The sequence below is a fragment of the Corynebacterium bovis DSM 20582 = CIP 54.80 genome (assembly GCF_030408615.1).
GTDB classification, from domain to species: Bacteria; Actinomycetota; Actinomycetes; order Mycobacteriales; family Mycobacteriaceae; genus Corynebacterium; species Corynebacterium bovis.
Window position 1 is genome coordinate 2,246,050 of record NZ_CP047187.1, and the last position, 230,686, is coordinate 2,476,735.

The following is a 230,686-nucleotide window of genomic DNA, read 5'->3' on the forward strand; positions in this document are numbered from 1 at the left end:
CACGTCCGCGCGGAACCACACCTCGCGGACACCGGCGTCGGCGAGGGTGCTGAACAGGGCGGACTTCATCGCCCGGTTGACGCCCCGCCCGCGCCAGGCCGGGGCGGTCCACGTGAAGCCCGCCATGACCGTCCGCGCGTCCGGGTCGGCGGCGTAGACGCTGGTGCAGGCCAGTGCCTCGTCGCCGCGGAACAGGCCGTAGGTGCGCCGGCCCGGGTCGGCGGTGACGAACTCGTCGAGCGGCAGCGGCACCACGGTGAAGAAGTGGAACGTCGCGGCCCGGTCGGCCTCCGGGACGGTGGCGAGGACGGCGTCGAGCTCCCCGGGATCCTCCCCCGTGAGCAGCCGGAGTTCCCACCCACCGTCGGTGCCGGTCGCGGTCGGCGGGCCGGTCCCGGTGCCGACCGGGATCACCGGGGGTAACGACGGCCACCGCCCCGCGCCGCCGGCCTCCCCGCCCCGGGCCACGCCACCGCCGGTCACGCCGCGCCTACCCGGCGAGCACGTCGTTGATGACGACCGTCTGGTCGCGGCCCGGGCCGACGCCCACGTAGGAGATCCGGCACCCGGAGAGCTCCTCGAGCCGGTTGAGGTAGTCCTGCGCCTTCTGCGGCAGCTCGTCGAACGTCCGGCAGCCGGTGATGTCCTCGTCCCACGCGGGCATCGTCTCGTAGACGGGGACGGCGTGGTGGACGTCGGTCTGCGTCATCGGCATCTCGTCGTGACGGACGCCGTCGACGTCGTAGGCGACGCAGATGGGGATCTCGCCGATGCCGGTGAGCACGTCGAGCTTCGTGACGAACAGGTCGGTGAACCCGTTGACCCGGGAGGCGTAGCGGGCGATGACACTGTCGTACCACCCGCAGCGCCGCGTCCGGCCGGTGTTCACGCCGACCTCACCGCCGGTCTTCTGCAGGAACTCGCCCCACGAGTCGAACAGCTCGGTGGGGAACGGCCCGGCCCCGACGCGCGTGGTGTACGCCTTGACGATGCCGAGCGAGCTGGTGATGCGCGTCGGCCCGATGCCGGAGCCGACGCACGCGCCGCCGGTCGTCGGGTTGGAGCTCGTGACGAAGGGGTACGTGCCGTGGTCGACGTCGAGCATCGTCGCCTGCCCGCCCTCCATGAGCACGGACTTCCCCTCGTCGAGCGCGCGGTTGAGCACGAGCTCGCTGTCGATGAGCATCGGTTCGAGCCGCTCGGCGTAGGAGAGGAAGTACTGGACGACCTCCTCCGGGTCGACCGCCTTGCGGTTGTACATCTTGACCAGCATCTGGTTCTTCTGGTTGAGCGCGGCCTCGACCTTCTGCCGGAGGATCGACTCGTCGAGGACGTCCTGGGCGCGGATGCCGATGCGCGAGACCTTGTCCGCGTACGTCGGGCCGATGCCGCGGCCGGTCGTGCCGATGGCGCGCTTGCCGAGGAACCGCTCGGTCACCCGGTCGATGACCTGGTGGTACGGGGCGACGAGCTGCGCGTTCGCGCTGACCTTGAGGCGGGAGGCGTTGGCCCCCCGCGCCTCGAGCGCGTCGATCTCCTCGAAGAGCGCCTCGAGGTTGACGACGCAGCCGTTGCCGATGACCGGCGTCGCGTTCTCGCTGAGCACGCCGGCGGGCAGGAGCTTGAGCTCGTACTTCTCCCCGCCGACGACGACCGTGTGCCCGGCGTTGTTGCCGCCGTTGGGCTTGACGACGTAATCGACCCGCTCCCCGAGGATGTCGGTCGCCTTCCCCTTGCCTTCGTCGCCCCACTGGGCCCCGACCACGATGATTGCTGTCATGTGCGCTGCACGTCCTCACTGCGTTCCGGTGGGTGTCCCGGGCTGCGGGACACAGACGGTTGGCCAGTCTACTATCCCGACCGTCCCTCCCGGTGGACAGAGCGGTCCATCCGGTGTGCGGCCGGGCAGGGTGCCCCGGTCCGGCGGTACAGTACCCCCCATGACTGGTACGACGAGCGGATCAGCCGGGCGGACCTCCCCGCCCGCGGGGGGCACATCAGGGGGGGACCGTGGACGACGCACGGAGATCCTGCGCTGCGGCACGGCGGCCCGGGCCGTCGACGTGCCGGGCGCGGACCCCGGCGCGGACCCCGGCGCCGACCCCGCCGCGCCCACCACGGTCACCGGCGTGCCCGACGCGTTCACGGGCACGGTGACGGTCCACGACCTGCCCGCCGTCCCCGGCCGCCGCGACCTCGCGTTCCTCGGCGACCTCGCGGCCGCGGCGCTCGGGGAGGACGACACCCCTTCGCTCGCGGACCTCGCCGCCCGGCCGGACGTGCCCCACCTCGCCGAGCCGGTCCCCGCGCCGCAGGTCCCGGACACGACGGTGCGCGTCGTCGTCATCGGTGACGACGCCGCCTGCAACGCGGTCGTCACGAAACTCATGCGCATCGACGCCCTGTGGATCGAGGTCGGGTACGTGCCCGTCGGCCCCGGGCCGTCGGTCATCGCCGCGACCTGGGGGCTCGACGCCCCGGTCGGCGCGCTCCTCGCCGAGGCCCTCACCGCGCCGACGACACCGACGGTGCTCGTCCGCGACGACAACGGCACGGTGACCCTCGGCGCGGCGGAGGTCTTCGACGGGTCCTCCCCCACCCCGGGCGAGATGACCGGGGAGGCGATCGTCGACAGCGACACCCTGTTCATGCACGACGCGACCGGGTCGTCGCGGCGCCCGCGGCGCGGGGCGTACGGCGTGCGCCTCGTGCCGATGCCGGGCGCGCCGGGTATCGCGGCGGTGCGGTTGACGACGCCGTCGCGGTGGGCCGCCGGCGCCGGCGCGGGCACGGACGCGGGGTCGGGCGCGGCCGGGTCCCGGGCGGGCCTGTGGTCGCGGCTGCGGGACCGGCTCCGACCGCCCGCGCCGCCGGGCGAGGTCGACGCGGAGGACGTCCTCACCGGCCGTGCCCTCCAGGCGGGCGGGGTGGAGCTCGCCGTCGTGCGCGACGGGGTGCGTCACCCGCGGCCCGTGTCCTCGGTGACGTTCTACCGGCACCTCGGCGACCTCCAGGTGGTGCGCCGGTGAGCGCGCCGGAGGGCCGCCCCTCCCCCGCCGACGCCGCACCCGCCGAACCCACCGGCACCGCAGCCCCCGCCACCGGCCCGGCCACGACCGCCGCCGCGCGGGTCGCCCGGCGCGCCCGCCGCTCCGCCCTGCTCGGCGCGGTGTTCCTCATGGCCACCTCGGCGATCGGCCCGGGGTTCCTCACGCAGACCGCGAGCTTCACCTCGTCGCTCGGGGCGGCCTTCGCGTTCGTCATCGTCGTCTCGGTGCTGCTCGACATCGTCATCCAGCTCAACGTGTGGCGGATCGTCGCGGTGTCGCGGCTGCGCGCGAACGAGCTGGCGGACCGGGTCGTCCCCGGGCTCGGCGTGGTCCTCGGTGTCGCGGTCGCGGTCGGCGGGGTCGTGTTCAACATCGGCAACATCGCCGGTGCCGGGCTCGGCGCGCACGCCGCGACGGGGGTCGACGTCCGCACCGCCGCGACGGTCACGGCCGTGCTCGCCGTCGCCCTGTTCCTCGTGAAGAAGGCGGGCCGGATCATGGACCGGGTGATCGTGGGCCTGGGGTTCACGATGATCGCGCTCACGGTGTACGTCGCGGTGCGGTCGCACCCGCCGCTCGGGGAGGCGGTGCGCAACGTCGTCGCCCCGGGCACGGTCGACGTCCTCGCGATCGTGACGCTCGTCGGCGGCACGGTCGGCGGGTACATCACGTTCGCCGGGGCGCACCGGATGCTCGACTCGGGCCAGGGCGGGGTGGAGAACCTGCCGTCGGTGACGCGCACGTCGGTCGTCGGCGTCGTCGTCACGGGGGTCATGCGGTCGGTGCTGTTCCTCGCGGTGCTCGGCGTCGTCGCCGGTGGGGTGTCCCTGGGGACGACGAACCCCGCCGGGGACGCCTTCCGGGCCGTCGCGGGGGACGTCGGGGAGACCCTGTTCGGTGTCGTGCTGTGGGCGGCGGCGTTGTCCTCGGTCGTCGGGGCGTCGTACACGTCGGCGACGTTCCTCACCCGCCGTCGCGGGGGCGGGGCGGGGGACCGGCGGCAGGCGGTGACGACGGTCGTCTTCATCGCCGTGTCGCTCGTGCTCTACCTCGTCATGGGGTCCGCCCCGGCGACGCTGCTCGTCTTCGCCGGCGCGTTCAACGGGCTCATCCTGCCGGTCGGCCTGGCGATCATGCTGTACGTCGCGGTGTTCCGGTCGCGGGACCTGCTCCACGGCTACCGGTACCCGCGGTGGCTGCTCGTCCTCGGCGTCCTCGGGCTGGTGGTGACGGTGTACCTCGCGGTGCGGTCGTTCGGTCAGGTCTTCGCGATCCTCTGAGGCCGCCGTGACGGGCCGGCGGGTGTCACAATGGACGGGACGGCGTCGACCCCGACCGGCACACCTGCACCACGACCGACAGGAGGAGCCCATGACCGGCCCCACGGAGACCACCCGCACCATCGACCTGAACTCGGACCTCGGCGAGGGGTTCGGGTCGTGGTCGACGGGGGACGACTCGGCGGTGCTGGACATCGTCTCCAGCGCGAACCTGGCCTGCGGTTTCCACGCGGGCGACCCGACGATCATGGCGGACCGCTGCCGGCGGGCCGCCGCGCGCGGGGTGCGGGTCGGGGCGCACATCGCGTACCGGGACCTGGCGGGGTTCGGTCGGCGCGCGATGGCGTACGCCCCGGAGGACCTCACGGCGGAGGCGGTGTACCAGATCGGGGCGTTGCACCTCACGGCCGTCGTCGCCGGGACGCGGGTCCGGTACGTCAAGCCGCACGGCGCGCTGTACAACACGATCGCCCGGGACGAGACGCAGGCCCGCGCGGTCGTCGCCGCGTTGACGCAGGTCAACGCCGCCCGGGGGCGGCACGCCCCGCTGGCGCTCATGGTGCAGCCCGGGACGGTCGTCGAGCACGTCGCCCGGGGCGAGGGGGTCCCGGTCATCCGGGAGGCCTTCGCCGACCGGGGCTACACCCCTGATGGCACACTCGTGTCACGACGGGAGCCGGGGGCGATGATCGACGACCCCGCGGAGGCGGCCCGGCGCATGGTCCGCCTCGTCACCGAGGGTGTCGTCACGGCGGTCGACGGCACGGACATCGCGCTGGACGTGGACTCGGTCTGCGTCCACGGGGACAGCCCCCACGCGGTGGAGATGTCCCGCACCGTGCGGGAGGCGCTCGTCGCCGCCGGGGTGACGGTCACCGCGCCGGGCGAGGCGACGAGCCCCGCCCCGGGAGACGCCCCGGCCCCCGCCGGGTCCTGACGCCCCGACACCCCGGGCCCCGGCCCCCTGACCGACACCCGACGGCACCCCTGACAGCACCCCGACAGCATCCCGACGAAAGGACCCCATGCCCCCGGAGACCCCCTCCCCCGTGTTCCGCCGCGTCGGCCGCACCGGCTGGCTCGTCGACCTCGCCGACGCCCCGGACCCCGGGGCCGCGGTCCAGTCCGTCGCGGCCGGGCTGCGGTCCCTCGCCGCGGACGGCGGGCTGACCGGGGTCGTGGACCTCGTCCCCGCCGCGGAGACGGTGCTCGTGACGGTCGACGGGGACGCGCCGGACCCGCGCGGCGTCATCGCCGCCCACTGGTCGGCCCTGCTCGCGACGGAGGTCACGGCCGGCGGTGACGAGGTGGAGATCCCCGTCCGCTACGACGGCCCGGATCTCGCCGGGGCGGCGGAGGCCGCGGGGATGACGCCCGCGGCGTTCCGGGAGTGGCACCGGGGCACGACGTGGCGGGCCGCGTTCGGCGGCTTCGCGCCCGGGTTCTTCTACCTCGTGCCCGTCGCGGGGGCGGACGGCTCCACCCCGACGGTCCCGGACATCCCCCGGCGCCCGACGCCGCGCACGTCCGTCCCGGCGGGCTCGGTCGCCGTAGCGGCGGGGTACTCGGCGGTGTACCCGTCGTCCTCCCCCGGCGGCTGGCAGCTCATCGGCTCGACGGACGCCGTGCTCTGGGACACCGACCGCCCGCAGCCGAACCTCATCACCGCAGGCCAGACCGTCCGATTCACAGAGGTGACAGCATGACCGCCACCGACCGCACGCTGACCGTCGCGGAGACCGGGCCGTTGACGCTCGTCGAGGACATGGGCCGCCCGGGGCACGCGGACACGGGTGTCACGGGGTCGGGTGCGTTCGACCGGGCGTCGGCCCGGCAGGCGAACGTGGCCGTGGGGAACCCGCCGGACGCCCCGCTGCTGGAGGTGCTGCTCGGCGGCCTCGACGTCACGGCCGGCTGCCCGGTGACGGTCGCGGTGACGGGCATCGACGCCCCGCTCACCGTCCACCCGGCCGCGGGGCGCGCGCGGCCGGGGCACACGCGCACGGTCGTCCGGCTCGCCGCCGGGGACCGGCTGGTGCTCGGCACGGCGACGTCCGGGTTGCGCGGGTACGTCGCGTTCTCCGGGGGTGTCGACGCCGCGTTCGTCCTGGGCTCCGCCTCCACGGACACGTTGGGGTCGCTCGGCCCGGCGCCGGTGGCCCCGGGGCCGCTCCACCTCGGCCCGCCGGCGGGCGCGGGGGACGCGCCGCCGCACCGGCGGGGCGGGTTCCTCCCGCCGCTGCGTCCGACGGCGGTGGTGGTGGACGTCGTCCCCGGTCCCCGTGAGGACCGGGTGGCGCCGGAGTCGGTGGAGACGTTCTACACCCGCGTGTACCGGGTGACGCCGCAGTCCGACCGGGTGGGGGTGCGGCTCGACGGGCCGCCGTTGACGACGCTCGGCGGCTCGCTGCCGAGTGAGGGGACCGTCCGGGGGACGATCCAGGTCCCGCCGTCGGGCGTGCCGACGGTGTTCGGGCCGGACCACCCCGTGACCGGCGGTTATCCGGTCATCGGCGCGGCGACCCCGGAGTCCGTCGACGCCCTCGCCCAGGCCGCCCCGGGCACCGAGGTGCGGTTCCGGCGCGTGTGAACGCGACACCACAGGTGACGACCACGTCACGTGTGGTCGTCACCTGCTTCGCTGACGCGGCACCGGATGTGGGCGCCGCGTCAGGTCACAAGGACCCGGCGATACGCCCCAGCGACCCGGCGACCGACTCGAACCCGGTGCTGATGAACGCCCCGGTCGCCGCACCGACCGTCTGCAGGTACTCCCCGACGGTCACCTCTTCCAGGTTGCACCACTGCATGATCGCGATGGGCTGACGGATGCCGTCCATCGGGCCGATGTAGGGCTTCCACGAGTCGTAACACGCCTGCGCGGACGCCTCGCTCGTCGGCCCGAAACGCAGCGCGTTCCGCTGCTTCGGCGTGAGCTTGGCCATCGCCGCCTTGGGCATGATCGCGTCCGCGAGGAACCGCATGTTGTAGACGTCCGTGTAGTACGGGAACTCCGGGCGGGAGTAGATCCTTCCACCCGTCCCCGTATCAGCGGCGACAGCAGCCGGGGCAGACACACCGATCCCCGCCGCCACAACCAGGGACACACATCCCGCAAGCATTGTTTTCCTCATGGCAGTCATGAGTTCTCCTTTCGTCATGTCAAACACTATGGCTTCACTCCCGATACGTCAACAGCTTCCGGTCATTTTTTTTGAAAATGTTCCCGCTCGCCCCCGGTGATTAGCAAAACCTCGTCGAGAGTAGCCGCCAACAGCGATAACGACCGTATTCTTACCCCCGTCTCCTACACCACCCACTAACCCGCGCCTCACCGTCACCCACCAGAAACAAACCGCAACCTGTCAATAATTCAACACCGCAGAACCCAGAATGATATTGCGGGAGAAAGCCTCATGACCAAAGCGAAATATCGAACCTATTGCGACAAATCTTCTCAAAATTGATCCCACTGTTCCGCCCCTGCACACCACACACCCTGACACGATCAGCGTGCCCCACCACGCCCCCCGACCCCGGAGCCCGTCGACGCCCTCACCTAGGCCGCCCCGGGCACCGAGGTGCGGTTCCGCCGCGTGTGAGTGCCACTCAGAAGGTGACGACCACGTCACGTGTGGTCGTCATCCCCGTGAACGCAGCGCCGGATGCGTGAGAGTCACGTCAGGTCACAAGGACCCGGTGATACGCCCCAACGATCCCATAACCGAATCGAACCCGGCACCGATAAACGCCCCGGTCGCCACACCGACCGTCTGCAGGTATTCCCCGACGGTCACCTCCTCAAAGTTGCATCGGATGAGATAAGCGGCTGTCGGCGTCAACTCCGAGCCCGGATCAACGTAGAACTTCCACTTGTCGTAGCAGGCCTGCGCCGACGCCGCACTGGTCGGACCGAAACGCAGCGCGTTCCGCTGCTTCGGCGTGAGCTTGGCCATTGCGACCTTAGGCATGATGTCATCCGCAAGGAATCTCGGGCCGTAGTTGTCCGTGTAGTACGGGAAACCCGGAAGCGAATATGTCTTCCCACCCGCATCCACATCATCAGCGTGAGCAGCCGGGGCAGACACACCGATCCCCGCTGCCACGACCAGGGACGCACATCCCGCGAGCATTCTTTTCCTCATGGCAGTCATGAGTTCTCCTTTCGTCATATCGAACGCTATGGCTTCACTTCCGACACGTCAACAGCAGACGGCCAATTTGCTTGGAAATGTTCACCCCCCCCCCCCCCGGCGGTCACCCCAAAGTCCCGTCGGGGGTAGCTCTCAACAGCGGCAATGACCAGTTCATTACCCCCGCCAACTGCTCCCCACTAGCCCACACCCCACCGCGACCCACCAGAAATGAACCGCCACCTGTCAATAATTCAACACCGCAGAACCCAGAATGATATTGCGGAAGAAGGCCCCGTGATTAATGCCAGATGTCGAACCTTTTGCGACAAACTCTTCTTGAAATCCATCCCTCTCCCCCTCCACGGCAGGTCCCCCTCGACCCGGTCAGCGCGCCCCACCGCGCTCCCCCCCTATCCCGGTTCGACCTTTGACCCCCCAAGCTCGATCCAGGCCCCGCCGTCGGGCGTGCCGACGGTGTTCGGGCCGGACCACACCGTGAACGCGGCGCCGGATGTGGCGCCGCGTCAGGTCACAGGGACCCGGCGATGCGGCCCAGCGACCCCGCGACCGACTCGAACCCGGTGCTGATGAACGCCCCGGTCGCCGCACCGACCGTCTGCAGGTACTCCCCGACGGTCACCTCCTCAAAGTTGCAGCGGATCGAATACCAGGGCAGCGTCACCGGCCCGGGGCCCGGATCAGCGACGAACTTCCACTTGTCGTAGCAGGCCTGCGCGGACGCCGCACTGGTCGGCCCGAAACGCAGCGCGTTCCGCTGCTTCGGCGTGAGCTTGGCCATCGCCGCCTTAGGCATGATGTCGTCCGCAAGGAACCTCGATCCGTCCCAGTCGGTGTAGTACGGGAAGATCGGGTCCGAGTACGTCTTCGAGGGGGCGGGGGACTGCTGCGCCGCCGGAGCGGCGGTCGCCGGTGCCGCGAGGCCCACAACCAGGGCGGTCGCAGCCAGCGCGGAGGACAGACGGGTGACACGTGAGGACAACATGGTGGGACTCCCTGAATCGTGGTGACCCCGACCCTGGGGACCGGGGCGGTGAGCTGTGGTGACCCCGGCCCGCGCGGACCGGAGCGGCCGCACCGACGTCCGGGACACCGCGGCGGCGTGCCCGCACCCTACCGCAGCACATTTGCAGCCGCCAAGGGTTCCGCGGATTCCCCGAGGTTCCCTGAGGTTCCCCGGGGTGTCAGGCCCCGCCCGGGCCGTCCCCGTCCTCCCCGTCCTCCCCGTCCTCCCAGACCTCCGGCGGCCGCTTCGGCCGCTCCACGGTCGGCCGCAACGCGGCCACCGCCGACTCCCGCGACAGGCCGCAGATCTGCAGGGCGTCGACAATGATCGACCGGCACTGGGCCAGCACGACATGCCCCGACAACCCGGAATCCCCCGCGACCCACAGGCCGGCCCGCCCCGCGATGAACTGCAGCCGCCGCGTGATGTCCGGGATCTCGACGAGCTGCCGGCGACTCCCCCGCGAACCCCCCTGCGCGTACAGGGCGCCGAGGTGCCCCAGCGCGTCCGAGAGGTCCCGGATCAGCCGGGGCATCCGTTCGTCGACCTCCTCCCGGTCGTCGATCATGAGCTCCGCCCTGCGCGCGAGGACCCGCGAGTTCCGCATGACGTTGTCCACGGGGGCGAGGATGCGCGTCATGCTCTTCGAGTGCCGCCGCGCGGTCCAGTAGATCGGCGACAGCGACACGATCTCCTGCCCACCCGACGCCTCGCTGAGCAGCGCGTTCACCCCGGTCTGGGTGCCGCGGGCGGTCTCCAGGGCCTCGCGGATGTGGGTGGCGTCCCGGTCCTCGATGCCCTCGGCGACGTCGTCGAGGACGAGCGCGGCCTTGCTGATGAGGGAGGACACCTCCCGGCGGGCGGCCCGCAGCGGACTGCTGGGGACGACGGCCATGACGATGAGACCGATGACACCGCCGATGAGGGCGTCGACCATCCGGCTGAGGTTGCCCGCGGTGCCGGGCGGGATGAGGGTGGCGACGAGCACCGCCGAGCCCGCCGCCTGGGTCGGCACCATCGCCCCCTTGTCGACGAACACGGCGAGGAGGATCGCGACGAGGACGACGACGGCCACCTGCCAGTAGCCGCTGCCGATGACGGACACGATGACGTCCCCGATGCCGATGCCGACGGCCGTGCCGAGGACGAGTTCGAACCCCCGCCGCAGGCGCGTCCCGCCGGACACCCCGAGGCTGATCACCGCCGCGATCGGGGCGAAGAACGCCCGCTGGTGGCCCATGACGTCCGTGGCGAACCACAGGGCGAGGCCGGCGGCGATGGCGCACTGGACGGCGAAGACCCACGCCTCCCGCACCCGGTGCCAGCCCTGGACCGGGGCGATGCGCCGCAGGCTCGCGGCCGCGGCGCGCACCCCCTCGGAGGCGCGGAGCCGCGGGCGTTCGCGGGCGGCCTTCTCGCGGTCACGGTACTCGGACATCCTGTCATTCTCGCACGTCGGCGAGACCCCTCCCCCCGGTGACCTACCGGGTCATCTTCTCCGCGGCGGTCGGGTCACAGTCGTGCACGAGGTTGAGGCACCGGATGTACTCGTCCTCCTCGCCGATCGCGCGGGCGACGGCGGAGAGCATCATGATCGCGCGGAGGACCCCCTGGTTCGGCTCATGGTCCCACGGCACGGGGCCGGTGCCCCGCCAGCCGTTCGCGCGGAGCGCGTCGAGCCCCCGGTGGTAGCCCGTGCGCGCGCAGGCGTAGGCCACGACCGTGTCCCCGGCGGCCAGGTGGGAGGCGGCGAGGGCCGCCCACACGCCGGAGTCCTTCGGGTCCTTCACCGCCAGGGCGTTGAGCCCGGCGATGTCCTCGGTCCCCGTGACCGCCGTGGTGAGCTCCCGGGGGAGCCGCACCTCCGGCTGCTCGGACCCGAACAGGTCCCGTCCGGTGCGGATGTGTTCCATCGTGCCTCCTGTGCTCGCTGCGTCGCGGCTGTCCCCGCCGCCGGGGTCGTCGGGACCGGCCGTCAGGACAGCGAGGTCCCGGCGGAGTGGAGGTCGCGGCAGGCCTCGACCACGCGCTCGGCCATCGCGGCCTCCGCCTTCTTCATGTACGAGCGCGGATCGTACACCTTCTTGTTGCCGACCTCGCCGTCGATCTTGAGCACACCGTCGTAGTTCTGGAACATGTGCGTCACGATCGGGCGGGTGAAGGCGTACTGGGTGTCCGTGTCCACGTTCATCTTCACGACGCCGTAACCCAGCGCCTCCTCGATCTTCTCCTTCTCGGAGCCGGAGCCGCCGTGGAAGACGAAGTCGAAGGGCCGCGAGCCCGCGTCGAGACCGAGCTTCTCCGTCGCGACCTTCTGGCCCATCTCCAGGACCTCGGGGCGGAGCTTGACGTTGCCCGGCTTGTACACGCCGTGGACGTTGCCGAACGTCGCCGCAAGGAGGTACCGGCCATTCTCGCCGGTGCCGAGGGCGTCGACGGTCTTCGCGAAGTCCTCGTCGGTCGTGTACAGGTTGTCACCCGCCTTCGCCTCGACGCCGTCCTCCTCGCCGCCGACGACACCGATCTCGACCTCGAGGATGATCTGCGCGTCACGGCACGCGGGGAGCAGGCCCTTGGCGATCTCCAGGTTCTCGTCGATCGGGATGGCCGAGCCGTCCCACATGTGGGACTGGAACAGCGGGATCTCGCCGGCCTCGACACGCTTCCGGGAGATCTCCAGCAGCGGCCGGACGTAGGTGTCCAGCTTCTCCTTCTGGCAGTGGTCCGTGTGCAGGGCGACGTTCACCCCGTAGTGCTTCGCCGCCTGGTGCGCGAACGCGGCGAGGGCCTCCGCGCCGGCGACCATGTTCTTCACCGCGAGGCCGGAGCCGAACTCCGCGCCACCGGTCGAGAACTGGATGATGCCGTCCGACTCGACGTCCGCGAAGCCCTTCAGCGCGGCGTTGATCGTCTCCGAGGACGTGCAGTTGATGGCCGGATAGGCGTAGCCGTTCTCCTTCGCCTTGTCCAGCATGTCCTGGTAGACGGCGGGGGTTGCGATGGGCATGGGGTCATCCTCCGTAGCTGTAGGCGAGAGCTGTTCGGGAGCTCGTGGCTTCTCTGCGCACGCCGAACGGACCGGCGGCTGCGCGACACCCCCGATTATGCCTGCAGCACGCCCGCGACGTCGCGAAACACCCCCGTCAGGGCGGCTTCAGCACCCCTCCCCCCGTGGGGGTGGCCTATCAGCAGGGGCCGCGTCGCCCTATCGGTGACCGGCACTCCCCCGGCACACCGGGCGCGCCGCGGAGGGGTCCGTCGTCCCCCTCCTCCCCGGCAGCCACCCGCCGCACCCCGGCGGCGGCCCGGCGGCTCACCGGGTGCGGGCGTCGTCCTCCGCCGCCGCGACCTGCGCGGCAGCCTCCATGAGCATCCACCCCGACAACTGCACCGACAGGTCCCGCTCGGCGATGTCCGAGGACCCCACCGCCCCCGCGATCGTCGCCCCGACGAGACCGCCCGACTGCGGCAGCACCGCGTCCGCGGTCCAGTCCGACGGGAACACCGGCAGGCCGTCGACCTCCAGCCGGTGCATCCACACCGACCCGGCCGACGCCGTGACAAGCTGCCCCGCCAACCGCCGGGTCTCCCGCGTGCTGCGGTCCTCCCCGGGCAGCGCGACCGCCGCGAGCGCGAGGTACCGGGCGAGGATCCCCTTGAACAGGCCCCCGTCGCCGCCGCCGGTCCGCCAGTCGATGACGTTGTCCCGCGTCGCCATCGACCGCGCGACCGCCCGGACCAGGCCCTGCGCCCGGGTGATGTACTCCACCCCCACCGGGGACACCTCGTCCGGCCCGACCCCGGCCTCCTCCCGCATCGCGCGGGCGATCTCCACGCACGCCCCGATCATCACGCCCTGGCAGTACGGGTGCACGGCCGTCTCCTGCTCCGGGCCGTGCATCCGCATCCGCAGGCCGTCCAGGACGAGCCCGTCGTCGTTGATGAGCGTCTCGAACACCCAGTCCGTCAGCCGCCGGGCGACGTCGAGCCGCCCGGTCCGCGCGGCGAGGATCGCCGCCGGGCCGTTCGTCGGCACGTTGTAGAACGTCTCGTTGCTGCGCCACGGCAGGACGCCCGTGAGCGGGTCGATGCCGTCGAGGATGTTCTCCTCGAGCGCGTCGCGGTAGCGGACGGTCCCGTACTTCCGCAGGTTCTCCGTCCGCTCCAGGGCGAGGGCCAGCCACGCCTTGTCGTCGTAGTAGTTGTTCGCCGTGAGGCGGCCGAAGTTCCGCAGGCGCATCCCGCGGATCGTCCGGCGGATCTGGCCCAGGCGCAGGCGGGTGGAGCGGCGCTGCGCGGCGTCGACCTGACAGTCGATGTAGTGCGCCTGCCACCAGTAGTGCCAGCGGAAGAAGATCTTGTCCCGGGAGGTCGGCGGCCACGCGATGACGGCGAGGTTCGTCCTGGGAATCCCCCACAGCCGGGCAGCGTGACGCTCGGCCACCGCCTGCTCGGCGAGGTCAGCTCTGTGGTCCCATCGTTCCTGCACGTCACCTATCGTGCCTGAAAAACTCCGGGAACTCCATCTCCCCCCGACGGTGGGGCTGCACGGCGGTCACCGGGGGTGTCACCACGCCGCGCGGCGTCGGTCCCGGGGCCGGTCCCGGGGTCGGTCCCGGGGTCGGTCCCGACGGCGCGCCCCGGCGGTCGCACAGCCCGTCACCACGCCGCGCGGAGGTCCGCGTGCCGCCGGACCCACGCGTGCATGGCGATCCCGGCGGCGACCCCCGCGTTGACCGAACGCGTCGAGCCGAACTGGGCGATGGACACCGTCAGCGCCGCGCCGTCGCGGGCCGCCTCCGTGACCCCGGGCCCCTCCTGGCCGAAGAGGAGCAGGCAGCGCTCCGGCAGGTCCGTCGTCTCGAGGGGCACGCTGCCCGGGGTGTTGTCCACGGCGACGACCGTCAGCCCGTGCGCGCGGGCGAACTCCAGCACCCCGGCGACGTCCGCGTGGTGCCGGAGGTGCTGGTAGCGGTCGGTCACCATCGCCCCCCGCCGGTTCCAGCGGCGACGCCCGACGATGTGCACCGTGTCGACCGCGAAGGCGTTCGCCGTGCGGACGACGGTGCCGATGTTCGCGTCGTTGCCGAAGTTCTCGATCGCCACGTGCAGCGGGTGGCGGCGCGCGTCGATGTCCCGCACGATCGCCTCGCGCGTCCAGTAGCGGTAGGCGTCCACGACGTTGCGCCGGTCGCCCTCGGCGAGGAGCTGCGGGTCCCAGCGGTCGCCGGTCGGTTCCGGCTCGCCGGGGTGCTCCTCCGCCCAGGGGCCGACGCCCACCGGGTGCGGGTGCCATTCGGTGGGGCCGGGGGCCTCGCCGCCGGTGGCGGGGTCGGGGTCGGGGCCGGTCAGCGGGCCGCCGGGGGCGGGGTCGGGCGTGCGCTGCGGGTCCTCCCCGCTCACTCGGTCTCCCCGTCGACGAGGAGCATCTGGGCGACGACGTACGTCGCCATGACGGTGCCGTCGAGGAGGCGGTCGACGGCGTCGACCCCCCGGGACCCCCGTGCCCCCGACCCGGCGGAGGACCCCACCCGGTGCAGGGCGAGCCGGGCCAGGATGAGCCCGTCCGAGACGATGAACAGCACCCCACCGGGCGCGAGGCCCCGCGACGGGTCGGTCGGCCGGCCGGTCGCCGGGGCGCCGCCCGAGCCGCGGCGCAGCGTCGGGTCGGCCGCGAGGGCGGAGGTCACCGCGAGCGCCGCGCCGTACCCGGCGACGGCCGGCAACGCGGACGGGGCGGCGACCGCCGCGAGGCCCACCCCGGCGAGCCACACCGGCAGCCGCCGGACGACCGCGCCCCGGGTGAGGTGCGCGCCCCGCCGGCGGAGCACCGCGATGTGCGCCGCCTGGGCGGCGGTGAACGCCGCCGCCCCGCCGCTGAGCGTCCGGGCGCGTTCGCGCGTGTCCGCCGCACGGGACCCCGGGCCCATGAGCACGACGTCCCCGGCCCACGCGCCGGCGAGTCCGGCGGTGACGAGGGCGACGTCCACGCCCGTCGTCCGGGAGGTGACGTCGGACCCCGTGACGGCCCGCCCCGCGCCGCGCACGACCGCCCGGTGCAGCACCCCCGCCGCGAGCAGCGGCATGAGCAGCGGTTTCACGGTGCGGGTCGTGCGGTCGGAGCGGGCGAGGGCCGCGCCGACGGACGCCGCCCCCGCCGCGAGGTACGCCACGCGGGCCGGGTGGCGGCGGGTCACGGCGCGGCGGAGGGCACCGACGCCCTCGGCCGCGCGGCCGGTGAGGATCCTCCTGCGGCTCACCGCGGTCACTCCAGGCCGAGGTCGGCGAGGCCGAGCAGCGGACGGTACTCCAGGCCCTCGGCCTCGATGACGTCCCGGGCCCCGGTCTCCCGGTCGACGACGGTCGCGACGCCGACGACCTCGGCCCCGGCCTCCCGGGCGGCGGCGACGGCGGTGAGCGGCGAGTTGCCGGTCGTCGTCGTGTCCTCGACGACGAGCACCCGGCGGCCGGCGATGTCCGGGCCCTCGATGCGGCGCTGCATCCCGTGCTTCTTCGCCTCCTTGCGGACGACGAAGGCGTCGACCCCGTCGCCGGCGTGCATGACCGCGGTGGCGACCGGGTCCGCGCCGAGGGTGAGGCCGCCGACGTTCGTGTAGTCCCAGTCCGCCGTGAGCTGGCGGAGCAGCGCGCCGATGAGCGGGGAGGCCTCGCGGTGGAGGGTCGCCCGGCGGAGGTCGACGTAGTAGTCCGCCTCCTTGCCCGAGGAGAGGGTCACCCGGCCGTGGACGACGGCGAGGTCCCGGACGAGCTCGGCGAGCCGGGCCTTCCGCTCGGCGTCGACCTCCGGGACGGGGGTCGACGCGGTGCCTGACGGGGTGGCCGACGTGGTCGCCGTCCCGGCGGTCCCGGCGGTGGTCTCGGTGTCGGTCTCCCGGCCGTTCGCTGCGCTCACTGGTGTTCCCTTCCGACGGTGCCGTCGCCGGCCGGCGGGTCGTCGACGGCCGGGCGGCGCAGGTGTCTGCTGGTGTCTTCTGTTGTCCGTGCGGTGGGCGGTGCCGGGCCGCAGCGTCGGCGGCGGGCGGCCGCCGTCCACGATGGTACCGGCGCGGGGCCCGCCCGTCCCGGCGTGGGCGGGGTCAGGGCCGGTGGGGTCCGCCGCGGCCGTCCCGGCCCCGGACCGTCCCGGGGTCGACGATCTCCGCCTCGACGATCTCGGCGTCGAGGACACCGTCGGGGTCCTCCCCGTCCCGGCCGCTCCCCGGCCCGTGCGGGCCGTCGCCCGCCCAGTGGCGGCCGGCGGGGGCGCGGTGCCGGCCGCCCCGGGCGCCCGTGCCGGGGGTGGCGTCGGTGTCGGTGTCGTCGGCGTCGGTGCTGGTGGCGGTGCCGGTGCGGGCGCCGGAACGGGTGCCGGTGCCGTGACCGTCGAGGCTGCCGTCGTCGTCGAAGATCGTCGCCCCGTGGCCGCGGTCGGTGCGGATGACGCGCGGGCTCGTCGTCGGCACCCGGATGTGGTCCGGGTCCTCGCCGAGGAGCGGGAGGTCGCCCTCGCCGGCGAGCGGGTCGCCCGGTGGGCGGTCGTCGATGCCGGCGGTGTCGCCGACGCGGCGGGCCCCGTCGCGGCGGGGCAGGTCCACCGGCTCCGCCGAGCGGGTGATGTACGGGCGCTCCCGCGCGGACGTCGCGTCGGCGGCGTCGCCGGCCGTGGCGCCGGCCACGTCGTCGCCGCCCGTGCCGTAGGCCGTGGTGACGTCGTCGCCGTATCCCGTGGTGCCGTGTCCCGTGGTGCCGTCGGCGTCGTCGCCGGCCGTGCCGGACGCACCGTCGGCGGGGCCGGCCGTGGCACGGTCATGCGGCCCGCGGGCGTCGGGGACCGCGCGCAGGTGGCCGCGCACCCCGGTGGCGGTCCCGGCCCCGCTGTCCGCGCCGGCGGTACCCCCGGTCCCGCCGGTGTCCCCGGCGTCGGACCGCCCGGCCGGACCGTCCTCCCCGGGGCCCCGCGTCTCCACGTGGACGCCGTCGCCGTCGAGCGCGGTCGTCGGGTCCGCGTGCAGCATGTCCAGCGGCACGCTCGTCACCCACGGGGGCAGCACGCGCGCGGCGTCGGCGAGGAGGATCACACGGTCGATGACGTCCGCCCACACGGCGACGTCGAGGCGCGGGCGGAGGCGGACGAGCGCCCAGTCGTCGGCGAGGGCGACGTCCGCGGCGATGTCCTCCACCGCGCGCAGGGCGGCGTCCGCCCGGGTGTCGAGCATCCGGTCGAGGGCCCGCAGGTCCGTCGCGTACAGCGTGAACGGCGGCCGGTCGAACTCCGCGCCGTGCCGCATCCCCGCGGGCATCCCCGCGTGGCGGGTGGCGTGGACGCTCACCGGCGAGCCCTCGTCCCGGCGCACGGCGACGACGGTCACCCCGCCGACGTCGGCGACGTGCGCCGGGTGGCCCCCGACGACACCGGAGACGACGTCGCGCGCGACCGGGGCGCGCCCCTGGTCGGCGAGGGTGTCGATGACGCTCGCCGGCCACTCCCCCGGCAGGTCGGCGTCCTCCCGGGTGTACTCGAAGCCGTGCTGCTGCGCCCAGTGCCGGCGCTGCCGGCGTCCCGGGGACGACGACCCGGCGTCGACGACGGGCACGGCCGCACCGTCGACGATCCCCGAGGTCGCGGAGGCGGCCGAGGGAGACCCGGCGGATGCGGTGGAGGCGGCCGAGGGAGCGGAGGGAGCAGGGGCAGCGGAGCCGGTCGGGCCGGCGGCGGCCGGGGTCCCGGGGGTCCCGGCGCTCACGGGGCTCGCCGAGGCGGGGACGGCCGACGCCCCCGCCGGCCCGTCGCCGTGACCGGCCGCGTCCCGGGGGGCGTCCCAGGTCAGGTCCCGGGGGTCGTCGCGGGTCGCGTCCCGGGTCAGGTCCCGGGGATCGTCCCAGGTCAGGTCACCGGTCGTGTCGCGGGCGGGCTCCGCGGTGGCCCACCGGGGGGAGTCCCCGGTGCGGTCCGCGGGGGTCGCCCCAGTCCCGGGTCCGACGCCGCCCGCACCGCCGCCCGACCACGTCCCCAACCACTCGTCGTCGATGTCCCACGCCGCGGCGTCCCGCGCGGCGCCGCCACCCACCGCCGGGGCGTCCCCGCCGGTGGGGGTGTCCGGCGACGGACGGGTGGCGTCGTCGTCCCCCTCCCGCACGACCTCACCGCGGGTGACCGGACGGGCGGGACGCTGCGGGACCTGCACCTGCGACGACCGCCGGAAGAGCAGCACGGCGGCGAGGAGGAGGACAAGGCCCAGAACCAGGGCGAGAAGGGCGGTAAACATCAGTCGACAGCTTAACCGACGCCCCGGACAGTGCCCGGGAGGTCGACCGTCAGTTGTTCGCGGCCGCGTAGGCCTCGTGGTCCATGAGGTCACCCGCGGCGGTGACCTTCACCTCGTAGAGCCAGCCGGCGCCGTACGGGTCGTCGTTGATGATCCCCGCGTTGTCCTCCAGGTCGCCGTTGACCGCGGTGACCTCCCCGGAGACCGGGGCGTAGATGTCGGACACGGACTTCGTGGACTCGACCTCGCCGTAGGCCTCACCGGCCTCGATCTCGGTGCCGACCTCGGGGAGCTCGACGAAGACGATCTCGCCCAGGGCCTCGGCGGCGATGTGGGTGATGCCCACGCGCACGGTCGCGCCCTCGGTGACGTCGGTGGTGTTCACCCACTCGTGCTCCTCGGAGTACAGGTGGTCGGTCGGCAGTGCGGTCATCGGTGGATCTCCTTCGTCGTCTCGGCACGGTGTGCCCTCGTGACAGTCATTACATCAGGTGGGACGGGCGGTGTCGCCGCGGCCGCCCCGGCCCGGGGGGGTCGGTGGTCCCGCGGGGCCCGGGCGTCGACGCCCCCGCGGGTGCGGGGTCAGCGCCCCCGCGAGTAGAACGGCAGCGCGGTGACCGTGAACGGCAGGCGGCGGCCGCGGACGTCGACCTCGACGCCCGTGCCCTCGGCCGCGGCGCCGCCCTCGGCGGCGGCCTCCGAGGACACGTACGCCATCGCGACCGGGTGGCCGAGCGTCGGCGACAGCGCGCCGGAGGTCACCGTGCCGAGCTTCTCGTCCGTGCCGGCGACGTAGACGTCGTAGCCCTCCCGGGCCGCGCGCCGCCCCTCACCGGTGAGGCCGATGAGCCGCTGCCGGGTGCCCTGCTCCTTCGCGGCGACGATCGCGTCCCGGCCGACGAACTCCTCCTTCGACGACGTCGCGGCGAGCACGCCGAGACCCGCGTCGACGGGGGTGAGGTCGAGCGACAGCTCGTGGCCGTACAGTGGCATCCCCGCCTCGAGGCGCAGCGTGTCCCGGGAGGCGAGGCCGCACGGGAGGACGTCGAAGCGCTCCCCGGCGGCGAGGGCGGCCTCCCACACGTCGGCGGCCCCCGGGTTCGCGACGAAGATCTCGAAGCCGTCCTCGCCGGTGTACCCGGTGCGCGCGACGACGGCGTCGTGCCCGGCGACCCGGCCCCGGAAGGCCGCGTAGTAGCCGAGGCCCTCGACCGCCGCGTCGACGGTCCGCCCCGCGCCGGAGGCCTCGGGCGCGTCGGTGACCTCGGCGACGATCTCCCGCATGACCGCGGCGGCGTCCGGGCCCTGCACGGCGATGAGCGCCGTGTCCGCGGACTCGTCGGCGACGGTGACGTCGAAGCCCGCGGCGCGCTCGGCGAGGGCGGCGGCGACCGTCGGCGCGTTGCCGGCGTTCGGGATGACGAGGAACTCGTTCTCGGCGAGGTGGTAGGTGATGAGGTCGTCGATGATGCCGCCGTCCTCCGTGCAGATCATCGAGTACTTCGCCTTGCCGACCTTCACGGCGGACAGCCGGGAGATGAGGGCGTGGTCGAGGAACGCGGCGGCCTCCGGGCCGGTCACGCGGACCTCGCCCATGTGGGAGAGGTCGAAGACGCCGACGCGCTCACGGACGGCGCGGTGCTCGTCGAGCTCGTTGTTGTACTTCAGCGGCATGTCCCAGCCGCCGAAGTCGGTGAAGCGGGCACCGAGTGCCTCGTGGACGGGGTGGAGGGCGGTCCGGCGGGGGGTTCCGGTCATGGTCGGGCTCCTTCGTTCGGGGTGGTGCGGGTCGCGCGGGATCGGGGTCGCGCGGGATCGGGGTGGTGCGGGTCGCGCGGATTCGGGCGGGATCGGGCGGGGCGGATTCGGGCGGGGTCAGTCGGCCTCGATGTCGAACGCCTCGATCGGCGGGCAGGCGCACACGAGGTTGCGGTCGCCGTGGGCGTTGTCGATGCGGCGCACCGGCGGGAAGTACTTGTCCCGCACGAGCCGGGGGACCGGGAACGCGGCCTGGCGGCGGGTGAAGTGCCCGCCGGACACCGCGTCGTCGAAGTCGTCGCGGACGACGGACTCGGCGGTGAACGGGGCCTTGCGCAGCACGGAGTCCTCGACGGCGACCGTGCCGTCGATGACCTCGGTGATCTCGGCGTGGATGGAGCGCATCGCCTCGATGAAGCGGTCGAGCTCCCCCTTGTCCTCGGACTCGGTCGGCTCGACCATGAGCGTCCCGGCGACGGGGAAGGCGAGCGTCGGCGCGTGGAAGCCGTAGTCCATGAGGCGCTTCGTCACGTCCTCGGCGGTGACGCCGGAGCGGCGGGTGAGTTCGCGCAGGTCGAGGATGCACTCGTGGGCGACGAGGCCGTTCTCGCCGGTGTACAGCGTCGGGTAGCAGTCCGCGAGGCTGCGGGAGATGTAGTTCGCGTTGACGAGCGCCATGCGGGAGGACTCGGTGAGCCCCTCGTCGCCGGACATGGCGATGTACGCCCAGGAGATCGGCAGGACGCCGGCGGAGCCGTAGCGGGCGGCGGACACGGGACGGCCCGTCGCGGCGGACGTGCCGTCGGCACCCTCACCGGCACCCTCACCGTCGGCCCCCTCACCGGAACCCTCGCCGTCGACCGGCGCCCACGGGTCGGTCGGCAGGAAGGGCACGAGGTGCTCGGCGACGCACACCGGGCCGACGCCCGGGCCGCCACCGCCGTGCGGGATCGTGAAGGTCTTGTGGAGGTTGAGGTGGGAGACGTCGCCGCCGAACCGCCCGGGCCGGGCGAGCCCGACGAGCGCGTTGAGGTTCGCGCCGTCGATGTACACCTGGCCGCCGGACGCGTGGACGCGGTCGCAGACCTCGCGCACGTGCTCCTCGAACACGCCGTGCGTCGACGGGTAGGTGATCATGATGCCGGCGACCTCATCGCCGTACTTCGCGAGCTTCGCGTCGAGGTCGTCGAGGTCGACGGACCCGTCCCCGGCGTTGGCCACGGCGACGACCCGCAGCCCGGCGAGCGCGGCGGACGCCGCGTTCGTCCCGTGCGCGGACGCGGGGATGAGGACGATCGTCCGCCCGTCGTCCCCGCGGGAGCGGTGGTAGCGGCGGATCGCGAGGAGCCCGGCGAACTCGCCCTGCGAGCCGGCGTTCGGCTGGACGGACACCCGGGCGTAGCCGGTGATCCGCGCGAGCCGGTCCTCCAGGTCGGCGATGAGGTCGAGCCAGCCCTGCACCTGGTCGACGGGCGCGAGCGGGTGGATGCCCGCGAACTCCGGCCACGTGACGGGTTCCATCGACACCGCGGCGTTGAGCTTCATCGTGCAGGAGCCCAGGGGGATCATCGTCCGGTCGAGGGCGAGGTCCCGGTCGGCGAGCCGCCGCAGGTAGCGCATCATCTCCGTCTCGGAGCTCACGGAGTGGAACACCGGGTGGGTGAGGATGTCGTCCGCGCGGAGGACGTCGGCGAGGGGGCCGTCGGCGGGGGTGAAGGAGGAGGTGTCGACGCTCGCGTGGCGCTCCTCGCCGGTGAGGGTGCCGACGAGCGCGTCCGTGAGCGCGACGATGTCCGCGTCGGTCGTCGACTCCCCGACGGACACGCCGACGTGCGTGTCGTCGATCCGGCGGATGTTGAACCCGGCGTCGCACGCGGCGCGGACGGCGCGGTCGGCGGGCGTCGCGCCGTCACCGTCACCGGCGGAGCCACCGCCGGCGACGGACCCGAGGTCGACGGTGACGGTGTCGAAGAACGCGTCGTGCGCGAGGGCGAGACCGGCCCGGGACAGGGCGACGGCGAGGGCGACCGCGCGCCCGTGGACGGCCGTCGCGATCTCCCGCAGGCCCTCCGGGCCGTGCCACACGGCGTAGAACCCGGCGACGACGGCGAGCAGCGCCTGGGCGGTGCAGATGTTCGACGTCGCCTTGTCCCGGCGGATGTGCTGCTCACGGGTCTGGAGCGCGAGCCGGTACGCGGGCGTGCCCTCACTGTCGACGGACACCCCGACGATGCGGCCGGGCAGCTTGCGCTGCATCCCCTCGGCGCACGCGAGGAACGCCGCGTGCGGGCCGCCGAAGAACAGCGGCACCCCGAAGCGCTGCGCGGAGCCGACGGCGATGTCCGCCCCCTGCGCCCCGGGCGACTCGACGAGCACCTGGGCGAGGAGGTCGCAGGCGACGGTGACGAGCCCGCCCCGCGCCTTCACGGCCTCGACGACGGGCCGCAGGTCACGGACCCGGCCGGTCGTGCCCGGGTTGGAGACGACGACGCCGACGAGGTCGTCGCGGTCCGTGCCCTCACCGGCGTCGCCGATCCCGACGATCTCGACGGGGATGCCGGCCGCCTCCGCGCGGGCGCACGTCACGGCGATCGAGGAGGGGTGGAGGTCGGCGTCGAGGAGGACGACGCCCCCGGCCTTCGCGGCCTTCGTGTTGACGCGGACCATCATCTGGACCGCCTCGGCCACCGCGGTGGCCTCGTCGAGAAGGGAGGCCCCGGCGACGGGCAGGCCGGTGAGGTCCTCGACGGCGGTCTGGAAGTTCAGCAGGGCCTCGAGGCGGCCCTGGGAGATCTCCGGCTGGTACGGGGTGTAGGCCGTGTACCAGCCCGGGTTCTCGACGACGTTGCGGCGGATGACCGCCGGGGTGACGGTGTCGTGGTACCCCGCCCCGATGAGCTGCTTCTTGACGACGTTGCGGGAGGCGTAGCCGCGGAGGGCGGCGAGGACGCCCGTCTCGTCGAGGGCGGGCGGCAGGCCGATCGGTTCGTCCTGCACGATCGACGCGGGCAGGGCCGCCCGCGCGAGCTCGTCGGTGCTGGTGTAGCCGAGGACGTCGAGGATCTCTCGCGTCTCCCGGCGGTCGGGGCCGATGTGGCGGTTCGGGAAAGCGTCGTGGACGGTAGCCATGGAGTGCGTCTTTTCGGGCCGGGGACAGGGGCGCGTGCCCGGGTCACCGGACCCGGGCTCCTCCCCGCTCTGTCGGTGGTGCCTGAGAGCTTCAGCAGCGGCGACGCTGCCTTTCTCCTTCGGCGGCCGGGCACACGGACGACGGTGTGCGGCTCTTTCCAGAGGTGCCTCACTACGGCGGTACGGGTGCCTGAGAGTGTCCCGGGGAGGGTTTGCTCCTACGGCGGCCGGGGGATGGACCCGGCCTCTCCCACCACAGCTACGAACGGCGGATCACCTCGACGAGGTGCGTCGACGAGGTGATCGTGAACGGTCATCCGGACTGGTCCGGAGTGTGGCCCGAGTATAGCCGACGGGGGTGGCGCAGGTCACGGTCCGGGAGGCGGCCCCGCGCCCGCCCCTCACACGGCGGGCGTCCCCGCCTCCCCGTCGACGACGGCGGCCCGGCCCCCGGCGACGGTGCCGACGACGCCCTCCCCGTCCTCCGCGTCCCCGTCGCCGTCGGCCTCCCCGGTGCCGGTGTCCGCCCCCGGCCCGGCGACGACGGACGCCAGGTCGGGACGGTCGGCGGTGTCGGCTGCGCCGCCGTCAGTGGCGGCGGCGGTTGCGGCGGGGGCGGCTGCGCCGGCGTCAGTGGCGGCGGCACCCGTGGCGTCCGCCCCCTCCCGGCCGGGCTCGGGGCCGAGGATCCGCTCGAGCGCGCGGACGACCGCGGTCCGCGCCCGCTCCCGCGTGAACTCGCAGTGCTCGAGCACCCGGATGGAGAGGCCGTCGAGGACGAGCCGCAGGTCGAGGGCCGCCCGCTCGGGGTCCTCGGGGCGCTCGCCGCCGCGCGTCGCGATGTCGACGACCCGCCGGCAGAACTCGTCCTCCCCGCGGGACATCGACGTCCGCAGGAGCTTGATGCGCAGGTCACCCGGGTTGCCCCCGACGAGGGCGAGCTGCACGACGGCGTGGGTCACCGTCTGCTCGTCGAGCGGGAGCATCTTCATGACGATCTCGACCGCCCGCTCCCGGGGCGGCAGTGACGCGAGCGCCGCGGACTCCGTCGCGGCGACGATCGCCGAGCGGCGCTCGTCCTCGGCCTGCCGCATGAGGGCGATGAACATGTCCTGGTGCGCGGGGAAGATGTGGCGGAGTGATCCGGGGGACATCTGGGCTTCGTCGGCGACGTTGCGCACGCTCGCCGCCTCGATTCCACCCTGGACGATGAGACGGCGCGCCGCCTGGAGAGCGTTCGCCCGACGCTCATGGGCTAACTTCCTGACCATGAGAGCAAGATAGCAGGAATGTAAGCGTGTGCTGATCTTATTGCGGGATTTTTCCCGACCCGCTCTCATCTATCGTGGTTGCGGCATGTGTGAAGCACCATTTCCGATCGCGTGTCGGCCCCGATCCGTCTGTCACGGCCGGTCCGTCACCGCCCCGCAGCGCCCGTCGCGGACCCCGTTCGCCGCACCCGGACCCCCGTTCACCGCGCCCGCGACCGCCACCCCGGGCGCGTCACCCCCCCCCCGCCGCCCACCGGACGGTCGGTCAGGCCCCGGCGTCCCCCGCGCCGTCCGGCCGGGTGCCGGGCCCCCGCCCCGGCCGTGGGGAGCGGCCCTGCCGGTCCTGGCGCTCCTGCCGCTCCTGCCGCTCCTGACGCTCCTGGCGTTCCTGCTGGTCATCGGCCCACCAGGAGACGAACTCCCGCCACGGGCTCGCCGAGAACGCGAGGACCGCCGCGCCGACGACGCCGAGGAAGAGCACCGGGGCCCCGACGACGGCGAGGACGCCGGGGGTGGCGACGAACGACGTCGCGTAGAGCAGCACCGCCCCGACGACCCCGCCGGCGGCGAACCCGACGTACATGCGGTCGACCGGGTGCCGGGGCGCGCCGTGGTAGCCGGCGAGGGTCATGAGCGCGCCGGCGACGAGCGGCCCCGCGAGCGCGAGGAAATAGAGTTCAACGGCGTACGGGATCCCCCAATTTTCCACAATCCACCGTGGTACAGACGTCACACCGAGAAGGAGGACAATCACCGTGAACACGGAGAATATTCGCCGGGCCATGGAAAACATTGTGTCACACTCGTACCGACCATTTCGGTCCGACAGCATCGCGGCCCACCCCGCCGGGCCGTCCCCCGCACCCTCCACCGGGTCCGGCCGCGGTCCCTCCGCACGGTGACGCCGCCGTCCCTCAGACGGTGAACAGGGCGTCCCCGGCGGCGCACGGCTCCCCCGGCAGCGCGCCCGGCACGACGGTCCCCGCGCCCGACCGCAACGCGACCACGACGACCACCGGATCATACCCGCGGCGGGCGACCTCGCACGGCGTGTACGTCGTCACCGGGTCCCCGGCCGCGACCCGGTCCCCCTCGGCGACGACCGTCGTGAACCCCTCCCCCTCCAACCGGCCGGTGTCGATGCCGAGGTGCACGAGGACATGGGCCCCGCCCGCGGTGTCGACGATGAACAGGTGCGGGAGGACCCGCCGCACGACACCCGCGACGGGCGAACGGACCGCCACCGCGCCGCCGCCCGGGTCCGGGACGACGGCCACCCCGTCGCCCACGGCGCCGACGGCGAAGACCGGGTCCGGCACCGACGACAACGGGGCGACCGTCCCCGCCAGCGGCGCGACAACGGTGCTGCTCACGTGCCCGGGAGCGACTCCGGCCCCCGCACGGTCCCTCGGTCCCTGCGTCATGGGGGACAGGATAGGCGGGGCCGTCCCGGCGCACCGTCGATCAGCGAACTCCGCCGGCCGCCCGTCCCCCGGACACCCCCGCCCGGCGCGGGCACGCCGGTCACGCCGGCGCGGGCACGCCGGCGCGGTCAGATGCCCCGGTCGACCGGCCGCGACCCCACGGCCGCCCACTGCGACCAGCCGCCGACGTAGTGCCGCGCCCCCGTGAGCCCGGCGTACTCCATCGCGGCGAGGAACAGCGAGGAGTGCAGCCCGGACCCCGAGTACACGATGACCCCCTCCCCGGACGTCACTCCGTGACCGGCGAGCCGCTCCCGCACCACCTCGGGCGCGGCGACGGTGCCGTCGTCCTCCGTGAGCTCCCACACGGGCACGCTCACGGCACCGGGGATGTGCCCGGCCTGCCGGTCGAGGGCCTCGCGCCGGCCGGTGTAGCGGGACTCCTCCCGGGCGTCGACGAGAACCGGCACGTCCGCGGCCCCGGGGACGGACGACGCCGTGCCCCCGTCACCCCGGCCGGTGAGCGCGTCGGAGACCTCGGCGACCTCCTCCAGCGTCGCGACCGGCATCGACCCGGGCTCGACGGTGAACCGCCCGTGGCCGCGCAACGCGCCGACCCCGCCGGCGACGTCGCCGCCGGCCGCCTCCCACGCCGGGGTGCCGCCGTTGAGCACCGCGACATCCGGGTGGCCCGCCCAGCGCAGGACCCACCACGCGCGGGCGGCGTAGAGGTTCCGGCCGGCGTCGTAGATCCTCACCGGTTGCGCGGCGTCGATCCCCCAGTCCCGGCAGTGCCGCTGGAGGACGTCGGGCTGCGGCAGCGGGTTCCGGCCCACCCCCCGGGCCGGGGTGCCCGCGAGGGCGGCGAGCGGGTCGCAGAACATCGCCCCCGGGATGTGCTGGGAGACGTAGGCCAGCCACGAGGAGTTCTCCCCCGGGTGCCAGTTCGAGTCGAGGACCGTGACGCGGTCGCCGCGGGTCAGTGAGGCGAGGAGGTCGTCCCCGGTGACGAAGGTGGCGGCGGGCGCTGCGGATGAGGATGCAGTCATGGGCCCCAGTGTAGGGCCGGGGGCACGCGACCGCGCGCCGCGGAGCGGGGGTCGCGCGGGTCGCGCGGGGCGGGTGTGACCGGGTGTGGCCGGGTACGGCCGGGTGTGATCGGGGGTCGCGCGGTCGGGCCGTACTGTGGGCACGATGATCGGTCACGCACTGGAGAGCCTGCAGTCGTGGGTGCACGGCCTGCCGGTCGTGCTCCAGGTCCTCGCCGTGTTCGTCATCGGGGTGGTCCCCGTGCTCGAGGGGGATGTCGCCGCCGCCGTCGGGATCGTCGCCGGGGTCTCGTGGCCCGCGACGTTCCTCGCCGGGACGGCGGGGACGGTCCTCGCGACGGTGGGCGGGGTCGCCCTCGGGGGGAGGGTCGACGGAGGCCTCCGCGCGCGGCGGCGTCGACGCGACCGGGAGCGGCTCCCCGCCGCGGCGGACGGAACCGCCGCGCCGACCGGCCAGGACCCCGGACCGGTGCGGACGCCGGACGGGACCGCGCTGCCCGTCGGCGGCCGCGGGCGCGACCGGTCCCGGGAGGAGCGGCGGCGCGCCCTGCTCGACCGGGTCGCCCGGTGGGGTCTGCCGGCGGCGATGATCCTCGGCGGCGTCGTGTCACCGGTCGCGATCAACGCCTTCCTGCTCGCCTCGGCGGGGATGAACCGGCGGGCGCTGCGGCTCTGGGGGGTGGTGAGCGCGGTGGTGAACACGGCCCTCGCCGTCGCCGCGACGACGGGCCTGCTGCACCTCATCTGGCGGTGAGCGAAGGCCGGGGCAGGTGACCCGGGGCGGACGCACGACGACGGCCCCGGTGTCGGAACCGGGGCCGTCGGGTCGGCGGGGGCGTCAGCGGCCGGGGTCAGCGCTCGTCGTCGGAGGCGGCGTCGTCCCTCCCCCGGTCATCCGAGGCGGTGTCCCCGTCGCGCTCGGCCGGGTGGATCCACAGGGACTCCACGCCGTCGGCCGCGTGCGGATCGGTGTCGACCATGACGACGTCACCGTCGCGGATCTCCCCGGAGAGCAGCTTCTTCGCCAGGGCGTCACCGATGGACTTCTGGATGAGCCGGCGCAACGGCCGGGCGCCGTACGCCGGGTCGAAGCCCTTCTCCGCGAGCCACGCCCGCGCCCCGTCGGAGACCCGGAGGACGAGCCGCCGCGTCGCCAGCCGGTCGGCGAGCTGCCGCACCTGGATGTCGACGATCCCGGCGAGCTGCTCGGTCGAGAGGCTGCTGAAGATCACGACGTCGTCGAGCCGGTTGATGAACTCCGGCTTGAACGCGGCCTTCACCGCGTCCATGACCTGCTCGTCCGTCCCGCCGGCACCGAGGTTCGACGTGAGGATGAGGATCGTGTTGCGGAAGTCCACGGTCCGGCCCTGTCCGTCGGTCAGGCGCCCCTCGTCGAGAACCTGGAGCAGCACGTCGAAGACGTCCGGGTGGGCCTTCTCCACCTCGTCGAAGAGGACGACGGTGTACGGCCTGCGGCGGACGGCCTCGGTGAGCTGGCCGCCGGCGTCGTACCCGACGTACCCCGGAGGCGCCCCGACGAGCCGGGCGACGGAGTGCTTCTCCCCGTACTCGGACATGTCGATGCGCACCATCGCGTGCTCGTCGTCGAAGAGGAACTCCGCGAGCGCCTTGGCGAGCTCGGTCTTGCCGACGCCCGTCGGGCCGAGGAAGAGGAACGACCCCGTCGGACGGTTCGGGTCGTCCACCCCGGCGCGGGAGCGCCGGACGGCGTCGGACACCGCCTCGACCGCACGGTCCTGGCCGACCACCCGGCCGGCGAGCGCCGTCTCCATCGCGAGGAGCTTCTCCGTCTCGCCCTGGAGCATCTTGCCCGCGGGCACGCCGGTCCACGCGCTGACGACCTCGGCGATCGTGTCCGGGGTGACCTCCTCGGTGAGCATCATCTCGCCCTGGGTCGCGGCGACGCGGTCCTCCGCCTCGGCGACCTTCTTCTCCAGGTCGGGGATGCGGCCGTAGCGCAGCTCCGCGACCTTGGCGAAGTCACCGTCGCGCTCGGCGATCTCGGACTCGTTCCGGTAGTGGTCGAGCTCCTCCTTCGCCTCGCGGAGCGTGTCGATGACGCCCTTCTCGTTCTCCCAGCGCGCCGTGAGCCCGGACAGCTTCTCCCGCTCGTCGGCGAGTTCGCTGCGCAGGTGCTCCAGGCGGTCCTTCGACGCGGCGTCCGACTCCTGCTCGAGGGCCATCTCCTCGATCTCGAGGCGGCGGACGACGCGTTCGACCGTGTCGATCTCCTCCGGGCGGCTGTCGATCTCCATCCGGAGCCGCGAGGCGGCCTCGTCGACGAGGTCGATGGCCTTGTCCGGGAGGAACCGGCTCGTGATGTAGCGGTCCGAGAGGGTCGCGGCCGCGACGAGGGCGGAGTCCTGGATCCGCACGCCGTGGTGGACCTCGTAGCGCTCCTTGAGGCCACGGAGGATGCCGATGGCGTCCTCGACCGTCGGCTCACCGACGTAGACCTGCTGGAAGCGGCGTTCGAGCGCGGCGTCCTTCTCGATGTACTTCCGGTACTCGTCGAGTGTCGTCGCCCCGACGAGGCGCAGCTCACCCCGGGCGAGCAGCGGCTTGATCATGTTCCCGGCGTCCATCGCGGAGTCGCCCGTCGCACCGGCACCGACGATGGTGTGGAGCTCGTCGATGAAGGTGATGATCTCGCCGTCGGCCTCCTTGATCTCGTCGAGCACGGCCTTGAGCCGCTCCTCGAACTCGCCCCGGTACTTCGCACCGGCGACCATCGAGCCGAGGTCGAGGCTCACGAGCTTCTTGCCGCGCAGGGACTCCGGGACGTCGCCGGCGACGATGCGCCGGGCCAGCCCCTCGACGATGGCGGTCTTGCCGACGCCGGGCTCGCCGATGAGGACCGGGTTGTTCTTCGTCCGGCGGGACAGGACCTGGATGACCCGGCGGATCTCCTGGTCACGCCCGATGACGGGGTCGATGCGGCCCTCGCGGGCGCGGGCGGTGAGGTCGGTGGAGTACTTCTCCAGGGCCTGGAACTGGCCCTCGGGCTCCTCGGTCGTCACCCGGCGGTTGCCGCGCACGGCCTCGAGGGCACCGCGGACGGCCTCGGCCGTCGCGCCGAGCTCGTGGAGCGCCGTCGCGGCGTCGGACGTGCCGGCGGCGATGGCGGCGAGGAGCACCTCGGTGGAGACGTAGGTGTCACCGAGGGACTCGGCGAGCTCCTGGCCGGCGGTGAGGGCGTTGAGGCTGTCCCGGGTGAACTGGGGGTTCGCCATGCCGCCGCCGGTGGCCGTCGGGTAGGAGTCGACGAGCTGCCGGCCCCGGGCGAGGACGGCGTTGACGTCGACACCCGCGGTCTCGAGGACCGGGCGGGCGATGGAGTCCTCGGGCTCGAGGAGGGCGACCATGAGGTGCGCCGGACGGATGTCCGGGTTCCCCTTGGCGCTGGCGGACTGGAGGGCGGCCTGCATGGCCTCCCTCGTCATCGTGGTGGGGGTGAAGTTGGTCATCTGCGATGTCCTTTCGTCGGTCGACCCCGCGCGACCGGGCCGTCTCCGGGGAGGGGCGGGGTCTGCGCGCACAGCTGCGAATTCCACACCGGCCCCGCTCCGGGACCGGCCTGACCCGACGGGGCAACGTTGCCGGTGTCCAGGGTAGTGCGGTCGCGGGGGGCGGGGACGGCGGTGATCGTGTCGGCCCGGGCCGTCCGGGCCGTCCGGTCCGTCCGGGCTGTCTCGTCTGACGGATCTGTCGTCACCCTGTGCAACGCACCCGGGGTTGAGTCTGTTCCGCTCAATTCTCCGAATTCCTGTGATGTGTGTCACATCCGGCGGGCGGGGCCTGGCCACCCCCGGGCCCGACGACCACCCGCCGGGGCGACCGGCGGCGGGACCTTTGGCACAATAGGACCGTGAACTGGAGCGGAACTGACAGCGGGTGGCCCACGGCCGCACCGGCCGACCTCCCCGCCGCGGTCGCCGTCGCGCGCGACCGCGCGGAGGAGATCCTGCGCCGGGCGGTGGAGCACTACACCCGGACCGCGCCGCCTCCCCTGGACGTCCACCAGCCGGGCCCCGCCGACGGCCCGGACCTCCCGCCGGAGACCGCCCCGCGACCCGACCCGCAGCTGCTCCTCCGCGTCGCCCGGCGGGCCCTCGACGGCCTCACCCCCGCCGGCGACTTCACCCGCCCCGCCGCGGACCTCCTCACCGCCCTCGGCCGGGACCTGCGCAAGTACGGCGTCGGCGTCCCGCACCACGAGGCCGCCGCGGAGTCCCTCATCCGCGCCGTGTGCGCGACCTTCGGGGTGCCCGCGCCCGGCTCGCCCACCCCGGACGGCCCCCACGGCCGGCACGGTCGGCACGGCCGGCACGGCAGGGACGACGACGACCCCTCCGCCGGCACCGCCCCCGCCACCGCCGGCGCCCCCACCACCGACGCCGCCGACGCCCCCGCCCCGGGCCCGGTCACCGGCGTGACCTACGCCGAGGCCGAACGCCTCGGCATCTCCGCCGGCACCGCCGAACTCCTCCAGGCCACGGAACTCGCCGTCCACCTCGCCGCGCTCGGCGCGACCGAGGACGCCGACCACGGCCAGCCCGCCACCGCCGGGGCGGAGGTCCTGGAGGTCGAACGCCGCTCCGCGGAGGTGACCGTCGTCCGGCTCCGCCTCACCCCTCCCCTGACGTGGTACGCGGGGCAGTACGTCGAGGTCCGCACCCCCCGGGCCCCCGGGGTGTGGCGGCACCTCTCCCCCACCTTCCCCGGCAACCCCGAGGGGCTCGTGGAGTTCCAGGTGCGCACCGTCCCGGGCGGGACCTTCTCCCCGACCGTGCCGGAGACCCGGCCCGGCGACCGGTGGGTCGTCGCGAACCCGGCCGGCGACCTCGCGGTGAGCGGCGACCGGGACGTACTCATGATCGCCGGCGGCACCGGCCTCGGCCCGTTGCGCGCGCTGATCCTCGACATGTCGCGGACGCCCGGGTCACCGGCCGTCGACGTGTTCTACGGCGCGCGCTACCCCGGCGAGCTCGTCGAACTCACCGGGATGCTCGGCTTCGCCGACGCCCACCCCTGGCTCACCGTCACCCCCGTCGTCGAGCACCGGGAGGACGCCCCCGGGGTCATGCTCAGCCGCCACCGCCTGCCCGAGCACGACCCGGCGACGATGCAGGCGGGGACGCTCGCCGAGGTCGTCACCGCCGCCGGGCCGTGGACCGGACGGGAGGTCCTCGTCTGCGGCAGCCCGGCGATGGTGCGCGCGACGGTGGAGGCGCTCGTCGGGAACGGGGTGGACCCCTCCCTCATCCGCCACGACCCCCTCATCTGAGCCCGGATCAGCCCCGGACCGGGCGGGCCGGGTCAGCCGACCGCGCTGTCCCGACCGTGCCCGTGGAGCACCGGGAGGGTCTTGCGCACCCGGTCGACCTGGTTCGGGTCGATGTCCACCATGAGCACCTGGGCGACGTACCCCGTCTCCGCGAGGCGTGCCCCGTCGGGCCCCATGATGACCGAGTGCCCGATGCCGGTCGGGCCGTCGTTCTGACCGTACCGGTCCGACGTCCCCGGACGGGCCTGACCTGCGGCGACGAGGTAACACGTGGAGTCCAGGGCCCGGGCCGCGGTGAGGGTCCGCCACTGGTCGAGCTTGCCGGGGCCGTCGGTCCAGGAGGTGGGGACGACGACGACCGTCGCCCCGGCCTCGGCCAACGCGATGAAGTGGTTCGGGAAGCGGATGTCGAAGCACGTGGCCAGGCCGACGGTCGTCCCGCCGACGTCGAAGGTGACCCGGCGGCCCCCGGGCTTGACCGTGTCCGACTCCCGGTACCCGAAGGCGTCGAACGTGTGGATCTTGTCGTAGTGCGTCGTCCCCTCCGGGCCGGCGACGAGGAGCGTGTTGTAGACCCGGCGGAACCGGTTCGCCTCACCGGAGCCCTCGACCGGGTCCTCCTTGAGGTCCCCGGCCGGCTGCCGGTACACCGTGTCCGCCGGGGTGAACATGCCGACGACGGCCGTGACGTCGTTCTCCTCCGCCGACCGCCGCACGGCCCGGGCGAACGGGCCGTCGAGCGGCTGGGCGACCATGTCCAGACGCCCCGAGTCGAAGGGGAACATCGCCGCCTCGGGGAAGACCACGAGGTCCGCGCCGTTCTTCGCCGATGCCGCGATGTAGCGGCGGATCGTGCGGAGGTTGGCGTCGACGTCCGGCTCGGAGTTCATCTGGATGACCGCGATACGCATGGGCCCTAGGGTAGCTGCGCCGGGAGGGGCGCGCCGGAGCCCGGCGTGGCGGACCCGGGGGCGGGGGCGACGGAACCCGGTGCCGGAGCGGGCGCGGGGGCCGGTGCCGGGGCCGGGGCGGTGTCCGGGCGGACGACGGACGGGGCGTCCTGCCCCGGCTCGACGGACACGACCGCACCGTCCGCGCCGAGGGTGACCCGGGAGCTCATCGCGGCGGGCAGGTTGACGCGCTGCCAGCCCTGGGAGGAGGCGTCCAGCGGGAAGCCGGAGTCGATCTCCGTCGCGGCGATGACCGCGCGCCGCTGCTCCGGGGTGAGGTCGGGGAACGCGGTGACGAGCAGGGCCTCGGCGTTCTCCGGGACGACCGGCGCGTCACCGCCGGGCGTGACGCGGTCGAAACCGTAGGTCATGCGCGCGCGGTACGCGTCGAGCGCGGACGCCCGGCCGGTGACGGGTGCCGTCGAGACCGGGTCGGTGAACGCGTTCGTGTACCCGCCGGTGTCCGCGGCGCCGGTGTCGCGGATGCAGTCCGCGAGGGTCGCGCCGTGGCCGTCCGCCGCGCACCGGCCGGTGAGGTAGTCCGTGAGCTCCGCGCGGGCGGGCAGGAGCACGCCCGTGACGTAGTCCGGGGAGGACAGGGTGGAGGCCGTGTTGACGTGGCCGGTGATGCGGCCGCCCATGATGTCGAGGGCGTAGTGGACGCCGAGGACGACGCGGTTGTTGCCCGCCTCCGACGCCCGGGTGACGACCTGGGGGCCGAGCTCCGGGAGCAGCTCGGCGAGCTCGAGGCCGATGCCGTAGGCGAAGGTCGTGTGCCCGGAGGGGAAGGCCTGGTTGATGCCCTTCACGCCCTTCGGACCGGTGCCCGCGTAGATGTCATACTCCGCGGAGTGCGGCTCGTCGGAATCCGGCTTCGTGCCCCAGTCGTCGATGCGGTGGATGTCCAGCTCCGGGGCGAGGCCGCGCAGGTCGTTCTCGCCGTTGCGGCTGCGGTCGCCGACGGAGCCCTTCTCCTTGTCGCCCGTCCGGAGGAAGGGGCGCGGGTAGTTGAAGTCCTGCTTCGCCGTGCCGGTCGTCGAGGACTTCCCGGCCTGGGCGATCGCGTCCGCCGTGAGGGGCAGGCGGCCCTCGGCCACGCCGTCGAGGAGGTAGCCGCCAAGGACCGGCCCGAGGGCGTCGCCGAGGGTCTCGCGCCAGTCCATGTCCGCGTCGGTGAGCGCGCGGTGGGCCTGGTCGACGTCCGCGGCACCGGCGTGGTTGACACCGACGGTGACCTCGTCGTTCCGGCCGAGGACCGCCGCGCCGGACGGGGTGACGTCGCCGCGGAAGGCGGTGGTCCGGATGCCGTCCTCGGAGGAGCCGTCGGCGACGGCGGGGGTCCACCAGTCGTAGTACTGGCCGAGCAGGGCGGTGCGGTTCGGGTCGAGGTTGTCGGCGGGGGCGGTCGCGTCAGGCGCGGCGGGGGCGGTGGGGGCGGGGGCCGCAGGGGCCGACGCACCCGCCAGTGGCACAGCGGTCACAGCCATTCCGAGCGCAAGGCTGGCGGCACAACAGGCCGTGGTCAGGGATTTCACTGCTTTCATGTGACCTTTTCTCTCCTCATGTGACACAGCTGAAATATTGCTGTCCGCATGAGTATGGCGGGCCGTGGTGAACGCGTGGTGAACCCGAGGTTGAATACTGAAGGACAGTGTCGGTCAGGTTGTCCACAGGCCTGCGGACGACCCCGGGCGGACTGTCCGGGGTCCCGGCTACGGTGGTGGCAGCACAGACGGAGCACGCAGACCGGACACAGGGGACGCGGCGGTCACGGTAGGCCGCGGCGGTGATCCCGGACAGGGGGACAGATGCAGGGGGACCGGACGGACACGGGCCGGGTGACCGGGGCGCCGGGGGTCAGGGTGCCGGAACGCGGGGGCCGGCCGGCAACACCACCGGGGGTGGTGGCGGCCGCGCCGGGGACGGGCCCGTCCGACGCGGGGACCGGCCCGGCCGCGGGGACGCTCGTCGTCGACCCCGGGGCCCTCCTCCGGCGGGCCGGGGAGATCCGGGCGGTGACCTCCCGCCCCCTCACCGCGCCGGGGACGGCACCGATGCCGGGCGGGGAGCTCACCGCGGCCCTCGCGGCGCTGGCCGACCGGGTGGTGGACACCGCCGCCGCGCACACCGGCGTCGCCGCCGCCCTGGCCGACGACCTCGCCGCGTTCACCCGCGCGGTCCTCGGCGCGGACGCCCTCGACGCGCCGGGGGCACGCCCGTGAGTGCGGTGGGGATCGCCGGGATCACCGGCCTCGTCCCGGACCGCGCGCTGCCCGACGGGTGGCACGCCGCCGGGGCCGACCTGCGGACCCGGGGCGGGGAGCTGCGCGTCGCGAGCCGGTGGCCGTCGTGGAGCGGGCGCAGCGCCGACGCCGCCGCCGCGCGACTGCGGGTCATCGCCGACGACCTCGACGTCACCGGGGCCGCCGTGGGCGTCGTCGCGGTCGTCGTCGAGGCCCACGTCGCGGCACTCGCCCTCATCCGGGCGACGGTCACCGCCGCCCTCGCCCTCGCCCGGGTCGCGGGACTCACCGTCGGGGACGACGGCACCCTCACCGGCCCCGGCCCCGCCACGGCCGGACCCGGGGCGGTGATCGGACCGGTCCTCCGCGCGGCGGTCCGCGCGGTCGCGGCCGCGGACGGGCTCGCGGCCCGGACGGTCACCCTCGCGGTGCCCCCGCCGGCGCCGGTGTCCACCGCACCGCTGGCGTTGGCGTCGACGTCGCCCGACCCGGTGACCGCCGCCCGCGACACCCTCACCGCGCGGGGCCTGGACCTGCCCGTCACGGTGCTGGGGGCCGACGGCACCCCCGACCCCGGCGGCGACCCGGGGCCGGGCGCCCGGCGCGCCGTCGTCGTCGGCGACCCGGACACCGCGGCGACGGTGACGACGCTGGTCAGCGGCGTCGGCTCGACGGGTCCGGGCGGGGACGCGACGGCCGCGGCGTGGGCGGCGTCCCTCGCCCGCCCGGACCACGCGGTCGTCGCCTGGCAGGGGTACGACGCCCCGACGTCCCTGTCCGCCGCCGTCGCCGACGCCCCGGCCGTCGCCGGGGGCCGGACGCTGCGGGAGTTCCAGCGCTCGCTCCGCGCGCGTCACCCGCGGGCGCGGCTCACCGTCACCGGGTACAGCTACGGGTCCGTCGTCGTCGGCCGGGCGGCCGGCGACCGCGCCGACCCCCTCGAGGCGGACGGGGTGACCCTCGAGGGCAGCCCCGGGGTCGACGCCGCGTCGGCCGCGGACCTGCGCCTCCACGCGACGGACGGCCGGCCGGAGGTGCAGGTCCGGCGGTTGCCCGGCGACCTCATCCGGCTGGCCACCGGGCCCGTCGCCGGGGTCCACGGCCGCGACCCGGCCTCACCGGCGTTCGGGGCCGCCGGGGGTGCGACGTCGGCGGCCGAGGACCTCCGCGACCGGCTGCTCGACGGCTACCTGTGGTCCCGGTCGGAGTGGGCCGCGCACGGGGGCTACCGGGCCCTCACCGACCCGGGCGTCGGGGACCCCGCCGGTGCGGGTGGCGGGGACGGGGACGCTACCGGGGCCGCGGCTCCGGCGGACGGGGCGGGCACCGGTCCGGGCGGAGGCGGCACGGGGCCGGGCAGGGTCAGTGGCCCGGGCTCCGGCGGAACCGCACCCGCGCCCGCTCGACCACCGCCGTGACGGTGGCCGCGTCCGCGACGGAGACCGTCGTCGTCCGGCCGCCGTCCTCGATGAACGTCACCCGGCCGTGCGGCCGCGCCGGCCCGGCCTCGTACACCCACGTCCGCGCCGCGGGCGACCACGCGCCCGTGCGCCCCGGACGGTCGGCGGGACGGACGCGCCGCAGGGAGGACAACGGGACCACGCGGGTGAGGCGGAACGCCCCGGGGTTGACGACGACCACGTCCGGCTGGACCTCAAGGACGACCGGGAACACCGCCCGGTGGACGGGGACCGCAGCCACCGCGAGGAGCAGGCACAACGCCGTGCCCGCCGGGAGGTGCCGCTGGACGCACACCCACGCGAGCCCGAGGGCCAGGACGGCGACCGCGACGGCGGCGACCGGTGCCCACACCGGGCCCGGGACCGTCGACCGGTACAGCACGCGGGTCGCGCCGCGGGTGCCACGGGTGTCGGGGGGACCCGGCCGGTCCCCGTCCGGGCCGGTCCTGCGCAGCTCATCCACGGCGTCAACGTAGCACGCGCCCGGCCGGCCACCCGGGCGCTCCACGCCCTAGAATCCGGACCATGCCCCGCAGGTCACCACAGCCGCCACGCACACCGCACACCCCCGCGCCACCCGCGTCGCCCCACGCCGGGTCCACCACCGACCCCGCCCCCGCCGCCGACACGACCCCGCCGACGTACCGGGTCATCGTCGTCGGCGCGGGCCAGGCGGGGCTCGCCGCCGCGCACGCCCTCGTCCGCCGGGGCCACACCCCGGGCGAGGACATGCTCGTGCTCGACTCCGGCGAGGGGCCTGGCGGGACCGCTGGGACTCCCTGACCCTCGGCCGCGCCCACGCCGTCGCCGACCTGCCCGGCCTCCCGCTCGGCGAACCCGACCCGTCGGTCCCCGCCTCCCGCGTCGTCAGCGACTACTACGGCCGCTACGAGGAGCTGTTCGGCCTCCACGTCGTCCGCCCCGCGACGGTCGTCGCCGTCCACTCCCTGTCCCGGTCCGCGGACGACGGCACGGACGACCTCAGCGGCGACCTCGAACTGACCGTCGTCGTCGACGGGCGGTGCCGGCGCTACCGCACCCGCCGCCTCATCAACGCCACCGGCACGTGGACCCACCCGTACATCCCCCACGTCCCCGGCATCGCCGACTTCCGCGGCCGCCAACTCCACACCGTGAACTACACGAGGAAGGAGGATTTCGCAGGTCAGCGCACCGTCGTCGTCGGCGGCGGGGCGAGTGCGGTCCAGTTCCTCCTCGAACTCGCCCCGGTGACGGACACGCTGTGGGCGACGCGCCGCCCGCCGGACTTCACCCACCGCGAGTTCACCCCGACCTGGGGCCGGGACGTGGAGTCCGCCGTCCGCGACCGCACGGCCTCGGGCCTGCCCCCGGCGTCCGTCGTCCGGACCACGGGCATCGCGATGCTCGACACGTACCTCGCCGGCGTCGCCGACGGCACCCTCGTCAGCCGGGGGATGTTCGACCGCATCCTCCCCGACGGCGTCCACTTCCCCGCCCGCGACCCGGAGTGGCACGGCGGCAGCGGCGGCTACGGCCCGGCCGCCGCGGACAGCCTCGCCGTCCCGGAGAGCTGGCGGCCCTTCACGACGGACACGACGGAGCAGGTCGACGTCATCTTCTGGAACACCGGCTTCCGGCCGGCCCTCGGGCACCTCGCACCCCTGCACCTCCGCGGGCACGGCGGCGGGATCCGCATGGCGGACGAGGTCACCCCGGCGGCGGACCCGCGGGTGCTGCTCGTCGGCTACGGGTCGACCGCCTCGACGGTCGGGGCGACGCGGGCGGGCCGGCTCGCGGGGAAGGCGGCGTCGTCCCCCCTCGACACCTCCCCCCACGACCCGGACTGATCCGCCGACCCCGCCCCCGCCCGGCCGCGCGCCCCACCCCACCACCACCCCACCACCACCGCGGCACCACCGACCACCACCGACCCGGCCCGGCCGCCCCCCCGGCTGGCTACGCTGGTCCGCATGTCACCGAGCACAGGCCTGACGACCACGACGACCCGCCGCCACGGGCACACCGTCCACGAGCACCTGCTCACCGCCCCGCTGGACCACCGGGCCCCCGACCCCCGCCGCATCGACGTGTACGCGCGCGAGTACGTCGCCGACGGCGGCGCCGACCGGCCCGCCCTGCTCTTCCTCCAGGGCGGCCCCGGCTGCCCCTCCCCCCGGCCCACCGCCCCGACCGGCACCCCCGGCGGCTGGCTCGGCGAGGCCCTCCGCCACTGGCGGGTCATCCTCCTCGACCAGCGCGGCACGGGCCGCTCCACCCCCGTCGACGCGGCGGACCCGACGTCCCTCGGCGCCACCCCGGCCGAGCAGGCGGAGTACCTCACCCACCTGCGCGCGGACGACATCGTCCGGGACGCCGAACTGCTCCGCCACGCCCTCATCGCCGACGGCCACCTCCCCGACGCCCCGTGGGCGCTCCTCGGACAGTCCTTCGGCGGGTTCTGCATCACGACGTACCTCTCCGTCGCCCCGCAGGGTGTCGCCGAGGCGTACCTCACCGGCGGGCTGCCCGGCTTCGCCGACGACCCGCACACCCGCGTCGACGACGTCTACCGCGCGACGTACGCCCGCACCGCCGTCCGCAACCGCCGCTTCCACCGCCGGGTGCCGTGGGCCGCCGGGCGCGTCCGGGAGGTCTGCGCCCACCTCGACGACCACGACGAACGCCTCCCGTCCGGGGAGCGGCTGAGCTCCCGGCGGTTCCGCACGGTCGGCATGTCCCTCGGCCGGACCGGCGGCGTCGACACCCTCGCCTACCTCCTGGAGGACCCGTTCCGGACGGTCCGCGGGGAACGCCGGCTGGGCACCCCGTTCCTCGCCCGCACGGCGGCGATGCTCGACCTGCGGGAGACGCCGCTGTACGCCGTCCTCCACGAGTCGATCTACGGCCAGGACACGGCGACCGCGTGGTCCGCCGACCGGCTGCGGGCCACGGCCGGGGACGACGACGGCATCGCCGCGGGCTTCGCCGAGGACCTCGCGGGGACCGGGGACGACCCGGTGTTCCTCACCGGCGAGCACTTCTTCCCCTGGCACCTCGAGGAGGACCCCGCCCTGCGGCCGTGGCGGGACGTCGCGGAGATCCTCGCCCGGAAGGACGACTGGACGCCGCTGTACGACGCCGCGGCGCTGCGGGCCGTCGACGTGCCCACCGCGGCGGCCGTGTACCTCGACGACATGTTCGTCCCCCACGACCTGTCCACCGCGACCGCCGAGCTCATCGGCGCGGACGGCACCCCGCTGCGCCCCTTCGTGACGAACCTGTGGGAGCACAACGGCATCGGCGTCGACGGGGCCGGGATCCTGCGCCGTCTCCGCCAGTTGGCGCACGACCACTGACCGGGTTAGGTTCTACTCCGTGAGTTCAGCTGATAGTGGGGATTCCCCAGCACTTGTCGACGCCGCCGGCGCGGGTGCCGGTCCGGGTGCCGGTGCCGGTGCCGGGTCCGGCGCGTCCGGGTCGGGGTCGACGGCGACCGCCGCGGCCCGCACCGTCGGCACGGTGCGTCTCGGCACGCTCGTGTCCCTCATCGTCGGCTCGTGCGTCGGCGCGGGGATCTTCGCCCTGCCGCAGAACATCGCCGGCGCCGCCGGGCCGGGGGCCGCGGCCGTCGGCTGGCTCGTCACCGGCGTCGGGATGCTGTGCGTCGCCTTCGTCTTCCAGGCCCTCGCCCACCGCAAACCCCACCTGGACTCCGGCGTGTACGCCTACGTCCGCGCCGGCCTCGGCGACTTCGTGGGCTTCTCCAGCGCGTGGGGGTACTGGCTGGGCACGATCATCGCCCAGGTCGGCTACGCCACCCTCTTCTTCAGCTCCCTCGGGTTCTTCGTCCCGGTGTTCGACGGCGACCACCCGCTCGTCCAGTCGCTCGCCGTCTCCGCGCTGACGTGGGGGATCTTCCTCATCCTCTCCCGGGGCGTGCACCAGGCCGCGATCCTCAACGTCGTGACGACGGTGAGCAAGATCCTGCCGATCCTCGTCTTCCTCGGCGTCGTCGTCCTCGTCGGCTTCCACACCGAGTACTTCACCGCCGACGTGTGGGGCCGGGCGGCGACGTTCGGGGCCGGCGGCGACGAGGCCCGGTCCTTCACCGACCAGGTCAAGGGCACGATGCTCTTCACCGTGTGGACGTTCATCGGCGTCGAGGGCGCCAGCACGTACTCGCGGCGGGCCCGCAGCCGCCGGGACGTGTCCGTCGCGACGTTCCTCGGGTTCCTCGTCGTGTTCGCCCTGCTCGTCGCCGTGAGCCTCCTGTCCTACGGCGTCGTCCCCCGCGAGGAGCTCGCGGCGATGGGCGACAACTCCATGGCCGAGGTCCTCCGGGCCGTCGTCGGGCCGTGGGGCGCGGGGCTCATCTCCGCGGGGCTGTGCATCTCCGTCCTCGGCGCGTACGTGTCCTGGCAGATGCTGTGCGCGGAACCCGTGACGCTCATGGCGCAGGACGGGCTGCTGCCCCGGGTCGTGGGCCGGACGAACCGCGCCGGCTCCCCCGTCGCCGCCCAGTTCATCTCCGCGCTGGTCATCCAGGTGTTCATCGTCGTGTTCTACCTCAACCAGGCGACGTACACGACGATGGTGCAGCTGGCGACCTCCCTCTACCTCGTGCCCTACGTCTTCTCCTCCCTCTACCTGCTCTTCCTCTGCACCCGGGGCGAGGGGATCCAGCACCCCGACGCCGGGCGGAAGTTCGACCTGTCCGGGCCGGCCGTCCCGGCCGGGACGAACCGGGTGCACCTCGTGCTCGGCGCCGTCGGGTTCCTCTACTCCCTGTGGCTCATCTACGCCGCCGACCTGCGGTTCGTGCTCCTCGGCACGCTGCTCATGCTGCCCGGCGCGGTCGTGTACACGCTGACCCGGCTCGCCGCCGGCGGGCGGGTGTTCAACCGCTTCGAGTGGGTCGTCGTCACGGTCATCGTCGGTGCGGCCGTCGTCGCCCTGGCCCTCCTCCTCACCGGCAACCTCTCCCTCTGACGCGGACGCGGCACCCCACACCTCACGCCGGGCCCCACGACCCCCCGCGGTGACGTCGCCCCGATTCCTCCCCGCGCAGCCCCCGGGGTAGCCTGACCGGACATTCACGATCCGCCGGGAGTCCCCACCGTGCACCTACTGCGCCTCCTGACGATGCGCTCACGGCCGTACGCCGTGTACGTCGCCGCCGTCCTCGTCCTCCAGCTGGCGTCCACCCTCGCCACGCTGTACCTGCCGACCCTCAACGCCCGGATCATCGACCGGGGCGTCGCCGTGGGCGACGTGGACTACATCCGGCGGACGGGCCTGGTCATGCTGGGCGTCGCCCTCCTCCAGGTCGTCACCGCCGTCGCCGCGGTGTGGTTCGGCGCGCGCACCGCGACGGGAATCGGCCGTGACCTGCGGCGGGACGTGTACCGCGCGGTGTCGCGGTTCGGGGCGGAGGACACGGACCGGTTCGGGGCGGCGACGCTCATCACCCGGGGGACGAACGACGTCCAGCAGGTGCAGACCGTCTCGGTCATGATGCTCAACCTCATGGTCATGGCGCCGATCATGTCGGTCGGCGGGATCGTCATGGCGGTGCGGGAGGACGCGGGCCTGTCGTGGCTGGTGTGGGTGGCCGTCCCGGTGCTCGTTGTCGTCGTGGGCGCGCTGGTCGCCCGGCTCATGCCGATGTTCACGCTGATGCAGGACCGGCTGGACGCCGTGAACGGGGTGCTGCGCGAGCAGATCACGGGCATCCGGGTCGTCCGCGCCTTCGTCCGGGAGGACCACGAGGTGCGGCGGTTCGGGGAGGCGAACGACCGGATCACGGCCCTGTCCCTGTCGATCGGGCAGGTGTTCGTGCTCATGGGCCCGGTCATCACGATGATCCTGCACGTCGCCACGGCGTCGGTGCTGTGGTTCGGCGGGCACCGCGTCGCCGACGGGGCGATGGAGGTCGGCTCCCTCACCGCCTTCATCCAGTACCTCCTCCAGATCCTCACCGCGGTGATGATGGGCACGTTCATGGCGATGATGCTGCCGCGGGCGGTGATCTGCGCCCGGCGCATCGCCGAGGTGCTCGACACCGAGCCCGCCGTCCGTGAGCCCGTCGACCCGGTCACCCCGGACCGGCTGGCGGGGGACGTCGAGTTCCGGGACGTGTCCTTCCGGTACCCGGGTGCGGAGGAGCCGGTGCTCTCCGGGGTCTCGTTCACCGCGCGTCCGGGGGAGGTCACGGCGGTCATCGGGGCGACGGGGTCGGGGAAGTCGACGCTGCTCACGCTCATCCCCCGGCTGTACGCGCCGACGTCCGGCGAGGTGCTCGTCGACGGCGTGTCCGTGACGGAGATGTCGCGGGAGGAGCTGAGCCGCCGGGTGGCCGTCGTCCCCCAACGGCCGTACCTGTTCTCCGGGACGATCGCGCACAACCTCCGGTTCGGGCGACCGTCGGCGACCGACGGGGAACTCTGGGACGCGCTCACCGTCGCCCAGGCCGCGGACCTCGTGCGGGACCGGCCGGGTGGGCTGGAGTCCACGGTGTCGCAGGGGGGCACGGACGTCTCCGGTGGTCAGCGGCAGCGGTTGTGCATCGCCCGCGCGCTCGTCGCACGGCCGAGGGTGCTCCTTTTCGACGACTCCTTCTCCGCGCTCGACGTCGCGACCGACGCGCGCCTCCGCGCGGCGTTGGCGCCACGGACGCGGGGGACGACGGTCATCATCGTCGCCCAGCGCGTCGCGACGATCACCGACGCCGACCGCATCCTCGTCATGGACGCCGGCCGGGTCGTCGCCGAGGGGACGCACGACGACCTGCTCGCCACGTCACCGACGTACCGGGCCATCGCGGAGTCCCAGGGGGTGGCCCGTGTCTGAGTCCCGGCTCCGCCGCGTCACCCGCCGTCCCACCGACCGCCGCACCGGGCGCGCCGACCGTACCGGACGCGCCGACCGTACCGACGGCCCCGACCTGCACGCCGCGATCAGCGACGACGAGATCTCGGAGCTCGAGGGCCTCGTCGGCACCGACCCCACCGGCGGCCCGGCCCCGCGCACCGCCCGGGCGTTCTGGCCGTCGGCGCTGCGCCTCGCCGGCCTGCTCGCCCCCGCGCGCCTGACGTTCGCGCTCGTCGTCGTGCTCGTCGTCGGCTACGTCTCCCTCAACGTCCTCGCCCCGCGTCTCATCGGCCACGCGATGGACATCATCGTCGCCGGGGTCACCGGGCGGCACTACACCGCCGGTGAGGACATGCCGGCGATGGCCCGGGCGTCCGGCGCCGTCGCGGGGCAGGGCGTGGACTTCGGCGCGCTCGGCTCCGTCATCGCCGTCGTGCTCGCCATGTACCTCGCCGCGTCCGTCCTCATGTGGGTGGAGGGGCTGCTGCTCAACCGGGTGGCGATGGACGTCGTCCACTCCCTCCGCGCGGAGGTCGAGCGCAAGCTCAACCGCCTGCCGCTGAGCTACTTCGACACCCGGCAACGCGGCGACATCCTGTCGCGGACGACGAACGACGTCGACAACATCCAGCAGGCGCTCCAGCAGGCACTGTCCCAGCTCGTGTACTCCGCGCTGACCGTCGTCGGCATCACGGTCATGATGCTCGCGGTCTCCTGGCAGCTGGCCCTCATCGCGTTCGTGGCCCTGCCCCTCACCGGCGTCGTCGTGGGCGTCATCGGCGCGCGGGCGCAGTCCCGGTTCGCCGGGCAGTGGCGGAGCACCGGCCAGCTCAACGGCCATGTCGAGGAGAGCTTCTCCGGTCACGAGCTCGTCCGGGTGTTCGGCCGGTCCGCGGACATGGAGGCGGAGTTCGACGAGCGCAACGAGCGGCTGTTCCGCACGTCGTCGTCGGCGCAGTTCCTCTCCGGGATGATGATGCCGGTCATGCAGTTCCTGTCCTACCTCAGCTACGTCGGCATCGCGGTCGTCGGGGCGCTGCGCATCGCCTCCGGGTCGCTGACCCTCGGCGAGGCGACGGCGTTCATCCAGTACTCCCGCGAGTTCAACCAGCCGCTGGGCCAGCTCGCCGGGGTGATGAACCAGCTCCAGTCCGGCGTCGCGTCGGCGGAGCGGGTGTTCGAGCTGCTCGACGCCGACGAGGAGGAGCCCGACCACCCGACACCGACGGTCGCGGGCCGGGCGACGGGGCTCGTCGAGTTCGAGGACGTGGACTTCAGCTACTCCCCCGACGCCCCGCTCATCGAGGGCCTGTCCCTCACCGTCCGGCCGGGGCAGACCGCCGCGATCGTCGGCCCGACGGGTGCGGGCAAGACGACGCTGGTCAACCTCATCATGCGGTTCTACGACGTCACGGGCGGGCGGATCCTCCTCGACGGGACGGACATCCGGGACCTGACCCGGCACGGGCTGCGCTCGCAGGTCGGCATGGTCCTCCAGGACGCGGTGCTGTTCGAGGGCACGATCCGGGAGAACATCCGGTACGGGAGGCTCGACGCGACCGACGCGGAGGTCGTCGCCGCCGCGAAGGCCGCGTACGTCGACCGGTTCGTCCACTCCCTGCCCGACGGCTACGACACGGTCGTGTCGCAGGACAGCGGCAGTCTGTCCGCCGGGGAGCGGCAGCTCGTCACGATCGCCCGGGCGTTCCTCGCCCGCCCCGCGCTGCTCATCCTCGACGAGGCGACGAGCTCGGTCGACACCCGCACCGAGCAGCTGGTCCAGCGGGCGATGGCGGCGCTGCGGCGGGACCGCACGTCGTTCGTCATCGCCCACCGGTTGTCGACGATCCGGGACGCGGACGTCATCCTCGTCATGGAGGCGGGGCGCATCGTCGAGCGGGGCACGCACGACGAGCTCGTCGCCGCCGGGGGCGCGTACGCCCGCCTCAGCGCCGACGCCTGACGGTGCGCGGCTCCCACATGACGACGGCCGTGGACCGGGGGACGTGGACGATCTCCCCGCGCCGTCGGGCCCCGGCCTGCTCGGCGGCCTGCTCGGCCTCGGCGAGGCGCCGGGCGAGCCGGTCGTTCTCCTCCTCGAGCTCCGCGACCTTCGCCTGGAGGGCGATGATCGTCTTGATGCCGGCGAGGTTCACGCCCTCGTCGTGACTGAGCCGCTGGATCTCCCGCAGCTGGTCGATGTCGCTGCGGGAGTACCGGCGACCGCCGCCCCGCGTCCGCTCCGGGGTGACGAGGCCCATCCGGTCGTACGTGCGCAGCGTCTGGGCGTGCATGCCGGTGATCTCGGCGGCGACGGAGATGACGTACACCTCCCGGTCGCCGGTGCCGCGGCCGGCCGGGCCCCGGTCACCGCCGCCGCGCGACCCGGTGCCCTCCGGGGCGGTCCCGTCCGCCGCGGTCCTGTTATCCGCGGCCCTGTTCCCCGCGGCCCTGTTCCCCGCGACCCGGTTGTCCGCGGCCCTGTTCCCCGCGGTCCTGTTATCCGCGGTGCTGTTCCCCGCGGCCCTGTTCTCCGCAGTCATCGCCGGTCACCTGCCGTCCCAGTTCGCCCGCGGGTCGAATCCGGACCGCTTCTCCTCCTCGGCGTACCGGCGCAGCGCGGACATCGCGCCCTCGTCGAGGTCCTTCGGCACGCTGACCTTCACGGTGACGAGCAGGTCGCCGCTCGCGCCGTTGCGCTTGGACACGCCCCGGCCGCGCACGCGCAGCGTCGTCCCGTCGGCCGCCCCCTGGGGGATGCGGACCCGGACGCGGGAGTCCAGCGTCGGCACGGTGATCGTCCCGCCGAGCACGAGTTCGGTGAAGCTCACCGGCACGGTGATCTCCAGGTCGTCGCCGCTGCGGGTGAACACCCGGTCGGGCCGCACGTGGACGGTGACGAAGAGGTCGCCGGCGGGGCGGCCGCGTTCACCGGCCTCGCCCTGCCCGGCGAGCCGGACCTTCTGCCCGTCGACGACGCCGGCGGGCACCCGGACGGTGATCGTGCGCGTCCGGGTGCGCCGCCCGCTGCCGCCGCAGTCCGGGCACGGGTCCTCGATGCGCGTGCCGGTGCCGGAGCAGTCCGGGCACGGCCGGGAGAACCCGAACGCGCCGCGGTTCTCCGAGACGAACCCGCTGCCGGAGCACGTCGAGCACCGGGTCGCCTCGGTGCCCGGGGCCGCGCCGGAGCCGTGGCAGGTCGTGCACGCGGCCGCGTTGGTGAGGCGGATCGGGACCGTGACGCCCTTCGTCGCCTCGCGGAAGTCGAGGGTGATCTCGGTCTCGACGTCCGCGCCCCGGGTCCTCCGGGAGGTACGACGCCCGCCTCCGCCGGCGGACGCCCCCGCCCCGGCACCGCCGTCGGCGGCCCCGCTGAACATGTCCCCGAAGAGGTCGCCGAGGCCACCGCTGAACCCGCCGCTGAAGCCGCCGCCGGTGCCTCCCCCGAAGATGTCGGAGAAGTCCGCCGTCGACCCCCCGGTGGTGAACCCGCCGGTGCCGCCGGTGCCGTAGCCGCCGCGGAAGCCCTGCCCGGCGCCGCCGAAGCCCTGGCCGGTGAAGCCGCCGGAGGCGAGCATCGCCTTGAACTCGTCGTACTCCTTGCGGTGGTCCTTGTCACCGATCACCGAGTACGCCTCGGACGCCTTCTTGAAGCGTTCCTCGGCCGCGGCGTCCCCGGGGTTCGCGTCCGGGTGGTTCTCCCGGGCGATCTTCCTGTACGCCTTCTTGATCTCGTCCGCGCCCGCCGTGGAGGAGACACCGAGATCGGCGTAGTAGTCCTTCTCGGCCCACTCCTTCTGTGCCACCTCGTGACTTCCTTTCTTCTCTCGTGCCCTCTCCGTCAGCCGGACCTGGCACACATTCTTGAGCCTAACACGCTGAACTTCTCCCTGTAACCCCAGCTCACCACGGGTTCGTGACGGCCGGCCGAGCGGTGGCGGCGGGGTGGCCCCGGTGGCGGTCAGTGCGCCCGGGCCCGTTCACCATTAGGCTCGCGACGGCACGCCCACCATGTCCGGCGGTTCCGGCACCGCGACCGTGGACCGCGACCGTGTCCCACGCCCCGGCGGCCCCGCCGGGAGGCACAGGGTCCGCCACAGTCAGCGGCGCGGCCGCCGACGGTGGCACCGAATTCCGTCCAGACCCCGGGAGCCAGCAATGACCAGCAGCACCGAGACCGAGACCGAGAGCACCACCACCGCCACGTCGACCGGCGCACCCGCCGGGGCGTCGGCCGCGACCGCCACCTCCCCCGCCGCGGGGGCGACGGCGTCGTCCACGCCGGGGGCGGTGACCATCACGGTCGACCGCATCGCCGACGGTGACGGCGGGGCGTACTTCTGGGCGATCCGCTCGGTGTCCGACGCGGTGGACTTCAGCACCGCCGGGGAGTCCCTGCCGGACGTCCTCCACCGGTTCGCCCCGGAGATCGACCAGTCGCAGGGCATCCTCTTCGCGGTCCCCCACCGGGGACTGCTCATGGCCCGGGACGTGACGTCCGGGGACCATCTCTACAACGGCATCGGGATGATGGGGCCGTACGCCGCCCGGGCGCACGACCGGTACCCGCACCCCGTGTCCCCGGAGGTCTCCGTCTGGCTCGACGGCGAGGTCACGCGGGTGACCTCGGTCGCGGCCCCCGGGGAGGGCGCGGGCGGGAGCTTCATCCACATCCACGAGGACGGCCCCCTCGCCGACCTGCTCCGCCAGGGCCGCTGAGGCCCGGGGGGCCTGAGGGCCTGAGCCGCTGAGGCCGGTCGAGACCGAGGCCCGGCCACCAGGCCGCGGCCCGGAGGCCCGGAGGCCCGGAGAAACCGGACCGGGGGCCGGGGTCAGGCGACCACGGTCAGGGGGCCACGACCCGCGGCCCGCGGGCCCGGGGGGGGCTACGCCGGGTCGGCGATGACGACGAGCGCGTGGCGCAGCGTCCGGTCACCGAGCCGGTAGCCCTTGCGCAGGACGGTGCCGATCACCTTCTCGTCGCCCGAGGACGTGTCCTGCACCGCCTCGTGGAGCGCGGGGTCGAACCCGTCGCCCTCCTCGGCGAAGGCCTCGAGACCGAGGCCCGTGAGCGCCGAGGTGAGCTTGTCCGACACCGACTTCAGGGGACCGTCGAGGTCGCCGTGGGACTCGGCGAGCTGGAGGTCGTCGAGGATCCCGAGCAGGGACGAGACGACGTCCGCCCGCGCACCCTCGACGACGGCCTTCCGGTCGCGGTCGACCCGCCGCCGGTAGTTGGCGTACTCGGCGGTGACCCGCTGCAGGTCGGCGGTCCGCTCGTCGAGTTCGGCGCGGACGGGATCGACGTCCTGTCCGCCGACCCCGTCGAGGTCGACCGCGTCGTCCTGCGCGTCCTCCGCGGCGCGGAGGTCGTGGGGGACCGAGCCGTCGAGGACCTCGTTGACCTCGGCGTCCGCCTCCGGGTCGACGGCCGCCTCAGCGGCGGCCTCCTCCGCCTCAGCCTCGGCGGTCTCGGCGCTTGTCGCCTCGGGGTCCGTGGACTCTGGTGCTCCGGGGTCGTCGGACATGCCGCCGGAGGTGTATGCGTCAGCCATTACTTCTTCTCATCCTCCTCGTCCTCGACGACCTCGGCGTCGACGACGTTGGGGTCGCCACCGTCGGCGGCGCCGGCCTCACCGGCCTGGGCGGCCTCGGCCTCGTAGATCGCCGTGCCCATCGCCTGGGACTCGGCGGAGAGCTTCTCCACCGCGTCCTTGATGGCCTCGATGTCGTCGCCCTTGAGCGACTCGTCGACGGCGTCGGCGGCCTGCTCGACCTTCGAGCGGGTGTCGTCGGAGACCTTCTCCTTGTTGTCGTCGAGGAACTTCCGGGTCTGGTAGACCATCGACTCCGCGGAGTTGCGGACCTCCTGCTCCTCGCGGCGCTTCCGGTCCTCCTCGGCGTGGGTCTCGGCCTCCTTGACCATCCGGTCGATCTCCTCCTGGGACAGGCCGGAGCCCTCCTGGATCTTGATCGTGTTCTCCTTGCCGGTGCCCTTGTCCTTCGCCGTGACGTGGACGATGCCGTTGGCGTCGATGTCGAAGGTGACCTCGATCTGCGGCACGCCACGCGGCGCCGGGGCGATCCCGCCGAGCTCGAAGGAGCCGAGCAGCTTGTTGTGCTGCGCCATCTCGCGCTCACCCTGGAAGACCTGGATCTGCACGGAGGGCTGGTTGTCCTCGGCGGTCGTGAAGGTCTCGGACCGCTTCGTCGGGATCGTCGTGTTCCGCTCGATGAGCTTCGTCATGACGCCGCCCTTGGTCTCGATGCCGAGCGACAGGGGCGTGACGTCGAGAAGCAGGACGTCCTTGACCTCACCGCGCAGGACACCGGCCTGGAGGGCCGCACCGACGGCGACGACCTCGTCCGGGTTGACGCCCTTGTTCGGCTCCTTGCCGCCGGTGAGCTGCTTGACGAGCTCGGTGACGGCGGGCATACGGGTGGAGCCGCCGACGAGCACGACGTGCTCGATGTCGGAGACGTCGACGTCCGCGTCCTTGAGGACGGCCTCGAAGGGCTTCTTCGTCCGGTCGAGGAGGTCCTGGGTGATCTTCTGGAACTCGGTCCGGCTCAGGGTCTCGTCGAGGAACAGCGGGTTCTTGTCCGCGTCCACCGTGATGTACGGCAGGTTGATCGACGCCTGCTGGGAGGAGGACAGCTCGATCTTCGCCTTCTCCGCGGCCTCGCGGAGACGCTGGAGGGCCATCTTGTCCTTGGTCAGGTCGATGCCGTGGGCGGCCTTGAACTTCTCGACGAGCCAGTCGACGATCCGCTGGTCCCAGTCGTCACCGCCGAGCTCGTTGTCGCCGGAGGTCGCGCGGACCTCGACGACACCGTCGCCGATCTCGAGCAGCGAGACGTCGAACGTGCCGCCACCGAGGTCGAAGACGAGGATGGTCTGCTCCTTGTCGCCCTTCTCCAGCCCGTAGGCGAGGGCGGCGGCCGTCGGCTCGTTGACGATGCGCAGGACGTTGAGGCCCGCGATCTGGCCGGCCTCCTTCGTGGCCTGGCGCTGGGCGTCGTTGAAGTACGCCGGGACGGTGATGACGGCGTCGGTGACGTCCTCACCGAGGTAGCTCTCCGCGTCCCTCTTCAGCTTCTGCAGGGTGCGGGCGGAGATCTCCTGGGCGGTGTAGGACTTGTCGTCGATGTCGACCTTCCAGTCCTCACCGATGTGCCGCTTGACGGAGCGGATGGTGCGGTCGACGTTCGTCACCGCCTGGTTCTTGGCCGACTGCCCGACGAGCACCTCACCGTTCTTGGCGAAGGCGACGATCGAGGGCGTCGTCCGGGAGCCCTCGGAGTTGGCGATGACCGTGGCCTCGCCACCCTCCAGGACAGACACCACAGAGTTGGTGGTGCCGAGGTCGATACCTACTGCGCGTCCCATAGTGAATATTCCTCCTGTGACGGGTCAATGTGTGTTGAGCGCCTGCGGCGCAGGATGCGTCACCGGGGCACTCCGCCGCCGGCACTCTCAGTGCACCGCGCTCATGTCTGGTTCCCAGTGTGGTCACCGACGGTGTGCGCGTCAAGCGACCTTGAGTGGGTCACGCTCAACGTTCTGTCACCCTGCACAACGGGTCCCCCCGCGATCTTGTTCCCGATCCGCTCAACTTTTTTTGCCGCCGCAGGTCAGGAGGGGTTCCGACGCCGCCCTCCACCCTCGCCACCCCGGGCGCCCCCGTCACCCCGCCGCCCACCTACGATCGAGCCATGAGCACAGCGATGCACCTCGCGGCGGTCCGGCTCCGCCTCACCGACCGCCGGCGGCTGTCCTCCCCCGCCCGCCTCCGCCGCCACCTCGACGCCCGGGTCGCCCGCGCCCGGGACGCCGCCCGCCGCCGCGCCGCCGACCCCGTCGGCGGGGTCCCCCGGGGGCCGGTGCCGCACGAACTGCGCCAGACCTGCCACACCCGGTTCCGTGACCTGCCCGGGACGACGGTCCACACGCTCGTCCCCGCCACCGACGAACCGAGCGACACCCCCCGCGACATCTGCGTCTACCTGCCCGGCGGCCACCACATCGACCCGCCGGACGCCGCCCGCTGGGGCCTCGTGTCCCGCCTGACGGACGCGGGCTTCCGCGTCGACGTGCCGGTGACGGACCCGCCGCCCCTCGTCACGGCGGCGACGGCGGTGCCCGTCGTCCGGCAGGTCCTCGCCGAGGCCCGGGCGGCGGCCGCGGCGACCGGGCACCGGGTCGTCCTCCTCGGGGAGGGCGCGGGCGGGGGGCTCGCGCTCGCCGCCCTCCTCGCCGACCCCGCCCCGGGGGACCCCGGGGTCACGACGGCACCCTCCCGCGTCGCGCTCGTCTCCCCCTGGCTCGACCCGGCCCTCGACGACCCTGCCGTCGCCGGGCTCGTCGGGCGCGACCCCGTGCTGCACCCGGCGGGGCTGCGCGTCGCCGCCGAGGCCTGGCGGGGCGACCTCCCGGCCGACGACCCGCGGGTCGCCCCGCTGGCCGCACCGTCGCTGCGCGGGCTGCCGCCGGTGGAGGTGTGGGCCGGCGACCGGGAGATCCTCCTGCCCGGGTGCCGCGCCCTCGCCGCGCGGCTCGCGGCGGAGGGCGTCCCGCACCGGCTCCACGTCACCCCCGGTGCCGTGCACGCCTGGCTGCTCGCGTCGACCCCCGAAGGACGCCGCGACGCGTCGGCGCTGGTCAACGATCTTCTGGAAGGGTGACCTGAGCGGGCCCCGGGGCCCGCGGGAGCCTGCACAACACCCCCACAACGGGTGTGCCTCAGGACACAGAACCGATTATTTCTCTCCGTGAGCGACTGCTAGAGTGCCAGGCAAGTGCTCACAACATAACAATTCACCACCCCCAACTGCTCGTGCCGACGGCGAGACTGATGGTGAGACAGCCTTCGGCGCTCCGGACCACCGGTGACTCCGGTGACCGAGACACATCAAGGAGCTGCACATGACTCTACTGGCTGCAGGCGAGGCAACCCGAGGTGACATACCCTGGGAGATCACCGTTCCCCTGGGGATCATCGGTGCGCTGCTCTCGCTCCCCGCGTGGGTGTTCTTCCTCCGCGGAGTGGTCCACATCATCTCGACGATCCGCCTCGGCCAGCCGGCGATGTCCCGGCTGGACCACCCGGTCCGCCGCCTGGTGAACCTCATCCGCGAGATCGTCGGCCACACCAAGATGGCGAAGAAGCCGGGCATCGCCCTGGCCCACTGGTTCGTCATGGTGGGCTTCATCCTCGGCTCCCTCGTGTGGTTCGAGGCGTACATCCAGATCTTCAACCCCGAGGGCGGCTGGCCGATCATCGGCGACCTCGGCATCTACCACCTCGTCGACGAGATCCTCGGCCTCGGCACGGTCCTCGGCATCCTCGCGCTCATCATCGTGCGCCAGCGGATCCGTGACCGGGACAAGAAGGCCCGCTTCTACGGGTCGAACATGGTCGCGGCGTACTTCGTCGAGATCGTCGTCCTCATCGAGGGCCTCGGCATGATCTTCGTGAAGGCCTCGAAGATCGCGACGTTCGAGAGCTACCACGGCGGGCACGTGTGGAGCGACTTCTTCACGATGCAGCTCGCGCACCTCCTGCCGCAGTCCCCGCTGCTCGTGTCGATCTTCGCCCTCATCAAGCTGCTCTCCGGCATGATCTGGCTGTTCATCGTCGGCCAGCACGTCACGTGGGGCGTCGCCTGGCACCGGTTCATGGCCTTCTTCAACATCTTCCTCAAGCGCAACGCCGACGGCCGCAACGCCCTCGGCGCGGCGAAGCCGATGACCTCCGGCGGGCGCATGCTCACCATGGAGAACGCGGACCCGGAGGACGACACGATCGGCGTCGGCACCATCGACGACTTCACGTGGAAGGGCTGGATGGACTTCACCTCCTGCACGGAGTGCGGGCGGTGCCAGGAGCAGTGCCCGGCGTGGAACACCGCCAAGCCGCTGAGCCCGAAGATGCTCATCACGAACCTGCGCGACCACGCCTACGAGTCCGCGCCGTACCTCCGCGCGGCCCGCTCCCAGGCGGGTCAGTCCGCCGGCCTGTTCACCGGTGAGGCCCCGGACGTCTCGGCCGTGGCGCTCGCCGACCCGCAGGCGGACATGCACGCCGACCTGCCGCTGCTCCAGCTCGTCGCCTCCGGCGACATGGGTGTCATCGACCCCGACGTCCTGTGGTCCTGCACGAACTGCGGCGCGTGCGTCGAGCAGTGCCCGATCGACATCGAGCACATCGACCACATCGTCGACATGCGCCGCTACCAGGTGCTCGTCGAGTCCGAGTTCCCGACGGAGCTCGGCGGCCTGTTCAAGAACCTCGAGACCAAGGGCAACCCCTGGGGCCAGAACAACAACAAGCGCTCCGAGTGGATCGAGAAGGCCAAGGCCGACGGCATCGACGTGCCGGTCTTCGGTGAGGACGTCGAGAACTTCGACGACACCGAGTACCTGTTCTGGGTCGGCTGCGCGGGTGTCTACGACGACAACGCCGCGAAGACGACGCGCGCCGTCGCCGAGCTGCTCCACACCGCCGGCGTGAAGTACGCCGTCCTCTCCGAGGCGGAGGGCTGCACGGGTGACTCCGCCCGCCGCGCGGGCAACGAGTTCCTCTTCCAGATGCTCGCCGAGCAGAACATCGAGATCCTCAACAACACCTTCGAGGGTGTCCCGCCGAAGCAGCGGAACATCATCGTCACGTGTGCGCACTGCTTCAACACCCTGCGCAACGAGTACCCGGACCTCGGTGGCGTGTACAACGTCATGCACCACACGCAGCTGCTCAACAAGCTCATCCGCGAGCGCCGCCTGGAGCCGGTCGCGTCGAACCAGACGGGCCGCAAGGTCACGTACCACGACCCCTGCTTCCTCGGCCGGCACAACAAGGTCTTCGAGGCCCCGCGTGAGCTCATCGCGTCCTCGGGCGCGGACCTCGTCGAGATGCCGCGCAACCGCAACACCGGCTTCTGCTGCGGCGCCGGCGGCGCGCGCATGTGGATGGAGGAGCAGATCGGTGAGCGCATCAACCTCAACCGCACGGACGAGGCGCTGGCCACCGGCAGTGAGCAGATCGCCGTGGGCTGCCCGTTCTGCAAGACGATGCTCACGGACGGTGTGAACAACCGCCAGGCCGACGTCGACAACAAGAAGGACCGCACCGCGGTCGTCGACATCGCCCAGATGTTCCGCGACGCGATCCTCGTCGACGGCGAACTGCCCGCCCCGAAGGAGCCCGCCTTCGTCGGGACGCCGGAGCGTGGCTGGGTCGACGAGGAGAAGCTCGCCCGCGAGGAGGCCGAGCGCAAGGCCGAGGAGGAGGCGCAGCGCAAGGCCGAGGAGGAGAAGGCCCGGAAGAAGGCCGAGGCCGAGAAGAAGAAGGCCGAGCAGGCTGAGCAGGCTGCCCAGGCAGGGGACGACGCCGCGCCTCAGGCGGCCGGCGCCCCCGCACCGGGTGGCGCTCCCGCCCCGGGCGGTGCCCCCGCCCCGGGTGGCGCGCCGTCCGCCCCGAAGGCCGGCGCTCCGTCGGCCCCGGCCGCCCCGGGTGCTCCCGCTGCGCCGAAGGCTGGCGCACCGGCTGCGCCGTCGGCACCGTCGGCTGGCGCTCCCGCCGCCCCGGGTGCCCCCAATGCTCCCTCGGCTCCGGGCGCACCGGCTGCGCCGTCGGCTCCGTCGGCTGGCGCTCCCGCTGCCCCGGGTGCTCCCAAGGCTCCCTCGGCTCCGGGTGCTCCGGCTGCGCCGTCGGCACCGTCGGCTCCGTCGGCTGGCGCTCCGGCCGCCCCGGGTGCCCCCAAGGCTCCCTCGGCTCCGGGCGCACCGGCCGCTCCGTCGGCACCGTCCGCTCCGTCGGCTGGCGCTCCGGCCGCCCCGGGTGCTCCCGCTGCCCCGTCGGCTCCGGGTGCTCCCGCTGCCCCGGGCGCACCGGCAGCGCCGAAGGCTCCGTCGGCTCCCGAGACCGAGCCCGAGGCCGAGGCTGAGCCCGCGACCGAGGCTGAGGCTGAAGCCCCGGCCGAGACCGAGTCGAAGCCTGAAGCCGCGGCCCCGTCCGACGGCCCGATCAAGCTGACCCGGAACGCCCCCGGCGCTCCCGGCGCCCCGGGTGCTCCCGGCGCACCGAAGGCCTGACCGCCGCCGCGACGGACCACGGCCCGCACGGGCCGCCCACGACAACCCCCGCCACCCGGACCACAGGTGGCGGGGGTTGTCCGTCTGGTGCGGCGCTCCCCTCCCCGACCGCGCGCACCGTGTACCAGTTCCGCGGGACGCAGGCGGGGTGCGCACGTCCGCGGCCCCCCGTCGCCCCCGCGGCCCGTTATGTGACGTGGAGGAGGGGCCGGTTAAGATGGACGGGACTGGCCGACCGGCCGACGACCGGGTCACCACCCGGCGGCGATCTCGATGAAATGACCCCATGAGCGACCCTTCTGACCCGAACGCCCGCCGCACCGGACACGGCGACGTCCCCCGCGACACCGACGCATTCGAGGACACCGACTTCGACGTCACCGACGACGCCGACTCCGCAGGACATGCCCCGGACGGGGCGGCGACCGGCGACACCCCTGCCTCTGACACGTCTGCATCACAGACCACGGATGCCGACGCCGCCGAGACCGAGGTCATGCCGGCGTCCCACGACGCCTCCGGGCCCGCCGACGGCACCGACGGCACCGACGCGCCCGCCCCGGACGAGGCCGGCTCCCCGACCGGGGCCGACGCGCCGGCGGCGGACGGCTCGGTGACGGACGGCTCTGCGAAGGACACGACGGCTGGCGGCTCGGTGACGGACGGCTCTGCGAAGGACACGACGGCCGGCGGCTCGGCGACGGACGGGTCAACGACCCGCGACGCGGTGGGCACCGCCCGCGACCCGGAGTCCACGGGCATCATCCCGGTCGTCCCCACCCCGGACGACGACGAAGACGCCGGCTCGGACGCTGACCACGTGACCGCGTCGACCCCCACCGGCGGGACCGGCACCGACACCGACGGCGAGACCGACGGCGGGGACGCCGCGACCGCGACCGCCACTGCCGCGACCGCCACTGAGGGCACCGACACCGACGGCGAGGGCGGGACCGACACCGGCACCGACGACGGGGACGACGCCGACGACACCGAGGGCGACGACGACGAGGACGAGGGCCCGCTGACGTTCCGCGACCGCCTGCGCTCGATCCCCGTCCCCGTGCTCATCCTCGCGGTCGGCGCGGTGCTCGCGGTCGTCGCGGCGATCCTCGGCATGGGCGTCATGAAGGGCATCAACGGCGACGACGCGGACAACTCGCACGGCTTCACCAGCGTCCGCCCCGAGTTCCGCACCCCGCCGACGACCGGCCGGTACGACACCGAGTCCGAGACGGCCCCCGCCGGCGGCGGCTCCGGGTCGGGCTCGGGGTCGGGCTCGGGCTACGGCTCGGGGTCCGGGGACGGATCCGGGTACGGCACGTCCGACGGTGGCGGCCAGGACTCCGGGAGCGGTCAGGGGGACGACGGTTCCTCCCCGTCGTCCGGCGGCTCCGGCACCGGCGGCGGCCAGGGCGGTGGACAGGCCCCCGCCACGCCGGCGCAGCCGCAGGCGCCGGCGGGTGGCACCGGGTCGCCGCAGGGCACCCCGGGCGACGCCGGCCAGGGTGGTCAGTCCGGCCAGTCGGGCCAGGGTGGTCAGAACGGCCAGTCGGGTCAGTCCGGTCAGACCGGGCAGGGCGGTCAGAGCGGCCAGGGCAACCAGGGCGGCCAGTCGGGCCAGAACGGTCACGGCGGCCAGTCCGGCCAGGGCGGTCAGTCCGGCCAGAACGGCCAGGGTGGCCAGGGCGGCCACACCGGTCAGGACGCCGGCGCGGGCGGCGGCACCGCCACCGGCCACGGCCAGACGGGTGGAACGCAGACCCGCTGACGCGCGTCGTCGTTCCCCTCTCCCCTCCGACCTGGCACCATAGGAACAATGAACTCCTCTCCTCTCCGACCGCACCAGCTGCGCACCCTCGACCAGTCGCGGAAGCTGCAGAACGTCCTCTACGAGATCCGCGGCCCGGTGAACGCCGAGGCGGAGCGGATGGAGGCGGACGGCCACCGGATCCTCAAGCTCAACACCGGCAACCCGGCCGTGTTCGGCTTCGAGGCCCCGGACGTCATCATGCGGGACATAATCGCCGCGCTGCCGACGGCGCAGGGCTACTCCACGTCGAAGGGGATCGCCTCCGCCCGGCGCGCGGTCGTCACCCGCTACGAGCTCGTCCCGGACTTCCCGTCCTTCGACATCGAGGACGTCTACCTCGGCAACGGGGTCTCCGAGCTCATCACCATGACGACGCAGGCGCTCCTCGACGACGGCGACGAGGTCCTCATCCCCGCGCCGGACTACCCGCTGTGGACGGCGGCGACGTCCCTCGCGGGCGGCCGGCCGGTGCACTACCTCTGCGACGAGGAGGACGACTGGAACCCGTCGATCGAGGACATCGAGGCGAAGATCACCGAGCGCACGAAGGCGATCGTCGTCATCAACCCGAACAACCCCACCGGCGCGGTGTACCCGCGCGAGATCCTCCAGCGGATCGTCGACATCGCCCGGGAGCACTCGCTGCTCATCCTCGCCGACGAGATCTACGACAAGATCCTGTACGACGGCGCCACCCACATCAACATCGCCGGCATGTGCCCTGACCTGCTGTGCATCACCTTCAACGGGCTGTCGAAGGCGTACCGGGTCGCCGGGTACCGGGCGGGGTGGATGGTCATCACCGGCCCGAAGGCCCACGCCCGCGGGTTCATCGAGGGGATCACGCTCCTCGCGTCGACGCGCCTGTGCCCGAACGTGCCGGCCCAGCACGGCATCCAGGTGGCCCTCGGCGGAAGGCAGTCCATCGACGACCTCGTCCTCCCCGGCGGCCGGCTGCTCGAACAGCGCACCGTGGCCTACGAGAAGCTCAACGAGATCCCGGGCCTGAGCTGCGTCAAGCCGATGGGCGCGCTGTACTGCTTCCCGCGCATCGACCCGGACGTCCACGAGATCCACGACGACGAGAAGTTCATGTTCGACCTCCTCCGCGCGGAGAAGATCCACCTCGTGCAGGGCACGGGGTTCAACTGGCCGACGCCGGACCACTTCCGCGTCGTCACCCTGCCGTGGGCCCGCGAGCTCTCTGATGCGATCGAGCGACTCGGCAACTTCCTGGCGAGCTACAAGCAGTAGGCTGACCCCCGCACGGTCCCCCGCCGTCGCCCGCTGGTCGCGCCGGCGGGCGCCCCTCCAGCGAAAGGCCAGCCGACGTGGGAAGACATCATGCCCCGGATCCGCTGAAGAACGTCACGCACGCCCACGGCCACGGGCACAGCCACGGCTTCGGGCCCGCCGGGTCACACGGTGACGCCGCCGGCGGGCACAGTCATGACAGTCGGGACGGCGGCGGCGCGCACGGTCACGCGCACGGCGCCGCCGACGCCGCCGGGGACGGCCGCGGGGGCCGCCTCCGGTTCCGCCGCGCCGACTGGACCCCGGCGCGCACGGCCCTCGCGCTGCTGCTCCTCGTCGGGGCGGTCGTCACGGCCGTGGCGATGGTCCTCCAGTGGCCGGACCACGACGCCCCCGCGACGAGCTCCGACTTCCACCAGACGTCCGAACTGGGCCACAGCCTGTCCGAGGGCACCGTCGCCCTCCGCACGACCGGCGGCTGCCACTCCCCGTCCGTCGGCCGGGTCTTCGACTCCGCCCCCGCGACGGACTTCGGGGACGACGCCACGTGTACGCAGATCATCGTCGACCTCACCTCCGGGCCGGACGCGGGGCACCGCACCCTGCTCATGACCTCGGACGTGCCGGGCGAACCGGACCTGCAGCCCGGTGACGCGATCCGGCTCATCACCTCCGACGCGCAGGACGCCCCCGGGCAGCGGGCGTACGCGTTCCAGGACTACCAGCGGGACACCCCGGTGTGGCTGTGGGTCGCGGCGACGCTCGTCGGGATCGTCATCGTCGGCGCGTGGCGGGGCGTCCGCGCGATCATCGGCCTCGCGGTGACGCTCGTGACCGTCGGCGGGTTCCTCATCCCGGCCCTCGCCCGGGGCACCGACCCGGTGCCGCTCGCGGTGACGTGCTGCGCGGCGGTGCTGTACCTCGTGCTCTACCTCGTCCACGGGATCAGCTGGAAGACGTCCGCGGCGCTCGCCGGGACGCTCATCGCGATGCTCCTCGGCGCGGTGCTCGGCGGGTGGGCCGTCGGGTCGAGCCAGCTGCGCGGCCTCGGCGACGAGAACAACCTCCAGGTGCTGCTCTACCTGCCCCAGGTGGAGATCACGGGGCTCATGCTCGCGGGGTTCACCGTCGGCACGCTCGGCGTGCTCAACGACGTCACGGTCGCGCAGGCGTCGACGATCAACGAGCTCCACGAGCTCGACCCGACAGCCGGGCCGCTGCGGTTGTTCGCCGCGGCGATGCGGGTCGGCCGGGACCACATCGCGTCGACGCTGTACACGCTCGTGCTCACGTACGCGGGGGCGGCCCTGCCGATGCTCGTGCTGCTCAGCGTGTCCGGCCGCCGCCTGGAGCAGATGCTGACCTCGGACGTCATGGCCGGGGAGATCATGCGCTCGGCGACGGGCGCCCTCGCCCTTGTGACAGCTGTACCATTGACGACGATCATCGCCGCCGTCACCGTGCGGCGGCGGGCGGCGCGGGGGACGGCCCCGGACACGCAGGCCGGCCGGGACACCCCGGCCACCGGGTCCAGCCAGGACACCCAGGACACCCCGGCCACCCACCTCACCCCGAACACGCAGGACAAGGAGGTCCCCACGCGATGACACGCCGGTCACAGGGGGTGCAGGAGCCGCAGGGGTCACCGGAGTCCCCGCGCCCGGACCGGTTCTGGTGGGAGCGCTGCGACGCGTGGACCCCGTGCGCGCGGCTCCGCGAGGTCGTCGGGCGGATCCCGCCGGGCGCGGTGGAGACGGTCATCGCCACCGCGTTCGTCGCCCTCGACGTGTGGCACGCGGTCCGCCCGGACGCGGCCCCGGTGTTCTTCTCCGCGGCGCTCATCGTCGCGATCGCGTTCACCCCGCGCCTGCCGCGCATCATGACCGTCCTGTTCCTCGTGACGTTCGTGACCTACGTCGTGACGACGGTGCACTTCCAGATGCTCATGTTCCTCCCGATGCTGCTCATCGAGCTGCTCGCGTCGCGGGGGCGGTTCGTCCTCACCGCCGTCGTCGTGCCGGTCATCGCGGTGTTCACCTTCTACGACGTCAGTGACGCGGAGGGGTTCGTCGTCGAACCCACCGCGATCATCGTGTGGATCGTCGTGACGACGCTGGCGCTCGTCACCGGGCGCGTGCGGTGGGGTATCCGCGCCCAGCGCACCCAGCTCACCCGGGAGCGGGAGGTGGACCTGCGCAGCCAGCGGCTCGCGATCGCCTCCGACCTCCACGACTCCGTGGCGAAGTCGCTGACCTCGATCGTCATGCGGGCCGAGGCGCTCGCGCTCAACCCGTCGACGGACCCGGGGACCGCCGGTGAGCTGCGGAAGATCTCGGAGGCGGGCCGCCGGTCGATGGAGGAGCTGCGGGCGATGCTGTCCCTGCTCAGCCAGAGTGACCGCGCGCGGGTGCAGCGGAGGGTGACGACGCCGGGTCTCATGGAGACACTCACCGCGATCACGGTCGAGCTCGAGGGGGCGGGGCTCGACGTCGACTCCACGGTGCGCGGCGTCGAGACCCTCGACCACGACTTCAGCTCCGAGGCGTTGCAGATGGCGAACAAGATCCTCGTCGAGGCGGCGACGAACGCCGCGAAGTACACCCCGCGCCACGGGGTCGTGTCCCTGCGCGCCGAGCGGCGCGACGGCGGGCCGGGCGCCGGGGGCGCGGGGGAGGTCGTCATCACGATGACGAACCCGATCGACCGGGGCGTGAAGAAGCGCTACATGACGAGCGGCCTCGGGCTGCCGGCGATGACGTCCCGGGCGAAGACGGTGGGGGCGACGGTGACGACGTCCCAGCACAAGGGCCAGTGGACGACCACCCTCCGCCTCCCCCGTGTGACGAATCCCACACCGTGAGAAACATGTGGAAGAAGCATATTGTGTGCGTGTTACTCAGCCCCTCCCGTTGCAGGCCACGAGGGGCGTGACTACTATCGCGTTGAGCTCGCAATAACCCTGCGGGATCCACACCCTCGCCACACGAGAGAAAGTCTGGAACCACCATGAAGAAGCTCACGCTCTCCGTCAGCGCACTCGTGACCGGGGCGACCCTCATGGGCCTCGGCACGCCGGCCGCCACCGCGGCCCCCTCCGCGCAGCGGGTCCCGACCGTGTCCAGCTACGGCTACCCGGGGGAGATCCTCAGCTGCCGCGCGCACCCGTCGAACTTCTACTGCGCCCGCTGACCTGCCGCGCGGACGGACCTCCCGGGCGGCGGACCGCCGCGCGCCCGTCGTGTCACCGCTCCCCCGCCGACCGCACCCCAACCCCCCGAGAAGCCATGGTCTATGCCTAACGCACACCCCATCCGCGTGATCGTCGTCGACGACGACCCGCTGGTCCGCTCGTCCCTGCGTCTCTACTTCTCGTCCGACGAGGACATCGTCGTCGTCGGCGAGGCGGCGAACGGGTCAGAGGCCGTCGACCTCATCGAACGTCACCTCGTCGACGTCGTCATGGCGGACATCCACATGCCGGAGATGGACGGACTCACGCTGCTCGACCGCGTGCGCGCACGCTCCAACCCGCCGGTGTTCATCGGGATGACCGCCCTCGACTCCGACGAGACGATGCTCCACATCCTCTCCCACGGGGGACACGGCTACGTGCTCAAGAGCTCGGAGCCGCAGTTTCTCATCCAGGCCGTCAAGGACGCCTACAAGGGCGGGACGACGGTCTCCCCCCAGCCCGCGTCCCGGCTCATGCAGCACCTCCCGCAGAACCGCGGGTCGGTCGACGTCAAGAAGGTCGACCTCAACGAGACCGAGGAACTCGTCCTCTCGCTGCTGTGCGAGGGGCTGTCCAACTCCGACATCTCCAAGCGCTCCGGGTTCTCCGAGGCGACGGTGAAGAAGTACGTCTCCTCGCTCTTCGAGCGTTTCAACGCGACCTCCCGGCTGAGCCTCGCCGTCAACGCGCTCAACAGCGGGTTCACGCCGCGTCCCGACGCCGGCGACGCCTGACTCCCGGCGCCTGAGTCCCGGTGCCTGACTCCTGACGCCTGAGTCCCGGTGCCTCCGCGGCGCCGACTGACCCCGGCTGACGTCCCCCGACCCCCCGCCCGACGCAGCGGCGGCGTCGGGTGCCCACGCGTGTCCGTCGACCCCCCGGAACCGGGAGAGAACAGGACGGGACTGAGACGGGAACGGCGCGGCACCCGGGGCGGAGGTCCCACCCGGAGGAACCACACAGGGGAACACTCTCCACCACCCCCGCCACACATCGGGGGATTCCGGCTGCCGCACCACAGCACACCCACACAGTGTGCGTCAGTGCCCGTCACCACCCCGGGGTCTCACCCCGGGGTCTGCGAGGAGCGGTCCGCTGTCCGCAGGACCGTGCTCCATGATGCCAACGCGCCCCGGGGTCGCCAATACTCTTTCGGTTCCTGTTGCCAACAGAGCCGTAGACCTTCGTCTACCGGGGCATCGCCGCAGGGTGCGCGGCGTGTCGCGCGGGCGCGGGCGTGCCGCACGGACGTGCGTCGTCGCCGTCCGGCCGTGCCCTCCCGGATCCCCTCAGTGCGCGGCGTGCCGCGCGGGCGCGGGCGTGCGGGTCTTCGCCGTCCGGCCGCGCCCGAGGGCCTGGTACTCCCACCCGGCGGCGGTCCACGCCTCGGCGTCGAGGCAGTTCCGGCCGTCGAGCATGACGGGCGCATCCCACGTGTCTCCCGCAGCCGCCCCCGCAGCCGCGCCCTGACCCCCACCCGGGGCCGCCCCCGGAGCCCCGTCCCCGCCGGTGGCCTCCCCCCGCACGCAGCGCAGCGCCCACGCCGGGTCGAGCCGGCGGAACTCCCGCCACTCCGTCGCGAGGACGACGACCTCCGCGCCGGCGAGCGCCTCCTCGACGCCGCTGGCGTAGCCGAGCGTCGGGAACAGCTGCCGCGCGTTGTCCATCGCCTGCGGGTCGTACACCGTGACCTGCGCCCCCGCGAGGGACAGCGCGCCGGCGACGTTGAGCGCCGGGGAGTCGCGGACGTCGTCGCTCTCCGGCTTGAACGCCGCGCCGAGGACGGTGATGTTGTGGCCCAGCACCGAGCCCCCGCACGCCTTCCGGCACAGCTGCACCATCTTCTCGCGGCGGCGCATGTTGATCGCGTCGACCTCGCGGAGGAACGTCAGCGCCTGGTCGGCCCCGAGTTCGCCCGCGCGGGCCATGAACGCGCGGATGTCCTTCGGCAGGCAGCCGCCGCCGAAGCCCAGGCCCGCGCCGAGGAACTTCGGCCCGATCCGCTCGTCGAGCCCGATCGCCGCGGCGAGCTGCGTGACGTCCGCGTCCGCGGCCTCGCACACCTCGCTGACGGCGTTGATGAAGCTGATCTTGGTCGCGAGGAACGCGTTCGCGCTGACCTTCACCAGCTCCGCGGTCGGCAGGTCGGTGACGAGCAGCGGGGTGCCCTCGGCGAGCGGCTGCGCGTAGACCTCGCGGGCGACGCGTTCCGCCCGGCCGCCGGGCCGGTCCGTGCCGAGGACGATCCGGTCGGGGTGCATCGTGTCCTCGACGGCCTTTCCCTCGCGGAGGAACTCCGGGTTCCAGCAGATCTCGAGGGCGTCCCCGGCGCGCTCCCGGAGGGCGTGGGCGGTGCCGACGGGCACGGTGGACTTCCCGAGGACGAGGTGCACCGGGCCCGCACCGTCCGTGCCGTCCGCACCGTCTGCGCCGTCGGAGGCACCGTCAAGGGTGCCGACGGGCCCGTCGCCGTCACCGGTCGCGGTCCCCGGGCCCACCCCGGCCTCGACGAGCCCGGTGAGGGTGTCGACGACCGCCTCCACGTACCGCGTGTCCGCCCGGTAGGACCCCTTGCGCTGCGGCGTCCCGACGCCGATGAAGTGCACGGTCGCGTGGCGCACGGCCTCGGAGGGGTCCGTCGTGAACCGCAGCCGACCCTCCCGCAGCCCCCGGGCGAGGATCTCCTCCAGACCGGGTTCGTAGAACGGCACCGTCCCCGCGTTGAGCATCTCCACCTTCCGGGCGTCGACGTCGACGCCGAGGACGTCGTGGCCGAGTTCGGCCATGCAGGCGGCGTGGGTCGCGCCGAGGTACCCCGTCCCGAACACAGTCATCTTCATACCGGGAAGTGGTACCAGCCCGAGGTGAACCGCCGGTGACCGCGCCGTGTCCCCGCGGTGACACCCCCGGTCACGCGCCGATGAGCCCCTTGCGCACGAGCCAGTCCCGCGCGATCGTCTCCGGCTCCGCCTTCTCCTCCCCCGAGCTGCGGCGGTTCATGTCCAGCAGGTCCTTCGTCGTGAGGGCGAACTGGACGTCCCGCAGCCTGTCACGGGCGTGCTGCGGCAGCCGGTCGCGCCGCATGACCGGCAGGACGTTCTGCGGGAGGATGAGGTTCTTCGGGTCCGCGAGGGTCACCGTGTCCACCGCGTGGCCCGTGCGGTCGGTGACGGGGGACGTCGTGTACACGTCCGCGACCTCGACGGTGCCGTCGGTGAGGGCGGTGACGGTCAGCGGTCCGCCCCCGTCGGACACGGGGGTGACGGACAGCCGGTCGCGGTCGACGCCGTACACCGAGGCGATGCCGTCGGGCCCGTAGGGGCGCGTCGCGAGCTCGGGGTTGCCGGCGATCCGCACCCGGTCGAGGCCCGCGAGATCGGACAGGGTCTTGAGGTGGTGCTCCTGCGCGACGGAGCGGAGGACCCGGTAGGCGTCCTTCGACTCCGCCCGCGCGGGGTCGCCGGTCTCCAGGGAGTCGGGGAGCACCCGGTCGAGGACCCGGTCGACGGCCCGGCCGTCCGCCCCCGGGCCGAGTTGCCGCAGCTCCCGCTCGTCGTCCGCGGCGTAGTACTGGGCGAGGTTGCCGGAGTACTCGGGCACGACGTCGATGTCCCCGGCCTGCAGCGCGGACAGGTACACGTCGCGGGAGCCGATCCCGGCGCGGAGGTCGGCGTCGACCCCCGCGTCCCGGAGGGTGAGGACGTAGAGCTGGGCGACGATCTCGCTCTCGGGGAAGTTCGCGGCGCCGACGGTGACGGTGCCGTCGTCGCCCCCGCCGGTGGCGAGGGGGTCGCCGCCGCACGCGGTGAGGCCGACGGCCGCGACGAGGAGCGCCGCGAGGACGGTGGTCGCGCGGGTGACGGCGGCGCGCAGCCGGCCGGCCGGGCCGTGCGTGGTGCGGCGGTCGCGGGTGGTGAGGGTGCCGCGGATGGCGCGCGGGTCGAGGGTGGTGCGGCCGGCGCGCGGGCCGGGGGCGGGGAGGTGCGGGGGGCGGGAGGGGCGTGCGGCCCGGTCCGGGTGGGGGTCCATGCGGGGTCCTGAAGGTCGTGTGGGGTGCGTGGTCTCGTCGGTGCCGGGTCCCGACGCTGCCGTGCCCGTCACGGCACGGTACCGCGTCCAGACGATACGCCGGACGGGCGGTCCGCGGTCACCGATCCGCGCGTTCCGCGGCGGCGTGCGTCGTCGTCGCCCCCGGACCTCAACCCCGGCCGCCCGTCGACATCCGCGGGCGGCTCCACCGCTGGACCAGGGCGAGCACCCCCTCGGCGACGAGGGCGACGACGATGACCGACCCGGCCCCGACGAGCACCGTGGGGTAGTCCCGGGTCGCCAGGCCGTCGAGGACGTAGCGGCCGAGGCCCCCGAGCCCGATGTACGCGCAGACCGTGGCCGTCGCCAGCACCTGGAGCACCGCCGAACGGATGCCGTCGACGATCATCGGCGCGGCGAGCGGCAGTTCGACCCGGAGGAGGATCTGCCGCTCGCTGAGCCCCACGGCCCGGGCGGCGACGACGGTGTCCCGGTCGACCGACTCCACCCCCGCCGCCGTGCCGGCGAGGACCGGCGGCACGGCGAGGAGCACGAGGACGGCGACGGCGGGCACGACCGCGTGCCCGGTCGCCCCCGGGACCGCGAGGGCGAGGAACGTCAGCAGGCCCAGCGACGGCAGCGCCCGCAGGGCACCGCCGAGGCCGATGACGAGCCCCCGGAACCGGCCGGTGTGCCCGACGGCCAGCCCCGCGGGCACGGCCAGCACGACCGTGACAGCCATCGCGAGCAGGCTGTACCACAGGTGTTGGCCCACCCGGGTCCACAGACCGGCGGCGCCGGACCACGTCTCCGGGCGGGTGAGCAGGTGGAACGTCTCCGTCAGCACGGGCTACACCCCCGCCCGGGAACGCCAGGGCATGAGCACCCGGCCCACGCCGACGAGCACAAGGTCGAGGACCACCGCGACGGCCACGACCCCGACGACCCCCGCGAGGACCTGCGTCGGGAACCCCCGCTGGAACCCGCGGGTGAAGAGGTCCCCGAGGGTGCTCACCCCGATGAGCGAGCCGACGGACGCGAGACTCACCGTCGACGCCGAGACGACCCGCACCCCGGTGAGCAGGGCGGGACCGGCCAGCGGCAGCTCGACGGCGACGAACCGTCCCCACCCCGAGTGGCCGACGGCGACCGCGGCGTCGCGGAGGTCCGCGTCCACCGTGGCGAACGCCTCGGCGGCGACGCGGACGAGGAGCGCGACACCGTAGAGCAGCAACGCGACGACGACGTTGAGCGGGCTGAGGATCGACACCCCCATGATGTACGGCAGGATGACGAACAACGCCAGCGACGGCACCGCGTACACCAGGCCCGTCACGGCCAGCACACCCGTGCCGACGACCGCCGTGCGCCGCCGGCGGCCGAGGCGGTGGACGCCCCACCCCAGCGGCACGGCGACGAGGAACGACAGCACGACCGCCGGGACGCAGAGCAGCACGTGGTCCCACGCGAGCTCCACCACGGATCCGGCGTTGGTGCGCAGCCAGCCGACGTCGACGCCCGCGACGTCGCGGGTGAGGGGGTGGGTGGTGGTGGCGTGGGTGGCGGCGGTGGCGTGGGCGAGGGCGGCGGTCATGACCGGTCCCCCGGCGTGGCACCGGCACCGTCGGCGTCGGCGTCGAGCGTCCCGACGATCCGCCCGCGCGCGTCCTGCACGACCCGCCTGCCCGCGACGGTCCCGACCTGCAGGCCCCGGCGCTGCCCGCCGACGAAACTCTCCACGAACCCGTCCGCCGGGCGGAGCATGAGGTCCTCCGGCGTCCCCGCCTGCGCCACCCGCGCCCCGTCCCGCAGCACGACCACCCGGTCGCCCAGCGCGAAGGCCTCGTCGACGTCGTGCGTCACGAGGATGACGGTCTTGCCGAGCTCCTCCTGGAGCCGCCCGACCTGGTCCTGGAGGTCGCGCCGGACGATCGGGTCGACCGCCCCGAAGGGCTCGTCCATGAGGAGGATGTCCGGGTCCCCGGCGAGGGCCCGGGCGACGCCCACCCGTTGCTGCTGCCCGCCGGACAGCTGCCGGGGGTAGCGGTCGAGCAGCTCCGGGTGGAGGTCGACGAGCTCCGCGGCGTGGCGGATCCGCTCGTCGAGCCCCGACCCCCGGGTGCCGGTGAGGCGCGGCACGGTGCCGATGTTGTCCCGCACCGTGCGGTGCGGGAGCAGGCCCGCGTTCTGGATGACGTACCCGATCGACCGCCGCAGCGCGACGGGGTCGCGGTCGCCCACGGCGGCGCCGTCGATGCGGACCGTGCCGGACGTCGGCTCGACGAGGCGGTTGACGCAGCGGAGCAGCGTGGTCTTGCCGCAGCCGGACGAGCCGAGCAGGACCGTCACCTCGCCGGTGGGGACCTCGAGGGAGAAGTCGCGGACCGCGGGCGGACCGGCCCCCGGGTAGTGGACGGTGACGGAGTCGAAGGTGATCACGGTGAGGGGTGCGCTCCAGACGGGTCGCGGGGGCGCGGCGGGCGCCGCGCCGGCGTCACGACCGGAAGTTGAGGTAGGCGCGCGACGGGGTGGGGCCGCGCTGCCCCTGGTACTTCGAGCCGAGCGTACCCGAACCGTAAGGGTTCTCCGCGGGGCTGCTCATGGAGAACAGGGCGAGCTGGCCGATCTTCATCCCCGGGTACAGGGCGATCGGCAGGTTCGCGGTGTTCGACAGCTCCAGGGTGATGTGCCCGTGGAACCCGGGGTCGATGAACCCGGCCGTCGAGTGCGTGAGCAGGCCCAGGCGGCCGAGGGAGGACTTCCCCTCCAGGCGGCCGGCGAGGTCGTCCGGGATCGTCACCGCCTCGAGGGTCGCGCCGAGGACGAACTCGCCCGGGTGGAGGATGAACGCCTCGTCGGCGTCGACCTCGACGAGTGTCGTGAGGTCCTCCTGCGGCTGCTTCGGGTCGATGTGCGTGTACCGGGAGTTGTTGAACACCCGGAAGTAGCGGTCGAGCCGGACGTCCAGGCTCGACGGCTGCACGAGGGACGCGTCGAGGGGGTCGACGCCCAGGTGTCCGGAGGCGAGGGCGGCACGGATGTCTCGGTCGGAGAGAAGCACGCCACAACCCTAGCGCAGGGGCGGATCGGCGTGGTGGAACGCCGGTGCCGGGGCGGGCGGCCGCGGCGGTGCCCTGGTACGGGGGCGGATTGCCGCGGCGGCGCGGGCGTATGTTAGAGTCTGTTCCCACAGCGCACGGCACACTGTCCGGACGCTGGGCGGCCCGTGGTCGGCCGCCGGTCACGAGCAGATCGTGGACACTGCCGATGTAGTTCAATGGTAGAACTCCTGCTTCCCAAGCAGGCGGCGCGGGTTCGATTCCCGTCATCGGCTCCAGAACAGGACGAGGGCGTCCCCGGATTTCCGGGGGCGCCCTCGTCGCGTGCGCACCTGCGTGGCGGGCCGCCGGGCACGCGTGCCGGCAGCAACTGGCAGCTCCGGGTCAAAAATCGCCTCCTTTTTGACCCCGCACTGCCAGAAGCCCACATCACCGCCACTCCGGTGACCCCGCACTGCCGGCAGCTCACATCACCGGCGCTTCCGGTCAGTCCTTCTCGATCGCCGCGATGAAGGCGTCGAGGTCACCGGGGTTCCGGGAGGTGATGAGCCGCCATCCGTCGGTGTCGCAGACCACGACCTCCTCGTCGTGCCAGGTCGCGCCCGCATTGACGAGGTCGGGCCGGATCGAGGAGAAGGACGTGAGGTTCTTCCCCTTCGCCAGCTCCGTGTCGACGAGGACCCACGGCGCGTGGCAGATCGCCGCGACCGTCCGGCCGGCCTTCGCCTGGGCGGAGACGATGTCGCGGATGCCCTCGTCCGCCCGGGCGGTGTCCGCGTTGACGGTGCCGCCGGGCAGGACGATGACGTCGAACTCCCCGGTCACGTCGGCGAGCGCGGTGTCCGTGGGCACGGTGACGTCTGGGTTCCGGTCGTCGGTGACGGTCTGCACGTCCCCACCGCCGGGGGTCGCGACGGTGACCGTGTGGCCGTCGGCGCGCAGGGTCTCGAGGGGCTGGACGATTTCGGGCTTCTCCACGCCGTAGTCGGTGGACAGGATGAGGATGTTCTTCGCCATGTCGGGTGTCCTTTCGCCGTTCGGGTGACGGCCCGCAGGTCCGGGGGCGGGCCTCGTCCGCGACCGTACGCCCCACCGCCGCCCCCGCGCCGTGGCCGATCCTGCCGACCCGGCCGCGCCGTGGCCGCCCCGGCCGCCCCCGCCTGACCCACACCCCCCCGCGCCGCCCGCACCCGCCGACCCACCCCGCGCCACGCCACTCCGCCCCGCTCCACATCACGCGGCCCGCCACCGCCGTGTAGCACGATTCGCCGCGCTCCGCAGCCGCCCGCCCCCGCGGCCCACCACGGCCCCGGCACCGCCGTGTAACACGAATAGCCCCACGCCACGCCGACAGCTTCAGTTTTTATGCTCATCGGCAGTACGCCTTATACTCACCCAGCCCACGGCTTCACATCACCTGCCCCCAGGCGGCCGCCGGGCCCCCACACCTCACCCACGCAAGGAGATTGGACGTGATCCCCCAACGCCGACTTCTCGCCGCCACCCTCGCCGCCTCGGTGAGCGTGCTCGCGGCCACCCCCTCCCCCGCACTCGCCGTCGACGGCCAGCACCAGAACATCATCTACGCCGCGGGCGTGGACGTCCGCGGTGCCGGCGTCCAGGCCTCCCCCGGGTCGACGGCCACCCTGTCCTGGGACGTCGTCGTCGTGCCGACGGACGCCGGGAACCGCCGGGCCGTCGGCCACGCCTACCTCGTGAGCCTCCCCGCCTCGCTGACGAACGTCCGCTTCACCGTGACGAGCGTCCCGCCGACGACCGACTTCAACGACCGGAACCCCTCGGTCCCGATCGGCCCCGTGGAGGCGACCGTCGTCGACGACGCCACCCGCTCCGCGCGCTTCCCCTCCGCCGAGGAGTACAACCAGGGCCGGGACACCTTCCAGGTCGGCCGCGTCGGCCCGGACGATTTCGCCCCGGACTACCTGCAGGACGGCCCGTACATCCCCGCCCAGTACTTCCGCCTCACGACGGCGACGGGCGGGGCGACGACGTTCCGCATCACCGCCGAGACCACCGTCCCCGCCGACAGCGCCCCCGGCGTGCTCCGCATCCCGGTGCGCGTCGAGAACGAGACCGTGGCGGACTCCGCGGACGGCCTGGGCACCTTCGTCGAGGGCGCGCGGAGCCTCCTCGACCTGCGCCGACCGGCCGACACGGGCCTGCCCGCCCCGCAGAAGATCGGCTTCGTCCTGCCGTTCGACCGTTCGATCCCCGGCGACATCACGTGCGCGGCGACCCAGTGGACGGGCGACCCGTACGCCCCGGGCACGGACCACGAGAACACCCTCGTGGACTACAACGCGGTCATCATCGGCGACGACTTCGCGACCCGGTACATCGGCGCGAAGGAGGACCTCTGCGACCGCGCGGTCAACGAGGTCACGGTCATGCCGGGGGCTGTCCCGCCGGGGAAGGGGACGACGGCCACAGGGACGACGGACCCCTCCACGGCCCCGGGCACCTCCACGGCCGGGACCACGTCGGCCGCCCCGGCAGCCCCGACCGCCTCCGCGACGGAGACGACGGAGCCCACGCCGGGCACCTCCCCGGCGGAGACGACGCCGGCCGCTCCGGCGACGGAGACCGCTCCGGCGACGCCGACGACCGGGACCACGGAGCCGACGTCGTCCGCCCCGGCGGCCCCGACCGCCACCCCGACGGAGACCACGCCGGCCGCGCCGGCGGCTCCGACCGCCACCTCGACGGAGACCACGCCGGTGACCACGGAGACCACGCCGGCCGCCCCGGCGGCTCCGAGCGCCACCTCGACGGAGACGACCCCGGCGACCCCGGCGACCACGTCGGCCACCCCGACCGCCGCCCCGACCACGTCGGGCACGCCGACGACGTCGAGCGTCGCCCCGACCACGCCGTCCGCCCCCGGTGACGGCGGGTCGGTGACCGGCTCACTGACCGGTTCGCTGCCCGGTTCGCTCGACGGGTCGCTGACCGGCTCACTCACCAGGCCGTCGGCGCTCATCCCCGCGCTCGTCGGGTCCGGCGCGGGCGTCCTCGCCGTCGGGCTCCTCGGCGGGCTGGTCTCCGGCTCGTCCGGGGCCGGCGCGCACCCGGGCCTCCCCGGGCTTCCGCCGCTCCCCGACTTCCCCGCCCTCCCCGGCCTCCCCGCGCTCCCGGGCCTCGCGGGCTCGGCGGCCCCGGCGGGTGCGGGTAGCGCAGCGGCACCGACGACCACCCCGGTCCCGAACGGCGCAGGGACCGCAGGCAACGCGGTGCCGGCTGTCACGGGCGGCAGCACGGTGACCCCGGGGTCCGCGGCCACGGCCGCGACCGGGTCCACCGCCGCGCAGACCACCGCGCAGCCCGCCGCGCGCGCCGAACTCGCGCGCACGGGTGTCAGCGACGTCGCCGGCGCGGTCGCGCTCGCGGCCCTCGCGCTGGTCGGCGGCGCGACGCTCCTCGTGCTGCGCCGCCGCGCCTGACGCTCACCCGCGGCACCCCGGCCCCGCACCCGCGCACGGGCGGCACCCCGGAGGCGTCCGTCGTCCCCCGACCCCGGACGCACCCCGCCCCGACCCGCCCCCGGACGCACGACGGCCCCGCACACTCCCTCGGAGCGCGCGGGGCCGGTGGCCGCCGGGTCGGCGTCAGACAGCGCCGGACAGCGCCGGTCAGCGTCGGTGACGCGTGACCGCCGCGTCAGTACGCGTCGTTGTCCGTGATCTGGAGCTCCGAGTACCGGGACTCCGGGGACGTCGCGTGGTACGGCTTCCCCTCGGCGTGCCACACGAGGTCGTCGCCGCAGCGGACGTCCTGGGCGTCGACGTCGAGCATCGTGAAGCCCCAGACGAGCCGGCCCTTCTTGTGCGGGGCCAGGTCGTACGGGCCGACGACCTGCTTGAGCTTCCAGGAGATCTCGTTGACGTAGCTCATCCCGAACGCCAGGGTGAGGTACTTGGCGATCTCTCCCTCGCCCTCGCCCTTGGCGCTGACCTCGGTCGTCTGCTTCCGGATGTCGGTCACCGTGTGCTGGACCGGCACCTTCTCGTCGTTGAGGTTCTGCACGCTCGACGCGTCGGTCTGCTTGAACCAGCGGCGCTTCGCCTCGACGTACGTGCCGACCGACCCGGGCGGGGTGCACCGGGTGCCCGGCTTGTAGTCGTCGTTCCACCGCTGCGGGAGCTCGAAGTCCCCGCCGAAGCCGGACGACGCGGTCTTCTGGCCGGTCGTGTCGACGGGGGCGGGCGTCGCGGCACCCGCCACGGCCGGGGTCCCGACGACCGTCGCGGCCGCCAGCACCGCCGCGGCCGATGCGGTGGCCGCCCTCCGCAGGGCGGTGGTGTGGGCTGTCCTCATGGACGCCTCCTTCGGTTTCCGGTGGATGGGTTCCGGTGGATGGGGGTGGGGGGGTGACGGACTAGCCCGTCATGTCCTTGTTGTCACGGGTGCTGACCTGCACGGAGCGCTCCTTCGGGAGGCTGGCGGTGAAGGTCTGGCCGGTGCCCTGCCACGTGTGGTCGGAACCGCAGACCGTCTTCTCGCCCTCGAAGTCGGAGACGACCCAGCCGGCCTTGAGCACGGCGGTCTTGCCCGGGGCGATGTTGTACGGGCCGACGGTCTCGCCGACCTCGTAGGTCTGCGTGTCGGTGTAGCTGCTGGAGAAGGTGAAGTGGATGAGGTCGAGGAGCTTGAAGTCGACGCTCGCGGAGACGTTCCACGTCTTCGTCTTCGTCTCGGTCACGGCGCGGGTGACCGGCAGCGGCTCGTCGTTGAAGTTGGACACGGTCCACGTGCCGGCGGAGCCGTCGAAGTACGTGCGCTTGATGTCGATGGTCTGGCCCCGGTCGCCCGGGTTGACGCACTTCTCGCCGATGGTGGTCGGGTTGGCGGGGCCGAGGTCACGCTGCGGCAGGGCGGACGCGGCCGGGGCCTGGAGCGCGGCGGCGGCCAGCACGCCGGTGGCGGCGGTCGCGGTGAGGATGCGGCGGACGGTCATGATGTTCTCCTCTGTCAGGGGTGTGCTGAGGTCTGTGGGTGGTGACGGCCACGGTCGGTGACGGCCGGGGTGGGGTCGGCAGGGGGTCGACGCCGACGGCCGGCGTGGTGGCCGGTGGTGACGCTGGTGCCCGGGCCGCCCCGGAGCCCGCACGGTCACCGGACGTTCGTCCGGCGGACCGCCCGGTGCCCCGGGGCGGGGCGGGGCGTCAGGACCGGTTGGTCTGCGTCGGGACCGGCAGGTCCCGCCACTCGTCCGGGGTGATGTCCAGCGTCCGGGTGCTGCCGTCCTTCGCGGTGACGACGGCCTCCGCCCAGAAGCCGCTCGGGGCGGACGCCTGGCGGAAGGCCAGGGGCTTGCCGGTCGAGCAGTTGAACTCGCGGTAGTTGATGCGCGTGAGCGTCGTGCCGTACTCGACCCGCACCTTCTCACCGGCCTTGAGGTCGACGGGCTTCAGCGCCGTGCCGACCGGCATGTACGCCCGGCCGACGACGCCGACGGAGGCGAGCCAGCCGTCCGGGATGCCGTCCGGCGTGCCGTTCCAGTTGCTCTGGCCGGTGTACCAGGCGCCGACGACGTTGTCCGTCGTGGGCTTGAACTCGTAGTCCGCGGACGACCAGTTGAGGAACGACTGGGAGAAGCCGGGCTTACGGATCGTCGGCTCGGTCGTCGTGATGTCCAGCGGGTAGTACCCGTGGTCGCCCGGGGCGCACTTCCCGCCCTCCTTCGGCCAGGACGGGTCACGCTGGACCGGGACGTCGGGCTCCTTGATGTAGTCCTTCTCCGGGTCGGCGACCTTCTCCAGGCTCGGGCCGTAGACGTTCGTCGTGTCGTCCGGGGTGAGCCGGGACGCGGCGCCCGGGCCCCGGGACGGGATGTTCAGGCCCTTGTCGGAGATGGAGCCGTCGGCGTGGACGACGTAGGCGAAGGCGTAGCGCTCCGCGGGGCCGGTGCCCCGGATGACGTCGGCGCCGAGGGCCCCGCCGAGGGTGCCGTTCTCGCAGGCCTGGAACACGGCGACGAAGTCCTTGATGAGGGTGCCGTACTCCACGCGGAAGGACTCGCCCGGCTTGAGCTTCACGGGGCCGATCGTCTCGCCCTCGAGCCAGCCGTTGGACTCCTTGAGGCCGATGTCCGACTTCGCGGTCGTGTCCCAGCCGGAGGGCAGGGCCGCCCGGGAGTTGGAGCTGATCTGGTGGTTCGTCCCGGTCTCGACGGTGGCGGTGTAGTCGATCTCCTGGTCCGTCGTGTTCTTGAACTGGATCGTGCCGTCACCCTCGTAGCGGCGGGCGGTCTCACCGTAGTGCCACTGCGGGTAGCCCTCCTTGACGGACTCCCCGACCGTGCAGGCCTTGTTGAAGTTCGTGATCGGGATCGCCTGCGCGCGACCCGGGACGTCGTCCGTCGCGGCGGTCGCGGCCGGGACGGCGGAGGTCGCGCCGATGATCGCGGTGGCGGCGAGGACGGCGGTGGTGATCGAACGGAAACGCATACTGTGTCCCTTTCCTTCTGCGACCCACCCGCCCCACTGTGGTGGACTGTGGTGGTCCGGGCCGCGGTACACAGTGACCGTAACGCCCATCCCCGCCGTCCGCTAGAGTTCGGGCTGGTCAGGGGTAATTTTCGACGCCGCGCACCAGTGCAGCTCCCTTTCGTCTATCACAGTGCGTGCACCGCGACACGCCGAGCCGAACAGTGGGTCCGCGGATTCACAGGGACCCCACAGCGCGCAGCCACCCCCGCGTCAGGCGGGGGGTGCGTAGACGAACGGCCACCCCCGTAGACGAACGTCTACGCTCCCCCGCCCCCGGCCGCAACACCCCAGGTGGGCCCGGGATCCGTACTGCACGACAGCAGCCCGGCGGGTCGGCACCGCCCGCCGGGCACCCCCGTCACGGCTTACAGGTGACGATGGGCGCGGGGTCGTACGTCGTCGTCGTGGTCTTCCGCGACAGCTGGCGGCCGGTGAGGTCCCGCACGGTCCGGGTGTCGGTGACGGTGAACCCGCGCTCCCCGGACGACGGGCTGCACGTCGGGCCGCTGAGTTCCCGGCGCGGCGGGTCGGTGAAGTTCGTCTTCGGCCCGGTCTGGGAGTCCACGGTGACGTGCCGGACGCCGCGCAGCTCGACGGTGACGGAGTCCGCCCCGGCGGTCGCGGTGATCATGACGGGCGTGTCGAAGGGGTTCTTGAACTGCAGGTCGATGGCCCCCTCGTACACCGTCGCCTCGCGCCCCGCGGGGTACCGGCTGATGTAGTACGAGTGCGGGGTGTGGGCGACGTCGTCCATGCCCGCGAAGTAGGAGGCGTTGTACAGCGTCGTCGCGAACTGGCTGATGCCGCCGCCGACGGCCTTGTCGGCGTGGCCGTCGAGGATGATCCCGGACTCCACGTAGCCCTGGGCGCTGCCGCGCGGGCCGGTGTAGCCGTTGAGGCTGAACGTCTCGCCGGGCAGGACGATCGCCCCGTTGACCTGCTCGGCGACGCGCCGGATGTTCGTCCCCGAGGCGGCGGTGAACCCGCCGGTCGTGAACGTGCCCATGACGTCGTCGAACGTCGCCTTCTGGGCCATCTCCGTCGTGTACGTCGCCTTGCGGTCCTCGTAGGTGACGTCCCAGTCCCGCTTCGACACGTCGAGGAGTTTCTGGTCGAGCGGGTCGAGGGTCCGGTCCCACACGATCTCGGTGCCGTCCTGGGAGGGGACGACGGCCAGTCCCCCGCCCTGCGCGGTGAACGTCGCGTTCCGGAACTGTGTCTCGGTCGACGCGAGCTGCGCGGACAGGATGCCCTGCGCGACGTCCCGGTGGTAGTTCGGGGTGAAGTGGTCCCCGGCCGGGTCGAAGGTCACGATGCGCGACATGTCCGTCGGCTGGAGTACCCCGTTGACCCCGTCCCGGCCGTGGAAGACCACCGGGGACGCGGTGACCTTGCTGACGACGTCGCGGACCGCCGCGTCCGCCGCCGACCGCCGGAGCGCGGCCTCGACGACGTCGGCCGGCACGGTGACCGTGTGGGAGGTGTTGAGCCAGTTCTCCCGGACGAGCGTGCTGAGCACCGCCGGGTCGACGGTCTGCCCGGGGACGTCGTCGGTGATGTCCGGCCGGCCGTCGGGGCCGATGGACAGCGCGGCGTCGGACGGGTCCCGCTGGAGTTCCCCGCCGACGCGGTCGAGGGTGCGGTTGAGCGGGGCGTCGGTGATGCGGCTGACGATGCCGACCTCCCGCTTCTCGAAGAAGCTGCGGATTCGGGTCACGGGGTTGAGCGGCTGCCGGCCCGCCTGGTCGACGGTCCGACCCCAGTCCACGTTGAGACCGGACGGGGCGGGGTCGATGACGGAGGACATGTTCCCGGCGACGACGGTCACCGGTTCCCGGAGCCCGCCCTCGAGGTTGTTGCGGAGCCGCTGCTCCGCCTGCTCCTGGTCCAGCCCCCCGATGTCCACGCCGCCGACGGTCACGCCGCGCGGCACCTGCCCCTCCGACATGAAGTAGTCCACGCCGTAGAGGATGCCGCCGAGGGCGATGAGCCCGATGAGCCCGCCGCCGAGGCAGCCCACGGCCCCCCACCGGCGGCGACGGGGTTCGTCGTCCTCGGCGGGGTACCCGTCGGGGTCCCGGGGGAGGGCACCGGTGGGGTCCACGTACTGTCCGCCTGCGGGGGCGTGCGCGCCGGCCGGGCCGTACGCGGCGTCGCCGTACGCGCCGGTGCCGGTCGGGGCGTCCTGCCCGTCGGCACCCGCGGCGGGATGGGGGTCCTGGTTGTGCACGCGTCCACCATAACGGGTGGAGTGGCCCGGCGGGTACCCGACGACGCCCTCCCGGGGCCGGTCAGGGGCCGTGAGGGGGCCCGACGGCGGCGGGGAGGGGGCGGTCCGGGGACCGTGCCGGGACCGTGCCGGGACCGGTGGGGTCCCGGTCCCCGGAGGGGTCGACGCCCGCCTCAGCGGCAGTCCGCGCCCGCGCCCCGGGCGAGGTCGCCCGGCCGGAGGGTGCCGTCGTCCACGGCGGCGACGACGGCGTCGAGCATCGCCGTGACGTCGTGGCTCTCGGTCGTCAGGGGCCGGTCCGCCCCGGCCCGCAGGGCGGCGACGACGCTCGCCGGGCCGTCCATCGTCCCGCTGATCGCCTTCATGCCCGTGAGGTCGTCGGTGTACACGGTCCCGTGGAACGGCGCGGCCCCGGGCCAGCCGTCGCGCAGCATCCGGTAGGCCGCCGGGTTGACCGACGACGGTGTCTCCGCCCCGCGCACCCCGTCCCCGCCCCCGGTCGCGGCGTCGGCCCCCGGGACCCGGTCCCCGCCCCCGGTCGCGGCGTCGAGCCCCGGGACCTGCACGTGCCCGACCATGACCCCGACCCCCGGCATCCGCGACAGCGCGGCGAACGGTTCGAGGTCCGGGCCGATGCTGTCGAGCGGGGGCGTCGAGACGCTGCCGGTGTGCGAGTCGCCGCTGGCGTGGCCGTGACCCGGGAAGTGCTTGACGACCGGCGTGACCCCGGCGTCGAGCAGGCCCTGCGCGTACGCGGTGGCGTAGGCGGTGACCGTCGCCGGGTCCGGGGAGAACGCGCGGCTGCCGATGACCCCGGCGGTGGCGTCGGCCCCGCCGTCGAGGTCGATGTCCGGCGCGAAGTCGACGGTCACCCCGAGGGCGCGGATCGCCCGGCCGTGGTCGGCCATGAGCGCCCGCACCTGCTCCGGGGTCATCGTCCCGGCCATCCGGCGGGCCGAGGGCAGCTCGCCGGCGACCTCCGCGAGGCGCTGGACCTCCCCGCCCTCCTCGTCGACGCTCACGGTCAGCGGCTCGCCGGCGCGGCGTTCCAGTTCGGCGAGGCTGCGGGAGGGGTCCCCCCGGCCGTTGAGGATGCTCATGTCCGTGCCGGAGCCGATGAAGAGGTGGCGGACGCCCTGGTCGACGGCCGCGGCGGCGTCGTCGAAGCCCGTCACGCCGACGGCGAGGGTGCGCGCGGCCCGCTGCCGGGTGTCGAGGTGCGCCACGCACGCGGGGTCACCGGAGGCGTCGGTTCCGGTCGCGGGGGACGACGCCGACCCCGCCGCGGCGGTCGCCGTCGTCGTCGCGGCACCGTCCGCGCCGGTCACGGACGTGGAGCCGGGCGCGTCCCCGGATCCGGTGCCGGTGCCGGAGCAGCCGGCGAGGAGCAGCGGGGCGGCGACGGCCGCGGCGGCGAGCACCGCCCGGGGCGACGGGGCGGGCGAGGGCGACGGGGACACCGCCCGGGCGGCGCGCGGGGTGCGGGGGTCCCGGGCGGTGCGCGCGGTGCGGGGTGCGCGCGGGGTGCGCGGGGCGGCGGGGTGGGCGTGGTGCGGGCTGCGAAGGGGCACGGGGGCCTTCCGGTCGGTGGTGTCGTGGGCACGGCGGGGTCGACGCCCGTCCGCGGACCGGCGGACGTGACCCCGTGCCCGTACTACGGTAGTAGCCATGACTGAGACAGCGACCGGCACGGGAGGGCACGTCGGGAACCTCACCGGTGACACGGCCCTCATCGCCTTCGACGGCTCGGACGAGGCCCGCACCGCGATCCGCGAGGCGGCCCGGTTCCTGAGCAGCTCCACCGCCTACATCCTCACCGCCTGGGAACCGATCCACCGGCAGGCCGCCCGGGCGGCGGGGATGAGCGGCATGATGCAGCACGACTGGGCGAGCACCGCCGCGGAGGAGGACGACGACCCCGCGTACCGCGAGGCTGTCGCGATCTGCCGGGAGGGGGTCGAGCTCGCCCGGTCGCACGGGTTCACGACGGAGCCCTACCTCGTGGAGTCCGCCACCGCGGTGTGGAGCGCGATCGTCGACGCCGCCGAGGAGCTCGACGTCGACGTCATCGTCGCCGGGACCCGGGCCCTCAGCGGGTGGAAGTCCCTGCTCCAGTCCAGTGTGTCGGACAGCATCGTCAAGCACGCCGGGCGGCCCGTGCTCATCGTCCCGCCGGCCGGCGAGGGCCGGGGGCGCGACGGCGACGGCGACCGCGACGGCCGCGACGGCCGCGCGACCGGGCACGACGCCCCCGACACGCCGGGGTCCTCCGCGACCCCGACGTCCCGGTAGACTTCCCGTGCCTTTCGAGATCCGGACCGACCGCCGGACGGGTGCCGGACGCGTCGCCGTGCCCGCCGCCGTCGGCGTCGTCCTCGGCGTCGGCGTGACCCTCCTCCTCGGTGCCGTCGCGGACACGAGCCGCCTCCCGGCGTCCCCGACCACGCCGACGGAGTCCGTCACGGGCCACGCGCAGCCCACCGGGCGGCCCACCGCGGAGCCCGCGGAGCCCGCGGGCGCGACCGCGACCGCGACGTCCGCACCCGGAGCACCGGCACCCGCCGCGTCCGGGACGACCGCGCCGTCCGCGCCGTCCGCGCCCGGGTGGTGAGCGCCGCATCCACCCCTCCCCCACGTCCCCGGCACGAGCACCACGAGCACGACGACAGGACCTGTCAGCCATGAAGAAGCTCCTCACGACCGCCGCCATCATCGTCGGCACGGCCCTGCTGGTCATCTGCGTCGCCGTGCCGGCGTACGTCGTCCCCCGGGGGAAGGTGCTGCCGAAGGACATCGACTCCCACACGGTGACCGACCCCGTCGGCGGGATCGTGCTGGACTCCGCCGCGCTCGCCGCCGGACGCCCGGCCGCCGACCGGCGGCGGTCCCCGGAGTGCGCCGGCGATACCCCCCGCATCAGCTGTTTCATCGCCACCGACGTCCCGCTGCAGTCACGGACGCAGCTCACCGCGCGGGAGCCGTCGTCCCGCAAACAGGTCACCGTGGAGGCGACGACGGAGCTCACGCGCACCGACGCCCCGGCAGACCGGGCGTCGCTCGGCGGGACGGTCGACCGGGTGACCCTCGACCGGGAGACCCGGTTCCCCGTCAACGAACCGGTGTCCACCCTCACGGCCACGGACCCCACCGGGACCCGCCGCACCGAGACCCCCCGGTTCATCCGCTCGGGCCTGGACTACCGGTTCCCCGCCGACACGGAGAAGAAGGCGTACCCCTACTTCGACACGACCGTCCTGCGCAACAAGGACATCGACTTCGTCGACGAGGAGAAGCGCGACGGCGAGACGGTGTACCGCTTCGAGCAGACCGTCGACCCGACGGAGATGTACCCGGCGCTCGAGGCGATGCTCCGGTCCGACGGCAGCCTCTCCGACGGCGACCGGGAGATGCTCGACCCCCTGCGCCACACCGCCCCGGCCGCCGCGTGGGGTCTCGACCGGGCGGAGGTGCCCGGCTGGTCCGCCACCGACCCGCGGGGCCCGGACGTGCGGATGAGCCGGTACTACACGGTGAACCGGACGGTGCTGGTCCAGCCGGACACCGGCATCATCGTCGACGACGCCGAGGACGTGTGGGTCTACTACGCCCGCGACGACGCCGAGGCGCGGCGGTTCGCCACCCCGGAGAGGCGGGGGCAGGAGCTGCGCTCCCCGCGCCGCACGGTCCTGGAGTTCCCCGCCCGGTGGGACCGGGCGACGCAGGACGAGCAGATGGCGCTCGCGAAGGACGGGCTGCGGGCGCTCGCCGTGGGCGAGGAGGTCATCCCGTGGGCGGCGGGGATCCTCGGTGTGCTGGCCCTCGTCGCGGCGTGGGCGGTCCACCGCCCGCGGCGGGGCGCCCGCGGCTGAGCGGCGCGGCGCGGCGGCCGAGCGGCGCGGCGCGGGCGGTCACGCCCCGCCCCCGAGCCCGGCCCGGTCCCGCCCCGCCCCCGGCTCAGTCGAACCAGATCCTCGCGAGGACGCCCCACTCCGGGTCCTCGGCGACACTCGCCTCGTCCCCGAGGGCGGCGAGACGCCGGGAGAGGTCCGCCGGGATGTCCTCGACGGTGTCCACCGGGATGCGCAGCACGAACGCCGCGTCCTCCTCCGTGCTGAGCCCGAGGAGCTCCGTGCCCCACCGGTCGTGGAGGTCGCGGAGGATCACGGAGAGGTCGGCGGGCATGCCCGCGTTGGCGCAGCCCCACCAGGGCAGCGCCGCCGGGACGTCGTAGGAGGGGCAGTCGACGAGGACGGCCAGGCCCTGCTTCCACATGTGCCCGGAGTTGAGGCCGCACCAGATCTCGTCGAGGTCGTCGACGACGTCCGGGGCGGCGTCGTCGTCGCCGTCCAGGGTCGCGGGGTCGACGGAGAAGCTCTCCCAGGCGGCGTCGACGTCACCGGCGTCGTCAGCGTCGGCGTCGTCGGCGTCGGCGTCGTCGGCGTCGAAGGGCTCGCCGAAGAACTCGTCGTCCTCGAGGCCGCGGGTGTCCTCCGGGTCCTCCCAGCCGTCCTCGGACCGCTCCCAGAACAGCAGGGTCCAGCCGGGGTTGTCGCTGTGGAAGGTCCGCCAGCGGTCGAGGTCGACGGCCTTCGCCGCGTCGACGACGGCGACGGTGTGCCTGCCCCGGACCGCGACGTGCGGCGGGTCCGGGAAGTCCGCGGGCAGGGGTGCGGGTGTGGTGTCACTCATGGGTGGGTTCCTTTCCTGCGGTGCGCCTGCCCGGTGCGTCCGTGGTGGGCGCGGGGCGTGGCGCGGTGCTCGGTGTGTGTGGACGGGTTCCGGGCCGGTGGGGGTCCGTCTGTCAGGGGACGACGGCACCTCCCGGCGACCGGGGCGGCGAACGGTGGAGTGCCCCTCTGCGGTGTCGGCCACGGGTGTGCGCCGGGGCAGCCGACGGGGCCGGGGTCACGTCATGTCCGCCGCCCCCGGTGCGCGGATGATCTCCGGGCCCAACCCCCGGAACGCCTGGTAGTGCTCGAACGGGACGCGCTCACCGACATCGAACGGCTCCTGCCCTTCGGTCCACACGGTCAACAACGTGCCGTCGGTCCCGTAGAACCCGTCGTCGAACGGACGGATCCCCAGCGGCGCCAGGATCCGGTTGACATCCCGGAAACTGAACCGCCGCCACAACTCCTCCCGACGACGCCGATCCGCCACCGGGTCATCCTTCGTTTCATGCCCGCTCTGCAACTCCGGCAGCTCAGGGTCACCGAGCAACGCACCGACCAACTCACTGCGCGCCCGCGTCACCTCACCTCGATCGTGGCCGAAGATGTAACTCGTGAAGTCACTGACCGACGCCAATTCACGCTCGTCCTCATGTGTCCGGTGCAGCGCGGAAACCTCCAGCCCGCACGCCCCCGACGTCGTGTACCTCCGCCGGTCCGGTTCCTCCGACTCGTACCGCGGCCACGCCACCACCCGCACATGCGCCACCTCCGGGTCCCGCCCCTCCTCCTGAGCCCGCCGCCACAACGACTGCATCACCTCCCCGGACAAGCCATAGGTGAAGAACGCAAAACTCAGCCTGAGGGTCCACCTCGAGTTATGCCGGTCGGACGAGGAATGAAACACCGCATTCCACTCCGGCAACACCATCGGCACCACCAGCACCCGCGTGACCCGGTTCTGCGGCAGCAGCAACCCCGGAATATCCTCCCGCCGCGCCCGCACCTGCTCCCGGTGCACCCACAGCGGAAAACCCCAACCGTTGCCGTCCTCCGTCGGGTTGTCAGACTCGACGACCCGCGTGAACGCCCCGGCGATCTCATCGACCGACGCCCGCAGGAACGTCACCTCCCGGCTCACCGGTGACAACGACCCCCGGAACTCCTCCGGCAACCCCGGCACCGACCGAAACATCCTCACCACCGCACACACCCCCTGCCGGGATCCTCCCGCCACCCCGGGAGAAACAGGTCCCGGTACTGCTCCGCGTCAGCCACCCCGAACTCCTTGTCCGCCAGCGCACTCACCCCGAACGTCACCGCCGGGCCGCAGTAGAACTCCTTCGAGAACAGATCAATCCCGAACACCGCCGCCGCAGCGGCCAACTCCTCGTCACCGAACCGCGCCCGCAACGGACCCTTCTTCGACCGCAGCTTCTCCATCCCGGGAAACGCGTACTCCGGACCCTCCAACCAGTCCGTCACCGGCTGCAACCGCCACGACTGCGACAACTCGAGACCGATTTTCCGCCAGCCCCGATCGAAATTCTGGTACCGGATAAACGTCTCCGAATCCCAGAACTCGATCCGGCTGCGCCAATTGTGTTGCCACCCGGGGATACTCTCCGCGAGATACTCCCCATCCGGGTACCGGTTCACCAGCACGATCTCATAGTCCGGGACCACCTGCCGGGCCACCGTCGACTGCAGCCGCCCGTCGATTCTGTCGACATACTGGTAGCTCGCCCCGATCCACGCGATCCACCGGGGATTCGCCGTCTGGATCAGGGTCCCGAACCCCGGGTACCGCGGGTCCTCTGCGAGCCGGAACTCCCGGACCCAGTCGTCACCGACCCGGTCCCGCCAGTGCTCCCGCACCGACCAGTCACTCGGAGCCCGCTCCTCATCGGCCGGCGACAGGGAAAGATACTCCGCCGCTTCACAGACGGTGTCGAAGTCCCCGTGAATGAACATCATCGAGTAGCTCAACGGAGCCACCTCATCGATAGGAGCACTGAAGTCCGATCTCCCGCGCGCCCGCCTCCCGGCCATTCACCGCCTCCTTCCTCCACATGACACAGTATGACACTTATGCTTCACATCAGTCTACCTTCTTCGATTGCTCGAGGGCAGCAAACGCCGGGGCGTTCTTGTCGAGCACCTCCCGCAGCTCCTTGCTCAGCAGCGACCCGTCCTTCCCGCTCGTGAGCTCCACGAGGAACACCTTCGCGTTCGGGTCGGCGTCCAGGAGCTGCTCCGCGTGGCCGATGCCGCGGTTCGACGACTTCGTGTCGAATTCGATCTTGACGTTCACGTCGCCTTTTTCACTCGCCGTCGCCACATCCGGGCGCCCCCGGCTGCGCGCCACCCGCTCATAGACTTGATTAGCCAACTTCCTGACCATCGAGATATCCCGTTGATTCAGACGGGCAAAGGCGGCGCCATTGGACCTCGCGAACCGGATCTCCGCCGCCGCCATCACATTCTGGTACCGATCCTGAGCAATCTTCCGTTCCTGTTCGGCTGCATTGAGAAGACCGAGATCACGGGTGGGGCTGGCCGGGTCGATCCCCTGATTGAGCCGGTGCGGGGCCTTGATCTCGATGTCGTGCTTCGTGATCTTCGCCTTCAGCGATTCGACGATGCCCCCGATATCGTCCGGGAGCTTATGCCCCTCGGGGAACCGATCAATTGCTGCTTCACTGAGTTCCCGGGTCTTGTCCCACCGCTGGAAGACATTGAGCTCATCCGGCGTGAGCTCGTTGATGTTCACCCGGTAGTAGCTGGCCCGCTTCGGCTTCAGGTACGGCGCCGGACACGAGGCCGCGACCTGCCGTAGGACCCCCGCGCCCGCCGCCGCCCACCGGTACCCCGCGGTGAGCATCCGCGCCGGCCCGCTGAACCGAGCCGGGCGCATCGCGCAGGCCGGGGCGTCGAAGACCGCGTCCGCCTTCTTCACCCGGGCGGCCTTGCGGGTCTTCCACGCCGCCGCGACGTCGTCGACCTTGCTGATGATCCAGCGGATCGTGCTGAAGTTCCTCGCGACCTTGAACCCGACCTTGACGATCGGCCCCGCGAAGTTCAGGAGGGTGAGCAGACACCCGGAGAGCTCGCCCTTCGCGCAGTCGAGCAGGTCGTTCACGCCGATGATGTCGAGGAGCAGATCGAGGGCCTGCTGGCCGACCGTCTCCTTGAGGACGTCGAGGAAGCTCGCCGGCGCCGGGTCCTCCCCCTGGGCGACGAGGTTGTCCTGGATCTCGGCCTGCTCACGTTCCTGCAGCTCGACCGCACTCGCGTAGGCCTCGGCGGCCGCATCGGACGCCCGCTGCGCATCCTCGCCCGCCGCCACAGCGGAGGCCCGGGCGTCCCGCGCCGAGGCCGCCGCCTCGGCGGCCGCGGCGGACGCGTCGGTGGCGAAGGACGTCGCCCGCGCGGCGTTCGTCGTCGCCTGCTCCGCGTCCTGCTGCGCGGCGCGGGCCGCCTGCCAGGCCCGGGTCTGCTGGGCCTCCGCGAAGCGCAGCGACTGCTCCGCCCGGCCGACGCTCTCCCGCGCGGCCTGCGCCGCCGCCTGCGCCTGGCCCGACCAGCCGCGCGCCTCGGCCGCGAACTCCGCCGCCCGGGCCGCCGACCCGACCGCCCGGTAGTGCGCCGCCCGCGCATCCGCCGCCATCGCCGACGCGGAGTCGGCCACCCGGCGGCCGGACTGGAGCATCCCCGCGATCTGGGCGTCGTGGGCCGCACGCTGGTCGTCGAGCCCCTGCCGGACGTACTGCCCGACCACGATGAAGTCGTTGAGCATCGCCCGGTCACCGACGACCGCCGCCTGGGCGGCCGCCTTCACCTCCGGGCCGCCGCTGTCGGCGAGTGCGTACGCCTCCCGGATCTGATCCACCTGACGTGCCCGTTCGAACCCGCCCCCGGTGACGAAGCCCTCGAGGGCCGGGGCCGTGTTCGTCCGCAGCGCGTCGTCCGCGGCCCGGGTGACCGCGGGACCCGCGCCCTCGCGCAGCGCCCACGCCCTCGCCCTGAGGCCGGGGAGACGGAGCTCGGGGACGGTCGTCGCCAGGAACTCCGCCACCTCGTCCGGCCCCGCGTCGGCCATCCGGTCGGCCGCCGCGCGGACCGCGTCGTCCGGGTCCGTCGCCCAGAGGTTCCGGACCCGGGTGGCGTTGTCCGCCGCCACGGCCTCCGGGTACGAGACGCGGACGAACCCCCGGAGGTCGTCCGCCGTCCCACCCTCGAGAGCGACCCGGGCGGCCCCGGCGACCGCCGGCCCGCCGACCTGCGCCGCGGCGACGACCGCGCCGCGGACCTCCGCGGAACCCGGGTCAGCGGTCGCACCGGCACCGTCGAGGACCGCCATCCGCGCCGCGAGGTCGTCCCGCCGCCGGGCCGTCTCCTCCGCCGCGGCGTCCCGGGCGTCCTGCGCCGCCCGCGCCGCGAGAGCCCGGTCCCGCAGGAACGCCCCCTCGGCGTCGAGGCGGTCCCGGGCGACCGCGCCCGCGACCTCACCCACCCGTTCGGCGAGGTCGATGTTCTTCCGCGACGCCTCCGCCGCGGCCGCGGCGTCGTCGGCGTGGCGGCCCGCCATGCGCGCCGCGTAGTCGGCGTTGCCCGCCTCGCGCACCGCCGCGTCCGCGGCGTCGGCCGAGCGGGAGGCGTGCTCGGCGGCCTCCGTCGCCGCCCGCCGGACCTCGTCGACCAGCGACCGGATCCGGCCGACGATCCTGTCGACCTCCCCGGCCGCCGCCCGCGCCCGACCGGCCGCCGCCCGGGCCCGCGCGGCCCCGGCCCGTGCCTCCGCCGCCGCGCCCTCACTGACGCCGGCGGCCTGGGCCGCCTCCCCGGCGGCGGCCGCCGCGGCGTCCGCGTTCGCCGCGGCCGACCCGGCCGCCCGGGCCGCGTTGTCCGCGTGCCCCGCCGAGGTCGCCGCGAAGTCGAACGCCGCCGCCGAGTCCCGCGCCGCCTTCGCCGCGTCCCGGGCCTGCTCCGCCGCGATCCGGGCGTCCCGGGCGACGGACGCGTCCCGGGCGGCCGCCGACGCCCGCGCCGACGCCGCACCCGCGGCCGCGCGGGCACGGGCGGCGGCCGAGGCGGCCCGCGACATGGCATCGGCCGTCTGCTGGAGGGCCCGTCGGGCATCCTGCGCCGCGGCGACCGCCTGATCCGCCACCTCGGCGGACCGGTTCGCGAGCGTCCCCGCGGCGTTGGCGGCGTTCTCCGCGCGGACCTGCGCGTCACCGGCCTGCCGGGCCTCGTCCCGGGCGCGGTCCGTGGCCTCCCGCGCGTTCTCCGCCGCCCGGGCCGCGCGGTCCGCCTGCTGCAGGGCCAGGCTCGTGGCCTCGTTCGCCCGGGCCGCCTCGTCGACGGCCATCGTGACGAGGTCGCTGACCTGCATCCGTTCGGCGTCCTGGGCGGCGGCGACGAACTGCCCGTAGCGCAGGAAGCTCTCGATCGCCTCGTCGGTCCCGATGCGGACCGCCTGCTGCGCGTTCGCCGCGACGGTGGGCAGCGGCGACTCCGTGAGCTCCTAGACTTCCCGACGCTGATCCGCGCGCTGCGCCCGGTCGAGCCCCTCCGCCGCGAACTGTGCGAGAGCGTCGGGTTCCGGCGACCGGAGGACCGCGTCCGCGGCGCGTTTGACGCTGCTCCCGTCCGGGGAGCCGGCGGCCTCCCACGCGGTCGCGCGGTCGTCGTCGGCCTGGGCCCGCTTCCACCCGTCCCCGAGGAAGTCCCCGATCTGCTCGATGGACCCGTCCGCGATGAGCCGCCCGGCCTCCCGGGCCCCGCCCTACCCCTCACGTCCCGCCGCTCACCCGGCCGTCGGCACCCGACCCCACCCCTCCCACGGCTGCGCCCGCACCCTCCCGCGACCCCCGCACCTCACCCCGCCTGCCCCCCCCGCACCCACACCCGTCCACACCCGGCCTCACCGACCCCGCCGCACCCCACCTCCGTCCGGGGCCCGCGCCGGGGGTAGCGTCGAACAGGACGGCCACCGACCGCCGCACCATGACGCAGGTGGACAGACCCCGGGTACCACCCCCCGGACGACGGGTGCCGAGGCACCCGCGCCGGGGGGCCGGAAGACACAGAAATATAAGTACCCCCGGCCACCGCCCGGGCGTGCCCGCCCGTGACCACCTTCGTTATAGTGACCCAAGACACATACTCCCTTTTTTCTGAGCGAGGACCACTATGACCAGCACGACCGGCTCCGGCATCCCCGAGGCCTACATCTACGACGCCGTTCGCACACCACGCGGCAAGGGCAAGCCGGGTGGATCGCTGCACACGGTCAAGCCCGTCTCCCTTCTCACCGGACTCATCGAGGCCATCATCGAGCGCAACCCGGGCATCGACCCCGAGCGCATCGGCGACATCATCACCGGCTGCGTCACGCCCGTCGGCGACCAGGGCATGGACATCGCCCGCACCGCCGCGCTCTCCGCCGGCCTGCCGTTCAGCACCACCGGCGTCCAGATCAACCGCTACTGCGCCTCCGGCCTCACGGCCCTCAACCTCGCGGCGGGCAAGATCCGCTCCGGCTGGGACGACCTCGTCATCGCCGGCGGCGTCGAGTCCATGTCCCGCGTCCCCATGAGCTCCGACGGCGGCGCCATCGCCATGGACCCGGAGACCTCCTTCTCCGCCGACTTCATCCCCCAGGGCATCTCCGCCGACATCATCGCCACGCTCGACGGGGTCTCCCGCGAGGAGCTCGACGCCTTCGCCGCCCGCTCCCACGAGCGCGCCACCGCCGCCTGGGAGGACAAGCGCTTCGACCGCACCGTCGTCCCCGTCCGGGACATGAACGGCACCCTCCTGCTCGACCGGGACGAGACGATCCGCCCCGGCACGACCGCGGAGTCCCTCTCCGGTCTCCGCCCCGCCTTCGCCGTCATGGGTGACCAGGGCGGGTTCGACGCCGTCGCGCAGACGAAGTACCCGCAGCTCGAGACCATCAACCACGTCCACCACGCCGGCAACTCCTCCGGCATCGTCGACGGCGCGTCCCTCATCCTCGTCGGCAGCGAGCAGGCCGGCGCGGACATGGACCTCACCCCCCGCGCCCGCGTCGTCTCCGTCGCCACGACCGGCGTCGAACCGACGATCATGCTCACCGCCCCCGCGCCGGCCGCCCGCGCCGCCCTCGCGAAGGCCGGCCTCGAGCCCGACGACATCGACGTGTGGGAGATCAACGAGGCGTTCTCCTCCGTCGTCCTCCGCGCCCAGCGCGAACTGAACATCCCCGACGAGAAGCTCAACATCAACGGCGGCGCCATCGCCATGGGCCACCCGCTCGGCGCGACCGGCGCGATGATCACCGCGACCGCCGTCGACGAGCTCCACCGCTCCGGGGGCCGCTACGCCCTCATCACCCTCTGCGTCGCCGCCGGCATGGGCGTCGCCACCGTCATCGAGCGGGTCTGACACGCCCCGTCACCAGACACCCCCACCCGTCACCTCCGAAGGAGACAACACCATGAGCGACAACATGATCACCTGGGATCTGGGCAGCGACGGCGTGCTCACCCTCACCATGGACGACCCGAACCAGCCCGTGAACACCATGAACGCGCTGTTCGCCCCGTCCCTCCACGAGACCGTGGACCGCCTCGCCGCCGCCGTCGAGGCCGGCGAGGTCACCGGGGTCATCCTCACCTCCGCGAAGAAGACGTTCTTCGCCGGCGGCGACCTCAAGGACATGATCACCGCCGGCCCGGACGACGCCCAGGCCATCGCCGAGAACACCGACGCCATGAAGGCGGACCTCCGCCGCCTCGAGACCATCGGCGTGCCCGTCGTCGCCGCGCTCAACGGCGCGGCCCTCGGCGGCGGCCTCGAGATCGCCCTCGCCTGCCACCACCGCATCGCCACCGACGCCAAGGGCGCGAAGTTCGGCCTCCCCGAGGTCACCCTCGGCCTGCTCCCCGGCGGCGGCGGCGTCACCCGCGTCACCCGCCTCCTCGGCCTCCAGGCCGCCCTCACCAAGGTCCTCACGACCGGCCGCCAGTTCTCCGCCGAGGGCGCCCTCAAGCAGGGACTTGTCGACGAGGTCGTCCCCGCGGACCAGCTCCTCGACGCCGCCCGCGCCTGGCTCGCCACCGACCCCGAGCCGGTCCAGCCGTGGGACCGCAAGGACTACCGCGTACCCGGCGGCACCCCGACCACCCCGAAGCTCGCGGCGATGCTGCCGTCGTTCCCCGCGAACGTCACCAAGCAGATCAAGGGCGCGCCGATGCCCGCCCCGAAGGCGATCCTCTCCGCCGCCGTCGAGGGCCTGGCCCTCAAGCGCATCGAGGACGCCACCGCCGTGGAGACCCGCTACTTCGTCGACCTCGTCACCGGCCCGACGGCGAAGAACATGATCAACGCGTTCTTCTTCGACATCCAGCACTGCACCGGCTGCGGCTCCCGCCCGACCGCCGAGGACGGCACCCCCTTCGAGCGGACGACGTTCCGCACCGTCGGCGTCGTCGGCGCCGGGATGATGGGCGCGGGCATCGCCTACGCCTGCGCCCGCGCGGGGATGGACGTCGTCCTCAAGGACATCTCCACCGAGGCGGCGGAGAAGGGCAAGAACTACTCCGAGAAGCTCGAGGAGAAGGCCCTCGCCCGCGGCAGGACCACCGAGGAGAAGTCGAAGGCCCTCCTCGACCGCATCACCCCGACCGTGGACTACGCCGACCTCGCGGACGTCGACCTCATCATCGAGGCCGTCTTCGAGAACACCGAGCTCAAGCACAAGGTCTTCGCCGAGATCCAGGCCGCCGTGCCGGACACCACCGTCCTCGGCTCGAACACCTCCACCCTGCCGATCACCGGCCTCGCCGAGGGCGTCGACCGGCCGGAGGACTTCATCGGCCTGCACTTCTTCTCCCCCGTCGACAAGATGCCCCTCATCGAGATCATCTCCGGCGAGAAGACCGCCCCGGCGACCCTCGCGAAGGCCCTCGACTTCGCCAAGCAGATCCGCAAGACCCCCATCGTCGTCAACGACTCGCGCGGCTTCTACACCTCCCGCGTCATCAGCCTGTTCCTCGACGAGTCCCTGCGGATGCTCAGCGAGGGCATCGACCCGGCGGTCATCGAGGCCGCGGGCCGCCAGGCCGGCTACCCCGCCCCGCCGCTGCAGCTCGTCGACGAGCTCAACCTCAAGCTCGTCCGCAAGATCAACGCGGAGAACACCGCCGCCGCCGAGGCCGCGGGCGCGTCCGTCAACGACGGCGGCGTCACGGCGATCGTCGACAGGATGCTCGACGAGTACGACCGGCCCGGCAAGCTCGAGGGCCGCGGGTTCTACGAGTACGACGAGGACGGCCACCGCGCCGGACTGTGGCGCGGCCTGTGGGACGAGCTCGGCGCCGGCACCGTCACCGTCCCCGACGGGGAGACGACCGTCGCCGGCTCCGGGCTCGACACCGCCCACGGCGACGGCCCGCTGCTCATCGACCTCATCGAGCGGATGCTGTTCATCGAGGCGCTGGAGACGCAGAAGTGCGTCGACGAAGGCGTGGTCGTCGAGGACGCCGACGCGAACATCGGGTCCATCATGGGCATCGGCTACCCCGCCTGGACCGGCGGCACGCGCCAGTACATCAGCAACTACGTGCGGCCCGCCGCCGCGCCGCTGCCCGAGGGGGCCGGCGCGGACTACCCGACGACCGGTCGCGAGGGCTTCGTCGCCCGCGCCCGGGAGCTGGCGGAGCGCTACGGCGACCGCTTCGCGCCGATGAGCTCGCTCACGGCGTAGCGGCGCGCGGGGGGGGGGCGCGGCTCTCGGGGGGGCGCAGCACGGGGGGCGCTGGGCGGCGCGGCGCACGTCAGCAACTGGCAGCCCCGGGTCAAAAAACGCCCGAAAAATGACCCGCCACTGCCAGTAGCCCACACAGCCGGCGACCAGCACGCCGCCATCGAGTTCAGAGCGGTTTCGTACGCAGCCGTGCGCCGGCTGATGCCGGCCGCCGCCGCACCGTGACGTAGAGTGACCGGGTCAATTCCCCCACGTCCGCTCCCCGGTCACCGGCGCAGGGGCGCCCCCGGCACCCGACCGGCGCCGCGACACGAAAGGCCCCATGCTCTCCTCACTCGTCGACTCCGTCGTCTCCCTCGTGGACACCTTCGGGGGCCCGGGCGTCGGCCTGGCGATCCTCGCCGAGACCGTCCTCCCGTTCATCCCCAGCGAGGTCATCCTCCCGCTCGCGGGGTTCACGTCCACGCAGGGGCAGATGAGCGCGTGGAGTGCGTTCATCTGGGCGACGGTCGCGTCGACGGTCATGGGGTACATCCTGTACTGGGTCGGCGCGGCGATCGGCGCGGTGCGGCTGCGCCGGTGGGCGGACCGGATGTGGCTGACGGAGGCGGCCGACGTGGACCGGGCGTTGCGCTGGTTCGACCGTTTCGGGTCCGCGTCGGTGCTCATCTGCCGGATGCTGCCGGGCCTGCGGGTGCTCATCTCCGTGCCGGCGGGGGTGCACCGGATGCCGCTGGTGCGGTTCGGTGTGCTCACGACGGTCGGGAGCATCGTGTGGAACGCGGCGTTGATCTGGCTGGGGATCGCGCTCGGTGAGAACTGGCACCGGGTGTCGGACACCATCGAGAAGTACTCGGTGTGGTTCTACCTCGCCTGCGCGGTGGCGGTGGTCGCGGTGCTCGTCGTGCTCGTGCGCCGGGCGGTGCGTCGCCGCGCCCGGCCGGTTGCGGGGACCGTCCCGGGGGACGACGCCGCCTCCCCCCGCGACGACGCCTGACCGGTCCCCCACGCCCCCGCGGCGGGGCGGTGCCCCGGCCCCGGCCCCCCGTGTTCTCCGGGGGCCGGGGCCTTGTTGTCCGGGGTGCTCAGACCCCGCTGCATGTCCGGGGCGCTCAGGCCCCGGCGGTCTCCAGGAGCGCCTCGACGGCGAGCTTCCCGAGCGCGTTCGACGCCAGCGGGCTGTCCCCGGTGACGAGGTTCCGGTCCCGGTGGACCGTCCCGGCCATGTCGTCGTTGACGATCGTCAGCCCCTGCTTCTCCAGCTCCTCGGCGACGTACCACCGCATGTGCCCGGGGAGGTAGCCGATCTCGACGTTCGCCCCACGGTCGAGCGCGTCCGGGAAGACGCACACGCTGTAGCCGTCGAACCGGGACGCCCGGCCCCGCCCGGAGGCGAGGAGCGCGGCGGGACCGTGGCACAGGGTGACGACGACGCGCTCCCGGTCCTGCGCCCAGTCGAGGACGTCCTGGACGAGCGGGCTGTCCGGGAGGCCGAGCACCGCGCCGTGCCCGCCGGGGATGAACACGGCGAGGTAGTCGGAGTCCTCGCCGAGCTCGTTGTCGACGACGTCCGCCAGCGACTTCGGCTCGCGGAACGACTCACGGAGCTGCCGGTACGTGTCGGAGACGGTCTCGTCCTCCGCCGGGAAGGCCCAGTGCTCGAACTTCGCGGGGGCGCCGGTCAGCGTCGCCACCTCGACACCGAACCCGGTGTCCATGAGGTGCCGGAGCGGGACGAGGGTCTCGACCGGGTGGTTGCCCGTGGAGAAGAACGCCCCCTCCTCGGTGTGGAGGTAGCGCTCCTCCGTCGCGATGACGAGGACCTTCCAGCGGCCACCGGTGTAGGCGCCCGGGTGCTCGGCGCCGTCGAAGTCGGTCCGCGGCGGGACGTACTGGCTGAGCGAGTACGGGGAGGGGAAGAAGGCCTCGTCCTCCGCGCGGTCGGGGGTGGGGGTGCGGTCCTGGGTGTCGGTCATGTCGGCTCCTCGGTCTCGGGTTCGGTGGTATGCAGCCGTCCACCCTACCTGTGGCACAGTCGGCTGTGCCGTGACCGGAAGAAACTCAGTCCTTGATCTCCGTTTTATGAAGTTGCTCGTCGAGATCCTCCGGATCGAGGTTCGCGGAGGAGAACGCGCTGGTCAACGGCAGTCTCAGTTCGAGGTCCGTGCCCGGGCACAATTCGATCTTCCCCTCGGAGAGGGTGAAATCGAGGACGTGACCGCCCCGCGTCCGGGCGTCGTCAATGAAATGGACGTGACACCCGGGGACGGAGATCATCTTCTCGTAGATCGGGGTGCGGAAGCCGGCGATGACGCCGGAGACGTCCGTGAACTCCTGCACGGCGTCGTCGTCCGTCGCCTCGGTCATCGGCCGGTACGGGCGCTCCTGGCGGACGACGGTGCGCGTCCGCACCGACGAGAACGTCCCGGTGATGCGCACGGCGTACATGTAGTTCGCCGACGGCGTCATGTCGTCGATGAACGCCGAGAGGTCGGCGCGCCGGATGTCCCGCGGCGCCCGGCGGCGGATGCGGGGGACGAAGTTCGTGGCGACGGCGTACGGGCTGCGGGCCCCGAGGTCCGCCCGCCGGGCCGTGCCGTCGTGGAGGAGCTGGTGGCACACGCCGTCGACGATGACCATCTCGCCGTCGAGGGCGTCGAACGTCCCGAGGCCGAAGTTGCCCTTGCCGAGGAGTTCACCGACGGTCATCTCGCCGTCGTAGATGCCGTCGAGCAGGGCGGTCATGAGGGAGTTCTGGAAGATCGTGTGGCGGGTGACAGGGCGGTCCGACATGCCCCCAGTCTGCCACCGCCCCCGTCGTCGGCCCCCCGACCCGGGGGCCCGGCCGTCACCCGGCCGTCCCCGGTCCCCCCGGGTGGCACCGCGTGGGGTGCGGGACGGAACCGCGCGGGGCCCGGCCGGCACCCGGCCGTCCCCGGTCCCCCCGCGCGGAACGGGCTACGCCGTCGGGGCCTGCCCGGCCTTCGCGGCGGCGACGCGCTCCTTGAGCGCCTCGAACTCGTCCCAGACCTCCTGCGGCACCTTCGGGCCGAGGAACCGCAGCCACTGCTCGTTGTCCGCGATGTCGTTCTCCCAGTCCTCCGGCGGCGCGCTCAGCGCCTCGCGGATGTCCGCCTCCGGCTCGGAGACGCCGTCGAGGTCGAGGTCCTCGTACCGGGCGGTGTGGCCGACGACCGTCTCGTCCGCGCCGACCCGCCCCTCGATCCGGTCGATGATCCACTTGAGGACGCGGCTGTTCTCACCGAAGCCGGGCCAGAGGAAGCGTCCGTCGTCACCCCTCCGGAACCAGTTCACGAGGAACACCTCGGGCATCCTGTCCCCGCCGCGGCGGCCCATCTCGATCCAGTGCTGCAGGTACTCGCCGGCGTTGTAGCCGATGAACGGCAGCATGGCCATCGGGTCGTGCCGGAGGGTGCCGACGCTCGCCTCCGCGGCGGCGGCCGTCTGGCCGGACGCGAGCGTCGCCCCGATGTACGTCGCGTGGTTCCACGACCGGGCCTGCGTGACCAGCGGCACCGTGTCCGGGCGGCGGCCGCCGAAGAGGATGGCGGACACCGGCACGCCCTTCGGGTCGTCGTACTCCGGCGCGGCGACCGGGCACTGGGAGATCGGCGTGCAGTACCGGGAGTTCGGGTGCGCGGCGAGGCCCTCGCTGTCCGGGGTCCACTCGTTGCCGAGCCAGTCGATGAGGTGGTCGGGCCGGTTCTCCAGGCCCTCCCACCAGACGCCGCCGTCGTCGGTGAGGGCGACGTTGGTGTAGATGTTGTTGCCCGGCTCGAGGGTCTTCATGGCGTTCGGGTTGGAGGCGTAGTTCGTGCCCGGGGCGACGCCGAAGAAGCCGTTCTCCGGGTTGACCGCGTAGAGGCGGCCGTCCTCGCCGAAGTGGAGCCAGGCGATGTCGTCACCGATGACCTCGGCGCGCCAGCCGGGGACGGTGGGCTGGATCATCGCGAGGTTCGTCTTGCCGCACGCGGAGGGGAACGCCGCGCAGATGTAGTACGCCTTGTCCTCCGGGGAGATGAGCTTGAGGATGAGCATGTGCTCGGCCAGCCAGCCCTCGTCGTGGGCCATCGCCGAGGCGATGCGCAGGGCGTAGCACTTCTTGGCGAGGATGGCGTTGCCGCCGTAGCCGGAGCCGTAGGACCAGATCTCGCGGTCCTCGGGGAAGTGGGAGATGTACTTCGTGTCGTTGCACGGCCACGTCGAGTCCTCCTCGCCCTCGGCGAGCGGGGCGCCGATGGAGTGCAGGCCCTTGACGAAGCCCCCGTCCGGCCCGATCTTCTCCAGCGCCTCGGAGCCCATGCGGGTCATGATGCGCATGGACAGCACGACGTACGGGGAGTCCGTGAGCTCGATGCCGAGCTTCGGGTCCGGGTCGGAGATCGGCCCCATGCAGAAGGGCACGACGTACATCGTGCGGCCCTTCATGCTGCCCCGGTAGTGCTCCCGCATCTCGGCGCGCATGGCGTCCGGGGCGGCCCAGTTGTTCGTCGGGCCGGCGCCCTCCTCCGTCTCCGTGCAGATGAAGGTGCGGGACTCGACGCGGGCGACGTCGCCGGCGTCCGAGCGGGCGAGGAAGGAGTTCGGCTGACGGTCCTCGTTGAGCTTCACGAGGGTCCCGTGCTCCACGAGCTGGTCGGTGAGCCGGTTCCACTCGGCGTCGGACCCGTCGCAGAACTCGACGGCGTCCGGCTGGCAGAGCTCGACGCACTCGCGGATCCAGTCCAGCAGCGCCGTGTTCTCGGTCGGGGGGGCGTCGGCAAGTCCGGGAATCGTCATCGTCATACTCCTGACGGTCAGAAAGTGGTTGTCGGGGTGATCGGGGCTATAGGGGGTGGGGTTCCACGGACCGGACCCCGGCACACGGGGAGGCCGACCGTCGAGACACCCCCAACACTAACCCCAACTCCCCTTCTCAACACATGTCCACACGGCAGCGTCCCAGATTTCGCCCGTAAAGGAGGGGTGATTCGGGGGTAGTGTGTGACCCGGATCTCTCCCGGGGGCGGGATGCCACCCGCCGGTCCCGGGGACGACGGCCGCACCGGGGGCCGCGGGGTCGCCGTCGGCACCGGCGGTGCCGGGGGCCGCGGGGTCGCCGTCGGGGGCGCCGGGCACGTCGGGGGCACCGTCAGCGCCGGCGGCACCGGGCACGTCGGGAACACCGGGGGTCCCCGGCAGCAGCCGCCGCCACGCGCTCCACGCGCCGCTGAACTCGACGACGGACGCGTGGTCGAGCACCCCGTCCCCGTCGGTGTCGGACAGGACGGACATCCCGCGCTCGTCCGTCAGCGTCACGGCGTCCTCCGCCGGGTCGACGAACACCCCCGTCCCCCCGGTCCCTCCCGTCGGGCCGAACCCGGTGTCCCCGGGCAGCCCCGTCCCCCCGGCGGGACCACCCCCACCGGGGTCGGCCTCCCACCCGTACCCGGGCAGGGCGCTGAGCCCCCGCCCCGGGTCACCGTCCGACCACCAGTCCGTCACATCACCCACGACGTCACCCACGACGTCACCCCCGATGTCACCCGCGATGTCATCCACGGCCGACCGCCTCCTCCGTCTCCGTCTCCGTGTCCGTCCGCGCCTGGTCAGGCGCCTGTTCCTGTGTCCGGTCCCGCATCTGCGTCTCCCCCGGCCCCTCCCGGTCCCCGGTCCCCACGTCGTGCCTCGTCCCCCGCGTCCCCCGCGTCCCCTGTGCCTCCCCCGGCCCCTCCCGGTCCCCGGTCCCCACGCCGTGCCCCGTCCCATGCGTCTCCCGTGTCCCCTGTGCCTCCCCCGGCCCCTCCCGGTCCCCGGTCCCCACGCCGTGCCCCGTCCCCGCGGCGGGCCACCCGGCGGCGACGGCGTCGGCCACCCGGGGGACCCGCAGCTGGACGACACACGCGGCGATCTGCGCGGACCACCGCTCCCGCCACGCCGCGACCTCCCGGGCGCGTCGTCGGGCGGCGGCCCGCTGCCGGTCCATCCACCAGCGCACCCCCGCCACGGCCCCGGTGACGACCAGCCCCACGACCACCGCGGCCCACACGGGGGCCCCGGCCCGGAGGACGGCCGCCCCGGAGGCCACGCCGCCCGCCATCGCCCCGGTCCCGGTCACGACGGCACCCGTCAGCGGCGACGGCCCCTCCGCCCCCGCGGCACCGTGACCGGCGGACGCGCCGGCCCCGGTCGCGACGGCCCCGGTCGCACCACCGCCACCGGCACCGGCACCGTTAGCACCACCACCGCCAGCACCACCGCCGCCACCGGCACCACCAGCACCGCCGCACGCCCCACCACCCGGCGCGGGCAGCGGCGGCACCGCCACCCCGTGGGCCAGCACGGTCCGCCGCAGCGCCGCCGCCATGACCGCGTCCGGGTCGGCGCAGCGGCCCTCCACCCACGCCCGGGCGACGTCCCGGCACGCCCGCTCACCGTCGATCCGCACGGCGATCCGCACCCGTTCCAACCGGTCGGCGTCCGCCCGGCGCGCGTCGGCCACCCACCGCCCCCGGTCGACCCACAGGTCGCCGACGACCACGTTGACCGTCGCCGGGGTGCACACGACCACACCGGGCTCCGCCGGCGGGGGCGGAGGCGGGGAGGCGGCGTCGTCCCCCGTGACGGCGACGACGCACACCCCCATCGCGTCCCGGACGGCGCGGACCACCTCCAGCTCCTCCTCCCCCAGCCGCGGGACGACGGCGACGACCCCGTCGACGCCCTCCCCCGGCCCCGCACCCGGCCGCACCCGGCACCCCCGGACCGTCGCCGAGAGACGGTCGACGGACATCCTGTCCGGTCCGATGACCGACACAACCCTCACAGCAGTTCCCCCTCACCCCGTCGTCTGCAACAATGACTGGGATGTCTACCCCCCATAGTGTTCCTCAGGATGATACGGGAAAGGCGCCCCGCGCGGGGCGGCCCCCGCAGACGGACTTCGCCGACGGCCGGGACTACCCGCGACTCGGCGCGTTCAGCTTCCGCCGCGGCACGCTCACCGACAACCAGGAGCGGACGTGGCGCGACCACTGGCCGCACCTCGGCCGGGACCTCGGCGACGAGGTCGTCGACATGACGGAGTGGTTCGGCCGCGAGGCCCCGACCATCGTGGAGATCGGGTCCGGCACGGGCACGTCCACCGCCGCGATGGCCCCCGTCGAACCCGACCACAACATCGTCGCGGTGGAGATCTACCGGCCCGGCCTGGCGAAGCTCCTCGGCGCGTGCGTGCGCGGGGACATCACGAACATGCGGATGATCAAGGGCGACGGCGTGGAGGTCCTCCAGCGGATGATCGCCCCGGGGTCGCTCGACGGCGTGCGGATCTTCTTCCCCGACCCGTGGCCGAAGGCCCGCCACCACAAGCGGCGCATCATCCAGTCCGGCCCGCTGCACCTCATCGCGTCGCGGCTCCGGCCCGGCGGGATCCTCCACGTGGCGACCGACCACGCGGAGTACGCGGAGTGGATCACCGAGCTCGTCGACGTCGAGCCGGAGCTGGAGTACCTCGGCTGGCCGGCCGACGTCCCCGTGCTCACCGACCGCCAGGTCGTGACGAAGTTCGAGGCCAAGGGGATCGACAAGGACCACACGATCACCGAGTACCTCTGGAGGAGACGATGAGCAGACTGCTTCTGGTGTGGGACGCACCGAACCTGGACATGGGGCTCGGCGCGATCCTCGGCGGCCGCCCCACCGCCGTCCACCGCCCGCGGTTCGACGCCGTCGGCCGCTGGCTCATCGGCCGCGCCCGGGAGCTCGGCGGGGAGACGGCGGCGGTCGCCGCCGAGGGGGACGACGGGCACCTCCCCGACGGGGCCGTCGAGCCGGAGGCGACCGTGTTCACGAACGTCGTGCCGGGCACCGCGGAGAACATCCGGCCGTGGATCGAGGCGCTGCGCAACGTCGGCTTCGCCGTGTTCGCCAAGCCGAAGCTCACGGACGACTCGGACGTCGACCCGGACATGCTCGCGCACATCCGCGCCCGCCACGAGGAGGGCACGCTCGCCGGCGTCGTCGTGGCCAGCGCGGACGGGCAGAACTTCCGCCTGCCGCTCGAGGAGCTCGCGCAGGAGATACCGGTCACGGTCATCGGCTTCCACGAGCACGCGACGTGGGCGGTGGACAACGAGCACCTGGAGTTCGTCGACCTCGAGGACATCCCGGACGTCTTCCGCGAGCCGCTGCCGCGGGTGAACCTGGACTCGCTGCCCGAGGGCGGCGCGTGGCTGCAACCGTTCCGCCCGCTGTCGGCCCTCATGGGGTAGACGGCACGGCACCACCCCACACGGCCGGCGCGACCGCCGACCACGACCGCACACGGCCACGACGGCCGGGAAGGCTAGGAAGGCACAGACCATGTTCTCCACCTGGGGCTCCGTCGCCTACAGATTCCGCCGGGTCATCCCCGTCATCGTCATCGCGCTCGTCGCCCTGCTCTACGGCGTCCTCGGCACCCAGCTCGACGACCGGATGAGCCAGGAGGGCTGGGACGACCCGGGCAGCAAGTCGACCCGCGCGGCGCAGATCGAGCAGGACATCTTCGGGCGCGACGACTCCGGCGACGTCATCGTCCTCGTCACCGCCGACCGGCCGGGCGTCGTCGACTCCCCCGCCGTCCGCGACAGCATGACCCGGCAGCTCACCGGGCTCGCCGCGGACCACCCGGACCAGATCTCCCACGTGGTCAGCTACTTCGAGCGCGCGCAGAAGGAGATGATCACCCCCGACGGCACCTCCGCGTTCGCGGCCGTCGGCCTCCGGGGCGTGGACCAGGACGTGCTGCGGAACTTCCGGGCCGTGGAGGACGACCTCCGCGCGATCCACGTCGACGGCGCGACCGTGGAGATCGGCGGGGCGACCGCCGTCGCCGACGCCCTCGACGAGGGCATGTCCAGTGACATCAGCCGCGCGGAGCTCTTCGGCCTGCCGGCGGTGGCCGTGCTGCTGCTCCTCGTCTTCGGCGGGGTCGTCGCGGCGTGGATGCCGCTCATCGTGGGGGTGCTCTCGATCCTCGGGTCGATGGGCGTGCTCGCGGTCCTCGCGAACGTCGTCGAGGTCAACGTCTTCGCCCAGTCCGTGGTCACCCTCCTCGGCCTCGGCCTCGCGATCGACTACGGGCTGTTCATGGTCTCCCGGTTCCGGGAGGAGCTCGCGGACGGCCAGGACGTGCCGACGGCCGTGCGGAACACGACGGCGACGGCGGGCAAGACGGTCGTCTTCTCCGCGGCGATGGTCGCGGTGGCGCTGTCGGGCCTGCTCATCTTCCCGCAGGCGTTCCTCAAGTCCGTGGCCTACGGCGCGGTGTCCGCCGTCGCCCTCGCCGCGGTGCTGTCCGTCGCGGTGCTGCCGAGCATCTTCGCGATGCTCGGCCCGAACATCGACCGCTGGTCGTGGAAGCGGCACCACCGGACGCGGCAGGAGACGGTGGACTCCTTCTGGGGCCGGCTGCCGGTGTTCGCCATGCGGCACAAGTGGGTCGTGACCGTGGGGGTGTGCGCCCTGCTCCTCGCGCTGACCGCCCCGCTGGCGGGCATCCGCTTCGGCGGCATCAACGAGTCCTACCTGCCCCCGCAGCAGCAGACGCGCGTCGCCCAGGACCACTTCAACGACCGTTTCCCCACGTTCCGCACGGACCCGGTGAAGCTCGTCATCGAGGGGGACAACGCGGCCGTGGCCTCGGTGTACCGGAAGACGCGGGCGGTGGAGGGGCTCACGGGCCCGTTCCAGGTCTCGCGTCCGACGAAGGAGGGGACGACGGTCCTCTCCGCGGGCATCACCGACCGGGACGACAACGACCGCATCGTGAAGCAGCTGCGGGACATCGGCCGGTCGGTCCCGGGGGCGACGGTGCACGTCGCCGGCACCCCGGCGATGGAGGTGGAGTCCGTCGAGGCGTTGCTCGACCGGCTGCCGTGGATGCTGCTCTACATCGTCGCCGCGACGTTCATCCTGCTGTCCCTCGTCTTCGGGTCGGTGATCCTGCCGGCGAAGGCGGTCATCATGAACATGCTCGGCACGGGCGCGACGCTGGGCGTGCTCACCGCGCTGTTCGTCGACGGCGTCGGTTCGACCCTGTTCTCCTTCACCCCGGGGCCGCTCATGAGCCCGGTGCTCGTGCTCATCGTCGCGATCGTCTACGGCCTGTCGACGGACTACGAGGTGTTCCTCGTGTCGCGGATGGTCGAGGCCCGCGCCCGTGGGGCGACGACGCCGCAGGCCATCCGCTTCGGCACGGCGACGACCGGCGGGATCATCACCGCGGCGGCGCTCATCATGATCGTCGTGTGCGGGGCCTTCGGGTTCTCCTCGATCGTCATGATGAAGTACATCGCCTTCGGCATGATCGCCGCGCTGCTGCTCGACGCGACGATCATCCGCATGCTGCTCGTGCCCGCGGTGATGTACCTCCTGCGGGAGGACTGCTGGTGGGCGCCCCGGTGGGTCCGCGTGCTGTCCGAGCACGTCGGGCACCACGAGCAGCTCGCGCCGCCCGCCGGCGCGCCCGGGGGCTTCGCCGGTGCCGGGGCCGGGACCGCAGCCGGTGCCGGGGCCGCTGCCGGTGTCGGTGCAGGTGCCGACGCGGGGACCGCCCCCACGACCGCCGCCTCCCCCGCGGGCGCGGCCGCCGGACCGGCCGGGACCACTGGGACCGCCGTGTCCACCGGTGACCGCACCGGTGACCGCACCGCGGACCGCACGGGCGCGCGGCGCACGGGTGTGCCCGTGCAGACGATCCTCGACTCGATGGAGCACGAGCGGCTCCCCCAGCGGATCGCCGCCGCCGAGGGCCGGGCCGCCGCCCCGGGCAGTGCGGACGGTGCAGGCGGCGCAGACAGCGCCGACGGCGCAGGGAGCCCGGCCACCACGGACACCACCGCCACCGTGGGCACCGCCGCCACCGTGGGCACCGCCCGCGCGCTCCGCGTCCGCCGCGGCGAGCGCGAGGGCGCGGTCAGCGTGGAGGAGATGGTCCGTCGCGTCCGGTCCGGCGTGACCGGCACCACCGGCACGACCGGCACGACCGGCACCACCGCCACCACCGGCACGGACACCCCGCGCGGGGACGCCGGCACCGGGGAGGGCTCCGTCGACCCCTCGACCCCCGCCACCCCCGCCGACCGGACCGGGCGCACCGACCCGTCGACCCCCGACCACAGCCCCACGTCCGGGGACGGCCGTCACTAGTGGCCCCCGGCATCGAGATCCGCCGCTCCCGGTGGAGACGTGTCGTCCGCGCCCTGCGTGACCCCTGGGTGCGGACGCTCCTCGCCGTCGTCCTCCTCGCCCTCGCGGCGTTCCTCCTCCGCGACCAGAAGCACTTCCTCGCCGAGGGCTGGGCGACGCTCGCCCGCGCGAACAACTGGTACCTCGCCGGCGCGGTCATCGCGATGGCCCTGGCGATGGTCACGCAGGCCGAGGTCATGGTCGTGCTCCTGCGGACCGCGGGTGTCCGCGTGGCGCGGGGCGTGGCGAACGCCCTCGGCCTCGCCGCGAACTCGTGGTCGCTGACCTTCCCCGGCGGCCCGGCGATCTCCGCGGCGATGATCTTCCGCGAGCAGCTGAAGTGGGGGGCCACGCCCGTCATCGCCAGCTGGTACATGGTCCTGTCCGGGGCGTTGTCCGCCGGGGGCATGGCGCTGCTCGGCCTCGGGGCCGTGTTCTTCCTCGGCGCGCGTGTCCAGCCGCTCACCCTGGCGATCTCCCTGCTCGTGCTCGTCGTGCTGGCCTGGGCGACGAACTGGGCGGCGACGCACCCCCGCGCCGTCGAACGCCGGCTCCTCGCCGCGCTCACCGCGTTCAACCGGCGGCGCGGCGCCGCCGACGACCGGTGGCACGACCGGATCCGCGCCTTCACCGAGCAGCTCAGCGCCGTGCAGCTGCCGCTGCCCCGGCTCACCCTCGCGATGGTGTGGTCGCTGCTCAACTGGATCGCGGAGATCGCCTGCCTGCTCCTCGCCATCGAGGCCGTCGGGGGGACGCCGCCGGTCGCGGCCGTCGTCCTCGCCTTCCTCGCCGCGAAGCTCGTGGGGCAGGCGCCGGTCACCCCGGGCGGGTTGGGTCCGGTGGATCTCGCGTTGACGACGATGCTCGTCAGCGTCGGGGCGATGCCGTCCGCGGACGCCCTCGCGGCGGTGATCCTCTTCCGGATGGTGAGCTTCGCCCTCCCCGCCGTCGTGGGCTGGCTCGTGTTCCTCGCCATGTTCATCGCCCGGTCCCACCGCGGCGGCACCCGCCGTCGCGGGGAGGCCTGACGGCGTCGACCCCCTCCTCCGGCCCGCCCCTCCCGCCCACCCCCTCCCGCCCGGCACAGACCGCGCACACGCGGCGTCGTCCCCCCCTCCCCCGGAGACGCGGCGTCGTCTCCCCTCCCCCGGACACGCGGCGTCGTCTCCCCTCCCCCGCACACGGCACCGCCCCGACCTGGCCCGACCCCGGGACGCATGGTCCGGGGCGGCCCACGTCGGGGCGGTGCCGTCAGTACTCCGCAGACGACCGGGCGCGCGGGCCCGGTCCCCCCGGGCCATGCTGAACGGCCCGGGGATGGTACCCGGCCGGTGGTCCCGGCCGGTGTGGCCGGTGGTCCCGGCCGGTGGTGCCTACTTCACGGCGCCGTCGGTGACCTCGTCGATCCAGGGCTTGAGGCCGTGGAGGGTGACGAAGTAGGAGTCGACGGCGTTCGCCTCGGAGAACATGCCGATGAGCTTGCCGTCCTTGAAGACGGGCGCGCCGGTGTAGCGGTTGGTCTGCATGCCCTCGGTGATGCCGCGGCCCTGCTCGAGCTTCGGGCCGCGGAAGGCCACGGTGCCCTTGCCGCCGTTGTCGTCGACGGAGAGCACGGGGATGGACCACGCCTCGGGGCCGTTGTCGGTGTAGACCATGACCTGCACCGTGTCGCCGACCTTCGGGGTCTCGTCGGAGATCTCGGCGGAGGGCTGGCGGGTCGGGCTGTCGAGCTCGACGAGCCCGGACGCGACGCTGCCCTTCTCCAGGTTGCCGTGGTAGGTCTCCTTGATGTCGCTGGACCAGCCCTCGGGGAAGGACGCGGTCTTCGCGGTGCGGATCTCCTGGCTGTCACCGGTCGTGCAGGTGGAGTCCGTGAGGACCCACGTCGGCGCGATCTGGACGCCGTGGCAGCGGGTGAGGCCGTCGAGGTAGCTCACCGTGGCGACGCCGAGGCCCTCGGGCATCGGGGAGACGGTGACGTCGCCGGCGGCGGACGAGGAACCGTGGGTGTGGCCGTGGTCGTGGTCGTGGGCGAGGGAGCCCGCGAGCTGGGACGAGCCGGCGGCGACGTCGTCGGAGGACGGGGCGGGGTGGGCGGACGCCGGGCCGGCGAGGACCGCGGCGGCGGTGAGGCCGGCGAGGGCGAGGGCGACGGGACGGACGATTGTGCGTGAACGGGTCATGCAGACATCTCCTACTTGTTGAAAGTCATGTTCATTTAAGAACCTAGCCCCTCTCGGACACCTGTGCCGGACGGGCCGGCCGCCGACACCCCCGTCGTCGCCGTCGTCCCAGGTCAGCGCACACCCGGACCCGACCGTGACGGACCCCCCGACCCGACCCGGCGTTATGCTCGACGGTATGTCTGAATCCGCGCAACCCGATCACCCCGATCGCACCGACCACCCGGCCCGCCCCGCGCGCACCGACCGCACCGGCACCCCGGACGCGGCCGCGCCCACCCTGCTCACGGCCGGTCTGAGCCGGGGGGCGGCCGTCGCCGCGGACGTCATCGCCGTCCTCGTCTTCGCCCTCCTGGCCCGGATCGCGCACAACTCCCCCGAGCTGCCGCTGTCCGTCGGCGGCTGGATCAGCACCGCCTGGCCGTTCGTCCTCGGCACGCTCATCGCGTGGGGGCTGCTCGCCGCCGGGGTCCTCCGGCCCGCCCGGGGCACGGTCGTGCTCATCTGGCTGTCCACCGTCGTCGTCGGTCTCGTCGTGTGGGGCATCCGGCACACCCAGGTCCCCCACTGGTCCTTCATGATCGTCGCGGCCGTCACCTCCGCGATCCTGCTGTTCGGGTGGAGGCTCATCTCCGCCCGGCTGCACCGGCGCCCGTGACCCGCCCCGGCGACGCGGGCCTCACCCCCGCCGACCCCGGATACCGCCGACTCACCGTCGGGGCCCTGTGCGCGGGCCTCGCCAGCTTCTCCGCCCTCTACGCCACGCAGGCGCTCCTGCCGACGCTCACCGACCGCCTCGGCGTCACGCCGGCCACCGCCGCGCTCACCGTCTCGGCGACGACGGGGGCGCTCGCGCTCGCCGTCGTCCCCGCGGGCATCCTCGCCGAGCGCATCGGCCGCCGCCGCACCCTCCGGTGGTCCGTCCTCACCGCGACCGCCCTCACGATGCTGCTCGCCCTCGCCCCCGGGATCCGCACCCTCATCGTCCTCCGGGCCGTGCAGGGTGTCGCCGTCGCCGGGGTGCCCGCGGTCATCATGGTCCACCTCACCGAGGAGGTCGACCGGGCGCACCTGCCGGCGATCATGGGCCGCTACGTCGCCGGGACGACCGTCGGCGGGCTCATGGGGCGGCTCATCCCCTCCGGGGTGCTCGCCGTCGCCGACTGGCGGGCCGCGCTGCTCGTCAGCGGCGCGGTCGCGTTCGTCGCGGGCGTCGTGTGCGCCCGGGCGCTCCCCGCGCAGCGCCGCTGGGACCCGGACCGGGTGGACCTGCGCGCCGAGGTCGCCGCGTTCCGTCGGCACTGGGCCACACCCCGGCTCGCCGCCCTGTTCGTCCTCCCCTTCCTCCTCATGGGCGTCTTCGTCTCCCTCTACAACTTCCTCGGCTACCGCCTCGGCGACCGGTTCGGCCTGCCGGAGGCGCTCGCCGGCCTCGTGTTCGTGCTCTACCTCTCCGGCACGTGGTCCGCGGCCCGGGCGGGGGCGTTCGTCGAGCGTTTCGGCTCCGGGCGCGTGACCGTCGCCGGGTCGGCGGTCGGGGTCGTGGGGCTGCTCGTCCTCCTCCTGCCGTCGGTGGTGACGACGGTCCTCGGCGCGCTGCTCGTCACCGCCGCGTTCTTCGCGGTGCACTCGACGGCCTCCGCGCTCGTCGGGCGGACGGCCCGGCGGGACCGGCCGGAGGCGTCGTCGATGTACGTGATGTGCTACTACGTGGGGTCGTGCGTCATCGGGTGGAGCTCCGGGCACGTCCTCGACCTCGGGTGGTCCGCGCTGGTCATCTGGCTGACGGTCCTCCAGGCGGCCGCCCTGCTGCTCTGCGTGTGGCTCGCGTCCACATCTGGTACACAGGTCCGGGAACGGTCGGGGGACTGACGGGCCACGCGGTCCGACGGCCCCCCGCCGGCCGGTCACCGGCGCCCGGTTCCCCGGGTCGCAGCACCCTCCGACCACTGTTTTCCCGGCGATTTCACGCCGTTTTCCCGCGGGCGGGCCGCGTCGGGTTAGCATGAGGGCTAGTTAGGGCCTGAAAAACTAACTACCACCGGATGCAGCGGTCAATGACCCTTCCTGCCCCTGCGCCCCCGGAACCACGTCACACGACCACGTCACACGACGACGTTCGCACAGGAGACACATCATGGGACACATCAGACGACTGCGGTTCGCCGGCATCATGGCCGTGGGCCTGCTCACGGCCGGCGGCATGGGGGTCGCCATGGCCCAGGGCGGCATCGCCGCCAACCTCGCCCTCTCCAACACGATCTTCACGCAGCAGGTCGGCGGGCTCGAAGGCAAGGGCTTCACCCTCTTCGTGGACAAGGAGAGCATGGAGAGCGGGGACATCGCCGTGTCCCGCCTCCGCATCTCCGACGCGACGGTGACGGACATGTGCATGTCCGCGCCGATCAAGATCCCCGGCGTCGGCGACAAGAAGTTCCAGATGTTCGTCCCCGGCGCGGGGACGACGGCGACGAACCTCGTCATCGGTGCGAAGGACATGGCCGGTTCCCTGACGCTGACGAAGCCGCAGATCGGCGTGGACGCCCAGCAGCTGTCCGACCAGGCCCAGCCGGGCTCGTTCGGCCTGACGTCCCAGACGGTCGAGGCGGTCAACCAGACGATCCACGCGTCGTCCATCGCCGCCGACAAGCTCACCGCCGCCGGCGGCCAGATCTCGATCGTGGACAGTGACGGCGGTGAGTGCTGACCCCTCAGCAACACCCCGCCCCACCGACGGCACGCCCGCTGACGGCACGCCCGCCGACGGCGTCCCCACCGACCGGGTGACCCCGGACACGGGGACGGCCCTCGACACGACGGAGGTCGACGGCCGGCCGGTCCCGGACGCCACGGACGCCACGGAGGCCCCGGAGACCGACGGCGCCGCGCCGGCGGCCGGGACGACCGCCGCCGCGCCGTCGCTCGAGCGGACGAACCGCGGGTTCACCCGCTGGCGCCGGTCGCGGCCCTTCGGCGCCGGCCTGCTCATGATCCTCGCGGGTGCCGTCATGCTCATGCCGGCCTACCTGTCGCTCGAGATCTCGAACATCAAGGTCCAGATCTCGACGATGTCGGGGGTCTCGACGCTGCTCATCGGCATCCTCCTCATCGTCTGCGGACTCATGACGTGGTTCCGCGGCGAGGGGCGCATCCTCACCGGCGTCACGGCGATGATCCTCGCGATCGTCGCGCTGCCGACATCGAACCTCGGCGGCTTCCTCCTCGGCACGATCCTCGCCCTCATCGGCGGCGCCCTCGCGCTGTCGTGGACGGAGTCGGAGCGGTCGCGGGACCGCCGACGCCGCGCCGACGCGCAGGCCGCGGCCCAGGCCGACGCGCAGGCCGCGGCGCAGCCGGACGCCCCCGCAGGTCAGACCGCGGCGCAGTCCGTCCCGGCCGGCCGGGCCGCGGACGCCACCCCCGCCCCCGGCACGGACTGACCCCCCAAGTACAACCGGCCCCACGGCGACGGCCCCGCCCACCCCCCACAGGTGGACGGGGCCGTCGTCACGGAACCCGGTGGTGACGGCGGCGCACACGGCCCGCCGTCAGCGGCGCGGTCACGCGGTCGGCGCCTGGGCCTCCGCGTTCGAGCCCGTGGGCACCTCGGCGGTGCCGGTGAGGCCGCTGTCCGTCGTGACGGTGACGCGGTAGACGTCACCGCCGTCGTCGGGCGCGCCGATGGACGTCGGCAGCGTGAGCTCGCCGGTGAGCACCGCGGCATCCGCCGCCGGGAGGAGCTCACCCTCCACACCGAAGTTCGTCGTGACGTGGGCGTGGGCGTCGTCGCCGCCGGGGGCGGCCGTGACGGCGAGGGACCCGCCCGGCTTGAGCAGGCCGTCGACGGTGACACCGGTCGTGCCCGCGGCCTCGTCGGCCGTCGGGAGCGACGCCGGGTCGACGGCCGGGGCGGCCGGGGCCTCGACGACCGCCGGGGCCGGGTCGGCCGCCGGGGTCTCGGCACCGGCGACGGCCCCGCCGGCGACCCCGCCGAGGCCGAGGGCCAGCGCGGCGGCGGCGCCGGTGCCCGCCAGGATGCGGCGGGTGCGGGTCGCGCGGGTGGTACGGGTGGTGGACGTCATCGTGGCGTCGGTCATGATGTGATCCTCGCTCTCTGCTCTGTGGTCGTCCGGTCGTGCGGCCGGTGGGGTCCGGGGACCCCGTCGCCCGGTCCCGGCCCGGTCGGGGTGACCCGTCCGGCGGGCACCGGGGCGGTGCGGCCGCGACCGCGGCTCTCCGTCGCGGTCTGTTGTGTCTGTGACGGGAACGGCCCCGGCGTTACAGGGGCGGTGCGGATCCCGGCGCGGATCCCGGCGCGAGCAGCGGCCACCCCGGGCCGGTCCGGGCCGGTCACCGCAGGTCAGCTCCGGTCCCGGAGCGACCGGACGGTCAGTGGCACGTCATGTCGTACGTGCGCGCGTCCGCGCCGGCCCCGCCGGCCGGCTCCCCCGCCCCGGCCGCGTCCCCCGCCCCGGCGCCCGGGTCCGCGGGGTCGCGGGCGGCGTCGTCCCCCTCCACCCGCAACCGGGTGTAGACGGTGAGGTTGTAGCCGCAGGACCGGCGGGTGTCGGCCGTGACCCGCACCCGGTGCGGGCGGACGGTGCTGTCCGCGCACGACGGGTCGCAGTCGTTGGCCCATTCCGTGCCGGTGGCCGTGGCCCGGGGCGACCCCCACCCGGTCCACGTGAGGTCGCTGAGCCGGTCGTTGTTGTCGCCGCAGGCGAGGCTCACCGACCGCGGCCCCTCGGTCCCGACGACGTTGACGCAGTCGACGATCCCGGCGGCGTCGACGGTCGTCGTCACCCCGTCGGCGACGAGCCCCCGGACCTGCGTCAACTGCCCGGTCGCGGGGAGGAACGTCATGTCGAGCCCGCTCGGCCCGTTGGTCACGGTGGCGGTCGCGTCGTCCCCCGACCCCGGCCGGGCGGTGACGGTGTTGCCCGGCGCGTCGGCGACGATGAGGTACAGCTCCCGCTGCTGGTCACCGGCGAGGCCCGGGGTGGTGAGGAGCCCGACGGCCCCGCGCACGACGTCGTCACCCCAGTGCGCGCGGATGAGCTCCGTGAGCCGCGCCCGGTCCGCCCCGGTCCGGCGCAGGTCGGCGAGGTCGATCTCCCCGGTCGGGGTGACGACCGCGGGGGTGCCCGCGGCGGCCTGCCGCTGCCGGGTGTCGGCGAGGGCGCGCAGCGCGGGGCTCAGGCGGTCGGTGGTGGTCACCGTGACGCGGGCCGTGCCGCCGTCGCGCCCGACCTGGGTCGTGGTGACGACGCTGCCCGTCGCGTCCGCGTCCGTCCGCCCCTGGTAGTCCCGCGCGGTGGGGGGCACGTCCCCGTCCGCGCGCCGGTCGACGGCCTGCGCGGTGGAGGTGAGCAGGTCCGCGGCGCCGGCCTCGGGGGTCGCGGAGTCGCGGAGCCCGGGGACGGCGACGACCGCGCCGACGACGAGGACCACGGCGGCCGCCGCCGCGAGCAGGCCGCGGGCCACCGGGGTGCGCCGGCGCGTCCCGGGTGCCCGGCCGTCACCGCCGGTCCGGCCGCGCAGGCGGCGGGCGCGCCGGTGGGCGTCGAGCGGCACGGGGGCATCGCCGGTGGCTCCACCGGACGGGACATCGCCGGTGGCGTCACCGGACGGGGCAGCGCCGCCGGCCCCACCGGCCGTCACGTCGCCGCCGGTCGCGGCCGCGCCGGCCGCCTCCCCGTCGAGGATCGCGGCGAGATCGCGCCCGGCCCGCTGTCGTTCCGCGGCGGACAGCGTCGTCCCCGGGACCGGGTTCGCGGCCCGGAGCCTGCCGAGGACGTCGCGGGGGTCACGGGCGTCGCGGGCGTCGTGCCCGTCCCCGCGACGCCGCCGGTCACCTGCCGCACTCCTGTGGTCGTCCATGTCTGTCCTGTCCTCTCGACCCATCCGTCTACCCGCCCGTCCCGTCGGCGCCGAGGGCCCGGGCGAGCCGGCGGCGCGCCCGGTGCAACCGCACCCGCGCGCTGCCCCGCGTCACCCCGAGCACCGTCGCGATGTCCGCCGGGTCCAGGTCCTCCCACGTGTGGAGGGTGAGGATCTCCCGGTCGGCCTCCGACAGGGTCCCCATCGCCTGGGCGACGTCGATGTGCAGGTCGACGGCCGACGCCTCGTCCGGCGAGGTCCCCCGCCGCCGTTCCCGTCCCGCGACGGCCTCCCGGGCGTCCCGGTCCCGCTCCCGGCCCCGGTAGAACTCCAGGACGACGTTGCGGGAGATGCCGTACAGCCAGGGCAGCGGTGCGCCCCGGAGGGACTCCCGGGTGGTCCACGCGCGGAGGAAGACCTCGGCCGCCATGTCCTGGGCCGTGGCCCGGTCCGACCGTCGCGTGAGGTACGCCAGGACCTGCCCGTAGTGCTCCTCGTAGACGGAGGTGAACCACCGGCGGTCCCGCCGTGTCCGGGTGTCGAGGGGAGGGGATGTCACCTGGTGCGGGCCTGTCGTGTCTCGGGGCACCCGCCCGGGGGCGGGGGCCGTGGGTACCGTGGGTCTCATGCTCGTGGGCACGGCGCGGACCGTGCCGCCCCGTGGGTCGCCGGGGGCGGGCCGCGGATCCGGTCCGCACCCGGCCACCGCACGGACTGTGACCGTGGCGGGCCGGGCGTTACACCCGGGTTCCGGGACCGGGACCGGGGCGGGGCGGGGCGGGGCGGGGGCGGGACGCCGACGCGGGGACGCCGGCGCGGCGCGGCGGGCGTCGTCGTCCTCCCCCGGTCCACTCCCCTCATCCTCCCCCCGGGTGGGGCGACCGGGGCGGGCCCGGGGTCCTCCGCGTGTCGCGGACCGCGCCCGGCCCCCGCCGCCGGAGGGGACGACGGCCCCCTTGTCGCAGGTCAGGAGGGTCGGAGCGGGGGCCTCGCGGGAGTCTGCGGCGAAACTGCCGATCAGCTGTGCGAATGCGGCCGTCCACGCTAAACTTGTTATTCCTCACAACGTAATGACCCGAAGGGCGAGCCATGACGAAGTTCCTCCGGACCGGCCGACGTCGGCACACCCTCGGCGTCGCCACCGCGGTCGTCGCCGCGGTGACGGCGCTCGGTGCCGGCACCGCGACCGCGACCGCGCAGATCCCGCCGCTGCCCGACCTCCGGGAGCTCCTCTCCCCGGGACAGGGGCAGACACCCCCGCCGTCGGGCCCCGGCGCCTCGGACGGTGACGGTTCCGCCCCGGCGGCGCCGGCCGCCCCCGCGTCACCCGGTGCCCCCGCCCCGGGCGACACCCCCGCCCCGCCGGCCCTGCCGCAGCTCCAGCTGCCGCAGCTGCCCCAGCTGCCGCCGCCCCCGGCGCTCCCGGCACTGCCCGCCCCCTCCCTCCCCCCCCCGGAGCTGTCGGGGATGGCGCTGCCGTCGATCGGCGGGCTCGACTTCGCACCCCCGGGCCCGATCCCGGACATGATCACCCCCACCGGGGAGACGTACACGGTGCAGTCGGACTCGACGGCCCTGCTGGGCAACGTCAAGCTCTCCTACGTCAGCATCGACACGATGCAGGGGCCGCGCCCCGCGATCCGGATCGACGCCGACCGCGTGGTGCTCGACAACCTCCGCGTCCGCTTCCCCGGCACCGGCGCGGGCGTCACGGACGTGTGGCAGCGCAGCGGCCCCGGCCAGACGACCACCCTCACCGGCAACTTCCACATCATCGTGAAGTCGCTGACGGTCACCCCGAAGATCGCCGGGGTCGCCCTCCCGTTCGCCGTGCCCGTCGACGCCTCGTGGGCGCCGGAGCAGGTCGGCGAGGAGCTGAAGAAGGTCGGGGCCGGGCTGCCCGACGCGATCTCCGACCAGACGGTCATGCTCAACTGCACGATGGAGACGTACTACATCTCCTCGGACAGCCTCGTCGGCGGCCCGGGGACGACGATCTCCGCCTGACGCGCGTCCCCCCACCCCACCCGGCGGGCCGGGCCCACCGTGCCCCCCGCGGGGTCGGGCCGTCGGCCCCCTCCGGGCCGGGCCCACCGGGCCCACCGTGCCCCCCGCGGGGTCGGGCCGTCGGCCCCCTCCCCTCCCCTTTCCCGCCCCCCCGGGGCGGGTCAGTAGCGCGCGGCGATCTGCTCCGCGGCGTTGCGCACCCCGTCCCCCGACAGGTGCACCATGAGGTTGTACTGCGGGGTCTGGGTGTCGACGACCCCCGCGACCCACGCCTGACCCCCCGGCTGGCACATGTCGTGCCCGCGGGTCTGGGCCCGCAGGTCGAGGAACTCCGCACCGTTCCGGGCCGCCCCGTCGCGGGCGAGCTCCCACAGGAGGTTCTCCGTCGCACCGATCGACCCGACCGGCAGTTCCGTCGGCGGCAGGCCGTTGAGCCGCAGCGGGCACGTGTTGCCCCGGTCGTTGGTGATCGACGGGTAGGACACGAAGAGCAGCCGCGCGTTCGGCGCCGCCGCCCGGACCCGCTGCGCCACCCGGTCGAAGCCCTGCGCCGCCGCGCCCGGGTCGATCGCGCCGTTGGAGGCCAGGCCGTCGTTCGCCCCGATCATGACGGGCACGAACGCCGTCCCCGGGTTCAACGCCCCGGCGCGCACCGCCTCGTCGATGTGGGCGTCGATGACGTTGCCCTCCCCGTACAGCCGCGTGCCGTTGCACGAGAAGTCCTGCACCGGGGCGCCGGTGATCCGCCCGACCTCCGTCGCCGGCCGGTACTCCCCCTTCACGCAGCCCTGCTCCCCCAGCCCGGTGAGCGCGCCGACGACCTGGGGCAGCGTCGTGTTCGCGAAGTAGGAGTCCCCGAGCATGACGATCCCCCCGTGGTCGTCGGCCTGCGCGGCGGGCGTCACACCCGTCACGGCGGCGACGGTCGCCGCCCCCACCGTGAGTGCGGCGGCGACCGAGGTCACCACCGTCCGTCGGCCCGCCGTGAGCGCGTCGGCGATGGAGGTCCACCGCGTGGTCCGCCTGTGCTTCATTGTCAGCTCCGATCATCCGGCACCGTGGCACCCCGGGCGGGCACCTCACGGCGACTGCGTCAACGTCACTTCAGACCAACGGCACAGATGTACCAGGCGTTACGCATATCTACAGCTCACCGGGGCAGCATGTCTGCTGCGCCCTGTATCCTGCTGCAACAGTTCAGATAATTCGGAATGTTCGCCCCTCCCCCGGCGACCGGGCGCCCCCGCACCGCGCCCGACCCCCGGCGACCCCGGCGTCGTCCCCCCTACCGGCGACCCCGGCGTCGTCCCCCCTACCGGCGACCGCGGGTCACATCGGCAGGATCGTGTGCTTCTTCCGCACCTCCGGCACGTCCTTCGACCGGAGCTGCCGCAGCGCCCGGCGGAGGGTCACCCGGGTGTCCTGCGGCTGGATCATCGCGTCGATGTAGCCGCGCTCCGCCGCGACGTACGGGCTCGTCATGTTCGCGTTGTAGAAGTCCATGAACATCTTCTTCGCGGCGGGCCGCTTCTCCGGGGGCATCGCCGCCAGTTCGCGGCCCTTCATCATGACGACGGCCGCCTCCGCGCCCATGACGGCGATCTGCGCCGTCGGCCACGCGAAGGACAGGTCCGCCCCGAGCGACTTCGACCCCATGACGGCCCAGCCGCCGCCGAAACCCTTCCGCACGACGAGGCTGATCTTCGGCACCGTCGACTCCGCGAGGACGAACCCCAGCTTCGCGCCGCGGTGGATGAGGCCGAGCTTCTCCTGCTCCACCCCGGGCAGGTAGCCGGGGGTGTCGACGACGTAGATGATCGGGATGCCGTAGGCGTCGCAGATGCGGATGAACCGCGCGGCCTTGTCCGCGGCCTCGGCGTCGAGGCACCCGGCGAGCATCATCGGCTGGTTCGCCACGACGCCCACGCTGTGCCCGTCGACCCGCGCGAACGCGGTGATGATGTTCTGGCCGTACTCCTCCTGGAGCTCGAGGATGTTCTCGTCGTCGAAGATGCGGGTGAGGACGTCCATGATGTCGTACCCGGCGTTGGGGTCGTCCGGGACGATCGCGGCGAGCTCCCCGTCGCGGGGCTGGGGGGCGTCGTCCGGGGCGTAGAACTCCGGAGTGTCCTCGAAGGCGGTCGACGGCAGGTGGTCCAGCAGGTCACGGACGTAGCGGAAGGCGTCCTCCTCGCTCGACGCGACGTGCTGGATGTTGCCGTTCTGGGCCTGGACCCGGGCGCCGCCGAGGTCCTGCATGCTCACCTTCTCGCCCGTGACGGACTCGATGACGGCGGGGCCGGTGACGAACATCGTCGTCTGCTCCTCGACGGCGATGATGAAGTCCGTCGTCGCGGGGGCGTACACCGCGCCGCCCGCGCAGTTGCCGAGGAGCACGGAGATCTGCGGGGTGAGGCCGGACAGCGGCAGCTGGCGACGGGCGATCTCCGCGTACCAGGCCAGGGACGTCACCGCGTCCTGGATGCGCGCGCCACCCGAGTCGTTGATGCCGATGACCGGGCAGCCGACCTTCCCCGCCATGTTCACGACCTCGACGACCTTCTTGCCGAACGTCGCGCCGACCGAGCCGCCGTACACGGACTTGTCGTGCGAGTACACCGCGACGGTGCGGCCGTCGATGGTCGCGTAGCCGGCGACGACACCGTCGCCGTAGGGGGCGTCCGGGTCGCCCGGGGTGCGGCCGAGGGCGCCGATCTCCCGGAACGACCCGGGGTCGACGAGCTGGTCGATGCGCTGGCGCGGGGTCGAGATGCCGGCCGCGTCACGCTTCGCCTTCGCCCGCTCGCTGCCCGGGTCCTCCGCCGCGGCGAGCCGCCGGTGCAGGTCGGCGAGCTTCTCCGCCGTGGTGAGGGGACCCGGGTGGTCTCCGCCGAACTGGGGGTTCTCCGGTGTTCCGGTCACTGCTGGCCGTCCTTTCGGTCGTCCCGGCCGGACTCCCGCCCGGCGGCCTGGTCTGTCGCCTCCCCCGCGTCGCCGTCCCGGCGGTGGCGCCCGGGTGCCGGTGCGTCGGCCGGCGCGTCGGCCGGTGCGTCGGCCGCGGCCCCGGTGTCTGTGCCGGTTCCGGTCCCGGCCCCGGCGGCGGCCGTGACCTCCCGGATGTGCCGGGTGACGACGGCGCCGACGGTGGAGATCTCCGGCTCGTCGACGACGGCGAGGTGGTCACCGCGCAGCTGCACGGTCTCGAGGTCGCGGAGGACGCCGCCCCACCCGCCGTCGGCGGCGATGGTGGCGAACGCCGGCTCGAGCTCGACGGCACCCTCGTGCATCCCCTCGGAGCGGAACAACGTCACCGGGGCGGTGACGCTGCTCCACCGGTGGAAGTCCAGCTGGTTGAGCACCCGGGTGTCGACGAAACTCGCCCGCTGGTGTTCGAGGACGCCCACGGACACCCCGTGGTCGGCGGCGTCGGAACTGGACATGAACTGCGTGAACATGTCCATCATCACCTGCTCACCGTACTCGTCGAGCAGGTCGTGCGGCACCGGGAGGTCGATGCCGTACGTCTTCGCCGCGAACGCGGCGTAGCGGTCCCACCGGGCGTGCATCTCCTCGGCCGTGTCCGGGGCGGGGTGCTCCGGGCGGACGAGGTCGAGCAGCTCGACGTGGGCGACGTCGACCCCCGTCCCCGCGAGCCCGACGGCGACCTCGAGGGCGAGCGCCCCGCCGAAGCTCCACCCGCCGAGGATGACCGGGTGGCCGTCGGCGAGCCGGCGGACCTCGTCGACGTACACCGCCGCGCGCTCGTCGAGGCTGCCCTCCAGCCGTTCGATGCCGTACACCGGCACGTCGGCGGGCAGGCGCCGGGCGAGCGGCCCGTAGACGACGCTCGACCCGCCCGCCGGGTGGAACAGGATCACGGCCGGGGCGGTCGACCCGGCGGGCCGCGGCCGGAACTCCCGGACCGTGCCCTCGACCTCGGACTCGAGGTGCTCGCGGACGGCGTCGGCGAGCGGTTCGAGGGTGCGGGCCGCGAGGACGTCGGCGGAGGAGATCGACGACCCGCTCCGCTCGTTGAGCCGCTCCGCGACGGCCTGCGCGGTGGGCTCGTCGACCTCCGGCAGCGCGCTGGTGACGCCGGCCGCGGCGACGCCGGTGACCCCCGCCCACGTGGCGAAGACGAGGCGTTCCGACGCGTCGCGCGGCGGGATGCCGACGCCCTGGTGGGCGGTCGGGTCCGTCGCGGTCGCGGTCGGGGTGGCCGGGGTGGCCGGGGTCGCGGCAGCCGGGGCGGAGGCGTCGGTCGGGGTGGCGTCGGCGTCGACCCCCGGGGCCGTGGACCCCGCGGCGGCGACCGTGTCACCCTCCCCCGCGGCGGCGACCCGGTCGGCGACCTGCTCCTCGACGAGGCGGACGACGTCGTCGAGGCTGCTGTCCCGCAACGTCTGGACCGGCACCGGCGGCAGGGCGAAGTCGTACTCCACCCGGTTCTTGATGCGCATCCCCATGAGCGAGTCGAGGCCCAGGTCCGTCAGCGCGAGCTCGCCCGGCAGGTCCTCCGGGTCGTAGCCCATCGACTCCGCGACGATGCCGCGCAGCCGGTCCCGGACGGACTCGCCGCTCCCCGGGGTCCAGCGGTCGTCACCCGGCGCGGTCGCGGGGGCGGGGTCGCCCGCGGCCGGGGCCGTGGTGGTGGGGGCGGCGCCCGCGGTGGCGGTGCCCGCGGCGGACGCAGCCGTCCCCGCGGCACCCACCCCGGCGGCACCGGCACCGGCCGTGCCGACCGCACCGTGCGCCCCGGTCGCGGCGTCGTCCCCCGCGGCCTCACCGAGGCCCGGGGCCAGCGCGAACGCCTCGCCGACCGGCGTGAGGACCTCCCCGTCGACGGCGTGGACCTCCACCTGGAGGCCGCCGAGCGACCGGGACACGAGCGTGCTGAGCTCCCCGGACGCCGGCAGGGTGCCGTGGGACTCGACGGCGATGACCCGCGCCCCCGGGCTCACGGCCGCGACGGTGGTCTCGACGAGCGCCTCCACCGACGGCACGGTCTCCGCCGCGACACTGAACGCGGTCCGCCCGCCGGGCAGCGTCACCCGGGCGCCGGGCATCCCCGCGGACCCCGACGACGGCCGGGCCGACGTCCAGAACCGCTGCGGCCGCCAGTGCACCCCGGGCACGGGGGCGTACCCGCCGGCGCCGGCGAGCGCCCGCAGGTCCACGTCCGCACCCCGGACGTACAGGGCCGCGAACAGCGCCGGGACGGTCTCCTCGGCCGGGGCCTTGCGCGTGAGCACGGGCAGCAGCGCGGCGTCGCGCACGCCGTGCGCCGCGGCGGTGGTCATGACCGCCATGAGCGCCACCGGGTTCGGCGACACCTCGACGACGGTCCGGTGGCCGGCGTCGACGAGCCCGCCGGTCGCGTCGTCGAGCCACACCGGCTGGCGGGTGCAGCGCACGAAGTAGTCGGCGTCGTGCGGGCGCTCGCCGACGCCGTAGACCCGCCCCCGGTCGACGGTCGAGGCGAGCGGCACGCGGAGCGGACGGGGCGTGATCTGCGACGCCTCCGCCCACAGTTCCCCGAGGATCGGGTCGAGCATGCTCGTGTGCCCCGCGCCGCGGACGTTGAGGGTGCGCGCGAACCGGCCCTCGGCCTCCAGGCGCGCGACGACCGCCGCGACGGCGTCGGCGGGGCCGCCGACCGTCGTCATCCCCGGCGCCGCGTAGACCGCCGGTTCGACCCCCGCGAGCGACGGGTCCGCGGAGACGAGGTCGTCGAGCTCCCCGGCCCCGAGCTCGACGACGGCCATGGCCCCGCGGTGGGCGTCGTCGACCCCCGCCTCGCTCTCGGCCATGAGCCGCGCGCGGTGGACCGCGACGGTCACGGCGTCCTCCATCGACAGCCCGCCCGCGGCGTACGCGGCGGCGATCTCCCCCATCGACTGGCCGACGACCGCCGCCGGGCGCAGACCCGCCGCGGTGAACACGTCCGTCAGCGCGATCTGCACGGCGGTGATGGTGACCTGGGCGGCCTCGGTGCCGAAGTCGTCGTCGTCCCCGATCCGGTCGAGGACGGACCAGCCGCCCTCCCGGCGCACGACCGCGTCGACCGCCCGCAGGGACTCCGCGAACACCGGCGACAGGGCGAGCATGTCCCGGCCCATCGCCCGGTGCTGCGACCCGAACCCGGAGTACAGCCACACCGCACCCGCGCGGTCGGGGGCGTCGGCGGTGTGGACCGTCGGCCCGGCCGTCGCGGCGGTGCCGTCGGCGAGCCGGCGCAGGCCGTCGAGGGCGGCGTCGACGTCCGTCGCGACGACCGCCCCGCGCGACCGGCCGTGGTTGTGCCCGGCGAGGGACCGGGCGACGGCGGCGAGGTCGACCGGCCGGCCGGCGTCCCGCTCAGCCGCGATCCACGCCGCGAGGTCCGCGGCGGCCGTCCGCCGCCGGGACGGCAGCAGCCCGGACACCGGGAGGATGGCGGGCAGGCCCACCGCCGGGTCGGCACCCGCCGGGTCGAGCGGTGCCGGCGTCGCGGCCTCGGGCGCCGCGGGGGCGGGGGCGACGACCGGGGAGTCCGGCGCGGCGATGACGACGTGCGCGTTCGTCCCGCCGAACCCGAAGCCGGACACGCCGGCGAGCGGCGCCCCCGAGTACTCCGGCCACTCGCGGGGGTCCTCGACGACCTCGAGGTGGTCGCCGTCGAAGTCGATGTACGGGTTCGGCCCCGCGTAGTTCAGCGACGGCGGGAGCACCCCGTGCCGCATGGCCTGGACGACCTTGACCACCCCGGCGACGCCGGCGGCGGCCTCCGTGTGGCCGACGTTCGTCTTCACCGAGCCGAGGAGCAGCGGCGACGCCCCGTCGCGGCCCCGGCCGAGCACCGTGCCGAGGGCGGAGGCCTCGATCGGGTCGCCGAGGATCGTGCCGGTGCCGTGGGCCTCGACGTAGTCGACGACGGCCGGGTCGACGCCGGCGTCCCCGTACGCGGCGGCGAGGCAGTCGACCTGCGCCTCGGGGTTCGGGGCGGTGAGGCCGTTCGACCGGCCGTCGGAGTTCACCGCCGAGCCCTTGATGACGGCGAGGACGTCGTCCCCGTCCCGGCGCGCGTCGGCGAGCCGCTTGAGCACGACGACCCCCGCGCCGTCGGAGCGGACGATGCCGTCGGCGTCGTCGGAGAAGGCGTGGATCGCCCCGGTGGGGCTCAGCACCCCGAGCTCGGAGAAGGCCACGGTCGCGAAGGGGGCGAGGAGCAGGTTCACGCCGCCGGCGACGGCGGCGGTCGCGTCGCCCGCCCGGAGGGCCCGCACGGCCTCGTGGATCGCGACGAGGGATGACGAGCACGCCGTGTCCATCGCCACCGACGGGCCCCGGAAGTCGTAGTGGTAGGAGAGGCGGTTGGCGACGACCGCCGTGGACGTGCCCGTCAGCGCGTACGGGTGCGCGGCCCGGGAGTCCCCGGAGACGAGCAGCGCGTAGTCGTTCGTCGTGCTGCCCATGAACACGCCGACGCGGTCCCCGCGGAGGCGGTCCGGCGGGATGTGCGCGTCCTCGAGCGCCTCCCACGTGAGCTGGAGGAGCAGCCGCTGCTGGGGGTCCATGTTCTCCGCCTCGACGGGCGACAGGCCGAAGAACTCGGCGTCGAAGAGGTCGAGGTCCGGCAGGTACCCGCCCTCGAGCCGGGCGGCGCGCATCCGGCGCATCATCTCGGCGTCGCCGGAGTACTCCGACCAGCGGCCCTCCGGCAGGCCGGTGACGCCGCTGCGTCCCTCGACGACGAGGTCCCACAGCCCGTCGGCGTCCGGCGCCCCCGGGTAGCGGGCGGCCATGCCGACGACGGCGATGTCCCGCTCGGCGGGGTCGCCGGGGCGCCCGTCACCGGTGGTCGCCCCGCCCGGGACGGTGCCCGCGCCCGCGCCTGCGCCCGTCCCGGGGCGGTGCCGGACGCCGCCCCCGGCGACGAAGTCGGCGAGCGCGGCGACGGTGTTGTACTCGTAGGCGACCGTCGCGTCGAGGTGCACCCCGGTCAGGCGCTCCAGTTCGCCGGAGAGGACGACGACGTCGCGGGAGGACAGTCCGACCTCGTCCAGCGGGCGGTCGTCGGGGATCTCCGCGGCAGCGGTGCCCGTCGCGTCCGCGATCCACCGGCGCAGCCATGTCCGCAGGTCCTGTGCCGTGCGTGGCGCGGCGGCCTGCGGGGCGGGCGTGGGGTTGGACTGCTCATTCGTCACGTCGTCGATCTTTCCTGTCGTCATTCTCGTGAACAGATGACGGCCACCGTCCGTCAGCGCCACACGGTGGTCCGGGTGGCCGGGGCCGCGGGGCACCCGTGGGGGACTGACGAGTCGAACGATGGCCGCGCGCCCGACATTACTACCCGCCGGGCCGGGGGTCAGACCGTGCCGGGCGCTGTCCGCCGGGCAGGGGGTCGGGCCGGGCCGGGCTCAGGCCCCACCGGTCCCGGGGCGGAAGCGCCCGTCGAGGTACGCCCGCGCGCAGACCCGGCGCGCGATCTTGTTCGCCGACGACCGGGGGATCGCCCCGGGGTCGACGACGACCACGTCCCGGGGCGTCACGCCGTGGGTGCGGGTCACGGCCGCGCGGACGGCGTCGACGGCGTCCGCGTCGCCGGCCGGGTCCGCCTCCGGGTCCCGTTCCGCGACGATGACGAGCTGCTCGGTGCCGTCGTCCCCTCCCCCGTGACCGGCCCCCTCCCCGGCCGCGACCCCGGCGGGCACGGCGAAGGCGGCGAGCACACCGCGCTGGATCTGGGGCGTGGCGGCCTCGGCCGTGGCCTCGATGTCCTGCGGGTAGTGGTTCCGCCCGGCGACGACGACGAGGTCCTTGAGCCGGCCGGTGACGTAGAGCTCGCCGTCGATGAGGACGCCGAGGTCACCGGTGCGCATCCACCGGTCGTCGTCCGGGGCGTCCGCGACCGTGGAGCCCTCGGCGAGGCGCTTGTCCACCGGCAGGGAGTTCCGGAACGTCGCGGCGGTCTCCTCGGGCCGGTCGAGGTAGCCGGCGGCCATGTTGTCGCCGTGCACCCACACCTCGCCGACGAGGCCGGACCGCAGCTCCTCGCCCGTGGCGGGGTCGACGACGGCGAGCTCCTGGGGCCGGCACACGGACCCGACGCTCATCATCGGCACCGCCCCGTCCGAGTCCGCGGCGACGCACTCCGCCCGCCCGTCGGAGAGCGCCGCCCGGTCGAACCACGCCGCCAGCGGACGGTTCCGCGTCTGCGGGGTGGTGACGAGCAGCGACGCCTCGGCGAGGCCGTAGCTGGGGCGCAGCGTCGTCCGGTCGAGGCCGTAGGGGCCGAAGACGGCGTCGAACCGGCGGATCGTCTGCTCGCTCACCGGCTCCGCACCGTTGATGATGCCGCGGACGGCACCGAGGTCGAGGTCGGCCAGCGTGCTGTCCGACGCCGGGTCCGCGTACCGGGCGGCGAGCTCGAGGGCGAAGTTCGGCACGGCCGTGTAGACGTTGAGGCCGTCGCCCCGGTCGTGGAGCTGCCGGATCCACCGGGACGGGTCCTGGATGAACTCCCGGGGCGTCATCATGTCGTACGGCAGGCCGAGGATCGTGACGAACGCCGCGAGGATGATGCCCATGTCGTGGTGGAGCGGCAGCCAGGACACGAGGCGCAGCGGGGTCTCCAGCTGGCCGGCGCGGAAGATCTGGAGCACGTTCGTGACGATGCTGCGGTGGGTGAGCATGACGCCCGCCGGGGTTCGCGTCGACCCGGACGTGAACTGGAGGAACGCCGGGTCGGTGCTCCGCGGCCCGCGGGGCGGGGTGCCGTCGGCCGCGTCGGCCCCGGCGGGTGCGGCGGCTGCGGCGTCGGCGGCGTCGGCACCCGGCGGGGCCCACTGCGCGGCGAGGGTGTCCGGCAGGGCGTCGACGGTGAGGATGCGGGGGCGCTCCGGGCCGGGCCGGTCGGCGAAGTGCTCGCGGACCGCCGCGGCGGACGACCGGTTGGTGAGCACGACGGTCGGGGCCGCCGCGCCGAGCACCGCGCGGAGGTGGTCCGCGTGGCCCGGCTCGTTCGGGTCGTAGAGCGGGACCGGCACGGTGCCGGCGTACATCGCGCCGAGGAAGGCGAAGATGTACTCCGGCGAGTTGTTCGCCAGCACCGCGACGCGCTCGCCCGGGGTGGTGATCTGCGCGAGCCGGACGGCCACCGCCTTGATGCGGGTGTTGACCTCGGCCCGGGTGTACTCCCGGACGGTGCCCTCCCGGTCGGCGGAGTGGTCGTGGAACCGCAGCAGGGTGCCGTCGACCTCCCCGTCGGCCCGGGCGGCCTGGTAGAGCATCTCGCACATCCCGGGGAGGGTGAGGGTGTCGGGGACGACGATGCCGCCCCTGTCGTCGAAGAACCGGCTCATGGCCGCGCTGATGTCCATTGGTCTCCCGTCGTGGTCACTGGCCGGTGTGCCCGACCCACTGAAGTTTTCTCGACAAAACATGTCTCGGTGCATGTTACGCGGTCCGCGTCCCCCGGCGGACCGGTTCACCCGTCGTCGCCCGGCTGCCGCAGCTCAGCCGCCGGTCCCCGGCGGTGTCCGGCGCCCACGGCCCGGCCGCCGCCGGGTCACGGCCCGGCCGCCACGGCCCGGTCACGGCCCGGCCGCTGCTCAGCCGTCGATGATCCCACGGGCCCAGTCGACGATCCACCGGGGGACCGTCGTGCCCTCGACGACCCCGCCGTTCGTCGCGTACTGGGCGTGCACCGCGTTGGCGGACACGAGGTCCTGCGCCCGCTGGAGGGCGTTGCCGATGTCCCGCGGCGCGGAGCACACGAGGTCCGCCGGGTCGCAGAACTCCGTGACCCGGGGCTGGAGCTCGCCGAAGCCGCCCGGCCGGGGCCCGCGCATCGTCGCCCCGGGGATGATCGGCTGGACGAGTCCGCTCACCGGGTGGAGGGCGATCTCCGCGCCGATGCCGGTGACGGCGGGGCTGCCGACGAGCGTGCCGGACCCCTCGTCGCGCCGGCCGTCGGCGATGAGGGCGACACCCTCGACGCGGTCGGCGGGCACCGGCCCGCGCCCGTTGCCGATCTCGCTGGCCATGTCACCCATGATGACGGCGCCCTGGCTGAACCCGGTGAGGATGAACCGCGTCGCCGGGCAGGCGTCGTGCATCGCCCGGAGCTCGTCCTCGACGCGGGAGTAGCCCTGCGCCCGGGAGTCGTCGTAACTGAGCTCGTTCTGGGCCTGGATGTTGCGGAACTGCGCCGGGTACGGCACGGTCCAGACCTTGACGTCCTCCGGGCCGTAGGCCTCCTGGAGCGGGCCGGTGACGGTGAGCATGAGGGAGTTCGGGTTCGCGGTGGGGTGGACGGGGTCGTCGTCCGCCCGGGACTCCCAGGTCCCCGGCGCGGCGATGACCTCGTGGGCCACGCAACCCGGCGGGTTCTGCGCCTCGGGCTGCGACGGCGCGGGGGCCTGGCCGGGGCCGCCGGGGCCGGGTCCGGGGGTCTGCTGTCCACCCGTGAACCGGCCGACGCCGATGATGATGACGAGGATGACGACGACGGCACCGACGACGGTGAGGAACTTTCTCATCCGCTTAGCAGTACGCGCTCCGCGCCGCGTTCGCAATGATGTCGACGACCTTCTCCGGCGGGATGTCGGTCAGCCCCTGGGCCTGCAGCTGCCCGGCGGCGATGGGGATGGTGAACCCCTTCCGGCCGTCCTTGTCGGCGAGGCACTCCTCGTTGGCGGCCGCGATGAGCTGGTCCTCGGTCTCGGCCGGGACGGAGATGCCCTTGGCCTTGAGCTCCTCGAGGAAGGAGTCGTCCTTCGAGGTCCGCTGGCCGACACCGGCCTGCGGCGGGTCGGTGACCTCGGTCACCCGGCCGTCGCTCGCCCCCTGTCCGGTGGCTCCCGACGCCGCCCCGGCCGCCCCGCCCGAGGACCGGCCGGTCGACGACCCGGCGTCGCCCGACGACGGGGCCGTGGCGGACCCGGAGGCGGAGGCCGACCCGGAGGCGGACGCGGTGGCGGAGCCGGACGTCCCGGTCCCGGTGGAGGCGGCGACGGACGGGGCGGCGTTGTCGGACTCGACGGTGGCGTCGTCACCGCAGGCGGTGAGCCCCCCGACGAGGAGGAGCCCGGCGAGGGCGGCGGGGACGGCGGCACGGCGCCGCGCCCGGCCCGGGGCGGTGCGCGCGGTGTGCGCGGTGTCTGCGGCGTCGGTGCTCCGGGCTGTGCGGGCGGTGCGGGTGGTCGGGGTGGTCGTCATGGCTGCCTTTCGTCTGCGAGCGGTCGTCTGCGAGTCACGTGCGGGCGCCGGGCGGCCGGGGCGACCCCGGCCCCGGCCGGGACACCCCGCGTCACATGCGGACGCGTCCACCGACGACGGAGATGGTGCCGTGCTGGAACACGACCTGCTCCCCGCCGTCCGCGGCCTTCTGGTCCTCGGTCGGGAAGCCGTAGCGGCCGGTCTCCCAGCCCTCGCGGCCCCACGCGTCGAAGATCGGGCCGCGGCGGATGATGTGCGCGCCGGTGGTGGGCGACCAGTAGATGTAGCCGTTCTCGAACTCGCTCATCTTGCCGCCGCGGACGTCGCGCTCACCGCTGAGCGGCCAGCCGAGTCCGCCGCCGGGGCCGCCGGCCTCGACGTACTTCTTCGCGATGAGGCCCTGCACGTACTGCGTGGCCCCCTTCGGGTCGCGGGTGACGACGCCGTTGCTGAACTGCTGCACGGCCCCGCCGGCGGTGTCCTGCTCCTGGTCGGTCGGGTAGCCGAGCGGGCCCTTCTCCCAGCCGGTCCGGCCCCACGCCTCGAGCATGTCCGGCTTCACGGCCTGCGCCCCGGTCTGCGGGGTCCAGTAGATGTTGCCGTGCTCGAAGGTCACGAGCCGGCCGCCCTCGACGAGCGGGATCTCCTCCGACGTCGGGTAGCCGAGCCAGCTCTCCGGGCCGCCGAGCTCGCCGTAGCGCGCCCCGATGCGGCCCCACGTGTAGTGCGCCCCGGTCTGCGGGGTCCAGAAGGCCCGGCCGCCGCGGAAGTCCTGGATCTTGCCGCCGCGCGGGCCGTCGTACTCGCCGCTCGTGCACGTGCCGAGCTGCTGCCCGGCCTCGGCGCGGGTCCGCAGGCCCTCCCCGATCGCCCCGCCGGGCACGCACGTCGCACCCCGGTCGGACTCGGGCAGCCCGAGGCTGTCGGCGATGTACGGCCACGCCTGGGTCATCTCGAACTGCCAGTAGGGCCAGTCGTGCGTCCCGGACGGGCGGTACATCGTGATCGGCCTCACCCCGGCCGTGAGGGCACGGGCGACGAACGTCTGCGTCGTCAGCCGGGACATGACCTCCAGGCCGAAGGCCGCCATGTTCGCGGGCAGCCCGGGGATGACACCCTGCGTGTCGTAGCGCCCGGCGTTGCCGTTGCCCGCGGAGACGTACACGGTCTTGCCGCGGAGCGCCTCGATGCCGAGCTTCGGGTCGTGGTCGATCCAGTCCTGCGACCCGTACGGGCCCCACATCGCCTCGGCGTCGTACCCGCCGCCGTCGTGGGTGGCGTAGTTGATGGCCTGCGGCATCCCGAAGGACGTCGTGTCGAGGTAGCCGGAGAAGGAGCCGACGAAGGAGAACATGTCCGGGTGCCGCTCGGCGAGGTTCACGGCCGCGGTGCCGCCCATGGACAGGCCGACGATCGCCCGCTTGTCCGTGGTGCGCCACCCCTCACGCAGGACGGCCGGGAGCTCCTCGGTGAGGAAGGTCTCCCACTTGTAGTCCTTGCCGTTGTCCGGCTTCTGCCAGTCCGAGTAGAACGACGACGCGCCGCCGACGGGCAGCACGACGTTGACGTTCTTGTCCGCGTAGAACTGCGCGATGTTCGTCGCGATGGTCCACCCGGACTCGTCGTCGCGGGCCCGGAGGCCGTCGAGCGCCCACACGGACGGGAAGGTCTTCGACGGCTGCGAGTACCAGTCACGCGCGAGGAGGATCTGCACCTTGACCGGGCCGGCCGGCATGGCCCGCGAGTTGATGTAGACGTTGACCCAGCGGTCGGAGATCCACTCCACCCGGTCGACGCTCACCCCGGCGGGCAGGCCCTTGAGCACCTGCTTCTCCACCTTCTGGGGGCTGCGCTGCGGGACGTTGCCCGGGTCGAGGTAGTTCGTCCCCGACCCCGGCCCGCTGCCGCGCGAGCTGCCGGGGGTCCCGGAGCTCCCGGAGCTGCCGGGGAGGGTCTGTGCGCCGGCGACGGAGACGGAGGGGACGACGAGGGCCGCCGTGAGAGGCAGGGCCAGCACGGCGGCACCGACCCGGCGGGTGGTGCGGGAGCGGCGGGTGCGGGGGAGGAACGCAGCTGGGCGCATGTGTGGTTCTTCTTTCTCGGTCTTGTGCGAGCGACGTCAGGTGGCGGCCCGGTGACCACGGGCCCGGCGTGGCGCGCCGGACCCGGGCCGTGTGGGCCGGGGGCCGGACCGTCGGGCCGGTCCCCGGGGTGAGGTCCGCCGGGTCGGGGTGCCGGCCGGAGCGGGTTCCCCTCCCGCTCCGGCCCGCATGATCGTCCCGGTGACGACGACGGGCTTTCAGCGGTCATTATGGCAGCTGCAGTCCCCGTCACAGGTCCGACACACGCAAAGTCTCAAGTTTTAGTTGAGGGTCGCCGCCGGGGCTTCACCCCCGCTGCACGCGCACGACGCCGCGTCGTCCCCTGTCACACAGCCCCCCGCGCGCCCGTCGTCACCCCCGATCATGCAGAAACCCCCGCCTCCCCCAGAACGGGGGTGGCGGGGGTCAGGTCGTCCACCGTCCCCGGCGGGGGTCAGGTCGTCCACCGTCCCCGGCGGGGGTCAGGTCGACGCGTCCCGCCCGCGGGGCAGGTCGGCGGCCGCTGCGCGGCGTCGCCTACAGGGAGCCCGTCGGGCGCGGCCCCGGCTGCGGGCCGAGACCCAGCGCGGAGAGGATGTACGGCCGGGCCTTGCCGAGCTCCGGCGTCCACGCCGTCCAGTTGTGCACGCCGATGAGCGGGTAGCTCATGACCGGCTGACTGCCGGTCGCGAGCGCCGCGAGGTTGAAGCGCGCCGTCGAGTCCCGGGAGATCCACTCGAGGACGATGCCGGCGACCCCGCCCTGCGGGTTGGCGAGGAAGTCGTCCTGCGGCCCGAGGATGCCCGCCCCGGAGGACAGGTACATCGGCAGGCCGGACAGCGCCGGGGTCTGGAGCAACGGGTCGTTGCGGACGCGCAGCGGGTCGAACGGGCCGCCCCACATGTCCCAGACGTTCGCGCCCGGGGAGCCGTCGTTCATGGCGAACTGCAGGGAGGCGTACATCCCCGGCCACGTCGTGTTGAGGTACCCGGAGAGCGACGTCGCCTGCTTGAACTGGTTCCGGTGGTGCGCGGCGAGGTTCATCGCCGCCGTGCCGCCCATCGACAGGCCGACGACCGCGTTGCGCTGCGGGCTGATGCCGAAGTCGCGCTGGAGCGCGGCCGGGAGCTCCGCGGTGAGGAACGTCTCCCACCGGGGGATCTTCGGCGTCGTGCTGCCCTGGAACGGCCCGACCCAGTCCGCGTAGAACTGGGACGCGCCGCCGACCGGCATGACGACGTTGACGTCGTCGTTGACGAACTGGTCCACGCCGTGGCCGAGCCACGTCCACGCGTTCCAGTCGTCCCGCGCCCGCAGCCCGTCGAGCATGTACACCGCCGCGTCGCTGCGGGACCGCTTGATCTGGACCTGGATGTCCTGCTGCATCGCGTCGGAGTGGAACCAGCAGTTCTGCACGTAGAAGTTGTAGTCGCTCCACGAGCACCGGGGGCCGAGGACCTCACGCGGGTCCGGGTCCGCCGCGGCGCCCGGTGCGGCCACCGTGGCCAGCCCCAGCGCCGTCGCGACCGTCACGACGGCGGCGAGCACCCGCCGTCCCCAGCCGTTGACCCTGCTCACTGATCTCATGCGTTGTTCCTGTCCCTGTGTCCTCGTCGGTTCATCCGGTCTCTCCCGGTTCGTCTCCTGCGGCCGGCCCGGTGCGTGCCCGGCACCCGCGGGCGTCTGCGGCGTCGAGCGTACCCACGGCCACGGTGGGGAGGAAAACGCCCGGCGTTCCACTCCGACCCGTAACAAGCAGGGACGTACCGGATCGCTGATGCTGGACCACCCGTGACACAACCGGGGCAGCGCGGGGCTGTCACCGGTGGGCGCGGGCACGTCCTGCCACGCCCGGGTCACCGGGCTCAGCAGACCGTACGTCCCCCATATCGGCCGTACACGGCAAAACGTTAACACCATGTTCGTTCACGGAACAGAAAACGGCACTCACCCGGCGGCCGGGCGGGGCACCGCCGGCGGCTCCTGGCTCATCTGTGTCACAGGGGCCCGACGGCGTTACAGCTGTGGCAGCGGTCACACTGACAGCGCGACGTACCAGTGCGCGGCGCCGCGCGGTGGCCCCGGCAGCGCGCCGCGCTGTGCCCGCAGGCACGGCCCACGCGGTGCCCCCCGGCGCCGCCCCACACGGCGCCCGCAGGCGCGGGGGCGGAGCACGGCGTCGTCACCCCCACACACATAAAAGCGACCGCCCCCGACGGTCGCTCACTCCCCCACCCGGCGGCGCCCGTCACCCGGGCGCGGCCCCGGTCAGGTGAGGACCGGGATGAGGTACACCGCGATGGCGATGCACAGGATCCACAGCACCGCGAGGGACTGGAGCACCCGGTCGCTCAGGGCGGTCTCGTCCGGGGCCCCGCCGTCGCCGCGGTCGACGTCCGCCGCGTACCGGAGGATCGCCACGGTGAACGGGACCATCGAGACCTGGTACCAGACCGCGGCGTCCCCGGGGTGCTCCTCGCCCATCTGGAAACCCCACAGCGCGTAGGACAGGACGACGGCCGTCGCACTGAGCGTCCAGACGAACCGCAGGTAGGTCGGCGTGTAGCTCTCCAGCGACCGGCGGATCTTCGCCCCCGACCGGATCGACAGCTTGAGCTCGGCGTACCGCTTACCCGCCGCCATGAACAGGGACCCGAACGCCGCGACGAGGAGGAACCACTGCGACAGGTCGATCCCGGCGGCCACACCGCCGCCCATCGCCCGGAGCATGAACCCCGAGCTCACGAGCGCGATGTCGATGACCGGCTGGTGCTTCCACCCGAAGCAGTAGCCCAGCTGGAGCGCGATGTACACCGCGATGACGATCGCCAGCCCCGGCCCGGACGACGCGAGGAAACTCACGCCCACGGCCGCGACGATGAGGATCACCGCCATCGCGTACGCCAGGCCGACGGGGAGCACGCCCGCCGCGATGGGGCGGAAGCGCTTCGTCGGGTGCTGGCGGTCCGCGTCGACGTCGCGCGCGTCGTTGATGAGGTAGATCGACGACGCCCCCATGCAGAACACCACGAAGGCGATGACGACGTCGAGGAGGACCCGGCCCTGGAAGAGCATCTCCCCGCCCGCGGCGGCCGGGGCCGCGACGACGAGGACGTTCTTCACCCACTGCTTCGGACGGAGGGCCTTGACCATCCCGTCGACGAGGTTGCGGGGCGGCCCCGGGGAGGTCGAGCCCGTCCCGCGGCGCGTCGTCGCGTTCGTCTCCTCCTCCCACGTGGCCTCGTTCTCGAACCCGGAGGTGTGAGGCTCGGAACCGAGGACCGGATCCTCGTGACTCTCGCTCATCTCTTCCCTTTCGTCGTCCGTCACGTGTCTGTGGTCACGCTGCTGTGGTCGCACCGGCTCGCGCCGGGGCGGTCGCGCCGTCGGTCACCCCGGGGCGGTCGTGGTCGCGTCGCCGGTCACTGCGGGCCGGCCGTGGTCGCGCCGCCGGTCACGGCCGCGCGGCCGCGTCGGCACCGCTCAGCGGTCCCCGGCGATCCACGGGCCGAGGACCCGGGCCGTCACCCGGTCGGCCGCCAGACCGATCAGGGTACCGGCCGCCACGTCCGTCGGGTAGTGCACGCCGAGGACGAGCCGGGACAGGGCCATCGCCGGGATCCCGACGAGCGGCGCCCGCGACCCCGTCACCCGCGTCACGCCCGCGAGCGCCGCGCTCGTCGACGTCGCGTGGGAGCTCGGGAAACTGAGCCGGCTCGGGGTGCCGACGCCCACGCGCACCCGCCGGTCGTGCGGCCGTGGCCGGCGGACGACCCGCTTGACCCCGACGGACACGGCGTGGGCGGCGACCGCGGACACGCCGACGGACACCCAGCCCCGCCGGCGGCGCCCGTCGAGCGCCGCCCCGGCGGCGGACAGCCCCATCCACCCGAGCGCGTGCTCGCCGAAATGGCTCATCGCCCGGGCGGTCGCGGTGGCCGTGTCGAACACCCCGGGCCGGGCGGCGAGCGCCGACTGGAGGGACACGAGCAGGTCTGCCTCGCGGCGGTCAGGCATCGAAGACCCTCCCCCACGCCTCACGGCTCGTGAGCGTCGGGTGCGCGGCCCGGTAGACGGACCGCAGGTCGTCGAACCGCGCGGCGACCTCACGCTGGAGCCGCGCGGACTCCTTCGCCAGCGCGAGCATCCGCTCCCGGTCCCGCTTGCGGAAGACGACGCCCCGGCCGTCGGCGGTCGTCACCGTCGCCCCGTCGACCCGGGACAGGCTGAACCACCGGGCCTCGATCGGCGGGAGGTTGACCTGCGGCGCCTCGTGGTGCGCCGGGTCGGCCGGGCGGATGTTGTTCGCCACGGCCTTCGCGAGGGTCGTGACCTTCGCGCGGAGGCTCAGCGGGATCCGGGTGAGGTGCGCCGGCCCGCCCGTCGGTCCGGGCAGTTCGCTGGCCGAGGGGAGGACGACGGCGTCGTCGTACCCCTTCCGCAGGGAGTTGATGCGCGGCAGGGCCGTGTCGAGGATGTCGAACAGCTGGTCGGGGCCCGCGAGGAAGTCCTTCATCGCCTCGTTCTGGATGGCGACGGTCGAGTACTCCAGGCACAGGAGGTGCTTCGCCGTGGCCTTCGCCATCGACGAGATGATGCCCGTGACCGGCCCCTCGTGCCGCAGGGCGGCGACGATGAGGCGGTTGCGGAGGTGGAAGTACGCCTGCCAGTCGATCGCGTCGTCCTTGTCGGACCACGCCATGTGCCAGATCGCGATGCCCGGCCACGAGGCCGTCGGGAAGCCCGCGTCCCCGGCGCGCAGGCCGTACTCGCCGTCGTCCCACTTGATGAACAGCGGCAGGGGCTGGCCGATCGTGTCCGCGACGACGCGCGGGATCATGCACATCCACCAGCCGTTGTAGTCGACGTCGATGCGCCGGTGCAGGTCACGGGAGGTCAGCAGCTCGCCCGACGGGGTGCGGCCGTACACGCCGCGGTCCCGGAGCGGGTGGCGGTGGAAGTCGTGGTCGTAGTGGGTGTGGGGGGCGGCGGTCCACATGAACCGGTGGCGGTCGATGACCTCGCCCATCGTGTGGAGGTGGCTGCGCTCCTGGAGGTTGAGCATCTGGCCGCCGACGAGCATGGGCGACGCCGCGTACCGCGAGGCCGCGAGCGACCGCAGCACGGAGTCCGGTTCGATCGCGATGTCGTCGTCCATGTAGAGGATGAACGGGCTGTCCGTGCCGCGCTCCGGGTGGCGGGCCTCGTACATGATCCGGGAGTAGCCGCCGGAGCCGCCGAGGTTGCCCTGGCGGACGATCCGCAGCCGGTCGCCGAAGTGCTCCGCGACGGCGGGGAACCCGGGCTGGTCGGCGGGGTGGCGGTCGCCCTGGTCCGGCATGATGACCGCGTCGATGACGCCGTCGACGAGCGGGTCGGAGGACAGCGCCTCCAGGGCCGCGACCGCGTCGGTGGGCCGGTTGAACGTCGGGATGCCGACGGTCACGCGCGGCTCGGCGACGGGGAGCCGCTCCCCCGGCTGCGCCGTGCGGGTCTCCCCGGTCGCGGGGTCGGTGACGGTCGCCGGGGAGCGCAGGACCTGGCCCTCCGCCTCCTTCGTCGCGTACCACCCGGCGGCGTGCAGCGTCGTCTCCGACTCGCAGGTGATGTCGAACCAGATCCAGCCGCCGTCCTCGAACGGGGCGAGGGAGACGACGAACTCCGCGACGCCCCGGCCGCTGTCGTCGACGGCGACGATCCCGCCGTCGACGGCGATGCGGGAGCCGTCGATCTTCGACCGGTAGACGTCCACGCGGGCGTCACCGGTGAGCTCGACGCGGAGGAGCACCTCGTCCAGCTGCGACCAGCGCCGCCAGTAGGAGGCGGGGAACGCGTTGAAGTAGGACTCGAAGCTCACCTCCGTCCCGCCGGGGATGACGGCCTCGGTCCGCGAGACCGCGGAGACGCGGCCGGGCGTCGACTCGTTCTCCACGATGTACAGCGAGCGCACGTCGCGCGGCTCACCGCGCTTCGGCAGGATCACCCGGGCGAGGCGGGTGGGGTCAAACTGGGTGTTCAGACTGTGTCCAGACATGGGCGTGTGCGCCGACCTCCGTGTAGACGTGTGTGCGCCGGTAGCCGAGTGCGCACCAGCGGGCGCGTGTGCGTCAGCCATTATCCACCATGCCCGGCCCGCCCGCCGGTCACGCCACGCGCCCACCCGGGGGCCGCGGGTCGTGCGGCGGGTCATGCGGGGCTCGGCGGGGGGCCGGCGGCGGGTCGGCGGTGTCGGGCGCGCGGCGGGTCATCCCCGGCCCGGCGGCGCCGGCACGCGGCCGACCCGCGGCTGCTCGTCCGCGGCTCAGCGGCGGATCCCGGTGGCGGCGTCGAACAGGTGCACGTGCGCCGGGTCCGCCGTGACGGTCACGGTGTCACCGACTCGCAGGGTGCTGCCCCGGCCGGCCTCGACGACGACGCCCCCGGTCGGGGTGGGGGAACCGTCGGCGGTGACGGTCACCCACCCGGTGTCCGCCGGGAGGCCGACGTGCACGTGCACGGTGCTGCCGAGGTCCTCGACGGACCGCACCTCGCCGCGGACCGGGGTGCTGAAGGGCCGGCCGGTTCCCGTCGTCGTCCCCTCCCCGGACCCCGCACCGGCCCCCGCACCGGCACCGGCACCGGCACCGGCCGGGTCACACCGCAGATCCTCGGGCCGCACCCCGACGACCTCGTCCCCGGCCCGGACGAGGTTCATCGCGGGCGTCCCGATGAACCCCGCGACGAACATGTTCACCGGCGCGGAGTAGAGCTCCGTCGGCGGCGCGACCTGCTGGAGCACCCCGTCGCGCAGCACGGCGACGCGGTCGCCCATCGTCATCGCCTCGACCTGGTCGTGGGTGACGTAGAGCGTCGTCACCCCGAGGCGCCGCTGCAGCTCCGTGATCTGCGTGCGGGTGGACACGCGCAGCGCGGCGTCGAGGTTGGACAGCGGCTCGTCCATGCAGAACACCGCCGGCTCCCGGACGATCGCCCGGCCCATCGCCACGCGCTGCCGCTGCCCGCCGGACAGCGCCGACGGGCGGCGGTCGAGGTACGGCTCCAGCTGGAGCATCGCGGCGACCTCCTCGACGCGGCGCCGCGCCTCGTCCGCGCCGACCCCGGCGTTGCGCAGGGCGAAGGCCATGTTCCCCGCGACGGTCATGTTCGGGTACAGCGCGTAATTCTGGAACACCATCGCGATGTCCCGGTCCTTCGGCGGGACGCCGGTGACGTCCCGGCCGCCGATGAGGATGTGACCGTCGTCGACGGGTTCGAGGCCCGCGACCATGCGCAGGGTGGTGGACTTGCCGCACCCGGACGGGCCGACGAGCACGAGGAACTCGCCGTCCCCGACGGTGAGGTCGAGGGCGTCGACGGCGACGGACGGGGGACGACGGCGTCCGCCCGGGTAGCGGCGGGTGGCCGACTGGAGGGTGACGGTGGCCATGACGTGCCTTTCTGGGGTGCGGTGGGGTGGGTCAGAGCTTCGGCTTGATGTCCCGGTCGAACGTCGCCTGCAGCTCGTCGGTGACCCGGGAGAGCTCGCCGCGGACGTCCTTGTCGGTCGTCGCCAGCGTCTCCAGCACGGCCCCGATGGACTGGTCGCCGCCGCCGATGAACACGCGGGCGTTGTCCTGCGGGCGGGTCGTCGGCAGCTGTTCGGTGGCGGTCCGGTAGTTCGGGTTGTCCGCCATGAACGCCTTCTGCTCCGGGTCGTCGGCGGCGGTGGTGCGGACGGGCATGTACCCGACCTGCCGGGACCAGTAGGCGGTGTTCGCCGGGTTGGTCACGAAGTCGATGAAGGTCACGGCGTTGCGCTTGCGCTCGTCGGAGATGTTCGACGGGACCGCGAGCCCGGAGCCGCCGGTCGGGCAGCCGCCCTGCCCGGTGGGGTTGGGGAGGAAGGCGGTGCCGACGGGGAACGTCGCGTTCTTCGTGATGCCCGACAGGTCGCCGGTCGACGCGACGGTCGAGGCGAGCAGCCCGGCGGAGAAGTCGCTGGCGAGGTCCTTGCTCACGGTCGCCCACCCGTCGCGGACGCTGGACCGGAGCCACTGGACGGCCTTGACGGTCTCGTCGGAGTCGAGGGTGAGGTCCCAGCCCCGGGAGTACGCCCCGCCCATCGTCCACAGGGCGCCCTCGAAGGTCCAGGACATGTAGTTCTTCGCGTCGCCCCAGCCGTGGGCGCGCCGGTTGCCGTCGAGACCCCCCTGGAGTTTCGCGCCCCAGTCGGCCATCTCCTGCCAGCTCGTCGGCCCGCGGTCGGGCAGGCCGGCGGCGGACCAGGCGTCCTTGTTGTAGTAGAACAGCGGCGTCGACCGGGCGAAGGGCATGGCGTAGTGGCCGTCGCGGAAGGAGTAGTCGTCGTAGAGGGACGGCACGAACGTCGAGGTGTCGATGCCGTTGTCCTTCGCCAGGGCGCCGATGTCCGTGATCTGCCCGGTGAGCGCGAAGTTGAACCACCACACGTCGGAGAGCAGCACGACGTCCGGCAGGTCGCCGCCGGAGAGCGCGGCGTTGAACTTCTGGGCGGTCTCGGCGTAGTTCTTGCCCGCGTCGACGAGGTTGACGGTGATGTCCGGGTGCTTCTCCCGGAACCGCCGGATGAGCTCCTGCTCGACCTCCTTCGACGTGCCCGGGTGGGAGGACCACCAGGTGATCGTGTTCGCGTCGCCGCCCTGGACGGTGGTCCCGCCGGTCCCGGCGCAGGCGCTGAGGGCCAGGCCGGCGCCGGTGAGGCCGGCGAGGGCGAGGAAGCTGCGGCGGCTCAGGCCGCGGGGGGCGGGGCCGGGGGCGGCGGTCGCGGGGTCGGTGACGGTCGCGGTGCTCCGGTGGAGGGGTGACGACGGGACGTTCATGTGGTCTGTCCTTTCGGGGTGTGGGGGACGTCGGTGCGGTGACGTCGGGGTGGGGACGGGGTGTGTGGGTGGGCGGGGGTCCTCGCGGGGCTCGCCGGCGGGCCGGGCCCGCCGGCGGGACGGGGTCGGTGCCGGGTGGGCCGGCGGGCGGTCAGCCCTTGACCGCGCCGCTGGTCAGGCCCTTGATCATGTACTTCTGGAGCGCGACGAAGAGGACGAGGACGGGGAGCATGCTCAGCACCGTCGCCGCCATGACCGGGCCCCAGTTCGTCACGCCGTCGCTGTTCTGGAGCATCGTCAGGCCGACGGGCAGCGGCGCGACGGCCTCGGTGTCGGACATGAGGAAGGGCCACAGGTACTGGTTCCACTCGTTGACGACGGTGATCATGGAGAACGCCACGAGCGTCGGGAGGGAGACCGGCAGCAGCACGCGGACGAGCAGGGTCATCGGACCGGCCCCGTCGATCCGCGCCGCCTCGACGAGCTCCCGGGGCAGGGACATGAAGTGGTTGCGCATGAGGAACGTGCCGAAGGCGATCCCCGCGAGCGGGAGGATGACGCCCTGGAAGGTGTTCCGCCAGCCGAGCTGCGCGACGAGCGCGTAGTTGGAGATGACGGTGACCTCCGGCGGGACCATGAGCGCGGCGATGACCACGATGAACACGATGTTCCGGCCCGGGAAACGGAGGATCGCCAGGGCGTAGGCAGAGAGCACGCCGAGCGTGATCTTGATGGCGCACAGCACCGCCGTGATGATGACCGAGTTCAGCAGGTACCGGCCGAACGGCACGGAGGTCACGGCGTCGCGGTAGTTCCCCGGCGCCCAGTGCGGCGGCCACCACGTCGCGGGCGAGGTGTAGATGTCCGCCCGGAGCTTGAACGAGGAGATGAGGGTCCAGTACAGCGCCCCGCCGACGAACAGCAGGGCGAGGATCATCGCCACGCAGCCCGCGATGAAGCGCACCCGGCTCTGACCGGGGTCGGTGGTCGGGGTCACTGCGCTGTCCTCCTGTCCATGACGCGGACCTGGATGACGGTCACGACGAGGAGCACGACGAAGAGCACGGTCGCGACCGCGGCACCGTACCCGGCGCGGAAGTTCACGAAACTCTCGCGGTACACCTGGAACACCAGGGTCGTCGTGCCGTCGCCCCGGGGCCCGCCGGCGGTCATGACGTTGATGATGTCGAACACCTGCACGGAGTTGAGCAGGATGGTGATCATGAGGAAGAACGTCGTCGGCCGGAGCTGCGGGAGCGTCACCCGGCGGAAGGCGGCCCACCGGCCCGCGCCGTCGATCTGCGCGGCCTCCGCGAGGTCCCGGGACAGGCCCTGGACGGCGGCGAGGTAGATGACGAACGCGTAGCCGAGGTTCTTCCACACGAACGCGAAGGTCACCATGACCAGCGCCCACGCCGGGTCGCCGTACCAGTCCGGCCCCTCCACCCCGAGGCGGCGCAGCAGGTCGTTGACCATGCCGAAGTTCGGGTCGAAGACGAACTGGAGGGAGATGCCGACCGCCGCCCCGGAGATGACGAACGGGGCGAAGATGACGCCCCGGACGAGGTTCCGCCCGGGCAGCCGCTGGTCCAGCAGCAGCGCGAGGACGAGGCCGAGGATCATCGACCCGGCGACGGCGAACACGGTGAAGAACACGGTGTTCCCGACGATCCGCGGGGTGTCCGGGCGGGTGAACCACTCCACGTAGTTCTTCACGCCGATGAACGTCGACGTCGGCGACGAGATGTTCCAGTCGAAGAAGGACAGGCGGATGTTGTCCAGCAGCGGCCGGTAGGTGAACACCCCGAGGAGGATGAGGTTCGGGGCGAGGAGGACGACGGCGAGGAGGCTCTCCCTGCCGTTCCACCGCCCGGCGCGGCGCGTCGACCGGCCGGCGGCGGGGGCCGGGGCGGCGGCCCCGGCGGCGGCGACCGGGGTGGCGGCGCCGGTGGGGACCGGGGTGACGGTCCCGGGGTGTCCCCTGTTCGGGGACCCTGAATCGGTCATGTGACGTGACCCTATGTTCCCCGGGGAACACACGTGTGGAGCGCCGGTGAATTCAGCGGGAACAGCCCGGGAACGGGAGGTGACGCCGCGGGCTACCCCTCGAGCAGCGGCGTCAGCGTGTTCTCGACCATGGTCAGCGCCGAGGCGATCGCCATGTGCATGTCGAGGTACTGGTACGTGCCCAGCCGCCCGCCGAAGAGCACCTTCCGCTCCTGCGTCTCCCGCTCGGCGCGCTCGCGGTAGCGGAGCAGCATCTCCCGGTCGTCGGGGGTGTTGATCGGGTAGTACGGCTCGTCGTCCTCGCCGGCGAAGCGGGAGAACTCCTTCATGATGACCGTCTTGTCGTCCGGGTAGGACCGCTCCGGGTGGAAGTGCCGGAACTCGTGGATGCGGGTGTAGGGGAACTCCGCGTCGTTGTAGTTCATGACCGGCGTGCCCTGGAAGTCGCCGGTGTCCAGCACCTCGGTCTCGAAGTCGAGGGTGCGCCAGCCCAGGCGGCCCTCGGCGTAGTCGAAGTACCGGTCCAGGGGGCCGGTGTACACGACGGGCGCGTCCGGCGACTGGGCGCGCAGCTCGTCCCGGACCTCGAACCAGTCGGTGTCCAGGCGGACCTCGATGCGCTCGTCGGCGGCCATGTTCTCCAGCCACGCGGTGTAGCCGTCGACCGGCAGGCCCTCGTACGTGTCGTTGAAGTACCGGTTGTTGAACGTGTAGCGGACCGGGAGGCGGCTGATGTTCGACGCCGGCAGGTTCTTCGGGTCCGTCTGCCACTGCTTCGCCGTGTAGTCGCGGACGAACGCCTCGTAGAGGGGGCGGCCGATGAGGGCGACGGCCTTCTCCTCGAGGTTCGTCGCCTCCGCCGGGTCGAGGCCGTCGGTCTGCTGGCGGATGAGGTCCCGCGCCTCGTCCGGCGAGTAGTAGCGGCCGAAGAACTGGTTGATGAGCCCCAGCCCCATCGGGAACTGGTACGCGGTGCCCTTGTGCATCGCGAAGACGCGGTGCTGGTAGTTCGTGAACTCGGTGAACTGGTTGACGTACTCCCACACGCGCTCGTTCGAGGTGTGGAACAGGTGTGCCCCGTAGGTGTGGATCTCGATGCCGGTCCGCGGCTCCGGCTCCGAGTAGGCGTTGCCGCCGATGTGGGACCGCCGCTCGACGACGAGCACGCGCTTGCCCAGCTGGGTGGCCGCGCGCTCCGCGACGGTGAGGCCGAAGAAACCGCTTCCGACGACAATCAGGTCATAGGGATCACTCATGGTGCCCCACGCTACCGCCCGCCCGGCCGTCCGCCCGGGTTTTCGACGGGTGTGGCGGCCCGGTGGGGGTCGGCGGCGACCGGGGCGGTGGCCCGGGGGTCGGGGGTCGGGTGACGACGGAACCAGCCGGGCGGCCCGGCGCGGGGGCGCGGCGTCGCCACCGCACGCGGGGCACCCGTGGAGGCGCGGCGTCGTCACCCCACGCGGGAAGCCCACCCCGGACGTGGGGCTTCACATCTCCACCATGCCCGGCCGGGGAGGGCCGTCGGGTAGACATACCGGCAGACCGGACGCCGCCCCGGCCGGGCACCCCCGCCCGCGGCGCCCCGCCGGCCCGACACGGACACGACGCGCAGAGGAGCACAGCATGGGTGGACCGGAGGTACTGGCCTGGGAATTCGCCGGGACGGCGCTGCTGCTGCTCCTCGGCAACGGTGTGTGCGCGGCCAACACGCTCCGCGCCTCCGCCGCCCACGGCACCGGGTGGAACCTCATCGCCGCCGGCTGGGGGCTGGCGGTGTTCGTCGGTGCGAGCGTGGCCGACCCCACCGGCGGGCACCTCAACCCCGCGGTGACCCTCGCCCTCGCCGTGAAGGGGGACCTCGCGTGGGGGCTGGTCCCCTGGTACGTCGCCGGGCAGATGCTCGGCGCGATGGTCGGCGCCGGCCTGGCGTGGGCCGCGTTCCGGCAGCTCTTCGACGCCGAGGCCCGGGAGGACTCCCCCGCGGACGTCGGGCCGGTGTTCTTCACCGTCCCGGTCGGGCCACGCAACGGGTGGAACGCGGTGACCGAGTTCATCGCCACCGCCGTGCTGCTGGCGTTCGTGCTGCTCGGGCCGTCGGGCGGGGACACCGGGCCGCTGGCGTACCTCGGTGTCGCCGCGGTGATCGTCGCGGTCGGCGCGTCCCTGGGGTCGCCGACGGGCTACGCGATCAACCCCGTGCGCGACCTCGGGCCGCGCATCATGTACGCGTTCGTCCTGCCGTTGGGCCGGCTCCGCCGCCCCGGGTCCGCGCGGTGGGGCTACGCCTGGGTGCCGGTCGTCGCGCCGCTGGTGGCGGCCGTCGTCCTCGGGGTCGTCGCGCGGGTCGCCGTCGGCGCGGCGTGACGCCGGCGGCGCCGGCACAGCGCGCCGCGCGGACACAACGCACCTCGTGCACCCAGCACCCCGCGTAGACACGGGACCCCGCGCACGACGCACGCACTGCCCGGACCACCGCGCGGAAAAGTCCTAGCATGGCGGCCATGAGCGACAGCGAAGCGACCACGGCGGACACGGCCACCCAGCCCACCGCCGCCCCCGACGTCCCCGACACGATGCGCGCCGTCGGGATCACGGACTCCCTCCCGGTGGACGACCCGGCGTGCCTCGTCGACGTCGAGGTCCCCGTCCCCACCCCGGGTGACCACGATCTTCTCGTGGAGATCGAGGCGATCTCGGTCAACCCCATCGACACGAAGGTCCGCCGCCGCGCGGGCCGCCAGCCGGACGGCCGGCCGAAGATCCTGGGCTACGACGCCGTCGGCACGGTCCGCGCCACCGGTGACGCCACGAGCCGGTTCCAGCCCGGCGACCGGGTCTTCTACGCGGGCGACATCCGCCGCCCGGGCACGAACGCGCAGTTCCACGTCGTGGATGAGCGGCTCGTCGGCCGCGCGCCGACGGAGATCAGCGCGGTGGACGCCGCGGCCCTCCCCCTGACGTCGCTCACCGCGTGGGAGTCCCTCTTCGACCGGATGGGCGCGAACGTGGACTCGAACGGCACGTTGCTGGTGCTCGGCGGCGCGGGCGGGGTGCCGTCGGTGCTCATCCAGCTGGCCCGCGCGCTGACGGGGTTGACGGTCATCGCGACGGCCTCGCGGGAGGAGTCGGAGGACTGGGTGCTGGAGATGGGGGCGCACGACGTCGTGAACCACCGCCGTGACCTCGTCGACCAGGTGCGGGAGATCGACCCCGACGGCGTGGACCTCGTCTTCAGTTCGTGGACCACGGGCCGGGAGCGGGAGCTGGCGGAGATCATGACCCCGCACGGGCACCTCGTGCTCATCGACGACCCGGAGGGCCTGGACATCACCCCGTTCAAGCAGAAGTCCGTGGCGGTGCACTGGGAGTCGATGTTCACCCGGTCGTCGTTCGGGACGGCGGACATGGAGGATCAGGGGCTCGCCCTCGACCGGGTGGCGGACATGATCGACGACGGACGCCTCTCCACGACCGCGAATCTGCACCTGCGGGGGTTGTCCGCGGAGACGTTGCGGGAGGCGCACCGTCGCGTGGAGGACGGTCGGCTGACGGGGAAGCTCGTCGTCGAGTTCTGAGCCGGACGGCGGCCCCGCCTGCGGGTCCGGGCGGGTCGGGGGACCGGCGGGTCCGGGCTGGTCAGCGGCCCCGCCGGCACGCCCGCCCGCGGGTCAGAACCAGCGTTCGAGGACGCGGGCCACGCCGTCGTCGTCGTTCGACGCCGTGACCTCGTCGGCGGCGTCCTTGAGCGCGGGGATGGCGTTGCCCATCGCCACGCCGTGCCCGGCCCAGGCGATCATCTCCAGGTCGTTGGCCATGTCGCCGAACGCGACGACGTGCCGGGGCTCCACCGCGCCCGGCTCCCCGCCCGCCGGCCCGCCCGCCGACCCGCGGCCCGCGCCCGCCGGCGCCCGCGCCGCATCCGCCACGGCGGCCGTGACGGCGTCGTCACCGGCACCGGCAACGGCACCGACCCCGACCCCGGCCCCGGCCCCACCGATGTGCCCGTGCCGGAGCGCCCACTGCAACCCGGACATCTTCGACACGCCCGGCGCGCTGACCTCGAGCAACCCGCCGCCCCAGGAGTACGTGACCTGCGCGACCGCCGGGTCGACGGCCTCGCGGACGAGCGCGTACAGCTCGGGGCTGTCCAGCGCGGGGTTGCGCACGAGCAGCTTCACCGCCGGCTGGGCGAGCAGCTCGGCGCGGGGCTGGACGCTGTGCTCGTCGGTGTCCCACGCGTGCGGGTACTCCGGTTCGACGGCGAACAGCTCGTCGGCCCGGTCGAAGGCGCTCCGCCCGACCCGCTCGACGGCGAACGTCGCCCCGCCGACGGCCGCGGTCGCCCGCGCGATCTCCGGGGCGACGGCCGCCAGCAGGTCCGGTGCGAGGGTCTCCGCGTGGACGACCGTGTCGGCGGCGGCGTCGTAGACGACCGCCCCGTTCGCGCACACGCACACCGGCCGCACGCACACCTGGTCGAGCACGGGCAGGAGCCACCGGGGCGGACGGCCCGTGGCCAGCATGAACCCGGCGCCCGCGGCCGTGAGGGAGGCGACGACGCCGCGCGTCCGCGGCGACACCCGGTCCCGGGAGGTGACGAAGGTGCCGTCGACGTCGCAGACGACGAGCCGCGGGGCCTCCCCCGCCCTCATGACCGGCGCCTGTCCCGCCACCGCTGGCGCAGCCGCACGACCGGGCGGAGCGGGCCGGGGGCCGCGGCGAGCTCCTCGCGGTTGCGCCGGTCCCGGTCGGCCTTCGCCTGCTCGCGGGCCGCGCGCTGCTCCTTGCGGCGCTGCTGGTCCTCGCGGTCCTTCACCGTCGCCTCGTCGAGCGTCGGCGCGGACCCGCCGAGGGCGGCCGGGACCCAGAACTCGCCGGCGGGCATGGGGCCGTAGCGGCGAACGTACTCGGCGCGGGCGTCCTCGACGAGGGCCTGCATCGCCGTGCGGAGGCGGTCGGTCGTCGCGGCGGCGTCGTCGTCGACCTCCACCGGCTCCCCCACGGCCATGACGAGGTTGACCCCGTCGGGCCGCCACACCGGCTTCCGGCCCTTGGTCCAGATCCGCTGGGAGCCCCAGATCGCGACGGGGATGAGCGGGGCGCCGGCCTCCCGGGCGATGCGGGCCGCCCCCTGCCGCAGCTCCTTGACCTCGAAGGACCGGCTGATCGTCGCCTCCGGGAAGATGCCGACGAGCTGCCCGGCGCGGAGCCGGCGCACCGCCTCGTCCATCGAGGCCTGCCCGTCCGCCCGGTCGACGGGGATGTGGTGCATGCCCGTCATGACCGGCCCGGCGACGGGCGCGTCCCAGATCTCCTTCTTCGCCATGAACCGGACGAGCCGGCGGCCGTGGAAGTGGGCGGGGATGCCGCCGTAGACGAAGTCCCAGTACCCGGTGTGGTTGACGGCGAGCAGCGCCCCGCCGTCGAGGGGGCTGCGCTCCGGGTGGAGGATGACGACCTGCACCCGCTGGACGAGCCGCATCCACAGCTTCGCCGCGGGGATGATGATCCGGCCGTAGAACAGTTCGCGGGCCTCGGGGTGGTCCGGGCCGCGGTCGTGGCCCGGGGGGAGGATGAAGGTCTCGGTCCTGCTCATGGGGGCTCCTTCTCGGGGAGGGGCGGGCGGAGGGTGCGGTGCGGGGTGCGGCGGGTGCGGGTCACCGGTCACGACGGCCGCCGGTCACGACGGCCACCGCTGCGGCGGGTGCGGTCAGCGCACGGGTTCCAGCACGTCCTTGCCGACGAAGGGCCGCAGCGCCTCCGGCACGACGACTGACCCGTCGGCCTGCTGGTTGTTCTCCAGGATCGCGACGAGCCAGCGCGTCGTCGCGAGCGTGCCGTTGACCGTCGCGGCGGTCTGCGTCCGGCCGTCGGCGTCCCGGTAGCGCGTCTTGAGCCGTCGGGCCTGGAAGGTCGTGCAGTTCGACGTCGACGTCAGCTCCCGGTAGGTCTGCTGGGTCGGCACCCAGGCCTCGGTGTCGAACTTCCGCGCGGCCGAGGAGCCGAGGTCACCGCCCGCGACGTCGATGACGCGGTACGGGACCTCCACGGCGGAGAGCATCTCCTTCTCCATCTCGAGCAGCGCCCGGTGCTGCGCCGCGGCGTCCTCGGGGCGGCAGTAGACGAACATCTCCAGCTTGTCGAACTGGTGGACGCGGAGGATGCCGCGGGTGTCCTTGCCGTAGGACCCGGCCTCGCGCCGGAAGCAGGAGGACCAGCCGGCGTAGCGGACGGGCCCGTCGGACAGGTCGATGATCTCGTCGGAGTGGTAGCCGGCGAGGGCGACCTCGGAGGTGCCGACGAGGTACAGGTCGTCCTCCTCGAGCCGGTAGATCTCGTCGGCGTGCGCCCCGAGGAAGCCGGTGCCGGACATGATCTCCGGGCGGACGAGCACCGGCGGGATCATGAGGGTGAACCCGGCGGCCCGGGCCTTCTGCGCGGCGAGCTGGAGCATCCCCAGCTGGAGCAGTGCGCCGTCGCCGGTGAGGAAGTAGAAGCGCGCCCCGGAGACCTTCGTCCCGCGCTTGATGTCGATGAGGCCGAGGGACTCGCCGAGGTCGACGTGATCCTTCGGCTCGAAGTCGAAGGTCGTGGGCTCCCCGACGTGTTCGAGGACGACGTAGTCGTCCTCCCCGCCGGCGGGCGCCCCCTCCTCGACGACGTTGGAGAGCTGCATCTGGAGGTCGTTCACGGCGGCCTCGGCCTCCGCCTGGACGGCCTCGATCTCCTTGAGGGCCTCGGCCTTGCGCCGGCCCTCCTCCCGGAGCCGCGTCCGTTCCTCGTCGGAGGCGGTGCGCATGAGCGTCCCCATCTCCTTGGAGAAGGCGTTCTGCGCGGTCCGGGCGGCGTCCGCGTCCGCGATGGCGTCCCGGCGTCGCCGGTCGGCGTCGAGCAGCCGGTCGACGAGCTCCGGGTCCTCGCCCCGGGTGCGCTGTGACGTGCGGACGGCCTCGGGGTTGTCGCGGAGTAGCTTGAGATCAATCATGTGTCACAGCTTAGCTATAGTGGTGGGGACCTTCGCGCCGTGACGCACAGCGCCACCGCGTCCCCGTCGGCCATGCCCCACCCACCGTCCCCGACCAGCAGATTGCAGCAGCGATGACGATTGACGCCTCCACGCACGCCCGTCGGCGCCGGTCCGTGACCGTCGTGACCGTCGCGGCCCTCGCCGGCGGTGTCGCGGCGGGCGCGTACGAGTACTCCGCGCCGGAGAACCGCTCCCCGGTGTCCACCGGCACGCAGGCGACCACCGAGCGCCCCGGCGGTGACGCCGGCGGGTCCGGCGACCGCCCGCCGTCCTTCACCGACGCCGACCGCGGCACCTGCATCACCTGGGACACCGCACCGGACGGGAGGGCGTCGAACTTCTCCCGCGTGGACTGCGCGACCCCGCACCGGTTCGAGGTCGCGACCCGGGAGGACCTGTCCGCGTACCCGACCAGCGAGTTCGGGCCGACGGCGGCGATGCCGGACAAGGACCGCCAGGCCCGCCTCACCGCCGAGTTGTGTGAGGGGCCGACGATGTCCTACCTCAACGGCGCCCTCGACCCCGAGGGGCGGTACTCCATCTCCCCGATCCTCCCCCCGGTCGCGTCGTGGGAGAAGGGTGACCGGACGATGCTGTGCGGTGTCATGGTGCCCGACGCCGCCGGGCGGGCCCAGGAGGTCCAGGGCCTCGCCGCCGAGCAGGACCAGTCCCGGGCCTTCCCCGAGGGCACGTGCGTCCGGGTCGACGGCGAGCTCACGACCGAGGTGCCGTGCCAGGAGGACCACGCCTGGCAGGTCGTGTCCGTGGTGACGCTGGGCCAGCAGTTCCCCGACGGGTGGCCGCCGGTCGAGCAGCAGAACGACTACCTCAACGGGGTGTGCACGAAGGCCGCGATGGACTACATCGGCGGCGACGACGCCCTGTACCAGTCCACGCTCGCGCCGTTCTGGACGACGCTCCAGCAGCAGTCGTGGGACGCGGGCTCCCGGACGGTGAACTGTGCGCTGACGAAGGGCGACCCCGGCGGCGGGTTCGCGACCCTCAACGGGGACGTCACGCAGGGGTTCACGATCGACGGGGCCCCGCCGCCCCCGCAGCCGCCGCGGAACCCGGTGCGCCGGTAGCCGGAACCCCGGGGCCGGTGGCCGGCACCCGGTGACCGGTGGCCCCGGCCGCCGCGGAACGCGGTGCGCCGGTCGCCGCCGGGTGGGAGACTGGGGGCGGCCGGTGACGACCCGTGCCCCTGCGGAGAGGAGACGACGATGGCTGTCGACATCACGGACGAGGAGTTCGAGGACCTCGTGGACCGGGGCCTGCGCCGCATCCCCCGGGAGCTGCTCAACGCCCTCGACAACGTGGCGATCGTCACCGAGGACCGCAACGAGGAGGACCCGACGATCCTCGGCCTCTACCACGGCGTGGCCCTCCCCGACCGGTCCGTCGAGTGGCCGACGGTCCTGCCGGACAAGATCAGCATCTACCGGGACGCCCTCTGCGAGTGGTGTGACAGCCGGGAGCAGCTCGTGGAGGAGGTGGCGGTCACGGTCATCCACGAGATCGGCCACCACTTCGGGATCGACGACGACCGCCTCCACGAGCTCGGCTGGGGCTGACCCCCGGCGGGGGTACGTCGCCGTCGGCCCGGCTGAATCCATCCCCCCCAGTACCCGCAGGGGCACATGAGAAAGCCGTTCCCGACACCACGGTGTCGCCACAGCCGCTGCCCGGCCGGGTCGCGGTGGACCCCCGGCCGCCGGGGCCCCGTCGCGCCGACCGGCCCTCCCGGACCCCCGTGCGACGCCCCGTCCCGTCCGCGCAGCCCCCGCCCGGCCCGCGGACCGTGCCCGCCACACGCACCCCGCGGCCCGCATCGGTGCTGCACACAGGCCTGCGCGCACACCCCCGTGCCGGTAATTCTCAGGTGCCCCGCCTAGGTTCCACGGTGTGAACACTCCCATCACGTCATCGCAGTCGACGTCCCCGCAGGCGTCACCGTCCCCCGCCCCGTCCCCGTCCCCCGCCCCCTCACCCACCCCGGCGGGGACCCGGACGCTGTCCCGCCGCCGGTTCGGACTCGGCGCCCTCGCCGCCGGGGCCACCCTCGCGGTCCTCCCCGCCGCCCGGGCCGTCGCCGCGCCCGCCGCCGGCACCGCCCCGTCCCCCGCGACCGGCGCCACCGGCGCCACCGCCGGACTCACCCGGATCCCGGTCCCGGAGGCCCCGTCGTTCCTCTCCCTGCGGTTCCCCGGCGACTCCACGGCGCTCGCCGGATCGCTCGCAGGCTCCCTCACCGGGTCGCTGACCGGCTCCGCCGCCGGACCCCTCGGCAGCTCCACCGGCACGCCGACCGCGCCCGCCGGCTCCCCGGGCACCCCCACCGTCCCCACGGCCACCGTCCACTTCACCGCCCCGGACGGCACGCGCACGTCCCGCACGGTCCACCCGTCCGGCCACTGCCGGGACGGCGCGTTCCCGCTGTGCTCGGACCCCGTCGCCGTCCCCGCCGGGGCAACGGAGGCGTACGTCGACACCCCCACGACCACCGCCCACATCCACCGGGTCGAGACCGGCGACCGCACCGTCGCGGACCCGGAGGCGACCGTGCTCCCCGGGCTCACCGTCGTGTCCCGGCGGCAGTGGGGCGCGGACGAGGCCCTCATGACGTGGGCCCCGGAATGGGCCCCGCCGGTGTGCGTCACCGTCCACCACACGGCCGTGCCCACCGGCCGCGAACCGCAGTACCGGCACAACTGGCCCGCGGCCGTGCGCTCCGTGTACCGCTTCCACGCGTCGTCGGACGACGGCGGCCGCGGGTGGGGCGACATCGGCTACCACCTCGTCATCGACCCGGAGGGCGTGGTCTACCAGGGCCGGTCCACCGGGGTCGCCGGGCACGCGGTGTTCCGCCCCGGGTCGGCGGCCGGGCAGGTCGTCACCGCCGGGCACGTGTACCGCGCGAACACGGGCAACATCGGGGTGTGTCTCATCGGGGACTTCCAGACCGGCGAGCCGACCGCCGCGGCCCTCGACTCCCTCACGACCGTGCTCACCGCCCTGTGCTCCGCGCTGGGCCTCGACCCGGAGGGCCGGGTGCGGTACGTCAACGCGGCGTCGTCGATCGACCTCACGCAGCCGACCGTCACCGGGCACCGGGACTGGGAGAAGGCCGCCGGCACCACCGAGTGCCCCGGGGACAACCTGTGGCGGAGGCTGCCGGAGCTGCGCCGTCGGGTGGCGGCCGCGGTCGGGGGGACGACGCCGTCCGGGCTGCTGAGCGGAGGTTCCCGATGAGTGACGGGATCTCACGACGCCGCCTCCTCGGTGCCGCCGCCGCGTCCCTCGCGTCCGCCGCCGTCGCCGCCGGGCTCGGCGGGGTCGGCGCGCCCGGCGGGGTGACGACGGCCGGGCGGGCCCGCGCCGCGACCGCCGGGGCGGGGGCGGCAGGCACGGCCGGTGCCGGGGCCTCCGCGACGACCGGCGCGCCCTCCCCGGCCGGTGCCCGGCCGACGCCGCTGGGCACGGTCGTGGACTTCTCGTCCGCGCCGGTGCCGCCCGCGCTCATCGCCCGGGACGGCCACCTCGGTGTTGTCTCGTATGTGTCACTCTCGCGTCCCGGCGCGAACTTCGGCGCGAAGCCGTTGACCAGGGACTACGCCAGCTCGATCCACGATGCCGGCCTCATGGTGGCCAGCGTGTACCAGTACGGGAAGCCGGAGGGGACGGCCCCGTCGGACTTCACCCGCGGCCGACGCGGCGGGCTGGAGGACGCACACACCGCCGCGCAGATCCACGCGGACGCCGGCGGGCCGGACACCGCGCCGATCTTCTTCGCCGTCGACCAGGACGTCACCGTCGACCAGCGGGAGTCCCTCGTGCGCCCGTGGCTGGAGGCCGTCGCCGAGGTCATCGGCCTCGACCGCACGGGGGTGTACGGCAGCGCCTCACTGTGCGCGTGGGCGTGCGACGAGGGTCTGGTGGGGAGGGTGCCGACGGACCCCTCCACGGCGACACCCCACCACTGGTGCTGGCAGACCCGCGCGTGGTCCCACGGGGTCGTGGAGCCGCGCGCCGTGCTCCACCAGAACCGGTTCGGCTCCGACACCCCGCCCGCCCCCGTGTACGCGGGGGTGCAGACGGACGTCAGTGACGTGCTGTGCGCGAACTGGGGGCAGTGGTAGGCGTCCCGTGAACCCGGGTCCCCCCCGGCGACCGGGACGCCCCCACCCCCGGCGGGCGACTACGAGGCGGGGGCCGTCGTCCCCCGGACGCCGAGGTAGCTCTCCACACCGTCGACGACGCCGTGCGCGAGCCGCTCCCGGCCGTGCGCGTCCTTGAGGACCGCGATGTCCTGCGAGTCCTGCATGTTCCCGAACTCGACGAGCGCCTTCGGCTTCGTGGACAGGTTCAGCCCGGTGAGGTCGTCGCGCGGGTTGATGCCGTCCACGCCGAGGTAGTTCGAGGTCTGGAAGCCCTCGTCGACGAGCCCGTCGCGGACGTCCTTCGCGAGGTCCATCGACTCCGGGCCCTTGTTCTGCGGCAGCGGGTCCTTGACCGGGGAGACGTGGAAGCCCCGGTTGCCCTCCTTGTTGATGTCCGCGTGGATGCTGATGACGAGGTCCGCGTCCGAGGCGTTCTCCTTCAGCGCGCGGGTGTCGATGCAGTCCGCCGGGCCCGTGTCGTCCTGGCGGGTGAGGGACACACGGGCACCGAGGTGCTCCAGCTGGGACTTCAGCTCCTGGCCCATGAGCCAGGTGAACGTGTGCTCCGGCCAGCCGTCGCGGGCGTGGGTGCCGGGGGCCTGGCAGGGCTTCTGCCCGCCGCGGCCGTCGGTGACCGTGTGGGTCGCCGGCTCCGTGACGGCCTGGTGGCCCGGGTCGAGGTAGATGTGGCGGCCGGCCAGCGGCTGCGCCGGGTCGGGGAGGCTGGACTCCGTGCCGGGGGAGACGGACGGGTCGGCGCCGGCGCTCGCGGCGGGGGCGAACGCGGACGCGGCGATCATCGGGACGGACAGGGCTGCGAGAATCAGTCCGGAGCGCCTGCGGGTGCGCGTCGAACTGCTGTGATTGGTTGTCATGCCCCAGACAATAAGCCTGGATCGGTCAGGACGGGAGGGCTGTACCGGGGGTGCCCCTCTCGTGGAGGTACGTCAGCATGAAGCCTCGGGGAGGCCGGTCACGCGCCGGCGGGGTCCCCGGCGCCCCAGGCCACGACGCGGAACGCGCCCCGCAGCGCGTCGGGCGCGGCGGGCCCGGCCGCCGCGGGCTGACCGGGCTGGCCGGGCTGACCGGGCTGACCGGATGCGGGGTCGAGGTCGAGGTCGATGCGGTGCGCGTTCGGCAGGTAGGTCCGCCAGGCGAAGGCGGGGTCGACGTCCCCGAGCCACCGGGCGACGAGGCGGATGACCGCACCGTGGCTGACGACGGCGAGGTCCGTGCCCGTCGCCACCGCCGCGTGGACAAGCCCGGACAGGGACGTCAGGTAGGCGTCGAGGACCTCCCGCCCGGTGGCGCCCCCGGGCGGGGCGGCGTCCAGGTCGCCGTGCAGCCAGGAGCCGAGGAGCCCGTGGTAGACGGTGTGGGCCTCGGCGTCGTTGCGCATCTCCATGTCCCCGGCGGGGATCTCCGTGATCCCGGGCACGGTCGCGACGGTCCCGGGCTCCCCGGCCGCGGCCTGCGCGGTGGCGTCGTCGGGGAGGCGCAGCGTCGGCACCGATCCCCGAAAAGCACGGCCGTACTCCTCCGCGAAGTCCGATCCGGGGCCGACGGGCACGGTGAGCGTCCCGGCGTCCCGCGCGACGGCGGCGAGGACGGCGGCGGTCTGCTGGGCCCGGGCCGCGAGCGAGCTCACGACGGCCACCCGCCGCGTGACCTGCGCAAGAGCGGATCCGGCGGCCGTGGCCTGCTCGCGTCCGAGGTCGGTGAGGGACGCCCCGGGCAGGCGGGTGTCGAGGGCGTGGACGAGGTTCGACGTCGTCTGGCCGTGCCGGATGAGATACAGACGTGTCACTTCTGCACCCGGCCCTGCGCGTCCGGCCCCGGCGCGTGCCCCGGGCCCTCCCGGAGGTCCGTGACCCACCGGCGGGAGGCGGTGAGGTCCGGCGGGACCCGGCCACCGGACCCGCCGGCGTCGGCGTGCACCGTCCCCCCGGACTGCGGCCAGGACCCCAGGAACCGCACCGCGTCCGTCCGGCGGTGCAGGCCGGCGAGCGCATCGGCGACCGCGTCGTCCTCCACATGACCGACGAGTTCCACGTGGAACATGTACGTCCCCAGCCCGGTGCGCGTGGGCCGGGACTCGATGCGGGACATGTCGACGTCCCGCATCGCGATCTCGCTCAGCGCGGTCCACAACGCGGCCGGGTGGTTCGGCAGGGAGAACACGACGGCGGTCCGGTCCCGGCCGGTGCGCCCCGCCGACGCCGCGGCCCCCGGCCGCCCGACGAGCACGAAGCGGGTGTTCGCGCCACGGACGTCCGCCACCCCCTCGGCGAGCGCGTCGAGCCCGTGGATGCCGGCGGCGAGCAGGGGCGCCGCGGCGGCGTCGGCCTCCCCGGCGGCGACGGCGGCGGCCGCCGCACCGTTCGAACTCGCGGGGATGAACTGCGCCCCGGGCAGCTCGCGGTCCATCCAGCCGCGGACCTGCGCCATCGCGACGGGGTGCGTCGTGACGGTCCGCACGTCCGCCGCCGCCGTCCCCGGGCGGACGAGCACGGCGAACTCCACGGGGACGTCGGTCTCCCGGAGGATCCGCACGTCACCCGGTGCGTTCTCCAGCGCGTCGGCGGCGGTGGCGGCGGCCCCGGCGGCGGCATTCCCGGCGGCCCCGGCGGCGGTCAGTCCGGCCCCGGCGGCCCCCGGCCCGGCCCCGGCCGTCACCCCGGCGAGCGCGTCGAAGGTCTGGACGACCGGCCCGTCGACGCTGTTCTCCAGCGCGACGCACGCCATGTCCGCCGACCCCTCCCGCACCGCGCGGATCGCCGCCGCCGGGGAGTCCACCGGCCGGAGCTCCGCCTCCGCCGGGACGTGACCGGCCTCGATGAACCGGTGGAGCGCCTGCTCCGTGAAGGTCCCCCGCGGTCCCAGGTACGTGACGACGGGCCGCCCGCCCATGCCGGGCCGACCCTGCCGCTCTTCGCTGGACGCGCTGGACTCCTGCATGTCCACAGACTACAGAGTGTGCAGCCGACCGTCACCGCCGCCGGGTACGCTGTCGCCCATGTGCGAACACGACACCGCCACGGTCCGCGACCGACTGGCCACCGTGAGCGCCCGCACCGGGCTCTCACCCGCCGAGCTGGGCGTCGCCCGGCTGTACCCCGACCCGGCCCCGCCGACGGTCACCGACTCCGGGACCGCCCCACTCGCCGGCGTCCCGGTGCTGGTCAAGGACCTGAATCTCGTCGCGGGGGAGGTGACGACGTACGGCTCCGCCGCCCACGCCGTCCACGCCACGGCGGACGACGCCGCCGTGCGGGCGCTCCGCGCGACAGGGGCGGTGCTCGTCGGCGCGTCCTCCGCCGCGGAGTTCGGCGCGACCGCGTACACCGAGCCGGTCGGCACGCCGTGGCCGGTCAACCCGCTGGGTGCGGGGTACATGCCCGGCGGGTCGTCCGGCGGCGCGGCGACGGCGGTCGGCCACGGGGTGGTGGACGTCGCCCACGCGACCGACGGGGGCGGGTCCATCCGCGTGCCCGCCGCGTGCTGCGGCCTGCCGGGGCTGAAGCCGGCGCACAGCGTCGTCACCGGTGGCGGGAGCCCCGGGGCCGGCGAGCCGGCGGCACCGGCCGGGACCACCGCGGCCACCGCGGCCGCACCGGGCGTCACCCCGACGGCCCAGGGGTTCATCGCCCGGGACCTCGCGTGGACGGCCCGGGCGTACGGGCTCCCCGCCCCGTCGGCGGCGCAGCCCGGGCGCACCCGCCCGCTCCGGATCGCCCACACGAACACACCCTTCCACTGCGCCGTCACCGCCGGCGGCGCGCACGGTCACGGCGGGCACGGTCACGCGAGCACGGGTCCCGGCGACCCCGGCGTCGTCCCGTCGACGACGGACGTCGACCCGGTCATCGCCGCCGCGACCGCCGCAGCCGCCGTGCTCGCGACCCGGTTGCCGCAGGTCAGCTCCGTCGTGCCACTGCCGGCGCCGTACCCGCCGGCCCTGTTCGAGACGTTCGCCGACGTCCTCGCCTCCCGGTGCGCCGGGCTGCCGGACCCGCTGCTGCCGGTGACCGCGTGGTTCCGCGACCGGGGTCGCGCGGTGACCGACGCCGACCCGGACCGCGGGCTCGCCGCGGCCACCCGCACCATCGCCGCCCTCCCCGACGAGGTGCTCCGCGCCTGGCCGGACGTCGACGTCGCCGTCACCCCGACCCTCGCGTGCGCCCCGCCGCCGCCCGGCACGTTCTCGGCGCTGAGCCCGGCGGCCGACGTCGCCGTGCAGACCGCGTGGACCCCGTGGGCGACGCTGTGGAACCTCACAGGGTGGGCCGCGCTCACCGTCCCGCTCGTCGACCCGGCGGACGTCCCGGGCCGCTGGCCGGTCTCCGTGCACCTCGGGGCGGTCGGCGACCGCGCCACGGCGGCGGACCTGCTCGACCTCGCGGAGGGCATCGTCGCGCAGATCCGGGCGTCGGGCATGAACCCGGAGTACCTCAGTGTCGACGGGCCCGGGGACCCGCTGGGTCTCGGGGCAGCGCCGACACCGCGCGGGCACGACCACGCCGGTCCGTGCGGCTGCGGGGCCGGGGTCCACCGGCCGTGACGGCGTCGTCCCCCGCCCCCGGCGGCTACCCCGGCACCACCCCGGGCGGCTCCCCCGCCCCGCACCCGACCACGCACCCCACCCCACACCCCGCCCCGCGCGACCGGGTGGCGCTGCGGTGGGAGATCGTCGTCGTCCTCGTCGTGACCTTCGGCACGTCCGGTGTGCGGGCGGTGCTGCGGCTCATCGACGCACTGGCACGACCGGAGCCTCTGTCCGGGCAGACTGTGACACTCAACGCCGCACAGTCGGCGGTGCGGTGGCTGGACCCGGCCTTCCAGCTCGTCTCCTCCGCCGTGCTCGTGGCGTGGGCCGGGCTCGCGGTGCTCCTCCTGCTCCGGCACTGCCCGCCCGCCACGCTGCGCCCGTCGGGACCGGTGCGGTCGCCGGGGTCGTCGCCGGACCCACGGCCGGCGCCGGGGGACTCCGGGGACGACGCCCCGCTCCGCCTCCGCCCCTCCCGGCGCGACATCCTTCCCGGCGTGGGGCTCGCCGCGCTCATCGGCCTGCCGGGGCTCGCCCTGTACCTCGGGGCGGTGGCCCTCGGCCTGTCCCGGCACGTCGCCGCCGGCGGGACCGGGGACTGGTGGTCCGTGCCGACGCTCGTCGTCGGCGCGTGGGCGAACGGGGTCGGGGAGGAGGTCGTCGTCGTCGCGTGGCTGGCGACCCGGCTGCGGCAGCTGCGGGTGCCGTGGGCGTGGATCTTCGTTGGCTCAGCTGTGCTCCGCGGAAGCTACCACCTGTACCAGGGCTACTCGGCGGGCGTGGGCAACATCGTCATGGGCCTGGTGTTCGTGTGGTGGTTCCGCAGGACAGGACGGGTGTGGCCGCTGATCGTGGCGCACGGGCTCATCGACACGGTGGCCTTCGTCGGGGCCGTCGCGCTGCCCGGTCTCGGCTGACCGGCGGTCCCGCAGGCCCCCGGCCGGGCCGCCACGACAGCTACCATGTCCCTCATGTCTCCCACCGGACACGACAGCGACCCCAACGACCCCCGCGCCCGGCCGGTCGACGACGACGTCGTCCGCGGGCGTGACGGCAGGCCGCTCCGCGACCGCTACGGACGCCCCGTCCGCCGGCGACGGCCCGTGCCGCCGCCCGCCGACGCCGGCCGGTCCGGCGGTGGGAGCCGGGCCGCCGGGGACGGGCGGATCAGCGGCGCCGACAGGGCGGGCCGAGCCGGCCGGGCCGAACGGCTGAGTCGCGCCGACCGGGCTGACCGGGCCGGGCGCGACGGTCTCGACGGTCTCGACGGGAGCCGCGGACGCCACAGCCGCCGCCGGTCCCGCCCGGTGCCGCCGCCGGCCACGCCCGGCCGCGGCCGGTCCGACGCCGCGCCCCCGTCGTCACCCTCGTCGCCGGCGTCCCCGGCCGGCCCCCCGCCGGCGTCGCCGGCCCCGGCGTCCCCGCTCGACGAGCCGATCGACCTCAACGCCCCGCGGCCTCCCCGGCGGCCCCGCCACGCCGCCCCCGGCGACGCGACGCCCCGGGCCGCCGCACCCCGCGACGCCACCCCGCGCGACGCCACGCCACGCACCGCCACCCCGCGCGACGCCGCCCGCCACGCCGCACCCCGCGACGACCTCGCGCGCGACGCCACCCCGCGCCGCGCCGCGACACCGCCCGGCGGCCCCACCCCGACCCCACCCCGCTACGTCCGCGCCGATGCCCCGGCGCCCGGCCAGCCGCCGGCCGGCCGGGACGGCTTCCCCGGCCGCACCACCCCGCCGGTGGACGGGCGCGCGGGCGGAGGGCAGCGTCGTCCCGTCCCCGGGGAGATCCCCTCCCGCCGTGACGAACGTGCCCGGCGACCGGCCTCCCGGCGCAGTGCCCGGCGCGGCGACCGGCAGACCCGGAACACCCCCGGCGCGGCCCTCCCCCGCGGCCCCCGCACCCCCCACGGCCTCCGCGGCCGGGGTCCCGGGCGGGGTCGGGCGGACGCGGTGGGACGCCCCCGCCGCCTCGTGAAGAAGCGGTACATCCTCGCCGTCGTGCTCGTGCTCATCCTCGCGGTGCCGGTCGTCATGGCCTTCCGCGTGGACGGCAACCTCCAGCGCATCGACGCGCTGAAGGACTACGACGGCCGGCCGGCGGACTCGGCGGGCACGAACTGGCTGCTCGTCGGCACGGACTCCCGCGAGGGGCTCAGTGAGGCCGACGGCGCCCGCCTCGCCGCCGGGGACATCACGGCGACGGGCGCGCGGACGGACTCGATCATCGTCGTCCACGTGCCCCGGTTCGGCGGGAAGGCGACGATGCTGTCCATCCCCCGCGACTCCTACGTGGACATCCCGGGCTGGGGGAAGGACAAGATCAACACGTCGTTCAACGAGGGCGGCCCGGCGCTGCTGCAGCAGACCGTGGAGCAGTCCACGGGCCTGCGGATCGACCACTACGCGGAGATCGGCTTCGGCGGGTTCGCCACGATCGTCGACGCGGTCGGCGGCATCGAGCTGTGCCCGAAGGAGCCGATCGACGACCCGATGGCGGGGATCAACCTCCAGCCGGGCTGCCAGACGATGGACGGCCCGACGGCGCTGGGCTACGTGCGGACCCGGTACACCTCGGCGAACGGTGACCTCGACCGGGTGCAGCGGCAGCGGGAGTTCCTCTCCGCGATCACGCACAAGATCGGCTCCGCGGGGACGGTGGTCAACCCGTTCCGGTCACTGCCGTTGGCGGACGCCTTCTCGAAGGCGCTGACCATCGACGACGACGACCACCTGTGGAACCTCGGGGCGCTCGCCCTCGCGCTGGCCCGGGGCGCGAACCAGGAGACGGTCCCGGTCGCCGGGTTCGAGGACGTGGACGTCGGCAATGTCGTCGTGTGGGACGACGCCGCCGCCCAGCAGCTCTTCGCCTCCCTGCGCTGACCGGCCGCCGGGGCGGGGGACGCCCCGGGCGGGGGCGGGGGGACGCCGACCGCCCGCGCGCGCGGGCGGAGCTCAGGCGGGCGCGGGGGGCTCAGGCGGGGGCCGTCCCCGGACGACCGCGCCCGCCGCCCGCGTGGGGGCCGCAGGTCAGCGGATCGTGACCTGCCGGGCGATGATCGTCTGCTTCGCCTTGTGCTCCTCGGCGGTCAGCTGGCCGCCGGCCTCACCCCGGCCGGTCTCCAGCGCGGCGCTGATCCTCCGGTCGAGCTCGGCGACGGGCCCGGCGAACTCGGTGTGGGGCACGGTGTTGTCCAGGTCGAAGACGGGCACGAGGAGCCCGTGGGTGCGGAACGCCCCGGCGAAGCGGGTGTTCTCCCCGAGGTGCAGGCCGCCGTCGGCGGCGACGCGCGCGAGGGCGTCGAGGAGCTCGTCCTCCGCCTCGGGGCGGACCCAGCGGATGTGGGCCTTCTCGCCCGGGTCGATCCACCACACGGCGCCGGGCACGTCGACGTCGAGGCGGCGGGACGGCAGCACGGAGGCGTTGGCCTGCTCCAGCGACGCCGCGATCTGCGGGTTGTTCCGCTGGGACTCGGGCAGCCACCAGGCGAAGTCGTCCGCGACCTCGATGTCGAGCTCCTGGTCCTGCGGGAGCAGGTCGGTGACCGGGGGTTCGGTGCCGTCGGCGATGCCGACCTCGAGGGTGCTGCCCGGTGCGGCCGAGGCCGCCCAGGACAGGGCGAAGGCCAGGTCCCGCTGCGGGTTGTTGCCGCGCTGCTGGGTCTGGAGGGCGACGAACACCTCCCCGCCCTCGTCCTCCGCGCGCACGAGCGCGGAGACGGCACCCGGCAGGACGGTGCACAGCGACACGGGGCGGTCGATCCCGGTGGTCCGCACCCGCACGTGTGCGGAGGGGACGAACTCCTGGAGCGCCACGAGGTCCGTCTCGGCCGCGTAGCCCTCGTAGGGGCGCGGGTCCTTCTCCAGGGCCGCGCGTTCGGCGGCCCGGGCCGCGAGCTTCGCCTGTCGGCGGCTCATGCCCTCCGGGAGGTCTTCTTTCTTCCTGTTCTTCTTAGCCACGCCCGTGAGTCTAACCGGCCGTGCCGGACGCGTGGGTGGGACGGTCGGTGACCGGCGACCGGTGCACGCGCACGCCGGCCCGCCGGCCCGCCGGACCGCGCCGGCCGCCTACTGGTGCACGCGCACGCCGGCCCGCCGGAACTCGACGGCCGCGGAGTCGTCACGCCAGGCGAGCGCCCGGTCGGGGACGTCGGTGGCGAGCCAGCCGACGTTGTGCCGCGCGGCCCACCGGACGTCCTCCTCCCGGTTCGCGGTGAACAGGTAGGCCCGGCCGGCCCGGGTGTCGACGGCGCGCGGGCGCAGCCGGGCGCGGAGCACCCCGTAGCCGGCGTCGCAGCCGGCGGTCCCGGCCTCGTGGCGGCCGGTGTCCCCGCCGCGGAGGCCCCGGGGCAGCGGGAGGGGGACCCACATCCGGTACTGCCGCCGGAGGAGGATGCGGTTGACCGCCGGGTTGATGCGGTGGAACCGGTCGAGCGACCGGGGCGAGAAGCTGATGACGTGCACGAACGGGGCCCGGTCGATGCCCGCGCGGTGGAGTTCGCGGTTGAGCAGCGCCTCGAGCTGTCCGCCGAACTGCTCGGAGTTCTTCGTCTCGATGAACAGCTCCGGGCCGTCGGTGTCCGGCAGCCCGGCGCGGCGGTCCATGGTGAAGGTGATGAGTTCCCGGAGGGTGACGACGCTGTGCCGTCGTCCCCCCGCCCGCTCCGGCTGCCCGGCCCCGACGTCGAGGGCGCGGAGGTCGGCGAGCGTCATGTCGGCGACGGCCCCCTGCCCGTCGCTGACCCGGTTGACCGTCGAGTCGTGGAAGCACACGACCTCGTTGTCCGCGGTGAGGCGGATGTCGCACTCCCACCCGTCGGCCTCCTGGTCGGCGGCGAGCTCGTAGGCGGCCATGGTCTGCTCGGGCCGGTATCCGGATGCTCCACGGTGCGCGATGATCTCCACGCCTCTCTTTCTAGCCCTCCTGCGTCACCGGCGCTGCCGGACGACGGGGCCGGGGCGCGGGTTGTCGGCTACCTTTCACGTCGCGTTCACCCCGGGTACACGCCGGGGCGGCGTCGACCCCCGGGCCGGTGCCCACCGCCTCCCCCGGGGTGACGGCTGCACCCTCGCCCACCGCCTGCCCCTCCCCACGACGGCTGTACCCTCGCCCACCGCCTGCCCCTCCCCGCGACGGCTGTACCCTCGCCCACTGCCTCCCCCTCCCCGCGGCGGCTGTACCCTCAAGCGCGTGAGCCCGCAGAAGCAGTCGGCCCGGCGCGCAGACCGGACGCCCCCCGCACCCAACGTGCAGGACACCGCGCTCGTGTTCGAGGGTGGTGCCATGCGCGCCGCGTTCTCCTCGGCGATGGTCGAGGCGTTACTGGAGTCCGGGGTGTACTTCGACTGGGTCTTCGGCAACTCGGCGAGCACGGTGCACGTGGCGAACTACCTGGCGGGGGACGCGCAGGGGGCGCGGGACTACTTCACGGTGTTCCCGGGTGACCCGTTGTTCGGCGGGATCCGCCCGTTCCTGCGGGGTGACGGGTTCTTCAACTCCCGGTACATCTACGGCGAGTACGGCGGGGACAGTTACGCGCTCCACCTCGACTGGCAGGCGGTGCAGGCGAACCCGGCGAAGTACCGGTTCTCCGGGTTCAACGGCCGGACGGGGGAGACGGTGCACTGGGGCCGGGAGCACATCGACTCCCTGCCGGAGTTCCTGCTGCACGCGCGGGCGAGTTCGTCGCTGCCGTTCATCATGCCGCCGACGCACATCGACGGGGACACGTGGTTCGACGGCGCCTTCGGGCCGACCGGCGGCATCCCGCTCGACGCGGCGGAGGCGGAGGGTTTCGAGAGGTTCGTCGTCGTCATGACCCGGACCCGGGGCTACCGGAAGCGGGGCAGCCGGTTCACCCGGCCGTTCGCGCGACGGTTCGCCCACTACCCCGAGCTCGTCGAGTCGATGGCGACGCGCCACATCCGCTACAACGCGACCCGGGACCGGATCTTCCAGATGGAGCGCGAGGGCCGGGCGTACGTGTTCGCCCCGCAGACGATGCCGATCGGCAACGGGACGCGGAAGCTGAACCGGCTCATCGAGACCTACGACTCCGGCCTGGAGCAGGCGCGGCAGGAGATGCCCCGCATCCGGCGGTTCCTCGGCCTCGACGGCTGACCCCCGGCCGGGCACCCCCCGCGGCGCGCGGTGCCCCCGGTCACCGCTCCCCCGACACCCTCCCGGGGCCGAGCGCCACCCCGGGGCGTCGACCCCCGACCGTCACTCCCCGGCGGCCTCCCCGAGCCCGGCGGCGTCCATCACCCGGCGCAGGGTCTCCGCGGAGCGGGTGAACCGCTCGCGCTCGGTGTCGTCGAGGTCCAGCTCCACGACCTGCCGCACGCCGTGCCGGTTGATGACCGCGGGTGTGCCGATGTACATGTCCGTCTGCCCGTACTCGCCGTCGAGCAGGGCCGACACCGGCAGGACGACGTCCTCGTTCTGGAGGACCGCCCGGGTGATCCGCGCGAGGCCGGTGCCGATGCCGAAGCTCGTCGACCCCTTCGCGTCGATGATCTCGTAGGCGGCGTCCCGGGTCCGTTCGAAGATCTCCGTCACGTCCTGTTCGCCGGTGGGCGACTGCGCGAGCCGGGTGCGCAGCGGGATGCCCGCCGCCGTCCCCGCCGACAGGACCGGCAGTTCGGTGTCCCCGTGCTCGCCGACGACGTACGCGTGCACGGACGTCGGCGCGACGTCGAAGTACTCACCGAGTGCGGAGCGGAACCGGGCGGTGTCGAGGATGGTGCCGGACCCGATGACCTGGTTGGCCGGCAGCCCGGAGAAACGCCACGTCGCGTAGGAGAGGATGTCGACGGGGTTCGTGGCGACGAGATACACGCCGTCGAAGCCCGTCGCCGTGACCCGGGAGACGATGTCGCGGAAGATCGCGACGTTCCGGTCCACGAGGTCGAGCCGGGTCTCCCCGGGCTTCTGCGCCGAGCCGGCGCAGATGCACACGAGGGTCGCGTCGGCACAGTCGTCATAGGTGCCGGTCGTGACCGTCACCTGGTGCCCGGCCCACGGGACCGCGTGGCGGAGGTCCTGGACGTGCCCCCACGCCCGGCGTTCGTCGATGTCGATGATGACGAGCCTGTCGCACAGGCCCTGGTTCACGATCGCGTAGGCGTACGCGACGCCGACCTCCCCCGCCCCGATCAACACGATCGTGTTGCCGTCACTGTGCCTCACCGTCAGTTCCTCCCGTCCGTGGCCGCGCGCGGCCCGCCGGCGGCCGACCCTGCCGGGCCACGCCGCACCGTTACCGTCACCGCCGATGATACCGCTGGTCACGGCCCTGAAAAGGAGGCTTCGGACGTGAGTTCGGGCACAGCTCCCCCTCCGGGAGTCGCGCCCGTCACCCACCCTCGCGGCCACCCCGGCACCCACCGCCCGGAACCACCGCCGGCGACCCCACCGGCACCCACCGCGACCCGACGCGGCGGGCGGCGTCGTCCCCCCACGACCGCTCCCGCGACGACGGCGACGCCGACACCCCCGGGGCGCGCTCCGGGCGTGCCGCACCCCTCCCCCCTGGCCGCGGCGGGTGCACTCCCCCCGATGGCGGGTCCCGCCCGCCTTTCCGCAGTCCCCGGCCGTTCGTGTCGAACGAAATCTCCTATTCAACCTATTGAACTTAGGAGTTCTATAATAAAATCATTGCGAGGGGGTGAGTTCTTCACCACACTGGTGGCCGTAGTCATCACACGAACAACGGAAGGACCCACCATGGCTGTCTACGAGCTTCCCGACCTGCCCTACGCCTACGACGCCCTCGAGCCGCACATCTCCGGCGAGATCATGCAGCTCCACCACGACAAGCACCACGCGACCTACGTCGCCGGCGCGAACGCGGCCCTCGAGGCGCTCGAGAAGGCCCGCGAGGAGGGCACCAACCCGGACCAGATCCGCGCGCTGTCCAAGAACCTCGCGTTCAACCTCGGTGGCCACACCAACCACTCCATCTTCTGGAAGAACCTCTCCCCGAACGGTGGCGGCGAGCCGACCGGTGAGCTCGCGGAGGCCATCACCCGCGACTTCGGCTCCTTCGACAAGTTCAAGGACCACTTCTCCTCCGCCGCGCTGGGTCTCCAGGGCTCCGGCTGGGCCGTCCTCGGCTTCGACCACATCGCCGGCCGCCTCGTCGTCGAGCAGATGACCGACCAGCAGGGCCAGATCAGCGTCAACTTCACGCCGCTGCTCATGCTCGACATGTGGGAGCACGCCTTCTACCTCCAGTACAAGAACGTCAAGGCCGATTACGTCAAGGCCGTGTGGAACGTCTTCAACTGGGAGGACGTCGCCGAGCGCTACGCCGCCGCCAAGGCCAAGTAGTTCCGGCTCCCCCACCCGGAGTTCCGGGTGACACCGGGAACCCCGGGTGACACCGGGTGTTCCGGGCACCACCGGCGCGGAGTTGACGCTCCGCCCCGACCCCCGACCCGCCGCGCAGGCCCTCCGGCCACCCGCGGCGGGTCGTCGTGCGTCCGGGGCCCGTGCGCGTCGACGACCGGCAGCGCCAGGCCACCGCGCCCCACCCCCCGCGCCCCCGCCTACCCGCAGGTCACGCCGGTCGCGTGCACCGGGCAGTACCCGCCGGGGTTCTTGTCGAGGTACTGCTGGTGCTCGTCCTCGGCGAGGTACACGGTCCCCGCCGGGGTGTCGTCGAGCATGGTGATCTCGGTGGTCATGTCCCCGTACCCGGCGTCACGCAGCTTCTCCCCGTAGGCCCGCGCGACCTCCCGCGCGGTCTCGAGCTGCCGGGGCGTCGTCGCGTACACGGCGGAGCGGTACTGGGCGCCGACGTCGTTGCCCTGCCGGTCCCCCTGCGTCGGGTCGTGGTTCTCGAACGCCACGCGGAGGATCTCCTCCTCGGTGATGCGCTCCGGGTCGTAGACCACGTCGACGACCTCGGCGTGCCCGGTGCGCCCGGTGCACACCTCCCGGTACGTGGGGTTGGCGGTGTACCCGCCGGCGTAGCCCACGGCCGTCGACTCCACGCCGTCGAGCTGCCAGAACAGTTTCTCCGCGCCCCAGAAGCAGCCGAGGCCAAGCACGATGTGCCGCTGCCCCTCCCGCCACGGGCCGGTGATCGGCGTGCCGAGCACGGTGTGCGGCTGCGGGTCGGGCAGGACGGGGTGCCGGCCGCCGGCGAGGGCGGTGTCCGCGGTGACGGGGTCCGCGCGGAACGGTCCGGGGGTGTTCGCGGCGATGATGCGGTCGAGAAAGCTCACTGGGTCTCCCTTGGTCTGGTCGGGGTCCGACGCCACGGCCGTCGCGGTCGGGTGCCGCCGGCGTGATGTCACGGTCGTGGGGGTCACCCGTCGGACCGCTCCGGGACGGCGACGTCCTCCACACCCGGGATCCCGGGTGCGCCCCGGCGCAGCCACCGCCGGACGGCCGCCGTCGCCATGCAGTCGTCGGCGTTGTAGCGCTCGAGGATACGCCGGAGGTCGCGCGCCTCGTCGCCGCGCCCGTCCGCCGCGGCCGCGACGGCGGCCTCGAAGCGGTCGACGGCCTCCCGCCCGTCCATGTCCCCCTGGCTGAACGCGTACCCGGCGAGGACGCCGGTGTTCTTCAGGCCGAGGGAGTCGTTCGCGGCGACCGCCCTGCGCACGACGGCGAAGACGTCCACCCAGTGCTCCGACGTGAGGAAGGCGTCGACCTCCGCGCGCGTCGGCATGACCACCGTCCCGTCCCCGGCCGCGCTCCCGTCACCGCAGTCGCCGCCGTCCCCGCCGTCCCCGGCCGGGTACCGCCGCCCGCCGTACGCCGTCGCGTACTCCCGCAGCCAGTGGTTCTCCCCCTGCGCCGAGTAGCAGTACGCCCGGAACCGCCGACCGCGGAGGACGGCGTCGTCCCTCCTCCCCGTGAGCCAGGACCAGAACCGGGCGACGTGCGCACCCTCGTCCGGCTCCACCCCGAAATCGGCGAACGCCCGGTAGCGCACGCCGTCCCACGTCCCCCAGAGGAACGTCCCGCGGCCCGGGTGGGCCTCCATGTCGACGTCCACCTCGACGCACCCGTCGAGGTCCCCGGGGCCCGTGCCCCCCGCCCACAACCGCGGGTCGTCGATCCAGCCGGCGGTCGGGCGGCGGAGGAACCGCTCCCCGCGCAGCCACGCCGCCGCCAGCGCGCTGACCTCGCCGCGGTCGGCGCGGGCGAGGGCGGGCACCGTCGTGAGGCCGTCCTCGCGGAGCGCCGCCGACCGGTCGCCCGGGAGCATGAGGCTCACGTCCGCCGTGGCGGTGAGCTGCGCCCGGCAGTGGTTGTGGAACTCGCAGGTCGCGCACTCCCGCACGCGGAGCGGCCGCCGCGGCACCGGCACGGACACGGCCTTGAGCAGCCCCTCGGCGAGCCGCCCCGCCGGGAACACCGCGCACCGGGACGACCCCGCCCCGATGAGCCCCGCGTCCCCGGACGCGACGCCCATCCCCGCGAGCAGCACCCACGCGACGGCGAGGACCTGCGAGTCCTCCGCCGCCGCCCGGTACCGCAGCGGGGCGTCCACCGGGTCGGACAACCCGAGCGCGGCGACGTCGACGACCCGGGACCCGCGCCGCGACCGCCCGTCCCGGATCACGGAGTGCGCGCTCACCCGGACGGGCGTGTACGCGAGGCCGGGGGACGCCCCGGTGCCGTGGTCCGCGCGGACGAGCAGGTCCACGCGCGTGGCCAGCGGGCCGTCGGCGAGGTGCGCGCCGACGATGAGCCGCGTCCCGGCGGCGAGGGCCTCCAGCGTCTCCTCCTCGGCCGTCGGACCGGGGGTGATGTCCCACCGCGTGGGGATGAGCCGGTCACCGATGCGCGGTGCCGTCGGCAACCGGTCGCGGACCGCCGACCGCCGGAGGTGGGCCCGGTACCGGTGGGTGAGGACCTCCGCCAGGTCCGCCGGGGAGGTCTCCGGGGGGACGACGCCCGCCTCCGCCGCCCGGCGCAGAACCGCACGGTGACGGCACCCGGTGAGGTCCGCCGGGGTGACGGGCGCGGCGGCGGGGGGACAGGCGTTCACAATGTCCCCCAGCATATGGCCCCGGCCACTCCCGCGCGGTCACCAGGTGTTGGCTAAGGTGGTTGCAGACGTCAGCGGCACCGGCAGCGACAGACAGCGACCGGCGGACACGCCGCTGACACCGATGACACTGACCCGTCCGGCGCCGCGACACCAGCGGACCGCCCCGGACACGTCGACAGGACACGGGAGAAACCGATGGGACTGCTCAGCTCGGCACGCAGGCGCCGGCAGGAGAAGAAGGCGATCTACAAGGCCGCCAAGGTGCGGGCCAAGGCGGAGGCGAAGTCCACCGGCAAGCTGGAGAAGAAGAAGGAGAAGTACCTCCGGAAGACCGCCAAGCAGGTCCGGAAGCTCGACCAGAAGGAGCTGAAGGCCCGGCGCAAGCACGAGGAGACGATGGCGAAGACCGCCCTCGAGCAGATCAAGGCCGGGCGGTTCAACTCCGCGAACGTGCTGCGGTACACCGCCGCGCTGCGGACGCTCGCCCCGGTCGCGGTGCCGCTGGCGTACCGGGCGCTCAACCAGCTCCGGTCGCTGTCGGAGGGGCGCGAGGCGTCCCGCCACGGCGTGGACCGGTCGTCGATGGGCTGGGTCGCCGGCACCGGTGCGCCGCAGCGCGCCCGGATCGAGGACCTGCGGTCCCGGCTGCGTGACGGGCGGGTGCCCGCCGGGTTCGGGCGGGACGCGCGGGAGCGCCTCGACCAGCTCGAGTCCTCGCTCGAGCACGCCGGGAGCATGAGCGACTCGCAGAAGCGCAACCTGGAGTCCTCCGTCTCCGCGGAGCTCGATCTGCTCGACCGTCAGCTGAAGGACACCGTCGCGTCCCACTGAGCCGCCGCTCAGCGCCGTGTCCGCCGCCCGGCCCACCCCGCGTCCGCGCAGGGTGGGCCGTTGTCGTCGTGGGGTGGGGGTCGTGGGGGCCGGTTCGTGGGGGCGCGGCCGTGGTCGTGGGGTGGGGCCGGCCGTTGTCGTCGTGGGGTGGGGTTCGACGGCGACCTCGTCCGCGACGACTCCTCCCGAGCCACGGATGTGCGGCCCCCCGTCGCACCCCCGTTTCCGCGACCGGAGACGCCACCCGAATCCCGGTTCACCGTTGACCGGCTTCACTCACGTTCCCGGATGCATGTTCGAGAGGCCCCGCCGATTCGCATCCGTTATGAGTCTGTGACCTGCCATAACGTCAGACTCTGACAGAAAAACCGAAGGATTCTTCTACTTTAGGCAGCTGACCGTGTCCCTGCGAAAGAAATATTCACATCACCACTCACATCCGTTGACATCCGGAGATTGAAATTCAAAGCAGATGAGCAGTAGAATCAACTGACGTACCCTTTGATATCCACCTTCCAGCCCAGTCATCGAGCTTTGCGACAGGCTTTCCAGTGACGCGATCCGCACACTCACCGTGGAGTCAAGGCACGGCCGTCGGCACCACAAGCCACACCAGTCGGCGGCACAGGACACGCTCACGATCGACCCAGAAAGGTCTACACACGATGGCACGCATTGAAGTGACGCAGTTTTTCGACGACATCGACAACACCCAGCTCACCGACGGTGAGGTCAAGGTTGTCGAGTTCTCCATCAACGGCGTGAACTACGTCATGGACCTCTCCCTCGAGAACGCCCGGAAGTTCGAGGAGGCGCTCGCCCCGTACATCAAGGTCGCCACGCGGGTGACGAAGAGCCGTACGGCCAGCAAGAACCGTTCCTCCGCCGGCAAGTCCTCCCCGGAGCGCAACCGCGCCATCCGCCAGTGGGCCCGCGACAAGGGCCTCAAGGTCTCCATGCGCGGCCAGATCGCGTCCAGCATCGTCGAGGCGTACGACCAGGCCCACAAGTAACCGGCGCCTCCCCCCGGCACAGGAACGCGACCTGGCCGGGACCTCTCTCCGGAACAGGAACGCACAGTAGCCGGAAGCTCTCCCCGGAACGGGAACGCACCGACGTCCCTCGCACCCACTCCGACCGGGCGAGTTCCGTTCCCCCGGGGCCGCGACATTCAGCCCGGCGATAGAATGTCGCGGCGGCCCGTCGACCCACCGACAGACGACGAGCGAGGCGGAACCACCCACTCCCGCCCCCGTCGCTCCGCAAAAATCACATAAAGGATTATCTCCGCCACAGAGGCAGGGAATAATCCCCGGGAAAAAGTCGCCGTCCCCACCGGACGGCGACCCCCACCCCCCACCGGATCCGGAGCCGGATCAGAGCACCCCGTTGTCCCGCGCGACGGCGACGGCGGACGTCCGGGAACGCACCCCCAGTTTGTCGTAGATGTGCACGAGGTGTGACTTCACGGTCGCCTCGGACAGGAACAGCTCGGCACCGATGTCGCGGTTCGATTTCCCTTTCGCCAGGAGTTGCAGGACCTCGCGCTCGCGGGGCGTGAGCGCCGTCCCCGGCGTCCGCACCCGGTTCATCAGACGGTTGGCCACGGAACTCGACAACGCGGTCGTCCCCTCCGCCGCCGACCGCACCGCCGCGGTGAGCTCCGCCGGCGGCGCGTCCTTGAGGAGGTAGCCGACGGCCCCCGCCTCAATGGCCCCCAGAATGTCCACGTCGGTGTCGTAGTTCGTCACGACGAGCACGTTCGGCGGGTCCGGCAGCGCCCGGATCCTCGCCGTGGCCTGCGCCCCGTTCTCCGCCTCCTCGCCGGCCCGGCCCGCACCGAAACGCAGGTCCATGAGCACGACGTCCACCGCGGTGCCCGGGTCGGCCGCCGCGTCCGTCACGGCCCGCACCGCCTCGTCGGCGGTCGCCACCTCCCCGACGACCTCGATGTCGTCCTCCGTCTCGAGGACGGCCCGGAGCCCCAGCCGCACGATCTGGTGGTCGTCCGCCAGCAGAACCTTGATCATCGTCGATCCACCTCCGTGTCACCGCCGGTGTCACCGCCGGCGTCATGTCAGGTCCCGTGCCCGGCGTCGTCGCCGGGGCACGGCCCGCCGGTCGGCCCGGCCACAGTCCGCCCCAGTCTAACCGGCCGCGCCGCCCGCCCCCGCCGCCGCGGCCGGCACGGACACGGCCACGGCGGTGCCGTGACCGGGGCGGGACTCGACGACCACCCCGCCGCCGATCTCCTCGGCCCGTCGTTCCATCGCGGCGAGCCCCACGTGACCGAGACCGGCCCGCTCCCCGAGCGACCCGACGACCTCGTCGACGTCGAAACCCCGGCCGTCGTCGACGACGTCGAGCCGCACGGCCCCCGCGTCGAACGAGAGGGTGATCCGCGCCCGGCGCGCCCCCGAGTGCTCCCGGATGTTCGCCACCGCCCCCTGGGCGATCCGCAGGAGCCCGGCCTCGACCTTCATCGGCAGCGGTCGCTCCTCACCGTCGACGACGACCTCCACGGGCACGTCCCCGCCCCCGGACACCCGCCGCAGCGCGTCGACGAGGGAGTGCCCCTCCAACGCGGCCGGCTGCAGCGCGGCGATCATCGCGCGGGTCTCGCGGAGGTTCTCCGCGGCCGCCCGGCGCGCGATCTGCAGCTTCCCGATGCCCGGGTGCCCCTCGGGCATGTCGCGTTCGACGGCGTGGAGCAGCATCTGGATGCTCGACAGGCCCTGGGCGACCGTGTCGTGGATCTCGTGGGCGAGGCGTTCCCGTTCGGCGACGACCCCCGCGCGGCGCTCCGACTCCGCGAGGCGCGTCCGGGCCCGCATGAGCTCCTCGATGAGTTCCCGCCGCTCCTCACTCACCCGGTACAGGCCCCGGTAGCCGACGGTCATGACGACCGCGACCAGCCCGGAGAGCACCGGGCCGAGGACGGCACCGACCGACGGGCCGACGAGCCCGACGGACAACCCCACCGCGAGGACCATCGCCAACAGCGTCACGACCACACCCCAGGGCCAGCGCACGAGGATGAGGGAGAGGAAGAACAGGACGAGCACGAGGTACACGGCCGAGGGTTCGACGAGCGTCAGCGCGACCCACAGCACCGTGAGCACCCCGAGCCACAGGGCGGTGACGGCCGGCCCCGGGCGGGAGCGCACCCCCACGGCGCCGAGGAGGAACACCACCCCGAACGCCCCCGCGAGCGCGAGGGTGGGCACCGGCACCCCGCCGGCCGCCGCCCACGCCGCGGACACGACCACCGCCAGCAGCAGCGCGAGCAGGACGACGAGGAACGCCGTCACGAGGACGACCGTCTGCCGCAGGTCCACGCCCCGCGGGGCCGGCCGGGCCCGGGTCCGTCCCGGCCCGTCCGCCGGGGCCGCGGGGGTGTCCGTCGTGACCTCCCCCGGCACGGGCGCCGTCCCTGCCGTCCCGTCCGCCGCCGGGTCCGTCCGTGCGCCGCGCTCGTCCTCAGCCATGGTCACGAGCGTACCGCCCTGACCGGCCCCCTCCCGGCCCACCGTCCCCACCCCGACGGGCTTCACGGGTGCTGGTATCGTGCCGGGCATGACGTTCCCACCCCGCGTGCGCCGCAGGCCCCCGGCCGTCGTCTGCGCCGGACTCACCGCCGTGGCGCTGACGGCGAGCCTCACCGCCTGCACGGGCGGGTCCCCCGCCCCGCTCCGGGACCGCGCCGCCGCGCCGACGACCTCCGAACGGACGTTCCCGCCCGTCGCCGGCTCGGAGCTGCCCGTCGACGCGACCCCGGACACGACCGGGGACCGGACGGCGACGTGCCCGTACCTCGACGGGCCGTTCGTCGAGACCACGACCGGCCAGCGGTGGACCGGGACGAGCCTCGACCCCCGGTTCGACCCTCCCGCCTGCGTCTTCTGGTCCTACGAGGACGTCCCGCAGCTCACGGTCATGGTCCGGCGGATGACGACCCACCGCGGCGCGGTGGACGTGGTCGACACCGCCGCGCCGGTCGACTCGACGCAGAAGGCGCTCCGCCCCGACGGGTGGAGCGGCGGCAGGGGTGGCGACGAGGCCTCCGCCGGGACGGGCGGGGGCGCGGCCGGGAGCACCGGCGCGGTCTACGCGGTGTGGAAGGACAATCTGGCGGTGGTGGTCACGGCCTCCCAGGAGCAGTCCGTCAAGGCCGAACGCATCGCCGAGCGGGTGATCGCCGACCTCGGCCTGTGACGTCCGGGACCGGCCTGCGTCCCCCGGGGGACCGGTCGGTCCGTGACGGCCGCCGGCTCGGCCTGTGACGCCCGGGGGGCCGGCCGCCCCTACACGGAGACCTGCGTGTACGGCATCATCGTGCTCACCCAGGGGAAGACGACCTCCATGAGCAGGAGGATCACCGCACCGAGGAGCACCAGTGCCTCGATGACCCGCACCGGGGTCGGCCCGGGCAGGTGCCGCCAGATCCACGCGTACATCGGTGTCAGACCTCCCGGGTCAGTTCGGCGGGCAGGACGCCCGGCTGCCGGCGCTCGGAGCGCTCGAGGACGGCGTGGATGATCATCCGCTCCCGGTTCGAGAACTGCGGGTGGCAGGTCGTGAGCGTGAGCAAGGGCAGGTCACCGGGCTCGACGTCCACGCGCGTCTGGTCCGGCACGGGGTTGATGACGGCGACGTCGTCCGGTGTCGTGATCGACCGGCCCTGCACCCCGGCGTAGTCGCCGTCGGTCACCCGCTGCGCGACGTCCGGGGGCAGGCACGACGCCGCCTGCGTCGCGCGCTCCCCGGGCGGGGCGTCGATGGGCAGGACCCGGTAGATGTCCCACGACCCGGCGGTCTCGACGACGATCGCGTCGCAGGCGGACAGCAGGCCGAGGTCGTTGAACGGCGCTCCCCGGCCGACCCGGTGCCCGGCGAGGGCGAAGTTGCCCGGCTCACCCGGCCCCGCGGTGTCGAGGTAGTGGCCCGGCCCCTTCTCCAGGTCATCGTCGGACACCCCCTGGACGACGGCGAAGGACCAGTCCGACCCGAACGCCGGGACGTACATCCGCGCGAACGCCGCCCCCTCCTGCGGGGCGGTGAGGGAACGCGGGTTCTCGTCGTTCCACACCGCGTCCAGATCCTTCGCGACGGCCTCCTGCTGCTTGTTCGCCTCGATGTTGGTCCAGAAGACCTCGTAGCCGACGAACAGGAGCAGCACCGCACCGACGGTGAGGAGCAGCTCCCCGACGACGCCCGCCACCGTGAGGTGTGCGCGCCTGTCCTCCCGCTGCGGTGCCCGGTGTCGTCCCATGCCGGACATTATGGCACGGGATGTGCTGCCGTCACAGCGCAGGTGCAACCCTGTGGACACCGGGAGCCCGCGCCACGGCGGGTGGGGCGGCAGGTGGCGCGGCAGGTGGGACGTCGGGCGGTCCGCCGGACGGATCGCCGGGTGGCGCGGCGGGGGCACGGCAGGTGAGACGACGGGCCCGTGGCAGCGGTAAGGTCTGACACGTACCGGCGACCCCCGAGGAGTTCGATGTCCCTGCTCATCTACCCCGTCTCCGTGGTGATGACCTTCTGGCACCGCATTCTCACCGGGGTTCTCGGCGTCAGCGACGCGACGGCGTGGGCGGTGTCCATCGTCCTGCTCGTCCTCACGGTCCGGCTGTTCCTCCTGCCGTTCGCGTACCGCCAGTTCAAGTCCACCCGCTTCCTCGTGAACCTGCGGCCGCGCGTCGCGGCCCTCGAGGCGGAGTTCGCGGACCGGCACGACCCGGGCGCGGCGCGGGAGAAGCTGCGCCGTCAGCGGGAGCTCCAGCGGGAGGGCGGCTACCGGATGCGCGACGGCTGCGTCCCCGCGCTCATCCAGGTCCCGTTCTTCCTCGGCCTCTACCAGCTGCTCCTGCGTATCTCCCGGCCGGGCGACCTCGAGGCCACCGAGCACCACGGCGTCGGCGTCCTCGACGGCCAGGACGTCGGGCACTTTCTCGACGCCTCGGTGGCCGGGGTTCCCCTGCCGGCGTACTCCGTGATGTCCGACGAGCAGTTCGCGTTCCTCGGCACGACGGCGTCGGACGTCTTCCACCTCGCCCTGCCGTTGTGCATCGCGGCGAGCGTCTTCACGACCGCCAACTTCGGCTACTCCCTGTACCGCAACTGGCTGACCCTCGACCACAACTCGGCCCTGGCGATCTCCCTGTTCCGGGGCATGTGGCTCCTCCTGCCGGTCCTCACGCTGTTCCCCCTGATCTTCGGCCTCGGCGGCCCGGCCCCGGTGGCGATCATGTGCTACTGGGTGATGAACAACCTGTGGACGCTCGCCCAGTCGCTGGGCCTGCACCTCACCCTGGACCGGATCGTCCCGTACACGCCGGAGTTCATGGAGCACCGGGACCGGATGCGTGACGCCCGCCGGGCCCGACGGGCCGAGGTCCGGGAGGCTCGCCGCGGGCTCGCCCGTCGGGAGCGGGAGCGGTCCCGGGCGGTGCGCGCCGCGTCGCGGGAGGAGCGGCGGGCGGTCGCCGCGCGTGTCGCCGAGGAGTCCCGCCTGGACCAGATCGCGACCGACCGTGTCGTCCACCGCGAGCGGTACGCGCGGGCGGAGGTCAAGGAGCGCCGGCGTGCGGAGGCCGCCGCCGCCCGGGCCGCGGCCGCCGCCGGAAGGAAGGATGCCGGGGAGGGTGCCGGGTCCGGGTCGGGGGCCGACGACGACGCCGGGGCCGGCGACCGCGACGCCACGACCGACAGCGGAGCCGGTGACCCCGGCCGGCAGACCGGCGACCGGGATGCGACGGCAGACGACGACGCCGGTGACGCGGGGCAGCAGACCGGCGACCGGGACGGGACGTGCGATGACGCCGCCCCCTGCGACTGCGCGGAGGCGGAGCGGATCCGGACGGAGTTCCCGGAGGACACCCTCGACGCGCCGTACGGCCGGCACGCCCTGCCGGTCCGCCGGTCCGCCCGCTGCGGTGGTGACGTCGACACCCACCCGACCCCCGCCGACAGCACCGACGCCGCCGCCCCCGACGCGGACAGCACCCCCGGCACCGGCCGGGACGACACGACGGAGACGGACCCGACGGCGTGACCGCCGGGCCGCTGCGGTGCCTGACCGCCGCGTCCGTATCCCCTCTGTAACCCCCGTGTCCCCCGCGACTACCGCGTCCGTATCCCCTCTGTAACCCCCGTATCGACCGCGACGGCCGGGCCGCCCGGCTCAGATCGAGTACATCATCGGGGTGGTGTACAGCAGTTGCTTCGCGAGCTCGCGGGCGGTCTGCAGCGGGGTGACGTCCCGGCTCATCTTCGCGCCGGCGAGCCCCCCGTCGAGAAACACCATCAGCTGGTCGGCGAGCGTCCGGGAGGCGTAGCCGAACTTCTCCGTGAGCAGTTCGGCCATGGTGTCGCGGCACCACCGGCGGTGTTCGAGGGCGGCGGCGCGGATGCGCTGCTCGCTCTCCGTCTCCGGCCGGGGGTACTCGCTCGCGGCGTTCTGGAAGTGGGAGCCGCGGAAGTTCTTGCCCGGTTCCTCGGCGATGCACATGTCGAAGAACGCGACAATGCGGTCCTCCGGCTTGTCCATGTTCTCGACGAACGCCTCCCAGCGGCGACGCCAGTCCGCGTCGAGTTCCTCGAGGTAGGCGACCACGAGGTTGTCCTTCGACCCGAACAGGGAGTAGAGGCTGGCCTTGGCGACGTCGGCGTCGCGGAGGATCCGGTCGATGCCGATGACGCGGATGCCCTCGGTCGTGAACAGGGCGGTGGCGCTGGCGAGGAGCCGCTGCCGGGGGCCCGGGCGGTTGCGACGCCGGGCGGTCGACCCGCTCTTCGCGCCCCGGCTTCCTGCGGTTGCCATCGGCCCTCCTGCTCCGCTGTCGGTTGTCGGTCTGGGTGTCGCTGTCCGGCGCCGGCGGTCCGGCCGGCCCGGGGGACGTGATCCGGGGTGTGACTTTACACGACGCCGTGACCACGTCACGGGCCCAGCGGCCCCGGCCGGCTCAGTGCTCGCGGGTCCGGCCGGTCGGGCGGACGACCATGAGGGGGCACGGCGAGTACTGGAGCAGCGCCCGGGAGCTGGAGCCGAGCACCATGCCCTTGAAGCCGCCCCGGCCGCGCGACCCCACGACGAGCAGCTGCGCGTCCTCGGCGTTGTCGATGAGCGCGGGCACGGGCCGGTCGCGTTCGACGACGGCCTCGACCTTCACGTTCGGGTACTGCTCGCAGAGGGGCTTCAGTTCCTCGTGGAGGAGCGCCTGCTCCTCGTCGCGGGCCCGGTCGAGCGCCGTGGCCAGGCCGGCGAGGGTGGCGCTGAGCTCCGCGTCCGACCAGCTGTGCACCGCGCGGAGCGTCGCACCCCGCGCGTCAGCCTCCTCGAACGCCCGGTGGAGCGCGTCGCGGGAGACGTCGGACCCGTCGACACCGACGACGACGGGGCCGTACTTCGTCTCGTCGCACACCCCGGAGTCCTTGCGGAGGATGACGACCGGGCACTCGGCGTGGCTGACGACCGCCGAGGAGACGGACCCGAGGACGAGGCCGGAGAACCCGCCGAGACCACGGGAGCCCATGACGATCATCTCGGCCTCGCGGGACTCCTCCAGCAGCAGGTCGATCGGGTTGGACTCCTCGACGCGGTGGGACACCGGGATGTCCGGGTCGACGGCGAGCACCGCCTCGCGGGCGGCGTCGACCTTGTCCATCGCCTCGGTCTCGAGCTCGTCGAAGAGCTCCTGCGGCGGGACCATGCCGTCCGCGTACAGGAACTGCGGGATGGTGTATGCGGTGACGAGCTTCACACCCTGCTTCCGCTTCGCTGCGGCGTTCGCCGCCCACTGGACGGCGACGGCGCCGGCGGGGGATCCGTCGACGGCGATGACGATACTGCGCGTACTGCTGTTCGCGGACATGGTTCGGCCCCTTTCAGCCTGAGGATTTCCTCTACACCACCATTATCTCCCCCCGTGGCGCGCGGGGCACGGAACCTGTGAGCGCCGACCTGAACGGGGGTGGTGGTCGCGCGACACAGGGCCGCGGCGGCGCGACCCAGTGCACGGGGAGGGCACGACAGTGCGCCAGCGCGGCACCGCCGCGGAGCGACCCAGCGCGCGGGGAGGGCACGACAGCACACCAGCGCGGCACGGAGCCACCCACACCTGGACCGGCGGGACACGACCGGCGGAGCACGGGATAAGGTGTGGCGGACGGGACACACCGCGGTGGCCGTCTCCGGCGACCACCACGGACCGTGTCCCCCGTTCCGCACCGTCACCCCCTCCGGTGCCGGCGTCGTCCCCCCCTTACCCGAATCCCCACCCGACCCCGGCCGACCCCCGGTCGCGCCACGGTCGGCCCCGGTCAGACCCCTACCAGCCCCCCCGACCGGGCCCGGGTCAGCGACCCGGGACAAGCCCCCGACCTCAGGCCTGGGGCACGCGCGGCGTCGGCAGCGGCACATCGTGCGCCGCCGGGGCGTTGCTCGGGGAGAAGATCTCGTAGAGGAACCGGGCGACCTGGCCGAGCAGCTGGCCGAGACCGGTCTGGAGGAACGTGACGAACTGTGCAGTGATGGCTGAGATATCCATGTGAGGGAGTGTAATCTGAGCGCCGCGCCGTTACCAGTCGTTTCCGGGATTAATCCGTCCCGGGTGCGTGTCGCTGAGCCCTTGACGGCTCTGCAGCTGATACAGACCGTCGTCGCCGGGCAGCGCCACCGGCACCCCGGTGACGACGACGCCGCGATCATGCGGCGGTTCGACGACGGCCTCGTGCGCCTCCGCGACGGCACGCGGCTGCGCCCGTCGGACCCCCTGCGACCGGGGACGGACATGTGGTTCTACCGCATGCCCGCGGAGGAGCGGCCGAACCCGTTCCCGCTCCACGAGCTGGAGCGCGACGCCGCCACGCTCGTCGTCCACAAACCGCCGTTCATGGCGACCCTCCCCCGGGGCGACCACATCACGCAGACGGCGCTGGTCCGCGCGCGGGTCGACTGGGACCTGCCCGACCTCGCCCCGGCGCACCGGCTCGACCGGCTCACCCGCGGGGTGCTGCTGTTCACCACCCGGCCCGAGGTCCGGGGCGCGTACCAGCGGTTGTTCGAGCAGCGGGCCGTGCACAAGGAGTACGAGGCGGTCACCATGCCGCCGCCGGGGGTCACCCTCCGGAAGGGGGACGACGCCACGCTTCCCCCGGCCGCGTTCGGACACTCCGGAACCGGTGGTGCCGTCGACCGCGACGAGGCGGGTCCGCCGGCGGCCGTCGGGAAGGCCGGGACTGGCGGATCCGTGGACCGCGAGGAGCTGTGTCCGCCGGCGACGTTCGACCTGCCGGCGGGGGCGCTGCACCCTGATTCGCCGCCGCAGCGGCTCCCCGCGCCGACGCCGGAGCGCCCGTGGCGCACGGAGCACCGGATGATGAAGCTGCGGGGGCATCTGTCCGCCCACCTGGAGGACGGCGAGCCGAACGCGGTGACGGACATCACCGGCGTCCGGGTCGCGGACGCGTCCGAGGTCGGCGTCGCCGGCGAGGGGCCACGCCTGGTGTGGAGGCTCCAGCCGCGGACGGGCCGCACCCACCAGCTGCGGCTGACGATGCGGCTGCTCGGGATGCCGATCGTCGACGACCCGATCTACGCCGAGATCAGCGACGTCGCCCTGCACGACCTTGAGGCACCGCTACCGTACGTGCCGTTCATCGACGAGGAGGACCACAGCCGCCCGATGGGCCTGACCGCGAAGGTCCTGGCGTTCACGGATCCGCTGACCGGTGAGGACCGGCGAATCGAGACGCCGTACTGACACTGATGCGCACTGACGTCCCGGCGGCGGCTTTCGGGCGCGGGGGCCGGTGACCGTCGTCCACGACCGACCCCACCCCCCCTTCTGACTCGTCCCCTCCGGGCGGACGCACGGACCCCCACACCCGAGCGTTTTTCGACTGGCCTTCTCCGGGCGGGCCACAGGGCCCCCGGCACCCGGGCGTTTCTCGACTCTTCCCCTCCGGGCGGACGCACGGGATCCCGACACCCGCGCCCGCTCCGCACGAGGGGTGGGCGCGGAACGCCGCACGGGCCACGGGGCGGGAAAAGGGCACAAAAAAAGGTGGGGTGGTGCCACACCCCCACAACCCGGTGACCACCCAACCCCTGACAGGGACGGTGACCACACAGGCCGTGAAGGGGTGACACCACCCCACCACACACAAAGAAAAATGCCGGCGGTGACCTACTCTCCCACACCCTCCCGGGTGCAGTACCATCGGCGCAGGCAGGCTTAGCTTCCGGGTTCGGAAAGGGACCGGGCGTGACCCCGCCGCTAAAACCACCGACAAACACAACAGAACAACCACACGCACCCCACACACCCCCGGGAACAACCCCAAGGGAGTGCCGGCACGTCGTGACGCTCCAGACACTGCACAACAGACGCGAGAATCAACACCCACAACACACACCAAACAGTGCGAACCACGGGCAACACTTTTTGCACACACACCCAACCAACAAGCAGTGTGTCATTTCGGTCAATTAGTACCGGTCACCTCCACCACTTACATGGCGTCCAGATCCGGCCTATCAACCCCGTCATCTACAGGGAACCTCAAACGAAACCTCATCTTGAAACAGGCTTCCCGCTTAGATGCTTTCAGCGGTTATCCCTCCCATACGTAGCCAACCAGCCATGCCACGGGCGTGACAACTGGCCCACCAGAGGTATGTCCGTCCCGGTCCTCTCGTACTAGGGACAGCCTTTCTCAAGTTTCAACGCGCGCGGCGGATAGAGACCGAACTGTCTCACGACGTTCTAAACCCAGCTCGCGTGCCGCTTTAATGGGCGAACAGCCCAACCCTTGGGACCTACTCCAGCCCCAGGATGCGACGAGCCGACATCGAGGTGCCAAACCATCCCGTCGATATGGACTCTTGGGGAAGATCAGCCTGTTATCCCCGGGGTACCTTTTATCCGTTGAGCGACACCGCTTCCACAAGCCGGTGCCGGATCACTAGTCCCGACTTTCGTCCCTGCTCGACCTGTCAGTCTCACAGTCAAGCTCCCTTGTGCACTTACACTCAACACCTGATTGCCAACCAGGCTGAGGGAACCTTTGGGCGCCTCCGTTACACTTTGGGAGGCAACCGCCCCAGTTAAACTACCCACCAGGCACTGTCCCTAACCCGGATCACGGGCCGAGGTTCAGGTATCCAATACGATCAGAGTGGTATTTCAACAACGACTCCCCAACCACTGGCGTGGCCGCTTCACAGTCTCCCACCTATCCTACACAAACCGAACCGAACACCAATACCAAGCTATAGTGAAGGTCCCGGGGTCTTTTCGTCCTGCCGCGCGTAACGAGCATCTTTACTCGTACTGCAATTTCGCCGGGCCTGTGGTTGAGACAGCAGGGAAGTCGTTACGCCATTCGTGCAGGTCGGAACTTACCCGACAAGGAATTTCGCTACCTTAGGATGGTTATAGTTACCACCGCCGTTTACTGGGGCTTAAATTCTCCGCTTCGACCACAAGGGTCTAACAGGTCCTCTTAACCTTCCAGCACCGGGCAGGCGTCAGTCCGTATACATCGACTTACCGTCTTCGCACGGACCTGTGTTTTTAGTAAACAGTCGCTTCCCTCTATTCTCTGCGACCACCACCAGCTCAAAACCAGTCTGTCACCAGCAGTGGTCCCCCTTCTCCCGAAGTTACGGGGGCATTTTGCCGAGTTCCTTAACCACAGTTCACCCGATCGCCTTAGTATTCTCTACCTGACCACCTGTGTCGGTTATGGGTACGGGCCGAATGTGCACATCGCTAGAGGCTTTTCTCGACAGCATAGGATCACCGACATCCCCGCAAACGGGTACGCATCACGCCTCACCCTCATGCCAACCGGATTTACCAGGCTGACGGGCCACACGCTTACACCACAATCCAATAAGTGGCTCGGCTACCTTCCTGCGTCACCCCATCACTTGGCTACTACCAGCTCAGGTCCCACGCACATGCACCACCAACCGGCCAAAGACCGGAAACAGCAGCACACACGGGTGGTTAGTATCACCGATTCACCATGGTCGCACACACACGGGTACGGGAATATCAACCCGTTATCCATCGACTACGCCTGTCGGCCTCGCCTTAGGCCCCGACTCACCCTGGGAAGATTAGCTTGACCCAGGAACCCTTAGTCATCCGGCGGACGAGTTTCTCACTCGTCATTCGCTACTCATGCCTGCATTCTCACTCGCATGGCCTCCAGCACTGGGTCACCCCGCACCTTCACCGGCCACACGACGCTCCCCTACCAACCCCCACCAAAAGATGGAAGTTCCGCGGCTTCGGCGGTGTACTTGAGCCCCACTACATTGTCGGCGCAGAACCACTCGACCAGTGAGCTATTACGCACTCTTTCAAGGATGGCTGCTTCTAAGCCAACCTCCTGGCTGTCTTCGCGATCCCACATCCTTTTCCACTTAGTACACTCTTAGGGGCCTTAGCCGGCGATCCGGGCTGTTTCCCTCTCGACCACGAAGCTTATCCCCCGCAGTCTCACTGCCGCGCTCTCACTTACCGGCATTCGGAGTTTGGCTGATGTCGCTAAGATGGTAGTCCCGCTAAACCAACCAGTAGCTCTACCTCCGGCAAGAAACACACGACGCTGCACCTAAATGCATTTCGGGGAGAACCAGCTATCACGGAGTTTGATTGGCCTTTCACCCCTACCCACAGCTCATCCCCTCAGTTTTCAACCTAAGTGGGTTCGCGCCTCCACGACGTCTTACCATCGCTTCACACTGGCCATGGGTAGATCACCCCGCTTCGGGTCCAGGACACGCCACTCAACCACACTAGTTAGTATTCGCTTTCGCTACGGCTACCCCACACGGGTTAACCTCGCGACGTGCCGCTGACTCGCAGGCTCATTCTTCAAAAGGCACGCCATCACCCCACAAGGAGGCTCTGACGGATTGTAAGCGCACGGTTTCAGGTACTATTTCACTCCCCTCCCGGGGTACTTTTCACCATTCCCTCACGGTACTATCCGCTATCGGTCACAAAGAGTATTCAGGCTTACCGGGTGGTCCCGGCAGATTCACAGCAGATTCCACGAGCCCGCTGCTACTCGGGAACGAGATCCACACACACCCATCATGTTTTCACGTACCGGACTCTCACCGTCTACGGCGGGCCATCCCAGACCACTTCCGCTAACACAACACGCGCATGCGCAGGCTGGCAGACCCACACAACATCGCCCCACAACCCCGTGCACGCAACCCCTGCCAGGTATCACACGCACACGGTTTAGCCACCATCCGCTTTCGCTCGCCGCTACTGACGGAATCACTATTGTTTTCTCTTCCTACGGGTACTGAGATGTTTCACTTCCCCGCGTTCCCTCCACACCGGCTATCTATTCACCGGCGGGTGACCGCACATAACCACGGCCGGGTTTCCCCATTCGGACATCCTCGGATCAACGCTCGGTTGGCAACTCCCCGAGGCATAACGCAGCCTCCCACGTCCTTCATCGGCTCTTCTGTGCCAAGGCATCCACCGTGCGCCCTTAACAACAACACACACAATCAGTTAGGTGAACAAAAAGCACAACACACCACCACACAACATGGCAGCATGCAGAATAAAGAAGATACTCGCGTCCACTATGCAGTTCTCAAACACCACACACACCACCACCAGCGCAGAACACAGTCCCGCACCACCAGCAGCATGCCAGTCATCCAAGGGCATGACGCCCCAGACACCCAACACCGCGACAAACCAAGCACCCCAACCCCCGGCACCACCACCAGGCACAAACACCACAACCAGCGATCATCACCCCACACGGCGTGGGGCAACCATCCAGCGATCCGCGCATCCACCCGGATTCAACAATAATAAAATAAAACTCCTTAGAAAGGAGGTGATCCAGCCGCACCTTCCGGTACGGCTACCTTGTTACGACTTCGTCCCAATCGCCGATCCCACCTTCGACGGCTCCCTAACGAGTTTGGGCCACCGGCTTCGGGTGTTACCAACTTTCATGACGTGACGGGCGGTGTGTACAAGGCCCGGGAACGTATTCACCGCAGCGTTGCTGATCTGCGATTACTAGCGACTCCGACTTCATGGAGTCGAGTTGCAGACTCCAATCCGAACTGAGACCGGCTTTAAGGGATTAGCTGAGCCTCGCGGCATCGCAACCCACTGTACCGACCATTGTAGCATGTGTGAAGCCCTGGACATAAGGGGCATGATGATTTGACGTCATCCCCACCTTCCTCCGAGTTAACCCCGGCAGTCTCTCGCGAGTCCCCACCATTACGTGCTGGCAACACAAGACAAGGGTTGCGCTCGTTGCGGGACTTAACCCAACATCTCACGACACGAGCTGACGACAACCATGCACCACCTGTGAACAAGCCCAAAAGGGAAGACGTGTCTCCACGCCGGTCCTGCCCATGTCAAGCCCAGGTAAGGTTCTTCGCGTTGCATCGAATTAATCCACATGCTCCGCCGCTTGTGCGGGCCCCCGTCAATTCCTTTGAGTTTTAGCCTTGCGGCCGTACTCCCCAGGCGGGGCGCTTAATGCGTTAGCTACGGCACGGAAATCGTGGAAGATCCCCACACCTAGCGCCCACCGTTTACGGCATGGACTACCAGGGTATCTAATCCTGTTCGCTACCCATGCTTTCGCTCCTCAGCGTCAGTTACTGCCCAGAGACCTGCCTTCGCCATCGGTGTTCCTCCTGATATCTGCGCATTTCACCGCTACACCAGGAATTCCAGTCTCCCCTACAGCACTCAAGTTATGCCCGTATCGCCTGCACGCCCGGAGTTAAGCCCCGGGATTTCACAGACGACGCGACAAACCACCTACGAGCTCTTTACGCCCAGTAATTCCGGACAACGCTCGCACCCTACGTATTACCGCGGCTGCTGGCACGTAGTTAGCCGGTGCTTCTTATGCAGGTACCGTCACAAAAGCTTCGTCCCTGCCGAAAGGGGTTTACAACCCGAAGGCCGTCATCCCCCACGCGGCGTCGCTGCATCAGGCTTGCGCCCATTGTGCAATATTCCCCACTGCTGCCTCCCGTAGGAGTCTGGGCCGTGTCTCAGTCCCAATGTGGCCGTACACCCTCTCAGGCCGGCTACCCGTCGCCGCCTTGGTAGGCCATTACCCCACCAACAAGCTGATAGGCCGCGGGCTCATCCTGCACCGAAAAACTTTCCACCGCACACACTAAAGCACGGTCCTATCCGGTATTAGACCCAGTTTCCCAGGCTTATCCCAGAGTGCAGGGCAGATCACCCACGTGTTACTCACCCGTTCGCCACTCGAGTACCCCAGCAAGCTGGGGCCTTTCCGTTCGACTTGCATGTGTTAAGCACGCCGCCAGCGTTCGTCCTGAGCCAGGATCAAACTCTCCATAAAAGCCATAGGCAATATCAAAGAAAGCCCAACCACTGGCAAAACAAAACATCATCACAGCAACCACGCCCGACACACAGCCGGACGCAGCTACCACACTGACCGTCGCCACCACCCCAACGGGGGGTCAGGGCAGCGACAACAAAATAAATTACAAACAATACTCACAAACCAAAGGTCGCAAGCACCACCTGCAACACAAATCCAGTGACAGTGACACCATGACGACACAAACAATCACATATTTAACAAGCGATCAACACTTGCCGGTACGCGAACCATTCATGCCAGACACGACAACCACCGATCACAGCACCTGCGCCACACACGGCACCAGCACCAAAGATCAGAGCACTTGGTTCATCACGCTATTGAGTTCTCAAACATCATGCGCACACAACCACACCGACCAAGCGGCCGGAACAGTCCGTGTGACAGGACCAGAACCTTACAACACCCGGTGGCAGCAAAGCAAACCCCAGATGAACACCCAGTTCACAGCCCCGAAGAAGATCGGGTGTTGGATTGTCAGGGCCGTTGTCCTACCGCCGGTTCTCACAGCGTCTCGCTGGAGTCTCAGGCGGTGTCGGTCGCGCTGACTCCGATAAATGTACACACCGCCGACGGGGGACACAACCTCGCAGGTCAACCTGTGTTTTCGGTCCGCATCCGCGGTCTCCACGGCGCCGGTGTTCGTCTGTCCCGGCGCGCCGGCGGTCCCTGTCGTCATTCCGTCCCGGCGGGGCGGCGGTCCCGGTCGCCATCCTGTCCCGGCGGGGCGGCGGTCCCCGTCGCCCCATGACCCGGCCAGGCACCGGCCCCGCGGTCAGAGCCGCGTCATATCCGTCGCCCGCACCATGCTCCGGGCCAGCCCCCATCCGAGGCCCGCGAGTGCGAGCGCCACCGTCGGGAACAGGAGCCACCGCACGACGACCGTCCCGGACCAGTCCTCCCCGGTGCCGTCGGGCCCCAACCCGATCCACACCACGAGCACGATGACGCCGGCCATCACGACCCCGGTCAGCACACTAGCCGGGACGACGAGCCAGCCGACCCAGCGCCCGTGGAACCTCGCCAGGATCACCGCCCCGACGATGACACCCGCACCGCAGTACGTGCCGACGACCAGCCCTCCCCCGAGGCCGACCCAGAGGAGCAGCGCCAGGCCGGACGCGCTCCCGCCCATGTCACCGATGGTGGCCAGCTCCCCGTCCGCGCCCGGGGCCGTCCGCGCGCGCAGCACCGCGCCGGCCATGACGATCGCTCCCACTGCGCTCCCCAGCACCGGGGACAGCCACATCGCGCTCGTCACGCGCCGCAGCCAGGTCCGCCGGTCACCGCTGAACGTGATCCAGCGGGCGAGGCCGTCACTGACCCCGTCCGCGGCGACCGGGAGGCCCCACACCAGCGCGAGCATGGGCAACGCCGTCCCCGCCGTGGTGGCGTCGCGGTCGGTCAGCCCGACGAACGCGAACACCGCGAGGCCGATCACCACCGTCGCGCCCCAGAACCGCAGCTGGGTGCGTCGCACCGGGTCGGTGATGAGCTCCCGGTCCGCACTCCGCACCCGGGGCCCGGGCCCGGGACGTCGGCGTCCGGTGCGGTCCTCGGGGGTCGACGCCGCGGTCACCTGCCCGTCATGGCCGGCGGGGAGGGCCGTCGTGGCCGACCGGCCGGGGGCGCGGTGGCGCAGGAGGGAGGGGTCGGCGGGGACGTCGCCGTCCTCCGTGGGGGACATCGGGTTCACGAGGTCCGCGACGAGCGCACCGACGCCGATCACCCCGACGACCAGCAGGGCCGCCACCGCCTCGGACACCGGCACGGACCGTCCCCCGATGAACACGGCCCCGATGACGGCCTCCGTGACGACCGTCGCCGGGAGACGGGTGAGCAACGCGTGGAGACGGATGTCCCGGCTGCCGAACCCGAACGTGATGAGAACGCTCCGGCCCGCCCAGCCGACGCGGACCCAGGCGTACCCCAGGAACACGGTCATCACGAACGTCCAGATGTCCCAGCCGTCGCTCCGTCCCCGGACGAGGAAGACGAGGAGGACCATGAGGACGGTGTACGAGGTCACCATGAGACTGACGTCGGCCCTGACCTGCGTCGCCGCGAGCCACAGGTGGTCGCGGAGCCTGATGCGTCCGGCCGGTGCGGTGCGGTGTGCCGACGGGCCGGGTCCGGTGGCGGAGCCCGGTGCGGTGGGTGAACCAGTCCCGGTGGCGGAGCCCGGTGCGGTGGAGGAGGTCCCGTCGGTCACTGCCGCTCACCTGCCCCGAGCGCCAGCACCGCGTGGTCGAGACGCGGCTCGGTGACGCGGACCCCGTGGTCGGACGCAAGCCCGTCGAGGGTCCCGGCCGCCTCGGCCGCCGCCATGTCCACGGTGACGCGGCGTGCGCCGCCGGTGGCGTCGTCGAGAAGGATCCGCCCCTGCCCGCGGACCGCGAGAGCCGAGCAGACCCGGCCGACCGCCACCGACGACCCGGTGAGGACCCGCATCCGCGCGGTGAGGTCGGCGACGGGGACGACCTCGCGGACGGTCGCGTCCGCCATGAGCATGACGGAGTCGAGGACCCGGGAGGCGTCGTCGATGTGGTGGGTGGACATGACGACCGTGCGGGGGTTGCGCCCGATGTCGTGGAGCAGGTGGCGGTAGAAGAGGTCACGGTTCTCGACGTCCAGCCCGAGGTAGGGCTCGTCGAGGAGGGTCACGGGCGCCTGCGCGGCGAGTCCCGTGACAATCCCGACCATCGACCGCTGCCCGCGCGACAGGTCGCTGACCTTCTTCCGCGTCTCCAGGCCGAAGTCCCGGACGAGGCGGGTGGCGAGGTCGTCGTCCCACGTCCGCCACCGCCGCGCGGCCACGGCGAGCACCCGCCCGACCGTGTAGCTCCGGGGCAGCGGGACGTCCGCGCCGGCGAGGACGAGGGAGCCCAGCACCTCCGGGTTGTCGAACACGGGACGGCCGTCGACCGAGACCGTCCCCGACGAGCACAGCTGCCCGGCCATGATCCGCAGCAGCGTGGTCTTGCCGACGCCGTTGCGGCCGACGAGCCCGTGGACCTGCCCCAGCGGGAGGTCGAAGGAGATGTCGTCGAGCACCGGCGGCCGGGCCGAGGTCACCGACCGGAACCACCGCGCGAGGCGCCGGATGCTCCGGTCCCGGTGGTCGTCGGTGCCGGCGGCGTCGCCGGCGGTGCGGGACCCGGTGCCGGAGAAGGCCTTGGTCACGTGCCGCGCGGAGAGCATGCCCGGGCGGGCGTCGTCGGTGGCTCGGTCAGGGGCGTGTCCGTCGGACATGACGGCGTCCTTTCGTTGGTCGCGTGATCGCGTGGTCGGGCGGTCCGTGGCCGGGTGGGGCGTCTCCGGGCCGGTCGGGCGGTCCGTGGCCGGGCGGGGCGTCTCCGGGTCGGTCGGGCGGTCCGTGGCCTGGCGGGCGGTCACTCATAGAGGCCCCGGCTCTCGGCGACGCGGAGGAACAGGGAGTGGACGTCGTCGCGCGTCATCTCCAGCTTCACGGCCTCGTCGACGAGCGGTGCCAGGTACGACGCCGCGAACTCCGCGCGGCGACGCGTCAGGATCCGCTCCCGTGCCCCTGCCTCGACGAACATGCCGATCCCGCGGCGTTTCGCGAGGATGCCCCGCTCGACGAGGAGGGTGAGGCCCTTGCGGGCCGTCGCCGGGTTGATGCCGTGGAACGCGGCGAGCTCGTTCGTCGACGGGGCCCGGTCGCCCTCCGGCAGGGAGCCGTCGACGACCGAGTCCTCGACGAGGTCGGCGACCTGCCGGAACAACGGCGCAGCATTCTCGTCCACGTCACCTCCTGTCCTCCGCCGACTCCGTGGTCCGGCCCGTGCACCGGGCCCGGGCGGGCCGTCCGCTCCGCCTCCCGCCGTGCGTGGCGGCGGCGGACCCGGCGGCCTGTCGGCCCGGCCGACACCCTGGCCGGTTAGTTACCCATGTAACTAACCATAGAGGTGGTCCCGGCCCGGCGCAACGGTTCCCACACCGGCTCCCGCACCGGTTCCCGCACCGCCCGCCACGACCGGGCGCGCCACGCCGGGGGTGCAGCCCGTCCACCTCCGCCGGGGGGACCACCCGCGGTCCCCGCCGCGCGGAACCCTGCGCAGCAGCGCAGCTCCGCCGACGCCGTTCCCGCGCGCTCCGCCGGCGGCCCGGCGGCCCGCGTCCCCGCATCACGCGGATGCTGCATGGGGCACACTGGAGGCGGAACAGACAGCGCCCCGGCTGCGGCCCGGATGACGGGCCCGCACCGGGGCGGCCGATGAACATGCGTGATGACCACAGAAATTTGAAGTGAAGGACCATGCTTGAACGCACACAGGTGTACGTCGATACCTCTTATCTCCTCGCGAGCTTTTACAATTCCTGGGAAACGGGCGCCCGGGCCCAGCTGGAGATCGACCTCCCCGAGGTCGTCGCCGTCCTCGACAGGATGGTGACCTCACAACTCCACCAGCCGGTCCACCGGCAGTTGTGGTACGACGGGATCCCCGATTCCGGACCACACCGTTACCAACGTTCCCTCCGCGCGGAGCCCGGGGTGCAGCTCCGCGCGGGACACCTCATCGAGTGGGGTGACCGCCGCACGCAGAAGGCCGTGGACACCCGGCTCGTCGCGGACATGGTCACCGCCGCGTTGCGCGGCCACGTCTCGGACATCGCCCTCGTGTCCGGTGACGCCGACATGCTCCCAGGCGTCGAGGAGGCCGTCACCGCGGGCGTCCGCGTCCACCTCTACGGCTTCGGGTGGGACTCCGTGTCCGCGAACCTCCGGTTCGCCTGCGACACGACGACGATCCTCGACCCCCGCGAGGACTTCCGCGACTGCATGCGCCTGCAGATCCTCGAGGGCCCGCTGCCGCCGAACGTGGAGCCCACCCCGCCCGGCGCCCGGCACAAGCCCCTCGGCGACGCCGAACCGCCCGAGGACCCCGGGGCCTCACCCGTCCCCGACGTCCGCGTCCCCGAGCCGGGCTCGCACCGGCCAGGGGGGTCGACGGGGACCGCCGCGGGATCCGGGCCCGCGGGTTCCGGGGCGGCGGGCACGGGGTCCGGTCAGGGGACGACGGACACCGCGCCGGCCGGCGCAGTGGACGGGGCCGGCGCCGCGGCGGCGTCGACCCCGCCGGCCGCGGACGGTGCCGCGGCGGACCGGGCCGCGGACGGCGTGACGGCCGGGGCGGGCACGCCCACGGCCACGCCGACGCCGGGTTCCACGCCGGGTTCCACGCCGGGTGCGACGTCGGGGGCCACGCCGGGTGAGACCTCCGGGGCGACGGCACCGACGCCTGCCTCGACGCCGTCACCGGGCACGACGCCCGGCGCGACCGCGCCCACGCCGACGCCGGGTGCCACGCCCCGCCCCACGGCGGACGGCACGGCGGCCCGGTCCGGTGGACCGGCGGGGACGGCGTCGACACCCGGGACGGGGACCACGGCGGACCCGGTCCCGAGCTCCGGTCCGGCTCCGGGTCCGAGTCCGGATTCGACCTCGACCCCCGCCCCGGAGCCCACCGCGGACGCCACGGACACCCCGGACACCGCGGACGCCGGCGACACGCCGCCGACGCCGACGCCGCCGAGCGCAAGCCCGAGCCCGGCCCCGAGCCCGGCCGACGCCCCCCGCCGGACCGCGCCGAACCCGTCGATGATGGCCCCGCGACGGAAACTCCGCAGCCGGTACGTCCCCCTCCCCCAGGAGGTGTGGGTCTCCGGGGGCACCCAGAACCCGTTCGACGTCGGCCAGCAGTACGCCGTGTGGTGGTTCGACAACGCCGCGACCGAGGAACAGCGGGACGAGGCCCACATCCTCTCCGGCGGCGGACTCCCGTCCGAGATCGACCGGCCGCTGCTCCAGTTCGCCTGCGAGACGCTCCACGAGTACACGCTCAACGAGCATCAGCGGGTGAGCCTCCGCGACGGCTTCCACGCCGGGATCCGGACTCTCCTGCTCCGGAGGAACTGACCCGGCGGGAACCGGCCGGAGCGGCCGGCCACCCACAGCGGGTGTGCCAAGATGTGACACATGAGTGATACCGAGACCCCGGCCGGAGCCGCCGGATCACGCGGACCGGCCGGAGCCGACGGAGCCGACGGCCTCACCGGCGCGGCCGTCGCGGCCCGCGCCACCGCACGCCCCGGGACCCCCGGCCGCACCGACGCGGCCGACACCCCCGGCGCCCCGGACCGGCGCACCCCGCCCGGCGCGGTCGCCACGGTCGTGGCCACCGTCGTCGCGGCCGTCGCCGGCGGCGCCGCCACACTCGTGCTCTGGTACCTGCTGAAGACGACGCACTTCCCGTCGTTCAACGCGAGTTTCGACTCGAAGGCGCTGGCCACGGCCACGCTCTGCGTGGTCGTCGTCGTCACCGCCGGGCTGCTCCACCTCCGCGCCCACCCGACGTGGCGGCCCGCCACGGACCGGGGCCGCCGGGTGCTGCGCGCCGTCACCGAGGCGGCGGCGCACCTCGCGCCGGCGGGGCTCGTCGTCGGCGCGCTCGGGCTGCCGCTGTCCGCCTCCCGCCTCTACCTCGGCGGCATCAGCGTGGACCAGGCGTTCCGCACCCAGTTCCTCACCCGCATGGCGGACACCCCCGGCTACGCGGACATGGCCTACCCCGGGCAGCCGAGCTTCTACCCGGGGCTGTGGTTCTTCACCGGCGGGCTGTTCTCCCGGGTCACCGGGCTCGCCGGGTGGGCGGTGTTCCAGCCGTGGGCGCTCGTCACCCTCGCCGCCGCCGGGTGTGCCCTCGTGCCCGTGTGGCGGCGGATCACCGGGTCGTTCACCGTCGCCACCGCGGCCGCGACGGTGACGACGGCCGTCGTGCTCTTCATCGCCCCCGGCGAGCCGTACGCCGCCGTCGTGGGGATGGGCGTGCCCGCCGCGCTCGTGCTCGGCCGGCGCGGACTCCACGGCGGCCGGTTCGCGCTGCTCGGCGTGACGGTGTTCCTCGGCCTGTCCGCGAACCTGTACACCCTGTTCACCGGCGTGACGGCCCTGACGCTCATCGCCATGGCCCTCGCCGCTGCCGTCGGCGGGCGGACCCTCGCCCCGCTGTGGCGGCTCGTCGCCGCGGGCGTGGGCTCCGGGGTCCTCGCCCTCGTCGGGTGGGCCCCCTACCTGTACCGGGTCCTCACCTCCCCGACGGGTGTCAGCGGCCGGGCGCAGCACTACCTGCCGCTCGAGGGCACGGAGCTGCCGACGCCCTTCTTCGCCGCGCCGCTGCTCGCGATCCTCGGCGCGGTGTGCGTCATCTGGCTCATCGTGCGGTCCCGCTCCGGCACGGCGCGGGCGCTGACGTGGGGGCTCCTCGCGTCGTACGTGTGGGTCGTGCTGTCGATGCTCATGACGGTGACGGGGACGACGCTCCTGGGGTTCCGGATGGGGCTGCCCATCGCCGCGATCCTCGGCGTCGGCGGGGTCATGGCCGTCGTCGACGCCCGGTCCGTCGGCCTCCGCCGGCTGTACCCGCAGGTCATGACGCCGCGCTGGGCGCACGTGACGAACCGGGTGCTCACCGTCGTCGCCGTCGTCGCGGCGCTGTCCTTCGTCGTCCAGATCCCGTGGCACCAGCGTGACGAGATCGACCGGGCGTACACCGACGTCGACGGGGACGGGGTCCGCGCCGACCAGTTCCCCGCGGACGACACGGTGTACTACAAGGACGTCGACGCGGAGATCCTCGCCCACCGCCCGGACCGCACCGGCACGGTCGTGCTCTCCGACGAGCAGAGCTTCATGGCCTACTACCCGTACCACGCCTACCAGGCCATGACCGCGCACTACGCCAACCCGCTCGGACAGTTCGACGCCCGCAACAGCGAGATCGAGTCCTGGACCGGGATCACCGACCCCGACCGCCTGCGGGCCGCGATGGACGCCGCGACCGCCGACAAGGGCTGGGCCGGCCCGGACGCGCTCGTCCTGCGCGGGTCCCTCACCGGGCTCGACCGGGACGGCTACGGCCGCCCCGACCCCGGCACCACGTTCAGCTACCGCATGGCCGACGACATCTACCCGAACAACCCGAACGTCCGCTTCCGCACCGTCGCGTTCCACGCCGAGGCCTTCGCCACCGGGTGGTCGCTGCGCGAGGTCGGCCCGTTCGTCGTCGCCGTCCGCACGGACTGAGCCGGCGGGGCGGCGGAGGGGACCGTCGTCCCCCGTCCCCACCCCTGACCCCACGGGGGTCGACGCACCCCTCCCCACCCCTGACCCCGTGGGGGGTCGACGCACCCCTCCGCGACGGGACAGGTGCGGCTCGCCCAGGCTGTGTCGCCGGTTCCGTCTTCTCCTTTCACTGCCGTAACATGTGCGCTTGTGTCACGAGCCGATGAAGAACCCGAACTCCCAGGAACAGCAGCACCCGGCGGTGAGCGCAGCACCCGGGAACGTCGCAGCAGGCTGAAGACGGTCGCGGCCGTCGCCGGCCTGCTCGGTTTCGTGCTGTTCTGCCTCACCCCGTTCCTGCCGGTGAAACAGACCCAGTCCTCCTTCTCCTGGCCGCAGGGCGGGGACCTGCGCAGCGTCACCGCGCCGCTGACGGCCTACCAGCCGGAGAAGCTGGACATCACCCTCCCCGTCGCCGAGGCGCGCCACCTCAACGAGGGCCAGACGACCGTCCTGTCGACGGTCCCCCGCGAGTCGGAGGACCCGACGCTGCGCGGCATGTTCGTGCGGTCGACCGACGACGGTCTCGACGTCGTCCTGCGCAACATCGTCCCGCTGTCCGTGAGCACGAGCGAGCTCGCGTCCCTCCCCGACGACGCCGTGCTCCGCATCACCTCCGACGCGGAGCGGACGCACGTGTGGATCCCCGACGCGAAGGACTCCTCCGGCCGCCCGCTCGAGGGGGCCATCGACGACGACATCCGCCCGATGGTCACCGGCATCTACTCCGAGATGACCGACACCCCGGAGAACACCTCCCACGCCGTCGACGCCGGCCTCACGGTCGACGTCACCGTGGACTCCCGCTTCACCTCGTCGCCGGGCGTGCTCAAGTACGCGGCGATGTGGGCCGGCGTCGCGTTCACCGTCGTCGCCCTGTGGGCGCTGCACCGGATGGACGTGCTCGACGGCCGGTCCCGGCCCGGCAGCCGCTTCCTCCCGCGGAACTGGTGGCGCCCCCGGTGGCTCGACGCGGTCGTGGGCTTCTTCCTCCTCGCCTGGTACGTCATCGGGGCGAACACCGCCGACGACGGCTACCTGCTGACGATGGCCCGGGCCAGCCGCGAGTCCGGCTACATGTCGAACTACTACCGCTGGTTCGGCGTCTCCGAGTCCCCGTTCGGCGCACCGTACTACGACCTCATGGCGGTCATGACGCACGTGTCGACCGCGTCCGTGTGGATGCGGCTGCCCGGGCTCATCGCCGGCGTCCTCACGTGGCTCATCCTCTCCCGTGAGGTGCTCCCGCGCCTCGGCACGAAGGTCAACCAGCGGCGGGTCGCCCACTGGACGACCGCGGCGGTGTTCCTCGTGTTCTGGATGACGTACAACAACGGCCTGCGGCCGGAGCCCGTCATCGCCCTCGGCGCGCTGCTGACGTGGGTGAGCATCGAACGCTCCATCGCCACCGGCCGGTTGCTCCCGGCCGCGTTCGGCGTGATCTTCGCGGCGTTCTCCCTCGCCGCCGGGCCGACCGGCCTCATGGCCGTCGCCGCGATCCTCGCCGGCCTGTCCAGCCTCATCCGCATCGTCATCCGGCGGCTGCCGCTGCTCGACGCCCCGCGCGGGTCGTCGCGGCGCCGCATCGCCGGCGCGGTCACCGCGCAGGTCGCGCCGTTCCTCGCGGCCGGGACCGCGGTGCTCATCGCCGTCTTCGGCGACCAGACGCCCGCCACGGTCATGGAGGCGATCCGCCTCCGCGGCGACGTCGGCCCCGCCCTCGCCTGGTACGAGGAGCCGACGCGGTACACCGAGCTGCTCAAGCAGACGGTCGACGGCTCGTTCCCCCGGCGGTTCGCGGTCATCATCATGATCCTGTGCTTCATCGTCGTCGTCGCGTCCATGCTGCGGAACCGGCGCGTGCCGGGGACCGCGCACGGCCCGGCGATCCGGCTGACGCTCGTCATCATCGGCACCGCGTTCTTCATGACCTTCACGCCGACGAAGTGGACGCACCACTTCGGCGTGTACGCGGGCCTCGCCGCGGCCCTCGCCGGGCTCGCGTCCGTCGCCGCGTCGCACATGGCACTGCGGTCCCAGCGGAACCGGGTGCTGTTCATCGGCGCGGTGCTCATGATCTTCGCCTTCACCCTGTCCGGCACGAACGGCTGGTGGTACATCTCCAGCTTCGGCGTGCCGTGGTACGACAAGTCCATCCAGGTCCACGGCATCGAGGCGTCGACGGTCATGCTCGTCATCGCCCTCCTCGTCCTCGCGTGGGGCGTGCTCGTCGGGTTCCGGGGCGACATCCGCACCGCCCGCGCGCAGACCGAGTCCGAGGTGCGGGACGTCCCGCGGGAGGAGGCGCGCCGCGCGCAGCGCTTCACGGGTATCGCGGCGTCCCCGATCGCGGTCGTCACCGCGCTCGTCGTCGTCTTCTCCTTCGGCTCCCTCGCCAAGGGGTTCGTGTCGCAGTGGCCGGCGTACAGCGTCGGCAAGGGCAACCTGGAGGCGCTCACCGGGAACACCTGCGGCCTCGCCTCGGACGTGCGCGTCGAGACCGACACGAACGACTCGATCCTCCCCGTCGCCGACGGCAGCCCCCTCAAGGACTCGCTGACGACGAAGGTCTCCCGCGGGTTCGAACCGAACAACATCCCGAACCGGATCGAGGAGGAGGACGGCGACGGCTCGGCGTCCCAGACGTCGACCGTCTCCACCGACGCCTACGAGACCTCGGGCGACCAGAGCGGGCAGGACACCGGCACGACCGGCGGACTGCAGGCGGACACCGGCGTCAACGGGTCCCACGCGCACCTCCCCTTCGGCCTCGACCCGCACCGCGTGCCCGTCGTCGGCTCCTACACCGACGGCCTCCAGCTGCCGGCCGAGACGACGACGAAGTGGTTCACCCTCCCCGAGCGCTCCCCGGACCAGCCGCTCATCAGCATCTCCGCGGCCGGACGCATCGCCTACAACGACCTCAACGGGGTCGCCCAGTACGGCCAGGACGTCACCCTCGAGTACGGCCGGCGCACGTCCGGCACGGACCCGAAGTCCGGCGACGTCAACGTCGACTGGATGGGCTCGGTCGTGCCGATGGACATCGGCACCGCCCCCGAGTGGCGGAACCTGCGCGTCCCCATGTCGGAGATCCCGGACGACGCGGACGTCGTCCGCATCCGGGTCGTCGACATGAACGTGACGAAGGACCAGTGGGTCGCCGTGACCCCGCCGCGCGCGCCGCACCTGCAGTCGATGAACGACTACGTCGGGTCGACCGCGCCGACGCTCCTCGACTGGTCCACCGCCCTGCAGTTCCCGTGCCAGCGGCCGTACGACCACTGGGCGGGCGTCGCCGAGGTGCCCGAGTTCCGGGTCTCGCCGGACCACCAGGCCCGGAAGATCCACTCCCCCGTCCAGGACTACTACGGCGGCGGGGCCGGCGGGCTCGTCCAGATGACGACCCGCTCCGAGGAGCTGCCGACCTACCTCGTCGACGACTGGCAGCGGGACTGGGGTGTGCTCGACAAGCTCACGCCGTTCCCGAACGGGCAGGACGAGACGCCGAAGCCCGTGACGCTCGACACGGCGGAGGTGACGCGCTCCGGGATGTGGTCGCCCGGGCCGATGAAGCACAACATGAGCTGAGTCCGGGCGCGCGCGCTGCGCGCGGGCTCTGCGTACGGGCTCCGCACGGGCTCCGCGCGGACGACGTACGAACAGCGCACGGACTGCGCGAAAGACGCCCCCCCCCCGCCTCACGGCGGGGGGCGTTATGCGTTGGGGCGGGGCGGGACGGCGGCGGCCATTCCCGCCTCACGTCACCGACTGGCAGTGCCAGGTCCCCCACGCCCGCCCCGCGTCGCCAACTGGCAGCGCCAGGTCACCCACGCCCGCCCCGCGCAGCCAACTGGCAGCGCCAGGTCAAAAAACGCGCCCTTTTTGACCCCCAACTGCCAGTAGTCCACACCGGACAGAAACGCCGCGCGCCACCACCGCCGCCAGCGCCCACGGACACAACATCACCGCCAGCGCCCACCCCCACCCCCGCACAGCAACACGCCTACGCCACCGGCCTGACCGAACGACCGACAGTCCGGGCTCGATAAGACGTGAGTCTCAGCCGGAGATCGACAGCATGGCGAGCTATGAAAGCTGAGACCTTCGTTGCGCACTGAGGGTCACACATGTGAGGAAGCAGACAACTGCGATTGCAAGCCTGCCGAACACCGTTGGATCAAAAACGGAAATCACTATTGAAAATACCGTAAACAACATGCATAGACCCGCCCACCTCCACCGAATAGGGTTCGTGACTCCGTAAATTACCGCAGACAACCCCAAGGCAAAGGTAACCACGGCATTAATCACGATGTAGGAGGTTGAGTAACTGGAGGACTCAATGTCTGATGAGCTGAGTACGCCGGCCGACAATATGATCATCAACCCTACGATCACTGCGCCGAATTTACGACGCTCTGTGCGGTCTTCTGCGTCCATCACATCCTCCTATCGGTGTGTCATTAGCAGCGATCTTCGCATACTGTCGGGTGATCGGACCGAGCTCCGATCTTGATCCCCCTATCTGTTGCGACAGGCACAAGTACATGATGTCCGATTGAGATGAGACCTGGCACCCGTGCACACCAGGAGGAGTGGCGACCACCGTCCCGACGGGACCGCCGGCGATCTTAGCAATTCCCCCGAGTGCCGCTCGCTCCAGCGGCATGGTGCGCTGATGATCCTCGGGGGACGGGCTGGATTGGTACGGATGTCGGACAGTCCCGTTGAAGAGGCTCCATCGGGGTGAGGTCGGATGGAGAGGTCTTAGCTCATGTTAGCGATGGGTCCTAGCACTGCGACCACCATGTAAAGCCAGGCTGCGGCAGCGAGGAAGAATCCTGTACTGAAGGCGGTGGCGATCAGACCGGCAGTGACACGTTTGGCGCGTGACTGCGCTGATGCCGCTGTCCAGAAGAGAGCTGCTGCAATGAGCGGACCGACAATGACCGGGAGTAGCAGGCCTCCGAGTACTGATGAGTTCAGCACCGTGAGCGTGCCTAACCCCCCGAGGTAGAGGACCAGCACCCCACATATGAATCCTACTACTACCTGAAGAATTCTGGTCATGGAAGTATTCATCTCCGGCTCTTATCAGATAATGACGAGACGGCCATTGTCAGCTGCGGCATGACATTCGTTGACAGCTCCGGATCCGTGATTTTCGTGGCGCAGTACGACGTCCCGACCGGTCCGGTTGCTGGTACGGGCCATGTGTGTGGACCTCGGCGGACCTGGACGGTCGCGTTCGTGTGCCTGAGCGATTCTACGGGCGAGGTCTGCGTGTGATCTGACTGTGGTTAGTGCTTGCCATATACAGTGACGGTCTGCGTCCTGGATGTTATCTCCGCTCGGTCCGGGGAATCGTTGACCTGATATACGCTCGGCTTCCTGAATTGCTGATTTCGCTCGCGTACAGTCTATAGGATTTGTTGCCCAGTCTTTGGCTTCGTTTATTCCCGGGTCGACACCATAGTTGTCTCCTGAGTCGCGAGTGGCGAGCCGGTTATGTTCGGAGTCTATAACCTCCTCGACTATGCGTTGTGGCGTTTTTTCGCTGTCGGGGACCCCTGTCTTCTACGTAACATCATCGTCTTTTGGATGATCCTATCGTAGGCTCCTGAGGCGGAGTCGGGTGTTGCTGTCGCTGCGGGGGCTTTGACTGTCGCGAGTGTGGTGATGGCCAAGAGAATGAGTGCACTGGCGTCTCGTTTGCGGAGCATGAAGTCACACACCTTGAAGAAGAGAGTGGTTCCGATAGACGGTGATAAGCAACCCGCCGCACCCTAGTAAGGGCCGGCCTACCGAGCACCGGAACGCCATCCTGCGGCGAGCCTTGGAGCAAGCGGCAGCTCGCATGATCGCGAACCACGTCCGCGATCGCGTCAGAGAGCCGCCAACACTCTAGACCGAAGCGGTCGACCGGTCTTCGGTGACCGGTCGGCCGTTTCTCTATGCGCGATGGACAGTGTGGCGATTGCTCATCACGACCAAGGGGACACGACATGACGACTACGCGCTCTACGTCCTCGTTACCTGCTGCCACATGTGTTCTCCAGACCGGAACGTCACCACAACAACACTGAGCCGGACGAGTCAGTCACCGGCAGTGGCTCCGGGATAATGAAGAACGCCGGCGGCGGTGCTCGGAACGGTTGGTGGTGAGGGAGACAGTAGACAACGATCAAGCGTTGTTCCAGGATCGCACTACATAGCGTGCACGCTTGCACGATATAGCAAAGACTATTGATCAACTTCCGGCGATGACGAAAGGACTGACATGACTGAACAAGCCCCTGAACTTAGTAGAAGGAGGCGCCCCCGCGTCGCTCCGCGGCCCCTGGCGGTCTACGGGGCTGACTCGGGAGAGGTGTCGGCTCCATTGGCAGCGAACCGGCCCCAAGCCTGGCGCCAGCGACTGAAGTGGTAGACGAACCGGTGGTTCAGCTAAAATCTAGGATTTCCTTTTCATACAAGTAGAAACTCTCTCGTTTGAGCACGAACCGAAGGCAGCCCATCAGACCTCTCGTTGAACAGGCGCTGGAACCAACATACAGACGAGAAGGACACTAGATATCCTACGCGCCACCGTGGTTGAATTCACGGACTAGCGTGCTCGTGCGAGATACCATCCCTTCGTTAGTCTTGCTTGTGGTCACGGTTTCACACACTTCCTCCGGCCAGAAGCATGATAGTTACTAGCTTGAGGTCTATTGAGGTCTAAACCCTTCTCGGCAAGGAATAGGCAGGACAGCTGAACCAAGGATACGTAGCCAGCCGTAGGAGGCCATCAGAACCCGCTCCTAGCGGGCGGGTCGCGGGGAGGCTGCGTGACCTCACCGTCACGGGTGACGAAACAGCCGCTGGCCGGGATATGAGCCAGCTGTCTGCCAGATCGCCGGTATCGCCTACCGACAATTCGACTAATGGACAAGAACCGGCGTGATCACCGCCAGTATCACCCCCGCCGCCGGTTCCGGGTCCGGCAAGCTCTACGGCTTCCGCGGCACATCCGCATGATGAAGATGATCGCATTCCCGTTTGAGACCGGCCTGTCGCTGAAGGCGGTACGCACCGCTCTGAACACGCTGACAGACCTCGGTGTCGGCGACCAGGGTTCCACCTCACTGTTCGGCGACGGAACTACCATCAACCACTGCCGGACCTACGACGAGATCATCGACCTCCTCGCAGCAGGCCGGGAAGTCTTCAGCGTCGCCGTTCCCGTCCTCATCCAGAACCACCTCACCACCACAAGCACACCAAACCCCACACAACAGCGACCGCAACGTGAGCGCAGCGGGGCAGGGCGGCTACAGCTAGCATCACGCGGCGCAAGGAGGAGCCTTCGACTGCACCTCTATCCGCCAGACAGACCACGGCCCCGTACAAGAGATTCATTGTACCGACCGACTGTGCCAACGTTGTAATAGTCTGGCATGCACCGTAGGTGGCGTTGATGCACGGGTGTTAACTGCATGGTTCCTGGCGGCGGGGTCCTCCCTGCTTGTCCATGGCAGGTACACCCCGTATGAGCGCAAGTTATCAACAGCCCCGGTGTGACGCCGCACGCATACCCCGTATCTGTTGGCGACCTGCTCGCCGGCGACGAGTGCATCTGTTCGATACCGCAGCACCCTGATTGGCTACCTAAGCTACCAGCGATCCGGTGGAATCCAGCCTCCGTACGATAGTACGACTGGCCCACCAGGAGTCCGTGTTGCCGGCATAAGAGCGAGGCAGGTGGGGCTTCGCCGCGGCTACGCAAGAGTTGACGGGAATACACTAGGAGGAAGCATAGGATAGCCCTGCTCCCGCACAGACACACAGAGGACGAAGAGCTCGCAGTGGAGGAACAGGGCGTCCGATCAATCTGCCCCCCGTAGCAAACCAACTACAGCGCACAACGCTCTCTCAGGCCGTCGGAACTACCTACCGACAGCGCAACTACTGGGCTCACCTCAGCCAACAACATCGCGATCTTCGGGCCGGACCCGCGGCTTGCACAGCTGTCAGGGACAGCCGAACTCTAGATCTACTGGTGGGAGTCAGCCATCTACGGCGCGGCGTAGTCTGCCCTGGTCACTAGTTGCACGCAACTATTCGCTTCTGCCATCTAGCCGCGGCGATATCAGGATTGCCAACACCGCGCCTGCCAGCACAAATTATCAAAGGTAGACCAGGAACATCTCACATGATCGAATTCGCGTGCTGCACTCCTAGTGCTGGCCGTAGCAGTGATCTGGACGGCGGGCATTTCGACGCGATCGAGGATCACCTGACGTTCCCTTTGCATCAGGGGTACCAAATGGGGGTACTGGAGTCACTCCATCATACAACATCTCCATACGCATATACGTGATCGACGTACCTTAAAGTACGCATGCCCCGAAGGTCGGAACGCCCAACCCCGTTGACCTCACATATCTCTATCGTCTCAATTGCGCAGCCGGGCAACGAAGTGATGCGATCATTACCCTAGCATGATATCTATCTGTGAGGTTTCTACCTGCGCCGGGCCCACGTTTAAACTACTACAATGCAATCATTATATTAATTTCGTGATATACAACCGCGACCAGCCGACCCGAAAAAAATGTCGCGCGGACGGACAGGCTTGCCTAGAAGTGGTAGCGTGAGCATTACATCGCCGATTCCCATTCAGCAATCACGCCACCACGCTCGGTTTTGCTATCGAACTCATTTTACACTGGAAGGGACTATCTTAAAAAGATGCTCATCGATAGAATTGCTTCGCGCATAGCCGGGAAGGACTGTCAGCACGACGAATGGGTCACGGTGCTGGATTCGTCAGTACATCTAAGTGACCCGAAGTGTGCTCAAACTTTGCTCCAGAAGGCAGGAGAGCCGGCGACCGTACGCGACGACCCGCGTGTTACGACCCAGGTTGGCATTACTACTAAGGAGCAGATGGAACTGGCGCTCAGTATGGCACATACCGCTCAACCACGGTGGGAGCAGATGGGGATGAACGCTAGGCGTACCATCATCGAAGCGGTGCGACAGGCCATTATTTCTGAATTCGATACATTTATTGAACTAGTTTGCCGTGAAGGGCATCCACGAAGCCTAGCAGAGTGGGAGTTGCAGGGCGCCTTATCGATGACAAGTCCTGAGAGTGTGGATACTGCCTGTCACTTCATGAAACACCAAGTAGTAGTAGATGGTCGAGAGATCACTGTTCAGCGGCGTAGCGATGGCGTGGTGGGCTTCCATCCGCCTAAGAATGCTCCCGCATCGAGCTCCATGCTAGGCCTACTTGTTCTCCTTGCCGGGAACGCAGTAGTGATGAAGGCGCCAAGGAGCCATCCTGCAGCTGTTTCTTGGTTGTGGTCAACCATCATCGAACCCACCCTGAGAGAACACGGTGCATCAGAGGGCTTAGTCGCAGTTACCTGCGGAAGACCAGATGAAATACTGAAGCAATGGGTCGATAGTAAGTATTGCAATGACATCTTCTATATAGGAGGCTCTCAATACGGATTTGAATGGGAACGCCGTGCCATCGCAGCAGGAAAGAAGCCGGTCCTCGAGCTAGAGGGAAATGATCATTTGATTGTTACCGGGACCGCGGATGTTAATGCGGCGGCAGAGTCGGCGAACGAATGTTTCTACGGATCTGGTCAGATATGCATGGTACCGAAAAATGTGTGGGTCGAGGAATCTATCGCGTCGGAATTCATCGAATGTCTGAAGAACCTTGCAGGCGAGCTCTCTCCCGGACCGGTCACCGCTCCCGGCAATAGGCTATCTCCGGTATTGAGGGCTGACGAGATGTTTGAGGTCATGGCAGACGCCGTCGATGCAGGAAGTAGCGTCGTGACCGGCGGGTACCGTGTCAACATCGATAACGTTCGCGACGAGAATAAAATCTTTGTCAGACCTACGGTACTGTCCATCGAAGACATCCAAATCGCCGAAGGTCTGAGATGTATTGAAGAAGAGACGTTCTTCCCTCTTCTGCAAGTGGTCACATACCATAAGCGGGAGCTAGACCGTGTACTTCAGATAGTAAATACATCTGCCCACGGCTTGCGGGCGTCGATCTGGAGTGATGATGACCATGAGATCAAACGCTTCGTTGAAACAGTATCTAACTGCGGAATTCTTAAAATCAACGACAGCCATACTGGAATGACTAAGGGAATGCCTACACATGGGGGCACTGGCGTGACCGGAGGGGCGTTCGGTGAGTTAAATATGCCCATGGTTCGAACATCACATGCGCAGGCCGTTGTGAACGCTACGGGTGCAAACCGCAACGGATCGAGTTCAGGAGCGGACTACATTACCTACCTCGAGCGAGAAGGGAACGGTCGTTAGAGATGAAGCAGTTGGATTATGTCCGCGGATTTTGTGAAGCAGAGTTCCCGGGAAGCATTTCGGCGATCGAAAGTGGAGAAGTAAACGGCGCCGTCCCGAAGGACGTCGCCGACCATATGCGACGCACTGGGCTTCCCGGGGCCCTCGTACCGGCGTCTAGTGGTGGTCGTGGCTTGAGCGCAGTTCAAGCTCTCCGCATCGCAGTTGGGCTTGGTTCAGCATCTGCCTCGGTAGCGGTCGCTTTCGCCATGCATGGCTTTTCTGTAGCGACTGTCGCCTCTCTTGAAGAAGATGAGTCCCGAGGTACATTGAAGCGTGTTGCTACAGAGAACCTATTGATGTGCAGTGCATTTTCCGAGGGGCGCCACGGCCAATCGCTGCGTCAGCCTAGCGTTGCTGCAGTACGCTCCAAAGACGGATATTGGCTTCTTAATGGAAGCAAGAAGCCGTGCACGTTAGCTGAAAACTGCGACATTGTTACTGCGGGGATCGGCGTTGAATCAGACAGTTCCCAAGCATTACATCAGCTCGCGTTTGCGGTATTCGATCGTGACGGTGATGGGATTAGTTCCCGACCATTCTGGGGCAATGACGTTATTCAAGGGGCTGGCAGTGATGAGCTAGTTTTCAGAAACGTCAAGGTGAGCGACCGGGATATATATCTGATCGATTCCCAAACTGCAAAGAGTGACCGTCTAGATATTTTGGGAACCGCCTGGTTCACGCTCGTTCTCATCGGAGGCTACGCCGGCGTCGCCTTGGCAACAATCGAGCAATTGTACAGGTTAGGGCGAGGGAAGACGGAATCCCGGGCTGCTGCGCTTGCCGCCGCGGCGGGCGATATCGAATCCGTCCTATTGGCGTCTGAGACGATATCGCAGAGCATAGACACACGTATTGGGTACGATACACTGTATTCCATACTGCAAACTAGGTACACGTTAGAGAGGACGCTAACGAGGCACCGACAGGAGCTCGAACGACTGGCCGGAGGGTCGGAATTTATCCGCCCCTCGACGTTAACAACCCGAACTCGCAGCACGCAAGCGCTCCAGTTCCACCCACCGTTTTGGCGAGACCAATTTTCCGAAATTAACAGGTTCAGAGAGGAGGGGAAGACCTTTGGCTTCCTCTGACAGAGTCGTAACTGATAACGAAGCTCGATTGGCAGATCTATGCCGACGTCACACCAGCACAGACCGAGCAGAAATGACGGAGCTGTGGGGTGTGGGATACGAACATCATGTCGAAGGTGAATGGATCGTCTCCACCAATGGTCGGCGATTCCTTAACATGGCTGGGTATGGTACCCAACTGCTGGGCACTCAAAATCATGACGTTATCGATCGGGTGGTTGAGCAGATCCACCGCCAGTCATTGTCGTGCCGCAGTATGGAATCCGAAGTCACTGTAGAAGCTGCCGAAATGTTGGCTAAGCTGTCTCCGCAGGGCCTCGACAAGGTATTCTTTACTAATTCCGGCGCAGAAGCTGTTGAAGCGGCGATCAAGTTCGCGCGCGCAGCCGGATATAAGCGGTTTGTCGTAGCAGCGGATGGATATCATGGCAAGTCAATTGGGGCACTGAGCGTAACTGGTCGAGACTACTACCAGGAGCCTTTTCGTCCGCTAATGCCTGGAGTCCAACGGGTTCCGTTTAATGATATCGAAGCTCTATCACGTGTAGTAAGCGACGACGTAGCTGTCATTCTAGAGCCAGTGCAGGGCGAAGCTGGTGTTGTCATTCCGGATTCGGGCTATCTTGCCGCGGTTCGGCAGCTGTGCGACCAAACCGGAGCGTTGCTGATTGTCGACGAGATTCAGACTGGGCTCGGACGATGTGGCTGCATGTGGAGGTCTGCACCTGTAGTGCCCGACATCCTCCTCACCGGGAAGACTCTGTCTGGGGGCGTGATTCCGGTCGCCGCCGTGGTCACTTCGGCGGAGCTCTACGAGCCGTTCGACCGAGATCTGTTCCTGCATGCGTCAACGTTCGGAGGGTCTCCAGTTGCATGCAGCGCCGTCCTCGCGACACTGGAAAAGCTTGTGGCCGATGATGTTCCCGACCGTTCTCTCAGGCTGGGAGAACAGCTAGAGAGGATTTTCCGCGAGATCACCCAGTCTGGCAAAGACGGTGCGAGCAGTGGACGGTACCCGCACCTAACAAGTGTGAGAGGGGAGGGTAGTCTGTGGGCGATGGAGTTTATCGATGAAACTGCTGCAGGAGCATTTTATTCTGCTCTTGTTCATCATGGCGTAGTAGCGAATCATTCGCTAAACGCAAGTAACATCGTTCGTTTCACGCCAAGTGCATACATTGGCGAAAGGGAGCTCATGCATTTTCGATCTGCACTTAAGAACGCGCTGGAGGCATCAAATGCGTAATATGTTGAGAGATTTACGTCACAAACCGTGGGGCGTGCCAGGTGCTTTTTTGACATACGGCCAGGCCTATCCGAAGTCAGCTCCATGGATTGGCGCCGTAGCGACCTTCAAAGGTCCAAAGCCAACGCCGGAAGAAATTATCAGCGACTTGGGAGGCAAGGCACAAGACCTATCCGTTCTACGTGCGGAATTGGTCGAAACAGAGCGGGGCACACAGCGCTGGGAAGATAGTGACCCGGACCTTAGTCGCTTGGTACTGGATGGCCCGCCCGAGCCACTGACCCAAGAAAAACAAATCGAAAAGATAAACCAGGACCCTCCGAGTGTAGGGGGGCACATGTGGCGCCTCTGGATCCTTAAGTCCGAGCATGTAGGTGACGAGTCGGAATTCGGACTGTATTTCCAAGTACATCACGCACTTCTTGACGGACTGAGCATGTCCCAGTTAGGTGCTGAGGTATTTGGGCCGGAGAGACCTAAGACATTCCCCGGATACCGTTCCTCACTGCCAGAGACGCTATTGGGAGCAGTCCTCACGGTGCTGGATCAAATCGGTATTCCTCCGCGAGGTGCACTTCCAGTGAACGGTAGCGCTGTAAGTACTGAAATAACCCACATCCCACTGGAAACTATGCTGCAAGCAAAGCAAAGTCCAGAGGCGTCGTTAAACGACGTCGCCTTAGCGGCACTTACTGTGACGTTACAGGAGTGTGGCGTAAGGGGCAACGTTGGTGTCGCCGTTCCTGTCAACGTTCGAAAGATCAGTGAGCTGCGTAAACTTGGGAATTATATCTCGACAGCAACTGTCCGAGTCGATTGTGACGGGTCCGACGCAGTAACCCATCTTGCAAGATATAAAGATGCCAGAAGGAAGGGACGCATGTACGCCAAGCGGGGTGCCGCTATGGCAGCACGAGGGGCCCTACATATCATCGCGTCTGTGTCGGGAAGATATTTCCTCGACGGCGCGTTTGCATCGCGGTCGTCGTCGCTCATGTTGTCAAACGTTCCACCTGTGCGTCAGGAACTGTCAGTAATGGGTTGCCCGGCGAAGTGGGTCGCTGCCCTCAACTTTGTACCAAGAACTCACCAGATGGCTCTTACGTTGAGTGGATACCAGGACATGGTAACAGTAACTCTACAGAGACGTATTGAAAGCGGCGGTGATGATAGGTTCAAAGATATGCTTGAAATTTGGAAGGGACAAGTTCTTGAGCTCGCGGCAGGCGGTAGAAAGACTAGTTGAAAGGGTACGAATGGCAACGTCTGCGGGCGCAAACGAGAGGGATGGCGTTCCTCAGCTTAACAAAAGGCAAATTGACTTCATCGAAGTGTTTCGACATAATCCGGCGCGGGTATCGATTGTAGCTTCGCGAGTCGGTGGCCGACCTGTCGGAATAACGATCTCGAGCCTCACCTCGGTGTCTGTAAAGCCACCCCTGTTTGCAATATCGTACTCAAAGGGAGATGGCCAATCAGGCGCAGTGAGGAATGCCTCGCACGTGACAGTAAATCTACTATGTCAAGGTAGTGAAGACTTAGCTAGATCGTTTGCGTCGAGTGACGGTGCTAAGTTTAAAAGCGAACGAGTTAGTTCACGGTGGTCCATCAATGAGTTGGGATTGCCGGTCCTCAAGGAAGCAACGTCAGTGATCGTCGGGCGAAAAACTGATAGCATCGAGGTAGCTGATGCTATGTTGGTGATATACCAAGCCGAAGAAGTAGAGAATCATTCTGAGGAGGCGGAGGGCGTGACAGCCACGACCGCGTTGCTGTATTGTGACGGGAAATTCGCTTCTTAAGCGATAGATGAAGAGGAAGTTCCTTTCTCTAAGAGATGTTTGTCTTCTGTGGTAGGGGGATCTTGACCCACCTGTCACAGGTGACGAAACACCGTCGGTTGGATTTTAAGGGGGCCGCTGGTCTGCCAGATCGCTAGTATCATCTACCGACAGCTAGACTACTGGACATGACCGGCCTGATCGCCACCAATGTCAGCCCCGACTCTGGGTCCTGGACCCGCAGACCCTCAGGCTTCCGCGACGTTCTTGTCATAAATCATCGCCTCACTACTAACGACCGTCCTGCCAATCCCGTGGAAAATATCACGAGCGATGTCACTGCGGTAGCGGCATCTACGGAGCCCACTCAGCCATTGTCCGGTATATGATCTCTATACCGGGCCTTACCCGAAGCCTTGTTTTGGGGTCTAGCATCGTGTGTCTACGTCAACTTCTCCACCGAACTTGGTTACAAATAGCGGTTTTTGCCGTGCGATGGCGTCGTCTCAGGTAGCGCAGAGACTGGAGGTTGGTGGCGACGGTTAGACCTCAGCCAGTTTCTGATCTACAAGGGTATTGAGAGAGTCGACTTCGAATTTAGCGGTCATAGCTGGCTTTCGGGGACGTGACTTTGAGATGCGTACGTTGAATTTTTCGAAGTACAGCACGGCGCTTAGAGGCACCGAGGTATCTCTTCCTGCAGCTTCCAAGTCGTCGATGACCCCCTCCCGGGCGCATTGGAGGAGCCCGTCTTCAGCAGCTCGCCGATCGGCGTCAAAACAGTTCAGGAGCGGACGATCTGCAGCCTAGGCAACGTATTCCTCGTCATCTTTTAACCAGAAGTCCTGATATATGCATCTGTGGCTATCCATAAGGTAGCCCTTTCTTCTGTGTTGTACATTGAGCTTGTCGTTAGCGGTTTAAACCTGGGCGACCTCGTATGTCTTCGCTTTACCGTCGGCGTTCTGGATATTAACCCGGACGTTTCCTGGTCAGGGATTCTTGCGTGTTCTGCATAAGGTTCACGTTCTGCGTCTTTATTCGGCCTAGCGGTGGCGTTTCTTGGAGGTATCGCTGAATCTGATGTTGGCTGGGGATTCTCTTATTCCTGCGATGATGTTCGGCAAGACGTTCCCTTGCGCATATAATGCCGGTTGTGGAGCGGTGGCGTTGTAACTTGTCGGTGAGGGACACCTTGAACCATAGCGCGTCGTACCGGGCATTATCAACTTGCGATTCGCGCAGGTCAGAAGCGAATTCTGTGGCCGCTGGATTACGTGTGGATTGCCAGCTTCAGTAATCCGTGTTATAGTCCCAGCCGATCAAAGGAATTCTGCACGACAAAGGGGAATACGTCGACGCTAAAGATATGATGGGCCCCTCGTGGAGAGTGCTGCGGAACTGTCATACGCCGGACTTACTGTCGAGAAGCGCTGAGGTGTAAAGATGCACATGGTAGCCACCTGTATCTCTATTCTGTTTTCCGTCCTTTGCATACTCTCGTTCGTGTTCCAGTGGAACTTCCCTACGACTGGAATGCTATTTCTAGGGATATCGGTGCTTTTCTCATCTATTGAGCGCCTGCTCCCGAAGCGCCAAAAGTAGGTGTTTCGACCGGTCGACGCCGAGGAGGAGCCATCGTCTGGGGTTGTCTTCGTCGTTGCGTGAGCGCGGCGAACTGGCAGCGCCAGGTCAAAAAACGCGCTGTTTGTGACCCCCAACTGCCGGTAGCCCACGCGGAACGCGTCGACCCCCGCCCGCGGGTCAGCAGGTCGGGGGTCAGCGCGCAGCAGGTCGGGGGTCAGCGCGCAGCAGGTCAGGGCCAGGGTCAGCAGGTCGGGGGTCAGCGTTGCGGTCGGCCAGGGCCCGGCTCACTGCAGGTCACGGGAGTGCGGCGCCCAGCCGGCCAGCATGTCAGGCGGCCCGGGCGGGATCAGCGGCGCAGCTCCCAGCTCCCGGCGCCCGGCGGAGCTCGCCACCCGCGCCCGACCGGGATCAGTTCGCGGAGTTCGCGGCGCCGGCACCGGACGTGGCGGCGTCGAGACCCTCGAGACTCCCCGCGACGGACGCGGCGGCGTCGGAGCCCTCGGTGACCCGGGCGGCCCAGTCGTCCGCGCCGAAGGCCTGCAGGATCCGCAGCACCCCGGCGAGGTCGACGTCCCCGGAGGGGTTCGTGGCACTGCCGACGAGGTCGTTGATGTTCGTCTTCGGGAGGGTGAGCTTCGAGCCGACGACCTGCTTCGCCGCCTCGACGAGCGCGTTCCCGGCCGACCCGGCGAGCCCGGACTCGCGGGCGGACTGGAGGAGCGCGTCCGCCCCGACCTCGCCGCCGAGGAAGCCGAGCAGCTTCACGAGCACGTCGGTGGTGAGCGGGAGGTTGAGCGCGCGGCCGCCGGTGACCTGGGCGACGGTGTGCTCCACGGCGTTCGCGGCGCCGGCCTCGGTGACGGTGGTGTCCTTGAGCGGGGCGAGGGCGTCGGCGGCCGTGCCGACCGGCGAGTTCTTCGACGGCCGTCCGGCGAGCTTCTGGAGCTGCTCGTCGGAGCCGTAGTACTTGTTCATGTCGACGTTGGTGATGACGCCGTCGACCTGGCCGGAGGAGGAGTACTGCCAGAACGTGACCGTGTCCCAGCCGCCGGGGAGGGTGTTCGGCAGGGAGTCGTTGTAGTACGCGAGCCACAGGGGGTACCTGTTGAACTTCGTGGTGTTCCCCATCTGGTGTTCCCAGAAGTACTGGTAGGTGTAGATGATCGGCTCGCGGCCGGTGAGGGTGGTGATCTCGTCGATCCAGTCACCGACCCACTTCTGGAGCTGGGCGGGGCCGAGTCCCCCGTCCTCCTCGAGGTCGAGGGTGGGGGGCAACGACGGCTGCGCGCCCGTGGCGAGGGCGGCGGCGTAGTAGCGGGCCTGGGAGCGGGCGTCGCTGACGCCGGGCTTGGCGTAGTGGTAGCTGCCCGGCGTGACCCCGGCGGCGGTGGCCTTGGCGGAGTCGGTGGAGAAGTACGGGTTGGTGTAGCCGGTGCCCTCGGTGGCCTTGATGAAGGCGAAGGACTGGCCGTCGGCGGCGACGGAGTTCCAGTCGATCGCGGAGGAGCCGGGGTGCTGGTGGCTGGACACGTCGATGCCGTCGAGGGCCCACGAGGGGACCGCGACGACGTCGGTGGCGACGAGCACCGCAACGGTCGCCGCTGTGCCGACGAGAGTCGCTGTGGTGAGGCGCGCAGGGACTGAAGTGCGGGCGCGGCGGCGCCGGGGGAGGAAAGCCATGGGCTCCACCCTACAGCGGAGTCACAGTTTTCACATCTGCAACTTCACAACCTACAGCCCCATGCGTCACGGGAAACCGGAGGTCGGGGGTGGTGTCCCCGGCTGCACCGGTGCGGAGGGCGGGACGTCCCCCTGCGGCTGCACGGGGGACGACGACGCCACGCCCCCCTGCTGCGGCGGGAACCACGACGCCGGCTGCACCCCGTTGACCTGCTGAGATGCAGCTCCGGGCGGCGGCACCGCACCCGACGGGACGAGTTCGTGCATGACGCGCGGAAGGCGTCGGTACACCGTGACCGCCGGGGCGAGACCCGCCCGGTGAGCCACCCCCATCTCCCGGGTGGACTGGACGATGAGGGTGACGAGCACCCCCACCCCCGCGAGGTACACGACGACCAGCAGCACGATCTGCGCGACCGTGTCCGGCACCGCCATGTTCCACAGGAAGTGCACCGCGAAGCCGGTGAGCCCCCAGCCGAGGACCTGGCCGAACCGCCACGCCGTCGACCGGTGCGCCCGGAACAGCGCCTGGCCGACACCGAACCCGGTGATCCCGGCGAAGATGATGTGCAGCCCCGGGCCCGCGACGACGCGCGTCACCCACATGTCCACCGCCCCGCTCAGATCGGAGGTCGGGTCGAGGATCGCCTGGCCGACGGCGTAGAGGGAGTTCTCGTAGAGCTCGAAGCCGAGGCCGACGAGCATCCCCGCGACGATGCCGTGCCACGGGCGGTTCCACCAGGCCCGGCCCACGGACAGCAGCAGCCACACGCCGAGCGCCTTGGAGATCTCCTCCGGCCACGCGCCGCCGAACGACGCCTCCAGCCAGGGCGCGCCCCACTGGACCGCCACGTCGGACGCGGCCTGGCCGACGGTCATCGACCCGAACATCGTCCCGGCCGTCACCCCCCAGACGATCGCCGCGGCCCCCAGGAGCAGCGGCGTCCCGGCCGCGATGCGCAGCCGCATGAGGAGGAACCAGACGACCGCCCCGACGACGACGGAGATCCCCGCCGACAGCAGCAGCGGCCCCGCCCCGAAGGTCACGGGGTTGATGAGGATCGCGAACGCGGCGAGGACCGCGCACACGGCCACGAGGACGATGTAGGCCGCGAGGTGGATGTCCGCGAACGGGCGGAGCGCCGGCCGGACCGGGCGCGGCACCGAGCGGTGGAACGCTCGGGAGGTCTCCGTGACCGCCCAACCGTCGACGACCCGCGTCAGCGGGACGGCCGGCCGGTCCGGGCTCCGGCCCCAGGTCGTGTCGTCGACCGGGGTGTACCCGGTGTCGTACTGCGGGGTGTCCTGCGGGACGCCGTTCACCACGTCGTTCGCCGTGTCGTTCACCGCGCCACCCGCCGCGTCGTTCGCCGTGTCATTCTCCGTCATCGACCGTCACTCCCTCCAAGAGCGTGTTCATGATCACGCGCGCCCCGGCGACGCCGGCGTAGCCGGTGAGGCTCACCGGCACCCGGACCTGGAACGTGTACATCGTGTCCCCGCCCTGCGGGATGTAGGACCGGGCGAGCAGGATCCGCTCGTCCACGTCCGCGCCGCCGGTGGTCCCGGCCGCCCCGGACCCCACGGCCCGCGCGGTGCCGGGGACGGCGGCGCCCGGCACGGCCGCCGGTCCACCGGGGGCCCCGCCGGGCAGCCCGGGGCCGCCGGGGGCGTCGCCCGGGTCGAGGTCGGACCCGGCGGTCAGGATGAGCACCGGCCGGGTCTCCCACACGGCGTCGACGGCCCCGTCGAGCGACGGGTCGGCGCGGACGGCGTCCGCGGACACGTCCTGCACCGGGACCTCCGCGAAGGCGTCCCGCGACCGCCCGACCGCGCGCAGCGCCCGGCGCGTCGCACCGGCCGGGTCGTCCACCCCGGACATCGTCGTGAGGTCGAGGTCCACGCCCCCGCACTCGGCGGTGACGACCCCGGGCATGGGGGTGTCACGCGGCAGGGTGCAGAGGTCGTCGAGCGCGTCGAGGGTGAGGGGGGTCGGCCCGGGGTCCAGGCCCTGCGCGGTCATCGCCTCGGAGAACGACGGGTACGTCTCCGGCACCGGCCCGTTCGCGGCCCGGACGGCCACGGGGACGAGCAACGCCGCGAGCACGCCCGCGGTGAGCAGCAGCGCGTTCCGCGTGCGGTGGGCGCCGACGGGCGCCGGCCGGTACCGGCCCTCGGGGTCGGCGACAGGCGGCACCGGCGGCACCGGCGGCACGGCCGCCTGCGGTGCACCCGGCTGGCCCGGGGACACGGGCCGGGCACCGTCCCCGGCGGGCGGCGGCTCGGCCGCCCTCACCAGATCCTCACCCGGTCGGCCTCGTCGAGCCACATGCCGTCGCCCTCGTGCACGTCGAAGGCCTCGTGGAACTCCGCGACGTTCCGGCACACCACGTTGCAGCGGAACTCCGCCGGGGAGTGCGGGTCGACGGACGCGTACTGCGCCGACATCTGCGGCCGGATCGCGGTCTGCCACACCCGCGCCCACCGCAGGAAGAGGCGCTGGAGCGCGGTGAAGTCCCCGTCGAGACCCTCGACCGGGGCCGTGGGCGCGGACTCGACCGTCTCCCCCTGCTCGGCGAGGTACCGCCGCAGGGCCACGACCGCGATCCCCAGTCCGCCGAGGTCACCGATGTTCTCCCCGAGGGTGAACCGGCCGTTGACCCGGTGCTCGGTGATCCCGCGCTGCGCGAGGCCCGTCGGCACAAGCCCGTCGTACTGCTCGACGAGCCGGTCGGTGAGGGCGCTGAACGCCTCCCGGTCCTCGTCGGTCCACCACGAGTTGAGGTTGCCGTGGCCGTCGTACTTCGACCCCTGGTCGTCGAACCCGTGCCCGATCTCGTGCCCGATGACCGCGCCGATCGCGCCGAAGTTGCCGGCCATGTCCGCCTCCGGGTCGAAGAACGGCGGGCGGAGGATCGCGGCGGGGAACGTGATGTCGTTCTTCACCGGGTTGTAGAAGGCGTTGACGGTCTGCGGGGTCGTGAACCACAGCTCGTCGTCGCTCGGCCGGCCGAGCTTGCCGACCTCGTGGGCGTGGTTGAACTCCGACCCGCGGCGCACGTTCGCCACGAGGTCCGCGCCCCCCGGCCCGAACTCCAGCCCGCTGAAGTCCCGCCACCGCTCCGGGTAGCCGATCTTCGCGCGGAACAGGGACAGCTTCTCCAGCGCCCGGTCGCGCGTCGCCGGGGTCATCCACGGCAGGGAGGAGATCCGCTCCTCGTACGCCTCGAGCAGGTGGCGGACCAGCTCCTCCATCCGCTCCTTGTGAGCCGGCGGGAAGTGCTCGTCGACGAACACGCGGCCGACGTCCTCGCCGACCTGGCCCTCGATGAGCCCCAGCGCGCGCTTCCACCGCGCCCGCTGCTCGGTCGACCCCATGAGCGTCCGGCCGTAGAAGTCGAAGGTGCGCTGCCCGAACCGCTCCGGGAGGAGCCCCGCCCGGCTCCGCAGCACGTGCCAGTAGGCCCACAGCTTCCACGTGTCGAGGTCGTGGGAGCCGTCGGTGGCCATCGTCGCGACGTGCTCGAGGTAGGAGGGTTGGGACACGACGACGCGACGTCCCCCCTCCGAGTCCGGGTCGATGCGCACGGCGCGGAGCCACTCGACGAAGGGGAACCCGGTCGGCAGGTCCGCCGGGTCGGTGAGGTTGTACGTCTTCTCCGCGTCCCGGCTGGCGACGTTGTCCCAGTGGCCGGACGCGAGGGCGGTCTCGAACGCGACGACCGCGTCGGCGGCGTCACCGCTGGTCGCGGACGCCCACCGGCCGGGCCGGGGCAGGTCCTCCGCGAGGTCGAACATGTCCCGGATGAGCTCCCGGTACGCCACGCGCGTCTCGGCGTGCTGGTCCTGGCGGTAGTAGGCCTCGTCCGGCAGGCCGAGCCCGGACTGGACGATGTACGCCCGCTCCACGTCCGACCCGGAGTCCTTCTCCACCCAGAACCCGACGACCCCGCCGACGCCGTGGACGTCGAGCTCACCGAGCGCCCGCGCGAACCCGGTCATGTCCGTCGCCCCCCGGACGCCCGCGAGGTCCTCCTCGAGCACCTCCGGGCCGGCGGCGTCAATCCCCTCCGTGTCCATGAAGGAGCGGTACAGGGCCCCGATGCGGGTGTCCGGGTCCGCGGCCTCCACGATCGCGCGGACGTCCGCCTCCGCGCGGTCCCGCAGCTGGTGGAACGTGCCGTCCACGCCGCGGTCGGCGGGGATGGCGTGGGTGGCGATCCAGTCGCCGTTGACGTGGCGGTAGAGGTCCTCCGCCGGGCCGGGGACCGGGCCCGTCGCCGCCTCGGTGATGTCGTCCGGGAGGTCGGTCCCGGCCGGGGGTGTGCTCGCTGCAGTGTCAGACATGCCCCCACCTTAGACACCCGTCGGGCGGCGGCGGGCCCGGCCCGGGAACGCCGCCGGGCACGGGTCACCGGGGGTGGTCACGTGCGGGTGCACGGGTGGGGGCGGGGGTGTCGGGCGCGGGCGCGCGACGCGGGGCGCCGGCGGCGACGGGCGCGTCAGGACAGGCCGGCGCGCCGCAGCTCCTCCGCGGCGAGGATGTCCGGCTCGTGGCCGGTCTCCGGCTCCGGCTCCGCGACCTCGCAGATGTTGAGCAGTGCGCCGCCCGGGTCGACGATCGTCGCCAGCCGGCCGAGTTCCGTCGTCGAGGGCTGGCGGACGACCTTCCCGCCGAGCTTGTGCACGCGCTTCGCCGCCCGGTCGACGTCCGCGACGCCGAGGTAGAGCGTCCACATGCTGGGGTTCTCGTCGAGTTCGGAGGTGTCCCACATGCCGCACAGCGGGGAGCCGTCGATCTCGCCCGTCGCGTAGCGGAGGCGCTCCGAGTCGTTGCGCTTCCTGATGTCCCAGCCGGCGAAGGCGTGGTAGAACGCGAGCGTCTCGTCGTACTTCTCCCCCACCAGCAGCTCGTGCCAGACCGGGGTGCCGGGCTCACCGGCGGCGAAGAAGTTCTCCGCCGCCTCCGGGTCCTTGAGGCCGACGGTCGCGCCCGAGGGGTCGACGAGCACCGCCATGCGGCCCCGCCGCCCGACGTCCCGGGGCGGGAGCACGGACGTCGCGCCGATCTCCACGGCCCGGGCGTACGCGTCCTCGATGTCCGGGGTGTAGAGCATCAGCCCCCAGATCGACGTGTTGTCCTCCGCGACCTGGCCGATGCCCGCGACCGGCATCCCCTGTTTGCGGGCGACGGTGTACCCGTCGCACAGCGTCTCGAACTCCCAGTCGAAGAGTTCGGCGTAGAAGTGCTTGGCCTTGCCCAGGTCAGTCGTCGCCAGGTCGATCCACACCGGCATTCCGGGTTCCGCCACCAGAGCTGGCATCAGAGATTCCTCCACTTTTCCGGGTCGAAGTCATCGTCGGCGGTGTTCTCGTCGAACACGTCATCATCCTCGGTTTCCCCACGGAGGGCAACCCGTGCGACCGCGGCCTCCGGGCCGTCGACGTCGTGGAGGACGGCCACCCGGTCCCCGTCGCCGAGCTGGCGGCCACGCCGGGTGTCCACCGCGCCGTTGACCGTCACCCGCCCCCCGGCGACGAGTTCCTTCGCCGTGCCTCCGGTCTCGACGAGACCCGCCAGCTTGATGAACTGTCCGAGTCTGATCCCGCCGCCCGTGACGGGCACCTCAGGTGCATCCGGTGTGTGCATGAGGTCAGTGTACGGCGGGCCGGGCGACGGACCGGCGGACGGGGGCGGGTGCGCCCCGCCGGGCCCGGGCGGGAGGTCGTCCGGGCGGCGGGGCCGGCGGTCGCCCGGGCGGCGGGCCGATGGGGCCGCCGGTCGCCCGGGCCGGCGGGCCGTCAGGCCTGCATCGGCACGTCGGTCGGGGCGATCGGGCGCGGCAGCGCGGTCTCGCCCATGAGCAGCCGGTCGACCGCGGCGGCGCACGCGCGCCCCTCGGAGATGCCCCACACGATGAGGGACTGGCCGCGGCCCGCGTCGCCGGCGACGAACACCGGCACGTCGAGGCCGCCGGTCCCGCGGTTCCCGCCGCGGCCGCGGGCGCCGTGCCCGTCGTGCCCGTCCCCCTCGGCGGCGCGGGGCACGGTGCGGAACGTGTCGTCGCGGACGATGCGCCCGCGGCCGTCGACCTCGAGGCCGAGCTCGCCGACGATCCCGTCGCGCTCGACGGACGCGAAGCCCATCGCGAGCAGGACGAGGTCCGCCTCCATCTCGAACTCGGAGCCCTCGATGTTCTCGATCCCGCCCGGGCCCCGGCGGCACTCCGCGGCGCGGAGACCGGTGACCCGGCCGTCCTCGCCGGTGAGCTCCACGGTGTTGACCGTGAACCGCCGGGTGCCGAGCTCGACGCCCGGCTCGCGGTGGGCGAGGCCGAGGGCCTCGATCTCGGTGGCGGACTCGTCGCCGGAGACGACGTACCGGCCCTCCTCGTGGGCGGTCGCCGTGCGCCAGATCCGGGGGAAGGTCGGCCACGGGTTGTTCTCCGCGCGGGACTCCGGCGGCCGCGGGCCGATGTCGAACTGGGTCACCTCGGCCGCCCCCTGGCGCAGGGCCGTGCCGAAGCAGTCGGTGCCCGTGTCGCCGCCGCCGATGATGACGACGCGCTTGCCGCGCGCGTCGATGCGGGACGTCTCCCGGTCACCCTCCTGGACCCGGTTCGCCTCCGGCAGGTACTCCATCGCCTGGTGGACGCCCGCGAGCTCACGGCCGGGGACGACGAGGTCCCGGCCGACGGTCGAGCCCACCGCGAGGACGACAGCGTCGAACCCCCGCAGGTCGTCGGCGGTGGGGGCGATCCCCGTGCGGAACGTCGTGCCCTCCGCCTCCATCTGCGCGAGGCGACGGTCGATCCACTTCTTCTCCATCTTGTACTCGGGCACGCCGTAGCGCATGAGCCCGCCGATGCGGTCGGCCCGCTCGAAGACGGTGACGTCGTGCCCGGCGCGGGTGAGCTGCTGGGCGGCGGCGAGCCCGGCGGGGCCGGAGCCGACGACGGCCACGGACTGGCCCGTGGAGAACGACGCCGTGACCGGGGTGACCCAGCCGGCGTCCCACGCGTGCTCGACGATCGTGAGCTCGACGGACTTGATGCTCACCGGGTCGTCGGAGATCCCCAGGACGCACGCGCCCTCACAGGGGGCGGGGCACAGCCGCCCGGTGAACTCCGGGAAGTTGTTCGTCGCGTGGAGGCGGTCGTAGGCCTCCCGCCACCGGCCCTGACGGACGAGGTCGTTCCACTCCGGGATGATGTTGCCCAGCGGGCAGCCGTCGTGGCAGAAGGGGATGCCGCAGTCCATGCAGCGCCGCGCCTGGGTCTGCACCTGACTGTCGGAGAAGTCCTCGTAGACCTCCCGCCAGTCGAGCAGGCGCAGGGGCACCGGCCGGTGCGGGGCCTCCTCGCGGGTGAAGTTCTTGAAACCGTGCGGATCAGCCATCAGTTCACTTCCTCCATGATCGCGGCGGCGATGCCGTCCTTGTCGAGCCCCTGCTCGGTGGCCAGTTCGATGGTGCGGAGAACCCGCTTGTAGTCCCGGGGCATGACCTTGACCAGGGAGGTCAGGTCCACGTCCACGGTGGAGCCGGTGAGACGGCGGTGGGTGGCGACGGTGCGCTCCAGCCACTCCAGCTCCTGCGGGTCGTCGACGGTCTCGACGTCGACGAGCCCGGGGTTGACGCGGTCACGCACGGTGCCGTCGTCGAGGAGGTAGGCGATGCCGCCGGACATGCCCGCGCCGAAGTTCTGGCCGACCTCGCCGAGGACGATGACCCGGCCGCCGGTCATGTACTCGCAGCCGTGGTTGCCGATGCCCTCGACGACGGCGGTGACGCCGGAGTTGCGCACGCAGAAGCGCTCGCCGACGGTGCCGCGGATGTACATCTCGCCGGTGACGCCGCCGAATCCGAGGACGTTGCCCGCGATGGTGCTGGTCGAGGGGTCGACGGAGGCGTCGGTGGCGTCCGGGCGGATGATGATCCGGCCACCGGAGAGCCCCTTGCCGACGTAGTCGTTCGCGTCACCGTCGAGGCGGAGGGTGACGCCCTTCGGCAGGAACGCGCCGAGGGAGTTGCCCGCCGAGCCGGTGAGCCGGACCGTGACCGTGTCGTCCGGCAGGCCGTCGCGGCCGGCGACCCGGGAGACGAGCGAGCCAGTCATCGTGCCGACGGACCGGTTGACGTTCGTCACCGGGTAGGACAGGTCCACGCGGACGTCCTCGCCGGCGGCGGCGCGGCGGATCGTGTCCTCCGCGTCCTGCCGGATGCGGTTGTCCAGGGCGGCCTCGAGGCCGTGCTCCTGCTCCCGGGTCCGGTGGAGGTCCTGGTGCATGAACGGGGAGTCCGGCCGGGCCAAGATCGGCGAGAGGTCGAGCGACGACGCCGTGCGGTGCGCCGGGTCCGGGGTGCCCGCGCGGAGGCACTCGGAGTGGCCGACGGCCTCCTCGATCGAGCGGAAGCCCAGCTCGGCGAGGTACTCGCGGACCTCCTCCGCGATGAAGCGGAAGAAGTTCACCACGTGCTCGGCCTGGCCGGTGTAGCGCCGGCGCAGGTCCGGGTTCTGCGTGGCGATGCCCACCGGGCACGTGTCGAGGTGGCAGACGCGCATCATGATGCAGCCCGAGACGACGAGCGGGGCGGTGGCGAAGCCGAACTCCTCCGCGCCGAGCAGGGCGGCGACGACGACGTCCCGGCCGGTCTTCAGCTGCCCGTCGCACTGGACGGTGATGCGGTCCCGCAGGCCGTTCATGAGGAGAGTCTGCTGGGTCTCGGCGAGGCCGAGCTCCCACGGGCCGCCGGCGTGCTTGAGCGAGGTCAGCGGGGACGCCCCGGTGCCGCCGTCGTGGCCGGAGATGAGGACGACGTCCGCGTGCGCCTTCGACACACCCGCCGCGACGGTGCCGACGCCCTGCTCGGCGACGAGCTTGACGTGGATCCGCGCGTCCGGGTTCGCGTTCTTCAGGTCGTAGATGAGCTGCGCGAGGTCCTCGATCGAGTAGATGTCGTGGTGCGGCGGCGGGGAGATGAGCCCGACGCCCGGCGTCGTCACCCGCACCTCGGCGATCCAGGGGTAGACCTTGTGCGGGGGCAGCTGCCCGCCCTCGCCCGGCTTCGCACCCTGGGCCATCTTGATCTGGATGTCCGTGCAGTTGTTGAGGTAGTGGCTGGTCACGCCGAAGCGGCCGGAGGCGACCTGCTTGATCGCGGAGCGCCGCCAGTCCCCGTTGGCGTCGGGGGTGAACCGGTCCGGGTCCTCGCCGCCCTCGCCGGAGTTCGACATGCCCTTGAGGCGGTTCATGGCGATGGCGAGCGTCTCGTGCGCCTCGGCGGAGATGGAGCCGTAGGACATCGCGCCCGTGGCGAAGCGCTTGACGATCTCGCTGACCGGCTCGACCTCCTCCACGGGCACCGGCCGGCGGTCCGAGGTGAACTCGAAGAGCCCGCGCAGGGTGGCGAGCCGTCGGGACTGGTCGTCGACCTTCTGCGTGTACTGCTTGAAGACCCGGTACTGGCCGGAGCGGGTGGCGTGCTGGAGGGTGAAGACGGTCTCCGGGTTGAACAGGTGGTACTCGCCCTCACGCCGCCACTTGTACTCGCCGCCGATCTCCAGTTCGCGGTGCGCCTGCTCCTCCGGCCGGGGCAGGAACGCCCGGCGGTGGCGGACGGCGACGTCCTCGGCGATCTCGTCGAGGCCGATGCCCGAGACGGGGCTGACGCAGCCGGTGAAGTACTCGTCGAGGAGCTGCTGGCTGAGGCCGGTGACGTCGGCGAGCTGGGAGCCGCGGTAGGAGGCGACGGTCGCGATGCCCATCTTGGACATGATCTTGAGCAGGCTCGTCGACGCCGCGCTGCGGTAGTTCTCCCACGCCGTCGGGACGTCGAGGTCGCCGAGGAGGCCCTTCCGGTGCACCTCGTCGATGGTCTCGAAGGCCAGGTAGGGGTTCACCGCGTCGGCGCCGAAGCCGATGAGCATCGCGATGTGGTGGACCTCCCGGGCGTCGCCGGCCTCGACGAGGAGCGAGCAGCGGGTGCGCGTCCGCTCGGCGACGAGGTGCTGGTGCACCGCCGAAGTGAGCAGGAGCGTCGGGATGGGCGCCATGCGCTCGGTGGAGTCCCGGTCGCTGAGGACGATGAGCGTCGCCCCGTCCTCGATGGCCCGGGAGACCTCGCGCCGGACGCGGGCGATCGCCTCGCGCATCCCCCGCCCGCCGTGGGCGACGGGGTAGAGCCCGGAGATCCGGGCGCTGCGGAACGCCGCGTGACGCTCGTCCTCGCCGGCGTGCTCGAGGGTGAGCAGTTCGCTGTTGAGCAGCACCGGCGTCGTGAGCCGGATGCGGTGCGCGGCCTCCGGCACCTCGCTGGTGATGTCGACCTGCGCGCCGAGCTGGGTGAAGAGGCTCGTGACCATCTTCTCGCGGATGGAGTCCAGCGGCGGGTTCGTGACCTGGGCGAAGCGCTGGGCGAAGAAGTCGAAGAGCATCCGCGGCCGGTCGGACAGCGCGGCGATGGGCGTGTCCGTGCCCATCGAGCCGATGGCCTCCGCACCGGTGCGGGCCATCGGTGTGACGATGACGTCGACGTCCTCCTCGGTCACGCCGAAGACCCGCTGCCGCAGGACGACCCGGTCGTGGGGCATGGGCGTGTGGTCGACGGCGGGGAGGTCGTCGAAGTGGACGAGCTGCTCCTCCACCCACCGCCGGTAGGGGCGGTCGGCGAGGGTCGCCTTGATCTCCGCGTCGGTGACGATCGCGCCCCGGGCCGTGTCGACGAGGAACATCTCGCCCGGCCGGACGCGGGTGCGGCGCACGACGTCCGCCGGGTCGATGTCGAGGACACCGGCCTCGGAGGCCATGACGACGAGCCCGTCGCGGGTGATCCAGATGCGCCCGGGCCGCAGGCCGTTCCGGTCGAGGACGGAGCCGATGACCGTGCCGTCGGTGAAGGCGAGGGCGGCGGGGCCGTCCCACGCCTCGGTGAGGGAGGAGTGGTACTCGTAGAACGCCCGGACGTCGGGGTCGAGCGTGGGGTTGTTCTCCCAGGCCTGGGGAACCATCATGAGCACCGCGTGGGGGAGGCTGCGGCCGGAGAGGTGGAGCAGCTCGAGGGCCTCGTCGAACCGCCCGGTGTCGGAGCCCGCGGGGTCGCAGACGGGCAGCACCCGGGAGATGTCGCCGAGCTCCCCGGAGCGCACCTGGGACTCCCGGGCCCGCATCCAGTTCTCGTTGCCGCGGACGGTGTTGATCTCGCCGTTGTGCGCGAGCATCCGGTACGGGTGCGCGAGCGGCCAGGAGGGGAAGGTGTTCGTCGAGAACCGGGAGTGGACGATCGCGAGGGCCGAGGCCACGCGCTCATCCTGGAGGTCCAGGTAGAAGTCGCGGAGCTGGGGCGTGGTGAGCATGCCCTTGTAGACGACCGTGCGGGCGGACAGCGAGGGGAAGTACACGGTGTCGCTGCCGGCGCCGGCGCCGGGGCCCTTCGTCCCGAGTTCGCGCTCGGCGCGCTTGCGGACGAACCACGCGCGGCGGTCGAGGGCGAGGCCGGACAGCGGGGTGCCGTCGTCGGCGGTGCCGGAGAGGAAGAGCTGGTAGAAGATCGGTTCGGCGTCGCGGGCCATCGCGCCGAGGCTCGAGTCGTCGACCGGGACCTCGCGCCACCCGAGGAGGGTGAGGCCCTCCTCGTCGATGATGGACTCCACCGCGCGCATCGCGTCGAGTGCCGCCATCCGGGAGGCCGGGAGGAAGGCGATGCCGGTGGCGTACTCGCCCGCCGGGGGCAGGTCGACGCCCTGGGACGCCATGACCTCCCGGTAGAAGGTGTCGGGGACCTGGATGAGGATGCCCGCGCCGTCGCCGGTGTTCTTCTCCGCCCCGGCCGCACCACGGTGGTCGAGGTTGATGAGGGCCTGGATGCCCTTCTCCACGATGTCGCGTGTGGCACGGCCGTGCATGTCTGCGACGAACGCGACGCCGCAGGCGTCGTGCTCGAACGAGGGGTCGTACAGCCCCTGGCGCGCAGGATAGGTCTTCATGGTCGTCAGCCTCCGCTCGATGGGTTCAGCAGTTCTCGCAGGTGTCGTCGGTGGATGCGGCCGGTGGGTCGCGCCGGTGTCACCGGTGCCCGTGCCGCCTGTCAGGGTCGACGCCCGCGTCCGGCGGGTCGCGCCCGGGGCGGTCCGCGGGGGTCGCCCCCGACGGGTCCCGACGGTCGTTCCCGCGGGTCGTCACTCTCCGGCCGGGGTCGGCCGCGGGGTGGCGGAGCGGTGGTCCGTTCCGCCGCCCGACGGTCGGGTGTCCGGCCGTGTCCCGCCGGGTGGTCGGCACCCGGCCGGTCTCCGCCGGACGGTCCGGCGGTCGGCACGGACGCAGCGCACCGGCCCACGGTGGGGGCCGGTGCGCGGCCGTTCTCCGGGGGTCACCCGGATCCCGCCCCGGTGGACACTTGTTTCCGTGGGGTCGGGTAGCCGTTCCGCCCCACAGTTACGGGGATCACACCCAGACACAAAATTAGGTTCACCTAACCCATCCAGTTCATCACACGATATGTGACACAGGTCACCATATAGCGCCGCCCGATGACACTGAAGGGGCGTTTCCGACGTCATGTATCCTACCGCCCTCCCCGCCGGTGTCCACTCAGCCAGCATCTTCCCGCCATGTGGACGTGATGTCCCGCGATACGGAACGTATGTTAACTCGCGATGTCGACCGGATTTCACCGACTTGTCCGCACCCCGCCGCGGCGGTCGGACGCCCGGCGCGGCGGTCCCCGCCCCCCGGGCCCCCGTCACCTGCCCCCGCCCCGGTACCCACGTCCCCACGGCCCCCGGCGCGGCGGTCCCCGCTCCGTCACGTCCCCGTCCCCGCCCGACGCCAGCCGGTCAGTCCGCCTCCACCCGGTCGTCCACCATCCCGACCGCCTGCATGAGCGCGTAGCACGTCGTCGGACCCACGAAGACGAACCCCCTCCGCCGCAGCTCCGCCGCCATCGCCTCGGACTCCGGGGACGTCGTCGGCACCTCCGACCAGGACCGCGGCCGGACGTGCCGCTCCGGGGTGAAGGACCACAGCAGCACCGGCAACCCCGGCCGCACCGCCGCGACCGCCCCGCCGAGCACACCCTCCGCCGGCGACCCGGCCGGCAGCGACCGGAGCCCCGGGTCGTCACGCAGCACGACCGTCGCCGCCGCGTTCGTGAACACGGCGTCCATCTTGCGGCCGTTGCGGATGAGCCGGGCGTCCTCCCGGGCCGCCTGCCGCGCCTCCGCGTCCATGTCCAGGATCAACTCCGGGTGGAACATGTGGAAGACCTCCCGGAACGCCGGCCGTTTCGCGAGGACCGTCGACCAGGACAGCCCCGCCTGGAAGCCCTCCAGCACCACCCGTTCGAGCAGGCCGTGCTCGGTGACGACGGGACGCCCCCACTCCGTGTCGTAGTACTCCCGGAGGGCCCCGTCCGTCGCCCACGGGGGCCGGTACCGGCCGTCGTCGCAGAGCACCAGTCCCGTGGCGGTGACCGCCCTGTGGCCGTCGTCGTCGCTGCCGCGCATCGCCGTTCCTCCTCGTCGTCGCTGTCGTTGCTGCTGTCGTTGCTGCTGTCGTTGCTGCTGTCGTTGCTGCTGTCGCTGCTGCTGTCGCTGTCGCTGCCGTTGCCGGCGTGAGTGCCGCTGTCGCCCCGTGCAGGCGGTCCCGTCGTCGTCGACGACCCGGGACCCGCACCCCGGTCCGAGCATAGGAGAACCCCCGCCCGGGAGGACGGGGGTCGGTCAGCGGCTGTGGACAGCCGGCGGACGGCGCCTCAGGTTGTGGACACCGCGGGGCAGGGCACCGTCACCGGGCGCACCGGCGGCGACCATCCACCACGGGGCAGCCACCCACCGCGGGGCAGGGCGTCACACGTGGTCGGGCTCGTGCACCTCGACCGCGTTCCGGGCGCCGACCATGACGACACCCGCGATGAACACCACCACCGCCGCCGTGGAGTACGGCAGCACCGGGCCGGCGGCCTCACCGAGGCTCGTCGCGACGAACGGCGCGATCGCACCGCCGAGCCACCGGACGAAGTTGTAGCCCGCGGACGCGACCGGCTGCGGGGCGTCGGACACGCTCATCGCCATCTCGGTGTACATCGTGTTGTTCACACCGAGCAGCGCGCCGGAGATGACGACGAGCACGATGACGACCGGCCGCGTGTCGTGGAACACCGCCAGGAGCACCAGCAGCACGATGAGGCCCACGAGGGTGACCAGCGTCGTGTTCACCGTCCCCAACCGGTTCTGGATGATCGGGGCGACGACGACCGAGAACAGCGCCAGGGCCACACCCCAGCCGAAGAACACCGCGCCGATGCCGTACGGGCCGAAGCCCAGGATGAACGGGGTGAACGCGAGGATCGTGAAGAAGCCGAAGTTGTAGAACAGCGCACTGAGCGACACCCCGAACAGGCCCGGGTGGGTCAGGGCGCGCAGCGGGTCGATGACGGACGTCGGCTTGTCGGGCTTCGGGATCGTCGGCAGCTTCACGAGCAGCACGACGAACGCGACGAACATCAGCACACCCACACCGAAGAACGGTGCGCGCCAGTGGATCCCGCCGAGCAGGGCCCCGACCAGCGGGCCGACCGCCATGCCGAGCCCGAGGGCGGCCTCGTAGACGATGATCGCGACGGCGCGGCCACCCGAGGCCACGGCGACGATCACGGCGAGGGACGTCGCCACGAACAGCGAGTTACCCACACCCCAGCCGGCGCGGAACCCGACCAGCTGCGACACCGACGGCGACAGGCCGGACAACGCCGCGAAGATCACGATGACGGCCAGGCCGAGCAGCAGCGTCTTCTTCGCGCCGATGCGGGAGCTGATCGCGCCGGTGACGAGCATCATCACGGCGGTCACGAGGAAGTAGCTGGTGAACAGGAGCGAGACCTGGGAGGACGTCGCGTCGAGGTTCGTCGCGATCGCCGGGAGGATCGGGTCGACGAGCCCGATGCCCATGAAGGCGAACACCGCGGCCGCGGCGGTCACCCACACGGCGAGGGGCTGTCTGCGCACGTCGGCTCGCTCGTCGACGACGGTCTCCTCGATCGTCGCCTCCACGCTCTCCTCCCAGTCCGCGAGGCTCTCCTCGTGCGGGTGGAGCGCGTGCGGGTGGTCCTCGTGCGGGTGGGTGCCGGTGCCGGTCCCGGCGGTGGTCCCGGCGGCGGTGCCGGTGGGGCCGTCACCGTTCGGCGCGTGGTCCGGGTCCCGGTTCACGACGTCGCCTCCACCGGCCACGCCACCAGGGTGCGCGGCGTCGGCCCGGTGCGCGGCGTGGGCTCCGTCCGCCGGTGTTCCCGGCCGCCCGGATGTCCCTCCAGCTGTCTCACTCATGCAGGTCCTTTCGTGTCGGTCATTCCATGTGTTCGTTCCAGCGGAGTCACCGGTCAGGGTGACGTCCGTCGTCCGTTCCGTTCAGTCGTGTCGGTCGTGTGGGCCACATCCGTCATGTCCGTCATGTGGGGCACGTGCCGGGCGGCACCGCCGGCCGCAGGACGGTGGCCCTGCGGCCGGGCCGGGGAGTCACCCCGGGCGGCGGTCCGCTGCTGCACCGCAGGTGGTCGTGACCGGGGGCGGGGCCGCGTCCCGGTCGGTCGTGACCGGGGCGGGTTCGGCGCCGGTCACCTCCCGATGACCCTCCGCGCGAGGGTGTGGAGCACCGGCAACGCCTCGCGCAGCCGCTCCCTCTCCCCGGCGGAGATCCCGCCGAGGAGCCCCGCGAGGAGCTCGTCGCGCTGGCGGTTGGTCTCGGTCACGGTCTCGCGACCGGCGTCGGTGAGGTCGACGAGCACCGCGCGGGCGTCCTCGGGGTGCGGCAGACGACGGACCAGCCCGGCGTCGACGAGCTTCGAGATGTGCTGGCTCATCCCCGGCTGACTCACGCCCGCGAGGGTGCACAGCGTGCCCATCCCGCGGGGGGTGTCGAGCAACCAGTTGAGGATGTTGACCTGCGTCAACGGCAGGTCCGACCCCCGGTCCAGGAGACGCATCATGATGACGGTGTCCCGGACGGTGGCGCGGGCCGTCGCCGCGAGGTCCAGCACGGCGGGGTCGTGGGCGGCGCCGTCGGCGACAGCCGCCGCGGCGGTCGCCTCGGCGGTGCCGGTGCCGGCGGGCGGGCGTCCCGGGGCGGTCGCCGCGGTCTCCCGGTCGGCGGCGTCCCCGGCGTCCGCGCCGTTCGTCGTGGTGTCGGCCATCGTCGCCCCACCTCCTGTCCTCTCGTCGTCTGTCACGTACACCACAATAAACATAAGTCGCTTATGATTCAAGGAAACGCCGGTCACCCCCTGTGTCCTGCACCGATCCGCCACCGGAATGGCGCTTCTGTGTTAGTCCGCGGCGGCCGTCCGGCGGCTCGCGCACCCCGCGCCCGCGTCCGTCGCGGCGGCCGCTCGGCGTCTCACGCACCCCGCGCCCGCGTCCGTCGCGGCGGCCGCCGGGGCCGCCCCCGCCACACCCCGCCGCGCCACAGCACGCCCCGGCCCCCGCCCGGGACGCCCGGGCCGCCGGCTCGCGGCGTCGGTCCCCTGCCCCGGCCACCGCGCGACGCCCCGGTACGATCTCCCGCATGGACGACCCCACGCGCATCCCCGCCGTCACCCGGCTGCTCCGCATGGCGTGGGAAGCCCAGCCGGGACTGACGTTGCCGCAGGTCTTCGGGCTGCTTGAGGCCCGCGGGATCGGGTGGGGCAGCACCGACGGCGAGGTCCGCGCCGCCCTCACCGGACTTCTCGACGAGCACCCGTACCAGCTGCGCGGCCACTCCGCCGCGGTCTCCGCCGCGGTCTCCGCCACGGATGTCCCGGCCGCGGCGGCCGCCACGGGCGCCACCGGTGCCGCGGGCGCCGCAGATGTCCCGCCCACCGGTGCCGCGGCCACCACGGACGGCGCGCTGCGCCCCGGCACGCCCCCGGACGAGCAGCCGGCGCCGCTCCCGGGGCCGCGCGACACCCCGCTGACCGGCCGGTTTCTCGTGGAGACGGAGCAGCCCGCCCACCGCGTGACCGTCGACCCGTGGCACGTCGGCGTGCGCCGGACGGTCGCCGGCACGGGCCACCGCGCCACCCACCAGCGCAGCGGCGGCCGCGCCCCCGACGGCACCGCCGCAGGCCACGCCCCCGCCGGCCCGCGCCCCCGGGGCACCGGCGAGGGGTCGACGCCCGCCCCCACCGCCCCGCCGCAGCCCGTCGCCTGGCGATACCGCAGGATCCGCGCGTGCCGGGCGGGGGAACCGCTGGTCGTCACGGACGCCGAGGGCATCGACCACCGGCTCGGGCTCGTCGCACGGATCTCCGTCATCGACCACACGGCGACGCCCCTGACCGACCTCACCGGACTGCGCCGCGACGCCCTCGCCGACCGCACGTTCCTCATCCTGTTCGACGACGGATCCACCGCGCTCGTCGACAGATCACTCTGGGTGTACGAGGTGGGCCGGCGCGACATCAGCCACCGCCGGCTGCGCTGGCGCCGGCTGAGCAGCGCGGCCGTCGGCGCACCGCTCGTGGTGCAGCAGCAGGGGGCCGCGCCCGCGACGCTCGGGACCGTCGCGGAGATCGTCCGCCTGGCCTGACCGGGCGGATCGGCGCGGTCGGGGCGGGGTCGGGGCGGGGACGGTGGACCCCGGCGCGGATCGAGTCGGGGCCGACGGAGCCCGGCGCGGCCGGACCGCCCCACCGCACGACGCAGGCCCCGGATCCGTTCCGATCCGGGGCCTGTGCTCCGCGGAGGCGGGGGGATTTGAACCCCCGGACGGTTGCCCGTCGCTGGTTTTCAAGACCAGTGCATTCGGCCGCTCTGCCACGCCTCCAGTGCGGCACTGATCCTATCTCACGGCCCTGAGCCGGCGGAAACCGCTGGCCCGGGGCGTGACCACCCCGGACCCCACGCGCCCGGACCGCCGCGCCGCGCCCCACGGCAGGCCCCACGCCCCGCGGACCGCCGCCCCGACAGGCCCCCTCGCCCCCGGTTACCCTGGGGCCCATGAAGGCGATCATCCAGACAGACACCAGCGACCCGTCCAGTCTGAGCTGGCAGGACACGCAGACCCCCACCCCCGCGGCCGACGAGGCGCTCGTCCGCGTCCACTACGCCGGCGTCAACCGCGCCGACACGCTCCAGGCGCAGGGCCACTACCCGCCCCCGTCCGGCACGACCGACATCATGGGCCTCGAGATCGCCGGCGTCGTCGAGGACCCCAACGGCTGCACGTGGCCCGACGGCCGCCCCGTGGAGGCCGGCGAGCGCGTCGCCGCCCTGCTGTCCGGCGGCGGGTACGCGCAGTACAGCGTCGTCCCCCAGGGGCAGCTCATCCCCCTCCCGGACGGATACGACCTCCGGGAGGCGGCGTCCGTCGTGGAGGTCGCGTGCACCGTGTGGTCGAACATCATGATGACCGCGCACGTCGACGAGGGTGACACCGTCCTCGTCCACGGCGGCGCGGGCGGCATCGGCCTGTTCGCGGTGCAGACGGCGAAGGCCCTCGGCGCGCGCGTCGCCGTGACCGCCGGCAGCGCGGAGAAGCTGGAGACGTGCCGGGGGTACGGGGCGGACATCCTCGTCAACTACCGCGAACAGGACTTCGCCGAGGTCATGAAGGACGCCGGCGGGGCGGACGTCATCCTCGACATCATCGGCGCGAAGTACCTCGCGGGCAATGTCGCGTCGCTCGCCCCGGACGGGCACGTCGTCATCATCGGGATGCAGGGCGGCGTCAAGGGCGAGCTGAACATCGGCGCGCTGCTGGCGAAGCGCGGCAGCGTGTCCGCGACCGGGCTGCGCTACCGGGACCGGGCGGACAAGGCGCGCATCGTCGCCGCGACCGTGGAGAACGTGTGGCCGATGCTCGCCGACGGGCGGGTGCGGCACCACATCGACCGCACCGTGCCGGTCAGCGACGTCGCGGAGGCGCACCGGGCGCTGCTCGCCGGGGAGGTCACCGGCAAGATCGTGCTCGAGGTGGAGTGACACCGGGGGGGGACGACGGCGTGAGTGCGGCCGCGCGCGGGAGCGGCGGCCGGCCGGGGGTGCCGCGCGGGGGCGGTGCCGCGCGGAACCGCGCGCCCGCGCGCCCGGCCCGGTGACGCGACTACGCGGTGGCGTCGACCAGCGGCTTCTCGATGTTGTCCAGGACGTAGTCCAGGCTCAGCACCGTCTGCCAGCCGAAGGCCTTCTCCAGCTCGCCCTCCAGGTAGACCGCGTGACCGTCCTTGACGGGCGGGAGCTGGCCGAGGATCGGGTCGTCGGTGATGCTCGTCTTGTCCTTCTTCGGCGAGTAGGACAGCTGGTCCCACACGAGGACGTCGGCGTCGAGGACGTCGGCCTTCTCCTTCGACAGCTTCGCGTAGAAGGCGTCCCCGGCGTCCTTGTCGATCTCGGGCTTCGTCGTGAAGCCGAGCGCCTCGAAGAACTGGCTGCGCGGGTCCTTGGACGCGAACGCGGAGAGGTTGTCGTCCTCGACCGTCGCGACGGCCACGGTCTTGCCCGCCCACTCCGGGTGCTTGTCCTTGAGGGCGGCCATCTTCGCCTTGACGTCGTCGACGAGCTTCTTCGCCTCCTTCGGCTTGCCGACGGCCTGGCCGATCTCCTCGGTCGTCACGTCCCAGGGCTGCTGGAAGTCCTTGTAGTCGCCCTTCTGCACGACGACCGGGGCGATGTCGGACAGGCGCTTGTACAGGCCCTCGTCGCCGGCGACGTCGGAGTACGTGGCGATGATGAGGTCCGGGTTCAGCGCCGCGACCTTCTCCACGTCGATGGAGTCCCCGGAGAGGATCTCCGGCTTGTCGCCCTGCACCCGGTCGTTCGCCCAGTTGCCCGCGGCCTGGCCCTCGGGGGCCATGCCGGACCATTCGGTCACGGCGACGGGCGTCACGCCGAGGGCCAGGAGCGCGTCCTGGTCGGTGTAGCCGAGGGAGACGACGCGCTTCGGCGCCTCCTTGACCTCCGTCGTGCCGAACTTGTGGGTGATGGTCGTGGGGAAGGCCCCGGCCTCGGCCTCGGCGGCGGGGGCGTCGGAGGAGGCCCCGGTGGAGGCGGCGCTGCTCGTGGTGGAGGTGTCGTTGTCGTTGCCGTTGCCGTCGGAGCAGGCTGCGAGCCCGCCGACGAGCAGCACCGCGGCACCGGTGGCGATGATGGTCCTCGTGATCGTCACTGTCTTCAGATCTCCTGTCAGATGTCGTTTGTGGCGGTGGGGCGGATGTACCCGCCCCGTGTCCCGAAGAATTCTGTCGCCGGGACCTCGGAACCGTCGTCGAGCCGTAAGGTCTCGAGGACGATCGCGGGCGCCGGGGCATTGCGCACCGGCGAGCCGCAGACCACGGCCGCGCCCCCTTCGTGGGGGATCGTGACCCGGCCCGGCGTTCCGCCGAACCGCCCGCGGCTCACGTGCGCGGACAGCGCCCGGACGCGCTGGCCCCGGAAGTCGAAGTGCGCGTTCGGGTACGGGTCGGACTGGGCCCGGATGAGGAGTTCAACGTCCTCCGCCGGCGCGGTGAAGTCGATGCGGGACTCGTGGTCGCCCCGCTTGTGGAAGTACGTGGCCCGGGTCGGGTCCTGCTCGATGCCGGTGAGGGTGCCGTTCGCGAGCCCCTCGAGGGCGCGGACGATGAGCGGTTCGATGAGGTCGACGGTCTTCTCGACGAGGGTGGTCGTCGTGTCCGTGGGGCCGACGGGGATCGCCTGCTGGGCGATGACGGGGCCGCCGTCGAGCGTGGCGTCCATGCGGTGGACGGTGACGCCGACGTGGCTCTCCCGGTTGAGCAGCGCCCAGAGGATCGGGGAGAAGCCGGCGTAGTGCGGGAGCAGGCCGTCGTGGACGTTGAGCGCGCCGTGCCGGGGGAGGTCGAAGATCTCCGGGGGCAGCCAGGTGCGCCAGTTGTTGGCGACGATGACCTCCGGGTCGGCCTCGCGGAGCGCGGTGAGCGCGGCGTCGTCTGCCCGGGCGGTGACGTGGACGGGGATGCCGTTGTCGCGGGCGAGGTCCTCGACGGAGTCACTCCACATCTGCTCGTAAGGGTGGTCGCTCTTCGGGTGGGTGACGACGAGGACCACCTCATGACCCGCGCCGATGATCGCTGACAGGGTCCGGTGGCCCCAGGTCTGGAATCCGAAGAGTGCAACTCGCATGGCCGCAAGATTAGCTAAGCCTTATCAACAGAGTCAATGGCCGGGGTCAGGGGGCGGGCGTGGCACACTCGGTCACCGACGCCGCCGGCCGCGCCGGCGGAGTGTCTCCGGTGTGCCAGAGGGCGACGACCCGGGACGCCCCGAGGCCGTGACCGGTCACGACGCCGGAACGGGGCCGTCACGCCACCGGAGTGGCACCGGAGTGACACACAGGATCAGGACCAGGACGAGGAGACGAGGGGACGCGGGATGAGCACAGACGAGACAACCGCCGGCACACCCGGCGCGGTCGGCACGGTCGGCGCGGTCGGCACGCCCGGCGGAGGGGCGCCCGTCCGGGTGACC

172 protein-coding genes, 2 tRNA genes, 3 rRNA genes, 4 pseudogenes and 1 riboswitch (2 of these 182 running past the window's edge) are annotated in these 230,686 nt (G+C 72.1%); of the genes and pseudogenes, 70 read left to right on the plus strand and 111 right to left on the minus strand.

Translation table 11 applies throughout. From position 1 onward, the window contains the following. Together CBOVI_RS09210 and CBOVI_RS09215 are read right to left on the minus strand one after the other, a co-directional pair. Positions 1 to 483: the 5' portion of a GNAT family N-acetyltransferase gene (locus tag CBOVI_RS09210; protein ID WP_083825981.1), read on the minus strand. It extends 123 nt beyond the left edge of the window; 483 of the gene's 606 nt are visible here — the first part of the coding sequence; it begins with the start codon at positions 481 to 483; its stop codon lies beyond the left edge, outside the window. A gap of 7 nt (positions 484 to 490) precedes the next feature. Next, positions 491 to 1,780, minus strand: a complete 1,290-nt coding sequence (locus CBOVI_RS09215; RefSeq protein ID WP_010265492.1) for an adenylosuccinate synthase — start codon at positions 1,778 to 1,780, stop codon at positions 491 to 493. 160 nt (positions 1,781 to 1,940) lie between these two features. On the opposite strand from CBOVI_RS09215, the gene CBOVI_RS09220 reads away from it, so the two are divergent. From CBOVI_RS09220 to CBOVI_RS09240, 5 genes are all read left to right on the plus strand, one after another. Beyond that, positions 1,941 to 3,029, plus strand: coding sequence for a hypothetical protein (locus CBOVI_RS09220; protein ID WP_221190444.1), 1,089 nt, complete (start codon positions 1,941 to 1,943; stop codon positions 3,027 to 3,029). Further along, positions 3,026 to 4,330, plus strand: a complete 1,305-nt coding sequence (locus CBOVI_RS09225; RefSeq protein WP_375781336.1) for an NRAMP family divalent metal transporter — start codon at positions 3,026 to 3,028, stop codon at positions 4,328 to 4,330. Before CBOVI_RS09220 ends, CBOVI_RS09225 begins: the two co-directional genes overlap by 4 nt. Before the next feature lie 91 nt (positions 4,331 to 4,421). Further along, positions 4,422 to 5,267, plus strand: coding sequence for a LamB/YcsF family protein (locus CBOVI_RS09230; RefSeq protein ID WP_010274652.1), 846 nt, complete (start codon positions 4,422 to 4,424; stop codon positions 5,265 to 5,267). A gap of 88 nt (positions 5,268 to 5,355) precedes the next feature. After that, entirely contained in the window at positions 5,356 to 6,036 is a 681-nt protein-coding gene (locus tag CBOVI_RS09235; protein WP_010274654.1) for a 5-oxoprolinase subunit B family protein, read from the plus strand. Next, positions 6,033 to 6,920 (plus strand): 5-oxoprolinase subunit C family protein, encoded by an 888-nt coding sequence (locus tag CBOVI_RS09240; protein ID WP_125187383.1) that lies wholly within the window; start codon positions 6,033 to 6,035, stop codon positions 6,918 to 6,920. Before CBOVI_RS09235 ends, CBOVI_RS09240 begins: the two co-directional genes overlap by 4 nt. Positions 6,921 to 7,005: 85 nt before the next feature. On the opposite strand, the gene CBOVI_RS09245 is transcribed toward CBOVI_RS09240, so the two are convergent. From CBOVI_RS09245 to CBOVI_RS09330, 18 genes are all read right to left on the minus strand, one after another. Next, on the minus strand, positions 7,006 to 7,473 hold the full coding sequence (locus CBOVI_RS09245) for a hypothetical protein (RefSeq protein ID WP_010269730.1): 468 nt from the start codon (positions 7,471 to 7,473) through the stop codon (positions 7,006 to 7,008). A 543-nt stretch (positions 7,474 to 8,016) separates the two neighbouring features. Further along, positions 8,017 to 8,484, minus strand: coding sequence for a hypothetical protein (locus CBOVI_RS09250; protein ID WP_010269734.1), 468 nt, complete (start codon positions 8,482 to 8,484; stop codon positions 8,017 to 8,019). 511 nt (positions 8,485 to 8,995) lie between these two features. Continuing rightward, complete coding sequence (locus CBOVI_RS09255; protein WP_010269738.1) at positions 8,996 to 9,469, minus strand: hypothetical protein; 474 nt, start codon at positions 9,467 to 9,469, stop codon at positions 8,996 to 8,998. A gap of 199 nt (positions 9,470 to 9,668) precedes the next feature. Continuing rightward, entirely contained in the window at positions 9,669 to 10,928 is a 1,260-nt protein-coding gene (locus tag CBOVI_RS09260) for an FUSC family protein (RefSeq protein WP_010269741.1), read from the minus strand. A 43-nt stretch (positions 10,929 to 10,971) separates the two neighbouring features. Then, positions 10,972 to 11,403 carry a DUF3151 domain-containing protein gene (locus CBOVI_RS09265; protein ID WP_010269745.1) on the minus strand — a complete coding sequence of 144 codons (432 nt, stop codon included), beginning with the start codon at positions 11,401 to 11,403 and terminating at the stop codon, positions 10,972 to 10,974. Positions 11,404 to 11,465: 62 nt separating this feature from the next. Further along, entirely contained in the window at positions 11,466 to 12,497 is a 1,032-nt protein-coding gene (fbaA, locus tag CBOVI_RS09270) for a class II fructose-bisphosphate aldolase (RefSeq protein WP_010269748.1), read from the minus strand. Between the two features lie 306 nt (positions 12,498 to 12,803). Beyond that, the gene (locus tag CBOVI_RS09275) at positions 12,804 to 13,979 is read right to left on the minus strand and encodes a glycoside hydrolase family 76 protein (protein ID WP_029157898.1); all 1,176 of its coding nucleotides are present in this window, start codon (positions 13,977 to 13,979) and stop codon (positions 12,804 to 12,806) included. A gap of 170 nt (positions 13,980 to 14,149) precedes the next feature. Then, the gene (locus tag CBOVI_RS09280; protein ID WP_029157899.1) at positions 14,150 to 14,842 is read right to left on the minus strand and encodes a TrmH family RNA methyltransferase; all 693 of its coding nucleotides are present in this window, start codon (positions 14,840 to 14,842) and stop codon (positions 14,150 to 14,152) included. A gap of 47 nt (positions 14,843 to 14,889) precedes the next feature. After that, positions 14,890 to 15,750: a lysoplasmalogenase family protein gene (locus tag CBOVI_RS09285; RefSeq protein ID WP_232625719.1), complete on the minus strand. Its 861-nt coding sequence runs from the start codon at positions 15,748 to 15,750 to the stop codon at positions 14,890 to 14,892. A gap of 5 nt (positions 15,751 to 15,755) precedes the next feature. Then, positions 15,756 to 16,403 (minus strand): orotate phosphoribosyltransferase, encoded by a 648-nt coding sequence (gene pyrE / locus CBOVI_RS09290; protein WP_010268435.1) that lies wholly within the window; start codon positions 16,401 to 16,403, stop codon positions 15,756 to 15,758. A gap of 184 nt (positions 16,404 to 16,587) precedes the next feature. Continuing rightward, positions 16,588 to 18,756 (minus strand): TtfA family protein, encoded by a 2,169-nt coding sequence (locus CBOVI_RS09295; protein WP_125187380.1) that lies wholly within the window; start codon positions 18,754 to 18,756, stop codon positions 16,588 to 16,590. A gap of 49 nt (positions 18,757 to 18,805) precedes the next feature. Further along, a complete protein-coding gene (gcvH, locus tag CBOVI_RS09300) occupies positions 18,806 to 19,189 on the minus strand; it encodes a glycine cleavage system protein GcvH (RefSeq protein WP_010266513.1) in 384 nt (127 codons plus the stop codon). 149 nt (positions 19,190 to 19,338) lie between these two features. After that, on the minus strand, positions 19,339 to 20,514 hold the full coding sequence (gcvT, locus tag CBOVI_RS09305) for a glycine cleavage system aminomethyltransferase GcvT (protein WP_010266516.1): 1,176 nt from the start codon (positions 20,512 to 20,514) through the stop codon (positions 19,339 to 19,341). 117 nt (positions 20,515 to 20,631) lie between these two features. After that, complete coding sequence (gene gcvP, locus CBOVI_RS09310; protein ID WP_010266520.1) at positions 20,632 to 23,643, minus strand: aminomethyl-transferring glycine dehydrogenase; 3,012 nt, start codon at positions 23,641 to 23,643, stop codon at positions 20,632 to 20,634. Between the two features lie 59 nt (positions 23,644 to 23,702). Then, positions 23,703 to 23,815: riboswitch (glycine riboswitch) on the minus strand. Between the two features lie 229 nt (positions 23,816 to 24,044). Further along, positions 24,045 to 24,914: a TetR/AcrR family transcriptional regulator gene (locus tag CBOVI_RS09315; protein ID WP_183273740.1), complete on the minus strand. Its 870-nt coding sequence runs from the start codon at positions 24,912 to 24,914 to the stop codon at positions 24,045 to 24,047. Between the two features lie 265 nt (positions 24,915 to 25,179). Next, positions 25,180 to 25,698 (minus strand): hypothetical protein, encoded by a 519-nt coding sequence (locus CBOVI_RS09320; RefSeq protein WP_183273741.1) that lies wholly within the window; start codon positions 25,696 to 25,698, stop codon positions 25,180 to 25,182. Positions 25,699 to 25,828: 130 nt separating this feature from the next. Continuing rightward, positions 25,829 to 26,287, minus strand: a complete 459-nt coding sequence (locus CBOVI_RS09325) for a PTS sugar transporter subunit IIA (RefSeq protein WP_029157818.1) — start codon at positions 26,285 to 26,287, stop codon at positions 25,829 to 25,831. A 179-nt stretch (positions 26,288 to 26,466) separates the two neighbouring features. Then, positions 26,467 to 27,387: a sulfurtransferase gene (locus tag CBOVI_RS09330; RefSeq protein WP_010267504.1), complete on the minus strand. Its 921-nt coding sequence runs from the start codon at positions 27,385 to 27,387 to the stop codon at positions 26,467 to 26,469. A 145-nt stretch (positions 27,388 to 27,532) separates the two neighbouring features. On the opposite strand from CBOVI_RS09330, the gene CBOVI_RS09335 reads away from it, so the two are divergent. Beyond that, on the plus strand, positions 27,533 to 28,141 hold the full coding sequence (locus CBOVI_RS09335; RefSeq protein WP_010267505.1) for a hypothetical protein: 609 nt from the start codon (positions 27,533 to 27,535) through the stop codon (positions 28,139 to 28,141). Positions 28,142 to 28,238: 97 nt separating this feature from the next. Here the strand turns inward: CBOVI_RS09335 and clpB are convergent, their stop codons facing one another. Next, the gene (clpB, locus tag CBOVI_RS09340; RefSeq protein ID WP_010267508.1) at positions 28,239 to 30,875 is read right to left on the minus strand and encodes an ATP-dependent chaperone ClpB; all 2,637 of its coding nucleotides are present in this window, start codon (positions 30,873 to 30,875) and stop codon (positions 28,239 to 28,241) included. A 401-nt stretch (positions 30,876 to 31,276) separates the two neighbouring features. On the opposite strand from clpB, the gene CBOVI_RS09345 reads away from it, so the two are divergent. Beyond that, positions 31,277 to 32,695 carry an FAD-binding oxidoreductase gene (locus CBOVI_RS09345; protein ID WP_125196979.1) on the plus strand — a complete coding sequence of 473 codons (1,419 nt, stop codon included), beginning with the start codon at positions 31,277 to 31,279 and terminating at the stop codon, positions 32,693 to 32,695. Positions 32,696 to 32,727: 32 nt separating this feature from the next. On the opposite strand, the gene CBOVI_RS09350 is transcribed toward CBOVI_RS09345, so the two are convergent. Continuing rightward, positions 32,728 to 33,606, minus strand: coding sequence for a carbon-nitrogen hydrolase family protein (locus CBOVI_RS09350; protein WP_010264674.1), 879 nt, complete (start codon positions 33,604 to 33,606; stop codon positions 32,728 to 32,730). Positions 33,607 to 33,611: 5 nt separating this feature from the next. Continuing rightward, positions 33,612 to 35,132 carry a phosphatase PAP2 family protein gene (locus CBOVI_RS09355; protein WP_125196977.1) on the minus strand — a complete coding sequence of 507 codons (1,521 nt, stop codon included), beginning with the start codon at positions 35,130 to 35,132 and terminating at the stop codon, positions 33,612 to 33,614. Between the two features lie 414 nt (positions 35,133 to 35,546). Between CBOVI_RS09355 and CBOVI_RS09360 the strand changes: the two genes are divergently transcribed. Then, complete coding sequence (locus CBOVI_RS09360) at positions 35,547 to 35,867, plus strand: hypothetical protein (protein WP_290214634.1); 321 nt, start codon at positions 35,547 to 35,549, stop codon at positions 35,865 to 35,867. Next, positions 35,864 to 37,306, plus strand: coding sequence for an alpha/beta hydrolase (locus CBOVI_RS09365; RefSeq protein WP_125196976.1), 1,443 nt, complete (start codon positions 35,864 to 35,866; stop codon positions 37,304 to 37,306). Before CBOVI_RS09360 ends, CBOVI_RS09365 begins: the two co-directional genes overlap by 4 nt. Here the strand turns inward: CBOVI_RS09365 and CBOVI_RS09370 are convergent. Then, positions 37,251 to 37,811: a hypothetical protein gene (locus CBOVI_RS09370; RefSeq protein WP_125186473.1), complete on the minus strand. Its 561-nt coding sequence runs from the start codon at positions 37,809 to 37,811 to the stop codon at positions 37,251 to 37,253. The two genes, CBOVI_RS09365 and CBOVI_RS09370, sit on opposite strands and share 56 nt — an antisense overlap. A 188-nt stretch (positions 37,812 to 37,999) precedes the next feature. On the opposite strand from CBOVI_RS09370, the pseudogene CBOVI_RS09375 reads away from it, so the two are divergent. The 5 genes and pseudogenes from CBOVI_RS09375 (at position 38,000) to CBOVI_RS09395 (ending at position 46,163) form a co-directional block, all read left to right on the plus strand. Next, a pseudogene (locus CBOVI_RS09375) lies at positions 38,000 to 39,177 on the plus strand (NAD(P)-binding domain-containing protein). 123 nt (positions 39,178 to 39,300) lie between these two features. Beyond that, on the plus strand, positions 39,301 to 40,686 hold the full coding sequence (locus CBOVI_RS09380; RefSeq protein ID WP_010264434.1) for an alpha/beta fold hydrolase: 1,386 nt from the start codon (positions 39,301 to 39,303) through the stop codon (positions 40,684 to 40,686). A 163-nt stretch (positions 40,687 to 40,849) separates the two neighbouring features. After that, positions 40,850 to 42,319: a basic amino acid/polyamine antiporter gene (locus tag CBOVI_RS09385; RefSeq protein WP_010264433.1), complete on the plus strand. Its 1,470-nt coding sequence runs from the start codon at positions 40,850 to 40,852 to the stop codon at positions 42,317 to 42,319. Between the two features lie 129 nt (positions 42,320 to 42,448). Next, positions 42,449 to 44,179, plus strand: coding sequence for an ABC transporter ATP-binding protein (locus CBOVI_RS09390; RefSeq protein ID WP_198484981.1), 1,731 nt, complete (start codon positions 42,449 to 42,451; stop codon positions 44,177 to 44,179). Beyond that, positions 44,172 to 46,163 (plus strand): ABC transporter ATP-binding protein, encoded by a 1,992-nt coding sequence (locus CBOVI_RS09395; protein WP_010264427.1) that lies wholly within the window; start codon positions 44,172 to 44,174, stop codon positions 46,161 to 46,163. The genes CBOVI_RS09390 and CBOVI_RS09395 overlap by 8 nt, the downstream gene beginning before the upstream one ends. On the opposite strand, the gene CBOVI_RS09400 is transcribed toward CBOVI_RS09395, so the two are convergent. Both CBOVI_RS09400 and dnaJ read right to left on the minus strand, forming a co-directional pair. Further along, on the minus strand, positions 46,147 to 46,530 hold the full coding sequence (locus CBOVI_RS09400) for a heat shock protein transcriptional repressor HspR (protein WP_125173231.1): 384 nt from the start codon (positions 46,528 to 46,530) through the stop codon (positions 46,147 to 46,149). The genes CBOVI_RS09395 and CBOVI_RS09400 overlap by 17 nt on opposite strands. Before the next feature lie 219 nt (positions 46,531 to 46,749). After that, positions 46,750 to 48,006 carry a molecular chaperone DnaJ gene (gene dnaJ / locus CBOVI_RS09405; protein ID WP_010264421.1) on the minus strand — a complete coding sequence of 419 codons (1,257 nt, stop codon included), beginning with the start codon at positions 48,004 to 48,006 and terminating at the stop codon, positions 46,750 to 46,752. Positions 48,007 to 48,358: 352 nt separating this feature from the next. Here dnaJ and CBOVI_RS09410 point away from each other — a divergent pair, with 352 nt between their 5' ends. Then, positions 48,359 to 48,919 carry a hypothetical protein gene (locus CBOVI_RS09410; RefSeq protein WP_029157673.1) on the plus strand — a complete coding sequence of 187 codons (561 nt, stop codon included), beginning with the start codon at positions 48,359 to 48,361 and terminating at the stop codon, positions 48,917 to 48,919. 167 nt (positions 48,920 to 49,086) lie between these two features. Here CBOVI_RS09410 and grpE read toward each other — a convergent pair whose 3' ends face one another. Next, positions 49,087 to 49,755 carry a nucleotide exchange factor GrpE gene (grpE, locus tag CBOVI_RS09415; protein ID WP_010264416.1) on the minus strand — a complete coding sequence of 223 codons (669 nt, stop codon included), beginning with the start codon at positions 49,753 to 49,755 and terminating at the stop codon, positions 49,087 to 49,089. After that, positions 49,755 to 51,590, minus strand: coding sequence for a molecular chaperone DnaK (gene dnaK / locus CBOVI_RS09420; RefSeq protein WP_029157672.1), 1,836 nt, complete (start codon positions 51,588 to 51,590; stop codon positions 49,755 to 49,757). The genes grpE and dnaK overlap by 1 nt, the downstream gene beginning before the upstream one ends. A 326-nt stretch (positions 51,591 to 51,916) precedes the next feature. Between dnaK and CBOVI_RS09425 the strand changes: the two genes are divergently transcribed. From CBOVI_RS09425 to CBOVI_RS09460, 8 genes are all read left to right on the plus strand, one after another. Then, positions 51,917 to 52,885, plus strand: coding sequence for an alpha/beta hydrolase fold domain-containing protein (locus CBOVI_RS09425; RefSeq protein ID WP_125187373.1), 969 nt, complete (start codon positions 51,917 to 51,919; stop codon positions 52,883 to 52,885). A gap of 241 nt (positions 52,886 to 53,126) precedes the next feature. Then, positions 53,127 to 56,294, plus strand: coding sequence for a (Fe-S)-binding protein (locus CBOVI_RS09430; RefSeq protein ID WP_125187372.1), 3,168 nt, complete (start codon positions 53,127 to 53,129; stop codon positions 56,292 to 56,294). Between the two features lie 286 nt (positions 56,295 to 56,580). Further along, positions 56,581 to 58,065, plus strand: coding sequence for a hypothetical protein (locus CBOVI_RS09435; RefSeq protein WP_010271544.1), 1,485 nt, complete (start codon positions 56,581 to 56,583; stop codon positions 58,063 to 58,065). Positions 58,066 to 58,113: 48 nt separating this feature from the next. Next, a complete protein-coding gene (locus CBOVI_RS09440; RefSeq protein WP_010271546.1) occupies positions 58,114 to 59,361 on the plus strand; it encodes a pyridoxal phosphate-dependent aminotransferase in 1,248 nt (415 codons plus the stop codon). Between the two features lie 77 nt (positions 59,362 to 59,438). After that, on the plus strand, positions 59,439 to 60,968 hold the full coding sequence (locus CBOVI_RS09445) for a YibE/F family protein (protein WP_125186227.1): 1,530 nt from the start codon (positions 59,439 to 59,441) through the stop codon (positions 60,966 to 60,968). Then, positions 60,965 to 62,221, plus strand: a complete 1,257-nt coding sequence (locus tag CBOVI_RS09450; protein WP_010272347.1) for a sensor histidine kinase — start codon at positions 60,965 to 60,967, stop codon at positions 62,219 to 62,221. The genes CBOVI_RS09445 and CBOVI_RS09450 overlap by 4 nt, the downstream gene beginning before the upstream one ends. A gap of 146 nt (positions 62,222 to 62,367) precedes the next feature. Next, positions 62,368 to 62,550, plus strand: coding sequence for a hypothetical protein (locus tag CBOVI_RS09455; protein WP_010272343.1), 183 nt, complete (start codon positions 62,368 to 62,370; stop codon positions 62,548 to 62,550). 102 nt (positions 62,551 to 62,652) lie between these two features. Further along, the gene (locus tag CBOVI_RS09460; protein ID WP_043362644.1) at positions 62,653 to 63,327 is read left to right on the plus strand and encodes a response regulator; all 675 of its coding nucleotides are present in this window, start codon (positions 62,653 to 62,655) and stop codon (positions 63,325 to 63,327) included. Between the two features lie 555 nt (positions 63,328 to 63,882). Here the strand turns inward: CBOVI_RS09460 and CBOVI_RS09465 are convergent. The 6 genes from CBOVI_RS09465 to dcd all read right to left on the minus strand — a co-directional run bounded on the left by CBOVI_RS09465 (position 63,883) and on the right by dcd (position 69,683). After that, positions 63,883 to 65,433 carry a UDP-glucose dehydrogenase family protein gene (locus tag CBOVI_RS09465; RefSeq protein ID WP_010272337.1) on the minus strand — a complete coding sequence of 517 codons (1,551 nt, stop codon included), beginning with the start codon at positions 65,431 to 65,433 and terminating at the stop codon, positions 63,883 to 63,885. Positions 65,434 to 65,503: 70 nt separating this feature from the next. Then, complete coding sequence (locus CBOVI_RS09470) at positions 65,504 to 66,622, minus strand: ABC transporter substrate-binding protein (RefSeq protein WP_125187368.1); 1,119 nt, start codon at positions 66,620 to 66,622, stop codon at positions 65,504 to 65,506. A gap of 169 nt (positions 66,623 to 66,791) precedes the next feature. Further along, a complete protein-coding gene (locus tag CBOVI_RS09475) occupies positions 66,792 to 67,469 on the minus strand; it encodes an ABC transporter permease (RefSeq protein ID WP_010267482.1) in 678 nt (225 codons plus the stop codon). Between the two features lie 3 nt (positions 67,470 to 67,472). After that, entirely contained in the window at positions 67,473 to 68,216 is a 744-nt protein-coding gene (locus tag CBOVI_RS09480) for an ABC transporter permease (RefSeq protein ID WP_010267483.1), read from the minus strand. Beyond that, positions 68,213 to 69,061 carry an ABC transporter ATP-binding protein gene (locus CBOVI_RS09485; protein ID WP_010267484.1) on the minus strand — a complete coding sequence of 283 codons (849 nt, stop codon included), beginning with the start codon at positions 69,059 to 69,061 and terminating at the stop codon, positions 68,213 to 68,215. The genes CBOVI_RS09480 and CBOVI_RS09485 overlap by 4 nt, the downstream gene beginning before the upstream one ends. Positions 69,062 to 69,116: 55 nt before the next feature. Further along, positions 69,117 to 69,683 carry a dCTP deaminase gene (gene dcd, locus CBOVI_RS09490; protein WP_010267485.1) on the minus strand — a complete coding sequence of 189 codons (567 nt, stop codon included), beginning with the start codon at positions 69,681 to 69,683 and terminating at the stop codon, positions 69,117 to 69,119. 202 nt (positions 69,684 to 69,885) lie between these two features. Here dcd and CBOVI_RS09495 point away from each other — a divergent pair. Continuing rightward, positions 69,886 to 69,959: transfer RNA gene (locus CBOVI_RS09495), tRNA-Gly, on the plus strand. A 208-nt stretch (positions 69,960 to 70,167) separates the two neighbouring features. Here CBOVI_RS09495 and CBOVI_RS09500 read toward each other — a convergent pair. Beyond that, the gene (locus CBOVI_RS09500; RefSeq protein ID WP_010267486.1) at positions 70,168 to 70,698 is read right to left on the minus strand and encodes a protease; all 531 of its coding nucleotides are present in this window, start codon (positions 70,696 to 70,698) and stop codon (positions 70,168 to 70,170) included. A 455-nt stretch (positions 70,699 to 71,153) separates the two neighbouring features. Here CBOVI_RS09500 and CBOVI_RS09505 point away from each other — a divergent pair, with 455 nt between their 5' ends. Next, a complete protein-coding gene (locus CBOVI_RS09505; RefSeq protein WP_183273742.1) occupies positions 71,154 to 73,142 on the plus strand; it encodes a hypothetical protein in 1,989 nt (662 codons plus the stop codon). A gap of 217 nt (positions 73,143 to 73,359) precedes the next feature. On the opposite strand, the gene CBOVI_RS09510 is transcribed toward CBOVI_RS09505, so the two are convergent. From CBOVI_RS09510 to CBOVI_RS09530, 5 genes are all read right to left on the minus strand, one after another. Further along, a complete protein-coding gene (locus CBOVI_RS09510) occupies positions 73,360 to 74,016 on the minus strand; it encodes a hypothetical protein (protein WP_010265973.1) in 657 nt (218 codons plus the stop codon). 61 nt (positions 74,017 to 74,077) lie between these two features. After that, on the minus strand, positions 74,078 to 74,656 hold the full coding sequence (locus tag CBOVI_RS09515; protein ID WP_010265970.1) for a hypothetical protein: 579 nt from the start codon (positions 74,654 to 74,656) through the stop codon (positions 74,078 to 74,080). A gap of 208 nt (positions 74,657 to 74,864) precedes the next feature. Further along, positions 74,865 to 76,148 (minus strand): hypothetical protein, encoded by a 1,284-nt coding sequence (locus tag CBOVI_RS09520; RefSeq protein ID WP_010265967.1) that lies wholly within the window; start codon positions 76,146 to 76,148, stop codon positions 74,865 to 74,867. Between the two features lie 400 nt (positions 76,149 to 76,548). Continuing rightward, entirely contained in the window at positions 76,549 to 78,138 is a 1,590-nt protein-coding gene (locus CBOVI_RS09525; RefSeq protein WP_125186338.1) for a VanW family protein, read from the minus strand. 455 nt (positions 78,139 to 78,593) lie between these two features. Further along, positions 78,594 to 79,991 carry a glycoside hydrolase family 3 N-terminal domain-containing protein gene (locus CBOVI_RS09530; RefSeq protein WP_232625721.1) on the minus strand — a complete coding sequence of 466 codons (1,398 nt, stop codon included), beginning with the start codon at positions 79,989 to 79,991 and terminating at the stop codon, positions 78,594 to 78,596. 97 nt (positions 79,992 to 80,088) lie between these two features. Between CBOVI_RS09530 and CBOVI_RS09535 the strand changes: the two are divergent. The 3 genes and pseudogenes from CBOVI_RS09535 to pgfA all read left to right on the plus strand — a co-directional run. Beyond that, a pseudogene (locus CBOVI_RS09535) lies at positions 80,089 to 80,595 on the plus strand (universal stress protein); the annotation flags it as partial. A 124-nt stretch (positions 80,596 to 80,719) separates the two neighbouring features. Continuing rightward, the gene (locus CBOVI_RS09540) at positions 80,720 to 81,031 is read left to right on the plus strand and encodes a hypothetical protein (protein ID WP_183273743.1); all 312 of its coding nucleotides are present in this window, start codon (positions 80,720 to 80,722) and stop codon (positions 81,029 to 81,031) included. Positions 81,032 to 81,101: 70 nt separating this feature from the next. Then, entirely contained in the window at positions 81,102 to 82,289 is a 1,188-nt protein-coding gene (gene pgfA / locus CBOVI_RS09545; RefSeq protein WP_125186483.1) for a cell envelope lipid trafficking protein PgfA, read from the plus strand. A gap of 85 nt (positions 82,290 to 82,374) precedes the next feature. Here the strand turns inward: pgfA and CBOVI_RS09550 are convergent, their stop codons facing one another. The 5 genes and pseudogenes from CBOVI_RS09550 to CBOVI_RS10835 form a co-directional block, all read right to left on the minus strand. Then, positions 82,375 to 83,109: a hypothetical protein gene (locus tag CBOVI_RS09550; protein WP_010266213.1), complete on the minus strand. Its 735-nt coding sequence runs from the start codon at positions 83,107 to 83,109 to the stop codon at positions 82,375 to 82,377. A gap of 216 nt (positions 83,110 to 83,325) precedes the next feature. Continuing rightward, positions 83,326 to 84,231, minus strand: coding sequence for a hypothetical protein (locus CBOVI_RS09555; RefSeq protein ID WP_125187364.1), 906 nt, complete (start codon positions 84,229 to 84,231; stop codon positions 83,326 to 83,328). A gap of 56 nt (positions 84,232 to 84,287) precedes the next feature. After that, a complete protein-coding gene (locus CBOVI_RS09560) occupies positions 84,288 to 85,079 on the minus strand; it encodes a hypothetical protein (protein WP_125186432.1) in 792 nt (263 codons plus the stop codon). A gap of 112 nt (positions 85,080 to 85,191) precedes the next feature. Then, complete coding sequence (locus tag CBOVI_RS09565) at positions 85,192 to 88,488, minus strand: ALF repeat-containing protein (RefSeq protein ID WP_183273744.1); 3,297 nt, start codon at positions 88,486 to 88,488, stop codon at positions 85,192 to 85,194. Positions 88,489 to 88,521: 33 nt separating this feature from the next. Further along, positions 88,522 to 88,602 (minus strand): annotated as a pseudogene (locus CBOVI_RS10835) (hypothetical protein); the annotation flags it as partial. A gap of 686 nt (positions 88,603 to 89,288) precedes the next feature. On the opposite strand from CBOVI_RS10835, the gene CBOVI_RS09570 reads away from it, so the two are divergent. The 3 genes from CBOVI_RS09570 to CBOVI_RS09580 all read left to right on the plus strand — a co-directional run bounded on the left by CBOVI_RS09570 (position 89,289) and on the right by CBOVI_RS09580 (position 93,844). Next, positions 89,289 to 90,524, plus strand: a complete 1,236-nt coding sequence (locus CBOVI_RS09570; protein ID WP_010266487.1) for an acetyl-CoA C-acetyltransferase — start codon at positions 89,289 to 89,291, stop codon at positions 90,522 to 90,524. Positions 90,525 to 90,576: 52 nt separating this feature from the next. Continuing rightward, entirely contained in the window at positions 90,577 to 92,847 is a 2,271-nt protein-coding gene (locus CBOVI_RS09575) for a 3-hydroxyacyl-CoA dehydrogenase NAD-binding domain-containing protein (RefSeq protein ID WP_010266483.1), read from the plus strand. Between the two features lie 322 nt (positions 92,848 to 93,169). Next, on the plus strand, positions 93,170 to 93,844 hold the full coding sequence (locus CBOVI_RS09580) for a DedA family protein (RefSeq protein WP_010266480.1): 675 nt from the start codon (positions 93,170 to 93,172) through the stop codon (positions 93,842 to 93,844). A 115-nt stretch (positions 93,845 to 93,959) separates the two neighbouring features. On the opposite strand, the gene hchA is transcribed toward CBOVI_RS09580, so the two are convergent. The 5 genes from hchA to CBOVI_RS09605 form a co-directional block, all read right to left on the minus strand. Then, a complete protein-coding gene (gene hchA / locus CBOVI_RS09585) occupies positions 93,960 to 94,823 on the minus strand; it encodes a glyoxalase III HchA (protein ID WP_010266477.1) in 864 nt (287 codons plus the stop codon). An 85-nt stretch (positions 94,824 to 94,908) separates the two neighbouring features. Further along, positions 94,909 to 95,640, minus strand: a complete 732-nt coding sequence (gene budA, locus CBOVI_RS09590) for an acetolactate decarboxylase (protein ID WP_010266471.1) — start codon at positions 95,638 to 95,640, stop codon at positions 94,909 to 94,911. A 165-nt stretch (positions 95,641 to 95,805) separates the two neighbouring features. Then, complete coding sequence (locus CBOVI_RS09595) at positions 95,806 to 97,647, minus strand: phosphoenolpyruvate carboxykinase (GTP) (protein ID WP_029157758.1); 1,842 nt, start codon at positions 97,645 to 97,647, stop codon at positions 95,806 to 95,808. Between the two features lie 117 nt (positions 97,648 to 97,764). After that, a complete protein-coding gene (locus CBOVI_RS09600; protein ID WP_125196970.1) occupies positions 97,765 to 98,409 on the minus strand; it encodes a DUF6802 family protein in 645 nt (214 codons plus the stop codon). Further along, positions 98,402 to 99,640, minus strand: coding sequence for a hypothetical protein (locus tag CBOVI_RS09605; protein WP_183273745.1), 1,239 nt, complete (start codon positions 99,638 to 99,640; stop codon positions 98,402 to 98,404). The genes CBOVI_RS09600 and CBOVI_RS09605 overlap by 8 nt, the downstream gene beginning before the upstream one ends. 65 nt (positions 99,641 to 99,705) lie before the next feature. Between CBOVI_RS09605 and trmB the strand changes: the two genes are divergently transcribed. The 5 genes and pseudogenes from trmB to CBOVI_RS09625 all read left to right on the plus strand — a co-directional run bounded on the left by trmB (position 99,706) and on the right by CBOVI_RS09625 (position 105,107). Beyond that, the gene (trmB, locus tag CBOVI_RS09610; RefSeq protein ID WP_029157964.1) at positions 99,706 to 100,476 is read left to right on the plus strand and encodes a tRNA (guanosine(46)-N7)-methyltransferase TrmB; all 771 of its coding nucleotides are present in this window, start codon (positions 99,706 to 99,708) and stop codon (positions 100,474 to 100,476) included. Beyond that, entirely contained in the window at positions 100,473 to 101,120 is a 648-nt protein-coding gene (locus CBOVI_RS09615) for an NYN domain-containing protein (RefSeq protein ID WP_010271740.1), read from the plus strand. The genes trmB and CBOVI_RS09615 overlap by 4 nt, the downstream gene beginning before the upstream one ends. A 91-nt stretch (positions 101,121 to 101,211) precedes the next feature. Beyond that, a pseudogene (locus CBOVI_RS09620) lies at positions 101,212 to 103,849 on the plus strand (MMPL family transporter). Beyond that, positions 103,846 to 104,040 carry a hypothetical protein gene (locus CBOVI_RS10875; protein ID WP_435384149.1) on the plus strand — a complete coding sequence of 65 codons (195 nt, stop codon included), beginning with the start codon at positions 103,846 to 103,848 and terminating at the stop codon, positions 104,038 to 104,040. The pseudogene CBOVI_RS09620 and the gene CBOVI_RS10875 overlap by 4 nt, the downstream one beginning before the upstream one ends. After that, a complete protein-coding gene (locus CBOVI_RS09625; protein ID WP_010267543.1) occupies positions 104,040 to 105,107 on the plus strand; it encodes a lysylphosphatidylglycerol synthase transmembrane domain-containing protein in 1,068 nt (355 codons plus the stop codon). The genes CBOVI_RS10875 and CBOVI_RS09625 overlap by 1 nt, the downstream gene beginning before the upstream one ends. 345 nt (positions 105,108 to 105,452) lie before the next feature. Here the strand turns inward: CBOVI_RS09625 and CBOVI_RS09630 are convergent, their stop codons facing one another. Then, positions 105,453 to 106,262 carry a CBS domain-containing protein gene (locus tag CBOVI_RS09630; protein ID WP_010267539.1) on the minus strand — a complete coding sequence of 270 codons (810 nt, stop codon included), beginning with the start codon at positions 106,260 to 106,262 and terminating at the stop codon, positions 105,453 to 105,455. Between the two features lie 178 nt (positions 106,263 to 106,440). Here CBOVI_RS09630 and CBOVI_RS09635 point away from each other — a divergent pair, with 178 nt between their 5' ends. From CBOVI_RS09635 to CBOVI_RS09650, 4 genes are all read left to right on the plus strand, one after another. Then, a complete protein-coding gene (locus CBOVI_RS09635; protein ID WP_125173687.1) occupies positions 106,441 to 106,920 on the plus strand; it encodes a DUF3054 domain-containing protein in 480 nt (159 codons plus the stop codon). Continuing rightward, on the plus strand, positions 106,917 to 108,134 hold the full coding sequence (locus tag CBOVI_RS09640; protein WP_010267535.1) for an MFS transporter: 1,218 nt from the start codon (positions 106,917 to 106,919) through the stop codon (positions 108,132 to 108,134). The genes CBOVI_RS09635 and CBOVI_RS09640 overlap by 4 nt, the downstream gene beginning before the upstream one ends. A gap of 265 nt (positions 108,135 to 108,399) precedes the next feature. Then, entirely contained in the window at positions 108,400 to 108,969 is a 570-nt protein-coding gene (locus CBOVI_RS09645) for a DUF6230 family protein (protein ID WP_010267534.1), read from the plus strand. After that, complete coding sequence (locus CBOVI_RS09650) at positions 108,959 to 109,702, plus strand: DUF6114 domain-containing protein (RefSeq protein WP_232625723.1); 744 nt, start codon at positions 108,959 to 108,961, stop codon at positions 109,700 to 109,702. The genes CBOVI_RS09645 and CBOVI_RS09650 overlap by 11 nt, the downstream gene beginning before the upstream one ends. 120 nt (positions 109,703 to 109,822) lie before the next feature. On the opposite strand, the gene CBOVI_RS09655 is transcribed toward CBOVI_RS09650, so the two are convergent. The 3 genes from CBOVI_RS09655 to CBOVI_RS09665 all read right to left on the minus strand — a co-directional run bounded on the left by CBOVI_RS09655 (position 109,823) and on the right by CBOVI_RS09665 (position 112,701). Next, positions 109,823 to 110,359, minus strand: a complete 537-nt coding sequence (locus CBOVI_RS09655) for a hypothetical protein (RefSeq protein ID WP_125187359.1) — start codon at positions 110,357 to 110,359, stop codon at positions 109,823 to 109,825. Positions 110,360 to 110,651: 292 nt separating this feature from the next. After that, positions 110,652 to 112,142, minus strand: coding sequence for a hypothetical protein (locus CBOVI_RS09660; protein WP_125196968.1), 1,491 nt, complete (start codon positions 112,140 to 112,142; stop codon positions 110,652 to 110,654). A gap of 28 nt (positions 112,143 to 112,170) precedes the next feature. Further along, positions 112,171 to 112,701: an RNA polymerase sigma factor gene (locus tag CBOVI_RS09665; RefSeq protein ID WP_010271865.1), complete on the minus strand. Its 531-nt coding sequence runs from the start codon at positions 112,699 to 112,701 to the stop codon at positions 112,171 to 112,173. 530 nt (positions 112,702 to 113,231) lie between these two features. Here CBOVI_RS09665 and CBOVI_RS09670 point away from each other — a divergent pair. Continuing rightward, entirely contained in the window at positions 113,232 to 114,149 is a 918-nt protein-coding gene (locus tag CBOVI_RS09670) for a hypothetical protein (RefSeq protein WP_260160114.1), read from the plus strand. Between the two features lie 161 nt (positions 114,150 to 114,310). Here CBOVI_RS09670 and CBOVI_RS09675 read toward each other — a convergent pair whose 3' ends face one another. The 16 genes from CBOVI_RS09675 to glf form a co-directional block, all read right to left on the minus strand. Then, positions 114,311 to 115,183, minus strand: a complete 873-nt coding sequence (locus CBOVI_RS09675) for a GDSL-type esterase/lipase family protein (protein ID WP_010270010.1) — start codon at positions 115,181 to 115,183, stop codon at positions 114,311 to 114,313. Between the two features lie 295 nt (positions 115,184 to 115,478). Beyond that, positions 115,479 to 117,071 carry an acyl-CoA carboxylase subunit beta gene (locus CBOVI_RS09680; RefSeq protein WP_010270007.1) on the minus strand — a complete coding sequence of 531 codons (1,593 nt, stop codon included), beginning with the start codon at positions 117,069 to 117,071 and terminating at the stop codon, positions 115,479 to 115,481. Next, positions 117,068 to 122,359 (minus strand): polyketide synthase Pks13, encoded by a 5,292-nt coding sequence (gene pks13, locus CBOVI_RS09685; RefSeq protein WP_183273746.1) that lies wholly within the window; start codon positions 122,357 to 122,359, stop codon positions 117,068 to 117,070. The genes CBOVI_RS09680 and pks13 overlap by 4 nt, the downstream gene beginning before the upstream one ends. A gap of 189 nt (positions 122,360 to 122,548) precedes the next feature. After that, positions 122,549 to 124,510: a FadD32-like long-chain-fatty-acid--AMP ligase gene (locus CBOVI_RS09690; protein WP_125196966.1), complete on the minus strand. Its 1,962-nt coding sequence runs from the start codon at positions 124,508 to 124,510 to the stop codon at positions 122,549 to 122,551. Positions 124,511 to 124,741: 231 nt separating this feature from the next. After that, positions 124,742 to 125,671: a cutinase family protein gene (locus CBOVI_RS09695; RefSeq protein WP_010271203.1), complete on the minus strand. Its 930-nt coding sequence runs from the start codon at positions 125,669 to 125,671 to the stop codon at positions 124,742 to 124,744. Positions 125,672 to 125,675: 4 nt separating this feature from the next. Then, entirely contained in the window at positions 125,676 to 126,350 is a 675-nt protein-coding gene (locus CBOVI_RS09700) for a DUF732 domain-containing protein (RefSeq protein WP_010271200.1), read from the minus strand. A gap of 91 nt (positions 126,351 to 126,441) precedes the next feature. Continuing rightward, positions 126,442 to 128,433, minus strand: a complete 1,992-nt coding sequence (locus CBOVI_RS09705; RefSeq protein WP_010271195.1) for an alpha/beta hydrolase-fold protein — start codon at positions 128,431 to 128,433, stop codon at positions 126,442 to 126,444. Between the two features lie 535 nt (positions 128,434 to 128,968). Next, a complete protein-coding gene (locus CBOVI_RS09710; RefSeq protein ID WP_043362209.1) occupies positions 128,969 to 130,018 on the minus strand; it encodes an alpha/beta hydrolase in 1,050 nt (349 codons plus the stop codon). A gap of 681 nt (positions 130,019 to 130,699) precedes the next feature. Beyond that, positions 130,700 to 131,737 (minus strand): decaprenyl-phosphate phosphoribosyltransferase, encoded by a 1,038-nt coding sequence (locus CBOVI_RS09715; protein WP_010271189.1) that lies wholly within the window; start codon positions 131,735 to 131,737, stop codon positions 130,700 to 130,702. A gap of 177 nt (positions 131,738 to 131,914) precedes the next feature. After that, entirely contained in the window at positions 131,915 to 132,448 is a 534-nt protein-coding gene (locus tag CBOVI_RS09720; protein WP_125186034.1) for a phosphatase PAP2 family protein, read from the minus strand. Beyond that, a complete protein-coding gene (locus tag CBOVI_RS09725) occupies positions 132,441 to 134,465 on the minus strand; it encodes a glycosyltransferase (protein ID WP_010270275.1) in 2,025 nt (674 codons plus the stop codon). Before CBOVI_RS09725 ends, CBOVI_RS09720 begins: the two co-directional genes overlap by 8 nt. A 267-nt stretch (positions 134,466 to 134,732) precedes the next feature. Next, a complete protein-coding gene (locus tag CBOVI_RS09730) occupies positions 134,733 to 135,857 on the minus strand; it encodes an ABC transporter ATP-binding protein (protein WP_010269785.1) in 1,125 nt (374 codons plus the stop codon). Between the two features lie 31 nt (positions 135,858 to 135,888). Beyond that, complete coding sequence (locus tag CBOVI_RS09735) at positions 135,889 to 137,268, minus strand: ABC transporter substrate-binding protein (RefSeq protein WP_010269783.1); 1,380 nt, start codon at positions 137,266 to 137,268, stop codon at positions 135,889 to 135,891. 151 nt (positions 137,269 to 137,419) lie between these two features. After that, positions 137,420 to 138,205 (minus strand): carbohydrate ABC transporter permease, encoded by a 786-nt coding sequence (locus CBOVI_RS09740; RefSeq protein WP_050798240.1) that lies wholly within the window; start codon positions 138,203 to 138,205, stop codon positions 137,420 to 137,422. A 56-nt stretch (positions 138,206 to 138,261) separates the two neighbouring features. Beyond that, positions 138,262 to 139,275, minus strand: a complete 1,014-nt coding sequence (locus CBOVI_RS09745) for a carbohydrate ABC transporter permease (RefSeq protein WP_125186382.1) — start codon at positions 139,273 to 139,275, stop codon at positions 138,262 to 138,264. Between the two features lie 92 nt (positions 139,276 to 139,367). Continuing rightward, positions 139,368 to 140,531 carry a UDP-galactopyranose mutase gene (gene glf / locus CBOVI_RS09750; RefSeq protein WP_010274019.1) on the minus strand — a complete coding sequence of 388 codons (1,164 nt, stop codon included), beginning with the start codon at positions 140,529 to 140,531 and terminating at the stop codon, positions 139,368 to 139,370. A 367-nt stretch (positions 140,532 to 140,898) separates the two neighbouring features. On the opposite strand from glf, the gene CBOVI_RS09755 reads away from it, so the two are divergent. Continuing rightward, positions 140,899 to 141,639, plus strand: coding sequence for an MIP/aquaporin family protein (locus CBOVI_RS09755; RefSeq protein ID WP_010274021.1), 741 nt, complete (start codon positions 140,899 to 140,901; stop codon positions 141,637 to 141,639). Positions 141,640 to 141,776: 137 nt separating this feature from the next. Then, a complete protein-coding gene (locus CBOVI_RS09760; protein ID WP_050798282.1) occupies positions 141,777 to 142,850 on the plus strand; it encodes a zinc-binding alcohol dehydrogenase family protein in 1,074 nt (357 codons plus the stop codon). Positions 142,851 to 142,943: 93 nt separating this feature from the next. On the opposite strand, the gene CBOVI_RS09765 is transcribed toward CBOVI_RS09760, so the two are convergent. The 3 genes from CBOVI_RS09765 to serS all read right to left on the minus strand — a co-directional run bounded on the left by CBOVI_RS09765 (position 142,944) and on the right by serS (position 146,260). Next, positions 142,944 to 143,927 (minus strand): HAD family hydrolase, encoded by a 984-nt coding sequence (locus tag CBOVI_RS09765; protein WP_125187353.1) that lies wholly within the window; start codon positions 143,925 to 143,927, stop codon positions 142,944 to 142,946. Beyond that, entirely contained in the window at positions 143,924 to 144,871 is a 948-nt protein-coding gene (locus CBOVI_RS09770) for a lysophospholipid acyltransferase family protein (protein WP_010265533.1), read from the minus strand. The genes CBOVI_RS09765 and CBOVI_RS09770 overlap by 4 nt, the downstream gene beginning before the upstream one ends. A 114-nt stretch (positions 144,872 to 144,985) precedes the next feature. Then, positions 144,986 to 146,260, minus strand: a complete 1,275-nt coding sequence (serS, locus tag CBOVI_RS09775) for a serine--tRNA ligase (protein ID WP_010265535.1) — start codon at positions 146,258 to 146,260, stop codon at positions 144,986 to 144,988. A 113-nt stretch (positions 146,261 to 146,373) separates the two neighbouring features. On the opposite strand from serS, the gene CBOVI_RS09780 reads away from it, so the two are divergent. From CBOVI_RS09780 to CBOVI_RS09795, 4 genes are all read left to right on the plus strand, one after another. Further along, positions 146,374 to 147,387: a septum formation family protein gene (locus CBOVI_RS09780; RefSeq protein WP_010265538.1), complete on the plus strand. Its 1,014-nt coding sequence runs from the start codon at positions 146,374 to 146,376 to the stop codon at positions 147,385 to 147,387. Positions 147,388 to 147,525: 138 nt separating this feature from the next. Further along, positions 147,526 to 147,876: a metallopeptidase family protein gene (locus CBOVI_RS09785; RefSeq protein WP_010265539.1), complete on the plus strand. Its 351-nt coding sequence runs from the start codon at positions 147,526 to 147,528 to the stop codon at positions 147,874 to 147,876. A gap of 331 nt (positions 147,877 to 148,207) precedes the next feature. Beyond that, the gene (locus CBOVI_RS09790; protein WP_183273666.1) at positions 148,208 to 149,554 is read left to right on the plus strand and encodes a peptidoglycan recognition protein family protein; all 1,347 of its coding nucleotides are present in this window, start codon (positions 148,208 to 148,210) and stop codon (positions 149,552 to 149,554) included. After that, on the plus strand, positions 149,551 to 150,441 hold the full coding sequence (locus tag CBOVI_RS09795) for a DUF1906 domain-containing protein (RefSeq protein ID WP_125187351.1): 891 nt from the start codon (positions 149,551 to 149,553) through the stop codon (positions 150,439 to 150,441). Before CBOVI_RS09790 ends, CBOVI_RS09795 begins: the two co-directional genes overlap by 4 nt. 59 nt (positions 150,442 to 150,500) lie before the next feature. Here CBOVI_RS09795 and CBOVI_RS09800 read toward each other — a convergent pair whose 3' ends face one another. The 3 genes from CBOVI_RS09800 to CBOVI_RS09810 form a co-directional block, all read right to left on the minus strand. After that, positions 150,501 to 151,337 carry an N-acetylmuramoyl-L-alanine amidase gene (locus CBOVI_RS09800; RefSeq protein WP_125174660.1) on the minus strand — a complete coding sequence of 279 codons (837 nt, stop codon included), beginning with the start codon at positions 151,335 to 151,337 and terminating at the stop codon, positions 150,501 to 150,503. Positions 151,338 to 151,435: 98 nt separating this feature from the next. Beyond that, positions 151,436 to 152,269: a histidine phosphatase family protein gene (locus CBOVI_RS09805; protein ID WP_010270117.1), complete on the minus strand. Its 834-nt coding sequence runs from the start codon at positions 152,267 to 152,269 to the stop codon at positions 151,436 to 151,438. Beyond that, a complete protein-coding gene (locus CBOVI_RS09810) occupies positions 152,266 to 153,372 on the minus strand; it encodes a prephenate dehydratase domain-containing protein (protein WP_125187389.1) in 1,107 nt (368 codons plus the stop codon). Before CBOVI_RS09810 ends, CBOVI_RS09805 begins: the two co-directional genes overlap by 4 nt. A gap of 106 nt (positions 153,373 to 153,478) precedes the next feature. Here CBOVI_RS09810 and CBOVI_RS09815 point away from each other — a divergent pair, with 106 nt between their 5' ends. From CBOVI_RS09815 to CBOVI_RS09825, 3 genes are read left to right on the plus strand one after another with little or no spacing between them, the layout of a single operon-like run. Beyond that, a complete protein-coding gene (locus CBOVI_RS09815; RefSeq protein WP_125187350.1) occupies positions 153,479 to 155,023 on the plus strand; it encodes an amidase family protein in 1,545 nt (514 codons plus the stop codon). Next, positions 155,020 to 155,925, plus strand: a complete 906-nt coding sequence (locus CBOVI_RS09820; RefSeq protein ID WP_125186486.1) for a CPBP family intramembrane glutamic endopeptidase — start codon at positions 155,020 to 155,022, stop codon at positions 155,923 to 155,925. The genes CBOVI_RS09815 and CBOVI_RS09820 overlap by 4 nt, the downstream gene beginning before the upstream one ends. A gap of 54 nt (positions 155,926 to 155,979) precedes the next feature. Continuing rightward, positions 155,980 to 157,896, plus strand: coding sequence for an LCP family protein (locus tag CBOVI_RS09825; RefSeq protein WP_269780421.1), 1,917 nt, complete (start codon positions 155,980 to 155,982; stop codon positions 157,894 to 157,896). Between the two features lie 147 nt (positions 157,897 to 158,043). Here CBOVI_RS09825 and CBOVI_RS09830 read toward each other — a convergent pair whose 3' ends face one another. Both CBOVI_RS09830 and CBOVI_RS09835 read right to left on the minus strand, forming a co-directional pair. Then, positions 158,044 to 158,973 (minus strand): DUF5926 family protein, encoded by a 930-nt coding sequence (locus tag CBOVI_RS09830; RefSeq protein WP_029158003.1) that lies wholly within the window; start codon positions 158,971 to 158,973, stop codon positions 158,044 to 158,046. Positions 158,974 to 159,081: 108 nt separating this feature from the next. Continuing rightward, a complete protein-coding gene (locus CBOVI_RS09835; RefSeq protein WP_010272538.1) occupies positions 159,082 to 159,918 on the minus strand; it encodes a glycerophosphodiester phosphodiesterase in 837 nt (278 codons plus the stop codon). A gap of 286 nt (positions 159,919 to 160,204) precedes the next feature. On the opposite strand from CBOVI_RS09835, the gene CBOVI_RS09840 reads away from it, so the two are divergent. Further along, positions 160,205 to 161,134, plus strand: coding sequence for a patatin-like phospholipase family protein (locus CBOVI_RS09840; protein ID WP_125186045.1), 930 nt, complete (start codon positions 160,205 to 160,207; stop codon positions 161,132 to 161,134). A gap of 102 nt (positions 161,135 to 161,236) precedes the next feature. Here the strand turns inward: CBOVI_RS09840 and CBOVI_RS09845 are convergent, their stop codons facing one another. Beyond that, a complete protein-coding gene (locus CBOVI_RS09845; protein ID WP_010272542.1) occupies positions 161,237 to 162,202 on the minus strand; it encodes an L-lactate dehydrogenase in 966 nt (321 codons plus the stop codon). 537 nt (positions 162,203 to 162,739) lie between these two features. Between CBOVI_RS09845 and CBOVI_RS09850 the strand changes: the two genes are divergently transcribed. Further along, the gene (locus CBOVI_RS09850) at positions 162,740 to 163,345 is read left to right on the plus strand and encodes a superoxide dismutase (RefSeq protein WP_010272543.1); all 606 of its coding nucleotides are present in this window, start codon (positions 162,740 to 162,742) and stop codon (positions 163,343 to 163,345) included. Between the two features lie 218 nt (positions 163,346 to 163,563). Here CBOVI_RS09850 and msrA read toward each other — a convergent pair whose 3' ends face one another. After that, a complete protein-coding gene (msrA, locus tag CBOVI_RS09855; RefSeq protein ID WP_010272545.1) occupies positions 163,564 to 164,244 on the minus strand; it encodes a peptide-methionine (S)-S-oxide reductase MsrA in 681 nt (226 codons plus the stop codon). Positions 164,245 to 164,327: 83 nt separating this feature from the next. Continuing rightward, a complete protein-coding gene (locus CBOVI_RS09860) occupies positions 164,328 to 166,022 on the minus strand; it encodes a hypothetical protein (RefSeq protein WP_010272547.1) in 1,695 nt (564 codons plus the stop codon). 198 nt (positions 166,023 to 166,220) lie between these two features. On the opposite strand from CBOVI_RS09860, the gene CBOVI_RS09865 reads away from it, so the two are divergent. Together CBOVI_RS09865 and CBOVI_RS09870 are read left to right on the plus strand one after the other, a co-directional pair. Next, the gene (locus CBOVI_RS09865; protein WP_010272549.1) at positions 166,221 to 166,856 is read left to right on the plus strand and encodes a DUF6474 family protein; all 636 of its coding nucleotides are present in this window, start codon (positions 166,221 to 166,223) and stop codon (positions 166,854 to 166,856) included. A gap of 665 nt (positions 166,857 to 167,521) precedes the next feature. Continuing rightward, positions 167,522 to 167,869: a histone-like nucleoid-structuring protein Lsr2 gene (locus CBOVI_RS09870; protein ID WP_029158004.1), complete on the plus strand. Its 348-nt coding sequence runs from the start codon at positions 167,522 to 167,524 to the stop codon at positions 167,867 to 167,869. Positions 167,870 to 168,232: 363 nt separating this feature from the next. Here the strand turns inward: CBOVI_RS09870 and CBOVI_RS09875 are convergent, their stop codons facing one another. Both CBOVI_RS09875 and CBOVI_RS09880 read right to left on the minus strand, forming a co-directional pair. Next, the gene (locus CBOVI_RS09875) at positions 168,233 to 168,886 is read right to left on the minus strand and encodes a response regulator transcription factor (RefSeq protein WP_010272553.1); all 654 of its coding nucleotides are present in this window, start codon (positions 168,884 to 168,886) and stop codon (positions 168,233 to 168,235) included. A 117-nt stretch (positions 168,887 to 169,003) separates the two neighbouring features. Further along, a complete protein-coding gene (locus tag CBOVI_RS09880) occupies positions 169,004 to 170,344 on the minus strand; it encodes a sensor histidine kinase (RefSeq protein WP_125187349.1) in 1,341 nt (446 codons plus the stop codon). Positions 170,345 to 170,432: 88 nt separating this feature from the next. Between CBOVI_RS09880 and CBOVI_RS09885 the strand changes: the two genes are divergently transcribed. Continuing rightward, positions 170,433 to 171,071, plus strand: a complete 639-nt coding sequence (locus CBOVI_RS09885; protein ID WP_010272557.1) for a DUF2020 domain-containing protein — start codon at positions 170,433 to 170,435, stop codon at positions 171,069 to 171,071. Positions 171,072 to 171,160: 89 nt separating this feature from the next. Here the strand turns inward: CBOVI_RS09885 and CBOVI_RS09890 are convergent, their stop codons facing one another. Both CBOVI_RS09890 and CBOVI_RS09895 read right to left on the minus strand, forming a co-directional pair. Beyond that, positions 171,161 to 171,313 carry a hypothetical protein gene (locus CBOVI_RS09890; protein WP_010272559.1) on the minus strand — a complete coding sequence of 51 codons (153 nt, stop codon included), beginning with the start codon at positions 171,311 to 171,313 and terminating at the stop codon, positions 171,161 to 171,163. A 5-nt stretch (positions 171,314 to 171,318) separates the two neighbouring features. Beyond that, positions 171,319 to 172,128: a class E sortase gene (locus tag CBOVI_RS09895; RefSeq protein ID WP_029158006.1), complete on the minus strand. Its 810-nt coding sequence runs from the start codon at positions 172,126 to 172,128 to the stop codon at positions 171,319 to 171,321. A gap of 228 nt (positions 172,129 to 172,356) precedes the next feature. Here CBOVI_RS09895 and yidC point away from each other — a divergent pair, with 228 nt between their 5' ends. After that, positions 172,357 to 173,910 carry a membrane protein insertase YidC gene (gene yidC / locus CBOVI_RS09900; protein WP_125187348.1) on the plus strand — a complete coding sequence of 518 codons (1,554 nt, stop codon included), beginning with the start codon at positions 172,357 to 172,359 and terminating at the stop codon, positions 173,908 to 173,910. 129 nt (positions 173,911 to 174,039) lie between these two features. On the opposite strand, the gene CBOVI_RS09905 is transcribed toward yidC, so the two are convergent. From CBOVI_RS09905 to CBOVI_RS09915, 3 genes are all read right to left on the minus strand, one after another. Then, entirely contained in the window at positions 174,040 to 174,678 is a 639-nt protein-coding gene (locus CBOVI_RS09905) for a TetR/AcrR family transcriptional regulator (RefSeq protein ID WP_010271791.1), read from the minus strand. A gap of 142 nt (positions 174,679 to 174,820) precedes the next feature. Then, entirely contained in the window at positions 174,821 to 175,729 is a 909-nt protein-coding gene (locus CBOVI_RS09910; RefSeq protein WP_010271792.1) for a universal stress protein, read from the minus strand. A 510-nt stretch (positions 175,730 to 176,239) separates the two neighbouring features. Continuing rightward, on the minus strand, positions 176,240 to 176,404 hold the full coding sequence (locus CBOVI_RS09915) for a hypothetical protein (protein WP_010271794.1): 165 nt from the start codon (positions 176,402 to 176,404) through the stop codon (positions 176,240 to 176,242). Between the two features lie 81 nt (positions 176,405 to 176,485). Here CBOVI_RS09915 and CBOVI_RS09920 point away from each other — a divergent pair, with 81 nt between their 5' ends. After that, positions 176,486 to 177,619, plus strand: coding sequence for a pseudouridine synthase (locus tag CBOVI_RS09920; RefSeq protein ID WP_010271796.1), 1,134 nt, complete (start codon positions 176,486 to 176,488; stop codon positions 177,617 to 177,619). A gap of 413 nt (positions 177,620 to 178,032) precedes the next feature. Here CBOVI_RS09920 and rrf read toward each other — a convergent pair. From rrf to CBOVI_RS09950, 6 genes are all read right to left on the minus strand, one after another. After that, positions 178,033 to 178,149, minus strand: a 5S ribosomal RNA gene (rrf, locus tag CBOVI_RS09925). Positions 178,150 to 178,328: 179 nt separating this feature from the next. Continuing rightward, positions 178,329 to 181,402, minus strand: a 23S ribosomal RNA gene (locus tag CBOVI_RS09930). Between the two features lie 339 nt (positions 181,403 to 181,741). Continuing rightward, positions 181,742 to 183,260 (minus strand): 16S ribosomal RNA (locus CBOVI_RS09935). The 16S, 23S and 5S rRNA genes sit together here, the layout of an rRNA operon. Positions 183,261 to 184,083: 823 nt before the next feature. Further along, positions 184,084 to 185,520, minus strand: coding sequence for a hypothetical protein (locus CBOVI_RS09940; protein ID WP_010273199.1), 1,437 nt, complete (start codon positions 185,518 to 185,520; stop codon positions 184,084 to 184,086). Then, positions 185,517 to 186,560 carry an ATP-binding cassette domain-containing protein gene (locus tag CBOVI_RS09945; protein WP_125186412.1) on the minus strand — a complete coding sequence of 348 codons (1,044 nt, stop codon included), beginning with the start codon at positions 186,558 to 186,560 and terminating at the stop codon, positions 185,517 to 185,519. Before CBOVI_RS09945 ends, CBOVI_RS09940 begins: the two co-directional genes overlap by 4 nt. A 140-nt stretch (positions 186,561 to 186,700) precedes the next feature. After that, positions 186,701 to 187,075, minus strand: a complete 375-nt coding sequence (locus CBOVI_RS09950; RefSeq protein ID WP_010273193.1) for a GntR family transcriptional regulator — start codon at positions 187,073 to 187,075, stop codon at positions 186,701 to 186,703. A gap of 512 nt (positions 187,076 to 187,587) precedes the next feature. Between CBOVI_RS09950 and CBOVI_RS09955 the strand changes: the two genes are divergently transcribed. The 3 genes from CBOVI_RS09955 to CBOVI_RS09965 all read left to right on the plus strand — a co-directional run bounded on the left by CBOVI_RS09955 (position 187,588) and on the right by CBOVI_RS09965 (position 195,045). Beyond that, positions 187,588 to 189,249 carry an NYN domain-containing protein gene (locus tag CBOVI_RS09955; RefSeq protein WP_125187490.1) on the plus strand — a complete coding sequence of 554 codons (1,662 nt, stop codon included), beginning with the start codon at positions 187,588 to 187,590 and terminating at the stop codon, positions 189,247 to 189,249. A 60-nt stretch (positions 189,250 to 189,309) separates the two neighbouring features. Then, a complete protein-coding gene (locus tag CBOVI_RS09960; RefSeq protein WP_183273667.1) occupies positions 189,310 to 191,415 on the plus strand; it encodes an arabinofuranosyltransferase in 2,106 nt (701 codons plus the stop codon). A 189-nt stretch (positions 191,416 to 191,604) separates the two neighbouring features. After that, the gene (locus CBOVI_RS09965; RefSeq protein WP_083826115.1) at positions 191,605 to 195,045 is read left to right on the plus strand and encodes an arabinosyltransferase domain-containing protein; all 3,441 of its coding nucleotides are present in this window, start codon (positions 191,605 to 191,607) and stop codon (positions 195,043 to 195,045) included. Between the two features lie 1,179 nt (positions 195,046 to 196,224). Here the strand turns inward: CBOVI_RS09965 and CBOVI_RS09970 are convergent. Continuing rightward, positions 196,225 to 196,539, minus strand: a complete 315-nt coding sequence (locus CBOVI_RS09970; RefSeq protein WP_125196281.1) for a hypothetical protein — start codon at positions 196,537 to 196,539, stop codon at positions 196,225 to 196,227. Between the two features lie 12 nt (positions 196,540 to 196,551). Continuing rightward, a complete protein-coding gene (locus CBOVI_RS10880) occupies positions 196,552 to 196,995 on the minus strand; it encodes a DUF6973 domain-containing protein (RefSeq protein ID WP_373419194.1) in 444 nt (147 codons plus the stop codon). Positions 196,996 to 198,383: 1,388 nt separating this feature from the next. Between CBOVI_RS10880 and CBOVI_RS09975 the strand changes: the two genes are divergently transcribed. The 3 genes from CBOVI_RS09975 (at position 198,384) to CBOVI_RS09985 (ending at position 202,937) form a co-directional block, all read left to right on the plus strand. Next, on the plus strand, positions 198,384 to 198,887 hold the full coding sequence (locus CBOVI_RS09975; RefSeq protein WP_010273452.1) for a hypothetical protein: 504 nt from the start codon (positions 198,384 to 198,386) through the stop codon (positions 198,885 to 198,887). A 1,303-nt stretch (positions 198,888 to 200,190) separates the two neighbouring features. Further along, positions 200,191 to 201,801, plus strand: a complete 1,611-nt coding sequence (locus tag CBOVI_RS09980) for an aldehyde dehydrogenase family protein (protein ID WP_010273455.1) — start codon at positions 200,191 to 200,193, stop codon at positions 201,799 to 201,801. Positions 201,802 to 201,803: 2 nt separating this feature from the next. Beyond that, positions 201,804 to 202,937, plus strand: coding sequence for an acyl-CoA dehydrogenase family protein (locus CBOVI_RS09985; protein WP_083826116.1), 1,134 nt, complete (start codon positions 201,804 to 201,806; stop codon positions 202,935 to 202,937). 37 nt (positions 202,938 to 202,974) lie between these two features. On the opposite strand, the gene CBOVI_RS09990 is transcribed toward CBOVI_RS09985, so the two are convergent. Further along, positions 202,975 to 203,169, minus strand: coding sequence for a hypothetical protein (locus CBOVI_RS09990; RefSeq protein ID WP_237698746.1), 195 nt, complete (start codon positions 203,167 to 203,169; stop codon positions 202,975 to 202,977). On the opposite strand from CBOVI_RS09990, the gene CBOVI_RS09995 reads away from it, so the two are divergent. From CBOVI_RS09995 to CBOVI_RS10840, 3 genes are all read left to right on the plus strand, one after another. Further along, positions 203,095 to 204,183, plus strand: coding sequence for an aspartate aminotransferase family protein (locus CBOVI_RS09995; protein ID WP_237698744.1), 1,089 nt, complete (start codon positions 203,095 to 203,097; stop codon positions 204,181 to 204,183). The genes CBOVI_RS09990 and CBOVI_RS09995 overlap by 75 nt on opposite strands. A 631-nt stretch (positions 204,184 to 204,814) precedes the next feature. Further along, a complete protein-coding gene (locus CBOVI_RS10000) occupies positions 204,815 to 205,429 on the plus strand; it encodes a WS/DGAT domain-containing protein (protein ID WP_157998207.1) in 615 nt (204 codons plus the stop codon). A 10-nt stretch (positions 205,430 to 205,439) separates the two neighbouring features. Further along, positions 205,440 to 205,985: a flavin reductase family protein gene (locus CBOVI_RS10840; RefSeq protein WP_010273465.1), complete on the plus strand. Its 546-nt coding sequence runs from the start codon at positions 205,440 to 205,442 to the stop codon at positions 205,983 to 205,985. A 1,974-nt stretch (positions 205,986 to 207,959) separates the two neighbouring features. On the opposite strand, the gene CBOVI_RS10005 is transcribed toward CBOVI_RS10840, so the two are convergent. The 9 genes from CBOVI_RS10005 to CBOVI_RS10045 all read right to left on the minus strand — a co-directional run bounded on the left by CBOVI_RS10005 (position 207,960) and on the right by CBOVI_RS10045 (position 222,733). Then, positions 207,960 to 209,231 (minus strand): glycoside hydrolase family 25 protein, encoded by a 1,272-nt coding sequence (locus CBOVI_RS10005; RefSeq protein ID WP_043363162.1) that lies wholly within the window; start codon positions 209,229 to 209,231, stop codon positions 207,960 to 207,962. 66 nt (positions 209,232 to 209,297) lie between these two features. Then, complete coding sequence (locus CBOVI_RS10010) at positions 209,298 to 210,620, minus strand: PrsW family intramembrane metalloprotease (protein ID WP_010273469.1); 1,323 nt, start codon at positions 210,618 to 210,620, stop codon at positions 209,298 to 209,300. Then, entirely contained in the window at positions 210,607 to 211,527 is a 921-nt protein-coding gene (locus CBOVI_RS10015) for a hypothetical protein (RefSeq protein ID WP_183273668.1), read from the minus strand. The genes CBOVI_RS10010 and CBOVI_RS10015 overlap by 14 nt, the downstream gene beginning before the upstream one ends. Beyond that, positions 211,524 to 213,578, minus strand: coding sequence for a M13 family metallopeptidase (locus CBOVI_RS10020; RefSeq protein ID WP_125186132.1), 2,055 nt, complete (start codon positions 213,576 to 213,578; stop codon positions 211,524 to 211,526). The genes CBOVI_RS10015 and CBOVI_RS10020 overlap by 4 nt, the downstream gene beginning before the upstream one ends. 155 nt (positions 213,579 to 213,733) lie before the next feature. After that, on the minus strand, positions 213,734 to 214,555 hold the full coding sequence (locus CBOVI_RS10025; RefSeq protein ID WP_029157989.1) for a VOC family protein: 822 nt from the start codon (positions 214,553 to 214,555) through the stop codon (positions 213,734 to 213,736). Continuing rightward, positions 214,555 to 214,881 carry an RNA-binding S4 domain-containing protein gene (locus CBOVI_RS10030; protein ID WP_029157988.1) on the minus strand — a complete coding sequence of 109 codons (327 nt, stop codon included), beginning with the start codon at positions 214,879 to 214,881 and terminating at the stop codon, positions 214,555 to 214,557. The genes CBOVI_RS10025 and CBOVI_RS10030 overlap by 1 nt, the downstream gene beginning before the upstream one ends. Positions 214,882 to 215,033: 152 nt before the next feature. Next, positions 215,034 to 216,629: a glutamate synthase subunit beta gene (locus tag CBOVI_RS10035; RefSeq protein WP_183273669.1), complete on the minus strand. Its 1,596-nt coding sequence runs from the start codon at positions 216,627 to 216,629 to the stop codon at positions 215,034 to 215,036. Further along, entirely contained in the window at positions 216,629 to 221,215 is a 4,587-nt protein-coding gene (gene gltB, locus CBOVI_RS10040) for a glutamate synthase large subunit (RefSeq protein ID WP_010271389.1), read from the minus strand. Before gltB ends, CBOVI_RS10035 begins: the two co-directional genes overlap by 1 nt. Before the next feature lie 849 nt (positions 221,216 to 222,064). After that, a complete protein-coding gene (locus tag CBOVI_RS10045) occupies positions 222,065 to 222,733 on the minus strand; it encodes a DNA-3-methyladenine glycosylase I (protein WP_010271386.1) in 669 nt (222 codons plus the stop codon). Between CBOVI_RS10045 and CBOVI_RS10050 the strand changes: the two genes are divergently transcribed. Continuing rightward, positions 222,707 to 222,844 carry a hypothetical protein gene (locus CBOVI_RS10050; protein WP_010271383.1) on the plus strand — a complete coding sequence of 46 codons (138 nt, stop codon included), beginning with the start codon at positions 222,707 to 222,709 and terminating at the stop codon, positions 222,842 to 222,844. The two genes, CBOVI_RS10045 and CBOVI_RS10050, sit on opposite strands and share 27 nt — an antisense overlap. A 231-nt stretch (positions 222,845 to 223,075) precedes the next feature. Here CBOVI_RS10050 and CBOVI_RS10055 read toward each other — a convergent pair whose 3' ends face one another. Then, a complete protein-coding gene (locus CBOVI_RS10055) occupies positions 223,076 to 224,434 on the minus strand; it encodes an MFS transporter (RefSeq protein WP_010271380.1) in 1,359 nt (452 codons plus the stop codon). A 404-nt stretch (positions 224,435 to 224,838) separates the two neighbouring features. After that, positions 224,839 to 225,450, minus strand: a complete 612-nt coding sequence (locus CBOVI_RS10060) for a MarR family winged helix-turn-helix transcriptional regulator (protein ID WP_125186127.1) — start codon at positions 225,448 to 225,450, stop codon at positions 224,839 to 224,841. A 335-nt stretch (positions 225,451 to 225,785) separates the two neighbouring features. Between CBOVI_RS10060 and CBOVI_RS10065 the strand changes: the two genes are divergently transcribed. Then, positions 225,786 to 226,790, plus strand: coding sequence for a hypothetical protein (locus tag CBOVI_RS10065; protein WP_125196947.1), 1,005 nt, complete (start codon positions 225,786 to 225,788; stop codon positions 226,788 to 226,790). A 152-nt stretch (positions 226,791 to 226,942) separates the two neighbouring features. Here CBOVI_RS10065 and CBOVI_RS10070 read toward each other — a convergent pair. Beyond that, positions 226,943 to 227,027: transfer RNA gene (locus CBOVI_RS10070), tRNA-Ser, on the minus strand. A 173-nt stretch (positions 227,028 to 227,200) separates the two neighbouring features. On the opposite strand from CBOVI_RS10070, the gene CBOVI_RS10075 reads away from it, so the two are divergent. Then, positions 227,201 to 228,184, plus strand: coding sequence for an NAD(P)H-quinone oxidoreductase (locus CBOVI_RS10075; protein WP_010273031.1), 984 nt, complete (start codon positions 227,201 to 227,203; stop codon positions 228,182 to 228,184). Between the two features lie 121 nt (positions 228,185 to 228,305). Here CBOVI_RS10075 and CBOVI_RS10080 read toward each other — a convergent pair whose 3' ends face one another. Both CBOVI_RS10080 and CBOVI_RS10085 read right to left on the minus strand, forming a co-directional pair. Further along, on the minus strand, positions 228,306 to 229,367 hold the full coding sequence (locus tag CBOVI_RS10080) for an iron-siderophore ABC transporter substrate-binding protein (protein WP_010270868.1): 1,062 nt from the start codon (positions 229,365 to 229,367) through the stop codon (positions 228,306 to 228,308). Between the two features lie 17 nt (positions 229,368 to 229,384). Next, positions 229,385 to 230,341, minus strand: a complete 957-nt coding sequence (locus tag CBOVI_RS10085) for a methionyl-tRNA formyltransferase (RefSeq protein ID WP_029157934.1) — start codon at positions 230,339 to 230,341, stop codon at positions 229,385 to 229,387. A 249-nt stretch (positions 230,342 to 230,590) separates the two neighbouring features. Here CBOVI_RS10085 and CBOVI_RS10090 point away from each other — a divergent pair, with 249 nt between their 5' ends. Then, positions 230,591 to 230,686, plus strand: partial view of an alpha/beta hydrolase-fold protein gene (locus CBOVI_RS10090; protein WP_183273670.1) — the 5' portion only. The gene runs 1,149 nt beyond the window's last position; only the first 96 of its 1,245 coding nucleotides appear in the window; the start codon lies at positions 230,591 to 230,593; its stop codon lies beyond the right edge, outside the window.

Excerpts from the sequence above, each read along its gene's own strand:
- CBOVI_RS09215 (WP_010265492.1), bottom strand. The coding sequence starts at position 1,780 with ATGACAGCAATCATCGTGGTCGGGGCCCAGTGGGGCGACGAAGGCAAG.
- CBOVI_RS09220 (WP_221190444.1), top strand. The coding sequence starts at position 1,941 with ATGACTGGTACGACGAGCGGATCAGCCGGGCGGACCTCCCCGCCCGCG.
- CBOVI_RS09230 (WP_010274652.1), top strand. The coding sequence starts at position 4,422 with ATGACCGGCCCCACGGAGACCACCCGCACCATCGACCTGAACTCGGAC.
- CBOVI_RS09235 (WP_010274654.1), top strand. The coding sequence starts at position 5,356 with ATGCCCCCGGAGACCCCCTCCCCCGTGTTCCGCCGCGTCGGCCGCACC.
- CBOVI_RS09240 (WP_125187383.1), top strand. The coding sequence starts at position 6,033 with ATGACCGCCACCGACCGCACGCTGACCGTCGCGGAGACCGGGCCGTTG.
- CBOVI_RS09245 (WP_010269730.1), bottom strand. The coding sequence starts at position 7,473 with ATGACTGCCATGAGGAAAACAATGCTTGCGGGATGTGTGTCCCTGGTT.
- CBOVI_RS09250 (WP_010269734.1), bottom strand. The coding sequence starts at position 8,484 with ATGACTGCCATGAGGAAAAGAATGCTCGCGGGATGTGCGTCCCTGGTC.
- CBOVI_RS09255 (WP_010269738.1), bottom strand. The coding sequence starts at position 9,469 with ATGTTGTCCTCACGTGTCACCCGTCTGTCCTCCGCGCTGGCTGCGACC.
- CBOVI_RS09260 (WP_010269741.1), bottom strand. The coding sequence starts at position 10,928 with ATGTCCGAGTACCGTGACCGCGAGAAGGCCGCCCGCGAACGCCCGCGG.
- CBOVI_RS09265 (WP_010269745.1), bottom strand. The coding sequence starts at position 11,403 with ATGGAACACATCCGCACCGGACGGGACCTGTTCGGGTCCGAGCAGCCG.
- fbaA (WP_010269748.1), bottom strand. The coding sequence starts at position 12,497 with ATGCCCATCGCAACCCCCGCCGTCTACCAGGACATGCTGGACAAGGCG.
- CBOVI_RS09295 (WP_125187380.1), bottom strand. The coding sequence starts at position 18,756 with ATGTTTACCGCCCTTCTCGCCCTGGTTCTGGGCCTTGTCCTCCTCCTC.
- gcvH (WP_010266513.1), bottom strand. The coding sequence starts at position 19,189 with ATGACCGCACTGCCGACCGACCACCTGTACTCCGAGGAGCACGAGTGG.
- gcvT (WP_010266516.1), bottom strand. The coding sequence starts at position 20,514 with ATGACCGGAACCCCCCGCCGGACCGCCCTCCACCCCGTCCACGAGGCA.
- gcvP (WP_010266520.1), bottom strand. The coding sequence starts at position 23,643 with ATGGCTACCGTCCACGACGCTTTCCCGAACCGCCACATCGGCCCCGAC.
- CBOVI_RS09315 (WP_183273740.1), bottom strand. The coding sequence starts at position 24,914 with ATGGTCAGGAAGTTAGCCCATGAGCGTCGGGCGAACGCTCTCCAGGCG.
- CBOVI_RS09320 (WP_183273741.1), bottom strand. The coding sequence starts at position 25,698 with ATGGCCCGGCGAATATTCTCCGTGTTCACGGTGATTGTCCTCCTTCTC.
- CBOVI_RS09330 (WP_010267504.1), bottom strand. The coding sequence starts at position 27,387 with ATGACTGCATCCTCATCCGCAGCGCCCGCCGCCACCTTCGTCACCGGG.
- CBOVI_RS09335 (WP_010267505.1), top strand. The coding sequence starts at position 27,533 with ATGATCGGTCACGCACTGGAGAGCCTGCAGTCGTGGGTGCACGGCCTG.
- clpB (WP_010267508.1), bottom strand. The coding sequence starts at position 30,875 with ATGACCAACTTCACCCCCACCACGATGACGAGGGAGGCCATGCAGGCC.
- CBOVI_RS09350 (WP_010264674.1), bottom strand. The coding sequence starts at position 33,606 with ATGCGTATCGCGGTCATCCAGATGAACTCCGAGCCGGACGTCGACGCC.
- CBOVI_RS09355 (WP_125196977.1), bottom strand. The coding sequence starts at position 35,132 with ATGGCTGTGACCGCTGTGCCACTGGCGGGTGCGTCGGCCCCTGCGGCC.
- CBOVI_RS09380 (WP_010264434.1), top strand. The coding sequence starts at position 39,301 with ATGTCACCGAGCACAGGCCTGACGACCACGACGACCCGCCGCCACGGG.
- CBOVI_RS09410 (WP_029157673.1), top strand. The coding sequence starts at position 48,359 with ATGACCAGCAGCACCGAGACCGAGACCGAGAGCACCACCACCGCCACG.
- grpE (WP_010264416.1), bottom strand. The coding sequence starts at position 49,755 with ATGGCTGACGCATACACCTCCGGCGGCATGTCCGACGACCCCGGAGCA.
- dnaK (WP_029157672.1), bottom strand. The coding sequence starts at position 51,590 with ATGGGACGCGCAGTAGGTATCGACCTCGGCACCACCAACTCTGTGGTG.
- CBOVI_RS09425 (WP_125187373.1), top strand. The coding sequence starts at position 51,917 with ATGAGCACAGCGATGCACCTCGCGGCGGTCCGGCTCCGCCTCACCGAC.
- CBOVI_RS09430 (WP_125187372.1), top strand. The coding sequence starts at position 53,127 with ATGACTCTACTGGCTGCAGGCGAGGCAACCCGAGGTGACATACCCTGG.
- CBOVI_RS09435 (WP_010271544.1), top strand. The coding sequence starts at position 56,581 with ATGAGCGACCCTTCTGACCCGAACGCCCGCCGCACCGGACACGGCGAC.
- CBOVI_RS09440 (WP_010271546.1), top strand. The coding sequence starts at position 58,114 with ATGAACTCCTCTCCTCTCCGACCGCACCAGCTGCGCACCCTCGACCAG.
- CBOVI_RS09450 (WP_010272347.1), top strand. The coding sequence starts at position 60,965 with ATGACACGCCGGTCACAGGGGGTGCAGGAGCCGCAGGGGTCACCGGAG.
- CBOVI_RS09455 (WP_010272343.1), top strand. The coding sequence starts at position 62,368 with ATGAAGAAGCTCACGCTCTCCGTCAGCGCACTCGTGACCGGGGCGACC.
- CBOVI_RS09460 (WP_043362644.1), top strand. The coding sequence starts at position 62,653 with ATGCCTAACGCACACCCCATCCGCGTGATCGTCGTCGACGACGACCCG.
- CBOVI_RS09465 (WP_010272337.1), bottom strand. The coding sequence starts at position 65,433 with ATGAAGATGACTGTGTTCGGGACGGGGTACCTCGGCGCGACCCACGCC.
- CBOVI_RS09470 (WP_125187368.1), bottom strand. The coding sequence starts at position 66,622 with ATGGACCCCCACCCGGACCGGGCCGCACGCCCCTCCCGCCCCCCGCAC.
- CBOVI_RS09480 (WP_010267483.1), bottom strand. The coding sequence starts at position 68,216 with ATGACCGCCGCCCTCGCCCACGCCACCGCCGCCACCCACGCCACCACC.
- CBOVI_RS09500 (WP_010267486.1), bottom strand. The coding sequence starts at position 70,698 with ATGGCGAAGAACATCCTCATCCTGTCCACCGACTACGGCGTGGAGAAG.
- CBOVI_RS09510 (WP_010265973.1), bottom strand. The coding sequence starts at position 74,016 with ATGAGGACAGCCCACACCACCGCCCTGCGGAGGGCGGCCACCGCATCG.
- CBOVI_RS09515 (WP_010265970.1), bottom strand. The coding sequence starts at position 74,656 with ATGACCGTCCGCCGCATCCTCACCGCGACCGCCGCCACCGGCGTGCTG.
- CBOVI_RS09520 (WP_010265967.1), bottom strand. The coding sequence starts at position 76,148 with ATGCGTTTCCGTTCGATCACCACCGCCGTCCTCGCCGCCACCGCGATC.
- CBOVI_RS09525 (WP_125186338.1), bottom strand. The coding sequence starts at position 78,138 with ATGTCGGAGGGGCAGGTGCCGCGCGGCGTGACCGTCGGCGGCGTGGAC.
- pgfA (WP_125186483.1), top strand. The coding sequence starts at position 81,102 with ATGAAGAAGCTCCTCACGACCGCCGCCATCATCGTCGGCACGGCCCTG.
- CBOVI_RS09550 (WP_010266213.1), bottom strand. The coding sequence starts at position 83,109 with ATGAGTGACACCACACCCGCACCCCTGCCCGCGGACTTCCCGGACCCG.
- CBOVI_RS09565 (WP_183273744.1), bottom strand. The coding sequence starts at position 88,488 with ATGCAGGTCAGCGACCTCGTCACGATGGCCGTCGACGAGGCGGCCCGG.
- CBOVI_RS09570 (WP_010266487.1), top strand. The coding sequence starts at position 89,289 with ATGACCAGCACGACCGGCTCCGGCATCCCCGAGGCCTACATCTACGAC.
- CBOVI_RS09575 (WP_010266483.1), top strand. The coding sequence starts at position 90,577 with ATGAGCGACAACATGATCACCTGGGATCTGGGCAGCGACGGCGTGCTC.
- CBOVI_RS09580 (WP_010266480.1), top strand. The coding sequence starts at position 93,170 with ATGCTCTCCTCACTCGTCGACTCCGTCGTCTCCCTCGTGGACACCTTC.
- hchA (WP_010266477.1), bottom strand. The coding sequence starts at position 94,823 with ATGACCGACACCCAGGACCGCACCCCCACCCCCGACCGCGCGGAGGAC.
- budA (WP_010266471.1), bottom strand. The coding sequence starts at position 95,640 with ATGTCGGACCGCCCTGTCACCCGCCACACGATCTTCCAGAACTCCCTC.
- CBOVI_RS09595 (WP_029157758.1), bottom strand. The coding sequence starts at position 97,647 with ATGACGATTCCCGGACTTGCCGACGCCCCCCCGACCGAGAACACGGCG.
- CBOVI_RS09605 (WP_183273745.1), bottom strand. The coding sequence starts at position 99,640 with ATGTCCGTCGACCGTCTCTCGGCGACGGTCCGGGGGTGCCGGGTGCGG.
- trmB (WP_029157964.1), top strand. The coding sequence starts at position 99,706 with ATGACTGGGATGTCTACCCCCCATAGTGTTCCTCAGGATGATACGGGA.
- CBOVI_RS09615 (WP_010271740.1), top strand. The coding sequence starts at position 100,473 with ATGAGCAGACTGCTTCTGGTGTGGGACGCACCGAACCTGGACATGGGG.
- CBOVI_RS09630 (WP_010267539.1), bottom strand. The coding sequence starts at position 106,262 with ATGACCCGTTCACGCACAATCGTCCGTCCCGTCGCCCTCGCCCTCGCC.
- CBOVI_RS09635 (WP_125173687.1), top strand. The coding sequence starts at position 106,441 with ATGTCTGAATCCGCGCAACCCGATCACCCCGATCGCACCGACCACCCG.
- CBOVI_RS09645 (WP_010267534.1), top strand. The coding sequence starts at position 108,400 with ATGGGACACATCAGACGACTGCGGTTCGCCGGCATCATGGCCGTGGGC.
- CBOVI_RS09655 (WP_125187359.1), bottom strand. The coding sequence starts at position 110,359 with ATGACCGACGCCACGATGACGTCCACCACCCGTACCACCCGCGCGACC.
- CBOVI_RS09660 (WP_125196968.1), bottom strand. The coding sequence starts at position 112,142 with ATGGACGACCACAGGAGTGCGGCAGGTGACCGGCGGCGTCGCGGGGAC.
- CBOVI_RS09670 (WP_260160114.1), top strand. The coding sequence starts at position 113,232 with ATGACGAAGTTCCTCCGGACCGGCCGACGTCGGCACACCCTCGGCGTC.
- CBOVI_RS09675 (WP_010270010.1), bottom strand. The coding sequence starts at position 115,183 with ATGAAGCACAGGCGGACCACGCGGTGGACCTCCATCGCCGACGCGCTC.
- pks13 (WP_183273746.1), bottom strand. The coding sequence starts at position 122,359 with ATGACGACAGGAAAGATCGACGACGTGACGAATGAGCAGTCCAACCCC.
- CBOVI_RS09690 (WP_125196966.1), bottom strand. The coding sequence starts at position 124,510 with ATGGACATCAGCGCGGCCATGAGCCGGTTCTTCGACGACAGGGGCGGC.
- CBOVI_RS09695 (WP_010271203.1), bottom strand. The coding sequence starts at position 125,671 with ATGAGAAAGTTCCTCACCGTCGTCGGTGCCGTCGTCGTCATCCTCGTC.
- CBOVI_RS09700 (WP_010271200.1), bottom strand. The coding sequence starts at position 126,350 with ATGACGACCACCCCGACCACCCGCACCGCCCGCACAGCCCGGAGCACC.
- CBOVI_RS09705 (WP_010271195.1), bottom strand. The coding sequence starts at position 128,433 with ATGCGCCCAGCTGCGTTCCTCCCCCGCACCCGCCGCTCCCGCACCACC.
- CBOVI_RS09710 (WP_043362209.1), bottom strand. The coding sequence starts at position 130,018 with ATGAGATCAGTGAGCAGGGTCAACGGCTGGGGACGGCGGGTGCTCGCC.
- CBOVI_RS09715 (WP_010271189.1), bottom strand. The coding sequence starts at position 131,737 with ATGAGCGAGAGTCACGAGGATCCGGTCCTCGGTTCCGAGCCTCACACC.
- CBOVI_RS09720 (WP_125186034.1), bottom strand. The coding sequence starts at position 132,448 with ATGCCTGACCGCCGCGAGGCAGACCTGCTCGTGTCCCTCCAGTCGGCG.
- CBOVI_RS09725 (WP_010270275.1), bottom strand. The coding sequence starts at position 134,465 with ATGTCTGGACACAGTCTGAACACCCAGTTTGACCCCACCCGCCTCGCC.
- CBOVI_RS09730 (WP_010269785.1), bottom strand. The coding sequence starts at position 135,857 with ATGGCCACCGTCACCCTCCAGTCGGCCACCCGCCGCTACCCGGGCGGA.
- CBOVI_RS09735 (WP_010269783.1), bottom strand. The coding sequence starts at position 137,268 with ATGAACGTCCCGTCGTCACCCCTCCACCGGAGCACCGCGACCGTCACC.
- CBOVI_RS09740 (WP_050798240.1), bottom strand. The coding sequence starts at position 138,205 with ATGATCCTCGCCCTGCTGTTCGTCGGCGGGGCGCTGTACTGGACCCTC.
- CBOVI_RS09745 (WP_125186382.1), bottom strand. The coding sequence starts at position 139,275 with ATGACCGATTCAGGGTCCCCGAACAGGGGACACCCCGGGACCGTCACC.
- glf (WP_010274019.1), bottom strand. The coding sequence starts at position 140,531 with ATGAGTGATCCCTATGACCTGATTGTCGTCGGAAGCGGTTTCTTCGGC.
- CBOVI_RS09755 (WP_010274021.1), top strand. The coding sequence starts at position 140,899 with ATGGGTGGACCGGAGGTACTGGCCTGGGAATTCGCCGGGACGGCGCTG.
- CBOVI_RS09760 (WP_050798282.1), top strand. The coding sequence starts at position 141,777 with ATGAGCGACAGCGAAGCGACCACGGCGGACACGGCCACCCAGCCCACC.
- CBOVI_RS09765 (WP_125187353.1), bottom strand. The coding sequence starts at position 143,927 with ATGAGGGCGGGGGAGGCCCCGCGGCTCGTCGTCTGCGACGTCGACGGC.
- CBOVI_RS09770 (WP_010265533.1), bottom strand. The coding sequence starts at position 144,871 with ATGAGCAGGACCGAGACCTTCATCCTCCCCCCGGGCCACGACCGCGGC.
- serS (WP_010265535.1), bottom strand. The coding sequence starts at position 146,260 with ATGATTGATCTCAAGCTACTCCGCGACAACCCCGAGGCCGTCCGCACG.
- CBOVI_RS09780 (WP_010265538.1), top strand. The coding sequence starts at position 146,374 with ATGACGATTGACGCCTCCACGCACGCCCGTCGGCGCCGGTCCGTGACC.
- CBOVI_RS09785 (WP_010265539.1), top strand. The coding sequence starts at position 147,526 with ATGGCTGTCGACATCACGGACGAGGAGTTCGAGGACCTCGTGGACCGG.
- CBOVI_RS09795 (WP_125187351.1), top strand. The coding sequence starts at position 149,551 with ATGAGTGACGGGATCTCACGACGCCGCCTCCTCGGTGCCGCCGCCGCG.
- CBOVI_RS09800 (WP_125174660.1), bottom strand. The coding sequence starts at position 151,337 with ATGACAACCAATCACAGCAGTTCGACGCGCACCCGCAGGCGCTCCGGA.
- CBOVI_RS09810 (WP_125187389.1), bottom strand. The coding sequence starts at position 153,372 with ATGGGCGGGCGGCCCGTCGTCACGTACCTGGGACCGCGGGGGACCTTC.
- CBOVI_RS09815 (WP_125187350.1), top strand. The coding sequence starts at position 153,479 with ATGTGCGAACACGACACCGCCACGGTCCGCGACCGACTGGCCACCGTG.
- CBOVI_RS09825 (WP_269780421.1), top strand. The coding sequence starts at position 155,980 with ATGTCTCCCACCGGACACGACAGCGACCCCAACGACCCCCGCGCCCGG.
- CBOVI_RS09850 (WP_010272543.1), top strand. The coding sequence starts at position 162,740 with ATGGCTGTCTACGAGCTTCCCGACCTGCCCTACGCCTACGACGCCCTC.
- CBOVI_RS09865 (WP_010272549.1), top strand. The coding sequence starts at position 166,221 with ATGGGACTGCTCAGCTCGGCACGCAGGCGCCGGCAGGAGAAGAAGGCG.
- CBOVI_RS09870 (WP_029158004.1), top strand. The coding sequence starts at position 167,522 with ATGGCACGCATTGAAGTGACGCAGTTTTTCGACGACATCGACAACACC.
- CBOVI_RS09875 (WP_010272553.1), bottom strand. The coding sequence starts at position 168,886 with ATGATCAAGGTTCTGCTGGCGGACGACCACCAGATCGTGCGGCTGGGG.
- CBOVI_RS09880 (WP_125187349.1), bottom strand. The coding sequence starts at position 170,344 with ATGGCTGAGGACGAGCGCGGCGCACGGACGGACCCGGCGGCGGACGGG.
- CBOVI_RS09885 (WP_010272557.1), top strand. The coding sequence starts at position 170,433 with ATGACGTTCCCACCCCGCGTGCGCCGCAGGCCCCCGGCCGTCGTCTGC.
- CBOVI_RS09890 (WP_010272559.1), bottom strand. The coding sequence starts at position 171,313 with ATGTACGCGTGGATCTGGCGGCACCTGCCCGGGCCGACCCCGGTGCGG.
- CBOVI_RS09895 (WP_029158006.1), bottom strand. The coding sequence starts at position 172,128 with ATGGGACGACACCGGGCACCGCAGCGGGAGGACAGGCGCGCACACCTC.
- yidC (WP_125187348.1), top strand. The coding sequence starts at position 172,357 with ATGTCCCTGCTCATCTACCCCGTCTCCGTGGTGATGACCTTCTGGCAC.
- CBOVI_RS09905 (WP_010271791.1), bottom strand. The coding sequence starts at position 174,678 with ATGGCAACCGCAGGAAGCCGGGGCGCGAAGAGCGGGTCGACCGCCCGG.
- CBOVI_RS09910 (WP_010271792.1), bottom strand. The coding sequence starts at position 175,729 with ATGTCCGCGAACAGCAGTACGCGCAGTATCGTCATCGCCGTCGACGGA.
- CBOVI_RS09915 (WP_010271794.1), bottom strand. The coding sequence starts at position 176,404 with ATGGATATCTCAGCCATCACTGCACAGTTCGTCACGTTCCTCCAGACC.
- CBOVI_RS09945 (WP_125186412.1), bottom strand. The coding sequence starts at position 186,560 with ATGTCCGACGGACACGCCCCTGACCGAGCCACCGACGACGCCCGCCCG.
- CBOVI_RS09955 (WP_125187490.1), top strand. The coding sequence starts at position 187,588 with ATGCTTGAACGCACACAGGTGTACGTCGATACCTCTTATCTCCTCGCG.
- CBOVI_RS09960 (WP_183273667.1), top strand. The coding sequence starts at position 189,310 with ATGAGTGATACCGAGACCCCGGCCGGAGCCGCCGGATCACGCGGACCG.
- CBOVI_RS09970 (WP_125196281.1), bottom strand. The coding sequence starts at position 196,539 with ATGAATACTTCCATGACCAGAATTCTTCAGGTAGTAGTAGGATTCATA.
- CBOVI_RS09975 (WP_010273452.1), top strand. The coding sequence starts at position 198,384 with ATGGACAAGAACCGGCGTGATCACCGCCAGTATCACCCCCGCCGCCGG.
- CBOVI_RS09980 (WP_010273455.1), top strand. The coding sequence starts at position 200,191 with ATGCTCATCGATAGAATTGCTTCGCGCATAGCCGGGAAGGACTGTCAG.
- CBOVI_RS09985 (WP_083826116.1), top strand. The coding sequence starts at position 201,804 with ATGAAGCAGTTGGATTATGTCCGCGGATTTTGTGAAGCAGAGTTCCCG.
- CBOVI_RS09995 (WP_237698744.1), top strand. The coding sequence starts at position 203,095 with ATGGCTGGGTATGGTACCCAACTGCTGGGCACTCAAAATCATGACGTT.
- CBOVI_RS10000 (WP_157998207.1), top strand. The coding sequence starts at position 204,815 with ATGCTGCAAGCAAAGCAAAGTCCAGAGGCGTCGTTAAACGACGTCGCC.
- CBOVI_RS10840 (WP_010273465.1), top strand. The coding sequence starts at position 205,440 with ATGGCAACGTCTGCGGGCGCAAACGAGAGGGATGGCGTTCCTCAGCTT.
- CBOVI_RS10005 (WP_043363162.1), bottom strand. The coding sequence starts at position 209,231 with ATGGCTTTCCTCCCCCGGCGCCGCCGCGCCCGCACTTCAGTCCCTGCG.
- CBOVI_RS10010 (WP_010273469.1), bottom strand. The coding sequence starts at position 210,620 with ATGACGGAGAATGACACGGCGAACGACGCGGCGGGTGGCGCGGTGAAC.
- CBOVI_RS10020 (WP_125186132.1), bottom strand. The coding sequence starts at position 213,578 with ATGTCTGACACTGCAGCGAGCACACCCCCGGCCGGGACCGACCTCCCG.
- CBOVI_RS10025 (WP_029157989.1), bottom strand. The coding sequence starts at position 214,555 with ATGCCAGCTCTGGTGGCGGAACCCGGAATGCCGGTGTGGATCGACCTG.
- CBOVI_RS10030 (WP_029157988.1), bottom strand. The coding sequence starts at position 214,881 with ATGCACACACCGGATGCACCTGAGGTGCCCGTCACGGGCGGCGGGATC.
- CBOVI_RS10035 (WP_183273669.1), bottom strand. The coding sequence starts at position 216,629 with ATGGCTGATCCGCACGGTTTCAAGAACTTCACCCGCGAGGAGGCCCCG.
- gltB (WP_010271389.1), bottom strand. The coding sequence starts at position 221,215 with ATGAAGACCTATCCTGCGCGCCAGGGGCTGTACGACCCCTCGTTCGAG.
- CBOVI_RS10045 (WP_010271386.1), bottom strand. The coding sequence starts at position 222,733 with ATGCGCGGCAGCGACGACGACGGCCACAGGGCGGTCACCGCCACGGGA.
- CBOVI_RS10065 (WP_125196947.1), top strand. The coding sequence starts at position 225,786 with ATGGACGACCCCACGCGCATCCCCGCCGTCACCCGGCTGCTCCGCATG.
- CBOVI_RS10075 (WP_010273031.1), top strand. The coding sequence starts at position 227,201 with ATGAAGGCGATCATCCAGACAGACACCAGCGACCCGTCCAGTCTGAGC.
- CBOVI_RS10085 (WP_029157934.1), bottom strand. The coding sequence starts at position 230,341 with ATGCGAGTTGCACTCTTCGGATTCCAGACCTGGGGCCACCGGACCCTG.